Annotated in this window: 170 protein-coding genes, 1 tRNA gene and 1 other annotated feature (1 of these 172 only partly in view); of the genes, 151 read left to right on the top strand and 20 right to left on the bottom strand. The window is 50.0% G+C overall.

What is annotated here, in order from left to right; translation table 11 throughout:
- Nucleotides 1-420: 420 nt before the first annotated feature.
- Nucleotides 421-963: a phosphatidylglycerophosphatase A family protein gene (locus ACFQZE_RS09950; RefSeq protein ID WP_379356314.1), complete on the bottom strand. Its 543-nt coding sequence runs from the start codon at nucleotides 961-963 to the stop codon at nucleotides 421-423.
- A gap of 129 nt (nucleotides 964-1,092) precedes the next feature.
- Between ACFQZE_RS09950 and ACFQZE_RS09945 the strand changes: the two genes are divergently transcribed.
- The 3 genes from ACFQZE_RS09945 (at nucleotide 1,093) to ACFQZE_RS09935 (ending at nucleotide 3,693) form a co-directional block, all read left to right on the top strand.
- Nucleotides 1,093-2,148: a GerMN domain-containing protein gene (locus tag ACFQZE_RS09945; RefSeq protein ID WP_379356312.1), complete on the top strand. Its 1,056-nt coding sequence runs from the start codon at nucleotides 1,093-1,095 to the stop codon at nucleotides 2,146-2,148.
- A 151-nt stretch (nucleotides 2,149-2,299) separates the two neighbouring features.
- Nucleotides 2,300-3,037: a ribonuclease PH gene (rph, locus tag ACFQZE_RS09940; protein ID WP_379356310.1), complete on the top strand. Its 738-nt coding sequence runs from the start codon at nucleotides 2,300-2,302 to the stop codon at nucleotides 3,035-3,037.
- A 5-nt stretch (nucleotides 3,038-3,042) separates the two neighbouring features.
- On the top strand, nucleotides 3,043-3,693 hold the full coding sequence (locus ACFQZE_RS09935; protein WP_379356308.1) for an XTP/dITP diphosphatase: 651 nt from the start codon (nucleotides 3,043-3,045) through the stop codon (nucleotides 3,691-3,693).
- 67 nt (nucleotides 3,694-3,760) lie between these two features.
- Here ACFQZE_RS09935 and asnB read toward each other — a convergent pair whose 3' ends face one another.
- Entirely contained in the window at nucleotides 3,761-5,608 is a 1,848-nt protein-coding gene (gene asnB, locus ACFQZE_RS09930; protein WP_379356306.1) for an asparagine synthase (glutamine-hydrolyzing), read from the bottom strand.
- Nucleotides 5,609-5,759: 151 nt separating this feature from the next.
- Between asnB and ACFQZE_RS09925 the strand changes: the two genes are divergently transcribed.
- From ACFQZE_RS09925 to ACFQZE_RS09905, 5 genes are all read left to right on the top strand, one after another.
- A complete protein-coding gene (locus ACFQZE_RS09925; protein ID WP_379356304.1) occupies nucleotides 5,760-6,104 on the top strand; it encodes a hypothetical protein in 345 nt (114 codons plus the stop codon).
- 161 nt (nucleotides 6,105-6,265) lie between these two features.
- Nucleotides 6,266-6,853 carry a P-loop nucleotide/nucleoside kinase family protein gene (locus ACFQZE_RS09920; protein ID WP_379356302.1) on the top strand — a complete coding sequence of 196 codons (588 nt, stop codon included), beginning with the start codon at nucleotides 6,266-6,268 and terminating at the stop codon, nucleotides 6,851-6,853.
- Nucleotides 6,854-7,136: 283 nt separating this feature from the next.
- A complete protein-coding gene (locus ACFQZE_RS09915) occupies nucleotides 7,137-7,763 on the top strand; it encodes a hypothetical protein (protein ID WP_379356300.1) in 627 nt (208 codons plus the stop codon).
- 293 nt (nucleotides 7,764-8,056) lie between these two features.
- Nucleotides 8,057-14,584: a DUF7507 domain-containing protein gene (locus tag ACFQZE_RS09910; protein WP_379356298.1), complete on the top strand. Its 6,528-nt coding sequence runs from the start codon at nucleotides 8,057-8,059 to the stop codon at nucleotides 14,582-14,584.
- Nucleotides 14,581-16,263 (top strand): hypothetical protein, encoded by a 1,683-nt coding sequence (locus ACFQZE_RS09905; RefSeq protein ID WP_379356296.1) that lies wholly within the window; start codon nucleotides 14,581-14,583, stop codon nucleotides 16,261-16,263. Before ACFQZE_RS09910 ends, ACFQZE_RS09905 begins: the two co-directional genes overlap by 4 nt.
- Before the next feature lie 254 nt (nucleotides 16,264-16,517).
- Here ACFQZE_RS09905 and ACFQZE_RS09900 read toward each other — a convergent pair.
- Nucleotides 16,518-16,594 (bottom strand) — tRNA-Arg (locus tag ACFQZE_RS09900).
- A 147-nt stretch (nucleotides 16,595-16,741) separates the two neighbouring features.
- On the opposite strand from ACFQZE_RS09900, the gene ACFQZE_RS09895 reads away from it, so the two are divergent.
- From ACFQZE_RS09895 to yajC, 55 genes are all read left to right on the top strand, one after another.
- A complete protein-coding gene (locus tag ACFQZE_RS09895; protein WP_379356294.1) occupies nucleotides 16,742-17,695 on the top strand; it encodes a hypothetical protein in 954 nt (317 codons plus the stop codon).
- A 93-nt stretch (nucleotides 17,696-17,788) separates the two neighbouring features.
- A complete protein-coding gene (tig, locus tag ACFQZE_RS09890; protein ID WP_379356292.1) occupies nucleotides 17,789-19,078 on the top strand; it encodes a trigger factor in 1,290 nt (429 codons plus the stop codon).
- 254 nt (nucleotides 19,079-19,332) lie between these two features.
- Entirely contained in the window at nucleotides 19,333-19,923 is a 591-nt protein-coding gene (clpP, locus tag ACFQZE_RS09885; protein WP_379356290.1) for an ATP-dependent Clp endopeptidase proteolytic subunit ClpP, read from the top strand.
- Between the two features lie 24 nt (nucleotides 19,924-19,947).
- Nucleotides 19,948-21,204: an ATP-dependent protease ATP-binding subunit ClpX gene (gene clpX / locus ACFQZE_RS09880; RefSeq protein WP_379356288.1), complete on the top strand. Its 1,257-nt coding sequence runs from the start codon at nucleotides 19,948-19,950 to the stop codon at nucleotides 21,202-21,204.
- A gap of 192 nt (nucleotides 21,205-21,396) precedes the next feature.
- A complete protein-coding gene (ispG, locus tag ACFQZE_RS09875; RefSeq protein ID WP_379356286.1) occupies nucleotides 21,397-22,506 on the top strand; it encodes a flavodoxin-dependent (E)-4-hydroxy-3-methylbut-2-enyl-diphosphate synthase in 1,110 nt (369 codons plus the stop codon).
- A 195-nt stretch (nucleotides 22,507-22,701) separates the two neighbouring features.
- A complete protein-coding gene (lonB, locus tag ACFQZE_RS09870; RefSeq protein ID WP_379356284.1) occupies nucleotides 22,702-24,405 on the top strand; it encodes an ATP-dependent protease LonB in 1,704 nt (567 codons plus the stop codon).
- Nucleotides 24,406-24,444: 39 nt separating this feature from the next.
- Nucleotides 24,445-26,958, top strand: a complete 2,514-nt coding sequence (gene lon, locus ACFQZE_RS09865) for an endopeptidase La (RefSeq protein ID WP_379356282.1) — start codon at nucleotides 24,445-24,447, stop codon at nucleotides 26,956-26,958.
- Nucleotides 26,959-26,981: 23 nt separating this feature from the next.
- Entirely contained in the window at nucleotides 26,982-27,569 is a 588-nt protein-coding gene (yihA, locus tag ACFQZE_RS09860) for a ribosome biogenesis GTP-binding protein YihA/YsxC (protein ID WP_379356280.1), read from the top strand.
- Between the two features lie 219 nt (nucleotides 27,570-27,788).
- Nucleotides 27,789-28,379, top strand: coding sequence for a non-ribosomal peptide synthetase module (locus tag ACFQZE_RS09855; protein ID WP_379356278.1), 591 nt, complete (start codon nucleotides 27,789-27,791; stop codon nucleotides 28,377-28,379).
- A 339-nt stretch (nucleotides 28,380-28,718) separates the two neighbouring features.
- On the top strand, nucleotides 28,719-29,117 hold the full coding sequence (gene speD, locus ACFQZE_RS09850) for an adenosylmethionine decarboxylase (RefSeq protein WP_379356276.1): 399 nt from the start codon (nucleotides 28,719-28,721) through the stop codon (nucleotides 29,115-29,117).
- A 196-nt stretch (nucleotides 29,118-29,313) separates the two neighbouring features.
- On the top strand, nucleotides 29,314-30,684 hold the full coding sequence (gene hemA / locus ACFQZE_RS09845) for a glutamyl-tRNA reductase (protein WP_379356274.1): 1,371 nt from the start codon (nucleotides 29,314-29,316) through the stop codon (nucleotides 30,682-30,684).
- A gap of 66 nt (nucleotides 30,685-30,750) precedes the next feature.
- Entirely contained in the window at nucleotides 30,751-31,563 is an 813-nt protein-coding gene (ccsA, locus tag ACFQZE_RS09840) for a cytochrome c biogenesis protein CcsA (protein WP_379356272.1), read from the top strand.
- A 36-nt stretch (nucleotides 31,564-31,599) separates the two neighbouring features.
- Entirely contained in the window at nucleotides 31,600-32,256 is a 657-nt protein-coding gene (locus tag ACFQZE_RS09835) for a precorrin-2 dehydrogenase/sirohydrochlorin ferrochelatase family protein (RefSeq protein ID WP_379356270.1), read from the top strand.
- A 2-nt stretch (nucleotides 32,257-32,258) separates the two neighbouring features.
- Nucleotides 32,259-33,221, top strand: coding sequence for a hydroxymethylbilane synthase (gene hemC, locus ACFQZE_RS09830; protein ID WP_379356268.1), 963 nt, complete (start codon nucleotides 32,259-32,261; stop codon nucleotides 33,219-33,221).
- Nucleotides 33,222-33,224: 3 nt separating this feature from the next.
- Nucleotides 33,225-34,778: a uroporphyrinogen-III C-methyltransferase gene (cobA, locus tag ACFQZE_RS09825; RefSeq protein ID WP_379356266.1), complete on the top strand. Its 1,554-nt coding sequence runs from the start codon at nucleotides 33,225-33,227 to the stop codon at nucleotides 34,776-34,778.
- Nucleotides 34,775-35,770 (top strand): porphobilinogen synthase, encoded by a 996-nt coding sequence (gene hemB / locus ACFQZE_RS09820; protein ID WP_379356264.1) that lies wholly within the window; start codon nucleotides 34,775-34,777, stop codon nucleotides 35,768-35,770. The genes cobA and hemB overlap by 4 nt, the downstream gene beginning before the upstream one ends.
- Nucleotides 35,771-35,774: 4 nt before the next feature.
- Nucleotides 35,775-37,076, top strand: coding sequence for a glutamate-1-semialdehyde 2,1-aminomutase (gene hemL, locus ACFQZE_RS09815; RefSeq protein WP_379356262.1), 1,302 nt, complete (start codon nucleotides 35,775-35,777; stop codon nucleotides 37,074-37,076).
- A 30-nt stretch (nucleotides 37,077-37,106) separates the two neighbouring features.
- Nucleotides 37,107-38,087: an RluA family pseudouridine synthase gene (locus ACFQZE_RS09810; protein WP_379356260.1), complete on the top strand. Its 981-nt coding sequence runs from the start codon at nucleotides 37,107-37,109 to the stop codon at nucleotides 38,085-38,087.
- A gap of 110 nt (nucleotides 38,088-38,197) precedes the next feature.
- Complete coding sequence (locus ACFQZE_RS09805; RefSeq protein ID WP_379356258.1) at nucleotides 38,198-39,745, top strand: LysM peptidoglycan-binding domain-containing protein; 1,548 nt, start codon at nucleotides 38,198-38,200, stop codon at nucleotides 39,743-39,745.
- A gap of 186 nt (nucleotides 39,746-39,931) precedes the next feature.
- The gene (locus tag ACFQZE_RS09800; RefSeq protein ID WP_379356256.1) at nucleotides 39,932-40,063 is read left to right on the top strand and encodes a hypothetical protein; all 132 of its coding nucleotides are present in this window, start codon (nucleotides 39,932-39,934) and stop codon (nucleotides 40,061-40,063) included.
- A gap of 141 nt (nucleotides 40,064-40,204) precedes the next feature.
- Nucleotides 40,205-42,850 carry a valine--tRNA ligase gene (locus tag ACFQZE_RS09795; RefSeq protein WP_379356254.1) on the top strand — a complete coding sequence of 882 codons (2,646 nt, stop codon included), beginning with the start codon at nucleotides 40,205-40,207 and terminating at the stop codon, nucleotides 42,848-42,850.
- Between the two features lie 37 nt (nucleotides 42,851-42,887).
- Nucleotides 42,888-44,273 carry a bifunctional folylpolyglutamate synthase/dihydrofolate synthase gene (locus tag ACFQZE_RS09790; RefSeq protein ID WP_379356252.1) on the top strand — a complete coding sequence of 462 codons (1,386 nt, stop codon included), beginning with the start codon at nucleotides 42,888-42,890 and terminating at the stop codon, nucleotides 44,271-44,273.
- Between the two features lie 7 nt (nucleotides 44,274-44,280).
- Nucleotides 44,281-45,678, top strand: a complete 1,398-nt coding sequence (gene murC, locus ACFQZE_RS09785) for a UDP-N-acetylmuramate--L-alanine ligase (protein ID WP_379356250.1) — start codon at nucleotides 44,281-44,283, stop codon at nucleotides 45,676-45,678.
- 126 nt (nucleotides 45,679-45,804) lie between these two features.
- Nucleotides 45,805-47,265: a hypothetical protein gene (locus tag ACFQZE_RS09780; protein WP_379356248.1), complete on the top strand. Its 1,461-nt coding sequence runs from the start codon at nucleotides 45,805-45,807 to the stop codon at nucleotides 47,263-47,265.
- 62 nt (nucleotides 47,266-47,327) lie between these two features.
- Nucleotides 47,328-47,570 carry a DUF4321 domain-containing protein gene (locus tag ACFQZE_RS09775; RefSeq protein ID WP_379356246.1) on the top strand — a complete coding sequence of 81 codons (243 nt, stop codon included), beginning with the start codon at nucleotides 47,328-47,330 and terminating at the stop codon, nucleotides 47,568-47,570.
- A gap of 39 nt (nucleotides 47,571-47,609) precedes the next feature.
- On the top strand, nucleotides 47,610-48,236 hold the full coding sequence (locus ACFQZE_RS09770) for a Maf family protein (protein ID WP_379356244.1): 627 nt from the start codon (nucleotides 47,610-47,612) through the stop codon (nucleotides 48,234-48,236).
- Nucleotides 48,237-48,269: 33 nt separating this feature from the next.
- Nucleotides 48,270-48,956, top strand: a complete 687-nt coding sequence (gene radC, locus ACFQZE_RS09765) for a RadC family protein (RefSeq protein WP_379356242.1) — start codon at nucleotides 48,270-48,272, stop codon at nucleotides 48,954-48,956.
- 41 nt (nucleotides 48,957-48,997) lie between these two features.
- Nucleotides 48,998-50,026 (top strand): rod shape-determining protein, encoded by a 1,029-nt coding sequence (locus ACFQZE_RS09760; RefSeq protein ID WP_379356240.1) that lies wholly within the window; start codon nucleotides 48,998-49,000, stop codon nucleotides 50,024-50,026.
- Nucleotides 50,027-50,089: 63 nt separating this feature from the next.
- Nucleotides 50,090-50,953: a rod shape-determining protein MreC gene (gene mreC, locus ACFQZE_RS09755; RefSeq protein ID WP_379357010.1), complete on the top strand. Its 864-nt coding sequence runs from the start codon at nucleotides 50,090-50,092 to the stop codon at nucleotides 50,951-50,953.
- Entirely contained in the window at nucleotides 50,950-51,474 is a 525-nt protein-coding gene (gene mreD, locus ACFQZE_RS09750) for a rod shape-determining protein MreD (protein WP_379356238.1), read from the top strand. Before mreC ends, mreD begins: the two co-directional genes overlap by 4 nt.
- A gap of 87 nt (nucleotides 51,475-51,561) precedes the next feature.
- Nucleotides 51,562-52,206, top strand: coding sequence for a septum site-determining protein MinC (gene minC, locus ACFQZE_RS09745; protein WP_379357008.1), 645 nt, complete (start codon nucleotides 51,562-51,564; stop codon nucleotides 52,204-52,206).
- 3 nt (nucleotides 52,207-52,209) lie between these two features.
- Complete coding sequence (gene minD, locus ACFQZE_RS09740; RefSeq protein ID WP_379356236.1) at nucleotides 52,210-53,001, top strand: septum site-determining protein MinD; 792 nt, start codon at nucleotides 52,210-52,212, stop codon at nucleotides 52,999-53,001.
- 7 nt (nucleotides 53,002-53,008) lie between these two features.
- Nucleotides 53,009-54,154, top strand: coding sequence for an FtsW/RodA/SpoVE family cell cycle protein (locus tag ACFQZE_RS09735; RefSeq protein ID WP_379356234.1), 1,146 nt, complete (start codon nucleotides 53,009-53,011; stop codon nucleotides 54,152-54,154).
- A gap of 176 nt (nucleotides 54,155-54,330) precedes the next feature.
- Complete coding sequence (locus ACFQZE_RS09730) at nucleotides 54,331-55,311, top strand: peptidoglycan DD-metalloendopeptidase family protein (RefSeq protein WP_379356232.1); 981 nt, start codon at nucleotides 54,331-54,333, stop codon at nucleotides 55,309-55,311.
- Nucleotides 55,304-56,185, top strand: a complete 882-nt coding sequence (locus tag ACFQZE_RS09725; RefSeq protein WP_379356230.1) for a M50 family metallopeptidase — start codon at nucleotides 55,304-55,306, stop codon at nucleotides 56,183-56,185. Before ACFQZE_RS09730 ends, ACFQZE_RS09725 begins: the two co-directional genes overlap by 8 nt.
- 38 nt (nucleotides 56,186-56,223) lie before the next feature.
- On the top strand, nucleotides 56,224-57,447 hold the full coding sequence (locus tag ACFQZE_RS09720; protein ID WP_379356228.1) for an Rne/Rng family ribonuclease: 1,224 nt from the start codon (nucleotides 56,224-56,226) through the stop codon (nucleotides 57,445-57,447).
- A gap of 70 nt (nucleotides 57,448-57,517) precedes the next feature.
- Nucleotides 57,518-57,600, top strand: a sequence feature (ribosomal protein L21 leader region).
- A 14-nt stretch (nucleotides 57,601-57,614) separates the two neighbouring features.
- Complete coding sequence (gene rplU, locus ACFQZE_RS09715; protein ID WP_379356226.1) at nucleotides 57,615-57,926, top strand: 50S ribosomal protein L21; 312 nt, start codon at nucleotides 57,615-57,617, stop codon at nucleotides 57,924-57,926.
- Nucleotides 57,927-57,938: 12 nt separating this feature from the next.
- On the top strand, nucleotides 57,939-58,286 hold the full coding sequence (locus ACFQZE_RS09710; RefSeq protein WP_379356224.1) for a ribosomal-processing cysteine protease Prp: 348 nt from the start codon (nucleotides 57,939-57,941) through the stop codon (nucleotides 58,284-58,286).
- A 36-nt stretch (nucleotides 58,287-58,322) separates the two neighbouring features.
- On the top strand, nucleotides 58,323-58,634 hold the full coding sequence (gene rpmA, locus ACFQZE_RS09705) for a 50S ribosomal protein L27 (RefSeq protein WP_379356222.1): 312 nt from the start codon (nucleotides 58,323-58,325) through the stop codon (nucleotides 58,632-58,634).
- Between the two features lie 212 nt (nucleotides 58,635-58,846).
- Nucleotides 58,847-59,584 (top strand): Spo0B domain-containing protein, encoded by a 738-nt coding sequence (locus ACFQZE_RS09700; protein ID WP_379356220.1) that lies wholly within the window; start codon nucleotides 58,847-58,849, stop codon nucleotides 59,582-59,584.
- Between the two features lie 13 nt (nucleotides 59,585-59,597).
- Entirely contained in the window at nucleotides 59,598-60,923 is a 1,326-nt protein-coding gene (gene obgE, locus ACFQZE_RS09695) for a GTPase ObgE (protein WP_379356218.1), read from the top strand.
- Between the two features lie 114 nt (nucleotides 60,924-61,037).
- Nucleotides 61,038-61,475 (top strand): ACT domain-containing protein, encoded by a 438-nt coding sequence (locus ACFQZE_RS09690; RefSeq protein ID WP_379356216.1) that lies wholly within the window; start codon nucleotides 61,038-61,040, stop codon nucleotides 61,473-61,475.
- 27 nt (nucleotides 61,476-61,502) lie between these two features.
- Nucleotides 61,503-62,789: a homoserine dehydrogenase gene (locus tag ACFQZE_RS09685; protein WP_379356214.1), complete on the top strand. Its 1,287-nt coding sequence runs from the start codon at nucleotides 61,503-61,505 to the stop codon at nucleotides 62,787-62,789.
- Nucleotides 62,790-62,793: 4 nt separating this feature from the next.
- Nucleotides 62,794-63,807, top strand: coding sequence for a homoserine kinase (thrB, locus tag ACFQZE_RS09680; protein ID WP_379356212.1), 1,014 nt, complete (start codon nucleotides 62,794-62,796; stop codon nucleotides 63,805-63,807).
- Nucleotides 63,804-64,679, top strand: a complete 876-nt coding sequence (gene pheA, locus ACFQZE_RS09675; protein WP_379356210.1) for a prephenate dehydratase — start codon at nucleotides 63,804-63,806, stop codon at nucleotides 64,677-64,679. The genes thrB and pheA overlap by 4 nt, the downstream gene beginning before the upstream one ends.
- Before the next feature lie 41 nt (nucleotides 64,680-64,720).
- A complete protein-coding gene (gene ilvE, locus ACFQZE_RS09670) occupies nucleotides 64,721-65,602 on the top strand; it encodes a branched-chain-amino-acid transaminase (RefSeq protein ID WP_379356208.1) in 882 nt (293 codons plus the stop codon).
- Nucleotides 65,603-65,805: 203 nt separating this feature from the next.
- A complete protein-coding gene (locus tag ACFQZE_RS09665) occupies nucleotides 65,806-68,481 on the top strand; it encodes a LysM peptidoglycan-binding domain-containing protein (RefSeq protein WP_379356206.1) in 2,676 nt (891 codons plus the stop codon).
- 176 nt (nucleotides 68,482-68,657) lie between these two features.
- Nucleotides 68,658-69,332, top strand: a complete 675-nt coding sequence (locus ACFQZE_RS09660) for a BofC C-terminal domain-containing protein (protein ID WP_379356204.1) — start codon at nucleotides 68,658-68,660, stop codon at nucleotides 69,330-69,332.
- A gap of 202 nt (nucleotides 69,333-69,534) precedes the next feature.
- A complete protein-coding gene (ruvC, locus tag ACFQZE_RS09655) occupies nucleotides 69,535-70,038 on the top strand; it encodes a crossover junction endodeoxyribonuclease RuvC (RefSeq protein ID WP_379356202.1) in 504 nt (167 codons plus the stop codon).
- Nucleotides 70,035-70,658 carry a Holliday junction branch migration protein RuvA gene (ruvA, locus tag ACFQZE_RS09650; RefSeq protein WP_379356200.1) on the top strand — a complete coding sequence of 208 codons (624 nt, stop codon included), beginning with the start codon at nucleotides 70,035-70,037 and terminating at the stop codon, nucleotides 70,656-70,658. Before ruvC ends, ruvA begins: the two co-directional genes overlap by 4 nt.
- Before the next feature lie 20 nt (nucleotides 70,659-70,678).
- Complete coding sequence (gene ruvB, locus ACFQZE_RS09645; protein WP_379356198.1) at nucleotides 70,679-71,683, top strand: Holliday junction branch migration DNA helicase RuvB; 1,005 nt, start codon at nucleotides 70,679-70,681, stop codon at nucleotides 71,681-71,683.
- Between the two features lie 53 nt (nucleotides 71,684-71,736).
- Complete coding sequence (locus tag ACFQZE_RS09640; RefSeq protein WP_379356196.1) at nucleotides 71,737-73,860, top strand: SpoIID/LytB domain-containing protein; 2,124 nt, start codon at nucleotides 71,737-71,739, stop codon at nucleotides 73,858-73,860.
- A gap of 10 nt (nucleotides 73,861-73,870) precedes the next feature.
- Entirely contained in the window at nucleotides 73,871-74,917 is a 1,047-nt protein-coding gene (gene queA / locus ACFQZE_RS09635) for a tRNA preQ1(34) S-adenosylmethionine ribosyltransferase-isomerase QueA (RefSeq protein WP_379356194.1), read from the top strand.
- A 24-nt stretch (nucleotides 74,918-74,941) separates the two neighbouring features.
- Complete coding sequence (gene tgt, locus ACFQZE_RS09630; RefSeq protein ID WP_379356192.1) at nucleotides 74,942-76,075, top strand: tRNA guanosine(34) transglycosylase Tgt; 1,134 nt, start codon at nucleotides 74,942-74,944, stop codon at nucleotides 76,073-76,075.
- A 14-nt stretch (nucleotides 76,076-76,089) separates the two neighbouring features.
- Nucleotides 76,090-76,401, top strand: coding sequence for a preprotein translocase subunit YajC (gene yajC, locus ACFQZE_RS09625; RefSeq protein ID WP_379356189.1), 312 nt, complete (start codon nucleotides 76,090-76,092; stop codon nucleotides 76,399-76,401).
- A gap of 49 nt (nucleotides 76,402-76,450) precedes the next feature.
- On the opposite strand, the gene ACFQZE_RS09620 is transcribed toward yajC, so the two are convergent.
- The gene (locus tag ACFQZE_RS09620; protein ID WP_379356187.1) at nucleotides 76,451-76,849 is read right to left on the bottom strand and encodes a TIGR04086 family membrane protein; all 399 of its coding nucleotides are present in this window, start codon (nucleotides 76,847-76,849) and stop codon (nucleotides 76,451-76,453) included.
- 197 nt (nucleotides 76,850-77,046) lie between these two features.
- Here ACFQZE_RS09620 and ACFQZE_RS09615 point away from each other — a divergent pair, with 197 nt between their 5' ends.
- Nucleotides 77,047-77,802 (top strand): YetF domain-containing protein, encoded by a 756-nt coding sequence (locus ACFQZE_RS09615; protein ID WP_379357006.1) that lies wholly within the window; start codon nucleotides 77,047-77,049, stop codon nucleotides 77,800-77,802.
- Here the strand turns inward: ACFQZE_RS09615 and spoVB are convergent.
- A complete protein-coding gene (gene spoVB / locus ACFQZE_RS09610; protein ID WP_379356185.1) occupies nucleotides 77,795-79,357 on the bottom strand; it encodes a stage V sporulation protein B in 1,563 nt (520 codons plus the stop codon). The two genes, ACFQZE_RS09615 and spoVB, sit on opposite strands and share 8 nt — an antisense overlap.
- A gap of 184 nt (nucleotides 79,358-79,541) precedes the next feature.
- Here spoVB and ACFQZE_RS09605 point away from each other — a divergent pair, with 184 nt between their 5' ends.
- The 16 genes from ACFQZE_RS09605 (at nucleotide 79,542) to ACFQZE_RS09530 (ending at nucleotide 96,347) form a co-directional block, all read left to right on the top strand.
- Nucleotides 79,542-79,778, top strand: coding sequence for a post-transcriptional regulator (locus ACFQZE_RS09605; RefSeq protein WP_379357004.1), 237 nt, complete (start codon nucleotides 79,542-79,544; stop codon nucleotides 79,776-79,778).
- Between the two features lie 81 nt (nucleotides 79,779-79,859).
- A complete protein-coding gene (gene secD, locus ACFQZE_RS09600; RefSeq protein WP_379356183.1) occupies nucleotides 79,860-81,098 on the top strand; it encodes a protein translocase subunit SecD in 1,239 nt (412 codons plus the stop codon).
- The gene (gene secF, locus ACFQZE_RS09595) at nucleotides 81,088-82,011 is read left to right on the top strand and encodes a protein translocase subunit SecF (protein ID WP_379356181.1); all 924 of its coding nucleotides are present in this window, start codon (nucleotides 81,088-81,090) and stop codon (nucleotides 82,009-82,011) included. The genes secD and secF overlap by 11 nt, the downstream gene beginning before the upstream one ends.
- A 156-nt stretch (nucleotides 82,012-82,167) precedes the next feature.
- Entirely contained in the window at nucleotides 82,168-82,581 is a 414-nt protein-coding gene (locus ACFQZE_RS09590) for a cation transporter dimerization domain-containing protein (protein WP_379356179.1), read from the top strand.
- 32 nt (nucleotides 82,582-82,613) lie between these two features.
- Nucleotides 82,614-84,629: a single-stranded-DNA-specific exonuclease RecJ gene (recJ, locus tag ACFQZE_RS09585; RefSeq protein WP_379356177.1), complete on the top strand. Its 2,016-nt coding sequence runs from the start codon at nucleotides 82,614-82,616 to the stop codon at nucleotides 84,627-84,629.
- A 48-nt stretch (nucleotides 84,630-84,677) separates the two neighbouring features.
- The gene (locus ACFQZE_RS09580; RefSeq protein ID WP_379356175.1) at nucleotides 84,678-85,208 is read left to right on the top strand and encodes an adenine phosphoribosyltransferase; all 531 of its coding nucleotides are present in this window, start codon (nucleotides 84,678-84,680) and stop codon (nucleotides 85,206-85,208) included.
- A gap of 210 nt (nucleotides 85,209-85,418) precedes the next feature.
- Nucleotides 85,419-87,599, top strand: coding sequence for a RelA/SpoT family protein (locus ACFQZE_RS09575; protein ID WP_379357002.1), 2,181 nt, complete (start codon nucleotides 85,419-85,421; stop codon nucleotides 87,597-87,599).
- Between the two features lie 14 nt (nucleotides 87,600-87,613).
- The gene (gene dtd / locus ACFQZE_RS09570) at nucleotides 87,614-88,057 is read left to right on the top strand and encodes a D-aminoacyl-tRNA deacylase (RefSeq protein ID WP_379356173.1); all 444 of its coding nucleotides are present in this window, start codon (nucleotides 87,614-87,616) and stop codon (nucleotides 88,055-88,057) included.
- A 60-nt stretch (nucleotides 88,058-88,117) separates the two neighbouring features.
- On the top strand, nucleotides 88,118-88,285 hold the full coding sequence (locus tag ACFQZE_RS09565; RefSeq protein ID WP_379356171.1) for a hypothetical protein: 168 nt from the start codon (nucleotides 88,118-88,120) through the stop codon (nucleotides 88,283-88,285).
- 578 nt (nucleotides 88,286-88,863) lie between these two features.
- Complete coding sequence (gene hisS, locus ACFQZE_RS09560; protein ID WP_379356169.1) at nucleotides 88,864-90,111, top strand: histidine--tRNA ligase; 1,248 nt, start codon at nucleotides 88,864-88,866, stop codon at nucleotides 90,109-90,111.
- A 54-nt stretch (nucleotides 90,112-90,165) separates the two neighbouring features.
- Nucleotides 90,166-91,977, top strand: coding sequence for an aspartate--tRNA ligase (aspS, locus tag ACFQZE_RS09555; protein WP_379356167.1), 1,812 nt, complete (start codon nucleotides 90,166-90,168; stop codon nucleotides 91,975-91,977).
- Between the two features lie 29 nt (nucleotides 91,978-92,006).
- On the top strand, nucleotides 92,007-92,762 hold the full coding sequence (locus tag ACFQZE_RS09550) for a tRNA threonylcarbamoyladenosine dehydratase (protein WP_379356165.1): 756 nt from the start codon (nucleotides 92,007-92,009) through the stop codon (nucleotides 92,760-92,762).
- Nucleotides 92,759-93,475 (top strand): YdeI/OmpD-associated family protein, encoded by a 717-nt coding sequence (locus ACFQZE_RS09545; protein WP_379356163.1) that lies wholly within the window; start codon nucleotides 92,759-92,761, stop codon nucleotides 93,473-93,475. The genes ACFQZE_RS09550 and ACFQZE_RS09545 overlap by 4 nt, the downstream gene beginning before the upstream one ends.
- Nucleotides 93,476-93,663: 188 nt before the next feature.
- Nucleotides 93,664-94,200 carry a hypothetical protein gene (locus ACFQZE_RS09540; protein WP_379356161.1) on the top strand — a complete coding sequence of 179 codons (537 nt, stop codon included), beginning with the start codon at nucleotides 93,664-93,666 and terminating at the stop codon, nucleotides 94,198-94,200.
- A gap of 8 nt (nucleotides 94,201-94,208) precedes the next feature.
- Entirely contained in the window at nucleotides 94,209-94,964 is a 756-nt protein-coding gene (locus ACFQZE_RS09535) for a class I SAM-dependent methyltransferase (protein ID WP_379356159.1), read from the top strand.
- A 78-nt stretch (nucleotides 94,965-95,042) separates the two neighbouring features.
- A complete protein-coding gene (locus ACFQZE_RS09530) occupies nucleotides 95,043-96,347 on the top strand; it encodes a replication-associated recombination protein A (RefSeq protein ID WP_379356157.1) in 1,305 nt (434 codons plus the stop codon).
- A gap of 20 nt (nucleotides 96,348-96,367) precedes the next feature.
- Here ACFQZE_RS09530 and ACFQZE_RS09525 read toward each other — a convergent pair whose 3' ends face one another.
- Both ACFQZE_RS09525 and ACFQZE_RS09520 read right to left on the bottom strand, forming a co-directional pair.
- Nucleotides 96,368-97,456: a copper resistance D family protein gene (locus ACFQZE_RS09525; RefSeq protein ID WP_379356155.1), complete on the bottom strand. Its 1,089-nt coding sequence runs from the start codon at nucleotides 97,454-97,456 to the stop codon at nucleotides 96,368-96,370.
- Nucleotides 97,453-98,016, bottom strand: coding sequence for a copper resistance CopC family protein (locus ACFQZE_RS09520; protein ID WP_379356153.1), 564 nt, complete (start codon nucleotides 98,014-98,016; stop codon nucleotides 97,453-97,455). The genes ACFQZE_RS09525 and ACFQZE_RS09520 overlap by 4 nt, the downstream gene beginning before the upstream one ends.
- A 281-nt stretch (nucleotides 98,017-98,297) precedes the next feature.
- Here ACFQZE_RS09520 and ACFQZE_RS09515 point away from each other — a divergent pair, with 281 nt between their 5' ends.
- Nucleotides 98,298-99,548, top strand: coding sequence for a hemolysin family protein (locus tag ACFQZE_RS09515; RefSeq protein WP_379357000.1), 1,251 nt, complete (start codon nucleotides 98,298-98,300; stop codon nucleotides 99,546-99,548).
- Between the two features lie 12 nt (nucleotides 99,549-99,560).
- Here the strand turns inward: ACFQZE_RS09515 and mnmA are convergent, their stop codons facing one another.
- A complete protein-coding gene (gene mnmA, locus ACFQZE_RS09510; protein ID WP_379356151.1) occupies nucleotides 99,561-100,688 on the bottom strand; it encodes a tRNA 2-thiouridine(34) synthase MnmA in 1,128 nt (375 codons plus the stop codon).
- A 155-nt stretch (nucleotides 100,689-100,843) separates the two neighbouring features.
- Between mnmA and cymR the strand changes: the two genes are divergently transcribed.
- From cymR to ACFQZE_RS09415, 19 genes are all read left to right on the top strand, one after another.
- The gene (gene cymR / locus ACFQZE_RS09505; RefSeq protein ID WP_379356149.1) at nucleotides 100,844-101,263 is read left to right on the top strand and encodes a cysteine metabolism transcriptional regulator CymR; all 420 of its coding nucleotides are present in this window, start codon (nucleotides 100,844-100,846) and stop codon (nucleotides 101,261-101,263) included.
- Nucleotides 101,264-101,679: 416 nt separating this feature from the next.
- Nucleotides 101,680-102,834, top strand: coding sequence for a cysteine desulfurase family protein (locus tag ACFQZE_RS09500; RefSeq protein WP_379356147.1), 1,155 nt, complete (start codon nucleotides 101,680-101,682; stop codon nucleotides 102,832-102,834).
- A 25-nt stretch (nucleotides 102,835-102,859) separates the two neighbouring features.
- A complete protein-coding gene (locus ACFQZE_RS09495) occupies nucleotides 102,860-103,396 on the top strand; it encodes a PRC-barrel domain-containing protein (protein WP_379356145.1) in 537 nt (178 codons plus the stop codon).
- A gap of 14 nt (nucleotides 103,397-103,410) precedes the next feature.
- Nucleotides 103,411-103,614 (top strand): hypothetical protein, encoded by a 204-nt coding sequence (locus tag ACFQZE_RS09490; protein WP_379356143.1) that lies wholly within the window; start codon nucleotides 103,411-103,413, stop codon nucleotides 103,612-103,614.
- A 182-nt stretch (nucleotides 103,615-103,796) separates the two neighbouring features.
- Nucleotides 103,797-104,186, top strand: coding sequence for a hypothetical protein (locus tag ACFQZE_RS09485; RefSeq protein ID WP_379356141.1), 390 nt, complete (start codon nucleotides 103,797-103,799; stop codon nucleotides 104,184-104,186).
- A gap of 303 nt (nucleotides 104,187-104,489) precedes the next feature.
- Nucleotides 104,490-105,653: an exosporium glycoprotein BclB-related protein gene (locus ACFQZE_RS09480; protein ID WP_379356139.1), complete on the top strand. Its 1,164-nt coding sequence runs from the start codon at nucleotides 104,490-104,492 to the stop codon at nucleotides 105,651-105,653.
- 185 nt (nucleotides 105,654-105,838) lie between these two features.
- Nucleotides 105,839-106,909, top strand: coding sequence for an AI-2E family transporter (locus tag ACFQZE_RS09475; RefSeq protein ID WP_379356998.1), 1,071 nt, complete (start codon nucleotides 105,839-105,841; stop codon nucleotides 106,907-106,909).
- A gap of 390 nt (nucleotides 106,910-107,299) precedes the next feature.
- Nucleotides 107,300-109,933: an alanine--tRNA ligase gene (alaS, locus tag ACFQZE_RS09470; protein WP_379356137.1), complete on the top strand. Its 2,634-nt coding sequence runs from the start codon at nucleotides 107,300-107,302 to the stop codon at nucleotides 109,931-109,933.
- Nucleotides 109,934-109,985: 52 nt separating this feature from the next.
- Nucleotides 109,986-110,249 (top strand): IreB family regulatory phosphoprotein, encoded by a 264-nt coding sequence (locus tag ACFQZE_RS09465; RefSeq protein WP_379356135.1) that lies wholly within the window; start codon nucleotides 109,986-109,988, stop codon nucleotides 110,247-110,249.
- Between the two features lie 15 nt (nucleotides 110,250-110,264).
- The gene (gene ruvX / locus ACFQZE_RS09460; protein WP_379356133.1) at nucleotides 110,265-110,681 is read left to right on the top strand and encodes a Holliday junction resolvase RuvX; all 417 of its coding nucleotides are present in this window, start codon (nucleotides 110,265-110,267) and stop codon (nucleotides 110,679-110,681) included.
- A gap of 8 nt (nucleotides 110,682-110,689) precedes the next feature.
- Nucleotides 110,690-110,986, top strand: a complete 297-nt coding sequence (locus ACFQZE_RS09455; protein ID WP_379356131.1) for a DUF1292 domain-containing protein — start codon at nucleotides 110,690-110,692, stop codon at nucleotides 110,984-110,986.
- Complete coding sequence (locus tag ACFQZE_RS09450) at nucleotides 110,986-111,297, top strand: DUF1292 domain-containing protein (RefSeq protein WP_379356129.1); 312 nt, start codon at nucleotides 110,986-110,988, stop codon at nucleotides 111,295-111,297. The genes ACFQZE_RS09455 and ACFQZE_RS09450 overlap by 1 nt, the downstream gene beginning before the upstream one ends.
- A gap of 143 nt (nucleotides 111,298-111,440) precedes the next feature.
- Nucleotides 111,441-112,568, top strand: coding sequence for an endolytic transglycosylase MltG (mltG, locus tag ACFQZE_RS09445; RefSeq protein WP_379356127.1), 1,128 nt, complete (start codon nucleotides 111,441-111,443; stop codon nucleotides 112,566-112,568).
- A 47-nt stretch (nucleotides 112,569-112,615) separates the two neighbouring features.
- Nucleotides 112,616-113,548, top strand: a complete 933-nt coding sequence (locus ACFQZE_RS09440; protein WP_379356125.1) for a peptidase U32 family protein — start codon at nucleotides 112,616-112,618, stop codon at nucleotides 113,546-113,548.
- A gap of 28 nt (nucleotides 113,549-113,576) precedes the next feature.
- On the top strand, nucleotides 113,577-114,833 hold the full coding sequence (locus tag ACFQZE_RS09435; protein ID WP_379356123.1) for a peptidase U32 family protein: 1,257 nt from the start codon (nucleotides 113,577-113,579) through the stop codon (nucleotides 114,831-114,833).
- 221 nt (nucleotides 114,834-115,054) lie between these two features.
- Nucleotides 115,055-117,199, top strand: a complete 2,145-nt coding sequence (locus tag ACFQZE_RS09430) for a methyl-accepting chemotaxis protein (protein WP_379356121.1) — start codon at nucleotides 115,055-115,057, stop codon at nucleotides 117,197-117,199.
- A gap of 208 nt (nucleotides 117,200-117,407) precedes the next feature.
- On the top strand, nucleotides 117,408-119,522 hold the full coding sequence (locus ACFQZE_RS09425) for a methyl-accepting chemotaxis protein (RefSeq protein WP_379356119.1): 2,115 nt from the start codon (nucleotides 117,408-117,410) through the stop codon (nucleotides 119,520-119,522).
- A 171-nt stretch (nucleotides 119,523-119,693) separates the two neighbouring features.
- Entirely contained in the window at nucleotides 119,694-121,871 is a 2,178-nt protein-coding gene (locus ACFQZE_RS09420) for a methyl-accepting chemotaxis protein (protein WP_379356117.1), read from the top strand.
- 143 nt (nucleotides 121,872-122,014) lie between these two features.
- Nucleotides 122,015-123,838: a peptidoglycan D,D-transpeptidase FtsI family protein gene (locus ACFQZE_RS09415; protein WP_379356115.1), complete on the top strand. Its 1,824-nt coding sequence runs from the start codon at nucleotides 122,015-122,017 to the stop codon at nucleotides 123,836-123,838.
- Between the two features lie 64 nt (nucleotides 123,839-123,902).
- On the opposite strand, the gene ACFQZE_RS09410 is transcribed toward ACFQZE_RS09415, so the two are convergent.
- Nucleotides 123,903-124,307 carry a hypothetical protein gene (locus ACFQZE_RS09410; protein ID WP_379356112.1) on the bottom strand — a complete coding sequence of 135 codons (405 nt, stop codon included), beginning with the start codon at nucleotides 124,305-124,307 and terminating at the stop codon, nucleotides 123,903-123,905.
- 166 nt (nucleotides 124,308-124,473) lie between these two features.
- Nucleotides 124,474-125,649 (bottom strand): sporulation integral membrane protein YtvI, encoded by a 1,176-nt coding sequence (ytvI, locus tag ACFQZE_RS09405; RefSeq protein WP_379356110.1) that lies wholly within the window; start codon nucleotides 125,647-125,649, stop codon nucleotides 124,474-124,476.
- Between the two features lie 184 nt (nucleotides 125,650-125,833).
- On the opposite strand from ytvI, the gene ACFQZE_RS09400 reads away from it, so the two are divergent.
- Nucleotides 125,834-127,243, top strand: coding sequence for a polysaccharide deacetylase family protein (locus ACFQZE_RS09400; protein ID WP_379356108.1), 1,410 nt, complete (start codon nucleotides 125,834-125,836; stop codon nucleotides 127,241-127,243).
- 577 nt (nucleotides 127,244-127,820) lie between these two features.
- On the opposite strand, the gene ilvD is transcribed toward ACFQZE_RS09400, so the two are convergent.
- On the bottom strand, nucleotides 127,821-129,506 hold the full coding sequence (ilvD, locus tag ACFQZE_RS09395) for a dihydroxy-acid dehydratase (RefSeq protein WP_379356106.1): 1,686 nt from the start codon (nucleotides 129,504-129,506) through the stop codon (nucleotides 127,821-127,823).
- A gap of 294 nt (nucleotides 129,507-129,800) precedes the next feature.
- On the opposite strand from ilvD, the gene ACFQZE_RS09390 reads away from it, so the two are divergent.
- The 10 genes from ACFQZE_RS09390 to ACFQZE_RS09345 all read left to right on the top strand — a co-directional run bounded on the left by ACFQZE_RS09390 (nucleotide 129,801) and on the right by ACFQZE_RS09345 (nucleotide 139,423).
- The gene (locus tag ACFQZE_RS09390) at nucleotides 129,801-130,508 is read left to right on the top strand and encodes a response regulator transcription factor (protein WP_379356104.1); all 708 of its coding nucleotides are present in this window, start codon (nucleotides 129,801-129,803) and stop codon (nucleotides 130,506-130,508) included.
- Entirely contained in the window at nucleotides 130,498-131,601 is a 1,104-nt protein-coding gene (locus ACFQZE_RS09385) for a sensor histidine kinase (protein ID WP_379356102.1), read from the top strand. The genes ACFQZE_RS09390 and ACFQZE_RS09385 overlap by 11 nt, the downstream gene beginning before the upstream one ends.
- A gap of 96 nt (nucleotides 131,602-131,697) precedes the next feature.
- Nucleotides 131,698-132,648 (top strand): D-alanyl-D-alanine carboxypeptidase family protein, encoded by a 951-nt coding sequence (locus tag ACFQZE_RS09380; protein WP_379356098.1) that lies wholly within the window; start codon nucleotides 131,698-131,700, stop codon nucleotides 132,646-132,648.
- A gap of 157 nt (nucleotides 132,649-132,805) precedes the next feature.
- Nucleotides 132,806-133,255 carry a MarR family winged helix-turn-helix transcriptional regulator gene (locus ACFQZE_RS09375; RefSeq protein ID WP_379356096.1) on the top strand — a complete coding sequence of 150 codons (450 nt, stop codon included), beginning with the start codon at nucleotides 132,806-132,808 and terminating at the stop codon, nucleotides 133,253-133,255.
- A gap of 181 nt (nucleotides 133,256-133,436) precedes the next feature.
- A complete protein-coding gene (locus ACFQZE_RS09370; RefSeq protein WP_379356094.1) occupies nucleotides 133,437-134,477 on the top strand; it encodes a BMP family lipoprotein in 1,041 nt (346 codons plus the stop codon).
- Nucleotides 134,478-134,533: 56 nt separating this feature from the next.
- Entirely contained in the window at nucleotides 134,534-136,033 is a 1,500-nt protein-coding gene (locus ACFQZE_RS09365) for an ABC transporter ATP-binding protein (protein WP_379356092.1), read from the top strand.
- Nucleotides 136,026-137,099, top strand: a complete 1,074-nt coding sequence (locus ACFQZE_RS09360) for an ABC transporter permease (protein WP_379356090.1) — start codon at nucleotides 136,026-136,028, stop codon at nucleotides 137,097-137,099. The genes ACFQZE_RS09365 and ACFQZE_RS09360 overlap by 8 nt, the downstream gene beginning before the upstream one ends.
- The gene (locus ACFQZE_RS09355) at nucleotides 137,083-138,006 is read left to right on the top strand and encodes an ABC transporter permease (protein WP_379356087.1); all 924 of its coding nucleotides are present in this window, start codon (nucleotides 137,083-137,085) and stop codon (nucleotides 138,004-138,006) included. Before ACFQZE_RS09360 ends, ACFQZE_RS09355 begins: the two co-directional genes overlap by 17 nt.
- Nucleotides 138,007-138,027: 21 nt before the next feature.
- A complete protein-coding gene (locus tag ACFQZE_RS09350; RefSeq protein ID WP_379356085.1) occupies nucleotides 138,028-138,699 on the top strand; it encodes a sulfite oxidase-like oxidoreductase in 672 nt (223 codons plus the stop codon).
- 1 nt (nucleotide 138,700) lies between these two features.
- Entirely contained in the window at nucleotides 138,701-139,423 is a 723-nt protein-coding gene (locus tag ACFQZE_RS09345; protein ID WP_379356083.1) for a nucleoside phosphorylase, read from the top strand.
- A gap of 386 nt (nucleotides 139,424-139,809) precedes the next feature.
- On the opposite strand, the gene ACFQZE_RS09340 is transcribed toward ACFQZE_RS09345, so the two are convergent.
- Nucleotides 139,810-140,439, bottom strand: coding sequence for a 3'-5' exonuclease (locus tag ACFQZE_RS09340; RefSeq protein ID WP_379356081.1), 630 nt, complete (start codon nucleotides 140,437-140,439; stop codon nucleotides 139,810-139,812).
- 454 nt (nucleotides 140,440-140,893) lie between these two features.
- On the opposite strand from ACFQZE_RS09340, the gene ACFQZE_RS09335 reads away from it, so the two are divergent.
- The 6 genes from ACFQZE_RS09335 (at nucleotide 140,894) to ACFQZE_RS09310 (ending at nucleotide 148,669) form a co-directional block, all read left to right on the top strand.
- A complete protein-coding gene (locus ACFQZE_RS09335; protein WP_379356079.1) occupies nucleotides 140,894-142,000 on the top strand; it encodes a peptidoglycan-binding domain-containing protein in 1,107 nt (368 codons plus the stop codon).
- A 230-nt stretch (nucleotides 142,001-142,230) separates the two neighbouring features.
- Nucleotides 142,231-143,517: a DUF445 domain-containing protein gene (locus ACFQZE_RS09330; RefSeq protein WP_379356077.1), complete on the top strand. Its 1,287-nt coding sequence runs from the start codon at nucleotides 142,231-142,233 to the stop codon at nucleotides 143,515-143,517.
- A 2-nt stretch (nucleotides 143,518-143,519) separates the two neighbouring features.
- Nucleotides 143,520-144,857: a DUF445 domain-containing protein gene (locus ACFQZE_RS09325; RefSeq protein ID WP_379356075.1), complete on the top strand. Its 1,338-nt coding sequence runs from the start codon at nucleotides 143,520-143,522 to the stop codon at nucleotides 144,855-144,857.
- Between the two features lie 152 nt (nucleotides 144,858-145,009).
- Nucleotides 145,010-147,226, top strand: coding sequence for a right-handed parallel beta-helix repeat-containing protein (locus ACFQZE_RS09320; protein ID WP_379356073.1), 2,217 nt, complete (start codon nucleotides 145,010-145,012; stop codon nucleotides 147,224-147,226).
- Nucleotides 147,227-147,310: 84 nt separating this feature from the next.
- Nucleotides 147,311-147,667 (top strand): hypothetical protein, encoded by a 357-nt coding sequence (locus ACFQZE_RS09315; protein WP_379356071.1) that lies wholly within the window; start codon nucleotides 147,311-147,313, stop codon nucleotides 147,665-147,667.
- Nucleotides 147,668-147,739: 72 nt separating this feature from the next.
- Nucleotides 147,740-148,669, top strand: a complete 930-nt coding sequence (locus ACFQZE_RS09310; RefSeq protein WP_379356069.1) for a VanW family protein — start codon at nucleotides 147,740-147,742, stop codon at nucleotides 148,667-148,669.
- 130 nt (nucleotides 148,670-148,799) lie between these two features.
- Here the strand turns inward: ACFQZE_RS09310 and ACFQZE_RS09305 are convergent, their stop codons facing one another.
- Nucleotides 148,800-149,453 (bottom strand): hypothetical protein, encoded by a 654-nt coding sequence (locus ACFQZE_RS09305; protein ID WP_379356067.1) that lies wholly within the window; start codon nucleotides 149,451-149,453, stop codon nucleotides 148,800-148,802.
- 209 nt (nucleotides 149,454-149,662) lie between these two features.
- On the opposite strand from ACFQZE_RS09305, the gene ACFQZE_RS09300 reads away from it, so the two are divergent.
- The 5 genes from ACFQZE_RS09300 to sigK all read left to right on the top strand — a co-directional run bounded on the left by ACFQZE_RS09300 (nucleotide 149,663) and on the right by sigK (nucleotide 155,005).
- On the top strand, nucleotides 149,663-150,355 hold the full coding sequence (locus ACFQZE_RS09300; protein WP_379356065.1) for a response regulator transcription factor: 693 nt from the start codon (nucleotides 149,663-149,665) through the stop codon (nucleotides 150,353-150,355).
- Nucleotides 150,352-151,359: a sensor histidine kinase gene (locus ACFQZE_RS09295; RefSeq protein WP_379356063.1), complete on the top strand. Its 1,008-nt coding sequence runs from the start codon at nucleotides 150,352-150,354 to the stop codon at nucleotides 151,357-151,359. Before ACFQZE_RS09300 ends, ACFQZE_RS09295 begins: the two co-directional genes overlap by 4 nt.
- Before the next feature lie 103 nt (nucleotides 151,360-151,462).
- Entirely contained in the window at nucleotides 151,463-152,224 is a 762-nt protein-coding gene (locus ACFQZE_RS09290; protein ID WP_379356060.1) for an ABC transporter ATP-binding protein, read from the top strand.
- Entirely contained in the window at nucleotides 152,214-154,163 is a 1,950-nt protein-coding gene (locus tag ACFQZE_RS09285) for an FtsX-like permease family protein (protein WP_379356058.1), read from the top strand. Before ACFQZE_RS09290 ends, ACFQZE_RS09285 begins: the two co-directional genes overlap by 11 nt.
- 143 nt (nucleotides 154,164-154,306) lie before the next feature.
- The gene (gene sigK / locus ACFQZE_RS09280; protein WP_379356056.1) at nucleotides 154,307-155,005 is read left to right on the top strand and encodes an RNA polymerase sporulation sigma factor SigK; all 699 of its coding nucleotides are present in this window, start codon (nucleotides 154,307-154,309) and stop codon (nucleotides 155,003-155,005) included.
- A 113-nt stretch (nucleotides 155,006-155,118) separates the two neighbouring features.
- On the opposite strand, the gene ACFQZE_RS09275 is transcribed toward sigK, so the two are convergent.
- Together ACFQZE_RS09275 and ACFQZE_RS09270 are read right to left on the bottom strand one after the other, a co-directional pair.
- Nucleotides 155,119-155,838 carry a polysaccharide deacetylase family protein gene (locus tag ACFQZE_RS09275; protein ID WP_379356054.1) on the bottom strand — a complete coding sequence of 240 codons (720 nt, stop codon included), beginning with the start codon at nucleotides 155,836-155,838 and terminating at the stop codon, nucleotides 155,119-155,121.
- Between the two features lie 17 nt (nucleotides 155,839-155,855).
- Nucleotides 155,856-157,481 (bottom strand): discoidin domain-containing protein, encoded by a 1,626-nt coding sequence (locus ACFQZE_RS09270; protein ID WP_379356052.1) that lies wholly within the window; start codon nucleotides 157,479-157,481, stop codon nucleotides 155,856-155,858.
- Nucleotides 157,482-157,802: 321 nt separating this feature from the next.
- On the opposite strand from ACFQZE_RS09270, the gene ACFQZE_RS09265 reads away from it, so the two are divergent.
- From ACFQZE_RS09265 to ACFQZE_RS09205, 13 genes are all read left to right on the top strand, one after another.
- Nucleotides 157,803-158,333, top strand: a complete 531-nt coding sequence (locus tag ACFQZE_RS09265) for a type 1 glutamine amidotransferase domain-containing protein (protein WP_379356050.1) — start codon at nucleotides 157,803-157,805, stop codon at nucleotides 158,331-158,333.
- Between the two features lie 151 nt (nucleotides 158,334-158,484).
- Complete coding sequence (locus ACFQZE_RS09260) at nucleotides 158,485-158,874, top strand: rhodanese-like domain-containing protein (protein ID WP_379356048.1); 390 nt, start codon at nucleotides 158,485-158,487, stop codon at nucleotides 158,872-158,874.
- 303 nt (nucleotides 158,875-159,177) lie between these two features.
- Nucleotides 159,178-159,363 carry a GapA-binding peptide SR1P gene (locus ACFQZE_RS09255; protein WP_379356046.1) on the top strand — a complete coding sequence of 62 codons (186 nt, stop codon included), beginning with the start codon at nucleotides 159,178-159,180 and terminating at the stop codon, nucleotides 159,361-159,363.
- Between the two features lie 27 nt (nucleotides 159,364-159,390).
- Complete coding sequence (pckA, locus tag ACFQZE_RS09250) at nucleotides 159,391-160,977, top strand: phosphoenolpyruvate carboxykinase (ATP) (RefSeq protein WP_379356044.1); 1,587 nt, start codon at nucleotides 159,391-159,393, stop codon at nucleotides 160,975-160,977.
- A 199-nt stretch (nucleotides 160,978-161,176) separates the two neighbouring features.
- Nucleotides 161,177-162,364, top strand: a complete 1,188-nt coding sequence (locus ACFQZE_RS09245) for an acetyl-CoA C-acetyltransferase (protein ID WP_379356042.1) — start codon at nucleotides 161,177-161,179, stop codon at nucleotides 162,362-162,364.
- Between the two features lie 36 nt (nucleotides 162,365-162,400).
- A complete protein-coding gene (locus tag ACFQZE_RS09240; protein ID WP_379356996.1) occupies nucleotides 162,401-163,252 on the top strand; it encodes a 3-hydroxybutyryl-CoA dehydrogenase in 852 nt (283 codons plus the stop codon).
- 22 nt (nucleotides 163,253-163,274) lie between these two features.
- A complete protein-coding gene (locus ACFQZE_RS09235) occupies nucleotides 163,275-164,420 on the top strand; it encodes an acyl-CoA dehydrogenase (RefSeq protein ID WP_379356040.1) in 1,146 nt (381 codons plus the stop codon).
- Between the two features lie 26 nt (nucleotides 164,421-164,446).
- On the top strand, nucleotides 164,447-165,586 hold the full coding sequence (gene mmgD, locus ACFQZE_RS09230; protein ID WP_379356038.1) for a citrate synthase: 1,140 nt from the start codon (nucleotides 164,447-164,449) through the stop codon (nucleotides 165,584-165,586).
- Between the two features lie 3 nt (nucleotides 165,587-165,589).
- A complete protein-coding gene (locus tag ACFQZE_RS09225) occupies nucleotides 165,590-167,005 on the top strand; it encodes a bifunctional 2-methylcitrate dehydratase/aconitate hydratase (RefSeq protein WP_379356036.1) in 1,416 nt (471 codons plus the stop codon).
- 29 nt (nucleotides 167,006-167,034) lie between these two features.
- Nucleotides 167,035-167,937 carry a methylisocitrate lyase gene (prpB, locus tag ACFQZE_RS09220; RefSeq protein ID WP_379356033.1) on the top strand — a complete coding sequence of 301 codons (903 nt, stop codon included), beginning with the start codon at nucleotides 167,035-167,037 and terminating at the stop codon, nucleotides 167,935-167,937.
- 105 nt (nucleotides 167,938-168,042) lie between these two features.
- Complete coding sequence (locus ACFQZE_RS09215) at nucleotides 168,043-168,411, top strand: peptidase associated/transthyretin-like domain-containing protein (RefSeq protein WP_379356031.1); 369 nt, start codon at nucleotides 168,043-168,045, stop codon at nucleotides 168,409-168,411.
- Nucleotides 168,412-168,589: 178 nt separating this feature from the next.
- Nucleotides 168,590-169,438 (top strand): DegV family protein, encoded by an 849-nt coding sequence (locus ACFQZE_RS09210; protein ID WP_379356029.1) that lies wholly within the window; start codon nucleotides 168,590-168,592, stop codon nucleotides 169,436-169,438.
- A gap of 86 nt (nucleotides 169,439-169,524) precedes the next feature.
- On the top strand, nucleotides 169,525-170,409 hold the full coding sequence (locus tag ACFQZE_RS09205) for a hypothetical protein (RefSeq protein WP_379356027.1): 885 nt from the start codon (nucleotides 169,525-169,527) through the stop codon (nucleotides 170,407-170,409).
- A gap of 107 nt (nucleotides 170,410-170,516) precedes the next feature.
- Here the strand turns inward: ACFQZE_RS09205 and ACFQZE_RS09200 are convergent, their stop codons facing one another.
- From ACFQZE_RS09200 to ACFQZE_RS09185, 4 genes are all read right to left on the bottom strand, one after another.
- Nucleotides 170,517-171,794 (bottom strand): hypothetical protein, encoded by a 1,278-nt coding sequence (locus tag ACFQZE_RS09200; RefSeq protein ID WP_379356025.1) that lies wholly within the window; start codon nucleotides 171,792-171,794, stop codon nucleotides 170,517-170,519.
- Nucleotides 171,795-172,660: 866 nt separating this feature from the next.
- Nucleotides 172,661-173,938 carry an ABC transporter substrate-binding protein gene (locus ACFQZE_RS09195; protein ID WP_379356023.1) on the bottom strand — a complete coding sequence of 426 codons (1,278 nt, stop codon included), beginning with the start codon at nucleotides 173,936-173,938 and terminating at the stop codon, nucleotides 172,661-172,663.
- A 35-nt stretch (nucleotides 173,939-173,973) separates the two neighbouring features.
- Nucleotides 173,974-175,269, bottom strand: coding sequence for an ABC transporter substrate-binding protein (locus ACFQZE_RS09190; protein ID WP_379356021.1), 1,296 nt, complete (start codon nucleotides 175,267-175,269; stop codon nucleotides 173,974-173,976).
- A 62-nt stretch (nucleotides 175,270-175,331) separates the two neighbouring features.
- Nucleotides 175,332-176,654 (bottom strand): ABC transporter substrate-binding protein, encoded by a 1,323-nt coding sequence (locus tag ACFQZE_RS09185; protein ID WP_379356018.1) that lies wholly within the window; start codon nucleotides 176,652-176,654, stop codon nucleotides 175,332-175,334.
- Nucleotides 176,655-177,086: 432 nt separating this feature from the next.
- On the opposite strand from ACFQZE_RS09185, the gene ACFQZE_RS09180 reads away from it, so the two are divergent.
- From ACFQZE_RS09180 to ACFQZE_RS09155, 6 genes are all read left to right on the top strand, one after another.
- Nucleotides 177,087-178,049: an ABC transporter ATP-binding protein gene (locus ACFQZE_RS09180; protein WP_379356016.1), complete on the top strand. Its 963-nt coding sequence runs from the start codon at nucleotides 177,087-177,089 to the stop codon at nucleotides 178,047-178,049.
- Nucleotides 178,042-178,800 (top strand): ABC transporter permease, encoded by a 759-nt coding sequence (locus ACFQZE_RS09175; RefSeq protein ID WP_379356014.1) that lies wholly within the window; start codon nucleotides 178,042-178,044, stop codon nucleotides 178,798-178,800. The genes ACFQZE_RS09180 and ACFQZE_RS09175 overlap by 8 nt, the downstream gene beginning before the upstream one ends.
- 41 nt (nucleotides 178,801-178,841) lie before the next feature.
- Nucleotides 178,842-179,228: a GntR family transcriptional regulator gene (locus tag ACFQZE_RS09170; protein WP_379356012.1), complete on the top strand. Its 387-nt coding sequence runs from the start codon at nucleotides 178,842-178,844 to the stop codon at nucleotides 179,226-179,228.
- A 1-nt stretch (nucleotide 179,229) separates the two neighbouring features.
- Nucleotides 179,230-179,928 carry an ABC transporter ATP-binding protein gene (locus ACFQZE_RS09165; protein WP_379356010.1) on the top strand — a complete coding sequence of 233 codons (699 nt, stop codon included), beginning with the start codon at nucleotides 179,230-179,232 and terminating at the stop codon, nucleotides 179,926-179,928.
- The gene (locus ACFQZE_RS09160; protein ID WP_379356008.1) at nucleotides 179,925-180,713 is read left to right on the top strand and encodes a hypothetical protein; all 789 of its coding nucleotides are present in this window, start codon (nucleotides 179,925-179,927) and stop codon (nucleotides 180,711-180,713) included. The genes ACFQZE_RS09165 and ACFQZE_RS09160 overlap by 4 nt, the downstream gene beginning before the upstream one ends.
- A 97-nt stretch (nucleotides 180,714-180,810) precedes the next feature.
- Nucleotides 180,811-181,962 carry a polysaccharide deacetylase family protein gene (locus tag ACFQZE_RS09155; protein ID WP_379356006.1) on the top strand — a complete coding sequence of 384 codons (1,152 nt, stop codon included), beginning with the start codon at nucleotides 180,811-180,813 and terminating at the stop codon, nucleotides 181,960-181,962.
- A gap of 285 nt (nucleotides 181,963-182,247) precedes the next feature.
- Here ACFQZE_RS09155 and ACFQZE_RS09150 read toward each other — a convergent pair whose 3' ends face one another.
- Entirely contained in the window at nucleotides 182,248-183,120 is an 873-nt protein-coding gene (locus ACFQZE_RS09150; RefSeq protein ID WP_379356004.1) for a helix-turn-helix domain-containing protein, read from the bottom strand.
- 143 nt (nucleotides 183,121-183,263) lie between these two features.
- On the opposite strand from ACFQZE_RS09150, the gene ACFQZE_RS09145 reads away from it, so the two are divergent.
- The 10 genes from ACFQZE_RS09145 to yqeH form a co-directional block, all read left to right on the top strand.
- Nucleotides 183,264-184,346 carry a Gfo/Idh/MocA family protein gene (locus ACFQZE_RS09145; RefSeq protein WP_379356002.1) on the top strand — a complete coding sequence of 361 codons (1,083 nt, stop codon included), beginning with the start codon at nucleotides 183,264-183,266 and terminating at the stop codon, nucleotides 184,344-184,346.
- 14 nt (nucleotides 184,347-184,360) lie between these two features.
- Entirely contained in the window at nucleotides 184,361-185,206 is an 846-nt protein-coding gene (locus ACFQZE_RS09140; RefSeq protein WP_379356000.1) for a sugar phosphate isomerase/epimerase family protein, read from the top strand.
- A gap of 182 nt (nucleotides 185,207-185,388) precedes the next feature.
- The gene (gene spoVAC / locus ACFQZE_RS09135) at nucleotides 185,389-185,841 is read left to right on the top strand and encodes a stage V sporulation protein AC (protein WP_379356994.1); all 453 of its coding nucleotides are present in this window, start codon (nucleotides 185,389-185,391) and stop codon (nucleotides 185,839-185,841) included.
- 1 nt (nucleotide 185,842) lies between these two features.
- Nucleotides 185,843-186,865, top strand: coding sequence for a stage V sporulation protein AD (gene spoVAD, locus ACFQZE_RS09130; RefSeq protein ID WP_379355998.1), 1,023 nt, complete (start codon nucleotides 185,843-185,845; stop codon nucleotides 186,863-186,865).
- On the top strand, nucleotides 186,862-187,212 hold the full coding sequence (gene spoVAE, locus ACFQZE_RS09125; protein WP_379355996.1) for a stage V sporulation protein AE: 351 nt from the start codon (nucleotides 186,862-186,864) through the stop codon (nucleotides 187,210-187,212). Before spoVAD ends, spoVAE begins: the two co-directional genes overlap by 4 nt.
- A 331-nt stretch (nucleotides 187,213-187,543) precedes the next feature.
- Nucleotides 187,544-188,500, top strand: coding sequence for an AAA family ATPase (locus ACFQZE_RS09120; protein WP_379355994.1), 957 nt, complete (start codon nucleotides 187,544-187,546; stop codon nucleotides 188,498-188,500).
- Between the two features lie 3 nt (nucleotides 188,501-188,503).
- A complete protein-coding gene (locus ACFQZE_RS09115; RefSeq protein ID WP_379355992.1) occupies nucleotides 188,504-189,748 on the top strand; it encodes a DUF58 domain-containing protein in 1,245 nt (414 codons plus the stop codon).
- On the top strand, nucleotides 189,745-191,967 hold the full coding sequence (locus ACFQZE_RS09110; RefSeq protein WP_379355990.1) for a DUF4129 domain-containing transglutaminase family protein: 2,223 nt from the start codon (nucleotides 189,745-189,747) through the stop codon (nucleotides 191,965-191,967). Before ACFQZE_RS09115 ends, ACFQZE_RS09110 begins: the two co-directional genes overlap by 4 nt.
- 136 nt (nucleotides 191,968-192,103) lie before the next feature.
- Nucleotides 192,104-192,631, top strand: coding sequence for a YqeG family HAD IIIA-type phosphatase (locus ACFQZE_RS09105; RefSeq protein ID WP_379355988.1), 528 nt, complete (start codon nucleotides 192,104-192,106; stop codon nucleotides 192,629-192,631).
- On the top strand, nucleotides 192,628-193,088 hold the 5' portion of the coding sequence (gene yqeH, locus ACFQZE_RS09100) for a ribosome biogenesis GTPase YqeH (protein ID WP_379355986.1). Its footprint extends 664 nt past the window's final position; only the first 461 of its 1,125 coding nucleotides appear in the window; it begins with the start codon at nucleotides 192,628-192,630; its stop codon lies off the right edge, out of view. Before ACFQZE_RS09105 ends, yqeH begins: the two co-directional genes overlap by 4 nt.

Genomic DNA, 193,088 nt, shown 5'->3' with positions numbered 1-193,088 from the left:
TAGTGGTGCCAAAAACAACTAAACGTGCTCAAACAGGTGTACGGAGCAAAATAGTGGTGCCAAAAACAACTAAACGTGCTCAAACAGGTGTACGGAGCGAAATAGCGGTGCCAAAAACAACTAAACGTGCTCAAATCGGTGTACGGAGCAAAATAGTGGTGCCAAAAACAAATAAACGTGCTCAAACAGGTGTGCGGAGTGAAATAGTGCTGCCAGAAACAACTAAATGTGCTGAAACGGGTGTGCGGAGTGAAATAGTATTGCCAGAAACAACTAAACACGCTCAAACAGGTGTGCGGAGCGAAATAGCGGTGCCAGAAACAACTAGATCACGCCACAGCAGTGCATACAATAAAAGGTACCCCGCCCAAATGGGGTACCTTCTTTTCGGCAGCCTGTTAATGCTGCCAGTCAGCGAGTTTAGTCAAGAGGAGGGGTGGTCACGCCTTCGCGCTCCGCTTGCCTGCGATGGGCCATGCGGCTTGCTGCGGAAGCGGCGATTGCGCCGACGATATCGTCTAGAAAAGTGTGGATTTCCCCGTCAGATTTGCTGTTTAGCCTCACCAAAATGCCTGGCTTAAGCTTATCGACGTATCCGAAATTGGTAAAACCGATGCTTCCGTATACATTTACGATAGACAGCGCGAGAATTTCATCGCATCCGTACAGGCTTTCATCATGCTTGATCATATCCTGAAGCGGCGGCAGCAGCTTGCCTTCCTCCGCCAATATATCAAGCTGGATGCCGGTCAATACCGCATTTTGCACTTCGCGCTTGGAAAGAACGGCGTCGACATGCACAATGCAATCTTCCGGAGTAAGACCCGGAAAATAATCTTTTTGGAGGAAGTGGACGAGCTCGGCGATCGCAAGCTTGGTCACTCCTCTTTTGGCGAGCCATTCATCAGTTGCGGTTGCGACTTTTGAGCTATTAAGGCTGTAAATTTCGGGTTGATTGTTCATCGTTATTCCCCCACATGATTTTATGGACAAAACTGGTCTAAAACAGGGAAGGGCTCGTATACATATTACTACAAATGAGGAGTTGTACAAAGCCGCCAGGCTAAAATCAATCGGGGAGGAATTATCAACATGATTCAAAAAAGATGGATTCGCCGTACCGCATACGTCGCACTATTGGCGGTGCCCGTTCTAACCGCAGGATGCGGGTTGTTTTCGCAGCAAACGAGCAAATCGATTGACCCGCCGCCTGGGATCGAGACGTCGGAGGATGTGGAAGGCGAGCCAACGGGACTTTTGCCCGGCGCAGAAGAGAGCTCCAAAGTAACGGTGTATCTTCAGGATGGCAATGGCTATTTGGCTCCGGTCGCTGTTCCGCTTGCCCTTGAGAAGAATGAGACGGCTCCGCAAAAGGCGCTTGAAATTATGGTCGATCAAGGCGCATTCGCTTCGCAGCTGCCGGAAAACTTCCGCGCGTTAATTCCTCAGGGAACGCAGGTGCTGTCCTATGAATACGACAAAGAACTAAAAGTTGCGAAAGTGAATTTGTCCGGCGCTTTTGCCAATTACAACAGCCAAGACGAGCGCGCTATCGTGGAAGCTATCACATGGACATTAACGGCGATGAGCGGGATCGAGGGGGTCGAGCTTTCCATCGACGGCGAGCCTTTGACGGAAATGCCGCAAGCGGCGTTCCCAATCCAAGGCAAGCTGACTCGCGATATCGGCATCAATATCGAGACGGCCGACGGCGTCAGCGTGACGAACTCGTCTCCGGTTACCCTTTATTTCTCCGCTGAGACTGTTGGCGATGAGCAATATTATGTGCCTGTCACAAGGCTGATTTCGCGTTCCGACTCCAAAGTCCATGCAGCGCTCGAGGAGTTGATTGAAGGGCCGCTTAACAAAAAAGCGCTGACCAGCGTCATCCTCCCGGATGTCGAAGTGACCGGCATTGAGGAAAAAGACGGCGTTGTCATCGTCGACCTTCAGGACGAGGCGTACGAAAGCGGTCAGCAAATTCCGGCGGAAATGCTGCAAGCGGTCATCCTTTCCTTGACGGAAAACAGCGGCGCGGATTCCGTTCAAATCCGGATTAACGGCGAAACCAATTTGGTCGACGACAACAACCAATCTTATAGCGAGCCAGTCGGCAGGCCGCATCATGTAAATGCGCTGAAATCTTAAACGTCCGGCAAAAAGCCCCGAAAAAACGAATTAAGCTCCGGCTTAGTTCGTTTTTTTGCGCATAATTTAAGGGGCAAGATGCAATTCGGCGGCCACTTTGCTAAAATAGGGAGGATTACATACGGATTTTACGTTCAGGAGGCATACCGAAATGAGAAATGACAGTCGCGAGCCGAATCAGCTTCGTCCGGTCACGATTACGACCAATGTCAATAAGCATGCGGAGGGATCGGTCCTAATCGAGGTTGGCGACACGAAGGTGATTTGTACGGCCAGCGTCGAGGAGCGGGTTCCTCCTTTTATGAAGGGACAGGGAAAAGGGTGGATTACAGCAGAATACTCCATGCTTCCAAGAGCAACCCATTCCCGCAACCATCGGGAAGCTTCCAAAGGCAAGCTGACGGGAAGAACGATGGAAATTCAGCGGCTGATCGGCCGCGCGCTTCGTTCTGTTGTGGATTTGTCAGCGCTTGGCGAGCGCACGATTACGCTGGACTGTGACGTCATTCAGGCGGACGGCGGCACACGCACGACATCCATTACTGGAGCTTTTGTCGCTATGGCGATTGCGATTCACCGTATTTCCAAAACGGCGACGTTTAATAAATATCCGATCAGAGACTTTTTGGCATCCGTCAGCGTTGGCGTCATTGGCGAGAAGGCGCTTCTTGATTTGAATTATGAAGAGGACTCCAAAGCCAAAGTCGATATGAACGTCGTGATGACGGGCGAAGGAAAATTTGTGGAAGTGCAAGGGACGGGCGAGGATGCGCCGTTTACGCGCGAGGAGCTGAATGAGCTGCTGGCGCTTGCGGAGTCCGGCATTGCGGAATTGATCGGCAAGCAGCGCGAGGCGCTGGGCGAGCTTGCGGATCGGATTGGGGGCTGACGCGAGTGGGCTTGAACTTGCTGTCGGGACAATCAACGATTGTTGTAGCTACCAAAAACGCGGGCAAAGTAAAGGAATTTGCTCATGCGCTTGAGAAGCTGGGCAAAAGTGTGGCAAGCTTGCACGACTATCCTTCTATTGAAGATATTGTGGAGGATGGAGACACGTTTGCCGCCAATGCCCGAATCAAAGCCAAGACGACGGGCGACGCACTCGGCGTGCCTGCCCTTGCTGACGATTCCGGCTTGCGGGTAGAGGCGCTTGACGGCAGGCCCGGCGTTTATTCCGCCCGGTATGCTGGAGAAGGGGCAAGTGACCAGGACAATAACGAAAAGCTGCTGGCGGAACTGTCCGAGATGGGAGCTTCACTGCCTGGCGATTGTTTGCCAGATGGCTCGAGGGGGCTAAGCCGTGCCCAGTTTGTATGCGCGTTGGCGCTGTATGATCCCGCGACTGGGCAGTTTGTTGAAGCCAAAGGTACGGTAGACGGCCTTATTACGGACCGCCCGCATGGCGACGGAGGATTCGGCTACGATCCGCTTTTCTGGCTGCCGCAGCTCGGCAGAGGGATGGCAGAGCTAAGCAAAGAGGAGAAATCAGCCATCAGCCACCGCGGCGAGGCGCTTAAAGCGCTTCTTGCCCAGTTGGAAGCTTAGAGCATGAACTTAAAAGGGACGCACTCCTGCGGGAGGCGTCCCTTTTTTTGTTATCCCCTTGCCCTTTTTATCGCACGATTGAAACGTTATACCGTTTAAGCCATAGATTGACTTGATATAAATAGGCAAACAACTGCGGGCCGGACATTAATTGGCCGAACCAAGGGATATTGGAGCTTGCGGAAGCGGACTCAGTCAGCTCGCGCACTTTTTTCACGTTGATGAGCGGAAGGATCGGCGAGGAAGGATCATTCAGCACATCCAGCAAAAGTCCGCGTACAGCGGCCAAATAGTTTGGATTATGCGTTTTGGGATACGGACTTTTTTTGCGCCACAAGACGTCATCCGGCAAAAGTCCCTGCAACGCTTTTCGCAAAATGCCCTTTTCCCTGTCGCCCGCCGTTTTGATCTCCCAAGGGATGTTCCACACATACTCCACTAGACGATGATCGCAAAACGGAACGCGTACCTCAAGTCCCGCCGCCATGCTCATCCGATCTTTGCGGTCCAGCAAGGTTGGCATAAAGCGGGTAATGTTCAAATAAGACATGCGCCGCATTTTTTTAAGCTGTTCGTCCTCGCCGGTTAAGTGAGGTACTTCCGCAACGGCGTCGGCATACCTGTCGCCAATGTATTCTTCCGGCCGTATCCATCCGGCAATTTCCGGCGACAGCAGACTTCCCCGCATTCCAGTCGCCAGCGACCAAGGGAAGGTGTTGCTGCTGAGCGCATCGTCCCGGTGAAACCAAGGATATCCGCCGAATATTTCGTCGGCCGCCTCGCCGGAAATGGCGACGGTGGCTCCTTTTTTGATTTCATGGCAGAACAAAAGAAGGGAGGCGTCCACATCCGCCATGCCGGGCAAGTCGCGCGCCAGCGTCGCATCGTGCAAAGCCGCTACCAGCTCCGGCGTATCGAATTGGATGGCATGATGAATCGTGCCTAGATGCTCAGTCATCCGTTTGATCCATGGGGCGTCGCTGCCGGGCTGAAAATCATGGGCTGCAAAATGTTTGTCATTGTCCCGGTAATCGACGGAATACGTATGGATGTTGCCTTGCCCGCCGGCTTTATAGTAGTTGACTGCCAGTGTCGTGAGAGCGCTCGAATCGAGGCCGCCGGAAAGGAGCGTACATACGGGCACATCGGAGATAAGCTGGCGTTCAACCGTATCGATAAGAAGCTCCCTGACATGCTGGGCCGTTTGCTCTACGGTATGTTCGTGAGGTTGGCTTCTAAGCTGCCAATACGTAATTGTTTTGACGCCCGCGCCGTTAATGACCATGCATTGTCCCGGACGCAGCTCGCTAATATCCTTATACACTCCGTGGCCGGGCGTGCGCGCAGGACCGATAACAAAAATTTCGGCCAATCCTTCAGCCCCTACCTCCGCTTTGACGGCAGGATGCTCCAAAATGCATTTCGGCTCCGAGCCGAAGATGAACAAGCCTTCCCGTTGGCTAAAAAAAAGCGGCTTTACGCCCAGCCGGTCGCGTGCCACAAACAGTTCCCGCGCAGTGGTATCCCATATCGCAAACGCAAAAATGCCGTTGAACCGTTCAACGGAGGCCCGGCCCCATTCCATAAAAGCGACGAGCAGCACTTCGGTGTCGCAAGTTGTCGTAAAGGAGCGGCCTCTGCTCTCCAATTCTTTTTTCAGCTCAGGCGCATTGTACAGCTCACCGTTATAGACAATCACATATTTATCGTCACCCGTATACCGAATCATGGGCTGGGCTCCGTTTTCCGGGTCCATAACGGACAGACGGCGATGGCCGAGCGCGCAATGTCCCGATATCCATGTGCCCGCAGCGTCGGGGCCTCGCGGGGCAAGCGTATCCGTCATTCTTTCCAAGTGGCTGCTTTCTTTGGTCAGATCACTGTTCCAATCAATCCAGCCGGTTATTCCGCACATCCCTCTCATTCCTCTCTATGCTGGACTCCAGTTGCGATAATAACAGTTATATGCTGAAAAAAGGGATAAAATGTCTGTCCGACAGGGATGCTAGAGGTAGCGTCTGCTTAATCGAAAGCAATAACGAAAGGGAAGGAATGTGGGGCAAACGATGGAGCGATCATTCGAATCAGAGGAAAGCGGCGAGCGCAAGCCTTATTTTATTTCCGTTCAGGCGGGACAAATATTGGAAGATCCTGAGGCTGCGGCATATGAGCTGGAGATTGTAGCCGGCGAGGAGGAATTAAGCAAGCTGCGCGAGTTGTTTGAGGAGCTGTCCTCGATGGACGAAGCAGAGGCGTTCCATTTTGGCGGCAGGCCGTTTTCGCCCGATAGCGATGAAATATTAAACGGTGCCTCGGATGAAATCATCGGCCGCATTTACCAGTTTCTTTATGAATACGGGACGGACAAGACGAAGCGGCATATCGAAGCGATGGGCATTATGCAACACTAAAATAGCGGGCAGCACCTAGAAATGCCGCTTCGAGCATCATGATCCAAGGATGATGCTCGAAGCGGCATTTTTGCAGAGCGGGGGCGGCCTTTCGAGAAACGGTTCGCATGAAACGGTTAACATGGTATAATTTTTTTATCAAAATAATGGGGGCATACAAGTTGCAGAAGCTGATCTTTTTTGTAGGGGTAGCGGGTACCGGCAAAACGACGGTAGCCAGAAAGCTGAGCGTGGACATACCTGCCGCGTTTTTGGACCGGGATACGATCGGAGGAAGGTTTGTCGAAGCGATACTTGAGATGAAGGGGCTCGACAAAAACGACCGCGATTCCGAGTTTTACAAAACCCATTTGCGCGATTTGGAATACGATACCGCTAAGGATGTCTGCATCGAAAACTTAGCCGCAGGCCAAAACGTATTTATGATTTCGCCGTTTACGGCGGAGCTTAAAAATAAAGAATGGATTGAAGAAGTGATATGTGCCGCTGGCTTGACCAAAGAACAGGTAGACGTAAAGGTTATCGTGGTGACGCTGTCGGACATGACTCTTCAGAAGAGCCGGATCGTTGGACGCCAGACGGAGCGCGATCAGTGGAAGCTGGACAATTGGGGAGATTTTCAGAAGCGTGTGGACTTTGTGCCGACTATCAACTGGGACATTCCGGAGAGCAGCGTGCTTATATTTGACAACAGCGGCGATTTGACGGGAGCCAAGGTGGACGTGCTGAGACGTTTTGCTCTTGGTTAATGATATAAGAAAATGGTTCAAGGGGCTTGTTCCCCGTTCAAAACAAAGCAAGCAGCAGCCCGTAACGATACGGTCTGCTGTTTTTTCTTTCCGGAAAGGGAAATGAAAAGCGTCAAATTTATAGAATAAGACTGAGTTTATATTGAAACTCCCCTAATTCCAGCATAAAGCTTCGCTCCTCAATGTCCGCCAATGCAAGGTATGGGTATATACCGTGTCCCACTCGCCTGCGCCCGAGTAAATATAGTAGATAAATGAAACTTCGGGACTGGAGTGAGTGGATGTGAAAATAGATTTAGGCTGCGGTCCGAACAAGCACGACGGATATTTTGGCATCGATAAACGCCGAATAGCGGACGTCGATCTTGTATGGGATATAAACGAGTCGATACCGCTTCCGAGCGATTCCGTTGAATTTGTTATGGCCAGCCGTTCGTTGCCGTACGTAAACGACTTGTTTAAAGTGATGGCGGACTTGTACCGGTTATGCTCCCATAAGGCGGTAGTTTGCATTTTGGCTCCTTACGCCCACCATTTCGATCATATGGCCAACCCTTATATAAAGCAAAGATTTGACGAGTCCAGCCCCCGTTATTGGACGCCCTCCTTTTACGAGCCCTCCCATGGGTTCAAATGCCCCGAGCTTTCTCCTTATGCGGATAGTTCCCCGCCGTTCGATTTCCGATTGCTGCATATGGAGCTTTTATACGATTCTGAATTCGATTTATCGCTTTACGATTCGGAAGAGCTGGGGACGATTCAGCGTTTTCAACCGAATGCGGCAGTTGAAATCGTTTATTATGTGGCTGCTGTAAAAAAGGTGATCGCTGAGGAGGAATTGGATGAGCTGAGCAGAGGGGTCTATCCACGTCCCAACGTTTTGGAGCAAAAAAAGAATGCGGAGTACTAGTCCCTTTTTTTGATAGGGGAACATGGAATTGAAATAAATGTCATACGAATGAGGAAGAGGTCGTATAGAACGCATCGTATTAGCATTTTATTCGGGTAAAGGGGGGGACAACAATTCCTCTCATCGTTCGAGCCACTTTCAACGCAACAGGCGCCATTACCTTTACCGGCAATACGCTGGGGCTGAGCAGATCGGATACGGCCGGGGTACCAGGAACTCAGGACAGTATTGGCGCATTCACGACGACGAACACAGCTTCCGTTTATGGCACTTATCCCGCGGGCACAACGAGCTTGTATCAGAGCAACAGCTCTAACGCCCAACTTGTTCTGCCCACAGGCAGTACGGTGTTGTATGCCGAATTGATTTGGGGCGGCTCGTACATAAACGGGAGCGTTAATCTAAGCGCGGCGATTAACAATCCGGTTTCCTTCACGACTCCGACCGGGACAACAAGCATTACGCCGGACTCCGCTACGGCTCAGCAGGTCGATCTGGGCAACGGCGCATCGGCTTATGTCAGATCGGCCAATGTGACGTCGCTAATTCAGCAGGGTATGTCAGGCACGTATACGACCAGCGGGGTGGTTGGCACAATCGTCATAACCGGCGATGCGACAGCCAATCATGCGGGGTGGACGCTTGGTGTCATCTACCAAAATCCAACGCTGCCGTTCCGCAATATGTCTCTGCGCGCTGGAGCGATTCTGGTCCAAGCTACCTCTGATCCGGTCAATACGACGATTACCGGCTTTGCTACCCCTATATCGGGCGCGCTAGGCGGGAGAGCGCTGTTCAGCGCCCAAGAAGGGGATGCGAATCGGACTGGAGATCAAGCTTTATTCGGACCGACCGCGGCTTCGCTTGTTGCGTTGTCCGGGCCTAACAACTTCGCAACCAACTTTTTTGCATCGCAAATTAACAACGATGCCGGCCAATTGAATACAACAGGCACTTTTGGCAACCGCAACCAAACAAACGGCACTCCCGGCACTAATATTTCCGGGGGACGGCAAGGCTGGGACATTACAAACGTGGACATATCCGCTCGCCTTGCCAATAACCAGTCCTCAGCGGTGCTAAGCCTTACGACGTCAGGCGATGCCTACGTCCTTAACGGAAACGCGATTCAGGTCAATATTAACTCGCCGCAGATCAACGTAGTCAAAAGCGCCAACGTATCCGGGGTTGTGGCAGGGGATACCATCGTCTATACCGTCACGGTGAGCAATACCGGGACAGCCAACGCGGCGAGCGTCGTCCTCTCCGACGCGCTGCCGGCGGGATCCGCTTTTGTGGCGGGGAGTGTAACGGTAGCCGGGGTAGCCAAACCGACGTTTGACATTACGACGGGGGTTTCGCTTGGCTCGCTCAACCTGAATTCGTCAGTTGCGGTTACATACAGAGCAACGGTCACGTCGGTTCCGTCTCCGCAGCAGCTCGTTAACACGGCCAACGCCGCGTTTACATTTCAGAGCGTGGCGGGCGGTTCGATCATCTCGGGCGTGATCCCGTCCAATTCGGTTACGCTGCCGGTGTACTCCCCCAAGCTGTCGATCGTGAAATCGGCTAACGTAACCAATGCTTCAGTGGGCAGCACGGTAACTTACAGGCTGGATCTATCCAATACCGGCAATATTGGGGCTGTAACGACGATAACGGACAATATTCCGGCGGGAAGCACCTATGTGTCTGGCAGCTTTACCGTCAATGGCGTGCCTATAGCTGGAGCAAATCCTGCGACAGGTGTTGCAATTGGCACTATAGGCGCGGGAGCAACTTCTGTCGTTACCTTTCAGACGTTGGTCAATACGCTGCCTTCCCCGCCGCAATTGGTCGACCAGGCAACTGCAGCCTACACGTTTCAGCCTCCGGACGGCCGCACGATTTCTGGCTCTGCGGCATCCAATACGTTAACGCTGCCTGTCCAGTTGCCTAACGTTTCGGTAGTGAATAGCGCAAGCTTGCCGGACGCGGCTGTAGGGGACACGATCACGTATTCATCCGTTATATCCAATAATGGCTCACAGCCGGTTACGAATGTTGTGCTGACGGACCCCATTCCGGCAGGGTCCACATTTGTGCCCGGGAGCGTAACTGTCGGCGGTGTCGCAAAGCCCGGCATATCTCCCGCGAGCGGCGTTGCTGTAGGGACACTGGCTGCCGGCGCTTCTGCAACCGTTGTGTTTCAGGTTACGGCCACGTCGTTGCCTTCGCCGCCGCAATTGTCTAATCAGGCTTCTGTTTCGTACAATTCCGGCACTTTTTCAGGCATTACGTTGTCCAATACGACAATAACCCCGCTTTACCAAGCTGTTATCGGCATCGCCAAGTCGGCGGATCGGACGAAAGCTACCGTCGGTACGAGGGTCACTTATTCTATAAACGTCGGCAATACTGGCAATATCGCCGCGTCAGTCGTACTCACCGACAATATTCCGACGGGCAGTTCATTTGTTGCAGGCAGCGTCACTGTTCGCGGTGTTGCGCAGCCTAACGCTTCGCCGACAGCGGGCATCCCACTTGGAACAGTGGCGCCAGGCGGTTCCGTCCCGATTACGTTTCAAACGGAGCTGACCGCCGTGCCTTCACCGCCGTTTCTAGTCGATCAAGCTGCTGGAGCCTATACTCTACAGCTTCCGAGCGGACGTACGGTTTCCGGCTCAAGCGTATCCAATACAGTTTCCGTGACGGCCTCTGCACCCGACGTAGAGATTGTCAAAACAGTAAATCGTACGGCGGCAACGTTAAACGACATATTGACCTATACCGTCACGGTAACCAACAGCGGTGTCGACCCCGTCACCAGTGTCGTTTTATCCGATCCCATTCCTCCGGGAACTGCTTTTGTTGCCGGAAGCGTCACCGTGAACGGGGCCGCCATTGCGGGAGCGAGTCCCGATGTGGGCATCTCGATTGGCACGCTTGCACCGCAAGCCTCGGCAACGATCCAATTTCAGCTGCAAGTCGTCTCGCTGCCAAGCCCTGCCCAAATTTCTAACCGGGCAGTTGCCGCTTTCCGGTCCGGCACCCTGCTAGGAAGCTCCGTTTCCGATGCGATCGTTACGCCAGTATACGTGCCTGTCATTGGAGCGGTAAAAAGCGCGAGCACTTTGAACGCTACGGTGGGGGATTCCTTTACTTATTTTTTTGATATATCCAATTCGGGCAATATTGCGGCTTCCGTTACGTTGACCGATGCGATGCCTCCCGGTGCGGTATTTAACACGAACAGCGTCATTATCGGCGGCGTGCCAACCCCTGGCGTCAGTCCAGACACGGGGATATCAACCGGTTCCATAAATCCCGGTTCCACAGTAACGATGAGCTTTGTGGCTACCATCGTTTCATTGCCTCAGTCCCAGCGGCTGGTTAATCAAGGCAACGCCGCTTACAGCTTTGATCTTCCGGACGGACGGCATCTGACAGGGAACACGGCAAGCAATACCGTGTCGATAAAGGTATCCTCACCGAACGTCAGCATCGTCAAAAGCGCCAGTCCAACCGCTTCCGTCGCAACAGGAGATGAAATCACTTATGCCGTAGCTGTGACGAACAACGGAATCAGCAACATCAATAATGCCATTATTAGCGACGTTCTTTCATCCAACACTTCGTTTATACCTGGAAGCGTAAATGTGAACGGCTCTCCCCAGCCCGCCGCAAATCCGTCCTCCGGCATTCCAATCGGTACCTTGGCTCCTGGCGCTTCGGCTACCGTAACTTTTGAGGTGATCGTAACGATGGCGACTCCATCACAAATTAACAACCAATCGACGGTCAGTTTTACGTCGGGCACCTTTTCCGCCACTTCATCCTCCAACACAACAACAGTCCCGGTAACGCAGCCGAAGATCAATTTGACAAAAAGCGCTAGCACTAACAACGCCACCATAGGCGACGCCATTATCTATACCATTGATGTGGCAAACACCGGGAATTTGACCGGAACTGTCACCTTATTTGATGCGATCTCGCCAGCGACTACTTTTACGACAAACAGCGTTACAGTCGGCGGCTCCCCTCGTCCGGGCGTCTCCCCGGCAAGCGGCATTCCCGTCGGCGATGTCGCGCCCGGCGCTACGGTGCGCGTGACGTTTGAAGTGGTTATCACTTCATTGCCTACGCCACAGCAGATCAGCAATCAGGCGAACGCAACCTATACGTTTACTCCCCCGGACGGCAGACTGCTTACGGGCTCGGCGACATCCAACACCATTACTTTTCCAGTTTCCGCGCCCAATGTCTCGGTCAACAAATCAACGCCTTCAACTGTTGCGGCAATTGGAGATACGATCACTTATACGACGACAATTCAAAATAGCGGCATCGAGGCCGTTAGCAACGTGCTGTTTTCCGACCCTATTCCTCCTGGGGCAACTTTTGTAACGGGCAGCGTTGTTATCAATGGCGTTCCTGCTCCGGCGGCTGTACCCCCCAATGGAATTGCCCTTGGAACCATCGCTCCTTCCGCAACAACGACCGTGCAGTTTAACATCACGGTTGGCTCCATTCCAAATCCGGCCGTATTGAACAATCAGGCATCGGTCAGCTTTACGTCAGGCGCCTTCTCCGGCACCTCGTTGTCCAATATAGTGTCAACGCCGGTGTCGCAGCCGATTATAGCCATTGCCAAAAGCGCCAGCGACAATTTGACCTCTGTTGGCGATACGGTTACTTATACGCTTTCGGTCAGCAATACTGGCAACTATCCGGCTCAGCTTACCGTAACCGACAATATTCCGGCCGGAACATCACTTGTGCCGAACAGCGTTCTCGTTAACAATTTCCCGGTGCCGGGCGGCAATCCATCTTCCGGCATCAATGCTGGAGTCATTCAGCCGGGATCGACTACTCAAGTGCTGTTTTCGGTCGTCGTTGACTCGCTTCCTGCAACTCAGCAGCTAAGCAATCAAGGAACAGCTGCCTATTCGTTTACATTGCCAGATGGCCGGACACTAGGCGGCTCGGCGACCTCAAATACTGTCGTCATTCCGGTGACGGCTCCTAATGTGAACACGGTCAAGAGCAGTACTACGACGGCCGCTTCGGTTGGCGATACGATTACGTACACAACTGCGGTTACCAATACCGGTATTGATCCCGTTAACAACGCGGTGTTTACGGACCCGCTCCCTGCGGGGACAGCTTTTGTGGCAGGGAGTGTCACAATAGACGGCACGCCTCGGCCTTCGTCCAATCCGTCAAGCGGCATTGCTATCGGCACTATAGCGTCGGGAGCTACGGTCACCGTTGCCTTCAATGTAACGGTCACTTCGCTGCCGGTGCCAAATATTTTGAATAACCAGTCGTCGACCAGCTTTACTTCGGGTGTGTTCTCAGGCGTTTCCTTATCCAATGTCGTTTCAATACCGGTCTACCAGCCGATTTTGGCCGCTGTCAAAAGCGCAAATACAAACAATGCTACAGTGGGGGATACTGTCTCTTATACAATTGTTCTGAATAATACAGGAAACTATGGCGCGAACGTCATAGTGACCGATACGATCGCCGCCGGAACGTCGCTTGTTCCCAATAGTGTGCTCGTCAACGGAGCTCCGGTACCCGGCGCAGATCCAGCGACAGGCATTCCGGTTGACAATGTAACAGGCAGCGCAACCATTATGTTCTCCGTCGTTATTAATAGTTTGCCTGCCAATCAACTGCTCACCAATCAGGCGTCCGCTACGTATTCGTATACGCTGCCGGATGGTCGGACGCTTACCGGTTCTTTTAACTCAAATACAATTTCGATTCCAGTATCAACACCTAATATCAGCGTAGTTAAATCGTCCACCAGAACAGACGCGGCCGTAGGAGAGACCATTCCATATACAATCGTGGTGACAAACAGCGGTCTTGAAACGGTCAATAATGTTGTGTTTTCGGATCCGATTCCTGCAGGCTCAACCTTTAACGGAGGCAGCGTCACGCTTAACGGAGCGCCGTTGCCGACCGCAAATCCTGCATCTGGCTTCTCGCTTGGTTCGATTGCTCCTGGCGCTTCCGCTACGGTTGCTTTTACAGTAACGGTCACGTCACTGCCAAACCCGGCGCAGCTCAGCAACCGGTCGCTCGTCAGCTTTACGTCGGGCGCTTTCTCCGGCTCTTCGTTCTCGAATACACTCGTTACACCTATTTATCAGCCGATCATTGGCATAGTCAAAAGCGCGAATACATCGAATGCAACCGTTGGGGATACGATTGTTTATTCGTTTGACGTAACGAATACGGGCAATTGGGCTGCAGATGTTACGGTTGTCGACAACATTCCGACAGGCGCTTCTTTTGTCCCTAACAGCGTACTCGTTAATGGAGTGCCTCAGCCGGGCGTCGATCCGACAGCAGGCATTGCGCTGGGGACCGTTACTGCGGGGCAGTCTGTCCATGTAAGCGTCTCGCTGCAAGTAACAGTTGATGCGCTGCCTTCTCCGCAGCGACTTGTCAATCAGGGAACGGCCAATTATACATTCGTGCTGCCTGACGGCATAACGCGCTCGGGAAGCCAGCCTTCGAATCAACTCGTTATACCGGTTTCCTCGCCGGATGTCACTGTCGTCAAAAGCGCCGATGTCATCGATGCCGTGGTCGGCGACAAAATTACGTACACCATTGCCATTACGAACAATGGATTGTCACCGGTTAATAATGTAGTCGTGTCTGACCCGACTCCGGCAGGTACCGTCTTCGTGGCGGGCAGCGTAACGGTCGACGGCGTATCCAGACCGACTGCTAATCCAAATGTAGGCGTTGCTATTGGAACGATTGCGCCGGGAGCTTCTGTGAGCTTGACCTTCCAAGTACAGGTTGTTGCAACATGACGAGCGGTTCTCAGCCTTCCCATAAGCTGCTGAACCAATCAACTGTTTCTTTCCGCTCCGGCAATACGGAGCATGTCGCTTATTCCAATACGGTAGCTACCCCTCTCGTCGGACCAAAATTCGAGCTGTCAAAAAGGGCTGAGCCGGACTGCGCCGCATTAGACGATATCATCACTTATCGTTTGAAGCTCAGCAACTCCGGGAATCGGGGGGCAGAGGTAGTGCTGTACGACGCGCTGCCTGAAGGCACGGTATTTGTTGCGAACAGTTTGCTTATTGACGGCGTTCCGCTGCCGGGGGTAAAACCCGGCAGCGGTATCCCGCTTGGGGTCATAGAGCCGAAAACGACGGTCCGCATTGTCTTTCAGGTTCTTATTTCGTTTTTGCCTCCGGAATTAAAGCTGGTCAATCAAGCGCGAGCGGAGTATGTCTTTTATACGATTGATGAGAGGCGATTTACAGGGACAGTCTTGTCGAATTCGGTGAAAATTAAGGTGGAAGGCGCTCGTTTCTCTGCTCATTTGAAGGCATCTGCGGACTATACGTACGTATGCGATACGGTATCGTTTATGTTGGTCGTGGCAAACAGAGGGAACAATCGGATGAACAATACGCTTCTATCGCTTCTCCTTCCCCCGGAAGCGGAGCTCGTTCGAGGGAGCGTAGTGGTAGACGATGTTTGCATGCCGTCGCTTGATCACGGTGAAGAGATCGCTGTAGGACATATCGATCCCGGGCGCACCGTTCAAGTTGCTTTCCGTATAAAGACGGCAAGTGCGCCTATTAACCCGTTCTTAATCATACAAGCATTGGTCCGCTGCGATATCAAAGGGATTAAGTACGAGGAAGCGACAAACAAGGTAAAGCTAAAAGTCATTTGTCCTGAGGTTGTTGTGCACAAAACGGCAAGTGCAGGCTCTGTAACGAGAGGTGATACGCTCCGTTATGAACTGCGTGTGCGCAATGACAGCGGTTTTGCAATAGATGCGGTTTTGCGGGATTGTTTGCCCGAAGGCGCCCTTTTTGTCTGGGACAGCGTTAAGATCGACGGCAAGCGCGAAAAGGGCTTCCAGCCGTCTGAAGGAATTCCGCTCGGCACGATTCGCGCGTTTACTGCTGTTGCCGTTGCCTTTGACGTCACAGTTCCATCCGCTGCTATAGACGGAAGCGACGGCGTTTGGACTAACAAAGCAAAGCTAGGCTATACGTATCCATTGCCCGACGGACGCAAAGTGCTAGAGGAGGTATGGTCAAACCCGGTGGATACGGCGCTGGTTGCCCCCATAATCCGTTTGACGATAAAGCCTCTATCTCCATACGCGGAAGCCGGCAGCCGAATAGCATTCGAGGCAGAATTGAGCAATGCGGGCAATTTGGCAGCCGATGTGGTGCTGTCGAGGCTGATTCCTCCTGAAACCGAGGTGGTGCCAGGCAGCATTCGGATTGTCGGGAGGGGAGATGCCGAGTGGCTTCCAAGCGGATTGCTCCCGCTGGGTACGGTTGAACCGCGGGAAAGGATTAGGATTCGATACGAAGTTTTGCTAAACGAGGTTGTGGAGTCCTCCATCGTCCGGGGACATGCGATCGCACGCTACACCTACGAGTTGAATGGCAAGCCGTATGGCGATGTGGTTCGCTCAAACGGGTATCAAGTAGAGGTGGAAGAGCATAACGAATAATAATCTTGAAAATCAAAAAAATCCCTGCGAGCCCGGGTAGCATTAAGGCATCGCGGGGATTTTCCCATTGTTGTTATTAAAAGTGCTGACTGGTATTCTATGCGTAGTTGGTTAGTATATAAATGTGTACAAAAAAGTGATCTTCCCCAATTGAATGGTTAGCAATAAAGTGAAAAAAAACGCCCAGAACCCTTAATATTACTGGAGTTTTGGACGTTTATATATTTCATAATTCATAACGTTTTTAAATCTAATGGCGTCCCAGGAGGGATTCGAACCCCCGACAACTCGCTTAGAAGGCGAGTGCTCTATCCGACTGAGCTACTGGGACGCGTAAGTAATACTATAGCATGTGTATTTCGATTTATGCAAGCCATTTTTTAGATATTTTTTAAAAAGGGCGATATTTTTTTCTTTTGCCTAAGCGTGGTATAATCTATCGCAAGATTACAGGCTGATTCCTGCGGAGCCCGGGGAGTTGCACGAAGGCGGTGTTAGCATTACGACTCCACAAGACCCTCAGGCAGAGGGCAAAGACAATATTTATCTGTTTCCTAAAATGCTAGACCAGTACCAAATTCAGCTTACTCGAATGCTGGAGGCGGAGCAATACCGGGAGGCGAAGGGACTTCTGCGCTTGCTGTTGAAGTGCCAAGGCCAAGAGAAGCAGCATTACGAGGAATGGGAAAGCTTGCTTAGCTGGCTGGAGATGGCTTTTCCCGAAGGGGAGGACGAACGCGTTTCCTTAGACGGTGACGAGGCGGAGGAAGAAGCCTCTATCCGGGAGCAGCTTTTGAAACCCCCGTCTCAGGACGAGGCTTATATCAACCAAGTCATGTACATTATGCAGCATCACCCGATGATCGATCAGCAGATGCTGGCTTTGGAGCGTGCCGCTTACATTGATTCGCCGGAAGTGACGAAGACGATATTAGAGTGGCTGCAAAAGGGGGACAATCATCCCATCGTCCAGTTTAAGGCGCTTCAATGCTTGCGCAAAAGAAGAGCGTCCGGCACCGTGTCGCTGCAACGGCTGGATGAGCGAGTTGAGCTGGACATTGAGGAGACGCCGCTTTCTATGGAAGATTTTCCAGAGCCGATCGGACGTATTTTGGAGCGAACGGAAGCCGTCGCAGAAATCGACGATCCGACGCTTCCTCATTTTGCCAGAGAGCTTTGGAAGGAAAGCCTGCAATATTTGTACGGCACTTCTGCTTACAGATGGATGCTTGGCGACAACGAGGAGACGGTGGATTGTTTCGCCGCCGCGTTGCATCTAACGCTAAACCTTACGGTGTATGGGTCTGCGAACGATGACGATATAAGGGATACATATGGCATTACCGACGGCTTGCGCTTCCGTTACGAGCAAGCCTGCAGAACGCTTCGCGGAGTGGCGATGCTTCTGCATACGGATGGGGATGAAGGTTAGCCTTGAAAAGCTAGCACATCTTGATTATAATAGAATGGTTTATGTAACGTGAAAACTTTTAATGCATGTGCATTTTGGAGAGGAAGGCATAAAATGAAAGCAACTTGGGAAAAAATAGACAAGAACCTCGTTTCTATCGAAGTTGAGGTTAATGCAGACAAAGTAACAACAGCACTGGATCAAGCCTTTAAGAAAGTATCGGCTAAAGTTAACGTTCCAGGATTCCGTAAAGGCAAAGTGCCTCGCGGCATTTTTGAATCCCGTTTCGGCGTGGAGAGCCTTTATCAAGACGCAATCGACATTCTTTTGCCTGAAGCGTATTCCGCAGCGGTAAATGAAAACGGCCTTCAGCCGGTTGACCGTCCTGAGATCGACGTTACCCAATTCGCAAAAGGACAAGATTTCAAATTCACTGCGAAAGTAACGGTTAAACCTGAAGTGACTTTGGGCGAGTACAAAGGCCTTGAAATCGAGGCTGTACAAGCTGAAGTAACAGAAGAGGAAATTGCAGCTGAGCTTGAGCGCCTGCAAGCGCGCCATGCTGAACTGACTGTTGTGGACGAGGGCCCTGCCCAGAACGGCGACATCGCCGTTATCGACTTCGACGGTTATGTAGACGGCAAGCAATTTGAAGGCGGCTTTAGCGAGCGCTACTCCCTAGAGCTTGGTTCCGCATCCTTTATCCCTGGCTTCGAGGAGCAAGTGGTAGGCATGGAGCTTGGCGATTTCAAAGACGTAGAAGTGACATTCCCGGAGAGCTACCACGCGGAGCATCTGGCTGGCCAACCTGCGGTATTCAAAGTGAAGCTGCATGAGCTTAAGCGCAAATCGCTTCCAACTCTAGACGACGAGTTCGCCAAAGACGTCAGCGAATTCGATACGCTTGAGGAGTACAAGCAGGATCTGTCCGCTAATTTGAAAGAGCGCAAAGAGAAGGAAGTTGAGCAAACGCGCGAGGTTGCTGTAGTCGACAAGGCAACTGCTGCTGCTGAAGTTGAAATTCCGGGCGCGATGATCGATACCGAAACCGACTACATGGTGAAGGACTTCGAAAGCCGTCTGCGCGCACAAGGCATGAACCTGGATCTGTACTACCAATTCTCCGGCCAAAACGAAGAAGTGCTTCGCGGTCAAATGCGTTCCGACGCTGAGAAGCGCGTTCGCAACAACCTTGTTTTGGAAGCCATCGCAAAAGCGGAAGGTTTCGAAGCAACGGACGAAGACCTGAGCGAAGAGCTAGAGAAATTGTCCAAGCAGTACAACCGTCCTGCAGAAGAATTGCGCAGCATTTTCGAGAAAAACGGAAATATCAGCAACCTTCAAGAGGATATTCTGCTTCGCAAAACAATCAAGTTCTTGCTTGACAACAGCAAAACAGCTTAAATCATGACCGGCAATAGCCGGAATAGATGAATAGATTGACTTCAAGATAAGGCGCGTGCACAAGACGTGCCTTATTTTGACCCTACATATCGGTTTTGTGTCTTACATATGATTTGTGTTTTCCTATCACGTATATGGCGTACATATCGCACGGCCTTCGCCGTATACTGTAGTAGTGGGAAAATGACATCAACTAGCGTACGTGATACAATAAGGTAGCTATATCCATTCCAAAATGAAAAGAGGTTGGTCGCATGAATCTGGTACCGATCGTAGTTGAACAGACGAATCGCGGTGAGAGATCGTATGATATTTACTCCCGCTTGCTCAAGGATCGCATTATTTTTCTCGGAAGCGCAATTGACGATGATGTCGCAAACTCCGTTATTGCGCAGCTGCTGTTTCTGGCGGCCGACGATCCTGAAAAGGACATTCATCTATACATAAATTCCCCTGGCGGTTCGGTAACGGCCGGGATGGGGATTTTTGATACGATGCAATATATTAAGCCGGACGTATCTACCATTTGCATGGGGATGGCGGCAAGCATGGGGTCGCTTCTGCTGACGGCGGGAGCCAAAGGCAAGCGTTTTGCGCTGCCGAACGCCGAAGTAATGATCCATCAGCCTCTCGGCGGCGTGCGCGGTCAAGCGACGGATATTAAAATCCACGCGGACTGGATTTTGAAGACGAAACAAAAGCTGAATCAAATTTATGTCGACCGTACTGGACAGCCGTACGATAAGATCGATCGGGATACCGACCGTGATTATTTCATGAGCGCAGAGGAAGCTCTGGCTTACGGCTTGATCGACAAAGTCATTACTTCGCCGGTAATCGGTTAACGATTTAATAGAAGGGGTGAGTACATGTTTAAATTCAACGACGAGAAAGGCCAATTGAAATGCTCGTTCTGCGGCAAGTCGCAGGATCAGGTGCGTAAGCTGGTAGCCGGTCCTGGCGTTTATATATGCGATGAGTGTATCGAACTGTGCACGGAGATCGTAGAGGAAGAGCTTGGGAACGAAGAGGAGCTCGATCTGAAGGATATTCCGAAGCCAAAAGATATTCGCACGATTTTGGATTCCTATGTCATCGGACAGGAGTCGGCGAAAAAATCGCTTTCCGTAGCGGTATACAACCACTACAAACGGATCAATTCCGGCAGCAAAATCGAGGACGTTGAGCTTCAAAAGTCCAACATTCTGTTGCTAGGACCGACAGGTTCCGGCAAAACGCTGCTTGCGCAAACGATGGCTAAAATTTTGAACGTGCCGTTTGCCATTGCGGACGCCACTTCCTTGACGGAAGCGGGCTATGTCGGCGAGGACGTTGAAAACATTTTGCTGAAGCTGATTCAAGCGGCGGATTACGACGTGGAAAAAGCGGAACGCGGCATCATTTATATCGACGAAATCGATAAAGTAGCCCGCAAATCGGAAAACCCGTCCATTACTCGCGACGTTTCCGGTGAAGGGGTGCAGCAAGCCCTTCTTAAAATTTTGGAAGGCACGGTTGCTTCCGTTCCTCCGCAAGGCGGACGTAAGCATCCTCATCAAGAGTTTATCCAAATCGACACAACGAACATTTTGTTCATTTGCGGCGGCGCATTCGACGGGCTTGAGCAGCTCATCAAACGCCGTATCGGCAAAAAGGTGATCGGCTTCAACTCTTCCGGAGAAATGCAAAAAGATTTGAAACCGGGCGAATATCTCGGCATGGTATTGCCGGAAGACTTGCTCAAATTCGGTCTCATTCCGGAGTTTGTTGGCCGTCTGCCTGTCATCTCCACTTTGGAGCCGCTTGACGAGCCGGCACTTGTTCGGATTTTGTCCGAGCCGAAAAACGCGCTTGTAAAGCAGTACCAAAAACTGCTGGAGATGGACAATGTGAAGCTGGACTTTGAGCCGGCGGCACTGGATGCCATCGCCAAAGAAGCTATCAAGCGCAATACGGGCGCTCGCGGCCTGCGCGCCATCATCGAGGGCATCATGCTCGACGTGATGTACGAAGTGCCGTCCCGCGACGACGTAAGCACATGCCTCATTACGGAAAAATCGGTGCAGGACAAAATCATGCCTGAACTTTCCGCCAAAAAAGGCAAAAAGAAAGAAGAAAGCGCCTAATCAATAGCAAGGCCATTATATCCACCCCATGCTTTTGTGCGTACGCGCCCTTAGCATGGGGTGGACTTTCGTGTTTTAATATAAGATAATGGAAACGGAAATGCTTGAATCTTTTTATGCGGAGATGCGTATAGATAATTGGGTTTAAGCTAAAGCGGTACGGTCTTATACGCTCGATGGGAGAGATCATATATGTATTTGCGTCAAGATACGGTAGCGGTTAAAGTCGGCGATTTGACGATCGGCGGCAGCAACGAGGTCATCATTCAAAGCATGTGCACAACCAAAACGGCGGATGTAGAGGCGACTGTTGCCGAAATTTTGCGTTTGGAAGAAGCGGGCTGCCAAGTGGTGCGGGTTACCGTCAACAACAAGGAAGCGGCAGACGCCATTAAAGAGATTAAGAAACGTATCCATATTCCGCTCGTGGCGGATATCCATTTTGATTATAGACTGGCGCTCGCAGCGATCGAAAACGGCGTCGACAAGGTTCGGATCAACCCGGGCAATATCGGCCGCAGAGAAAAGGTAGAAGCTGTTGTCAAAGCCTGCAAAGATAAAGGCATCCCGATTCGAATTGGTGTAAACGCGGGCTCTTTGGAAAACCATCTGCTTGAGAAATACGGCTACCCAACGCCGGAGGCGATGGTGGAGAGCGCGTTGTTCCATATCGGCATTTTGGAAGAGCTGGATTTCCATGATATTATCGTATCGCTGAAAGCATCCGATGTGCCAATGGCGCTTGCCGCTTATAGAATGGCTGCGGAGCAAATCAAATATCCGCTGCACCTTGGCATTACGGAAGCTGGAACGCTGCACTCCGGTACGATTAAAAGTTCGGCGGGCATCGGCGCTTTGCTTGCTATGGGAATCGGCAATACGGTTCGGATTAGCTTAAGCGCAGACCCTGTGGAAGAAGTTAAAGTGGCTAGAGAGCTGCTAAAAACGTTCGGATTAATTACAAATGCGGCGACTCTTGTTTCTTGCCCGACTTGCGGACGTCTCGACATTGACTTGTTCTCCATTGCAAACGAAGTGGAAGAATATATTTCAAAAATTAAAGTGCCGATTAAAGTTTCCGTACTTGGCTGTGCGGTGAACGGCCCCGGCGAAGCGCGCGAGGCGGATATCGGCATAGCGGGCGCCCGTGGCGAAGGCATGCTTTTCCGCTATGGAGAGATGATTCGCAAAGTGCCGGAAGCGGAGCTTCTATCCGAGCTGAAGAAAGAAATTGATATCATCGTAAAAGTGTTTGAGGAAACGGGTGAAATTCCCGGCCGCAAAAATCACGCACACGCATAATCGTCCGCCATGAAACGAGGAAGGCCTCCTAGCAAAAGGGGCCTTCTTTTATTTTGGGAAAGAAACCTTAAGGCGATTATTCCGATTGCTGTGAGGCAATACTGACTGAATACGGATAATATTAACGGATCAGTCGGGCAAAAGTTGCTGAAACAGGTTAGTCGTGAAGCTGCGCTTGAAAGGAGCGGATGAGTGATGAGTTTAAGTTTGGTATTAATGTTGGTTCAGGTGTTTTTTGCGGTCGTTATCGGCCTCTATTTCTGGAATTTGCTTCGCAATCAGAAGACGAACCGCTCGGCCGTCGACCGTGAGTCGAAGAAGGAGATGGATAAACTTCGCAAGTTGAGGAGCGTCTCTTTGACAAAGCCGCTGGCGGAGAAAACAAGGCCGCAGACGATGGGAGACATTATTGGACAGCGGGACGGTCTGCGGGCGCTCAAAGCGGCGTTATGCAGCGCCAATCCGCAGCATGTCATTATTTACGGACCTCCGGGAGTCGGGAAGACGGCTGCTGCGCGCGTTGTTTTGGAGGAAGCGAAAAAAAATCCGTCGTCGCCGTTTTTGCCTGAGGCTAAATTTACGGAAATCGACGCGACAACGGCTAGATTTGATGAAAGAGGCATCGCCGATCCGCTAATCGGCTCCGTTCATGACCCCATTTATCAAGGCGCGGGAGCGATGGGCGTTGCCGGCATACCGCAGCCTAAGCCCGGAGCGGTTACGAAAGCGCATGGCGGCATTTTGTTTATCGACGAAATCGGCGAATTGCATCCGGTTCAGATGAATAAGCTTTTAAAAGTGCTGGAAGACCGGAAGGTTTATTTGGAGAGCGCGTATTACAATTCTGAGGATGCCAACATTCCTGTGTACATCCATGACATATTCCAAAACGGCCTCCCTGCGGATTTCCGTCTCGTCGGAGCGACGACCAGATCGCCGCAAGAGATTCCTCCAGCTATACGCTCTCGCTGCATGGAGGTTTTTTTCCGTCCGCTGCTGGCTGACGAAATTGCTTCGGTCGCTGAAAACGCGGTCAAAAAAATCGGATTCGGCCCATGTCCGGAAGCGATCGATGTCGTCAAAAAATATGCCACCAACGGGCGCGAGGCCGTTAATGTCATTCAATTGGCTGCCGGAGTCGCTCTTTCTGAAAAAAGAGAAGGAATAGCGGCTTCGGATATCGAATGGGTCGTCAACAGCAGCCAAATTCCGCCTCGGCCTGATCGGAAAGTGCCGCATGCGCCGCAGGTCGGCTTTGTAAACGGTCTTGCCGTATACGGTCCCAATATGGGAACGCTGCTTGAAATCGAAGTAAGTGCGATTAGCGCGGTGAAAGGGAAAGGCCAATTTACGATAACAGGCGTTGTCGACGAAGAAGAGCTGGGCGGTGGCTCCCGGACGCTTCGCAGAAAAAGCATGGCTAAAGGCTCCGTTGAAAATGTATTGACCGTACTGCGCCGGCTGGGCCTTCGCCCGCAAGACTACGACCTGCATATCAACTTCCCTGGAGGTACCCCGATAGACGGACCATCGGCGGGCATTACGATGGCTACAGCCATTGCTTCCGCGATTACGGGCATCCCAGTGAACAACAAGCTGGCGATGACTGGCGAGGTTGGCATTCACGGCAATGTGAAGCCGGTGGGCGGCGTTCTCGCCAAGGTCGAAGCGGCTTTCCAGGCAGGCGCGGAGCAGGTCATTATTCCGAAGGAAAACTGGCAGGCTATTTTTGCAGATTTGGAAGGGCTGAAGGTCATTCCGGTTGATCGTGTGGAAGAAGTGTTCAAACATGTATTCCCGGAATCGGAACTATCCGCAGTGCGTACAGAAATTCCCGTCGCCTCCGAATTATTTCTCGCGCCCGGCATTCCCTATTTGCAGGCGGATTCCGCTGAATGATAAAATAAGGTAGATGTTAATTGATATGGAGGTGCTGGCATGGGATCTGGCAAATCGAAAGGCCGTCGTTTGCCCTTGCTTCCGCTAAGAGGGCTGCTCGTTTATCCCAGCATGGTGCTCCACCTAGATGTGGGAAGGGACAAATCGGTGCGCGCGCTCGACCGCGCGATGGTCGAAGATCATATGATATTGCTTTGCTCGCAATCCGAGGTCAATATTGAAGATCCGACCGAAGGAGATATTTATAAGGTTGGAACGATTGCTAAGGTAAGGCAAATGCTTAAGCTCCCCAACGGGACGATTAGAGTGCTTGTAGAAGGCGTCGTTAGAGCGGAAGTGCAGTCTTACGTCGAAAACGATCAATTTTACGAGGTGCTGGCGAAAGAGCTGCCGGAGGAAGAAACCGACGATCCGGCAGTGGATGCGCTTATGCGTTCCGTTTTGAATCAATTCGAGCACTATATTTCGCTTTCCAAAAAAGTAACGCCCGAAACCTATGCGGCCGTATCGGATATTGACGATCCCGGCCGCTTGGCGGACGTTATTACAAGCCATCTGTCGCTCAAGATTAAGGATAAGCAGGAAATACTTGAGACGATCGATGTAGCCGCAAGGCTGGAGAAGCTTCTGGATTTGCTGAACAACGAGCGGGAAGTGCTGGAGCTAGAGCGCCAAATCAACCAGCGCGTGAAAAAGCAAATGGAGAAAACGCAAAAGGAATATTATCTCCGCGAGCAAATGAAGGCGATTCAAAAGGAGCTTGGCGAGAAGGAAGGCCGCGCAGGCGAAGCGGAAGAGCTGAGAAGCCAGCTCGAAGAAGCCGGCGTTCCGGAATCGGTTAAAGAGAAGGTCAATAAAGAAATTGACCGTTTGGAAAAAATGCCTCCGTCTTCAGCCGAAGGTGGCGTCATCCGCAATTATATCGATTGGTTACTCGCTTTGCCTTGGAATAAGATTACGGAAGACGATCTCAGCTTGTCCAAAGCGGAAGACATTTTAAATGATGATCATTATGGGCTGGAGAAGCCGAAGGAACGGGTGCTGGAATATTTGGCCGTCCAACAGCTGGTGAAAAAGCTGAAAGGGCCGATTTTATGCCTCGTAGGTCCTCCGGGTGTCGGGAAGACGTCGCTTGCCCGTTCTGTAGCCAAGTCGCTGGGAAGAAAGTTTGTCCGCATCTCGTTAGGCGGAGTTAGGGACGAGGCGGAAATCCGCGGCCACCGCAGAACTTATGTGGGAGCGATGCCGGGAAGAATTATGCAAGGGATGAAATCGGCCAGCAGCCTTAATCCGGTCTTTTTGCTGGATGAAATCGACAAAATGGCGACGGACTTCCGAGGCGACCCGGCTTCAGCGCTGCTGGAAGTGCTCGATCCTGAGCAGAACAATACGTTCAGCGACCATTACATCGAGGTGCCGTTCGATCTGTCAAACGTGATGTTTGTGACGACAGCGAACGCTTTGCACAACATTCCAAGACCGCTGCTTGACCGGATGGAAGTGCTCTACATACCAGGCTACACGGAACTGGAAAAGTTGCAGATTGCCGTGCGGTATTTGCTGCCTAAGCAGAGGAGAGAGCATGGGCTTTCCGAGGAGCAGCTGGAGGTGACGGAAGAGGCGTTGCAATTGCTCGTACGCGAATACACGCGCGAATCGGGCGTTCGGAATTTGGAACAGCAAATTGCAGCCGTTTGCCGCAAAGCCGCCAAACATTTTGTATCGCAGCGCAGCGTCGTTTCGCCTGAAGGCGTAGAGGAATTGGAGGGGGAGGCAGTAACGACTGCTGAAGAATCTGAGACTGCCAAAATGACCGAAACTGCCAAAGCAGCTGAGTCTACCAAAACTACCGAGACAGCCAAAACTTCTGAGCCTGCTGAAGCCACAGATACAGTCCATCACTCCCAAGCTTCCGAAAGCAAGCTTGTGGTCGATACGGATCTGATTAAGGAATGGATCGGACCTTCCAAGTTTAGATATGGTTTGGCCGAAAGTGAAAATCAGATTGGCGCAGTTACGGGTCTTGCGTGGACGGAAGTTGGCGGAGACACACTCGTGATTGAGGTGACTGTCATGCCGGGAAGCGGGAAATTGACGCTTACAGGCAAGCTGGGGGATGTCATGAAGGAGTCCGCGCAGGCTGCGTTCAGCTTCACACGCTCCAAAGCGGAGCAGCTTGGCATAGATCCGGCCTTCCACGAAAAAAACGATATTCATATTCATATTCCAGAAGGAGCCATTCCAAAGGACGGCCCGTCGGCTGGCATCACGATTGCTACGGCGCTTATTTCGGCGCTGACGAACCGTTACGTCAACAAGGAAGTGGCCATGACCGGGGAAATTACACTGCGCGGCCGAGTGCTGCCGATTGGCGGCTTGAAGGAAAAGTCGCTTGCGGCTCACCGCGCCGGCATCAAAAAAGTGCTGCTGCCTAAGGACAATGAAAGAGACCTTAGAGACATCCCGAGCAGCGTCCGCGACGAACTGGAGTTTGTGCCGGTGGGCCACATGGACGAAGTGCTGGGGCACGCACTGCTTCCGTCACAGACATAAGAGAGGAAAGGTACAATTATTTCATGAAAATTATGGATGCACAATTCATCATTAGTGCGGTTAAGCCGCATCAATATCCAGAAGACGCCTTGCCGGAGATTGCTCTGGCAGGGCGTTCCAACGTGGGTAAATCATCGCTTATCAACAAATTGATCATGCGCAAAAATTTGGCCAGAACGAGCTCCCAGCCGGGCAAAACCCAGCAGCTTAACTATTATCGAGTCAACGATATGGTTTATTTGGTCGATTTCCCTGGTTACGGCTACGCAAAAGTGTCGAAAACGCAAAGGGAGCAGTTCGGGCAAATGATCGAAACGTATTTGCAAGAACGGGAGCCGCTAAAGCTTCAATTGCTTATTATTGACATTCGCCATGAGCCGTCCAAGGATGACGTGCTTATGTATCATTGGCTTAAACATTTCAACATTCCAACCTGTGTTGTGGCAACAAAAGCGGATAAAATTCCGAGATCCAAGTGGGACAAGCATGTTAAGGCAATCAAGACGACGCTGGAAATCGACCCGAGAGATAAGATTGTTATGTTTTCTTCTGAGACCGGGCTTGGCCGCGAGCAGCTTTGGGACGTTATTTCGGAAGCGATCGCCACATAAGGCAGAAAGTGCTTGAAGTTATTAGATAAAGCAGAGAATACAGCAATATAGTTAGGGTTCCTCGTGAAATCCTCCGATTTTTATGGAAATATGCTCAAATATCGCGTCTGGACGGCAGGAATAAATCGATCCGATCACGTATAATAAAGACTAAGCAATGCTGAAAAGGCTGCCGCCTTATTTCAAACGGCGGGGTCTCAAAGAATTGGAGAGATTTTTATGGCTAAGCGGCTAGCCACAGAGTATGTCAATGCCAAACTGCAGCTGAAACATGAAGAAATGGCCCGTTTTATCGCACTGATGGAAGACCAGCAATTGCGTTTGCAGGTGCTAGTGCTAGATAACGGCAACCAAGAGCTTGTTCTTCATGACGTGGCAGGGAGGGAAGAAGTCCGACTGAGCTTCGAGCGTCAACAAGACTTTTATGTATGCGAGCTTACTTGCCGTCTTGTAGAACCAAGGCTGACCAACGCGCTGCGAAAAGCGGTATCCGCTTTTAAAGGAAATGCGACTGTCAACCGAATTTACAGCCATTATACGATGATCTATCATTATAGGAACGGCGCCGTCCACAAAATCGTGGAAAGCTCGGGTGCGAGTGAACGGGTTGTGTTCGAGCACAAGGATACGCTGGGGCAGCTCGAGAGAGTATTCCACAGCCGCCTGATCGAGCGGGAAATCGGATTGATTAACGGTGCGGTCAACGAATTGCTCGATTTGCGCAATCAAACACGCGATAAAGCGGAAATTGCTGCGATCGACGAGCGTTTGACGGAGCTGACTCGCAAGCTGTTTGTTTTGGAAGCTTAAGTGAGGGACAATTGAACCAAAGAAAAAGAGGGGCTGTACGGACAGCCGCTCTTTTTTTATTTCGACAGTTTCGGGCGGGGCGATTTCCGCATACATTGAAACTTATACGAGCTTACTTTTCCCAATTGCCGCCTAAACAAAAAAAACTATTGCAATTCTCACCGATAGATGTTATTTTTATTTTCGTTGAAAAGAATGATAACTGAATAATTAGGAACCAGGATTCACTCAGGACATAGTTATGTTGCGAGAGATTAATCCCTCGGGAAGTGAATGACGTAGGTCCTAGCGGATGAAATTTTTTTAAACATTTTATTCCTAGGAAGGGGGAACCGGAAGATGGAATACTCAACTTTCGGAAGACACGTTGCTGTTGATGCTTGGGGTGTAGATTTTGATTTGCTGAACAGCGCTGAATTTTTGCAATCTCACATGGTGGAGGCTGCGGAAGCATGCGGCGCAACTGTGTTGTCGGTGCAATCCAAACAATTTGATCCTCAAGGAGCAACAGTGCTCGTGCTGCTGTCGGAGAGTCACCTCTCGATCCATACGTATCCTGAGAGAGGCTTTGCCGCGCTGGACTGCTATACCTGCGGTGAAACTGTAGATCCTCAGCTCGCGATCGATTACATGCTTTCCGTGCTTAAGCCGAAGACGACACATGCGAAGAAGCTTGTACGTGGCATGGGTGAGCTGCAAGTGGAAGAACCAACAATGAAACAAATCGAGCTTGTTTAACGCTCATTATTAGAACGATATGGAAATAACCATGGACTAAGCTCCATGGTTATTTCTTTATGGCAAATGGGAATACTGAGGATGAATTTTTCAAATATTATTCAAAAATGAACTCTTTATGAATGTCGAACTATGCTATAATATTCGATGACATCTAAGGTTCGGACGAGCTAAAGAAGGAGGCAGGTGATCGCGCATGCACATAATTGCAGTAGGACTCAACTATCGAACGGCCCCAGTGGAAGTAAGAGAAAAGTTTGCAATTGCAGAAAAGGAACTTCCGGCTGCACTGAAGGGTCTTTTGGGGACGCAGAGCATTATGGAATGTGTGATTGTCGCAACCTGCAACCGGACGGAGTTATATGCCGTTGTAGACAGACATCAATTGTGCGGACATTATATCCGCAGTTTTATGGAGAAATGGTTTAACTTGCCGCGAGGGCAGTTTACGAATCATTTATATATGCACGAGGATGAAAAAGCGATTCAACATTTATTCAAAGTGACGAGCGGACTTGATTCGATGGTCATTGGCGAAACGCAAATTTTGGGACAAGTGAAAAATGCGTTTCTGCTGGCTCAAAGCCAAAAGGCGACAGGCACTTTGTTCAATATGTTGTTTAAACAGGCCGTAACGCTTGCAAAGCGCGCACATTCGCAGACGATGATCGGCGAAGCCGCTGTTTCCGTCAGCTACGCGGCGGTTGAGCTGGGCAAGCAAATTTTTGGCCAATTCAACAAAAAGAAAGTGATGATATTGGGAGCGGGAGAAACCGGCGAATTGACGGCGAAGCACCTGTACTCAAATGGGGCGGACAGCGTCATCGTGGCCAATCGAACCTTTGAGAGAGCGGTACAGCTCGCGGACAAGTTCGGCGGGGTGCCGTGGTCGATGGAGGAAGCGGCGAGCAGACTGCATGAAATTGACATCTTGATCAGCTCTACGGGAGCAGAAGGATACATCCTGACAAGAGAGCAGGTACAGACGGCGATGCAAAAACGCAAATCCAAACCTCTTTTTATGATTGATATTGCCGTGCCTAGAGATTTGGACCCTTCTATCGCCGCTGTGGAAAATGTATTCCTTTACGATATAGACGACTTGGAAGGAATCGTGCAGAGCAATCTGCAGCAAAGACATCAGGAAGCAGCCAAAATAGAAGCTATGATTGCGGAGGAAATGGAGCAGTTCGAGCAATGGTACCGGACGCTTGGCGTTGTGCCGTTGATTCGGGCGCTGCAGACGAAGTCGGCGGACATACACGAGGAGACGATGAATTCTCTCGCGAACAAGCTGCCGGGCCTCGGAGAGCATGAGCTGAAAGTCATTCGCAAGCTGACAAAAAGCATTGTCAACCAAATGATGCAGGACCCTATATTGCGCATTAAGGAAATGGCCGGCGAAAGAAAAGCGGATGAGGCTATGGATATGTTCGTCAAGCTGTTTGCTCTGGAGGAGCAGCTTGTGGCTACGCGCAATGCCGAGCTGGCTGCTCAGGAAGCTCCTCAGGCAAGCGCCAGTGCGGTACATACCCATGTGCCTGCTCCCGCATTCGCCCGCCCTTAAGCGACCCGGCTCCGGTAGCAAGGAATTTGCTGCTAAATACGAACAGGGCTGTAAAGTGGAGGAGCTATGATAACAGCTAACTGGATGTACGATGCGATACTTTATATTTACGCCCTGAGCCTACTGTTTTATTTTTCCGATTTTATGAATGCGAATCGGAGAGCGAAGCGGATAGGTACAGGGCTACTTATTTTTGTATGGATATTGCAGACCGGTTTTTTGGTCACGCGCGTGTTGTCTCACCCGGACTGGACGGGTTTTACGACATTTGAATATTGGCTTGCCTTTTCGTGGCTTTTAGTTACGGTTTCGCTGGTCATTAGCCGGTTTTATTTTATCGATTATATTGTGTTTTTTGTAAATGTGGTCAGTTTCGCAGTACTAGCGCTTAATTTGTACAGCGGTTCCGCGCAAGGGGAATCGTATGAGCTATGGCAGACGACCCGGGAATTATTATACGTACATATCAGTTTGATTTTATGCGCTTACGCAGCGCTAACGGTCGGGGCTTTGCTCGCCGGCATGTATTTGTTTCTGCATCATCGCTTGAAAAGTAAAAAATGGTCCAAACACGTTCGCCGCTATCCGAGCCTTGATACGATAGAGCGATTTGCTGATCGAGCCGTCATTATCGGAGTTCCCTTGCTGGCGCTGTCGCTGGCGATTGCGGTCATTTCTCTGCTGGTGGAGGGAAGGGCTATGCTGCTCCTCGACTGGAAGGTGCTGACCTCGTTTGCATCGCTTATTGCGTACGTTGCTTACGTTTACCAGCGGGCGGTGAATCAAAGGCCGGGACAGCAGCTGGCGAAGCTGTATATCCTTGCTTTTGGCATGCTTATAGTAAACCTTCTGACAAGCTCGTTTTCTTCATTTCATTAGCGAGGCAAAGTTTACGCCTAAGGAAAGAAGGAGATCATGATCGATACACCGGCTCCAAACGGATATTATCCCGTTGCTTTGCGGGTTGCGGGCAGACGTTGCGTCATTGTGGGCGGAGGTGCCGTTGCCGAGCGGAAGCTAAGAGGGCTGATTGAAGCAGGCGCGGATACCATTGTCCTAATTAGTCCTGATGTGACGGAAAATATCCGCGACATGGCGCTCAGAGGTCAACTGAAATGGATCAATCGAAACTATGAGGCGGGGGATCTCGTTGGGGCTTGGCTTGTCATCGCATCGTCCAGCGATGGGACCGTCAATAAATCGATCGCGGCCGAGGCGGAGGAGCTGGGCATATTGTCCAATATTGCCGACGATGCTCAAAGCGGAAGTTATATTACGCCAGCCGTCGTCCGTCGGGGCGATTTGCTCATTTCGGTAACGGCATCCGGCGCGAGTCCTTCTTTGGCGAAGGTGTTGAAAAAGGAATTGGAGGCGCAATACGGCGACCGATACGAGCGAGCCGTGCAAAAGCTTCGGGAGCTTAGAGAGTTGGCGCTCCAACAGGTCGAAAACGAAAAAAAAGAAGCTATTCTCCGTCATGCGGCGGAAGAGGTTTTGGATGATCATATAGCAGGTTTAAGTGCCCGGCAGTGGCTCGATCGCTTGCTGGCGGCAACTAGGGGAGGTAGCTAAAAATGATAGACAATGGAACAGATAGAAGGGTCATTGTGGTCGGTACTCGCCAAAGCGCTCTTGCGCTAACGCAAACAGGGCAAGTAATCGATGAGCTGAAGCGTATTTGCGAGGAGCAGGGGCTGCCGTACACGTTTGAAATACGCAAAATCGTAACGAAGGGCGATCGGATTTTGGATGTTACGTTGTCCAAAGTCGGCGGCAAAGGTTTGTTTGTCAAAGAAATCGAGCAGGCGCTGCTGGACGGGGAGATCGATCTGGCTGTACATAGCATGAAAGACATGCCTTACGAATTGCCGGAAGGGCTTATGAACGGGGCTACGCCAAAACGGGTCAATCCGCTGGATTGCCTGGTGACAAAGGACGGCAGCGCACTTAGCAGCCTGCCGCTTGGTGCGCGCGTCGGCACAAGCAGCTTGCGCCGTTCCTGCCAATTAAAAAATGCGCGGCCGGATCTTGTACTGGAGTCGATACGCGGCAATATCGATTCCAGGATTCGCAAGCTGGAGACGGAAGGGTTCGATGCCGTTGTGCTTGCAGCGGCAGGTCTCACCCGGATGGGCTGGGAAGACCGCATTTCGGCGCTTATCCCGGAGGATGTATGTTTGCCGGCTGTCGGGCAAGGAGCGCTTGGCATTGAATGCCGGGAAAACGATGAGCGGGTTCGGGAGCTGCTGTCGTTTCTGAACGATTTCGAAACGGAATTTACCGTAAGGGCAGAGCGCAGCTTCCTAGGGACACTGCACGGCGGCTGCCAAGTTCCTATAGGAGCGTATGCGACGGTCATCTCGCGGGATGGAGAGGCGACTCTGCTAGAGTTGACAGGTATGGTCGGCTCGCCGGATGGAGCGACGCTGCTTAAAGAAATGAAACGGGGAACGGACCCCGAGCAATTGGGGAGAGAAGTGGCCGAGGCGCTTATCGCAAGCGGGGCGGATCGCATTTTGGCGGAAATCGGGGGCTAAACAATGAACAAGGGGAAGGTTTATTTGGTTGGCGCGGGTCCCGGCGACCCGAAGTTGATTACGGTTCGCGGACTGGAATGTCTGAAGGAATGCGACGTGGTCGTTTACGACCGATTGGCCAGTCCGCGGCTTCTGCGTCATGCAAAGCCTGGAACGGAGATGGTCTACGTCGGCAAGCTGCCGGATCGCCATACGATGAAGCAGGAGGATATTAATCAGCTGCTCGTCGATCTGGCACTTCAGGGCAAAACGGTAACCCGTCTGAAAGGCGGAGACCCTACCATTTTTGGCCGGGTGGGCGAGGAAGCGGAACTTCTTTACGATCATGGCATTACGTTCGAGATTGTACCGGGTATTACTTCCGCAATTGCGGTGCCTGCTTATGCCGGAATTCCGGTTACCCACCGCGATCTGGCCTCCTCCTTGTCGATTGTGACCGGGCACGAAAGTCCGGACAAGCTCGACCGGTCCATCCACTGGGACAAGGTGACCAATGCGACGGGAACGCTGCTGTTTTTGATGGGTGTAGCCAAAATTGGATATATCGCCGATCAGCTCATTCGCCACGGAAAGCCGCCGGAAACTCCGGTTGCGATTGTCCGCTGGGGGACGAGAGTGGAGCAGGAGACGATTGTAGGGACGCTTGAGACGATAGAAGCGATTGTTACGGAAGCGAATTTTAAGCCCCCAGCCGTCATTATAGTTGGCGATGTCGTTTTGCAGCGCGACAAGCTGCGCTGGTACGAAAGCAAGCCGCTATTCGGCATGAGGGTGCTCGTGACGAGAGCGAGAGCGCAAGCGAGCGAACTCGCGGACGCCATCGAATCGCTTGGCGGAGAACCATGCGAGTTTCCCGTTATCGAGACGAGAGAACCTGCCGGAGAGGCTGAGCTTACGCATTTGAAAGCAAGTCTGGAAGATGCGGAAAGCTACGGCTGGCTTATGTTTACAAGCGTCAACGGAGTGGACTATTTTTTCCGGTTTTTACGCCGGTTTGGCATAGATATGAGAAGATTCCATGCGGCGCGCATCGTTGCCGTAGGTCCCAAAACGGCCGAAGCTCTGATCTCAAGAGGGCTTACCGTAGAAGAGCTGCCGGTTAAATTTCACGCGGAATCGCTTCTGGAGTCTCTGGAAGGGCAGCTCGCCAATGGAGATAAAGCCCTGTTGCCGCGTGGGGATTTGGCGCGCGACGTTCTTCCGCGCGAACTTGCCAAGAGAGGCGTGGAAGCGGTGGAAATCGACGTCTATGATACCGTCATGGCGGAAGAGCAGGACGAGCTCGCTTTGGAATGGCTTCAGAGCGGCGGCATTCATATGATTACTTTTACAAGCTCTTCGACCGTTACCAACTTTTTGGATATTTTGAAACGGAAAGGCATCGAGAATGCTGCTGAGCTGCTGAAGACTATCCCTATTGCAAGCATTGGCCCGATTACGACTGGAACGATTGAACAAGCGGGGCTGCGGGCGACGGTGGAAGCGGAAGCCTCCACACTAGACAGTCTCATTGAAGCGATAGCAGCGTACAACCAAGAGAGGAGAAAGAACAAATGAGTTTTCCAGTAGTCAGACACCGCCGGCTGCGCAGATCGGCCGGCCTTAGAAGAATGGTAAAAGAAACGGAACTTAGCGTAAATGATATGATCTACCCTATTTTTGTAACGCATGGCAGCGGGGTGCGGGAAGAAATTCCTTCCATGCCGGGTGTGTTTCATTTGTCTCTCGACCTGTTGGAGGCGGAAATAAAAGAAATCGTATCGCTTGGTCTAAAGTCCGTTCTGTTGTTTGGCGTACCGGATCATAAAGACGCTCACGGCTCCTCGGCCTACGATCCGAATGGAATTGTGCAAGAGGCCATTCGTGCGGTCAAAGGCTGGGCGCCTGAGCTTGTTGTAGTGGCGGATACGTGCTTGTGCCAGTTTACGGACCATGGCCACTGCGGCATCGTCCATTTGGAGGAAGCAACCGGCACCGCGGTAGTGGACAACGACCGTTCGCTCGAATTGCTTGTCAAAACGGCGATATCGCAAGCGGAGGCAGGAGCCGACGTCATTGCTCCTTCCAATATGATGGACGGATTCGTGCTAGCGATTAGAGCCGGTCTTGACGAAGCAGGATTTAGCGACATCGCAATCATGTCGTATTCCGTAAAATATGCGTCCGCTTTCTACGGTCCGTTCCGCGACGCTGCCCATTCCGCTCCGCAATTCGGCGACCGCAAGACTTACCAGATGGACCCGGCCAATACGCGCGAAGCGCTTCGCGAAGCAGAGTCGGATGTGCAAGAAGGCGCGGATATGCTGATGGTGAAGCCGGCACTGGCCTATTTGGACATTGTGAAGATGCTTAAGGATCAGTTCGACCTTCCTGTCGTCGCCTACAATGTGAGCGCTGAATATTCGATGGTCAAAGCAGCTGCGGCAAACGGCTGGGTGAACGAGCGTTCCATCGTGATGGAAACGTTGACCAGTATGAAACGGGCAGGCGCAGATATTATTATTACGTATCACGCCAAAGACGCGGCCCGATACTTGAGAGGAGAATAACGACATGGCTGAGCAAAGGGGCAGGCAAAAAGAAACCCGTTCCGCGGAAGCTTTCGAACGGGCGAAGAAGGTCATTCCCGGCGGAGTGAACTCACCGGTTCGAGCATTCAAATCGGTAGGTTTGACGCCTGTTTATATGGAGCGCGGGGAAGGAAGCCGCGTTTACGACATCGACGGCAACTCTTATATCGATTATGTAGCATCTTGGGGTCCGCTTATTATGGGCCACGCTCACCCTGAAGTGGTGGAGGCGATTAAACGGACAGCCGAGAAGGGGACAAGCTTCGGCGCTCCTACCGAGATAGAAACGCTTATGGCAGAGCTCGTCTGCGAGCGCGTACCGTCTGTGGATATCGTTCGTATGGTCAATTCCGGTACGGAAGCGACGATGAGTGCCCTGCGTCTGGCGAGAGGGTATACAAAACGAAGCAAAATTTTGAAATTTGAAGGCTCGTACCATGGACATGCGGACAGCCTGCTCATTAAAGCGGGCTCCGGCGTTGCTACTTTGGGACTTCCGGATTCTCCGGGCGTTCCAGAGCATGTCGCTTCGCATACCATTACGGTGCCTTACAACGATATAGAATCGGTGAAGCTCGCTTTTGAAAAATTTGGCGAAGAAATCGCATGCGTCATCGTAGAACCGGTAGCGGGCAATATGGGCGTAGTGCCTCCTTTGCCGGGCTTTTTGGAAGGGCTGCGCGACGTTACGACGCAATATGGCAGCTTGCTCATTTTTGACGAGGTCATGACGGGCTTCCGCGTCGGCTATCACTGCGCGCAAGGGTTGTTCGGCGTAACGCCGGACCTTACTTGCTTCGGCAAGGTGATCGGCGGGGGCTTGCCGGTAGGCGCATATGGCGGAAAACGCGAACTAATGGACATGATCGCTCCAAGCGGTCCGATCTACCAAGCGGGTACGCTGTCGGGCAATCCGCTCGCTATGGCGGCGGGTTATACGACGCTTAAGCTTTTGACACAGGAAACGTACGAGCTGCTGGAGCAAAAAGCGGTTAAGCTTCAGCTCGGCTTTGAAGCCAACGCTGCAAAACACGGTGTTGCTACGACGATTAACCGCGTAGGTTCTATGGTTTGTCCGTTTTTTACAGACAAAGTGGTCATTAACTACGACGTTGCCAAACATTCGGATCTTGGCAAATTCAAATCCTATTTCGGTCATATGCTGGATCTTGGCGTAAGCATCGCTCCTTCTCAATTCGAGGGCATGTTTGTATCGGCCGTGCATACCGATGCCGACCTGGACGCGACGATTGCCGCGCATGACGCGGCGCTGGCGCGCTTGTAAAGAGAGGTAGTATTGGAGGAGCTGAAGCGAGTGCTTGATTTATATTGCAGAAGGAATGGACAGTGGCTGGAGTTTGACGCTATCGGTTATGCGTTAAACGCCGCTCAGTCTTCCGCTTCCAAAGAGCTCGCGGTTCCACAGGCTGGCAGCCATCCGCATCATTTGCGGCAATGGCTGCTGGCCTCTTCTCTTTTTCCAGAGAAGTGGCTGGGCCGTTTGTTCTCGATTGGCGGGATCAAATGGATCGACGACCGAATCGGGCTGCTTGCTTTTCCCGCTGCGGATGTCCGCAAGGATCCGCTCTATCGCAAGGCGGAGGAGAAGGGCCGAATCGGAATCGAAGCGCAAGGAGCAAGGATAGAGGAACTGGTGCTTTATGAAGACGACTACTGTCTTGTATTAAACAAGCCTGCCGGCATCCCGGTGCACGCTTCCTACGATGGACAAAGCGGCACATTGGATGATATGGCGGCTGCTTATTTGCTGCAAAACGGAGATCCGTTGCCCGTGCGCCATATTCATCGGCTTGATGACGAGACGTCGGGTCCCGTTTTATATTCCAAAAACGATTTGGCCCAGCTTCGGCTAGACGCTGCGATGCGTGAGAAGGCAATCGACAGAAAATATGTTGCCCTTGTCGAAGGCGCTATGAAAAAAAGCGCCGGCGCCGTTCGCGAGCCGATCGGCAAAGACCGCCATCACCCCTCTAGACGACGGGTAACGCCGTCGGGCGACGAAGCAGTCACTCATTATGAGGTTTTGCAAAAATTGCCCGAGCTTACCCTTGTGAGCGTTCAGCTAGAAACGGGGAGAACCCATCAAATTCGCGTACATATGAGCTATATCGGTCACCCGCTAACGGGGGACTCGCTTTATGGCGGTTCCCCTCGCTGGCTAAGCCATCAGGCTCTTCATGGAGAGCAGTTGACATTTCCCCATCCGTTAACGGGGCTTATGGTGAACGTACAGGCTCCTTGGCCCCAATGGCTTGAGCGGCTGACAAAGCGCTGATCGTGCCATTTTCGCAAAAAGACAGTCATGCTCCCGGCTATCAAGCCATATAGATAAGTAGTGAATGTATAGCTAGACCAAGCATTCAGTACGAGAAGGGAGGAAAAGGCGTGTCTAACGGATCGAACGGATTGCGTTTTGATGTGTACGAGCGGGTTCATCTTCCCGATGATGTCGCAGGGATTGATGAATTGGAGGAAATTGAGCTTGTCCCCCGGATACAGGTCATCGACCAAGGGGAGCAGGCTATTCTAAAGGGGCAATTGCTGCTTAGCGGCGTTTATCGCGGACAAGACGGCGGCGATGGACCGCTTGCGCTGGAGCATTGGATTCCGGTGGAGATTTCATTGCCGATGAATCGGGTGTCCAGACTCGACGATATTTCCATTGAAATCGACAATTTTGATGTGGATCTCATTTCGGCGCGGACATTGAATATTACAGGGGTGTTGTCTCTCAGGGGAATATCCGTCGAGCCTGTCGAGGATCAAGCTCCTCAGTGGGGAGATGAATCGTTTACTGCCGTGCATCAGAGGGAGTTGTACGAGCAGCTTCAAAATGAGGGCGCTGAATATGCGAATCCTTTAAATGAAGCCTTCCAGTCTGAGCAGATACCATCATTTCCTGCCTATCATGATGCGCTTGCTCCGGATAGAAATGCGGATGCGACCGGGCTTCAGCCGCAACAGTTTTACATAGCGGAGGAAAGCGGGCCTGCGGATGATGAAGTCGGGGAAGAGCGTGAAATTACGGCGGCGTCCAGCGGGCAGTATGCGGATAGCTGGCTGCAATGGAATGGAGCGCAGCCGCCGCCTTCTTTTGCCGGTGGGCAGGAGGGAGGGCCGTTCGCGGGACAAGACGGGTTTTATCAGCAGTTCCATATACCGGCTTATCCGCAAGCGGCATTCCCGCCGCCTTCAGGAGACAGGGAAGCGGGGCTCCAGCCGCTGGACCATACGACTGGATTCCAGTCACAGCAGGATCATTTGAGCGCGTTCCAAACGCAGCAGAACCAGGGTGCCCCAATCCAATCGCAACAACAGGGCTGGGGAGCGGCCGAACATTCGGAGCAAGAGTGGTATAGCTCGCGCGAACAGTTAGAGTCCAGCTACAATCAAGAACCGGACCAGACCGAATACATTCAGCGCCCCGAAGAAGAGGAAGCGGAATGGGAGGCTGCCGAGCAGCAGCCGGAAACGGACCAGGAGCTCGAACGTGAGCCGATTTTGGAGGCGATTGAAGCCGAACAAGCCGAAGAGGCTCTGGCTAAAAAGCCGCAAGAGGTCCAAATCGCTTTTACCGGCAAATCGGTAGGCAGCGGCGATGAAGCCGGTTCGGATGTCAGCTTCAAAACGCTTCTGCAGTCCAGCAAGCGGGAGCAGGCGGCCCGTCAAGCGGCGGAGGAGACGATCTCGAAGCAGCAAGCCGACGCCGCACGCAACCAAGCCGGCGAAGAAGAAATTGAATGGAAGAAGCTTTTCTTAAGTAAGCAAGCTGACGATCAAGAGTTCCGGAAAATAAGGGTCTGCATCGTGCAGCGGGAGGAAACGCTCGAGCAAATTGCGCTGCGCTACAGTTTGAACCCTAGGGAGCTGCTCGTGCATAACGGATTGCATGAGTCCGCCGTTGCGGAAGGTCAGCTGCTTTATATTCCATAGAAAAGAAGTGGCGGCAGTCGGGAAATGATCCCGACTCCCGCCACTTTGGATAAAATCGGATAATTGGCCTATCGCAACCTTTCCTCTTTATAGCTACAGCCTATATGTTCATAGGCAGGTTGACTCCGCTTGCCAACAGCGGTATGATGGTAGGTATAGGTGTGACAACAACGTTGAAGGGGAAAAGTGCGCAGCAAGCCTTCAGAGAGTGGAACCGTAACGCTGAGAGGTTCTGCAGGATATGGCTGCATACGGGTCGTCCCGGAGTTGCTCGATCGAATCGCGGGCTGTACGCTTAGCGCTAAATCGGGCCGGTAGCAGCCGTTATCTGTTCGAGTGCCGTATGGACGCATGTCCTTCGGAACAAAGGTGGTACCACGGAAGCATGACCTTTCGTCCTTTATTAACAGGATGAGAGGTCTTTTTTGTTTGTATAAGAACTTGTGGAGGATGGAACCCATGTCAGAAAATCAACAACTCAATTCGGCAATGCCAACGACGTACGATCCGAAGTCAGCGGAACAAAAGTGGTACGATTATTGGGTGAAGGGCAACTATTTTGAAGCGGGCCAGCGCCCGGATGCGAAGCCGTATACGATTGTTATCCCTCCCCCTAACGTAACGGGCATGCTTCATATCGGCCATGCGCTGGACTTTACGCTGCAAGATATTTTGATTCGGACCAAACGGATGCAAGGGTATGACGCTCTATGGCTTCCGGGAACGGATCATGCCGGCATTGCCACTCAAACGAAAGTAGAGCAAAAGCTGCGCGAGCAAGGTCAGTCCAGACATGATCTCGGCCGCGAGGCTTTCCTTGAAAAAGTGTGGGAATGGAAAGGGCAATACGCGGATACAATCCACTCGCAATGGGCGAAGATGGGATTGTCGCTAGATTATTCCCGCGAAAGATTTACGCTCGACGAAGGTCTGTCCAAAGCGGTTCGCGAGGTGTTCGTCCGCCTGTACGAAAAGGGGCTTATTTACAGAGGGAAAAAGATTATTAACTGGGACCCCGAAGCCCGTACGGCTCTGTCGGACATTGAGGTGGACTACAAAGAACTGAACGGCCACCTGTACCATTTGCAATATCCGCTCAAGGACGGCTCCGGCCATATTACGGTTGCGACAACTCGTCCGGAGACGATGCTTGGCGATACCGCGGTAGCTGTCCATCCCGAAGACGAGCGCTACAAGCATTTGATCGGCTCTATGATCGTGCTGCCGGTTGTCGGCCGCGAAATTCCGATTATCGGCGACGAATACGTGGAAAAGGATTTTGGTTCAGGTGCGGTGAAAATTACGCCGGCGCATGATCCGAACGACTTTGAGGTAGGCGAGCGCCATGGATTGCCGCAAATTATCGTCATGGACGAAAACGGCAAGATGAACGCCGAAGCCGGCCCTTATCAGGGGCAAGACCGTTTTGAATGTCGCAAGGCGCTCGTGAAAGATTTGCAGGAGCAGGGCGTGTGCGTTCTAATTGAAGACCATGTTCACCAAGTCGGACATAGCGAGCGCAGCGGCGCCGTTGTGGAGCCGTATTTGTCGACACAATGGTTCGTTGCGATGAAGCCGCTGGCGGAAGCCGCTATTGCTGCGCAAAAATCGGGCAAAGGCGTGCAGTTTGTGCCGGACCGTTTTGAAAAAATATATTTGAACTGGATCGAAAATGTTCGTGACTGGTGTATTTCCAGACAGCTTTGGTGGGGACACCGCATCCCGGCTTGGTACGACGATGCGACTGGAGAGCTTCATGTTTCCCGCGAAGATTTGCCAGGCGATCACCTTCGCCAAGACAATGACGTGCTCGATACGTGGTTCAGCTCCGCGCTTTGGCCGTTCTCTACGCTCGGCTGGCCGGATCAAACCAACGATCTGAAAAAATATTATCCAACGGACGTACTCGTTACGGGATATGACATTATTTATTTCTGGGTATCCCGGATGATTTTCACTGCGCTTGAGTTTACAGATCAAATGCCGTTTAAAGATGTGTTGCTGCATGGTCTGGTCCGCGATAAAGATGGGCAAAAAATGTCCAAGTCGCTGGGCAACGGTGTTGACCCGCTTGATGTTATTGAGCAATACGGCGCGGATGCGATGCGCTTTATGATTTCGACGGGCAGTACGCCGGGACAGGATTTGCGTTTCCGCTTCGAGAAGGTAGAGCAGGCGCGCAATTTCGCCAACAAAATTTGGAACGCGTCGCGTTTTGCGCTTATGAATTTGGAAGGATTCGGGTCAAGCGACATTAATATCGACGTGAAGCTGGGCACAGCGGACCGCTGGATTTTGCATCGATTGAACGAGACGGTTCGTGATGTAACCCGCCTTATCGACAGCTATGAATTTGGGGAGACGGGACGTCTTCTGTACAACTTCATTTGGGACGATTTGTGCGACTGGTATATCGAGTTCTCGAAATTAAGCTTGAATGGAGAGGACGAAGCGGCAAAACGCGCAACTCAGTCGGTGCTTGCTTATGTGCTGGATCGTACTCAGCGTTTGATCCATCCGTTCATGCCGTTTATTAGTGAAGAAATTTGGCAGCACTTGCCGCATGAAGGAGAGACGATTACGCTCGCCCCGTGGCCGGTGTACGAGGAATCGCTTGAAGCTCCGGATGCGGTGAAGGAAATGGAGCTGCTTATGGAAATGATTCGTTCCGTACGTAATATTCGTGCGGAAGTCAACGTGCCGATGAGCAAAAAGGTAGAGCTTCTCATTAAGCCTGCCGGCGAAGCGGAAGCAGCCATTCTGACCCGCAACGAAGAGTTTATTAAACGGTTCTGCGGTACCTCCTTGCTGGAAAGCGGCCTGCATGTCACTGCGCCGGATAAAGCGATGAGCTCCATTATTACGGGAGCGGAGCTGTATTTGCCGCTTGCCGGTTTGATAGATATTTCTCAAGAAATTGCTCGCCTAGAGAAGGAGCATCAAACGCTTGTAAACGAAGTGGAGCGTGTGGAGAAGAAGCTGGGCAATGAAGGTTTTGTTGCCAAAGCTCCTGCAAAGGTCATCGAAGAAGAGCGCGCCAAAATGAAGGACTATGCGGAGAAACGCGATAAAGTGTTGGCCCGAATTGCCGAATTGCGCGGTTAATGCTGCTTGCCGATTGACGACAGGATGAGATGGAGGAATGGCAGATATGGTACGCGTGAATGGAGAGAGTGCGTCTCTCTCCTCTTATCAAGAGGCTGTGGACTGGATTACGGGGCTTATTCCTTTCGGCATACGGCCGGGTTTGGAGCGTATCGAGGCGCTGATGAATCGTCTTGACAATCCGCACAGAAGACTTAAGTTTATTCATGTTGCGGGAACGAACGGCAAAGGTTCGACCTGTGCCTTTTTGACAAGTGCGCTAATTGAGGGCGGATACGATGTGGGGACGTTCACTTCCCCTTATATTACCAAGTTCACAAACCGTTTTCAGTACAACGGACAAGATATTGAAGAGGAAACGCTGCTTCGTCTGTCCAATCAATTGAAGCCTCATATCGAAGCGATAGCGGAAACCGAACTGGGCTCTCCTACAATGTTTGAAGTGTCTACCGCGCTTGCTATTCTTTATTTTGCAACAGTGGTTTATCCCGATTATGTCGTTTGGGAGACGGGGCTTGGCGGGCGCATGGATGTAACGAACATCGTATATCCCGTTCTGTCCGTTATCACTAATATTGGCCATGATCATATGGATCGTTTGGGCGATACGCTTGAGAAGGTAGCGGAAGAAAAAGCGGGCATTATTAAGCCGGGCGTTCCGGTTGTCAGCGCTGCTACTCAGCCTGAAGTTATTGAGGTGCTGAAACGGGTTGCCGCTGAAAAAAGAAGCTCGTTTTATTTGCTGGGAGAACAGTTTCAAGAAACGGCCGTGTCCGTTCAGGAAGACGAACAAACCTTCCGCTTCGAAGGACTGTTCCGCACGATTGAGCCGCTTAAAATCGGCCTAAACGGAGCGCATCAGCGGACGAATGCGGCTGTTGCCGTCATGGCTCTAGAGACGCTGCGCCAGTATAACGCGCTTGTGCTTGATGACGAGGTGCTGCAAGCGGGGCTGCTGAAAGCGGCTTGGCCGGGACGGATGGAAATGGTGATGCGAGAGCCGCGCCTTTTGCTCGACGGAGCCCATAATCCCGAAGGAGCTGCTGTGCTGGTCGATGCTTTGAAGGGAACGTATTCCTACGACCGTCTGCATGTCGTTATGGGTATGCTAGAGAATAAGAATCATGAAGATACATTTAAGCATATACTACCAATAGTGGATACGCTTATTTTAACCGAGCCTGATTATCGGATGAAGATGGAAGCGGAAAGTTTGGCTGAAATCGTAGAGGAAATACGCCGGAATCATCCGGATTGGAAGCCGTTTGAGCTAATAATTGAAAAAGATTGGAAAAAAGCATTGAACAAATTACAACAGTTGACCGAGGCAGGCGATCTGGGAGTCGTGACTGGAACGCTATATTTAATAGCGGATGCACGCGCTCGCTTGCTGTACAACTCGGATTCTGAAAAAGGTTGGTGAACCGTCTTTGAATACGGCAGAACATGTGCATTTCATCGGAATCGGCGGTTACGGAATGAGCGCTATCGCCCGCGTTATGCTCGAAATGGGCTATAAGGTGACGGGTTCCGATGTGGCGCGGCAGGAGCTTACGGAAAAGCTGGCCGCGAAAGGGGCCGATATTTATATCGGACATCAGCCGGAGCATGTCAAGGGCGCTGATCTTGTCGTGTACTCGACGGCGCTGACAAGCGACAATGTAGAGCGCAGAGCGGCGGAGGAGCTGAACATTCCTGTGCTGCATCGCGCCCAAATGCTGGCTAGACTAATGAATGCGGGCAAAGGCGTCGCTGTAGCGGGCGCCCATGGGAAGACGACAACGTCGTCCATGATTGCTCTGGTGATGGAGTCGTGCAAGGCCGATCCTACCTATATTATCGGCGGGGAAATCGTCAACGTAGGCACCAATGCCAAAGCCGGCAAAGGGGAATATGTAGTTGCGGAAGCGGATGAAAGCGACGGTTCTTTCTTGCAATACCATCCTTCCATTGCGATCGTGACCAACATTGAGCCGGATCATTTGGAAAATTACGATGGCGATTTCGAAAAGCTGAAAGCCGCCTATGTCCAGTTTCTAAGGCAAGTAAAAGAAGGCGGCAAGGCGATTGTATGCGCTGACGATATAATCGTTCAAGAGCTGCTGCCGCAAATTTATGCCGGACAATCGGATAAAGAAGCGTCTCAGCTTGTTACGTACGGCATTGAGGGCAATGCCCAGTACAAAGCTGCCGATATCGTGCTTGGAGACCGCAAAGTTTCCTACACTATGCTGCGGGGCGAAGTGGAGCTCGGAACGATCGAGCTGTCGGTGCCGGGACTTCACAACGTATACAACTCAATGGCTACCGTTATTACTTGTCTTGAAGCGGGCCTGGCCTTTGACGCTGTAAAGGAAGCCATTAAATCGTTCCGGGGTGCGAAGCGGCGTTTTCAGGTGCTTGGAGAGATCAATGACATTCTGGTCATTGACGACTATGCCCATCATCCGACAGAAATTCAAGCGACGATCAGCGCGGCAAAGGCAACGGGCAAACGGATTATCGCCGTTTTCCAGCCGCAGCGCTATACGCGGACTTATTTTCTGTTTGAGCAGTTTAGCAGAGCGTTTCCGGAAGCGGATCAAGTGATCATTACCGACATTTATTCCCCAGCCGGGGAGAAACAAATTGAAGGCGTCAGCTCCGGCAAGCTGGTAGAGCTCATTAGGAAAAACAGCCATGCCAGCGCCGAATATATCGCAACCAAAGAAGAAGTGCTGGAAGTGCTTAAAGAAAGGGTTGCTCCTGGCGATCTTGTTATTACAATGGGAGCGGGCGATATTTGGAAAGTGGCGGATGCGCTGGCGAAATCGCTTCACTCACAATAAAGCAAAAACGGAGGGTCTCCTGGAGCCCCTCCGTTTTTTTGTGATCCAAATCTTGCGAATCCGTCATAACTCTCTTAATCGTTTCATAGACTAATAGCACATACTAGGGCGAGGGAGAGATCGATAATGAATTCCAACAATCGGATCACTTACCGTTTTGATCGGCAAGGACGCCAAATGACTGGGCGTGAATGGGAGCTGGAAGAGGAAAGAAAGCGGGAGGAAAACGTCAAGCTGGAGGACAAGAGGGAGCCGGAGCATGCCAAAAAGGGCAAGCCTGAATTTACCGGCAAGGTTGTCCCCTTATATCAAAATCTTGCTTCGAATACTATAGATGAGATTCATCCTTGGGAGAGCGTATATCAAGAAGATATTAGCGCTCTTGAAACGCTTATACGGGAATCGGGATTTCGGGAGGATTCTAACTATGGCTCTAACCGGGACTCTAATGAGAGCGAGAAGGACGAGTCTGATGAGGACCATTTTGCCGAGCGGGAATCTGTGGAAATGGATGTTGAAAGTGGAGCGGATATAGGGGAGGCATCTTCCGAGAAGCATGGGGACAATGCCGCTTATGCCGAGACGACATCAGGCGGACTGAACGAATATTGGCAAAAGGAGCAGCATCTGTTCAAAGAAGAGGCGGGCGGCAGGAAGCGTTATCGGCAAAAAAAACAAGGGCCTTCTTGGCTTAACGTTTTTTTGTCGGTTGCAGGCGCGCTGGCTACGGGGGCTTTGTTCGGCTATCTCATTTTAACGTTGTTGACGGGAGGCGTTTTGTGGCCCGGCGGCAAGGAGGGGGAAGGCGGAGGGGCCGTTTCCGCAAATGGAAAAGGCGTAACGCTGGATGAAATAGTAAGTTTGCCTTTGGCAGAGAGCGCCGGACAAGCTGATCAATCCGGTCAAGGAACATCGAAAGAGAACTTGCCCGATAAGCCAGCAGCGGCTGCGGCTTCGGTCGATATAAGCGGAAAGTCTTATTCGTATACTTTGCTGCAATTCGGAGTGTTTAGCGGAGCGGCAGGCCGTGATGGAGCGATTAGCCAATTGTCGAAAAAGGGATTTCCATCTGCTGTAACCAAAACGGAAAATGGATTTTCCGTTTATGCCGGAATAGCTGCAGATCAGGGGGGAGCGGCAACGATTGTGTCGCAGCTTCAAGGTATCGCATTATACAAAAAAGAACTCGTTCTTCGTACTCCCGACAAGCTGGCGTTTGGCGGCAGCATGAGCGAAGCCAGCTTGTTTTTCGAAGAGACCAACAGTTTGGCTACGGCATGGTCCTCATTGATTGCCGCCCAATTGGAGCAGCCTTCGTTATCGCCGCTTGGCGAAACTGCCTCTGCCGCATGGCAGCAAAAATACGCCGCTTGGACGAAAACGGCTGCCACAATGAAAAAAGGATTGTTGAAAGACCAAGGGAACAATCATTACGCTGTGATCGACAAAGCGTTCGAGAGCGCAGCTCAAAGTATGAAAGACTATGACAAAGGTCCGTCCAAGCCGAAGCTGTGGAAGGCGCAAGCCGCCTTGTTGGATGCGGTGCTGGCGCAAAAAGAATGGTTTGAGTCTACGAGCGCATTGTAATGGGAGTCCATCCTGCGTATAATAGATTTAGGTATCATTTTGCAAGGAAAGGGATTAGATTGATGAAGAAAAACGGATGGATCCTTTTCTTGTTTATTGTGCTTGGGCTTATTGCGGGCGCGCTAGTTGCCCGGTGGCTTGAGCCGGTGAAAGCCGTATCGTTTTTGACAAAACCGATTGCGGCATCCTGGTCGCCTGCGCTTGATTTGCATGTCATCAGCTTTAGTCTGTCTCTCAAGCTTGAGTTGAGCATTTTTAGCATCGCGGGGGCAATACTGGCTATATGGCTTTATCGCAAACTGTAAATTTCCTTTGTTTCTGTAAATAAGGAGTCGGAATTTAAGATGAATAATGAGCATACACCCGAATCGATAAGCCGCCTTGTGCTGGCTTCATCGTCGCCGCGCCGGAAGGAACTGGTCGCATCTTTGGACCTTTCCTTGCCGGTTTATATTTTGTCTACGGATGCGGATGAAACCATTTTGGAACATTGGTCGCCGCAGCAAGCGGTTGAAGAACTGAGTGTGCGGAAAGCGCAAGCGGCTTTGGACATGCTGCCGAAGGAGAGTTCAGGCGGAGACCTGATCATAGCGGCGGATACAATAGTGGTTTTGGATGGCGAAATTTTAGGCAAGCCGCAGCATGAGCAAGAAGCGATCGAAACTCTTGCGAAATTATCCGGCAGGCAGCACGATGTTTATACCGGAGTTGCGGTTTTGCTTGCCGATTCCGGCAAAATGAGCGTATCGCACCGTCATACGAAAGTTTGGATGAAGGAGCTCGGACTGAGCAAAATCAAGCGTTATGTAGAGACGGGCGAGCCTTTGGACAAGGCGGGATCTTACGGCATACAAGGGATTGGCGCTACGCTTGTGGACAAAATCGAGGGCTGTTATTACAGCGTTATGGGTTTGCCGGTATCGTTGCTGTCGGACATGCTGGAACAATATGGAGTTCGCGTTTTGGAATAAGCGGATTGAATATATGGCGGGAGTTGGGGCTTTTTGACGCAAGCATCGAATTTGCGGGATGTCCCCCATGAAGAACGTCCAAGAGAGCGCATGATGCAATATGGGGCAGAAGCACTTAGCCATGCGGAGCTGCTGGCTATTTTATTGCGAACGGGAACGAAGCGCCAGTCCGCTGTTCATTTGGCGGGAGCGATTTTGAAGCAATGCGGCAGCTTGCGGAACTTGCTGGATATGAGTATGGAGGAGCTTACCTCGATCAGCGGAATCGGAACGGCCAAGGCGCTGCAGCTAAAAGCCGGGATCGAGCTGGGCAGGCGCATTACGAAAAGTCGTCTGGGAGAAGCTACCATTGTGCGAAGGCCTAAGGACGCCGCCGATTATGTCATGGAAGAGCTCCGCTATTTAAAAAAGGAGCATTTTGTCTGTTTGTTCCTAAATACCAAAAACCATATTATTGCCCGGGAAACATTGTCGATGGGGACGCTGAACGCTTCGCTCGTTCATCCGCGCGAGGTGTTCCGAGCGGCTATTAAATGCAGCAGCGCGTCTATCATTTGCGCTCATAATCATCCAAGCGGCGATCCGGCGCCGAGTCCCGAGGACATTTCGCTTACGAAACGGTTGGCGGAAGCGGGGCAGTTGATCGGAATCGAACTGCTGGATCATTTGGTTATCGGAGATGGAAGGTTTGTCAGTTTGAAGGAGCAAGGTTATTTGTAATATAATATAAGGGATTGTCGTAATGAGAAGGGAGCAAGAACATGTTTGGGAGTTTTTCGAAAGATTTGGGAATCGATTTGGGTACTGCGAATACCCTTGTATATGTAAAAGGTAAAGGAATTGTCGTTAGAGAGCCATCTGTGGTTGCTATACGTACGGATTCAAAAACGATTGAAGCGGTGGGCGAGCAAGCCAAAAAGATGATCGGCAGAACGCCTGGCAATATTCGCGCCATCAGACCGATGAAGGACGGCGTTATCGCCGATTTTGAAACGACGGCTACGATGATTAAATATTTTATCCGTTCTGCGCAGAAGCAGCGGTCTTTGTTTCCGCGTCATCCGAACGTCATGGTTTGTGTGCCTTCCGGCATTACCGCAGTAGAGCAACGGGCGGTTGAGGATGCGGCCAAGCAGGCCGGCGCACGCGAAGCCTATACGATTGAGGAGCCGTTTGCAGCCGCTATCGGCGCCGATTTGCCAGTTTGGGAGCCGACAGGCAGCATGGTTGTCGATATCGGCGGCGGCACGACGGAAGTAGCCGTTATTTCGCTTGGCGGCATCGTAACGAGCCGTTCCATCCGGGTTGCCGGTGACGAAATGGATGAGGCGATTATCCAGTACATTAAACGTTTGTACAATCTGATGATTGGCGAAAGAACGTCTGAGCAGCTTAAGATGGAGATTGGCTCTGCGCTGCAGCTCGACAAGCCGGAGACGCTCGAAATACGCGGTCGCGATTTAGTTTCGGGCTTGCCTAAGACGCTTGCTATTACATCGGACGAAATTACGGATGCATTGACGGATACAATCAATTCGATTGTGGATGCGGTCAAAGTGACATTGGAGAAATGTCCTCCTGAATTGTCGGCCGACATTATGGATCGCGGCATCGTACTGACGGGCGGCGGGGCTTTGCTTCGCAATTTGGACAAGCTGCTGCAACGGGAAACGGGCATGCCGGTAATCGTTGCCGACAATCCGCTGGATTGCGTCGCAATCGGGACGGGCCGTTCTTTGGATCACATTCACATGTTCAAAAATAGAGGATCGGGAAGATCCAAGCGGTAAGCTTGCAATTCATTTGAGTAGGATCGGATATGGGATAGGCAGGTGGTCGGGCTGTTGAATCTAATGAAAAACAAGCGTTTGTTTATTTTGATGGTAGGTTTCATTCTGTTTATTGCGATCATCGGCTTCTCGCTTAGCGATCGCAAAGAGCTGACGTGGCCGGAGAAGTTCGTAAAGGACACCTCCGGTTTTGTGCAGCAATGGTTTTACAAGCCCGCTGGTTATGTAGCGGGCTTCTTTGAGGATTTGAGAAAGCTGGATGAGCTCTACGAGGAAAACGAGCAGCTGCGGCAGACGGCGGCGGCTTATGCCAGAGACAAGGTGACGTACAATTTTATCCGCAAGGAAAATGAAAGGCTCGAAAGAGAGCTGAAGTTTACGGAACAGCAGAAAAAAATGTACGATTACAACTATTTGATCGCTCAAGTCATTTCCGTCAGCAACGATGCCAACAACCGGACGATGAATATTAATCTCGGCTCCAAAAACGGCGTAAAGCCTAATATGGCGGTTACGACTGTGGATGGTCTGATTGGCCTCGTTAGCTCTGTAACTCCTTTTACGGCAACCATTACGCCCATTACTGAGCTTAATGAAGCATCGCCGACGATTAATTCCGTGGCGGCTACCATTGAAGGGCGCGAGAACGAGTCCTTCGGCATTTTGAGCAATTACAATAAGGAAACGGGCAGGCTCGTCATGACCAAAATTGCCGAAAACGATAAGATGGAAATCGGCGATACCGTCATTACGTCCGGTCTTGGCAATGTGTATCCGCGCGGATTGCGCGTAGGCACGGTCGAAACGAAGCAGGTCGGTGACTTTGGTCTTACCTATACGGCGACCGTCAAGCTGTCCGCAAGCTTTGACCATTTGACGGAAGTGTTCGTCGTTCAAACTCCTTCTATGGAGGAAGAGCAGCAATGAGCATGAATCGGATCGTTGCGCTCATGTTTTGTCTGTTTGTTTTGGAAGGGGCCGTTATGCCTTGGATCATTCCGAACGGCTTTGGCGCCCGCATCATTCCGCATTTTATTTTTGTCATCGTGATGTATTCAGCGCTTTACGGAGGCCGCCATCTGGCTTTAATGCTGGGCGCAGGCTTTGGGCTGCTGCAGGATATCGTTTATTTCGGCCATTTGCTAGGTCCGCATTTTTTTATCATGGGCTTAATTGGGTACTTTGTCGGCGTATTGATGGAGCGCAAGCGGGCAACCGTTATGATGGCGCTCTCGATGATAGGCTTCGCTTGCATTTTGTATGATTCGGCTTTGTTTTTTATTTATAAGGTATTCCGTATTACCGACTCGACTTATGCGTTCGCGTTGCTCGACTATATTCTTCCGAGCTTGTTCCTTCAGCTTGCTTTTGCGCTCGCTTGTTACGTCCCTGTCAGGAAGATATTTGAGTCCCGGATGAAAACAAGTCCAGAGAAGGAAGAGGAATAATTCGATTTGCTCTGGCAGGAATTCCGGTCGGCTAGCAAGAATTCAATAGGTTGGGGAGGGACGAACGTGACCGAGAAGCAGCATATCATGATAAAAGGCGTCAAAGAAGGTCTTCTGTTCCTTCTCAACGATCAGTGCACATTTGAGGCATTGTTAGCCGAATTGCAGTACAAGCTCGAAAAGACTCATCAGCAGTTGCTTTCTGGTCCTCTTGTTCATATCCATGTAAAGCTTGGGGCAAGAGTAATTGATGAAGAGCAGAAGGAGCAGCTTTCCAACATTATTCGCTCGCAAGGCAATTTAATGATCGCCTCTATCGAATCGGATGCTCCGCAAGTGGATTCGGGCAAGGAGCCGCTGTCTCAACTGCATGTCGTAACGGGAATTGTCCGATCGGGACAGACGCTTGAGCATGACGGCGATTTGCTGCTTATTGGAGATGTGAATCCGGGTGGCACTTTGCTGTGTACAGGCGATATTTATGTCATGGGTGCGCTTAGAGGCATGGCCCATGCCGGGATAGATGGACGGAGTGACGCGATTATTGCCACATCGCTGATGAAGCCAACGCAGCTTCGTATAGCCGATGTCGTCAGCAGACCGCCGGAGGAGTGGATCACTGGCGACGCTGCAATGGAGTTCGCATATTTGGATGATGGCCAGATGAGAATAGACAAGCTGTCGCAATTATTCCGTATCAGGCAAATTCCATCAATGTTTAAAGGGGTGTAGAGCATGGGAGAAGCGATCGTAATCACTTCGGGCAAAGGCGGAGTCGGAAAAACGACAACTACGGCCAATATCGGCACGGCGCTTGCGCTGCTCGGCAAAAAGGTTTGTTTGGTCGATACCGATATCGGGCTTCGTAATCTAGATGTAGTGATGGGGCTGGAAAATCGGATCATTTATGATTTGGTAGACGTTGTAGAAGGGCGTTGCAGGCTCGGGCAGGCGCTTGTGAAAGACAAGCGTTTCGATGAACTGTATATGCTGCCTGCCGCGCAAACCAAAGATAAAGACTCCGTTAGACCGGAGCAGGTTCGCGATATGGTGCTGGAACTTAAGCAGGAGCATGACTATGTCATTATCGACTGTCCGGCAGGCATCGAGCACGGTTTCCGCAATGCGATTGCGGGTGCCGATCGCGCGATTGTCGTTACAACGCCTGAAAACGCCGCCGTTCGCGATGCGGACCGCGTTATTGGACTACTGGAAGGGGAAAAAATCCCGTCCAAATTGATTGTCAATCGTATTCGCCAATCGATGGTAAAAAATGGAGAGATGCTGGATATCGATGAAATTTGCCAGGTGCTCGCAATCGATCTGCTCGGCATTGTGCCGGATGACGAAAAAGTCATTTCCGCATCCAACAGCGGAGAGCCTACCGTCATGAATCCGGCATCGAGAGCGGCTATCGCTTATCGGAATGTTGCAAGGCGCATTCTTGGGGATATGGTTCCTTTGATGGTATTGGATGAAAAAGCCGGCGCCTTTAAACGATTCCGCAAGTTTTTGGGAATAGGATGATTGCCTAGTGCTTAACAAACTGAAAAAGCTGGATTGGGGCATATTGCTCATCCTTGCATGTCTCATGACGGTAAGCGCAATAGCGATCAACAGCGCAACGGCCTACAGTGCTACTCTTAGCAACTTTCATTTGAAGCAGCTCGTTTATTTTGGACTCGGCTTTTTTGTGGCGATTGCCGCGGTTCTGTTTGACTACAGAATTATACTGAAGCTATGGCATGTGCTTTATGGGCTGGGCGTTGCACTGCTTATTCTCGTTTATTTTTTTGGGGCGGAAATTAACGGTGCAAAGGGCTGGTTCAAATTCGGAGGTTTTTCCTTTCAGCCTGCCGAATTTATGAAAATTATTTTGATTATCGGAATTGCATATATAATGGGGCGCCGGACGGGTGACCGTCTGACATTTACGAATGATTTGCTTACAATCGGCGCATTTGCCTTTTTGCCGTTTTTACTCGTGATGATTCAGCCGGATCTCGGCAATGCGATTATTTTCCTCGTCATTGTCATTGGCATGTTATGGATCGGAAACATTAAATATTCGCATGTAGCGATCGGCCTTTCCGTTGTGGTTGGCGGTTTAATGCTGTTTATGTTTTTGTTCAACACCTTTAACACGGAAATTAAGGACTATTTGTATGATAAAAGCAAAAAGCATTGGTATGAGCGGATCAATACCTATATCAACCCGTCGGAAGCAAGTCCCGACGCCAGCCGTCAAGCGGACAACGCGCAAATTGCAATAGGTTCGGGGGGATTAAGCGGAGACGGCTACTTGCAGGGCGATATGAAAAATGGCGGCTTCGTTCCGTATACGTATTCGGACTCCATTTTTGTCGTGATCGGCGAGGAATTCGGCTTTCAGGGCTCAGCCATTTTGCTGCTGCTGTACTTTTTGCTCATCTACCGAATGATTATGATTGCGTTTAAATGCTACGATAGGCGAGCGTCTTATATCGTCATAGGCATTGTAACGATGTTTGTTTTCCAAGTGTTCCAAAATATAGGCATGATGATTGGGCTAATGCCGATTACCGGCATTACGCTGCCTTTTGTCAGCTATGGAGGCACTTCGCTGCTGCTGAATATGGCTTCCATTGGCCTCGTGTTCAGTATTAAGGCCCATCAGGAAGTGTATGAGCTTGCGGAATAGAAATTAATGAAGCATGGCAGCCGGATGAAACCGGTCGCCATGCTTTTTTGTTTTTGCAACTTATTCTTTTTAGGACAGTCCTTTATGCGGCGAATACTTGTCTCCCCCGCTTCATACCTATGAAAGTAAGAGAAGGGGCCGCATGAATGGAGCCTCTAGGAAACGGGGAGTGAAACATGGGATTGATCAAGGACGTGAAGCAGCGCCGGCACGACAAAATCAAAAGTCTGCTGGATCAATATAGCGGCGGAGATGTGCGGGAGATCGGAGCAACAAAAGAGACGAACGGAAGGGGAGACGCCGGAAACGGCAATGCCCGCCATGATGATGGGCATATCCGCTTCCCGGATTCGAATGAGGATCTGGACATTGCTGAACGAGTGGACTTGCGGCACAATCATCAACACAATTATTCCGATCCCGAAACGGCCTGGAAACGCAATCCAAACCCATGGGTTTCTTGGGAGACTGGGGATCGGCCTGGACAAATAAGAAGTTATGTCAAATCGCAGCATACCGACTACATTCCTCCTAAGGCGCCGGGCTTGAGCAGACTGCGCAGGGAGCTAGTATGGAAATCGATTGTATCGCTAGCCATTTTTGGCGGCGCATGGGGGATGTACCATTCGGACGAGCCTTGGGCGGTTAAAGGACAGGCCCTTTTGTCAGGAGCGTTTCAGGATGAAATCGACTTTACGGCAGCGGCAACGTGGTATAAAGATGTGTTTGCGGGAGCCCCGTCTTTTATCCCTATTTTTCAAGACGGCTCAGAAGATTCGGCGCTTGTGGATGGAAAAGCGGGCACGCCTGTCGTATCTCCTTTGCAGGACGCGACGGTCGTCCGTACGTTTGCAGATTTGCTAAGCGGAATAGAAATAGCGGGCGAAGCGGGAGCTGAGGTCGTATCGGCGGAAACCGGCAGGGTCATTCAAGTGACGGAGGAGAAAGACAGCGTCCTTATTCAGCATGCCAACGACCGTATTTCGATTTATGGCAAGCTCGGCAGCGCAAACGTGGAGGTCAACGAGTGGGTGGAGGCGGGGCAGACGATTGGACGTTTGCCTCAAGCGAGCGATGGGGATCCGGTTTTGCTCTATTTTGCCATCAAGCAAAACGATCGGTACGTAGATCCGCTGGACGTGATCCCGATTGATTAAATGGCGCGGCATCGTTTGGTCGATTCATCCTTTGTTCGTCATCATTATGATGGCTTCGGCCGTCACGGGCTATTTCGCCGAGCTGATTACTTTGTTTGTTATCGTGCTTGTGCATGAGCTTGGGCATGTAGTGGCGGCCCGGAGTTTTGGCTGGACTATACGGGAGGTCAAGCTCTTGCCGTTTGGCGGAGTGGCGGAGGTAGAGGAAGCCGGGGGGCTGTCCGCCCGCGAAGAAGCGCTTGTCGCCATTGCTGGTCCGCTGCAAAATGTGTGGATGGGGGCGCTGGCTTGGGGACTTGGCGCCGCCGGCGTTTGGGATGGGGAGTGGGGGCATTATGTCGCTCAGGCCAATCTCATGATCGCTTTGTTTAATTTGCTCCCCATTCATCCGCTTGACGGGGGTAAGCTGCTGCAAGCGGCTTTCAGCTATTTTTTTCAATATTACCGCGTGCTTGTTTGGTCGGCGAGAATCAGTCTGCTTACCAGCCTTGTTATGCTTGGGCTTTCGGTTGCCCCGCTTTTGACGGCGGAGGGCGGCATTCAGCTGAATTTGCTGATCGTAGCCCTTTTTTTACTGGCAACTAACTGGACTTATCGCCGCAATATTCCTCTATTGTTTTACCGCTTTTTAACGCGGCGCGGTCAATTTGCAGACATGGCTCTTCAAGCTGGCAAAACGGCCAGCCCGATCATGGTAAGCGGAAGCCAATCTATTCTTTCCGTAGCGAAGCTGTTCGGCAGGGAGAAGCTTCATTTGATTTACGTGGCGGAGCCTGACGGTTCCGGCTTTCAGATGCTTCCGGAAGGGCGCATTGTAGAAGGCTGCTTGTCCGGCGCCAGTCCTTATCGTGCAGTAAAAGAGCTTTTCAGTTAAACTATAGGAAAAGCTACCGCGAAAGAGGCGTGATGATCATGAAGCAATTGCTGCTGCACAGGGATGGGGACACGCTGAAAACGGCGGTGCTCGACGACGGCAAACTTTCAGAGTTTTTTGTAGAGAAATCCGGTGGGGTCAGCCTAGTCGGCAATGTATACAAAGGGAAAATAGTGAATGTGCTTCCCGGCATGGGGGCGGCTTTTGTAGATATAGGTCTAGGGAAAAATGCTTTTCTTTATATCGACGATATGCTGCATCCTCACGCGGAAAAGCAGCCAAAGCCCAAACCCGCAATCGGGGAAGTCGCGCAGCCCGGAGGGGAGCTTATTGTACAAGTGGTGAAAGATCCTCTCGGAGGAAAGGGTGCGCGCGTCACTACGCATTTTAATCTTGCCGGCCGGTGGCTTGTCTATATGCCGCAAGCGGATTATGTCGGCGTGTCCAAAAAGATAGACGGCGACGGCGAGAGGGAGCGGCTGCGCATCCTTGGCGAGAAGCTTCGCATGGATGAGGAGGGAATCATCTTGCGTACGGCGGCGGAAGGCGAAGAGGAAGGCTCGCTAAGCGCCGACGTTGCGAGACTGAGAGAGCTGTGGAGTTCAGTGGAAGAGCGGGCTAAGAGGGTGCAGGCTCCTGCGCTTCTTCACTGCGAAGCCGGGCTTATGCACCGGGTCATGCGGGATAGCCTGGCGCCGGATATCGACGAGGTATGGATCGACAGCGAGTCCGCTTTGGACGAAGTCTCTAAATTGCTCTGCGATATGGCGCCGAAACTTACGGAGCGGCTTCGTTTGTTTAAGCCCCGTGCGGACCAGACGCTGTTTAAGGAGTTTAAAGTGAATGTACAGGTCGAGGAGGCCTTTTCTAGACGCATCCCAATGAGAAACGGCGGTTACCTCATTTGGGAAGAAACGGAAGCGCTGACTGTCATCGATGTCAATACGGGCAAATATACTGGCACAAGTAATTTGGAGGATACCGTATTCCGGACCAATATGGAAGCGGCGGAGCTGATTGCTAGATTGCTGCGGGTTCGGGATGTCGGAGGAATTGTCATTATTGATTTTATCGATATGCAGCAGGAAGAAAGCAGAGGCCGCATTTTGGACCGTATGACGGAGCAAGCGCGGCAGGACGGCACAAAATGTACGATTGTAGGCTGGACAAGGCTGGGGCTTATGGAGCTGACCCGCAAAAAGGCGCGCGAAAATGCTAAGAAGCAATTAAACGGAAGCTGCAAAAGCTGTGGACGCACATAAAAAGCTTGAACTAGGCATTTGGATATGATAAACTGTTTGGGTGTATGTTTCGTATCTAGGTGATGCGGGTATGCAGGTACCGCTCCGATCAGGTTTCAAGCGCAATGGGGTAAACCCGTTTGCCACCTAAATCAGGCGAGTCTTCGAAAACAAGGAGGTGCACCACAATGTTCGCAATTATCGAAACTGGCGGCAAGCAATACAAAGTTCAGGAGGGCGATGTAATTTACATCGAGAAACTGGACGGAAACGAAGGCGGCAACGTAACGTTCGATCGCGTTCTGGCCGTATCCGGCAAGGACGGATTCGTAACTGGCGCTCCGGTTGTATCCGGCGCTACGGTAACAGGCAAAGTCGAGAAACACGGCAAAGGCCAAAAAATTACCGTTTACAAATACAAAGCCAAAAAGAACTACCGTCGCAAGCAAGGTCATCGTCAGCCTTACACAAAAGTAACAATCGAGAAAATCCAAGCGTAAGAAGGTTTTTCTATGATTAACGCAACTTTTGTTAGGGATGAGGCTTCGAGACGCATCTTATCGTTTGCGATCGAAGGACATGCTGAATATGCGAAGCGCGGCAAAGACATCGTCTGCGCCGGCGTGTCGACCGTATCGATCGGCACGGTGAATGCGATTGAAAAATTGGCGGGGTTCGAGCTGTCCGCCACGATGAAAAACGGCTGGCTGTCATCCGACATTCCGATTCTGCCCGACGCGGAGATGGATGATAGGATGCAGCTGCTGTTGGAATCGATGGTGTCCATGCTGGAAACGATCGCTACATCATACGGCAAACACGTTGTTATACATGAGCGGCTTCAAGAAAGTTGTGAATGAGGCAAGGAACATCCTAAGAGAAGGAGGGAATACACCATGTTGAAACTGAATCTTCAGCTATTCGCATCGAAGAAAGGTGTAGGTTCCACGAAGAACGGACGCGACTCGCAATCCAAGCGTCTTGGCGCTAAACGTGCCGACGGTCAAGTGGTATCCGGAGGAAGCATCCTTTACCGTCAACGCGGTACAAAGATCCACCCGGGCACTAATGTGGGCATCGGTAAAGACGACACTTTGTACGCAAAAGTGGACGGCGTCGTGAAGTTCGAGCGTTTAGGACGCGACCGCAAAAAAGTGAGCGTATACCCTGTTGCCGAGGCTCCAGTAGCTGCGGCAGTAGAAGCTTAATGAACCCAGCGTAAACGGTCTTTGTTCTTGCCTTCGGGCGGAATATCTTTCGTTTAGCGTTGAAATATAAGCCCTGTATGGCGATCTTATATTTCGATAAGCCCCGGCCGGCTTTGCTTGGCTCGGGGCTTTTGTCATTTAAGTAGATGACCGGAGTATAAGGGCATGGTATACTGGATGAGCTAGGAAACTTGGTGAAGGTAGGTCTTGGAATGGGACGCTTATTGACAGCGAAGCATTACGTGGCCGCATCCATTGTGCCTTCGGGCATTGCGGCGCTGGTTTGGCCTGGACAAGGCTGGCTGACGGCTTTGTTTATGATTTGGGGAGCGGCGGCAGCCGTTTTTTGGGTCCGGGAAGAGCGCAAGGAATCGCGCGAGAGGCTGGCCAGAACGATTCATGCGATGCAGAGCGCGAGCATTCGAACGTTAAACCATCATCGTCACGACTGGATGAACGACCTTCAAGTACTGTTCGGATATGCAAGAATGGGCAAGCTGGATAGGACCATTCAATATGTGGAGAGAATATGTGAGAGAATGGCTGCCGAAACCGCAATCGCGAAGCTTGGCACGCCATCTTTGATCAGTTTCATCCAATCGTTCCGAACGCTGACGAATTCGCTTGCTTTGCAAGTGGACATCAAGGGTGAACTGAACTTAAGCGAGCTTTCTCTGGATGGAGAAGCCGTGGCGGAAACGCTCATACATACCATTAATGCTTATCGTTTTGCCGTAAAGTCGGGCAGCGGCGAATTGTCTGTGCTCAAATTGGAGCTAAGCGCGGATGAGGAAGCGTTATATGCGTCGTTTTTTTACGAGGGCGAGCTAATAAACGAGCAGCAATGGTCTCAAAAAATTAAAAAGCAGTTGGAAGGCGCGCCGCTTAAGCAGGTGGGCTCCGAACAGTCCTTCTCCAAGGTGCTGCTACGAGCGGAAATGCGCGCTTGAACGGAGGCAAGCCATGTTTGTCGATAAGGCGAAAATTTTTGTAAAAGGCGGCGACGGGGGAGACGGAATCGTTTCGTTCCGCCGCGAAAAATATGTAGAGAACGGCGGTCCTGCGGGCGGCGACGGCGGTCATGGCGGGGATCTTATTTTCCGCGTGGACGAAGGTCTGCGCACACTTATGGACTTCCGCTATCAGAAGCACTTTAAAGCTCAGCGCGGCGAGCGCGGCAAAGTAAAAGGCATGCATGGCGCGAGCGCTGACGACACCATCGTACGGATTCCTCCGGGAACGGTTATTGTGGACGACGATACTGGCGAAGTGGTTGCCGATTTGACCCGTCACGGGCAGCAGGTCGTTGTCGCTAAAGGCGGCAGAGGCGGACGCGGCAATATCCGGTTTGCGACGGCTACGAATCCAGCTCCATACATTTCGGAGAACGGGGAAGAAGGCCAAGAGCGCTGGGTTGTGATGGAGCTTAAGGTGATGGCGGACGTAGGGTTGGTCGGGTTTCCAAGCGTTGGGAAATCGACGTTGCTTTCCGTTGTATCGGGAGCAAGACCGAAAATCGGCGCTTACCACTTCACAACGATTACGCCGAATCTTGGCGTCGTTGATGTAGGCGACAGCCGCAGCTTTGTGATGGCGGATTTGCCGGGATTGATTGAAGGAGCGCATGAAGGCGTGGGGCTTGGACACGAGTTTTTGCGCCATGTGGAACGGACTCGCGTTATAATCCACGTTGTGGATATGGCGGCTTCGGAAGGACGCGATCCATTCGACGACTGGCAAAAAATTAATGCCGAGCTAACTCTATATAACGAAAAGCTTGCGGACCGTCCACAAATTATCGCAGCTAACAAAATGGACATGCCGGAAGCGGAAGAGCAGCTTGCTCTCTTTAAAGAGCAACTGGCGGCACTCGGCACCGAGCGCGTATACGAAATTGTTCCGATTTCTTCCTTGACGAAACAAGGGATTCAGGAATTGTTGTACAAAGCGGCAGACGTGCTCGATACGGTAGCGGTTCAGGCTGAAGTGGAAGAAGTAAAAGCAATTGAAGAACGCAAAGTATATGGCTACAAGAAAAAAGAGGAAATTACGTTTACCATTCATCGCGAGGATGAAGTGTTTGTCGTCGAAAGCGAAGGCATTGCCCGCATGATGAAACGGATGAATCTTAACTCTTACGATGCCTTTATGCGTTTTGCGCGCACGATGCGAAAGCTTGGCGTTGACGACGCTTTAAGAAAACAAGGTGCAAAAGACGGCGATATGGTAAGAGTAGCCGATTTTGCGTTTGAGTTTTTTGAGGGCAGCGATTACAACCCTTACGATTAAGACGAGAGACGACGAAAGTCGTCTTTTTTTTGGATTAAGCCTATTGCTCCTAGTGGTGGATTCCGTTATAATGTCCACTATAGGTGTACATTTGTCTTTTTGAGGAGGACTGAAGTGGCTGATCGCTATTTTGTCGTTCGCGAGGACATATTGCCGGAAGCGATCCAAAAAACCATCCAAGTAAAAGAGATGCTGGCGAGCGGCGTTACCACTACCGTACATGAGGCGGTGGAGCGAGCGGGGCTTAGCCGGAGCGCTTTCTATAAGTATAAGGATGGCGTGTACGCGCTTAATGAACTTAGGCAGGAAAGAATCGTTACCATTTCGATGGATTTGGAGCATCGCGCCGGCGTTTTGTCCAGCGTGCTTGCCTTACTCGCGAGCCAAGAGGGCAGTGTGCTTACGATGAATCAAAGCATTCCTCTGCAAGGGTTCGCAAACGTCGTGTTGTCGGTTGATATATCGCAGGTGCAAGGCGATACGTCGGAACTGGTTGAGCTGCTGCGGGGTCAATCCGGCGTTCGGAAAGCGTCCATCATTGGGCGCGGTTAAAAATTGAAAAACAACGGAGGAGTATAGATGAAGCCGATTAAAGTAGGTTTGCTGGGATTAGGTACGGTCGGAACAGGTGTAGTCCGCATTGTGGAAGGGCATCAGGACGATTTGCAGAGCCAGGTAGGCTCCCCGATCCAAATCGAGAAGGTCCTTGTGCAAAACAAAATTAAGGAACGCAATATTGCGATTTCGCCGGAAAAGCTGACGGAGGACCCGTGGGAAATTATTCGCAATCCGGAGATTGATGTCATTGTGGAAGTGATGGGCGGTATTTCCCATACAAAAGAATATATTTTAGAAGCGTTGTCGCTCGGCAAACATATCGTGACGGCCAACAAAGATTTGATGGCATTGCATGGACCTGAAATATTGGCCAAAGCTCAGAAGCATGGCTGCGACGTTTTGTACGAGGCGAGCGTTGCCGGCGGCATTCCGATCATTCGTACGCTAGTAGAGGGTTTCTCTTCTGACCGCATTACGAAAATTATGGGCATTGTAAATGGAACAACAAACTATATTTTGACCAAAATGAGCCAGGAAGGCGCTTCTTATTTGGACGTGCTGAAGGAGGCTCAAGATTTGGGCTATGCCGAATCGGACCCAACTTCCGATGTGGAAGGGCTTGACGCCGCGCGCAAAATGACGATTTTGGCTACGCTCGGCTTCCGCGCTAACGTAGCGCTTGAAGATGTATCCGCTGTGGGTATTTCTTCGATCAGCAAAGAGGACATTCTTTACGCTAATCGTTTGGGCTACGAAATGAAACTGCTTGGCATCGCGGAGCGTCAAGACGACCAGATCAGCATCAGCGTACAGCCTACTATGGTGAAGAAGTCCCATCCAATCGCTTCGGTTAACGGTGTATTCAATGCGGTTTATGTATATGGCGAAGCAGTAGGCGAAACGATGTTCTATGGACCTGGAGCGGGCGAGCTTCCTACGGCTACGTCGATCGTAGCGGATTTGGTAGCCGTTGTGAAAAACTTGAAGCTTGGCGTAAACGGCAAACAAAGCGGTATGCCTTACAAAGAGAAAAAGCTGAAAACCGATGAGCAAATTTCGTCGAAATATTTCTTGCTCTTGCATGTTGCCGACCGTGCAGGCGTTCTTGCCCGGATTACGCAAGTGTTTGCGGAATTTGAAGTCAGCCTGGAATCCGTTTTGCAGCAGCCGAATGCCAGCAATCCAGAGGCGGAAATCATCATCATTACCCACGATGCGAATAAAGCGGCTATTTCCAAAGTGCTGGCGCAATTTGGCTCGCTTGACGTCGTTCATAAGGTGAAGAGCGTTTACCGGGTGGAAGGCTAATGTTATGAGCAATCCACGTCGCGTAACGGTAAAAGTGCCGGCCAGCACGGCCAATCTAGGTCCAGGCTTCGATTCGCTGGGTATGGCGTTGTCTCTTTATGCATGGATCGAGCTTTCGGAATCCACGACAGGTGAAACGACTTTTCAATTGGATGGCGACGGGATGGACGGTTTGCCGCAAGATAAGTCGAATTTGGTATATAAGGTTGCGAAGCTTGTTTATGAAGAAGCGGGCGTCGATATGCCGGAGCTGCATATTGCCATGTACAGTGAAATTCCGCTTACACGCGGGCTTGGCAGCAGCGCATCGGCAATTGTAGGGGCGCTTGTTGCGGCTAACGCGCTGATCGGGGGCCCTCTGAGCGGGCATAAGCTGTTCCAAATGGCAACGGCGCTGGAAGGGCATCCTGACAATGTCGGCGCCTCGTTGTTCGGCGGCATCGTCGTTGCGGCATGGGACGGCACGGAAGCGCATATGGTGCGCCTCGAGCCGCATGAAAGATTGGAGGCGCTGGTCGCTATTCCAGCGTTCCAGCTGTCGACGGAGAAGGCTCGCCATGCGCTGCCTTCTCAGCTTTCGATGGCCGACGCCGTTTATAACGTCGGCCGCAGCTCTCTGCTCGTCGCGGCGCTGGCCAGCGGCGAGCTGGGAATGATTCGCCATGCGATGAAGGATCGGCTGCACCAGCCTTATCGTGCAGCGCTCATTCCCGGCATGGCCGAGATTTTGGAGCGCGCGGCCGACTTCGGCGCGCTGGGAGCTGCGCTTAGCGGAGCAGGGCCGACGCTCATTGCCTTTGTGGATGCGGAGAGCGGGCAGAAGGCGGAGCTCGAAAGCTTTTTGAAAGAGACGCTTCAGAAGGAAGGCATTGACGCAGAGACGTTGTGGCTTGCCCCTTGCTTGAACGGTCCCGAAATCGCAATTGAAGAGTCGTTTGCGGACGGCGAAAATTCCGGCAAGGAGCAAGCGGCGCCGCTTACACTGCTGGAAAGAATCAAAGGAGAAGTTAAGGCATGAAAACGATAGCGCTATTGCCGGCAGGCTCGGTCTCGGATGAAGCAGCCAAACAATTGTTTTCCGGGGAAGGCCAGGTGGAATGGAAGCATCACCGCCTTATTGCCGACGTTTTTCAATCTACGGTAAACGGAGTCAGCGACTACAGCGTCATTCCAATCGAAAATACAATCGAAGGTTCTGTCAGCTTGCATATGGATTGGCTTGTCCACGAAGTGGATCTCCCGATGCAGGCGGAATGGGTATATCCCTCCATTCAAAACTTAATCGGCAGAAGACGGGAGCTGTCGAATGAGGCGGGAGAGCTGGATTATTCACGCATCAAAAAAGTGATCAGCCATCCCGTTGCCATGGCGCAATGCCTGCAATTTTTAAGGCAGAACATGCCTCATGCGGAGACGGAGCATGTAAGCAGCACCGCAGAGGCGGTCCGTATCGTGCGCGACAATCCGGGGGCGGGAATCGCCGCGATTGGTACCCGTATTGCCGCTTCGAACAACGGGCTCGATTTGCTTGCGACGGAAGTGACCGACCATGACAACAATTACACTAGATTTATGCTTGTAGGCAACGAGCCTTATACGGCCCGCAAGTCGGACCGGATCAAAACAAGCATTTTGGTGACGTTGCCGGAAGATTATCCGGGCGGCTTGCATCAGATGTTGTCCGCTTTTGCTTGGCGGCGCATCAATCTGTCGAGAATCGAATCGCGTCCGACCAAAAAGAAGCTGGGCAATTACTATTTTTATATCGAAATAGAAATGTCTTTGGACTCTGTGCTGCTGCCTGCGGCATTGCAGGAAATCGAAGCGATCGGATGCCAAATCCGCGTCATGGGCTGCTATCCAAGCTTTACTTATGAGCAGTTGCTGTAGGTATTAATTTTTACATACATTTCGGAGGTGTGAAGCAAGGTATGGCACAGCAATGGATTTATTTGAATGGGGAATATGTTGCAAAAGAAGACGCAAAAATTTCAGTTTATGATCACGGCTTTTTGTACGGGGACGGCATTTTTGAAGGCATTCGCGTTTATGACGGCAATATTTTTAAATGCAAAGAGCATCTGGATCGCTTGTACGATTCCGCCAAATCCATCATGCTGGACATTCCGCTGACGTTTGATGACATGCAAGACGCGCTAGTGGAGACGATTCGCCGCAATGAACTTAGAGACGGCTATATTCGCCTCATCGTGTCCCGCGGTCCCGGCAATTTGGGGCTCGATCCGAGACGCTGCCCTACCGCGTGGGTGATCATCATCGTTGAGCAGCTTTCCATTTATCCGGAAGAGGCCTACAAAAACGGACTTGTATCGGTTTCGGTTTCCCAGCGCCGCAACATCCCGGATGCGCTTAATCCGAAAATTAAATCACTTAACTATTTAAACAATATTTTGGTGAAAATTCAGGCGAACCTTGCCGGAGTGGGCGAAGCGATTATGCTGAACTCGCAAGGGTACGTGGCCGAAGGCTCTAGCGACAACATTTTTATAATCAAAAATGGTACGGTTTACACCCCGCCTTGTTACGTTGGCGCGCTGGAGGGCATTACCCGGGCCGCCATTATGGAGCTCTGCGAGAAACACGGCTATAAGCTGAAGGAAGAGCCGTTTACACTCCACGATGTGTATGTTGCGGATGAAGTGTTTTTTACAGGAACGGCTGCTGAAGTCATTGCGGTTCGCGAAGTGGATGGCCGCACGATTGGCTCTGGTCAGGCGGGACCGATTACGACTCATTTGCTGCAGGAGTTCCGCAATATAGTGAAAGTGGATGGAGTAAAAGTGTTTGAATAGTTGATTGTGAAAATAGAGAAGGTCAGCCGGAGAGTTCCGGTTGGCCTTTTTTTGTTGCGCGAAAAAGAAAGATTTAGGATTAGCCCTCTACTTTTTTGGGATGTATTTTTTACTAAAGTGGAGACACTCGCCTATGTTCTGCATAGGATGTAAAGATTGATAACTGGCTATAGCCCTAGAACGTGACAGGAGGTCATCGGCGAGTGAAAATTCATATGGTCAAAAGTGGCGATTCCTTATACTTCATTGGCCAGAAGTACAATGTTTCGCTTGAACAAATTTTGGCGCTTAATCCGGGTGTTGAAAATCCGGGCGCCCTAGAGGCTGGGTCGAAGCTGAGAATACCGTCTACCCATCCCGCGCAGAACGGAGTGAACGGAATGAACATCATGCATCAACATATCGTGAAGCAAGGCGACACGCTTTGGAAGCTGTCCAAAGCTTGGGGAGTTCCCCTTGCAACCATGGTACATGTCAATCCGCATTTAAAAAATCCAAATGTGCTGCTGACTGGAGAAATTGTAAACATACCTAAAGCGGATACCGTTGTCCCGCACATGACAGCCCAGCATCATACCGGTCATCATTCAACGGGCCATCATTCCGCCGGGCACCACGCACAAGGGTATCATGCACAGGGTCATCACACACAAGGACAGCACGCACACGGGCAGCATACAGCAGGCAAAACGCCTAATCATCCGCTTCATCCTACTTCTATTATGCAAGGTGTACAGGGTATAGTCGGCAAAACGTTTACGGGATTGGCTGCAGAAAAAAAGAATACGGCGCCGCTGGCAGCGGAGAAAAAGCCTACAGGGCCAATCGTATCGCCTGTTCCTCCGGCCCCGGCTCCGAAGCCGCCTGCCGCTAAGGTCGAGCCTCTAGCGAAAAAAGAAGAACCTATAAGCAAAAAAGTGGAGCCTCTTGCGAAAAAAGAGGAGCCTATAAGCAAAAAAGTGGAACCATTGGCTAAGAAAGAAGAGCCGATAGGCAAAAAAGTAGAGCCGTTGGCAACGAAAGAGGAGCCAATAGGCAAAAAAGTGGAGCCGCTATCCTCCAAAACTGCTCCTTTGTCTACAGGAAAGACGGCTCCGTTGTCTAAAGGAAAAACGGCGCCACTATCCACGGAAAACGTCGCACCGCTTAGCGGCGGCAACGTAGCTCCGCTGTCATCAAACGTTGGAGCGCAAGGAACGGGTGGCAATGTAGCCCCGTTGTCTTCTAATGTCGGAGCGCAAGGAACGGGTGGCAATGTAGCTCCGTTGTCTTCCAATGTGGGAGCTCAAGGAACGGGTGGCAATGTAGCTCCATTGTCTTCTAATGTGGGAGCGCAAGGAACGGGTGGCAATGTAGCTCCATTGTCTTCTAATGTGGGAGCGCAAGGAACGGGTGGCAATGTAGCTCCGTTGTCTTCTAATGTTGGAGCGCAAGGAACGGGTGGTAATGTAGCCCCGTTGTCTTCTAATGTTGGAGCGCAAGGAACGGGTGGTAATGTGGCTCCGTTGTCTTCGAACGTTGGAGCGCAAGGAACGGGTGGCAATGTAGCTCCATTGTCTTCGAACGTAGGAGCGCAAGGAACGGGCAATGCAGCTCCATTGTCATCCAATTTGTCTCCGCTTGGAGGCGGCAACGTATCGCCATTGTCGTCTAATGTTAGCCCGCTGTCGTCCAACGTAGCTCCTTTGGCTAATACGTCTCCTTCAGCAAAGATAGCTCCTTACGGCAAAAAAGTTCTGCCTTCTGAGAAGGCAAAAGAAACGAAGATTAAGCCGTCTAACTCGGAATATATACAAAGTGTGGATTTATTCCATCCATATGGAGTGCCTGCTAATCAGGCATCCCTTTACGGTCATGAGCAATTCGCAGATGCTTCCACAAACATGTATCCGTACTTTGGTGCTGAGCAATCTTATTCGCCGTATGGGAATGCAGGTTCTGGCTTTGTCCCGTATAGTGAGCCTTACCCGGTTAATCCGTTTAATTGTCCGCCCGGTCCATTTGTAGGTTATCCGGCTCCTCCGTTGTTGCCTTATGCGGCAGATCCGGGCTGGGGATATGCCGGAAACAATCAGATTTCGCCTTCGGGAAATGTGCCGAATACGTCCAATCCGGGCGTATCGCCTTACTCGAATACGATCAATCCAGGTGTGTCTCCACTTTCGAATTTGTCCAACACAGGGGTATCGCCGTTCTCGAACACGTCTAATCCTGGCATATCGCCTTATTCGAACACGTCTAACCCAGGCGTATCGCCTTACTCGAACACGTCTAATCCTGGCATATCGCCTTATTCGAACACATCCAATCCAGGCGTGTCGCCACTCTCGAATTTGTCCAACACAGGGGTATCGCCGTTCTCGAATACATCTAATCCCGGCATATCGCCTTACTCGAACACATCTAATCCCGGCGTATCGCCACTCTCGAATTTGTCCAATACAGGGGTGTCGCCGTTCTCGAATACGTCTAATCCCGGCATATCGCCTTACTCGAACGTATCCAATCCCGGCGTATCGCCGCTCTCCAACGAACACAATGCGGGAGCGATTACGACAGGAGGCGTTTCAGGATATTCAGCCGAATACCCGCCTGCAGGGTTCGAAGATTATTCTAACGGTTATCCGGCCGGATACCCCTATCCGCTTTGGTCCGATTATTCGGCTGCGAATCCCTCGCACAAAAAAAATGACGATTGTGGCTGCGGCGGGAAGCGTGAGGATGAAATTAACGGCTCATTAAAAAACAAAACGGGTTCATCTAAAGCCAATTCAGCCAAACCTCGCAAAAAAGCCAAAAAAGCGGTTATCCGCACGGTAGCCCCTCGTCCAAAACGAAAATCTACTTCAGGCAGCAGCAGGCCTTGGCTTAATCAGTAAACGATGACTTGAATGGATAATCCAATTCAATAAACTTTCTTTTTTGCCGGTACCTATTTGGGTGCCGGTTTTTTTTCTGTTCCTTTTTTTATGTAAAACCGTCCCCAACTATTATTTTGAATAATTATACATCATTGGTGCAGACTATCAGAAAACGTAATAAAGGGGTCTTCCTCATGATGACATTCAGCTTGTGGAAGCAATTGAAACGTCGCCTTCGCCGCACTAGAAGGCCACTATGGACGCTTGGGGGCATCGCCTTTTGGCTAATGGTAATTGCATTATCAGCCGGTGCGGCTGTTCAACTGCCAGTTGCGGCGTATGCGCAAGGCCACGAATCTGAAGCGGCGGACAGCATGCTTTTGCCCCAGCAGCCATCGATAAGCGAGCTTTTGAAAGAACGGGACAAAAACGTTCAAGTCTTGCTGCAACGGCAATATGTTTGCGGAGAAGAATTCGAAGCGCTGGGCTCGATGAATACGAAGGACATTATACAGCTTTTGCGCGATCATCCCGATTTCAGCGCGAGCCTGAACAAGGACCCGGAACAGGTTGTTTTGGTGCAGCGAATCGAGGACTTGTCCGACTATTGCAAATCGCATGCCTATTTTGGCGTAGACCGATTTGGCAATTTTACTTTGTTTGACGGAGAGCCAAGGAAGGAGAAGGTGCTGCGCACCTTCTTTCAACTGGACATCCGGTTTATGGAGAGCAGCTTGCCGCAGCATAAATTGGAGCGTTTGACCCAAGGAATACGGGTAAGCGACATGGACGAGTTCAACAGTGTATTGTCTACTTTCAGTGATTATGCAGTGAACCGAAATGAAATAACGAAGCCACTTCTTTATTAGCCCACGATAAATGGAAACAATCAGATTTCCCTTCATGCAAGCGGCAGGTCAAGAACTTCATTGGAAGTTCTGGCTTGCCGCTTTTTGTTTTTGGAGAGGGGCTTGTTCACAGAAACATCAAACGTCCGTTCTCATTCTCGGTAACTTTTGCTATAATGGAGGGTAGGCATTCATAAGGCATGTTTTGTTAGGAGTTGGCGATTTGCGCGTTCTTGGAATTGACCCGGGCATAGCGATTGCGGGTTTTGGTTTTATAGATAAAGTGGGGCATAAGCTGACAGCGGTACAATATGGAGCAATTCAAACGGAAGCCCATACGCCGGCAGAGAAGCGGCTTGTACAAATTTATGAGTCCGCAGGTGCGTTGATGGATCGGTACAAGCCGGATTCCGTGGCCGTTGAGAAGCTGTTTTTCAATCGAAACGTCACGACGGCTTTTGCGGTAGGCCAGGCTCGCGGGGTCATTATTTTGGCTGCCGCGCAGCGGGGACTTCCGGTTGCGGAATATACGCCGCTCCAGGTGAAGCAGGCCGTTGTTGGCTACGGCAAGGCGGAGAAGCGTCAAGTGCAGGAAATGGTCAAAATGTTTTTGAAACTGTCGGCGATTCCGAAGCCGGACGATGTGGCGGATGCGCTTGCAGTTGCGATTTGCCATGCCCATTCGGCCGTGTTGAGCCAAAAAATAAACGAGGTGAAACGGCTGTGATCGATTTTTTACGAGGGCCTGTTGTACATATTGAAGCCGAATATGTCGTTATGGACGTTAGGGATGTAGGGTATCGCGTGTTCACACCTAGTCCGTACGCATTTGCCGGCAAAGACGGAGCGGTGACCGTGTTTATTCACCATCATGTAAGGGAAGATGCGATCTTGCTTTTTGGCTTCGAATCGCGGGAGCAGCTCCATCTGTTCCGCAAGCTGCTTGACGTATCGGGAATCGGACCGCGCGTTGCGCTTGGCGTATTGTCGGCAGGCAAGCCGGAATCGATCGTTGCCGCCATTCAGCAGGACAATCTTGCTTTTTTGACGAAATTGCCTGGAATTGGAAAAAAGACAGCTCAGCGAATGGTGCTCGATCTCAAAGACAAGTTATTTGGCGCCGTGCCGCAAGAAAGCTTGCTTTCCGTGTCGGGCTTTACAGCTGAATCCGGCGAAGACGGAGCGGGGACGGCAGCTTGGAAGGAAGCCAAAGAGGCGCTGGCCGCTCTTGGGTACACGAATGCGGAGCTGGATAAGGCATGGAGCGGGCTTAAAGACAGCGTGAAGCCGGACGAAACGGTTGATTCCCTCATGAAACGGGCGCTGCAACAGCTCTTTAAAGGGTAATAGAAAGGAGGGGAACGAATATGGATGACCGGATCGTTTCCGCAAGCCTGATGATGGACGAGCATGCCGTCGAGCTAAGCTTGCGGCCTCGCTATTTGGCAGAATATATTGGACAAACGAAAGTGAAAGAAAATTTGACGATTTATATTGAAGCTGCGAAAATGCGGAAGGAAGCGCTGGATCATGTCCTTCTTTACGGCCCTCCGGGACTTGGAAAAACGACGCTATCCAACATAATCGCCAACGAACTAGGCGTCAATCTGCGAACGACTTCGGGACCGGCTATTGAAAGACCTGGCGATCTGGCTGCTTTGCTCACCAATCTGCAAGAAGGCGACGTCCTTTTTATCGACGAAATTCATCGGCTGCACCGTACGGTGGAGGAAGTACTCTATCCCGCAATGGAAGACTTCGCTCTCGATATAATGATTGGCAAGGGGCCGAGCGCACGCTCGGTAAGGCTCGATCTCCCGCCGTTTACGCTTATTGGCGCCACAACGAGAGCAGGACTGCTGTCGGCTCCGCTGCGCGATCGGTTCGGCGTAGTCAGCAGGCTGGAATTTTATACGGTTGACGAGTTGTCTTATATCGTCTCCAGAGCGTCGGAAATATTGGACGTAACCATCGTTGGCGAGGCCGCTGGCGAAATCGCGATGAGGTCAAGAGGGACGCCGCGAATCGCAAACCGGCTGCTAAAACGGGTAAGGGATTTTGCACAAGTAAGGGGAGACGGCGTCATTACGCATGAAATAGCCAGATCCGCGCTGGAGCTTTTGCAGGTCGACCCGATGGGGCTGGACCATATCGATCACAAAATGCTGTATGCCATGATGACAACCTTCTCCGGTAGGCCGGTGGGATTAGACACGATAGCGGCTACGATTGGCGAAGAAAGCCAGACGATAGAAGACGTTTACGAGCCTTATTTGATGCAGATCGGTTTTCTGCAAAGAACGCCAAGAGGACGGATCGCAACGGACAGCGCGTACAATCATTTGGGACTTCCGTTACCCAAGCGCCCTTAACACTTAACCTTTGACGAGAAAATGTTCAGCAAGCGTGAGAGGAGAGAACCATCATGACCTACAAAAGCCTGACTACAGTCAAAAAGGTTGCCATTACAGTCATTGCCTTTTTACTGCTTTTTTCGACGTGGACCGCGCATCAGGCGCAAGCTGCCGTCCCTTCTTTGGATACGATTAGAGTTGCGCTTTTCCTTCAATTGCCTGGGAAATACGATTCGACAACATCTGCTGCCACCTTTCAATCGGCAGGCGGTATGGACCTTGGAGTAAGAAGCCCCGGGGGCATCCGCCCGATGATGAGCGTTCCGGCAGGCAAGCAAGTTCGCTTTGCGGTTGACGACTATAAAGTTAAACTGGCGGAATCCAAAAACTTTGCATCCGCTCTAGCGGTTTATCAGTACGTTAAAACTGCAAAAGGCAACGTCTATTTAACTTCGTTATCCAAAAACGGGGCTCTTACTTATCAAGTGCTGGAAGGGATGTACAAAACGGCGGAGGAATCCAAAGCGGCGCTTGCACGCTGGAATGCTGACGCTAAGCTCATCTCCCTACTAAACGGATTTAAGCCGGAGATGCAAGGTCCAATGCGGCTCGAAACAGCCGCTCTTGAAGGCAAAGGGGCTGCCCAAGCTGCGGCCGACGCATTTGGCGGGGCCGGGTTTGATGCCTACGTAGCGGTTAGAGCTTCGGCAAAAGGCGATGCCGTTTATAGCGTGATGGTAGGAGGCGCTTCAACGCAAGAGGAGCTTAAAGTTCTTCAAGCAGCAGCTACTAAAGCGCCGGGAGGAGCCGCTCTCAAAGCAATCGAAGCGGGTTCTGAGCATATGCTCATGCGCAATGACCATTCCGTTAGCGGCAAAGCAGGCGAAAGCCATGAGCTGTTTGTTGTTCCGGCAGGAGTCAAAGCATGGCTTTCTCCGGCTGGTGATAAGCCGATTGGTCTTACGGAACGAAGCAAACGAACGTACCGGGGCCAATTCGAAATCAGCTCGTTTAACGGAAGACTGGCGGTCATTAACGAGCTTCCTTTTGAGCAATATTTGTATTCCGTTGTAGCGGTGGAGATGTACCCGTCTTGGCCAATCGAAGCGCTCAAGGCACAAGCCGTTGCTGCACGTTCTTATGCGCTGAATAAAGGCTTCGGCTTTCAAATTGCACATGTTGTCGACACGACGCTTAGCCAGGCCTACTATGGCGCAGGATCGGAGCGCCCGGCTTCCACGGAAGCGGTGGAGGCGACCAAAGGACAGGTAGCGCTTTATAATGGCAAAGTCATTGAAGCCGTCTTTTCTTCGAATGGCGGAGGAATGACGGCCGATGCGAAAGAGGCGTGGAACAATGCCATTCCATACCTGCAAGCAGTGCCGAGTCCCGACGAATCGGCGGAAGAGGGCGCGTACAGTTGGCATCGCATCGTATTGCCTAGCGGCCTTATCGGGTATATCCGCGAGGACTTAGTGAAGGATACAGGCCGCAAAACCGCAGCCGGAAGCCGTATTATGGAACTGACGACGGATGGGACCAACATCAGGAAACATCCCGTTATTCAAGATTCAGTGCCGGTTGTCGCCAAGCTAGGCAAAGGAGAACAGGTCATCGTGCTTGAAACGGTGGTGGAATCCAATCCAATGAGCTGGATACGAGGACCTTTTACCGGAGCGGAGCTGTTGACCACAATTAATGCGCGGACCAATCCGAAATTAACGGCGCCGCTTCTCTCTTTGGAGGTCAGCAGCCGGGGGCCGTCTGGAAGAGCGACGGAATTATCGGTCAACGGCATGAAAGTAAAGCTGTCTTCTCCAGACTCCATAAGGGGCGCTCTCGGTGTCGGCGGTTCCTTGCCAAGCACTCTGTTTACAGTGGACGAAACGGCAAAGGTGGCTATTCAAGGCGCAGGCGGAGAGGGAACGACAAGGACGGACAATTCGCAAAAGGTCTATGTCATGGGAGCGGGCGGCAAGTCAGCCGCTTTGGAAGACCCCTATCTGTATGTGCTCAATGGAGAGGGCGATATTCGAGCCGCAACCAAAGATGCATCGTTCGAATTCAGAGGAACAGGCTTCGGCCACGGCGTCGGATTGTCCCAATACGGGGCGTTGACTCTGGCGAAGCAAGGGTATGACTATGAATATATTTTGAAATACTACTACAAGGGTATAACCGTTGCTAAGGAATGATAAATAAGAGATGAATGTAGATTGGTTTGACTTTCATTTACCGGAAGAGTTAATTGCACAAACGCCGTTACAAGAGCGGACGGCCTCCAGACTGCTTATGCTGGACAAAGGGACGGGCGACACCGCGCACGGCATGTTTACAGATTTAGCGGATCAGCTTCAAGAGGGAGACGTTCTTGTATTGAACAATACAAGAGTTATTCCAGCGAGACTGGTAGGCGCCAAAAGCGATACTGGGGCCAAAGCGGAGCTGCTTCTGCTGAAGCAATTTGGAAATGATGAGTGGGAGGCGCTGGCCAAGCCGGCCAAGCGGCTGAAAGTAGGCACCGTTATCCGGTTTGGGGACGACGGCAGCGGAAACCCGCTTTTGGAAGCGGATGTTTTGTCCGAAGGCGAAATGGGCTCGCGCGTTATTCGTTTTCGGTATAACGGCATTTTTCAAGAGCTGCTGGACAAGCTGGGCGAGATGCCGTTGCCGCCTTATATTAAAGAGCGGCTGGATGAGCGTGAGCGTTATCAGACGGTGTACTCGCGCCATGAAGGATCGGCGGCGGCTCCTACGGCAGGACTTCATTTTACGGAACCGTTTCTGCAGGATCTGGAACGAAAAGGAGTGCAGCTTGCGTACGTGACGCTGCATGTGGGGCTTGGGACGTTCCGCCCGATGTCGTCGGAAACGGTTGAAGAGCATGAGATGCATGCGGAGTATTACGAGTTGAATGAAGAAACGGCAGCTTTGCTTAATGAAGCGAAACGCAGCGGACGTCGAATCGTTGCGGTTGGCACGACTTCGGCCCGTACGCTGGAGACGGTGGCTGCCAGATTTGAAGAGGGGGAGCTTGAAGCATGCAGCGGCTGGACTTCCATCTTTATTTTTCCTGGTTACAAGTTCAAGCTTGTTAACGCGCTGCTCACCAATTTCCACTTGCCCAAATCAACGCTCGTCATGCTGGTAAGCGCGCTTGCCGGACGCGACGCAGTAATGAAAGCCTACGGCGAAGCGGTTGAACGGAAATACCGTTTTTTCAGCTTTGGCGACGCAATGTTTATCTACTAACTTTAAGAATGGAAGCGTGAAGACGTGGCTGTAAAATACGAATTAATCAAACAATGCAAACAATCCGGGGCGCGGCTTGGAAGAGTCCATACTCCACACGGCATCATCGAAACTCCAACGTTTATGCCGGTCGGTACTCAGGCTACAGTTAAAACGATGAGTCCGGAAGAGCTAAAGGCGATGAACGCTCAAATTATTTTGAGCAATACGTACCATCTATTTCTGCGTCCTGGACACGACATTGTAAAGCGTGCTGGCGGATTGCATAAATTTATGAACTGGGACCGCCCGATTTTGACGGACAGCGGCGGTTTTCAAGTGTTCAGCTTAAGCGAAATGAGAAAAATTACGGAAGAGGGCGTCCATTTCCGTTCCCATTTGAACGGAGACAAGCTGTTTCTGTCGCCGGAAGTGGCGATGGACATTCAAAATGCGCTTGGCCCGGATATTATGATGGCCTTTGACGAATGTCCGCCATACCCGGCTGAGTATGAGTACATTAAACAATCGACGGAGAGAACGTCCCGTTGGGCGGAACGCTGCCTTAAAGCGCATGCCCGTCCGCATGATCAAGCTTTGTTTGCGATCGTCCAAGGCGGCATGCACAAAGATTTGCGCATCCAGAGCGCGAAAGATTTGACTTCCATGGATTTCCCGGGGTATGCTATTGGTGGACTGAGCGTAGGCGAGCCCAAACATTTAATGTATGAGGTTCTGGACTATACAGTTCCAGAGCTGCCGGCTAACAAACCGCGCTATTTGATGGGTGTCGGTTCGCCGGATGCACTTGTGGAAGGCGCTATTCGCGGCGTAGATATGTTTGATTGCGTATTGCCGACCCGCATCGCCAGAAATGGGACAACCATGACGAGCGGAGGCAGACTTGTCATTCGCAACGCCAAATTTGCTGAGGATTTTGGACCGCTCGATCCGAACTGCTCCTGCTATACTTGCCAGAATTATTCAAGGGCTTATATTCGCCACCTGCTTAAAGCGGATGAAACATTCGGCATTCGGTTAACGACGTACCATAACTTGCATTTTCTGCTTCAGCTTATGCGGGACGTTCGTCAGGCGATTATGGAAGACCGACTGCTAGATTTCCGGGATTCCTTCTTCGAATCGTACGGCTTGCATAATAACGATAAAGGATTTTGAAAGGGGTGAAATCTATGACATATCTAGCTAGCCAAGCAGCGGGATCGGGCAACATTTGGGGCATGATCTGGCCGTTTATACTTATGTTTGCAGTCTTTTATTTCTTGCTTATCCGCCCGCAGCAGAAAAAACAAAAGCAGCGTACATCCATGCTGAATCAAATTAAAAAGGGCGACAAAGTTACGACGATCGGTGGCCTTCACGGCACAGTTGCCGAATTGACGGACGATACAGTTGTTATTCGTGTTAACGATACAACGAAGATGACGTTTGAGCGCAGCGCGGTCAACACTATCGTAAGTTCCGCACCTTCCGCTTCGGAGTAATAGGGACATTCAATGAAGAAGACCGACAGAAATTTCTGTCGGTCTTTTCTTATTTTCTCAAGTTGACTCCGATCATACCGCCGAATGCGCCAGCGAGCAAAGCCGCTCCAAGAATGAGAACGCTGTTCCAAGAAATGGAGGCGTTCGCAGCCAAAAAGCTGACGATGATAATAATAATTCCGTAAATGAGGCCGAGCAGTCCGCCGTTGTACCAGCCTTTTTTCTCCGATCTTTTTCCGGAAGTAAAGCCGCCTGCCAGTGCGGATAAGCTGTGAATGAACAAGGCCGAAGATGCGAGGTTGCTTTCTTTCATGTCCGTAAAATGAAGCAAAAGCGACAAAGTAAGCGCTCCAATGGCGAGCCATATTAAAGAAAAGACGACACCCGCAAGCAGAGGGGCCCCAATTAGGGGCGATTTGGGGGAAGGCTTAGGTTTAACGGAACTCATGCTATTCCTCCTATCGTTTATTACATATTACTTATCCATATGGCCAAGCTCGCCGAAATAGTACACAAACCATTTCCCATATATTCGCGGTTTTCCGCTCGTATGATGTGTATGTGGCAAGGTGAGAATAGCCTTACGAGCTTGGCGCTGGTTTAGGGGCCAACATGCTACTTTCAAGGAGGCGCTTACCATTGGAAATGTGGAGCTTGTTGATCCGGACGGTAATTATTTACTTTGTCGTATTTTTGATCATGAGGTTTATGGGGAAGCGGGAAATCGGCAAATTATCCGTTCTGGATCTCGTCATTTCGGTCATGGTAGCGGAAATTGCGGTTATCGTCATTGAAGACGTCGATCGGTCGATGTGGGATGGCATTGTGCCAATGGTTACTTTGCTTCTCATTCAAATTAGCACCGCTTTTCTCTCCATGAACAACCGGACGATTCGTCTGCTGTTTGACGGCAAACCAAGCGTCATTATTGCAAAAGGGAAAATCAACCGAGATGAAATGCGCAAGCAGCGGTACAATTTGGACGATTTAATGCTGCAGCTGCGCGAAAATAAAATTACGTCCGTAGCCGACGTGGAGTTTGCCATTTTGGAGACGAGCGGAAAGCTCTCCGTTATCCCAAAGGACGGGGCGGAAGAGACGGAACCAGGAAACGAACGTACTTCGCCCGATGTCAACGTTGAAGTATCCAGTCATACTCCTGCGCCAAAAGGAAGGGAAAAGCTGATCCCGCAAGGCTTCCGTTATGAGATTTTGCCAATTCCTTTAATTATGGACGGCAGAGTGCAGGACAATAATTTGGAAAAAATCGAAAAAACGAGATTTTGGCTTAAAAATGTGCTGCAAGAGCAGAAGGTCAACGATTTTAAGGAAGTTTTTTTATGTACAATCGATCATAAAGGCAAGCTGTTTGTTGATGTTAATCAGAAGCGGTTTACTTAAACCAAGCGCCGAGCCATGGGATTCGGGCCATGTCGTAACGGTCGATGATGCGCATCCAAACCATTAAGATGAGGTAAACAACAACGCTGGCTGCGCAAGCGGCAAGCAAGCTGAGCCATTCCGCCGATAGCGGAGAATGGTTCATCGTTAGGCGCGCGGCTGCGCCCATCATAATCATCGCGGCCCCTACTTTTACGAAATCAAACAGCTTCATGCTGAATCCAATGTAGCGGAGCACGCTGATGCCGTGCAATATGGTCACCAGCACAATGTTGACATTAATGGCGATGAGCGCGCCATAAATGCCAAGTTCCGGCTTGGATGCGAGTTGAATGATTAGGACGAGCTTGACGGCGGCCCCGACAAACGTATTCATTAAGGCGGCTCCGGGCTTGTCGAGCGCCTGCAGCGCGGCTTGAAGCGGTGCCTGCAAATAAATGAAGATGCCGATTGGAGCCATTAATTGCAGCATAGGGGCAATATCCGCATGGTCGTAAATGAGCCGGCACAGCGGTTCTGCGAAGAGGGTCATCACGACCGCAAACGGAGCGCCCGACACCAAAGCGATGCGCATCGACTGATGCAGCCGCTTATGGATCAATGCTTTGTCGCCGCGTGCGGCGGCTTCGGAGAGGGAGGGTACAAGGGACACCGCGAGCGAATAAGTGAGCGCGGTCGGCAGCAGCAGGAGCGGGATAATCATGCCTTGCAAAGCGCCGTATTGGGCGGTTGCAATTCCCGTCACAATGCCTGCGGACGCCAGACTTCGAGCCGTGAAGATCGATTCCAGCAAATACGAGATGGAACCTACAAGCTTGCTTCCGGTTACGGGAATGGATAAGCCGAGCAGTCTTCTTAAAACGGGAGTCGAAGCTTCACCCGGCTCGTTCCCATCCGGAGAGGACTGAAGTCCTTCAAGACGGGCTTTGTCGCGGGCATATTTCCATAACATAACGAGCAGTCCGCCTACTTCGCCCGCCACAACGCCAAGCATGGCGCCGGCTGCTGCCCACTCCAAACCTTGCGGAAGAAACAGATAGGCGAGCACAAGGGAGGCGACAATTCGGATCACGGTTTCTACCGTTTGAGAAACAGCGCTCGGGATCATATTTTGTTTTCCTTGAAAATAGCCTCTAAATACCGAAGAAATGCCTACAATCAAAAGAATGGGGCTCATCATTAAAAAAGCGCGGTAAACCCTCTCGTCCGGCAAAATATGGCGGATAATGAACGGGGCGAACAGAAGCATGGCGATCGTCAGTACGGAAGCCAGTACGATCACAAAAGCCATCGCTGCATTGAAAATTTGTCTAATTCTACGGGCGTCTCCTTGCGAATCCGCTTCGGCGATCCATTTGGCGATGGCAAGCGGAATGCCGCCTGTAATTAGGGTAAGCAATACAATAAGAAAGGGATAAGCAAGCTGGTACAATCCAACGCCTTCCGCCCCGATAATACGAGGCAGGGCAATTCGCGGCACAAAACCGAGAAGCCGGTTCACGATACCGGCCGCGAGAAGAATCATAGCTCCTTTAATAAACGTTTGCTTCGTCATAGCTCTATACCTCTTCTCCTTCAAGGTCGTTCTTAAACAATTGCGAGTTGACCCGGACATGCCGGTAGTATTACTTTATGCGCGGCATGTCCTCTGACATGTCATTCATTTTTTGAGCGGAGGCAGGAGATTGGAGGAAGGAATCGAATACATAAGGAAAGCGGCAAAGGTAGAGGTGGGCATAATGGAGCACGAGCTAAGCTGGGAAATCGAACAGTTGTGCCATAGCAAAGCGGAGGAGTTTCAGCTGCTCGGCTACGAGCACGTTTCTTGGAAGGACATTTGGGAATGCGTGAACGCTAAATATGTCAAAACCGGACAGCCGGAGCTGCATCGTTTGGTGAACGATATTTTGTCTCTCAAGGTTACGCAGTTTATGAACTATATGACGATGAGCGCATTTAAGGGAACCCCATTTTAGAAATGGGGTTCTTTCTTTTTGACTCGTTTTTGCCACATCTGTATAATGGGAATATTGAGATCATAAGGGGGATTCTAAAGTATGTTCGGGAAGAGAATAGTTGCCTTCCTTGCGGTCGTGCTCGTCACGTTCGCCGTTATTGCCGGGACAAGCCCAATGTTTGTTAAAGGTATTAAGCTTGGCCTGGATTTGAAAGGCGGCTACGAGGTGCTTTACGAGGCCGTTCCATTTGAAGGCGGCACGGCTGTAACGAAAGAAAGCTTGAAGCAAACGGCACAAAGTTTGCAGAAGAGGATTGACGCTTCCGGCTTGGTAGAGCCAGAAATTACGACTGAAGGGGCAGACCGCATTCGCGTTAAGCTTCCGGGTATCGACAGCGAAGACGATGAGGTTCTACAACTGCTTTCGAAGCCTATTAACTTGACTTTCCGGGCTCCGGACGGCACCGTTATGTTGGATGGCAAAGATTTTGTAGAAAACGCAGCAGGTCTCACATTCGACGAATTGAACCGTCCTATCGTTACGATTGAGTTGAAGGACGCTAAAAAGTTTGAAGATGTGACGACCAAATTGGTTGGTCAATACTTGGCGATTTATTTGGATGAGGAAGAAATTTCCCGCCCTGGCGTCAATACCCCGATTGCTAGCAAAAGTGCCGTCATTGAGATGGGGAACGCTTCTACAGAAGAAGCAAAAGAGCTTCGCGATTTAATCAATATGGGCTCGCTTCCTTTGAAACTGGAAGCTAAATATACGCAAAGCATCGGAGCCAAGCTGGGAATGGAAGCGATGAAGGATACCGTTACCGCAGGCATTTTGGGCTCGGTAATCGTTCTTATTCTTATGGTTATTATTTTCCGCGTACCGGGCTTTGTAGCTGCGATTACCATTATTACGTATGCTTGGCTGCTTATCGTTGTTCAAGATTTGACTGGCGCTACGCTTACGCTGCCGGGTATTGCGGCTTTTGTTCTAGGCGTAGGTATGGCGGTGGATGCCAACATTATTACAGCGGAGAGAATTAAAGAGGAAATTCGGAGCGGCAAGAGCATGTTGTCCTCTTTGAAAGCCGGCTCCAAAAACTCGTTCCGTACCATTATGGATGCCAATATGACAGGTATCATTTCAAGCGTCGTGCTTTATTTTATTGGCGACGGAGCGATTAAAGGGTTTGCGCTGACGATGATTTTCAGTATTCTCGTTAGTATCGTGACGAACATTTATTTCGCACGCCTTCTGCTCGATCTGATCGTGAAGAGCAACCGGTTTATGAAACCAAGCTATTACGGCGTGAAGGAGAGTGAAATTCGTGAACTATAATACGAAAATTCGTTACGATTTTGTACGCAACCGGAATAAATACTTTTTGTTTTCGATCATTCTTACGATAGCGGGCATCGTTTCGTTGCTGCTGTTCCAATTGAATTTTGGGGTCGATTTCAAAGCGGGCTCCAACATGGACATTGCTGTAGGCAAAGTAATCACTCAACAGGAAGCCGCTGATATATTGAAGGGTGCGGGCTTTGAAGATGTGAAACCGACAATCGGCGGGCAAAATAACGACCGGGTTTCCATCCGCTTTAACGATGTTTTGGATCAGACGCAATCTGCGAAAGTACAGGCTGCTTTCAAAGCCAAATACGGTGATGAGGTTTCCACAGAGGTCAACGTCGTTTCTCCAGAGCTTGCTCAAGAGCTAGGGATCAAAACGATTTGGGCTATCTTAATTGCCAGCCTTGGCATTATGGTGTATGTGATGATTCGTTTTGAGTGGCGTTTTGCACTCGCTTCGAATATTTCTATTTTGTATGACAGCTTTGTTGTTGTCGCCGTATTTTCGATTTTCCGGTTTGAGGTTGATTTGCCGTTTATTGCGGCAGTTCTTACAACGCTCGGTTATTCTATCAACGACAAGATCGTCGTATTTGACCGAATTCGTGAAAACTTGAGATTTTCCCAAGTGAAAAATGAAGATCAGCTTGCCGAGCTCGTTAATGCGAGTATTTGGCAAACGATGGCGCGTAACTTGTACACCGTCCTGACGGTCGTCATTGTAACGTTGTGTATTTTCTTGCTTGGCAGCCCGTCTATCAAAATGTTTTCGCTTGCGCTTCTAGTCGGTCTTGTAAGCGGCGGCTATTCATCCATCTTTATCGCGAGCCCGCTTTGGTTCCTGCTTAAACGCAACCAGAAGCAAAAGCCGAAAGCTGCGCAATCGAAAGCGGTTCAATAAATTTGAAAAGCAAAACCTAAGTCCTATGCTTACGAAGTGGTTTTACAATACAAATCTGATCGTATTTGCAAAGTAAAACCTAAGCCTATGCTTACGAAGTGGTTTTACAATACCAATCCGTTCGGATCGGTATTGTAAAACCTTTAGGAGGTTCAAATGTCAACCAGACAGCGAGACGGAAAAAGGTATCCTTCGAGGGGCGGACGCTTATGGGAAAACGTGATGAACGTTCTGTTTCGGAGAGTTCGAAAGGATCGCGGCGAAGGGCGCGAGGAAGGTACCGACGAACTGATGCAGGTCGTCCAGCGCATTGAAGGCGTAGTGACCGTCCAGTCGCTTCGCGCCAGAGAGCAAGGGCATTACGTGGTGGCCGAAATGGTCATCAGCGTAAATCCGCGTATCACAGTGCTGGAGGGACAGGAAATTGCAAAACGGGTAAAGATGCTGCTTATGCATCGTTTTTTGCATCTTTCGGAAGTGTCCATCTATGTGGAGCCGTACGATCCGGGATACCCGTACAAATCCAACCACGACCCTAATCAGGAGCAAATGCCCACACTGCTGCAGTAGAATGAAGGGCGGCAGGAAGGAGAGAATACCTGATGATTGATAGAAAAACCCGCTGGACTTTGGCGAATTGGGAAGAAACCGATGAGGAAGCGGCTGGCCTTCTGAGCGAAAAGCTGGCGCTTCCTCCTCTTGTTGCCAGGCTGCTTGTGCAAAGAGGCTACCGCAATGAGGAAAGAGCACGCATCTTCTTGTATGGCGATGCAGGGCAATTGCATGATCCTTATTTGATGCGCGGCATGGAACAAGCTGTGGAGCGGATTCGGCAAGCGGGCCAAAGCGGCGAGAAAATAAGAATATACGGAGACTATGATGCAGACGGGGTATCCAGTACCTCGCTGCTCATTCATGTTTTCAGGCATCTTCATTTGCAATTCGACTATTATATCCCGCACCGATCTTTGGAAGGCTACGGCTTAAACAGGGCCGCCATTGCGGCTGCAGCGGAGCAGGGAGTCACATTAATTGTGACGGTTGATACGGGCATCAGTGCCTATGAAGAGGTCGAATTTGCGAAGTCAGTCGGTATTGATATCGTCGTAACGGATCATCACGAGCCTCCCGAGCAGCTGCCGGACGCATGTGCAATCGTAAATCCGAAGCAGCGGGACTGCTTGTATCCTTTCAAAGGTTTGGCTGGGGTAGGCGTCGCTTTTAAACTCGCGACAGCGCTGATGGAGAGGCCGCCACTGGAGTGGGCGGATATTGTCAGCTTAGGAACGATAGCCGATCTTATGCCTTTGGTCGACGAAAATCGGATTTTTGTTCAATACGGACTGAAAAAAATGAAGAATGAGCCCTCTACGGGCTTCCGTGCGCTTGCCGAAGCGGCGGGACTGGAGCTGGACTCCATGACTTCCACGGGAGTCGCTTTCGGTATGGCACCGCGCATTAACGCTGCGGGCCGGCTCGACCATGCGAAGCGAGCGGTTGAAGTATTGACTGCCGTCGATTATGACGAAGCGATCTTGGGAGCGGTTGGGCTTGATACGCTGAACAAGGAACGCCAGAGAATCGTCGAGTCGATCGTGAAGGAAGCGGAGGCGCTCTGGCAAGCGAAAAAAGCGGCGGCTGAAGGGAATGGCGTTCAGCCTCCTTCGGTTATCGTGCTGGCGGGCGAAGGCTGGAATGTAGGCGTTATCGGCATTGTAGCCTCCAAGCTGCTGGAGCGGCATTACAAGCCGGTTATCATTTTAGGAATCGATGCAGAAACCGGCAAGTGCAAAGGTTCGGCCCGTTCAATCGACGGCTTCGATCTATATGCTTCCTTGTCGCTATGCGCGGATTTGTTCGATCATTTTGGAGGACATCAGGCTGCGGCCGGGATGAGCTTGCATCGGGATCATCTTGAACAGCTGGAGGAGAAGATGTCCTCGCTTGCCCAAGCTTGGCTTAGCGAGGAGGATTGGATTCCGAAAACGCTTGTGGATATCGATTGCACATTGGAGGACGCTACGCTTTCAACCATTTCGCAGCTTGCATTGCTCGAACCGTTTGGCATTGCAAATCCGTCTCCAAGGCTGCTGTTTCAAAAACTTGAGCTGGCGGAGCGCCGGGCGATCGGCAAAGAATCCAAACATTTGAAACTTATGTTTGGCAGAGGCAGAAAGCTTCTGGATGCGATAGGATTCGGTAGAGGAGAACTTGCATCTTTACTTTCCGAAGGAAGTTTGATCGATGTCATTGGAGAGCTTTCCATAAATGAGTGGAACGGCCAAAGGAAGCCTCAGCTGCAGGTGCATGATTTGCATCAAGAAGAACCGGTTCTGGAGTCATTTCCGAGCAGGGAACAGTTTGGGCAAGTTTACCAAATGGTGCGGAGGGAAGGTCGGTTGCCGCTGCGCGGGCTGGCCCCAAAACTAGCGGAAACATGCGGCTTGACTGTGGAAGCGGTTAAGCTTATGCTTGACGTATTCGAGGAGCTTCGTTTTATCAGGTTTCAGGACGGTTATCTCATTGCGTCCGCTTCTCCTGAGAAGAGAGAGCTGGCTTCGTCGGAACGCTATCGCGCAGCTATGGAGCGCAACAACCAATCCACTGCGCCGGCGTAGGCAACAACATGATATTATTAAGGGTGTAGAAGAAAGGGTTGACCATTCGTGTCCAAGGCATTATACAACTACAAAGATTACATTCGCGTTATTCCGGATTTCCCGCAACCGGGCATCCGATTTAAGGATATTACAACGCTGCTTAAGGACGGCGCCGTTTATCGTTCCGTCATTGAAGATATGCGTGTTGCTGTCGAGCATTTGAAAATTGACGTTATTGCGGGACCGGAAGCGCGCGGTTTTGTTGTAGGCGCTCCGCTTGCGTTAGCGTTAGGCGTAGGTTTTGCGCCAATCCGCAAAAGCGGCAAGCTGCCGGGCGAAACGATTACGGCTAGCTACGATTTGGAATACGGCAAAGATCAATTGGCTATGCATAAAGATGCCATTTCTCCAGGCCAAAGAGTATTGATCGCGGACGACCTGCTCGCTACGGGCGGAACCATTGCAACTTCCATCAATTTGATTCGCCAGCTTGGCGGCGAAGTGGTAGGCGCGGCGTTCCTAATCGAGCTAGCTTACCTGAGCGGTCGGGAAAAGCTGGAAAACATCGACGTGTTCTCCCTCATGACATACGAATAAGCCATTGCAGGCTATCGGACAGGCAAGCCGCTTCCGCATTCGTCGCGATTTTGGACGTGATGACGGAGGCGGCTTCTTTTTTAAGGATGGAAGTTGACGTAATACCGCACTTAAAGGCATAATATTAGAAAACTCGGACAGTGCGGCGATCAACGCATGTGTAAAGAGAATTCGATGGCGTTAACCTTGTACGCTTGGAAAGGACGTTTCATGGGCATAGAGCAGTTACTTGAGAAGGCATCCGTATATATGAAAGAGCAGGATCTTGTACGCATCAAGGAAGCCTATGATTTCGCAGAGCAAGCCCATCATGGACAAGTGCGGAAATCGGGGGAACCCTATATTCTGCATCCAGTGACGGTAGCCGATATATTGGTGGATATGGGGATGGATGTGCTGTCGATAATTGCAGCGCTTCTTCACGATGTCGTGGAGGATACCACCGTTGATTTGGAAACCGTGCGGGCGAAATTTGGCGAAACCTGCGCGATGCTTGTAGACGGACTGACCAAACTCGAAAAAATCAGGTTTCAATCCAAGGAAGAGCAGCAAAACGAAAATTATCGGAAAATGTTTGTGGCGATGGCGCAAGATATCCGGGTTATCCTGATCAAACTTGCGGATCGTCTTCATAATATGCGCACGTTGAAATACCAGTCAGAGGAATCCCAGCGTCGAATCGCTTACGAAACGCTCGAAATTTTTTGTCCAATCGCTCATCGGTTGGGCATTTCGGCGATCAAATGGGAGATGGAGGATATTGCGCTTCGTTATTTGAATCCACAGCAATATTACCGAATCGCCAATCTGATGAAAAAGAAGCGGGCGGAACGCGAGCAATTTATCGATGACGTTATCTCCCGCATTCGCGAAAAGCTGGATGAGATGGGGATCGAAGGCGATATTTCCGGCAGACCTAAACATCTTTACAGCATTTACAAAAAAATGACGGCCCGCAATAAGCAGTTTAACGAAATATACGATTTGCTGGCTATTCGGATCATCGTCGACAATATTAAAGACTGCTACGCTACTTTAGGGATCATTCATACGCTTTGGAAGCCGATGCCCGGCCGTTTCAAAGATTATATCGCCATGCCCAAAGCGAATATGTATCAGTCGCTTCATACGACGGTTATTGGACCGAAGGGCGAGCCAACCGAAGTGCAAATTCGAACTTGGGAAATGCATCGTACGTCGGAATATGGTATCGCAGCACATTGGGCCTACAAAGAAGGCATGGTCGTTCCCGATGGGAATTTTGAAGACAAGATGTCATGGTTCAGAGAAATTTTGGAGCTTCAGAACGAAGCACGCGATGCATCCGAGTTTATGGAATCGCTCAAAATGGACTTTTTCGCGGACCTCGTTTTTGTTTTTACGCCGAGCGGCGAAGTGATCGAGCTGCCTGCGGGCTCCGTTCCGCTTGATTTTGCTTACCGGATTCATACCGAGGTGGGCAATCGGACAATCGGAGCGAAGGTGAACGGCCGCATTGTTCCTTTGGATCATAAGCTCAAAACAGGCGATATCGTTGAAATATTGACCTCCAAACATTCTTATGGCCCGAGCCAGGACTGGGTAAAAATAGCTCAATCCTCTCATGCCCGCAGTAAAATCCGCCAATGGTTCAAAAAGGAGAAGCGGGAAGAAAACGTCGCAAAGGGCCGGGACTTGCTTGAACGCGAGCTGAAGCGTTTGGCGCTGGAGCCGTCCGCTTGGATGGTGGACGACAAGCTGCAGGAAGCGGCAGGGAAATTTGCTTTCAACGATATTGAAGATATGATGTCGGCGATTGGATTTGGCGGCATTACGGCCGCGCAAATTTGTACGAAGCTGACGGAGAAAATGCGCAGGGAACTGGAAGAAGCGAATCAAATCGAGCTGACCGCGGAGAAAAAAGAAATCAAGTCCTCCTCCGGCAAAAGAAGCCGTCCCAATCATGGCGTAACGGTAAAAGGCGTTGACAATTTGCTTGTCCGATTCGCACGCTGCTGTAATCCTGTTCCGGGAGACGCCATTGTCGGCTATATTACGCGTGGACGCGGCGTGTCGGTTCACAGGATGGATTGTTTGAACATCCCGTTCGGAACGGATGATGAAGAAGCGGAACGCGTTATTGAAGTGGAGTGGGAAGAGTCGGTGGAGGCGAATTACAGCGTCGACATCGAAATTACAGGCAACGACCGTAGAGGTTTGTTGAACGAGGTGCTCCAAGCCGTATCGGAAAGCAAAACGAATATTTCCGCTGTGACGGGACGCTCCGTCAAAAATAAAATGGCGCTTATTCATATGACGGTGCTCATTAAAAACATCGAGCATTTGTCCGCCGTGGTGGAAAAAATTAAACGCGTTCAGGATGTTTATTCCGTGCAGCGCATTATGCAATAGAGGAGTAGGTCGCGTTGAAAGTTGTTGTGCAAAGGAGCAAGGCGGCAAAAGTAACGGTAGATGGAGCAACGACGGGGCAAATCGATTCCGGCTTGGTTTTGCTTGTAGGCATTGCTCATGAAGATACGATGGCAGAAGTTCGCTGGATGGCGGATAAAGTGGCAGGTCTTCGTATTTTTGAAGACGAGGCGGGCAAAATGAATCATTCCGTTACGGATGTGGGAGGAGCCATCCTCTCCGTATCGCAATTTACGCTTTACGGCGATTGCCGCAAGGGGAGACGTCCAAACTTTATGGCTGCCGCTAGACCCGAGCAGGCTGAGCAATTGTACAATGCTTTTAACGAGGTTTTGCGCGGGGTCGGCTTAAAGGTGGAAACGGGCAAGTTTGGAGCGATGATGGAGGTCCAGCTTGTCAATGACGGGCCTGTTACGCTTATTTTAGAGAGCGGGGCTTAAGGACTCACGCGGCGGGCAACAATAGAGGTAGTGAAAACCGATATTGGAGGAATGCCCGTTATGCATCAATCTAGAAAAGAACAGGGAGTCGAGCGGGGAATTAAGCGGTTGCTAGTGCCGGACTTGCGCGAGGCGCGCATCATAGCGGCGCTTGAGACGGGTTTGGAAGCAGCCGAGGAGTGGGAAGGCAAGCCTCAGCACGCAGGAAGAACCGGCAGTTTGCGCTAGCAGTCATTCTGCTCCCCATAAGATATAAAAACGCTTTCTAAATTGTAACAATACTGTAACCTAACTATAACGTGTTATTAATATCGCAGGCCTATAATAAATCTCGACCCCCTTTTTAAAAATATACGTTATTTTGGACCTGCGACGTGGTTGCAGGTTTTTTTCTGTCTATTCCGCTGAAGGACGATACGGTCAGCATTGACTTTCCACGCTGGGAGCGTTAAAATAAACAATCATTATCATTTCATATGGATTCGATGACGGGAAAAAGTAATTCCACACGGATACGCAGAGAGGGATGCCACTTGGCTGAAAGCATCCTTATACCGGTTGAATGAAAGAACATCCCTGAGAACGGTTGGCGAACGGCGGCTGCATGATGATGCCCGACCTATTAGCCGATTTGCGTATAACGGACGTTACCCGTTTTGAAGCGAGCTGTCATCCGGTTTTTCGGAATAGGCTCGGAATGTGGGTGGTACCACGGGAGAATCACTCTCGTCCCTTCGGCAATGCCGTTGGAGCGGGAGTTTTTTTGTTTGCGTTAAGAACATTACAGGGAGTCAGGAGGTCGCGGCATGAAATTTCAAAAGTCGCCGGGTACACAAGATATTTTACCGGGCAGTGTAGAGAAATGGCAGTTCGTGGAGTCGAAAGCCCGCGAAATTTGCAGACGCTACAATTTTAGGGAAGTGCGGACGCCGATGTTCGAATCGACCGAGCTGTTTCAGCGCGGCGTTGGCGAAACAACGGATATTGTCGAAAAAGAGATGTATACGTTCATCGACCGCGGTGACCGCAGCTTGACGCTTCGTCCTGAAGGTACGGCGGGCGTTGTGCGCTCGTACGTCGAAAACAAGCTGTTCGGCGATCCCGAAATTGCAAAGCTTTATTACATCGGACCGATGTTCCGCTACGAGCGGGCTCAGGCGGGACGTTACCGTCAATTCCACCAATTCGGAGTTGAGGCTATCGGCTCCACCGAGCCAGCTCTCGATGCGGAAGTCATCGCGCTTGGCTACACTTTCTATACGGAAGTGGGTTTAAAAGGAGTTAGAGTGGAAATTAACTCTGTCGGAACTCCGGCGGTCAGAGCTGCTTTCCGCGAGCGGCTGCTTTCGTTCTTAGAGCCGAAACGAGACATTCTATGCAAGGACTGTCAAGCCCGGATGGAACGCAATCCGCTTCGCGTGTTGGACTGCAAGACGGATCAGGCTCATTTTGCCGATGCCCCTTCCATTCTAGATAGTTTGGACGAAGAATGCCGGACCCATTTCGAAAAAGTTCAACAAAGCTTGACGGATATGAACATTCCTTACGAAATCAATCACCGTCTCGTGAGAGGACTCGACTATTATACGCATACCGCGTTCGAGTTTAAGGCGGAGGGCATCGGCGCGATCGATACCGTCGGCGGTGGCGGCCGCTATAACGGTCTCGTATCCGATATTGGCGGGCCGGAGCAGCCGGGCGTCGGTTTCGGACTTGGGCTGGAGCGGACGATCTTACTGCTGGAGCACCAGAAAACGGAGCTTCCAAATTTAAATGAAGTCGACATTTATCTTGTGGCGATGGGGGAAGCTGCGGATCGCGAAGTGACTAAGCTAACTTACCAGCTTAGAGAGCGTGGCATCCGTGCGGAACGCGATTACCAAGGACGCAAGATGAAAGCCCAATTCAAATCGGCTGACCGGCTTGGAGCCAAGTTTACCGCTATTTTGGGCGACGACGAGCTGAGCCGTGGAGAAATCGCGCTGAAAGATATGGCAACGGGAGTGCAAAAGATGGTTGCTCTGTCCGCTCTTGCCGACGAATTGCTAGGCTAAGCTATTGAACCTGCACGAAAGTGCCAATACTGATAAATAGGGAGTTTGATGACGATGATGTTGAAAACACATAGCTGCGGAACGCTTACAAAAGCGGAAGTAGGACAAACGGTTACACTGAACGGCTGGGTACAGCGCCGCCGCGATTTGGGCGGAGTATTGTTTATTGATTTGCGCGACCGTACGGGCATTGTTCAAATCGTATTTAACCCGGATTTCTCCGGCGACGCGCTTGCTATTGCCGACCGCGCACGGAACGAATTTGTACTGGCTGTAAAGGGTCAAGTTGTAGAACGCGATTCGGAAACGGTTAATGCCAACCTTGCTACTGGCGAGATTGAAATTCGCGTGACGGAAATCGAAGTCATGAACGCTGCAAAAACACCTCCGTTCCCGATTGAAGATGGGGTAGAGGTAGACGAGTCGCTTCGTCTGAAATACCGTTACCTTGATTTGCGCCGTCCAGAAATGCAGAAGACGCTTCTGCTTCGCTCCAAATCGGCGAAAATTTTCCGTGATTTCTTAGACGGGGAAGGTTTTATCGAAGTAGAAACGCCAATTTTGACGAAAAGCACGCCGGAAGGCGCTCGTGATTATCTCGTGCCAAGCCGCGTTCACGAAGGCGAGTTTTTTGCATTGCCGCAATCGCCGCAAATTTTTAAACAACTTCTTATGGTCGGCGGCCTTGAGCGCTACTACCAAATCGCCCGCTGTTTCCGCGACGAGGATCTTCGTGCAGACCGCCAGCCTGAATTTACGCAAGTCGACATCGAGACTTCGTTCTTATCGCAAGACCAATTGCTAGACATGATGGAGCAGCTTTCCGCTAAGCTTCTGCGCGAAACGGTAGGCGTTGAGCTTGAGCTGCCGTTCCAACGCATTACGTATGCTGACGCTATCAACAAATACGGCTCCGACAAGCCGGACCTTCGTTTCGGTCTTGAAATCGAAGATATTACCGACATCGTATCCGGCAGCGACGTAAAAGTATTCGCAAGCGTTGCAGCGGGCGGTGGCGTTGTTAAAGCGCTGAACGCAAAAGGCTGCGCAAGCTGGAGCCGTAAGGAGCTTGACGATTTGCAGCCGTTTGCTGCGCGTTATGGCGGCAAAGGTCTTGCTTGGATCACGGTTAAAGACGGTGAGTGGCGCGGTCCGATCGTGAAGTTCCTGAAACCGGAAGAAATTGCGGCATTGACGGAGCGTTTGCAAGTAGAAGAAGGCGACTTGCTCACTTTCTCCGCCGACAAGCCAAAAGTAGTGGCTGACGTACTGGGCAACTTGCGTCTGAAGCTGGGCCGTGACCTCGGTCTAATCGACGACTCCAAGTTCAAATTCGCTTGGGTTGTGGACTTCCCGCTGCTTGGCTGGGACGAGGATTCCAAACGTTATGTGGCGGAGCATCATCCGTTCACCCGTCCAAAAGAAGAGGATCTTCACTATTTCGATACCGATCCGGGCAAAATCCGCGCTCAAGCGTATGACCTTGTTCTGAACGGCTATGAAGTGGGCGGCGGCTCCATGCGTATTTACAAGCGCGAAGTTCAAGAGCAAATGTTCAAAGCTCTCGGCTTTTCAATGGAAGAGGCTCAAGAGAAGTTCGGCTTCCTGCTCGACGCATTCGAGTTTGGCACGCCTCCGCATGGCGGCATCGCGTTCGGATTTGACCGTTTGGTTATGCTGCTGACTGGCCGCACCAACCTCAGAGAGACGATTGCGTTCCCGAAAACGGCAAGCGCAACCGACTTGCTGTGCGACGCACCGTCCGAAGTGGAATTGTCTCAGCTAGAGCAGCTTCATATTCGCACAGTTCTTAAGCCAAAGCCGGTCGCTGCAGCGGCTGCGCCTTCCGAAGGCAACGACAAATAAGTTTGAACAGATAAAGGAGGCGGCAGAACATGCTGCACCAATTTTCAAGAACGGAACTGGCTATCGGCCCTGAAGGGCTGGAGCGCATGAAAGGGAGCACGGTAGCCGTGCTCGGCATCGGCGGCGTCGGCTCCATCGCGGCGGAGGCGCTGGCTAGAACTGGCGTAGGCCGTATTATTTTGATCGACAAGGACGTTGTCGACATTACGAATATTAACCGTCAAATCCATGCGCTCACGACGACGGTAGGACAGCCGAAGGCGGATTTGATGCGAGACCGTATTAAGCTGATCAACCCGGAGTGCGACGTGATTGCTTTGCGGATGTTCTATACGGAGGAAACGTATGAGCAGTTGTTTGCATATCCGCTCGACTACGTCGTTGACGCTTCCGATACGATTATTTACAAAGTGCATTTGATAAAGCAATGTCTGGAAAGAGGCATTCCCGTCATCTCCAGCATGGGCGCAGCCAACAAAATGGACCCATCGCGGTTTAAGGTGGCAGATATTTCGAAAACCCATACCGACCCGATTGCTCGGGTTGTACGGACCAAGCTGCGCAAGGACGGCATTAAAAAAGGGGTTAAAGTTGTATTTTCGGATGAGGAGCCAATGAAGCCTCGCGAGGATGTAACTCAGCGTATTGTGCCGGAGAACGCTCCGGAAATTCGCAAAGCGCAACAGCCGCCTTCCAGCAACGCTTTCGTTCCGCCGGTAGCCGGGCTAATTATGGTTAGCGTTGTTGTAAAAGATTTGCTTGCCTCCGCCGGCATTGAGCTGTGAACAGCGAATTGATTCGCAAGCTGCGGCTAGAGCCGGAGTTTCATGCAATCGCGATTAATCCGCCTAGCGATTACGGGATTGCAGAGGAATTGGCTTTGCCGCAGTCTATGCTGGTCTCTTCCGAGGAGGAGTTGGCACAGAGGGAGGAAAACAGTTGCGGCTTTGCGCTTCTGTTCGTTTCGTCCTTGGCCGAGCTGGAGCAGCTAGCCCCCGCCGTTATTCGGGTGTGCGAGGAGGATGCGCTCTTTTGGATTGCGTATCCAAAGGGGACGTCCAAAATCAAAACCGATATAAACCGCGATACGGGCTGGGTGCTGATGTTGAAGCTCGGAATGGAAGGCGTTGCGATGGTGTCGATGAACGAGACTTGGTCGGCCATGCGCTATAGGCCTGCCGGCTCTGCCAAGAAACCGCGCTCTTCTTCATCCAAGCAGAAAGCAAGCTCAGGGGCAACTGCGGCATCACCTTCGGCTGGCAAAGCTAATCCGGCTGTTGTCTCAACGGCTTCGTTGCCGGACATGCCGCAAGCGTTGGCGGAAGCTTTAGCGGCGTCGCCGTCTGCAAGCGTCTTTTACGATACGCTAACGGTTTCCATGAAACGCGATTATTTAAAGTGGGTTTTGGACGCCAAAAAAGAAGAGACACAGTTGAAGCGAATCGCCGCTACTATCGAGAAGCTGGAATTGGGCTTGAAAAGGCCTACCGATAAGTAGAGCCATAAGTGGCAACTACAGCAGAAAAAATAAAAACGTCTGAAAGAATTTATTCTTTCGGACGTTTTTTTGTTTTGTATGCCAATTAGCACAAAAAAAGCAAGAAAAAAGAAACGACGGGCCATTTTTAAGAGTATTATTGAGAGATTGAGCTGCGATCTGCAATAATTAAATGGGGGCTAAACAACATGCAAAGAATATATGACCGGCCAGAAACACTGCAAATTTTATTTGGAATCGATCGAAAACTTCAGAATGAGCATGGCATGGGCTTTGATGAGTTGTTTGGAGGATGTTTAACGTTTGACAGAGAGAACGGATACTTTTGTACGCCCAAAGATAGCGTGATCTTTCTTTGGACAGGAGCTGGAGGGGATCACTTTGTTTTTTCTACAAAGGGAGATTCCTTGGAATCGCTAGAGCATGCTCCGATCTTATTCGTTCAACCGATGGATTCCGATCATCCAGTAAAAAAAGTTGCTAATCATTTGAAGGACTTTATCGGGTTGTTCGTACAACTTAAAGAGATTTACGTTTTGGAAAGATTTTCTTCGTATCAAAGTGAAGAGGAATTTAAACAAGATTACGAAAAAAACTATGTTGAAGATATCAATGAACGAGAAGAAGAGCTGTCCATTTTAATAAACGCTTTATTAAAGGAAGTCGATGTGCCTCCTATTTCGAATGTATTCCAGTACATAACGAATTTAAATAACAAGGAGTGAATGAAGGAATGGACAACAAAGAACGGTTTAGTAACCGGGTCGAGAACTATGTAAAGTATCGTCCTTCTTACCCGAAAGAGGCTATCGATTTTTTATATGGCGAGCTTGGTTTTGCGGAAAATAGCGTCATTGCCGATGTAGGGGCTGGAACGGGAATTTTTTCGAAGCTGCTGCTGGAGCGCGGGAGCGAGGTTGTGGCAGTGGAGCCTAATGAGGCGATGCGGGAGGCGGCGCTGAAGGAGTTGGGCGGACAAAGAGGCTACCGTGTGTCGTATGGTTCTGCAGAGGAGACGGAGCTACCCGATAGCTCGGTTGATTTTATTGTGTGCGCTCAGTCGTATCATTGGTTTGACAAGGAACGAGCAGAAAGAGAGTTTAAAAAAATTATGAAGCCCGGAGGAAAAGCGGTTCTCATCTGGAACTCAAGAAAAACGAGCGGGACTCCCTTTTTGGAACAATTCGAGCGGCTGCTGCTTACCTATGGAACGGATTATGAGAAGGTAGGCCACAAAAGCATCACTCAACAAACGTTGCAGCCTTATTTCAGGGATGGAGGCCCCGGCCTTCGGACATTTCAGATGGTGCAACATGTTGATGAATCGGGCTTGAAAGGGAGAATGTTATCATCCTCTTATACGCCGACGCCGGATCAGCCCGGTTATAAAGAGATGATGGAAGAGCTTGAGAACATATTCCGGGACCATGAGTGCGACGGCACAGTTGCCTTGGAGTACGTAACCGAAGTTTATTACGGAAAAGTGTAAAGGCCTTGATTCGTCTGGCGAACGTGTGTGCTTGTGTGCTATCATTTAGGCATACCCTCATAAAGGATTGAAAGAGTTATGGATTTGTTTACGCTAAATGAAGCGGAAGAGCCGCGCGCCCGCCTGCTGGCGGATAGAATGCGCCCTCAGACGCTGGATGACTATATCGGTCAGGAGCATATTGTCGGACAAGGGAAGCTGCTGCGCCGCGCGATTGAGGGCGACCAAGTTTCCTCTATTTTGCTGTACGGTCCTCCAGGCTGCGGCAAAACGACACTGGCGCATATTATATCGCTGAAGACGGAGGGAGATTTCGTCAAGCTGAACGCAGTGGACGCCTCCGTCAAAGACGTGCGCGAAGTCATTGACCGGGCTCGTACCAATAAAACGCTTTATGGCCGAAAAACGATTTTGTTTCTGGATGAGGTGCATCGCTTCAACACTTCCAGGCAGGATGCGCTTCTGCCGGCGGTTGAGCAGGGCATTATCATTTTTATAGGCGCCACCACGGAAAATCCGTTTCACCATGTAAACGGCGCTCTTTTGTCGCGGTCGACTTTGTTCCAGCTTGAAGCGCTTGAAGAGAGGCATTCGCTTGCGGCGATGCGCAGGGCGATTGCCGATTCTGGGCGCGGGTTAGGCTTTATGAAGCTAGAGGTGGAGGAAGAGGCGCTGGCTCATATTGCGGCTATGTCCGGGGGCGATGTGAGACGCTCGCTGAACGCTTTGGAGCTTGCCGCGGTGACGACGCCGTCGGAGCAGGACGGCACGGTGCGAATCACGCTTGAAGTGGCGCAGGAATCCGTGCGCAAGCGGAGCGTCAGGGCGGATCAATCGACGCAATATGATGTGCTGTCCGCCTTCCACAAAAGCGTAAGAGGATCGAGCGACGCCGCTTTGTTTTGGTTTTTCTACGCTGTAGAGAAGCTGGGCATGGACCCGATGACGTTTTTGCGACGGCTCATCGTCGCGTGCAGCGAGGATATTGGGCTTGCGAATCCGCAAGCGATGGTTCAAGCGGTGACGGCAATGGATGCGTACCATAAGATTGGTTGGCCGGAGGCAAAATACAATATTTCGCAGGCCATTTTGTTTGCGGTGGAAAGTCCGAAATCCAACGCGACGGCGGTGGCGATCGGCAATGTGATGGCGGTTATCGAGCGCCATGGTCAGGCGGAGGTTCCGCTCCACTTGCGCGACACGCATTACAAAGGGGCCGCTCAGCTAGGCCATGAAGGCTACAAATACCCGCATGATTATCCTAACCACTATGTGCAGCAGCAATATTTGCCCGACCCGCTTTCGAAGCTCAACTTTTATAAGGCTTCTGAACAAGGAATGGAAGATAAAATTAAACAAAACCAGCAGCGCCGCTCTAAGTGAGCGTGACTGCTGGTTTTATTTTACGAGACGGAAAACATGAGCCCAAAGTAGCCGAAGGCGGCAGTGAGCAGTCCCATCGAAAAAGCGATCAAAGGGCGATTGGCGCGATAGCTCCATAGGATGCCTGCGACCATTACAGCGGCGGCGGCAAACATAAGCACGCTCTCTAGTCCCAAAGTCATTTTTAGCGAGATGTCCGGACTGAACGCGTCTTCGTAAAGCCAAGTGAACAAAGGTGAAGGAGCGACCGTCTGCAGCGTCTCTTTCAACGTATGCGGCGGCGATTGCTGCCCCATAAAGGCAGTAGCCGCTAAAATCAACAGCGCGATGACGCTTTCGACCCTCAGCCATTTAACGGGATTGAAGCCTCTATCCTTTGCCGCGACAGATTTGTATAAAAAGCCGTTTGTAAAAGCGAATAAAAGCAGCGGCAAAATAAGCAAATGTTTGATCAGCAGCGCCTGGCCGTACGGAATGATCCAGGAGTTTACATATTGCGGAGTTGTAAACGCCATAAGCGCAAGACCCGCCAGCAAGGTGACGACTACGGATAGGATGGCGACGGGTGAAAACCATTTTAAAAATGCGGGCCAGTTGCTGCTGTCTTTGGAAAACCAGCCGACAACAAACAAGATGCCGATCCAGATGCTGAAGCCTAGAAAATGCGTCGTATGTATAACAAGTCCTTTGATCGAGCTTAAGGATGATGCGTGGCTTGCATAGCCCAGCCAAACGATAAGCAATAGAGTAATAAACAGGGCGACTTTGGGCATATGCTTGTCGTTGCGAAAAGCCTTTAGGCCGAGAAGCACGGCAAGTCCGATGGAGCCAATGGCGGTCCAAATCCAGGCTTTGCCCGAATTGACGTCAAGCAGAACGCTTTTGAGCATGTCGATATAAGACATATCGAAATCACGCGCAAAAAGCGCCGCCAACTGATGAATGGGCACAAAAGACAAAAGGGGAATGGCCAGCGCGCAAGCGAGCAGCAGGGCGTTCGGCACATAAACGGCAGGCCGCTTCCGCTCCGGCACAAGCCGAAGCAGAAGCGACCCCGTCAAAATAGCAAAGCATACATAGAGTAAGCTTTCGCTTAAATAAAGGATCATTTACGTTTCCGAAGCAGCAGAACCAGCACCGCCGCAACGGCAATAATGCCGCCGACCGTCAACAGCAGAGTGGAGTTGCCGCCATCCTCTTCAGCCGGCTGCTCAGGAGCAGGGGAAGCGGTAGGAGCAGGAGAAGCGCTCGGCTGCTCGCTCGGCGCTGTACTTGGCGTTACTTCCGTCGCTTCTGGCGTTGCGGATGGAGAAGGGGAAGGAGCCGCTACCGAAAAGCTGTATTCGCCTTCTACCGGATGTCCGTCTGCGCCGATGATCGTCCATTTGACGGTATAAGCGCCATTTTCCAAAACGTTATCGACTGTACCGGTCATAGTGGAGCCTTCCACAACGGCTTTGCCCGTTGTCATCTGCTCTCCCGCTGCGTTAAACAATTTAAAGTTGCTTAGTTTTTCAATTTTTGTGTCGAAGCTCATTTCAATTTTTTCAGGGGAAGCGTCAACGGCAGCATCTTTGGCAGGGGTAGCTGTATCGAGCGTAGAATGGGCCATTGCCGCCATAGGAACCATAAGCATAAGGGCAAAAACTAGAATAAATATTCGTTTCATATTAGATCAGTCCTCCATTTTTGTTTGCAATAAGCTTGTTGCTGTTTGACCGGCCACTTTAAGCATTATAACAAAATAGCGCCTTTTTTGCCCGGCATACGGGGATAAGAAGTGAGTATTTCGTAACGGAGTTATGAACGTTTTTTGAATGCCTCCTCTAAAAAATGGATTCTATTCCATACGGAACGATCATAAAGTATAAGCTCCGTGGAATACACATCATTAAATACTCCAAGCGTTTTTGTGGCTTTGGACGGAAAAGGGAGGTGCGCTTGCCGCTCGTGCAGGTTGAAGACGCTGCGGCCGGCGGGAATAGGTTGAGTGATCCTTTACCGATTGGCGTATGGCTTTCGATAGTTGGTTTGCTCATTTTGATCAACGGGTTTCTGGTAACGGCCCAGCATTTGCTCATCAAAGGACGGATGGAGCTGCTGGCAAAGGGGAAGAGCGGGAAAGTCGAATGGCTGCTGCAAAGGGCAATGAGCAAGCGGCCATTTTATGCGAAAGCATGCCAGCTTGGCATTACGGTCGTTTCATTGTCTATCGGCTGGGCTGGAGCCCACATTGCGGTGGATTGGACGGCTCCTTGGCTGTCGGGAGTTTTGCTTATCAATAAAGAAGTTGCCGGGCTATTCGCATGGTTTCTCGTTTTTATCATACTGGCAGCGCTTCATTTTGTCATGGGCCAAACGGTCCCTAAGTCAATTAGTGTCCAAACGGAAGACGATTTTCGCATGCTGCTCAAGGAAAGCCATAGAAAAGGACATATCGACGTCACTGAATTTATGCTGGTGGACAATATTTTCGAATTTGCCGAAACGACGGCGCGTGAAATTATGATCCCTCGGACCGAAATGATCTGCCTGCACATTGGACTAACGCTTGAGGCGAACAAAACGATCGCAATGGCATATATGAGAACCCGTTATCCCGTATGCGAACATGACAAAGACAATATTATCGGCTTCATCCATATTAAAGATTTGCTCAAGCACTCCCCTGGATCAAATGAGTCTTTATTGGAATGGGTCAGACCGATTACGACTGTGCCGGACTCCATCCCCATCAGCTCCCTTCTTAAATTGATGCAAAAAAAGCAGTCGCAAATTGCCATTTTAATAGATGAGTATGGCGGAACCTCAGGGCTGGTGACGCTTGAAGATATTATGGAAGAGATCGTAGGCGATATAAGGGATGAATTCGATCCCGACCGGGTCGCCATTGTGAAGCATGACGACGGAACCTACTCCATTAGCGGACTTGCGCTGATCGAAGAGGTGAACAGCTTTTTCGGAACGGACATCGGTACGGATCAGTACGATACGATCGGAGGCTGGATTTATTCTCGAATCGGCTTTACTCCTATGCCCGATCAATCCGTTTATTGCGATGGGAATGTAGAGTTTCAAATCGAGGAGATGCAGCATCTGCGCATAACGCAAATACGGGTCAAAACAAGGGCGGAGAGCCCGGAGAACATCGTTCGGCACGAAGAAAAAAGGCTCGGCGGGAAAATGAGTTTTCCCGACTGAGCCTTTTTTTCATCATTGGGCCACTTCGGCCGCAATTTTGTTTACGATATCGATCGTACCGCCGCCAAGGCAGATGTCGCCATCGTAGAACACGACAGCTTGTCCCGGAGTAACAGCTTTCTGCGGCACGTCGAACGCGACAAAAGTTGTGCCGTCCGGCCGCATCGTTACGGTAACGCCTTGATCCGGCTGGCGGTAACGGAATTTGGCGGTGCATTTGAACGAACCGGCAGGCTCCGTCGGAACGATCCAGTTCACCCCGGAAGCGACAAGGCTTTCCGAATAGAGGCTTGGATGCTTTTCCCCCTGCACGACGTAGAGCACGTTGCGCTCCAAATCTTTGTCAGCGACAAACCATGGCTCGCCCGATCCCGTTCCGGAGCCGCCGATGCCTAGGCCTTGGCGCTGGCCAAGCGTATAGTACATGAGCCCGTCATGGCGGCCCTTCTTTTCACCGGTGCGAATATCGATCATATCGCCGGACTTTGCCGGCAAGTAGCCGCTTAGAAACTCTTTGAAGTTTCGTTCGCCGATGAAGCATACGCCTGTGCTGTCTTTTTTCTTGGCTGTATAGAGCCCCGCTTCTTCTGCGATTTTGCGAACCTCAGGCTTAGGCAGATGCCCGATCGGGAACATCGCTTTCGCAAGCTGGTCCTGATTCAGAGCGCTGAGAAAATACGTCTGGTCTTTGCCGGAGTCGACGCCTCTAAGCAGCTTAGTGGCTCCATTTGCGTCGCGTTCTACTCTGGCGTAATGGCCGGTAGCCAAATAATCGGCATTCAGCTCAAGCGCCTTTTGCAAAAAATCTCCGAACTTAATTTCGCGATTGCACATGACATCGGGGTTCGGCGTGCGTCCGCGCTTATATTCGTCAAGAAAATAGCTGAATACTTTATCAAAATATTGCTTCTCAAAATTTACAGTATAATAAGGGATGCCGATCTGATCGCATACCCGCCTTACGTCTTCGGAATCTTCTTCCGCCGTGCAATGGCCGAATTCGTCGGTATCGTCCCAATTTTTCATAAAGATGCCGATCACGTCATACCCTTGCTGCTTGAGCAAAAGGGCTGTGACGGACGAATCGACGCCGCCGGACATGCCGACCACGACTCGCGTTTCCGCGTTTGATTTGATCATGTTTTCCACCGCCTAGTTGATTGAAACTGTCATTATTGTATCATAGTCGCAAAAGAATTTCATGAAAGCAACAACCTTTTTGACAAGGGTATGGTCCAGTATGTTAACATAGAAGAATAATGGGAATACAATGATTTATAGAGAGAGGTGCTACCTTGAAAATATCGACTAAGGGCCGTTACGGACTTACTATTATGATGGAGCTTGCGGCGAAGTTTGGAGAGGGTCCAATCTCGCTCAAGAGCATCGCAGAAAGAAATCAGCTATCGGAACATTATTTGGAGCAGCTTGTCGCCCCGCTTCGGAATGCTGGTCTAGTGAAAAGCATAAGAGGCGCGTACGGCGGCTATATTTTGTCAAAGGACCCTGCAGAAATTACGTCCGGCGATATCATTCGCATTTTGGAAGGGCCCATTTCCCCGGTAGATTTCACGGAAGAGGATGACCCGGCAAAACGTCATCTATGGCTGCGTATTCGCGACAGCATCGCAGAGGTGCTGGACTCCACAACGCTTGAAAACCTGATTTCCTACAAGGCAGAAGAAGCTAAGGATAGCTACATGTTCTACATTTAGGGAATAAAGCAGTTGGGCTATAAACATATGGAAAAGGACTTTGCACGCTGTAACGGGCATTTGTAATGCTCATTGCAGTTGTGAAAGTCCTTTTTTCATAAGATTTTGCCCAGGTCAGTTCGGTTTTAGCTCGGAGGGGCTTATTTTTTATGTCGATAAATATTTTCTAAAAAATGTTATTCTTTTTTTGCCCGCGAGTTTGACAACTATACGATCAGCATCCCTGTCGTAAATTGCCTCGCCATGTTCTAACTTGTATTGTCCCCAACCTCGACCACCACTTATATTGTCAATTTATAATGTAGAATTTTGGAGATTAATTATTCTCTTTTTCGTATGGTGCATAAAGGTTCTTGACTAATGTGTTATACTCTAGTTACTGTTTAATATGTTCTACACTTAAAGGGTGACGGTACATGAGAAATTATTATTTCGATCATGCCGCTACGACGCCTATGCATCCAGAGGTCCTTCGAACGATGGTGGAACTGATGCAAGGTCCCGGCGGCAACAGCTCCAGCACTCACGCGTACGGACGAGCAGCGAAGGGACAGCTCAGTCGTGCGCGTGATCTTGTTTCCGCGGCAATCGGCTGCAAGCCCTCGGAGCTGATCTTTACGTCCGGGGGGACAGAGAGCGACAATATGGCGCTGATTGGGGCGGCAAGAGCCCAACGAAAACGGGGAAAGACACATTTAATAACAACCGCGGCGGAACATCATGCCGTTCTTCATACATGCCAGTGGCTGGAGCGGGAGGAAGGATTCTCGCTTACGGTGCTGCCCGTCGACGGGAGCGGCCGGATCGATCCGGATCGAGTGCGGGAAGCTATGCGCGAGGATACAGCTCTTGTCAGCATCATGCATGGCAACAACGAAGTCGGCACGATTCAGCCTATCGAAGCAATCGGCGAAGCCGTTCATGCGGGCGGGGCGTTGTTTCATGTCGACGCGGTGCAGACGTTAGGCTACGTACAATACAACTTAAGTCAACTTCCCGTTGATTTTATGAGCTTCTCCGCCCACAAAATAAACGGTCCTCAAGGGGTAGGCGCTCTGTATGCGGCAAGCGGGGTTCCGTTTGAGCCGCTTCAGCATGGCGGACTGCAAGAGCGAAAACGCCGGGCGGGCACCGAAAATATTGCGGGAATTGCAGCATTTGCCAAGGCCGTTGACATTTGTGTGAACGAGCTTGCAAATAAGCAACTTTTTGCGGACAAGCTTCGTAAGAGATGGATAGAACTGCTGAAAGAAGGAATTCCGGAGGCGGAACTCGTTGTAAATGGCGACGAATCGGAGAGGCTGCCGCATATTACGAACATTAGCTTTTTGGGCGTAAATACCGAAACGATGCTGATGAATCTCGATATGGCGGGAATTGCGGCCGCAAGCGGCTCGGCATGCACATCTGGATCGCTTGAAAAATCCCATGTTCTTCGCGCAATGGGATTGTCGAGCGAAAGATTGGATTCAGCTGTAAGATTTAGCTTTGGTTTGGGGAATACTTTGGAGGATTTGGAAATCGCCGCGCCTAGGGTAGTCGGCATTGTCAAAAGAATCCGCAGAGAGTAGCTGTAGCAGGAGGCTGCCATCCAAAGTGATCAAACTACAAAAGCTGATCGGCTTGCCGGTTATTGTAATCCACTCCGGCAAACGTGTCGGAACAGTCAAGGACGCCTGGTTCGACGAAAACTGGAAGCTGAACGGACTCATTCTGGAATTTGCGAAATGGTTTGCCGTCCGCACGCGCGTAGTAGGCTGGAGCGATGTGCTCAGTTGCGGCGATGATACGGTTATGATTTCAAGCGAAGAGGCCGTAGTCAGCATAAAGCCAAAGCAAATCAGACGCGCGTTTTATACCGGAATCGTGAAGCTGAAGGATATGCCCGTTGTAACGGTTCAAGGCGAACAGCTTGGTTTGTTGTCCGATGTTTATTTTTACCCGCTTCAGGGTACACAGATAGTAGGCTATGAGCTTACTGACGGTTTTGTTTCGGATCTGATGGAAGGGCGTAAATGGCTGAAGGCGCCGAGTGATCCGGATATGGTATTGCTCGGGGAAGACGCGATTATCGTTCCGGCTGTCAGTGAAGCGGAATTGGAGCCCGTCGCAGCTTCCAATTTCAGAGAATAGGGAGAAATGTTATAATGATGAGATGTCCGAACTGTAATTCCAAAGATATTGGGAAAATTGGTTCCCATCAATTTTATTGCTGGGGCTGTTTTATTGAATTGACGGTAAACGGCGAAAAAATGTCGGTTTATCAAGTAGAGGAAGACGGCACGTTAAGCTCGCTTGACGATCTGTTTTTCGAAGATGAAATTCCGGCTTCGCAGGTTCATTTGAACTAGCGCAGTCCAACATACGCATACAGTCAAAGACGGCCGAGGGGTCGTCTTTTTTTGCGTCCGTTTCACGAGTAAATTTTGATAAAAATTGTAATAATTTGATAAGTTTTCTGAATTTGTATACAAATCTAGCAGCGGGCGCTATAGTGGGTGGTAGATGAAGAACGGAAGGAAAGGAGAAGTTTATGATGAGAAAAATAGTTGGCCTTGCGCTTATTGTCGCTGCCCTGATCGTAAGCCTATTTTCGTCAAGCTCTGTCTATGCCGCCAATACCAGTCATCAGCTAAGCTCGGGCAATCCCGTTTATTATCAAAGCACGACCGGAGCCGGATCGTCGTATAGTCTGCATGAGTTTTATGCCTACAAATCGGGCACAGCTCTTATTATTTATTTAGGCTCTACTGCGGGAGGTTCATTCGGCTGGCAGGTGCTGGACGCCAATTTTAATGTTGTGCCTAATCCGCAGAACGGGATACAGGTTTCGCCGGGTGATGTCTATTATTTGAAAGTGTATCAGACGGGCTGGCCAGAAGCGATCGGCGGTTATGTGTACATGGGTCATTATGTAGCGTAATAAATTTGGGAGCGGCGTCGCTGTTTTCTATCCAAATTCCATAACACATTTCTATTGGGCACTACGTGGCTTAGCGTCTCCGCTTTCATAAAAAAGAAGAAATCCCGGTCCACTAGCGACTGGGATTTTTTGCGTCTAAAGTTATAGTCAAGACAATTTCCGCGAATCAAAAATTAAAGCGTCTGCATCTATAGTCTTACTGGATTTTTTTTCTATCTATATTCATCTCTATCTATTATACTATTTTTTGGGCTCGCATCTTAAGGCGGCGCTACATGTTTAATAGGAAAAGAGGGTGTGTGCATGATGAGATCGACATGGTCTTTAAAGGTTGCTGTTTTGATACTTGTATTTAGCATGATAGTTGTCCCTGTTGCGCAAGCTGCAGCCATCTCTTTAGTTGTGAACGGAGAGACAGTGGAAGTGGATTCCGCTCCAGTGAAAATAAACGGTTCCGTAATGGTGCCTCTAAAGTTTATTGAGGAAGCTTTCGCCGCTACACTTGAGTGGAACGAGAAGGAAAAAACGGTAACGGTTAAATGGGATAAAAATCAGGTTGTTTTAACGATAGGCAAAAAAACGGCTTATTTGACAGAAGGTGAAAGTAAGAAAGAGATTACTTTGGATCAGGCTCCAATCCTTAAGGATGGCCGCGTGCTCGTTCCTGTGAGATTTTTAGCTCAAACGCTAGGAGCAGATGTTAAGTGGGATCAAGAAAAACAATCGGTTAACATCCTTACAAATACTAAAGGTTCGGAGGGCCCTCAAGGTCCTAAAGGGGAACCCGGCCCTGCAGGCCCTCAAGGCCCAGCCGGCTCGTCAGGTTCACAAGGTCCAGCCGGTCCAGCGGGCCCACAAGGCCCAGCCGGACCCGCAGGTTCACAAGGCCCCGCAGGCTCAACAGGTCCTGCAGGTCCAACAGGTCCTGCGGGCCCAGCAGGTTCACAAGGCCCGCAAGGAGCTTCCGCAATCATCCCGTTCGCTTCGGGCTCCCCTATTAATTTGACTACTACAGCGTTTGGACTTCCTGGAACAGCGGCTTCAATCGGCTTCGGAAACTCCGCCAGCGGACTGAATTATAGTGGAGAGAATATCGATCTTACAAGTCAGCCAAACTTTGCCTTTATCGCACCTAGAAGCGGCCGTATAACCTCCATATCTGCTTATTTCAGCACGACCATAGCGCTTTCCTTATTAGGTACAACGATTACTGTTCAAGCCCAACTATATGAGGCAAGCGGAAATAATACCTTTGCCCCTTTGCCTGGCACTTTGCTTACCCTGTCTCCTGGTTTTACTGGCATTATTTCATTAGGAACTACTATAAGCGGTACAATGAATGGAATGAATGCACCAGTTGTTGCAGGCAATCGATATATGCTTGTCTTTTCGTCCACTGCGACAGGAATCCAATTATTAAATACAGTTGTCGGATACGCAAGCGCAGGAATTGAAATCGGCAGTTAACTATAAAGTCGTCCAGACAACGGGAAAACCGGCGGTCTGGACGTTTTTTTATTGAGATTTTACAGTTCGGGAAAGGAAGAAGGATGAACGGCGATACTTGTACATATACTGAACTAGATACGGGAAGCCGTTTCGCCAAGATGGATATGGCGGGTGCGGACGGCGCAGGTTCGGAGGTGCAAGCATTGGAGCGGTTTACAAATAACCGGCTGTTTGTCTGGCTCATTTATTTGATATTGGGACTCATCTCTATTTATTTTTTGATGCTGCTGAAACCGCTGATCGTAAACATATATGATTTTCTAAAAGCGGTACTCGGCCCTTTTATTATCGCTATGATTATTTCATATGTGCTCAATCCGATTGTGACGCTGCTTCACGAGCGCAAGGTGCCCAGAACGATTGCGGTGCTTCTCATTTATGCGGTATTTTGTGCGGTTATCGCTGTGCTATTGGTCAATTTGATTCCGATGTTTATCAATCAAGTGCAAGAACTGAACCGCCATATACCGGAATTGTCGATGAGGGCGCAAAATCTGGTGACGGACATTAACAATACGTCCTTTTTGCCGGCAAGCTTCCGGGATGGGGTGGACAAAGCGCTTCTCGGCATGGAAAAGCGGGTATCGGAGGCGTTGTTCGATTTCGTCAACAATATCGGCAAAGTGCTAAGCGCCGTGTTTGTCGCTTTTATTATTCCGTTTCTCGCTTTCTACATATTAAAGGATTTTGACGTATTCGAAAGAACCGTCATCACTTACGTGCCGAAGGCGCATCGCAAAAATACGGTAAGGCTAATGAAAGACATCGACCACGCGCTTGGGAGCTACATAAGAGGACAGTTTCTTGTCTGTCTCATTGTCGGCATTTTGGCTTATTGCGGCTATTTGCTGATCGGCATGCCCTACGCGCTGCTGCTTGCGGGCATTGTAGCAATCACAAATGTCATTCCTTATTTGGGTCCGTTTTTCGGTGCCGCTCCGGCGCTTCTCATGGCCTCGACCGTATCGCTTAAAATGATGATTTTAGTAGCGGTCGTCAATACCGCATGCCAAATTCTCGAAGGCAACGTCATTTCGCCCCAAGTGGTGGGGAGAACGTTGCATATGCATCCGCTGCTTATTATTTTCGCTTTGCTCGTTGGCGGAGAAATTGCGGGCATCGTCGGCATGATTCTCGCTGTCCCGATTTTTGCGGCATGCAAAGTCATCGTTCAGCATATGTTCGCGTATTATGTGCGCCGAAAGATCATTTGACAGCTACTTGGACCGTGGATATAATTTGAACTATATGTCCAAACACGTTGACGAATTGAAGTAAGCCATTGCCCGTCAGCCAGAGAGAGCGCTCCTTCGCATCCAGCCGTTTAAGCGGCAAGCGTCGGTTGAGAGAGCGTTTATGGCGAAGAATGGCCGAAAGCTCTTTTCGGAGTGTGAACGAACTTCACCGGCTGGACCCGTTATCGTCCAAGAAGGAGATTGCGCAGATTGCCGGCGCAATAACCAGGGTGGTACCGCGAATTTTTCGTCCCTGTCTTTGACAGGGACTTTTTTCTGTATTTACGCCCCTACTCCGCCAAAGCGGCGGGCATAATCGGGCCGTTTAATCGCCAGTTCGTCCATACTAATTTAGGAGGAATTATAACGATGAAAGCAAGTGAAATTAGAGCCAAGTGGCTAAAGTTTTTTGAGGAAAAGGGTCACAAAATCGAGCCAAGCGCTTCGCTAGTGCCGCATAACGATCCATCTCTGCTATGGATTAACGCGGGTATGGCGCCGCTTAAGCCTTATTTCGACGGACGGGTCATTCCAGACAATCCCCGCATTGCAAACTCGCAAAAGTGCATTCGGACGAACGATATTGAAAATGTGGGCAAAACCCGCAGACACCATACGTTTTTTGAGATGCTGGGCAACTTCTCCATCGGCGACTACTTTAAAGAGGAAGTCATCACATGGGCGTGGGAGTTTCTGACCGACAAAAAGTGGATCGGCCTCGATCCTGAACGTCTGTCGGTTACGGTATACCCGGAGGACGAGGAAGCTTTCCGCTTCTGGAACGAAAAAATCGGCCTACCGTCGGAACGTATTTATAAGTTGGAAGAAAACTTCTGGGATATCGGCGAAGGCCCGTGCGGACCATGTACGGAAATCTTTTACGACCGCGGTGAAAAATACGGCGACTTGTCCGATCCAGAATGTTGGCCGGGCGGGGAAAACGAGCGGTTCCTCGAAGTTTGGAACTTGGTGTTCTCGCAATTCAACCATAACAAAGACGGCAGCTACACGCCTCTGCCGAACAAAAATATCGATACGGGCGCGGGTCTGGAACGTTTTGCTTCCATCTTGCAGGATGTAGACTCCAACTTCGATACGGATCTGTTCCGTCCCATTATCGACCGGACTTGCGAAATTGCCGGCGTGCAGTACAAAACTAATGAAGAGCAGGACGTGGCGCTGAAAGTTATTGCCGATCATATCCGTACGGTTGCTTTCTCCGTAGGCGACGGCGTTATGCCATCCAATGAAGGCCGCGGCTATATTATCCGCAGACTGCTTCGCCGCGCGGTGCGCTACGGAAAGCTGCTTGGCGTAGATCGTCCGTTTCTGTATGAGCTCACGCCGGTTGTCGGCGAAATTATGGGCGTGTACTATCCAGAGGTGGTAGAGAAGCGCGAGTTTATCGAGCGCGTTATCCGTACGGAGGAAGAACGTTTCCATGTCACGCTTTCCGACGGTCTGGCGATGTTGTCTGAACTCGCTGCATCGGCAACGGCAGCGGGATCGAAACAAATTGCGGGCTCGGATGCGTTCCGATTGTACGATACGTACGGCTTCCCGTTCGACTTGACGGAAGACTTTGCTTCTGAAAACGGGATGACCGTGGACCGTGCAGGCTTTGACGCTGAGATGGAGCTGCAGCGCGAGCGCGGACGCGACGGGCGCAAGGATGCCGGAAGCATGAAGGTACAGGGCGGCCCGCTATCCGATTTTACGGTTAAAAGCGAATTTGTTGGCTATAATGAACTGGTAAAAGAATCCAAAATTACCGCGATTGTGCTTGAGGATGAGCTTGCCGAGGAAGCGGGCGTAGACAGCGAAGTGCTTGTGCTGCTTGAGCAAACTCCGTTTTATGCGGAAAGCGGCGGTCAAATCGCTGACAAAGGCGAAATGAAAGGCGACGATTTTGTTCTTCGCGTTCAAAATGTGACGAAAGCTCCGCACGGCCAGACGGTTCATCATGCGGTGGTCGTCTCCGGCGTCGTCAAGGCTGGCGCAGCCGTGAAAGCTGCTGTAGACAAAGCGTCTCGCGAAGATATCATTAAAAACCATACGGCAACTCATTTGCTGCACAAAGCTTTGAAGGAAGTGCTGGGCGACCATGTCAACCAGGCCGGTTCTTTGGTGGAGAGCGAACGTCTTCGCTTTGACTTCTCCCATTTCGGCAGCGTAACGGCGGAAGAGCTGGCAGTTATCGAACGTAAAGTAAACGAGCAAATTTGGCTTGGCACCGACGTGGACATTTCCAATCAATCGCTTGCGGATGCAAAAGCAATGGGCGCCATGGCGCTATTCGGCGAGAAATATGGCGATGTCGTGCGCGTCGTGCGCGTCGGCGATTACAGCCTAGAGCTTTGCGGCGGCTGCCATGTGCGCAATACGTCTCAAATCGGATTATTTAAGCTTTTGTCGGAAAGCGGAATCGGTTCCGGCGTACGTCGAATCGAAGCTGTAACCGGAAAGCATGCTTATACGTATTACGAAGAGCAAGTTGAGCTTCTAAAGGGAGCGGCGTCCCAACTGAAAGCGAACGTTGCCGATGTTCCAAAGCGGATTGAAGCTTTGTTCGGACAGGTAAAAGAGCTTTCCCGCGACAATGAGTCGCTTCAGGCGAAGCTAAGCCGCATCGAGGCGGGCTCGCTAGAGTCGCAAGTCGTCAAAGCCGGCGACATCTCCGTTCTTTGCGCCAAAGTAGCTGCCCCTTCGATGGACGCGCTGCGCGGCATCGTGGATGAACTTAAGGCAAAGCTCGGCTCCAGCGTCATTGTACTTGGCGCGGTTCAGGACGACAAAGTCAACCTGGCGGCGGCCGTATCCCCTGATCTGGTGAAGCAAGGCTTTCACGCCGGAAAAATCATTAAAGATGCGGCCGTTGCAGTCGGCGGAAGCGGCGGCGGACGCCCGGATATGGCTCAAGCGGGCGGCAAGGACGTCTCAAAGCTCGACGAAGCGCTCAAACTTGCGGAACAACTGGTTGTAAACGGGTCGAATGTGATATGATAGAGCTAGGCTGTATCCTTTTGGATCGGTTTTTGAAAGCGAGGTGCTGTTGATGAGTTCTATGGACCAAACAATGAAGTTTAACGTGAAGGCGGAGGGGGTGGAGGCTTCTTCTGGGGACATTCTTCTGAGCGTGCATGAGGCGCTGCTGGAAAAAGAGTATAACCCGATAAACCAGATCGTTGGTTATTTGCTGTCCGGAGATCCCGCGTACATTCCGCGGCACAACAACGCCAGAAGTTTAATTCGCAAGAAGGAACGCGACGAATTGATCGAAGAGTTGGTCCGGTTTTACTTGCAGCACAAGAAACAATAAGGAGCCGGACGCCGGATGAGAGTAATGGGTTTGGACTACGGTGACCGCAATATCGGGGTAGCCGTCAGCGACGCTTTTCAATGGACGGCACAAGGACTAACGGTCGTCAAGAAAAGGCGGGACGGCGGCGAGATGGATCGGATCGCCGAACTGGTCAAGGAACACGAGGTATCCCAAGTGGTCGTCGGCTTGCCGAAGAACATGAACGGATCCATCGGCCCGCGTGGCGAAATTTGCATCGCATTTGCCGAGCATTTGGGGCAGAAGTTAGAATTACCTGTTCACCTTTGGGATGAAAGGCTGACAACGGTAGCTGCCGAACGAACGCTTCTGGAAGCCGATGTCAGTCGGGAAAAGCGAAAGCTGGTCATAGACAAGATGGCGGCGACGCTCATTTTGCAAAATTATCTCGATTCTAAAACGAAAAGGTGAGGGTAACGATGACAAAGGACGACATGCAGTACGAAGAGCCGGAAATTATTTATATTCCGGATGAAGAGGGTAACGAGGAAGAATTCGAAGTCATCATGAAATTTGATGTGGATGGTTCGGATCAGAAATATATGATGGTCGTGCCGCTTATTGGGGATGACGAAGAGGAAGACGAAGTATACGCTTTCCGTTACGAGGAAGACGGCGACGATCTTAAGCTTTATACGATTGAAGACGAAGAAGAATGGAGCATGGTCGAAGAAACGTTCAACACGCTTCTTGGAGAGCTGGAGGATCGGGATTAATGACTGAGGGACTAAACCATACACCTGAGAGACTAAGCCGGCTGCAGGAGCTGTTCGGCGGCGAAGTCGAGCTTGTTGCGGAAGACGGAACAACGGAATTGTACAGCATTAAAGCGGAGTTTCAGCTGGGCGATGTGCAGTATATCGCTTTGCAAAGCGAGTCTATGCGTTCAGAAGACGAAGTAGAATTGCTTCGCGTTCTAATCGGCGACGGCGAGCCGCAGCTGGAATCCATTGATGACGATGAGGAGTGGGAAGCCGCGTCCGAAGCGTACGACGATTTATTATTCGCAAACGACGAGCGTCCGTAAGCTGCGAAATGGCTGTTAGGCAAGCGGGACTTTCGATTTTTGGCCCGATCATGCTTATAAGGCTTACATTCTTATAGTTGAACCAAAAGGGCGGCTAACTACCGCTCTTTTTTTCGGAAACTTATAAAAGAGGGTGCGAGCAGTTGGATAAGACGGAAGATAAACAACCCGAGAAAAAAAAGAGAAAACGGAGAAAGCCTCAAGCAGGACCGAGACGCTGGCTAATTAATTTATGGGTAGTCGTGAGTCTCCTCGGCATCATGGCCCTTGTTGCGGGCATAGGGCTCTATTTCGTATGGAGCAATTTGCAGCCGGTTGCCAAAGGCGAAACCAAAAAAGTAGAAATTTCGCGAGGAATGTCGGCCAATTCCGTTGCTGATTTGCTTGAGTCAGAGGGCATTATTAAAAACGGCTCCGTATTTGGCTATTATTTGCAATTAAAAGATGAAGGCTCCAAGTTTCAGGCCGGTGTATATGAGCTTGCTCCCGGAATGGATAACGCAACGATCATCGAGAAGCTGAACACGGGCGATACCGTTGCAGAGGAAACGGTTCGTTTCACGATACCGGAAGGGTATACCGTTTTGCAAATTGCCGACAAGCTTCATGCGGAAGGCATTGTAGACAAGGCGAAGTTTATGGAGCTGGCTGAGAAAGAACAAACTTGGGGGGATGCCGAGTCGGTACAAGGCATACCGAAGTCGGACAAGCTTCACAAACGTCTTGAAGGTTATTTATTCCCTGAAACTTATGAAGTGCGGGACGGAAGCAAACCCGAAGATGTCATTACTCGTATGTTAGTCGAGACCGACCGCAAGCTTAGCTCTCTGCCTGAGGGATGGCAAGATGTAATGGAGGCGTCTGGCAGAACGCTGCATGAAATATTGACGATTGCTTCTTTGGTGGAGCGGGAAGTGGTTGTGGATGAGGAAAGAGCTCTCGTCGCGGGAGTTATTTACAACCGTTTGGCAAGTCCAATGCGACTTCAAATCGATGCTACGGTTCAATACGCGCTTGATGCGCCGAAGGCCAAGCTTTCGCTTTCGGATTTGGAAATCAATAGTCCGTACAATACGTACAAAATCGACGGATTGCCGCCAGGGCCAATTGCAAGCCCAAGCTTGGAGTCGATTGAAGCGGCTCTTTACCCGGCCGATACGAAATATTTGTTCTACGTCACGAAAAAAGACGGATCACAAACCCATTTGTTTGCGGAAACGTTTAAAGAGCATCAACGCAACATTGAGCTAAGCGAAGCCGTTGTTCGATAGACGGGGCATGAGCAAAATGATTATTTTATAACGCAAAGGAGACACCCATGTCATACAGACCTGAACTGCTGGCGACCGCTGCAACGCTTGAAGAGCTTGCTCGCTTAATGGAAGCGGGAGCCGACGCATTTTTAATCGGGGAATCCAAATACGGAACGCGGCTGGCGGGACAATTTACTCCTGAGATGATAAAAGAAGCCGTAGCTATTGCAAAGCCGAAGGGCGTGCGCATCTATGCGGCTGTCAACAATATTATGGATAACGCATCGCTGGATGATTTGCCGGGTTATATCGGCTTGTTGCGTGAGGCGGGCGTAGATGCTATCGTATTTGGCGATCCGGCTGTCCTTATGACAGCAAAAGCGGAAGCGCCGGGCTTAGCCCTGCACTGGAACGCCGAAATGACTTCGACCAACTACATGACAGCGGAGTATTGGGCGCGCAGAGGAGCTACCCGGTTTGTGCTTGCAAGAGAGCTGAACATGGAGCAGATAGAGGATACAAAAGCAAAATCAAGCATGGAAATTCAAGTTCAGGTACATGGGATGACGAATATCTACCATTCCAAGCGTTCGCTTGTAAACAACTATTTGGATCATCAAGGCGATAGCGGACGTATCGAAAATGTTGATCAGAACCGCGGACTTTATATGATGGAAGCGGAGCGTCCCGGCGAGCGGTTTCCGATTTTCGAAGACGCAAACGGCACCCATATCATGAGCTCCGACGATATTTGCATGCTGGAAAGCTTGCATGAGCTGATGGCTATTGGCGTAGAATCCTTTAAAGTGGAAGGCATTATGAAATCGATAGAATATAACGAGGCCGTCGTTAAAGCTTATCGGAATGCCATAGATGCTTATACGGCGGACCCGGACGAATACGAGTTTCAGGAGGAATGGTTGGATGCCATTCGCGAGTTGCAGGATGTTAAGCGCGAGCTTAGCTTTGGATTCTTTTACAAAGAGCAAGTGTATTGATCGAAACATGCAGGAGGTGTAAACAACAATGAGTACTGTGATAAACACGGCGCCGCGCTACCTGGGCAAGCGCAATCGCCTGGATCGGCCGGAGCTGCTCGCTCCTGCGGGAAATTTGGAGAAGCTGAAGTTTGCGGTTCATTACGGAGCGGATGCCGTTTATATTGGCGGGCAAAAGTATGGCTTGCGGTCGGGAGCCGACAATTTCACCTTTGCGGAAATGAAAGAAGGCGTTGAGTTCGCGAGTCGTTACGGTGCCAAAGTGTTCGTCGCAACGAACATTTATGCCCACAACGAAGATATCGAAGGACTGGAAGACTACTTGCGCAACTTAGAGGAGGCGGGCATTGCCGCCATTATCGCCGCAGATCCTCTTATTATAGAAACGGCGCAGCGAGTGGCTCCCAAGATGGAAGTCCATCTGAGCACGCAGCAATCTACGATGAACTGGCAGGCGGTTAAGTTTTGGAAGGATGAAGGGCTGCCGCGTGTTGTACTGGCTAGAGAAACCAGCTTTAAAGAAATTGCCGAAATTAAACAGCATGTCGACATCGAAATCGAAGCATTTATACATGGCGCCATGTGCTCTTCTTATTCGGGAAGATGCGTTCTCTCCAACCACTTTACAGACCGGGATTCCAATCGCGGCGGCTGCTGCCAGTCTTGCCGCTGGAAATACGATCTGTTCCTCGATGATGCGCCGGTGTACGATGAGGGAGAAGACCAGTTTACGATGGGCTCCAAAGATTTGTGCATGATTCAATATTTGCCGGAGCTGATTGAGGTAGGCGTGGACAGCTTCAAAATTGAAGGCCGCATGAAAAGCATCCATTATGTCGCTACGGTGGTCAACGTTTACCGCCAAGCGATCGACGCTTATTTCGCCGATCCAGAAGGCTTCGAATTGAAGAAGGAATGGATCGATGAGATGAACAAAGCGGCTAATCGTCCGCTTAATACGGGATTTTTCCTTGATGCTCCAGGGGCGGAAGATCATATTTACGGACCCGAGGAAAAAGCGGCGCCTTACGATTTTGCCGGCATTGTGCTTGATTATGACGAGTGCAGCGGCATCGCAACTTTGCAGCAGAGAAATCATTTCAAAGTGGGCCAAGAGGTGGAGTTTGTCGGTCCAGGCGGCACCTTTTTCAAACAGACGGTTACAGAACTGACCGATTTGGAAAATGGTCCGATGGATGCCGCCAGACATCCGTTACAGCATGTTCGCATCCGGACGCTGAAGCCGGTCAAAGCGATGGATATGATGCGCAAAAAAATTCGCTGAGCAAGCGGAAAAGCATCCTTTTTCAAGGGGATCTCGTGATCCCAGCCCGATAGAATCTTGTTCGTTTAATAGCGAGCAAGGTTCTTTTTATTTTTCATTGACAAGCAGTGATCCTTCACAAATAATAGAGCTTAAGTACTAAAGCAAATTCATTCCAATGGTCTCTTCAGCAATCGAAAGAAGCAGTATTTGTACCACAATCGACAAGGTGGGTGTCATATATGTTGACAAAGAAGAAGCGAATCGGAAACGAAGAGAACATTCCGAATGAAATTCAACGGAATGAAAATAAAAAACTGGAAAAAATACATAATGGAAGGTCAAATAAATTAACGCAAAAATTTCATTCCGTAGGGTTGAAATTGTTTGTCATTATTTTTGGAAGCATTTTGCTTTGCGTGATGGTGGTGGGACTAATTTCCTACAATCAAGCTAAAGAACTCGTCGAAAAAAATGTGTCCGATGCAAGCTTGCAGACCATTCATCAAGTGGGCGGAAACTTGGATGTCGTTATGAAGACATACGAGGACGTCACGTTGCAAATTTTAATCGATAAAGACATTCAAAGGCTCACTTACAACATTACGGGCAGCGAGGATGAAGTCGTTGTTTTTCAATCGGTGAAAGAACTTGGTCAAAAGTTTCGCAATTATGCCATCAGCCAAAAGACGGTCAAAGGAATGATGCTGCTGCCCGTTGTGGAAGGGCTTCACGTTGTTTCGACGGGCGAGTCGATCAGCACAAAAGCAGCAGAGATGCAAAAATCGGACTGGTACAAAAAAACGATTGAGCTCGACGGATTGCCTAACTGGATTGCTCCTCAAGCGGGCGGCATTTCCTACGACTCCCAAACGCCGACGATTGCACTTAGCCGAGTGATTAAAAATGGAATGACGCCTTCTTTTGTGTTGTTTATGGAGTTTGATATCGGAACGTTTATCGAGCGTTACGAAAATGTAGAGTTTGAAGCGGGAAGCGAGCTTGCGGTCGTGGACAGCGAGGGATTGTATGTGATGTCCTCGAATGCGGAGCTGATTGGCAAGCCGTTAAGCGTTCAACTGCCGAAGGTGGGCGAAGATGTTCAAAGCGGAGCCCATAAGCTGAAAAAGGCTGGCGGGGCCGATGTGCTGGCTGTGTACGACGAATTCGGCTCCATGAAATGGAGGCTCGTAGGCATTATCCCGGTGGAGGCGCTTGTAAAAGACGCCGAAGTGATTCATCGAATTACTTGGCTGACAGCGGGTGCAGCGGCTCTTATTGCCATCGCAATCGGGCTGCTTGTCATCCGGACGGTTGCCAGGCCGCTAACCAGACTTAAAAATTTGATGCTTCAAGGAGCAGGCGGCGACTTATCGGTTCGCTCCAACATGGGCAAGCGCTCCGACGAGATCGGAGAATTAAGCGAAAGCTTTAATAGTATGATGGCGCAGATGACCGAGCTGGCGCAAGACACGACCCGCTCAGCGGAAGCTGTGCTGACGACTGCGTCGGAATTGTCGCAAACCTCCACTAAAACGGCAACTTCCTCTAGGGAAATTGCAGCGGCAACGGAGGAAATAGCGAGCGGATCGACCCATTTGGCCGCCGAAGCAGAAAGAAGCAGTCTACTGACAGAAGTCATTAATGAAAGTATGAAAAAGGTAGTATCCGCCAATGAAGATATGGTTGTCTCAGCGGAAGAAGTCGAGCGAGCCAGCGTTCAGGGCGCTACCTATATGAGCTCGCTCATTGAGAAAACGGGTATTACGGAGGGCATGACTAGAGCTATGGCGGTGAAGGTCGATGCGCTGAAGCATAGTACCTCCTCGATTGTAAAAATATTGGACGTGCTTCACCAGTTGACGAAGCAAACCAATGTTTTGGCGCTTAACGCTGCGATCGAGGCTGCTCGCGCAGGCGCGGCCGGGAAAGGTTTTGCAGTTGTGGCGGTTGAAATCCGGGGGCTCGCCGACCAATCCCGCCAGTCGATTGACATCGTGGCTCAAATCACAGAAAAGATTCAAGAGGAAATCGACCAGACCGTACAAGTGCTTTCGGATGTTTATCCTTTGTTCCAGGAGCAAATAGGCTCGGTTAAAGAAGCAAGCGATATTTTTGCATCCGTTCAGCAGCAAATGTCCGAGTTTGTGAATCAGTTGGAGGGCGTGACCTCTTCCATCGCTAAGCTGCGGCAATCGCAGGCCAATCTTTCCGAATCCATTTTTAACATAAGCGCGGTTGCTGAACAATCTTCCGCGACATCGGAAGAGGTAGCTTCTCTAAGCAGCGAGCAGCTAGGCGTTAGCGACAACTTGGTAGGAGTATCGGATAAGCTTGGGCAAGTATCCAAAAGGCTGACGGATTCATTAGCACAGTTTAAGCTTTAATAAGATGAATAGGTAGGAAAAAAGTCCTGTTTTCGGCATTTGGAACTAAAGTTTCAAATTGTCTGGAGGCAGGATTTTTTTTATAGGATAGAATTGACAACGTTGCTCCGATATCAAATAATAGAGGCAATAGTTTTACACAATTCGGCAAGATTCGATAATGCTGGCTATAAATGGTTCGTTCCATCAAACAAAGGCGGTGTTATTTATGAAGGCGGGTTTTAAAACGATTGCAGGATGGACAGCTGCAGTATCTCGGCTGATCAAAGAGATGAATATAACGAATCCTGTCAAATCCGTCGGCATGAAGCTTTTTATTGCGATATTCGGGAGCATACTCGCTTGCGTTTTAACTGTTGGTTTGCTTGCGTATTCGGAAGCCAAAGGCATGATCGAAAAAAAGGTTTCCGCCGCCAGCATGCAAACGGTAGGCCAAGCGGCAAACAATTTGGATGTTATTTTTGAAACCTATGAAGATATTTCCATGCAGTTGTTGATTGACAAGGAGTATCACGCTTTGGTCGAACAAATTGCGGCCAAACGGGATGATTATGAAGTGTTCGAGGCGTCGCGCAAGCTGAATGATAAGCTTCAAAGCTATACGCTTGGAAACAGCTCCATTCAAGGTATTTTGCTTTTGCCGCTCAAAGACTCCTTGCATCCCGTTGCATCGGGAGGTTCGCTTACGACCCGTGCTGAGATGCTGGCACAAACGGAATGGTACCAGAAGACGATAGAATTAAACGGAAAGGTAAACTGGATACCGCCGCAGCCGACGGGACTTTCTATGCAGAACGGAGAACCGACGATTGGACTGAGTCGGCTGCTTAAAAATAACGTATCGAGCAGTGCCTCCTATATGCTGCTTATGGAAATTGAAGTCAGCACAATCAGCAAAAGATACGGGGGCGTTGATCTCGGCGAAGGCGGAGAGCTTGCGATTATCGATTCCAGCGGGCAATATGTCATCAATGAAAATAAAGGATTAATCGGCAAAGAAGCTAAAGTCAATCTGCCTACTTCGGGTCAAGTTGCCAAAAGCGGCGCTCCGAAAGTGACGGATTCCAGCGGCAGGGAAGTGCTTGCGGTTTATAAAGCTTTCGAGTTGGTCGATTGGCGGCTCGTCGGAACGATTCCCGTGGACGCGCTGGTCAAGGATGCCGATTCAATCCGCAAGTTGACTTGGATAACTGCAACAGTGGCTGCTTTGCTTGCAGCTGCAATCGGCGTCCTCGTACTTGTCACAATAGCAAAGCCTCTCGTCCATATTTGCCAGCTGCTCATGCTCGGCGCAAGCGGGAATTTATCCGTCCGTTCGCGAATGCCGGATCGTCAGGATGAGATTGGCACCTTGGCCAGAAGCTTCAACGGCATGATGGAGCAAATGACAGAACTGGCCGAACGAACGACGCAATCAGCAGAGCAAGTGCTCCTTACGGCGGCCGAGCTGACGGACGCATCGTACAAGACGGCCTTGTCGGCCAAAGAAATTGCGGCGGCAACGGAGGAAATAGCAGAGGGGGCGGCGGCGCTTGCTGAGGAGGCCCAACGAGGAAATGAGCTTGCCGGCCATATCGATAGCCGGATGAGGCAGGTGGTGGAGGCCAACGGGGAAATGGCAGCGTCTGCAGCGGAAGTAGAGCGTGCCGGTGGGCTCGGAACGGCCTCGATGAATCAATTGATTCAAAAAACCGGAATGACGGAAGAAATGACGCGCGCCATGATTGGGAAGGTGGACGCCCTCAAAAAAAGTACGGGCTCGATCGCCGGTATTTTGGAAGTGCTCAATGGACTAACGAAACAAACCAACATTCTTTCGCTAAACGCGGCTATAGAAGCGTCTCGCGCAGGAGCTGCCGGCAAAGGCTTTATGGTGGTAGCGGAAGAAATTCGCAAGTTGGCGGATCAGACGAATCATTCGATCGGGGTTATAGCGGGAATAACGGACAAAATTGCCGAGGAGATCGATGAGACGGTGAAAGTGCTGTCCAACGCGTATCCGCTTTTTCAAGAGCAAATCTCCTCCGTTAAGGAAGCCAGCGGCATCTTTGAGGGAGTGCGTGAACAGATGAGCCTATTTGCTCAAAAACTTGCAGATGTCACACATTCGATAGGCCAATTGGATCAAACGCAGTCTGTAATGGCTGAAGCGATGACGAATGTAAGCGCAGTTGCAGAAGAGGCTTCCGCATCATCCGAGGAAGTGGCAACCCTCAGCGGAAATCAGCTTGAAATCAGCGGCAGTTTGACCGACCTGTCGCATAAGCTGGACGCGGTTTCACAAGGGTTGAAAGCTTCTCTATCCGGCTTTAAGCTTAAGTGACCGCTTTCAAAATCGATAGGAGCGCCGGTAATGGCGCCCTATTTTTTTTATTGCCTATTATGAAATGGCTAGGTCCGGTCGATAAAAAAGGTGTAGCTTTGTTTACTAGAATAGGGCTCGCTGCTTACATACGAATAGTCATTTCATCCTACAAAGGCGGTGTCTGACATCATGCCAGATTCAAAAAAAGAAAAAACGAACAAAGAAAAGAAAGCGGAACAAAAAGCCCCGAAACCGGTTAAATCCGAAAAGTCGGGATCGAGCCTGAAGCTTGCGGCGAAAGCGGTATTCGCAAGTCTGAAGGGGGCAAACTTGACCAATCCCCGCAAGTCGGTAGGATTTAAGCTGTTTTTTATTATTTTTGTCAGTATTATAGCTTGCGTGCTAACAGTTGGTTTTATTGCTTATACCCAAGCGAAAAAGCTGGTCGTGGAAAATGTATCGGAAGCCAGCTACCAGACGGTGAAGCAGGTCACCAACAACTTGGATATCGTGTTCCAAAGCTATACGGATCTGACTTTGCAAATTTTGATCGATAAAGATATTCAAGAACAAATTAAAGCGTTGTCACGGACAAAAGAACAGTTCGATATTTTACAATCGTCCCGTGAAGTGACGGAGAGATTGTCCACCTATATTATGGGGAACACCACGATTTCCGGTATAGCTTTAATCCCAGTTGCGGACGGGAAAGCGCTCATTACGGCCGGCAATAGCAACGGGACTAAAATCGAAGAGTTGAAGAAGACGGATTGGTTCAAAAAAGCGGTCGAGCTCGACGGCGCCGCCACTTGGATCGAGCCTCAGGCAAACGGGCTGATCGCAACCAAAACAAACGATACCATTGGTCTTGCACGGATGCTGAAAACAAACGTATCCACGGAAGCTTACGTTATGGTTATGGATATTAAGTCCGAAGCGATTCAGGTTAGGTACAATGACGTTAAGCTTGGTGACGGAAGCACGCTAGCCATCGTCAACCAAGAAGGAAATTATGTCGTACACGAGCTTCCATCCAAGCTGGGGCAACCTCATTTGGTCAAATTGCCTAGCGACCAAGAGGACGGCAGATTGACGCTCGTTTCATCGGAAGGGGACAGCGTTCTCGCTGCTTTCCATACGTCCAAGCTTACACACTGGAAATTCGTCGCTACTATCCCGGTTAATTACTTGGCGGTACAAGCGAGCGTTATTCAAGAACTGACCTTTTTGATGGTCATTTTTGCCGCTATTTTGGCGATTGCAATCGGGGTGCTCGTTATTTTCACCATTGCAAGACCGCTAGTTAATCTTCGCAATTTGATGGTAGACGGCGCTCGCGGCAATTTGACTGTTCGTTCCTCCATCAAACAGCGGAAGGACGAAATTGGCGAATTGTCCGATAGCTTTAATGAAATGATGGGACAAATTAGAGCATTGGCGACGCAAACGACGCATTCCGCAGCGGAAGTATTGTTAACGGCAACGGAGTTGTCTGACGCTTCCAAAAAGACGGCTATCTCGGCCAAAGAAATTGCCGTTGCCACGGAGGAGATCGCAAACGGAGCAACCAGCCTCGCGGTCGAGGCGGAGAAGGGCAGCGACTTGACCGGCCATATGAACGATCAAATGAAGGGCGTCATTTCCGCCAATAAGCAAATGTCTGAATCCGCAGTTGAGGTGGAGAAGGCAAGCGAGCAAGGAACGGCTTATATGAGCCAGCTCATTCAGAAAACGGCGATGACCGAAGAGATGACCCGTTCGATGGTGGAGAAGGTAGACGCGCTTAAAGAAAGCACAGGCTCCATCGTTAAAATTTTGGATGTATTGAACAATTTAACGAAACAAACGAATATTCTATCGCTTAATGCGACGATTGAAGCGGCTCGCGCAGGAGCGGCCGGCAAAGGTTTTATGGTCGTTGCGGATGAAATTCGCAAACTGGCCGACCAATCCAGACAGTCCATTGATGTCGTCGGACAAATTACGGCGAAAATTCAAGGGGAAATCGTTGAGACGGTTGAAGTGCTGACGGAGGCTTACCCGCTGTTCCAAGAGCAAATTACTTCTGTAAAAGAAGCAAACCAAATTTTCTTGTCCGTTCAAGGCCAAATGGGGCAATTTGTCGAGAAGCTAGAGCTTGCGACCAGCTCCATCGGCGTGCTGGATGAGTCGCAAATGTCCTTGTCGGAGGCGATGACGAGCGTAAGCGCAGTTGCAGAGCAAGCGTCGGCGACGTCTGAAGAAGTGGCTTCGCTCAGCAGCGAGCAGCTTAGCGTTAGCGAAAGTCTCGTCAGGCTGTCGGACAAGCTGGATACCGTATCTAAAGGGCTGAAAGACTCTCTTTCCAAGTTTAAAATTGAAGGATAATATATAGGCTGTTCTAAGCTGTACCCGTTAGCTGGGTGCAGCTTTTTTATTTTCCAGAAAGTGCTCAGCGATACTTAAGAGAGCTCTAAGCAGGTTTGAGGACGCAACCCCTTCGGCAACAATAAAAGCAGGAGGTGGCGAAAATGGCGAAAAGAGCCATCGCGGCCGCAATGCTGATTACGGTTATGATGCTGCTGTTTCTTGGACGGCTTGCATTTTTGCAGCTTTTCCCGGGTCATTCGGTTCCGGCTAAGCCGGTGGCGGGCGCCAGAGAAAGCTGGAAGCGAACTGCTGTTGTGCAGCGTCAGCGCGGGTTGATTTTGGATACGGGGAGGGGCGATTTTGTCGATCGGTACGGCAGAGCCATTACAGGCGAAACGTATTGGACGGCCGCTTTTTTCCCGATTTCACATAGGGTAAGGGACAATAGCAAGCTGGAGGAGTTGGCGCGTCTGCTGCAAGTTTCAAGCGAGGAGCTGATGCAGTGGCTGCGCCCCATGAGGGAAGCGGATTTTTGGCGAAGCGAACCGGGGAGCGAGCCGGCCAAGCTGACGACGGAGCAAGCGGAGCGGATCAGGGAGCTGAATATAGAGGGGTTTCGGGTGCTGCCTTACCGTAATCGGTATGTCGCCGGTTTCGACTCGAAACATTGGGTTGGGTTCACCAGCGAGCATCCCGAGTGGCTGCAGCATGCGCATAAGGACGAGCTTATTTCAGGTAAAAGGAAATTGTCCGAGCAAGTGGGCGGCTCTGGTCTGGAGCGTTCGCTTGACAGTCTGCTGCACGGCATAGGAGAAACATCGGTTTCCTATTATTTGGACGGACAAAATGTGCCGTTGCATGGCCTTGATCTGCGGGTTCGGCAATCCAAAAACCCTTATTATCCACTGAAGGTGGTCACAACGGTTGATTTGCAGTTGCAAAACGAAATTGAGGCCTATGCCGATAAAATAGGGTTGAAAAAAGGGGCTATCGTCGTTCTGGATGCGAATAATTCGGATATCGTAGCGATGGTGTCCAGACCTAATCTGAACAACGGTCATTTTCAATCGGGAGACGGAAGCGATTGGGAAAACCATGCTCTTCAGGCAGTAGAGCCTGGTTCCATTTATAAGCTCGTAACGGCGGCTTCGGCACTGGAAAACGGATTGGTTCACCGTAAGGAAACGTTTCATTGCAACGGAGAGTACGGCAAATATGGCTTATCCTGCTGGAAAGAAGGGGGGCATGGCAAATTGACCTTAAAGGAGGGGCTAGCGAAGTCCTGCAATATAGTGTTTGCCGAGCTTGCGGAACGGCTAAGCGGCAAGCAATTGCAGTCTACTGCGCGTAAGCTAGGAGTCATTGGACAGATTGGCTGGCATAGCGAAAAAGCGTTTGGTCCTTTTCCTGAAAAGCTAAGGCTTTTTCAAGAGGAAGAAGAAGGCCGACTGTTTGCAAACGAGGATGGCGGCGGAGTAGATTCCGAAAAGATTGATGGCGGCATTATGGCTCAAAGCGGCATAGGGCAGCGCGACGTTAGAATGTCACCGTTGCAGGCGGCTAATTTGATTGTTACTTTACTGAACGGCGGCCGGGTGATGGAACCTCGAATCGTTAGCGAAATCCGATTTGCAAACGGACGGCTGCTTACGGAAATACCAACCCGCCGCTCCTCTCGTGAAAACGGACGAATCAGCACATCGACCGCGCATACGCTCTTGGACGGGATGAGGGCGGTTGTGGACCACGGCACCGGAAAGCAGATTAAAGACGGAGTTTGGGAAGTGGCAGGGAAAACGGGGACGGCTGAGTCCAAGCGCGACGGCAAAGCGGTAAACCATCAATGGTTCGCCGGATATGGCCCAGTAAAGTCTCCCCAATATGCCGTTGCGGTCCTCTCTCTGGATCGTCCGGTGGGGAGCGCCCATCAGGCGACGTCCGTTTTTCGCGGGGTGATGGATTTATTAGCAGCATATAAAAAGTAGAAAATCGATCCGATCCTAAACAACTTCACTTAAGTGTATTTTAGTATCGGTTCAAGCATCTAAACTACATGCCGACAAACATATTTCTGCTGAAAGGAGCCCAGTTATCTCCTCTGTACCCACTCATGCCTTCTAAGTTAACAAAACAAGGCAGTACAGTATACATGATACCGGACATCGCATTTACCCTAAATGCCAAGATGTATCGCATCATGGATTGATCAACAGGTGTGATCATTGCCAAATCGCGGCGGATTGCGTTCTCTGCCGTTAGCGCATCCTTCATGCCTACACTCGCGATACCAACAGGCTCCATATTGCTTCTAATCCAATAATTCGAAACATTTGTTGCTGACGCAAAATCAGTTCGCTTATCATACGTCAATAAAATTTGATTCGCAGCAATTTGTTTTGCCTCTAAAAGAATCGGATGTGGAATCATCTGGCGCCCTGTTTGAAAACCCAACATTTTCAACCCCCATATTTAGATGAATTAGTCAAAAGACCAATTTCATTTTATGAGTGGTTACTTGTTTAAGTTCATAATAAATAAAGCGGTAACCCATATTTCAAAAAAATATGCCGCCAAAGCCGTTTTAAACGACATTTGGCGGCGTATTTGTGTTGGAATGCCGTTACGGCTGTTTTTTGATACGATCTACAAACGGTTCAGTCGGTTCCCGATCCGTCGTGCTATTGGCAAGCGGCGCGGCGTCGGGGGAATCGTATTCATCCACAGGCGTGCGAATCCAGCGGTGGAAATAACCTTGATCGTACAACGATTTGACCAAGATAGTAAGGATCGGCGACAGAATGACACCGGCGATTCCAAACAGCGACAACGAAATAATCATAAACGAAAGCATCGTAAAGGCGGATACGCCAAGCGAGTCTCCCGTAATTTTAGGCTCCAAAATTTGCCGCGTCAAAATGACAACGAGCAATAGAGCGGACAGCCAAATGGCGAGGCTCACTTTTCCAACGATAAAGAGATAGATAATCCAAGGAATAAACAGCGTGCTCACTCCAAGCAGAGGCATCACGTCAAAAATGGCTGCGACAACCGCGATAATAAAGGCATTGTCCACATCAAGCAAAATTAAGGCGACTAAAATAACGATAAAGGTTATACTAATCATCTTGGCTTGAGCTTTAATGTAGGAAGCAATCCCTTTGAACACGTTGTCGCGCAGGAAAAAGAACGCGCTTTTAAAAGTTTTTGGAGTTTTGTCCGTTGCGGACTGTTTCCAGGTTTTAATTTCGATACTTAAGAAATAGGCTAATACAATACCGATAATAAAATTAAAAACAAAGGTCGAGAAGGAAGACACATAACCGATGAGGCCGGTCAAAAAGGTATTGCTCCATTTTTTCAACGTTTCCGTAATGCCTTTAGTTAGGTCTTTCGTGGTTTCAGACAAATTGATATTGGTTGGCAGCCGATCAAGCTGCTTTTCCAGCTCGGCTGTCAGGTTGCCTACTTGCTCCGTAAAAGAGGCCTGATATTTATCGAAATTTTTAATAAGCGCGTTCCCTTGTTTTGTAATGAGAAAAGCGGCGCCGGAAAACGCTGCGACAATAAGAAGCGTAAAGAGAATCACGGAGATGCCCGATGCGATCGATTTTTTGACGCCCCATTTGTTTAATCGCTTCGCCAGCGGTTCAATAAACAAATAAATGACAAAGGCAAAAAAGATCGGTGTAGCAATTTTGTACACAAAACTGAAGGCATACATGGTGAGGTACACGGTTAAGGCGATTAGTCCGATGTCGAAGGCGGTTTTCCAATATCTTTTGTAAAATGGCAGCATAGGCGGTTGGTTTCCCCTCTTTCCATGATCTCTATTTAGTTGGTCATCTTTCCAATAAGATTGTACTATAGATTTTGCGAATTGTGCCTATTTTTTATTTATGTATGATACAATTAGAGGTATTGTTATTGTTCTGAACCGCTAATCTTTGTTGTCTAATTCATAAAACGGTGGGGAAAAACAGATGGAAAATTTGTTTCTATGGGGATTTTACGTCATGACGTTTTATGCGTTCCTCCCTGGCCTGATCAGCCGAACTTTCGGCTTTCGTGTTTTTAAGAAGGGACGCGTCAAAAAAGAGATCGCGCTTACGTTTGATGACGGGCCAGATCCGGTATATACGCCGCAATTGCTGGATTTGCTTGCGCGATATGATGCCAAAGCTACCTTTTTTGTAGTGGGCTCGCATGCGGAGGGTCAGCTTGATCTGCTCCGCCGTATGAAAGAAGAGGGACATTCAATCGGCATTCATAATTATGTCCACAAATCGAACTGGTTCATGCGTCCCGGCGCAGTGAGACGCCAAATCGAAAAAACAAACGATATGCTTGAGCAAGCGGTCGGCCAAAGGTCGAACTTGTACCGGCCGCCTTGGGGCATTATTAATTTGTTTGATTACTCCAATCTTGGCCATATGCAAATCATTTTATGGTCTGCTATGTTTGGCGATTGGCGTCTGGCTGTAGGGGCAGAGAGGCTAAAGCGCCGCATGCTCAAAAAGATGCGTCCAGGCGAAGTGCTGCTGCTTCATGATTGCGGCATAACGTTAGGTGCAGATAAGGATGCGCCTCGAAACATGCTGATCGCCCTTGAAGCTTATTTAGAGGAAGCCACTCAAAAAGGCTTTACGTTCGTCGGCATCGACAAAATGATGAAATTGACGGATGAATACCGGGCTATGCATCGATCCTTTTGGAAAAAGGCGATTATATCGCTTTGGCTGCTTTGGGAGCGCGCTTTCCATTTTGCATTCCGTTTGAAGCAAGTGGGCGATTCCGATGATCCGACGTTTTTTTACCGGGTTACCCCTTATAATGGGGAAGAGCATTTGTTCTCTGCGGGCGGATCGGTCAAAAAGGGCGATCTGGTTGCTGAATTGCATTTTGACAACCGGAAGCTTTCCAATCTTGCCGCACAATCAAAAACCCCCGTTATAACGGGAATTAAGCTGATTCGTGAAATCGAAAAGGCTCTTCCATTGCTGGCTAATCAGCTACTGGATGAACCTAAAACGAAAGAAATTAAGGCGGCATACGGAGTTACAATGATTCATCGCGGAGCGGATAAGCTCGGATTTGAAGTGTTTGATATGCCGGAAGGTTTGTTTGCCAAATCGAGCCGCATTTACTTGAAGGTTTTGATGAAAGTTTTGACGAATTCGAAGGCGGCAGGAAAAAGCAAAAGCCGGAGGGATAGAAGCGAAGCGTTTGCTCCGCGAATGCTGTTTATGCCGATCCAAACTCTGTTGGGTTATGCCACTGTTCCGACGAGACTGTCGGTAGAGGGGGAGTACGCAGCTGAATCCGCAGGTCGGATTCGTAATGAGGCGGCGGAGGAAGCTGCGTCGCTTGGAACAAACACAACTGCGATTTAGACTTTGCGGGTTTATTTTCAAGATTATATTCTTAGTAGAAAAATAGCCCACTGCAAAAACAGGCCAAAACCTTTAAAGGTTTTGGGCTGTTTTTTAAAGTGTGCCGTCGGATGATTAAACGTGCCGGATGAAGTGGGGGCATTAGTTGTTCCAGAAACAACTCAATGCTCTAGATGGATCTGAATGAGGCATTTAGTTGTGCCACAAACAACTAAACGTGCCGGATAGAGCGAAAAAGTGCATTTAGTTGTGCCAGAAACAACTAAACGTACCGAATCGAGCGAAATGAGGTATTTAGTTGTGCCAGAAACAACTAAACGTGCCGGATCGAGCGAAATGAGGTATTTAGTTGTGCCAGAAACAACTAAACGTTCTGGATCGAGCGAAATGGGCATTCAGATGTGCCAAAAACAACTAAACGTGCCGGATCGGGCTGAACAGAACTTGTTAGCTGTTGAGACTTATTAACGTTGGAACCTCGAGTGTTGGAAATACGTGTTCATCCACAAGCCAAAAAGAAGACGGAGCAGCTACAGCTGCTCCGTCTTCTTTGTTATATATGGGAATAAGTCCAACCTTACATTTTCATTACGCCGCCTGTGCTGGCGGAAGTAACGAGATGAGCGTAACGGGCAAGGTAGCCGCGTTTGATTTTTAGTTCGAAGCCTGGCCATGCGGCGCGGCGCTTCTCAAACTCTTCGTCGCTGATCAGAACATTCATGCTACGGTTGTTCATATCGATTTCTACGATATCGCCGTCTTGTACAAACGCGATTGGGCCGCCTTCAGCCGCTTCAGGGGAAGCGTGCCCGATGCTGATGCCGCGGGAAGCGCCGGAGAAACGTCCGTCTGTAATAAGCGCAACCTTGGCGCCGAGGCCCATGCCGACGATTTGGGAAGTAGGGGCGAGCATTTCTGGCATGCCCGGTCCGCCTTTTGGTCCTTCGTAGCGAATGACGACAACATGTCCTTCTTTAATTTTGCCGCCGGCGATGCCAGCGAGCGCATCGTCTTGGGAGTCGAAGCAAATGGCAGGGCCTTTGTGGTAGCCGCCAACCGATTTGTCTACCGCGCCCGTTTTGATAATGGCGCCGTTAGGAGCGAGGTTGCCGAACAATACCGCAAGTCCTCCGCGCTCTGTATGCGGGTTGTCGATCAAACGAATGACATCCGTGTCCAAAATCTCGCAGCCGGCCACGTTTTCGCGAAGCGTTTTGCCAGTTACTGTTTTACAGTCGCCATGCAAAGCTCCTTCTTTCTTAAATAGCTCGTTCAATACGGCGCTAACTCCGCCTGCATTGTGAACGTCTTCGATATGGTAGTCAGAAGCAGGAGCGATTTTGGCAAGATGCGGAACGCGCTCAGCTACTTCGTTAATCCGCTCGATCGGGTAGTCAATGCCAGCTTCATGCGCAATGGCAAGTGTGTGTAGAACGGTGTTTGTAGAACCGCCCATTGCCATATCGAGAGCAAAAGCATTGTCGATCGCGTCTTTGGTAACGATGTCGCGAGGCTTAAGGCCAAGCTCGATCAGTTTCATTAGTTGGCGAGCGGATTCTTTTACAAATTCTCTGCGATCAGGAGAAACGGCCAAAATCGTGCCGTTGCCTGGAAGCGCGAGGCCGAGGCCTTCCGCCAAGCAGTTCATGGAATTGGCGGTGAACATGCCGGAACAGGAGCCGCATGTCGGACAGCCGTACTGCTCAAGCTCAAGCAGTTGATCATCGTTGATTTTGCCGGCTTGGTGAGCGCCGACGCCCTCGAATACGCTGGAGAGGGAAATGGAACGGCCGTCGGATGTTTTGCCCGCTTTCATAGGTCCGCCGCTGACAAGCATCGTCGGGATGTTGACGCGAAGAGCGCCGAGAATCATGCCGGGAGTAATCTTGTCGCAGTTTGGAATGCAGATCATACCGTCGAACCAATGCGCGTTAACAACCGTCTCTACGGAGTCGGCAATAATTTCGCGGCTGGCAAGCGAGTAGCGCATGCCGATATGGCCCATCGCAATACCGTCGTCGACGCCGATGGTGTTGAATTCGAACGGAACGCCGCCCGCTTCGCGAATGGCTTCCTTCACGAGCTTGCCAAATTCCTGCAAATGGACGTGGCCGGGCACGATATCGATATACGAGTTGCAAACCGCGATAAACGGTTTGTCAAAGTCTTCCTCTTTAACCCCTGCCGCACGCAGCAAGCTGCGATGAGGCGCGCGGTCGAAGCCTTTTTTGATCATGTCAGAACGCATTCTTTTGGCCGCCATAAATGTTGTTCCCCCTTAAATATAGTCGAGGCGCAAAAAGCGCATCGAGCCTTATAACAGATAAGAATCAATATTGTTGATTTTATCATAACGGACAAGCGTTGGCTATAAGTAGAGGGAGTGCCAAAACGAGGCAGCTTTCATTAATTAAATCTTAAAAATCGCTTAAGCTTTATGAATTCGCCGAAGGAAGCATTACGTTTCAAGCCTCGTTCATGTATAGTGGAATCATTAAAGCCTTGTTTGCAAAGGCTTATTTATGTCAACTTAGTATAACGTTGGAGGCTGGTAGTTGTGGAACGTCGCGTGCTGATTGTAGACGATGAGCGTGAAATCGCCGAATTGATCGAAATTTATTTGCGAAACGAAGGGTATCAGACGGCGGTTGCGTTTGACGGGGAAGCCGCTTTGGCTGCCTATGAGCAAAATCCGTTCGATCTTGTTATTTTAGATATTATGATGCCGAAGCTGGACGGCCTTGAAGTATGCCGGCGGCTGCGGAAAGATCAGCATGTCCCGATATTGATGGTAAGCGCCAAAACCGGCGATATGGACAAAATTATGGGGCTGATGACCGGAGCGGACGACTATATATCCAAGCCGTTTAATCCGCTGGAGCTGCTGGCGAGAGTGCGCTCTCTTCTAAGACGCTCTTATCATTACAGCAAGCCGGCGGAAGGTGGAGCCGCGCGCGAGGGGGAAGGTAAGGAACTTAGGCTTGGTACGCTTCGCATCGACAAGCTGAGCCATTCCGCCGATGTGGAGGGCAGGCCGCTCCATCTCACCTCCACGGAGTTTGGCATTCTCCATTTGCTCGCAAGCCAGCCGGGTCGCGTGTTCAGCGCGGAAGATATTTTCCAGCAAGTATGGAAGGAAAAATATTTTGAATCAAACAATACGGTTATGGTTCATATCAGCAAGCTGAGGGACAAGCTGGAGAAGGAGCTTGGGGAGAAGCTGATCGTAACGGTATGGGGGGTTGGATATAAAATTGAAGGATAATGTAGTATTCCGGCTAGTACTGCGATCAATGCTCAATGTGGCGTTCAGCGGCTTGTTCGCTTTGGTCAGTCTAGCCTTGATCTATGTGGTAGCTATTTTTATTACAACGAATTTCTCCAGCTTTTTCTTTTTATGGAGGGTAGGAGATTTTGTTGTGAACGATATTCCGAACAATCTTGGACTTTGGGTCATCTGGCTGTTTTTGTTTGTTATCTTCTTCATTATCATGCAATGGTTTCTGTTCCGTACCTTTGGCAGAATTAACGATACGGTGAGGCAGATTGCGCAAGGTCAGTTGGAAATGAATCATCAAATCAGCGTTAGTCCAGGTAACGCGTACAACGTATTTGCCCGCAACGTCAACTCGTTGTCCGAGCGGCTTCAGCTTGCGCTTGAGGAAGAGAGAAAAGCGGAGCAGGCCAAAAACGAGCTTATTACGAACGTATCCCATGATTTGCGGACGCCGCTTACTTCCGTTGTCGGTTATTTGGGGCTGATAGAGCAGGACCGCTATAGGGACGAGGTGGAGCTGCGCCATTATGTCGCCATCGCTTATGAAAAGTCTCAGCATTTGCACGAACTGATCAATGATTTGTTTGAATACACGAGAATGCGGCACGACACCATTGCTTTGAAGCTGGACACCATTAATTTGGTAGAAATGTTAGGCCAACTGCTTGTCCAATATCATGTACCGCTTCAGGAAGCCGGAATGGACAGCTCGCTTCATTGCCAAGAGAAATCGATTATGGTGAAGGTGGATCCGGGCAAGCTGGCGCGCGTATTTGAAAACCTGATTTCTAATGCGATGGTATACGGCAAAGAGGGGAAAAGAATTGACGTTTACATCTGTCTATTGGACACCGAGGTCAGTGTGGAAGTTGTCAATTATGGCGAACCGGTCTCTGCGTTAGATTTGCCGCATATTTTTGACCGTTTTTACCGAGGGGACAAGTCGAGAACGGCTTGGTCGGGGGGCTCCGGCCTTGGCCTTGCTATTTCCAAAAGCATCGTAGAGAAGCATCGAGGCGCAATCGAAGCGAAAAGCAATACGGATCGTACCGCCTTCCGTGTAACCTTGCCTGTTCTTTAACAGGATTTAAGAATTATTTATGATTCCATTACAGTCTCCTTAAGCTTGTTTCCCTATACTCGTAAGAGGAAGGAACAGCGAGAGGAGATTTTGTTTATGATCAGAGTTTCAAAAGCGAAGCCAAGATACGGCTGGCACATTTCGGCCATCGCAACGATTGCCGTAGCCGTATACCTCGGGACGGGCTGGGTGAAGTCGTGGGTAGCCGAAGATGGTATTCTGTTAAGCGCTTCGGCGGCTATTTTAATAGATGCGGAAACGGGAGAAGTTTTATATGAAAAAAATGCACACGAGGCACTGCCTCCTGCCAGCATGTCGAAAATGATGACGGAAATCATTGTGCTCGACCAAATTCGCGAAGGGACCATTCAGTGGGGAGATAGCGTGACCGCAAGTCTGTATGCGGAAAATGTGCCCGGTTCGCAAATGGGACTGTCTGCGGGCCAAGCTTTGACGATAAGGGAACTATTCGATGCGATGACGATTTATTCCGCAAACGATGCGGCCGTCGCTTTGGCGGAACATATATCGGGCACGGAAGAGTCGTTTGTAGCGCTTATGAATGAAAAAGGACGCCGCATCGGCTTGTCGGGAGTGTCGGCCTTCGGCAATTCAACCGGTCTAAGCCGTACCGATATTGCGCCTTTGCCGGGCGCCTCGCATAAGCGGGATACCGCTCTCACAGCTAGAGACACGGCAATGCTAGCCGGGTATTTAATCGGAAAATACCCCGAGGTGCTGGCGGTAACGAGCCAAGGCAGCGTCAAAGTGTCTACGCAAGGCAAAACGCTGTCCGCAACCAATTTAATGCTGGAAGACAAACCGTTCGCTTACCCGGGCAACGACGGTCTCAAGACAGGATATACGCCTAACGCTGGCTACTGCTTTACGGGAACGGCCAAGCGGAACGGAAAAAGGCTCATTTCCGTTGTAATGGGGGCCAAAACGATGGAAACCCGTTTTTTGGAGACGATGCAGCTTTATGAGCTAGGTTTTTCGTCAGGGGTGGGGTCGGGTTTAAAGGCGGCGATTGGGAACTCTAATTAAAGCCCTTTAACGGGAATCGTATATTGGCAAAAAAGATCAGCCCAGCGGTTGCCGCACGGCTGGTTTTCTTTTGTCCGGCGCAGTTTGTGCATTGACGCTTGTACGCCCCGCGTCTATACTGTGCTTTAGGAATTGGGAAAGAATTGGAGTGAAACAGATGGATTCTTCAAATGACGAAAAACTGGTCGTCATGAAATCACTTGACGAAGCGTTCCGCGAGGTCAGAAAATTAATTTTGGCGGAATGGAATCGGGCCAATGAGCATTCGCTCGGCATGACTCATGGCCGGATGCTTATTTTGCTGGCAGAAATAGGCGAGCAGAAAGCGTCGGTGCTCGCCGAAGGTTTGTTTATTACGAGCGGGGCCGTGACCGGAATCGCCGACCGACTCATTGAACTCGGCTATTTGACGCGAGAGCGCAGCGAACTGGACAGGCGGGCCGTTATGCTGAAGCTGACGGTAGAAGGACATGCTATGGTCAAAAGTATGATGCTTGTCCGCGAAAAAGTGATGCTTAAGCTGTTCAAAGGAATGAGTCTGGATGAAATGATTCAGGCGCAAGCTCTATTTCGGAAAATGAGCCGAAATATGGAAAGTCAACAATGAAAACGAAACCATTGTTACAACTTTTTGAAAATTTACAAAACGGCTTTGCGCCCAACTAAGGTTGATGTAGAATAAAGTAGAATTATGTCGACAATTTAAGGATTGACAAATCCCTACAAAACAACTAGGATAAATAGGAATTAGTGACTACACTTTTTATTGAGAATAAGGGGAGATCGGCATGAAAAAACATCTTGTATTGCTACTTACACTCATTTTAGCAGTAAGCGTCATTGCAGCATGCGGTTCCACAAATAGCAATAAAGGCAGCGAGGGAGCTTCAGAGGGCGACAAGGCGGAGGGCAAAAAACAACGCGTGGCTCTTGTGCTTCCTGAACAAATTGGCGTTAACCCGTTTTTTGCGCTGATGGATGAAGGATTTAAGCGCGCCGGTGAAGAGTTTGGAGTTGAAGTGAAAACCATCGAATCGACTGATCCGGCTGCATTTGAACAAAATCTTCGTTCAACCGTAGCTGAAAATTATGATCTGATTATTACGGCAACTTTCCAGGCGGAAGACGCATTGAACAAAGTGGCGCCGGAAAATCCAAATAAAAAGTTTGCGATTATCGATACGGTCGTTGACCAGCCAAACGTACGCAGCGTCGTATTCCGCGAGCATGAAGCGGCATTCCTGCTTGGCGCAACTGCAGGCCTTTCAACAAAAACGAACAAAGTTGGAGCTGTTGTCGCTATCGACGCTCCGTTGCTAAGCAAGTATACGAAAGGTTTTGAGCAAGGGCTGAAGCATACGAACCCGAATGCCGAGTTTTTCGTTAACTATGTAGGCAGCTTTGACGACTCTGCAAAAGGCAAGGAACTTGCCATCTTGCAGCATTCCAAAGGAGCCGACTTTATCGCAGGTATGGCTGCGGTAGGCGACCTTGGCGTATTCGAAGCAGCAAAAGAGCTTGGCTTCTACACTTCCGGTCAAGACGTAGACCGTACTGAAATCGATCCTGAGCATGTTGTCTTGTCCCAACTGAAAGGAACGGACGCCGTAGCTTACGAGACGGTTAAAGCTTTCGCGAACGGCACGTTTGAATTCGGAGCGGCGGACTACGGGCTTAAGGAAGACGGCGTGGGGCTGACTTTCGTAACGAAAGAAAGCAACTCTCCGCTTAGCCCGTTCATCGGTCAAGCAACGGTGGATAAAGTGAAGGCTATAGCAGAAGAAATCAAAGCTGGAAAAATTGTTGTAGTAAACCCGCTAGCTAAATAATTAATGATACCGGCTGCTTTCCCGCAGCCGGTTTCCTTGTTGAGAGGAGTGTCGGTATGCTGTTGCAAATGAATCGCATCACGAAGACTTACGGCAACGTAACGGCGAACAGCGATGTAAGCTTTAATCTCCGCAAAGGGGAAATTCATGCCGTCATTGGGGAAAACGGCGCCGGCAAAACGACGCTGATGCGCATTTTGTACGGAATGGAGAGCCCTACGAGCGGTGAAATTGTATTGAATGGCAAGGCTGTAACGCTGGCAAGCCCAACTGACGCGATCAAACATGGCATAGGCATGGTGCATCAGCACTTTATGCTTTTTTCGTCGTTTACGGTCGCGGAAAACATCGTTATCGGCAAAGAACCGGCCAAGGCGGTCGGCTTTGACCGCAAAGCAGCCGCTAGTGAAACGGAAAGGCTCGCAAAGCTTTACGGGATGCCAGTTGATCCAAAAGCGACAGTGGGCGAATGTTCGCTTGGCGTTCAGCAACGTGTGGAAATTTTGAAAGTGCTTTATCAAGGCGCCGAAATTATTATTTTGGACGAACCGACCGGCGTACTGACTCCGCTTGAAGTAAAAGAGCTGCTTAACGCTATAAAAACGCTTGCGGCTGCGGGCAAAAGCTTTATTATTATAAGCCACAAGCTGCAAGAAATTATGGAAGTGGCGGACCGGATTACAGTGCTGCGCGACGGGAAAGTAACGGGAACGGTGGATGCGGCGGACACCGATGAGGAGCAGTTGTCACGGCTAATGGTCGGTCGGCAGCTAGAGAAGCTTTCGCGCGAGCGGATGGATACGGGTGGGACTGTGCTCGAAGTGTCATCGCTTACCGTTCGCGGCAACCGGACGAAGCCCGCGCTTGATAGCGTCTCTTTACAAGTGAGAGAAGGCGAGATTCTCGGCATCGCCGGCATTTCCGGCAACGGCCAATCCGAGCTTCTGCAAGCAATTTCGGGACTGCTGAGGCCGGATGAAGGCAGCGTGAAGCTGCAAGGCCGCGAGGTTTCGGGAGCGTCTGTCGGTTCGATCCGTGCGGGCGGCCTCGCTCACATTCCGGAAGACCGGTATCAATGGGGAGTGTCCAAAGAAGCCGATGTAATGGAAAACGGGCTGATGGGGCATACGATTCGCCATCGGAAATACGGCTTTTTGCGCCAGTCCGGTATTAGAACGATGGTGTCAGGCTGGGTAGAGCGCTTTGGAATTAAGACGGGTTCGCTGCATACGAAAGCCCAATATTTGTCCGGAGGCAATTTGCAGAAATTGATAGTAGCCCGCGAGCTTGCGCAAGGCACTCCATTTCTTATTGCGGCGGAGCCGACGCGAGGTGTTGATGTGGGCGCGATGGAACTGATACATAGCGAGCTTTTGCAAAGAAGAAATGAAAAGGGAGCCATCCTCCTCGTTTCTTCCGAGCTGACGGAGGTGCTGAAGCTCTCCGATCGGATTTTGGTAATGTTCGAAGGGAAGATTGTCGGCGAGCTGATGGCGGAAACGGCGACAGAAGAACGGATTAGCTTGCTCATGGCGGGAGGTAAGGAAGTTGGATAAGCTGCTCAGAGCCGCTCGCTCTTTGCTTCAGCCTATATTGGCGATCATCGTGGGACTTGCCGTAGGTGCGGTAGCGATCTCGATTGTAGGCGGCTCAATTTTGGAAACCTATGCGGAAATGTGGAAAGGAGCTTTCGGCAGCTTCTATTTTGTGACGAATACGCTTAGTCGGGCAACGCCGATTATACTGATCGGACTTGGGGTGGCGCTTGCGTTTCGGGCTGGATTTTTTAATATGGGCTCGGAAGGGCAAATGGTGCTTGGCGCGCTTAGCGCCGCGTTGACGGCGATTTATATGCCGGGGCCGGGCTGGCTGAAAATGATCGCGGCGATCTTTTCCGGCATCATCGCGGGAGGAATTTGGTCGGCTTTTGCAGGCTGGCTGGACGCCAAGTTCCGGATGAATTTGCTCATTACGACGCTGCTGCTCAATTATATCGCCACCTATTTCGCGGGATATATGGTCACCTATCCGTTTAAAGACACATCTGGCTCCGCGGCGATGTCGCAGACGGTTATGCTCGACCAATCGGCTTGGCTCCCTAAACTGTTTCAAGGGATGAGTCTGCACGCTGGTTTTTTGCTGGCGGCAGCGGGTTCTATTATTTTGTATATTTTTATGAAACATACGGTCAAAGGCTATGAGATTAGAATGCTTGGAGGCAATCCGCTATTCGCTAGTTACGGAGGCGTTAGCCGCGGCAAGCTGATGATGGCCACGATGTTTGTCAGCGGAGGACTGGCGGGTCTCGCCGGTTCGGTTGAGGTGCTTGGAACGCAATACCGTTATTTGGACGGCGCCCTTACTTCTCCCGGCTATGCATGGTCCGGCATTATGGCAACGCTTTTGGCAGGCTCCCATCCTATCGGTACAGCCGTTGCGGCCATTTTGATCGCGGCGCTGCAAACGGGCGGAATGGGGATGGAACGCAATACGGATGTTCCTTTGGAAGTGTCCAGCATTATTCAAGCCGTTCTTATTTTGTTTGTGTCGGCTAAGTTTACGTATTCATTCATCAAGCGGAAGAAAGAGAAGGCGGGGGCGAAAAATGGATCAGCTGTTTGATATATCTTTATTCGCTTCGGCTTTTCGGACCGTTGCTCCAATTTTGCTAGCTGCGCTTGGGGGGGCAATTTGCGCTAGAGTCGGCTTGTTTAACGTCGGTTTGGAAGGGCTGATGCTCATCGGCGCCTTTTCCGCCATCCTCGGCAACTACTTGACGGGCAGCGTCGTGGCTTCGGTTTTGTTTGCTATGGTATGCTCCATCGCTTTTTCGATGTTGTTCGGTTATATGAGCATTCATTTGAGGGCGAACGTTATTGTGGTGGGCATAGCGCTTAACTTTCTTGCGCTTGGTCTTACGACGTTTGCGCTGCGAGCCATTTTTAACGTAAAAGGAGCTTACTACAGCAAAGACATGGTCGGGCTGCCTAAATGGGAGATTCCCATTATAAAAGACATTCCCGTTGTAGGAGATATTTTGTCCGGCCATTCGGCGCTCGTCTATTTGTCGATCCTTATTGTGCTTGGCTTGCAGTTTTATATGTTCAAAACGGTATCGGGCTTCCGGCTGCTAGCCGCCGGAGAAAATCCGACCGCGGCGCGCAGCCTCGGCATTAAGGTGTCTAACATCCAATACGGCGCCGTATTGCTGTGCGGGGCGTTATGCGGCCTTGCCGGCGCGCAGCTGTCGCTTGGCAACGTGACGATGTTTACCGAAGGAATGACTGCGGGAAGAGGCTTTATCGCTCTTGTTGCGACGATGCTCGGCCAGTCCAATCCGCTGGGCGTAGCAGCCGCAAGCTTGCTGTTCGGCTTTATGGAGTCGCTCAGCATCAGGCTGCAAGGGATGACGCTGCCGACTCATTTTACAATGATGGTGCCGTATGTAGTCACGATTATTGCGATGTTTTTCTTTAAAGACAAAGGCTATATGCAGGAAGCGCGCAAATCGAACGAAAGCTCCCGCTAACAACTTTGGAGGTGACGAGACATGCACAACAAGGCGGAACGACTCAAAAGAGTGTCTCCGAAATTGCCGGAGGTGCCGGCAGAGATTCGGCATCGGGTGCCGCCGGGACAGACGGTAACGGAGCGGTTTCCGATTTTGCACGAAGGAGAAATCCCTTTATACGATCTGGATACATGGACGCTTCGTGTATTTGGCGAGGTGGAGAAGGAGCGGACGTTTACTTTCCATGAGCTGCTTGAGCTGCCCCAGCGAAAAATCGTTCGCGATATTCACTGCGTAACGCGCTGGTCCAAGCTGGACACGGAGTGGGAGGGCATTCGGTTTTCGGACTTGCTTCCTTTGCTTGGCGCAAACCCGGACGCTAAATATGTCATGATTCATGCAGATGAGGAATACGATACGAACGTACCGCTGGAAGATTTGATGAAAGACGATTGTATATTGGCGCATCGCTTTGACGGCGAGCCGCTTACGGATAAGCATGGCTGGCCTATGCGCCTCATCGTTCCCCATCTTTATTTTTGGAAAAGCGCCAAATGGATCAGAGGCATTGAATTTATGAAGGAAGACCGGCCCGGCTTCTGGGAACGCAACGGCTTCCATAACTATGCCGATCCTTTTTTGGAGCAGCGGTTTACAAGTGAAGAAAACGAGATGCCAGAAGACGAATGGCTAAAAAAGGAGTTTGATTAGCATGTACTTGCCAATTTTGCAAATCAATTCGGAAGACCTGCCGCCGTTTGCTATCGTATGTGGCGACCCTAGACGTGCCGAGGCGATTTCCCGCAAGCTGGACGGCGCGGTTGAGCTGTCCTTTGCCCGTGAATACCGCACATTTGTTGGAGAGTACAACGGCGTAAAGCTGGCTGTGGTCAGCCATGGGGTAGGCTCCTCGGGAGCGGCCGTTTGTTTTGAAGAGCTGATTCGCGGAGGAGCGACGACGCTTATCCGGGTTGGAACAGCGGGTTCTTATTCCGCCGACCATCCGGCAGGGAGCTTAATTGTGAGCACCGCTGCAGTAAGGGCGGAAGGGCTTACGAGCCAGCTCGTTCCTGCAGGGTTTCCGGCTGTGGCGGACAGCGACATTGTAACGGCGCTGTATGAAACGGCACTCGAAAGCGAAGGCATCGTCAAAAAGGGAATTACGGTTTCGCTGGACGTCTTTTTTGCAGGCGTGGTCGAGGTGCCGCATAAGCAGTATAAAGCAGCGGGGGTTCTCGCCGTCGAGATGGAAATTGCCGCATTGTACGTAGTGTCGGCTCTTCGCGGCGCCAAGGCAGGCGCCATTGTGGCGCTGGACGGCTACGCCGATTCGGATTTGGCAGCGGATTACGATCCGCATACCGATGTTGTCGCAAAAGCGGTCGATCGCGAAATTGAAACAGCGCTTAAAGCGATTGTGAAGCTGGCCGGGTAAGAGCGGGACTGGCGCGGTTTAGTGGCGCGAGCTAGGAAGCGTTATAGGTTGGAGCGAGGGGCATCTCGGCCATTTAGTGGTGTGAAAAACCACTAGCGGTGCGGACGAGACGCATTTTGATGATATAGTGGTGTGAGAAAATACTTAAACAGTGGGACAATAGAATTTATACGTAACTTTTAGAGTGATTTTAAAGAGGATACGTTTAAAAAGCGCAAGCTTCGGGGCGAGTACAGCTCTAGAGCTTGCGCTTTTTATGTTAGCTTTTTCTCTTTTTAAAAGTAGGCTATGTTTATCTTGTATGTTGGTATTTAAACGATGCAAGCGTCAGTGAGCAGTTTACAACAATAAACCGCCCTTAACAGGGCGGTTATCTTTTTGGCCGCTTACGCTTGTTTCGGAGCATACTTCAGCTCGGCTGGTTTTAGTTTAGCATGCGGGGGGCTCCAGGCCGGGGGTCCGTATTTTTTCATATAGCCTAAAGTGTTTAGGTACGGCTCGGCGGATTGCTCGTCGTCCAAAGAACGAAACAGCTCCCAGCAAGCAATAACGTCATTCAAAGCGCGATGACCGCCTATTAATGGGATGGCATATCGGTCGCACATATCTTTGAGGGTGTGAGGATAGACATGCCGCTCTCTGCTGATCGTTAACGTATCAATAAAATCATTTTTGAAGGAACGCCCGGCAATACGCATTAGAGAATGGTGAAGGAAGCTTAAGTCGAATGCAGCATTGTGAGCAACAAGAATGTGATCGCCCAGCATTCGGTTCAAAATCCGGAACGCTGTATCTTCATCCATGCCGCATGCCGTCATTTCGTCAGTAATGCCTGTCAGTTCCGTAATTTTTGGCGTTAACTTACCTTCATATTGAACAAGCGTGCTGAATTCACTGGCTACAACTCCATTAACAACTCTAATGGCCGCCATTTCGATTACACGATCGTTTTTCGGGTCGAGGCCGCTTGTTTCAAAATCGAATATCGTAAATGAATGATTTTTTATAAATTGCATAGGAATCACCGCTTTTTTATGTCATTTCAGTTAAATTTGTTTCTTTATGTATTCGACAATGGCGGCCATTTCCCTTTTTTCGACAGAAGAAAACCCCGCCATGATTGACGGGGTTTTTTGGATTTTTAATTTTTCCGTTTTAAAGGACTAGTGGTTGCTGCCTGATGCGTTTCCTTTTTTATCGGATGATTTTGTTTTTGTGTTTTTGTTGGCATGTCCTTGTTGTTTCGCCATCGAATTTCCTCCTCCCTGCTGTTTCAATTAGTGTTTAACTGTGGCGATTGGCTTTATTCGTCCGGTCTTATTTGTCTATACTATTCCACAAATTGGTCGAGAAATTGTTCGCTTTTAACACTGTTCATTTTTTTTGCAAAAAAGATGAAATGAAATAAGGATTTTGGGGATAGTAACTTTGGAGCATGAATCAATTGAGATAAAGGGAAGGTGCAGGCTAATGATGGAGCAACATTCAGAAGCGCGCAACAACAAGCGCAAACAGAGGTTATTGGGCTGGAAATCGGTGAAATACTTAAGCGTAGCATTGTTGACGCTGGCTTTAATGTTCAGCCTGCCACATAAGACTATGGCGATCGGGAAGCGGGCAAAAGGTCCCGACGTTTATGTCATTCAGGGGATGCTGAAGTCGCTCGGCAGTTATGCGGGTCCAATTGATGGCTATTACGGGCCGGCAACAGTAAAAGGCGTGAAATATTACCAAAAAACGCATGGCCTAAAAGCGACGGGTTCAGTAGATGTCAAAACACTGCAATCCATTAGCTACTCGTACTCAACTGTTAAAGGAGCGGCGAAGTCCGGTGCCAAAGCACAAAGCAAAGGCAAAGGCGGAGCTGGAGCCGGTGGCAAAGGCGCAGGCGGCGGAGCTGGTGGCGGCGCAGGCGGAGGAGCTGGTGGCGGTGCAGGCGGCGGTGCAGGCGGCGGAGCTGGTGGCGGCGCAGGCGGCGGAGCTGGTGGCGGCGCAGGCGGCGGAGCTGGTGGCGGCGCAGGCGGAGGAGCTGGTGGCGGTGCAGGCGGAGGAGCTGGTGGCGGTGCAGGCGGAGGAGCTGGTGGCGGCGCAGGCGGAGGAGCTGGTGGCGGCGCAGGCGGAGGAGCTGGTGGCGGCGCAGGCGGAGGAACTGGTGGCGGCGCAGGCGGAGGAGCTGGTGGCGGCGCAGGCGGAGGAACTGGTGGCGGTGCAGGCGGCGAAGGTGGCGGAGCTGGCGGTGGCGCAGGTAAAGGCGGCATCGGCGGTGGCGGTACTGGCGGCGGAGCAGGCAAAGGCGGCAATATCGGCGGTGGCGGTACTGGCGGCGGAGCAGGCAAAGGCGGCAACATCGGCGGTGGCGGCACTGGCGGCGGAGCAGGCAAAGGCGGCAACATCGGCGGTGGAAACACTGGCGGCGGAGCAGGCAAAGGCGGCAACATCGGCGGTGGCGGCACTGGCGGCGGCGCAAATAAAGGCGGCAACGTAGGTGGCAACACAGGCGGTGGCGCGAACAAAGGCGGCAACGTTGGCGGAGCTGGCACTGGCAAAGGCAAGCCAGATGCAAAAGGTTCTAATTAAACCGGGACGATGCAAGTGCTGCGAGTCCAGTTTAACGAAATGAATGTTTAACAGAGGCCGTTTCATGGTACTCCCTTTAATAAAGGGACGTGTCATGGAGCGGCTTTTTGCATTTTGATACATGGATGAACGATCTCATACATAGCGAGTGGAACGTACAGAGTGGATCGACGTACCAAATAAGGGTAAACTGTCATTAAACGATACTAGTGTCAGAATGGAGCGGCAGCATGAATAGATGGACCATTCGATCAAAAGCTAACGGACTATTAGCGATATCTTTTATAGGTATTTTGGCGGCGTTTCCGTTTCAGAACACCTTTTGGGGCGGATTGCTGTTTGCCGCCTTCAGCGCCGGAACGATCGGCGGACTTGCGGATTCCTTTGCCGTTGGAGCGCTGTTCGGCGATCCGCTTCGAATCAAATGGCCAAGGTGGATGGGCACTCATATTATTTCTAAAAATAGGGACAGGCTCGTTGGCGAACTGGTCGACATGGTGGAAAATGAGCTTCTTACGGTGGACGCTATTCGCGGCACGTTAGAGGAGCATCATTTGGGAAACGTCATTGTAAGGTATATTACAGAAAACGGCGGTGCAACAAACGTTCACGGAATTTCTCAAAAGCTGGCCAGTGAGCTGCTTGCAAAAACAGACCCGGAAGAACTGGCTGCCAGCCTGCACGCTTTTTTGGAAGGTCATGCGGATGCGCTGCAAGCTTCCGATCTGCTCGCGGATATCGGCGATTGGACGCTTCGTCACGGCTACGATGACCGAATCGTCACTTATATGATTCAGCCATTTATTCAGTTGGTGAAATCAGAGCCTTTCCGCAAAGTGATTGAACAATTCGCCAGCTCCGCTATTCGTTCTTACGAAGGGGAGAAATTTCGCCGCAGGCTGGTCGATTATACAGCCGGGCTAAGCGCTCCTTCGATCAGCCTCAAAGTGCAGGACTGGTTAGTTGCTTTCCTGGAACGATTAAAGGAAGAGGATCATCCTCAGCGCAAACGGATGAAAGAAGTGCTGACAGAGCTTATTCAGCGCTTAAGGGAGGACGAAGGGCTGCGCGAGCGTGTCGAGGCCGGAAAACTGAAGCTGCTAAACGTTCTAAAGGAGCATTTTCAATTGGAGTCCTTTATCCAAAAGCGAATTGCCTCTTTGCAGGAGGAGATTTTGAACTCCCAAAGCGATCAAGACGACTCCCATATTACGCTTCGCTGGCTGAAGGATGAGGTCGACAGGGCGATTGAAGTGTTGCAAAATAGCGAGCCGCTGCAAAAGTCGCTTGACGAAGGCACAAAATCGATGCTGCTTGCGTGGCTGGAGCAAAAGCACGCTTACATCGGGCGGATGGTCAAAGCCAAGCTGGAAGCTTTTACCGATGAGGAATTAATCAAGCTTGTGAAGGAAAAAGCAGGCAAGGATCTTCAATATATCCGGCTTAATGGAATGATTGTCGGCTGTCTCGTCGGCATGGCCCTATTCCTTCTTACGTTTTGGATTGGAGGGAAATAACGATGACGATGAGAAAAAAGGCCAACCTATCGCTAATCCTATTAGCCATTCTTTTTGTTGCCGCTGCTGTTTGCCTCTATGTTTACCCCGGCCAGTGGTGGTCGCGGCTGCTGCTTTATACGGCTGAAGCAGGGCTTGTCGGCGCTCTTGCCGACTGGTTTGCGGTAACGGTTCTGTTCAGACACCCATTCGGGTTAAAATGGTTCCCCCATACCGCGATCATTCCGCGCAACCGCAACAAGCTGGTGGAAGGCGTTGCCGCGATGGTGGAGGAACAACTGCTCAGCAAAGGGCTGATCAAAGAGAAGTTGATGGAATTCAGCATTGTGGATTCCGTCATAGAATGGTTGGACGGCAAGCAGGGAGAGCGTCCCGCTGCGGAGAGAAGCTGGCAGTTGCTGCTTGCTTTGCTGCGCAAGATCAATCCTGACGGGGTGTCGCAAAAGCTGGATCGGCATGCTAGAGAAGCGCTCCTCGGCGTCAATCTATCCCCTTATGCGGGCAAAGCGCTCAGATGGGTTTTGGAAAATAGCGATTTTCAAAAATGGCTCGGCCATCTCGTCGATTATGCTGCAGAGCGCGCTTCGAGCGAAGAAACAAAATTGGCTATCCGAGCTATGCTGACAAAAGAAAAGGACAAGTTTGTAAATGAGGGCGGCTCGATTACAAGGTGGTTCAAGAAAAAGCTGGTCGATTTCGCCGAAGCGGCGGACGCCATTAATTTCGACGATGCAGCGGCGACGCTTAATCGAGATTTGCAAAGCTTTATGGTTGAATTGCGAAATCCCGACCACGAAATTAGGCAGCTAATTGAAAAACGGATATACGAGCTGGCGGATATTTTGGAAACGAGCGAGGATATTGCCGCCGCTATCGAGGCATGGAAACGGCAACTGCTGGAGCAGGTATCGTTCCAGCCGTCTATTCGCGCTCTAATTGAATCAATTAGGGATATGCTGATCTCTCATAAAGAGATGAAGTATGTAGTAGTGGATGAAGCACCTTTGAAGTCGGATGATATCAAGGAATGGATCGTAAATATGCTCGATCGCTTCTGGAATCATTTTAAATCGGATGAGGCGGCCAAGGGGCAATTAGACGGTTATTTAAAAGGGTTTATCGGCGGGATTATCGAGCAGGAGCATGCGATTATCGGGAAAATCGCCCGCAAGACGCTCGAAGGTTTTACGGAAGAGCGGCTGGTGCAATTTATCGAAAGCAAAGTGGAGCCGGATTTGCAGCGAATTCGGTTGAACGGTGCCGTTATCGGAGCGGCGGTCGGGGCATTGCTTTTTCTCTTTTTGCAGGGCGTATATGCTCCGATATTGGAATGGCTATAAAAAGAAGCTTGTGCCTATGGGCGCAAGCTTTTTGCTTTTTTCCGCAACTTAAAGGGACTTTTGGCGTTCTTTATAAAGAATACCTGGAATGATATAGTGAATAAAGCATAAAAAATGAAACGCAAACAGAGTACAAATGTGGATGGAGGATCATGATGAAAAAATGGATTTGGAGTTTGGTCATCGGCTTGCAGCTTAGTTTACTGCCACAGCCTTTGACAGGGGCGGCAGAGCTGGAAAGTTTCAATATCGAAGCTGAAAACCGCATTTTAGCGGCAGCGGCACCGACAGCCGAAGCGGCGTCACAGCCAACGGGCGCGGCTTCCATAGGGGAGGTGCAGCCTCATCTCATCGATTTGAAGCGGTGGGGCATTTCGTCTAATGGGACGAAGCCTGTAGAGACGACAAAAGGAATCAACAACGCCTTAAAATGGGCGTCTAATAGCGGAATAAAGGCTGTAACGCTGCCTAAAGGCACCTATTTGATCGATAAAAACAGCCGCATCAATATGGTGAGCCATATGTTGTTTCAATTGCCTGACGGTGCCGTTATTCAAAAGGAAAGCAACGGAAAAGAGCTGTATCATACCCTTTATGTCGGCTTTGGAGTCGAGCAGGTGACCATTAAGGGCGGAGCCTATAAGGGGGACCGAAATGGGCATAACTTCGATCAAAAAGACAATGTACATTCTTCCGGAACGCATGAGGGAGGTTTCGGCATAGCGCTGGAAGGAGCAAACTCTGTTACGATTGACGGGGTTTCCTCAACCGATTTTACGGGCGACGGCCTAATCATCGGGGGCCACGGTTCGCTTATTATGGACTTATATGAAAAAAGTTTTGTTTCCGGCGAATTCGACGAAAAGGGCAAAGCGATTGCGAGCAAAAATAAAATTAGAACTCAAAAACCGCTTAATTTAAATCATCCTTTGTTTAAAGTAAAAAAAGAGTTTGAATTGTCAAATGCGATGAAGCTGCCGCTCAAATACGATCTATACTTTTTTGACAAATCGAATAAGCTTGTTGGGACGTTAAAGGACAAAAAGATGAGGGAGTCGATCCAGATTCCAGCGCAAGCGACATCCGTTCACTTTGTTTTCCACAAGGCCGACAGCAAAGGCGCTTATGTAGAAATGTGGAGCCGGACCGTCAGCTCCAACGTTGTCGTCAAAAATTCGGAGTTTGCGTACAATCGTCGACAAGGCATAACGGTTGGCGGAGCGGATCAAGTGCTTATTGAAGGCAACGAGCTGCACCATATGAAAGGAACTTTGCCGCAAGCGGGAATTGACGTGGAAGGCGGCTACCATTACAACGGCCATTTCAACAGCAACATTACGATTAAAAACAATAAGTTCCACAATAACGCTTCGTACGATGTTGTTTTGTACGACGGCATCAATGCCGTTGTGGAAGGAAATCATTTGGCTTCCAAAGATGTAATTGGCCTTGCAATTTCCGAGCCGTTTGATGGGGCGACGATTCGAAACAATCATTTTGACGGCTCGCGCATTATGGCCTACAACAACGCCACTTTCACTGACAATCGGATGGACCGTTCGCTTGCCTCGTTTCTCGGCACCAAAATTAAAATTGACGGCATGGAGCTGACGGATTCTATTCTCTCTATAACGTCCAAGGAAGCTTTCGGCAATACGGTGTCAAACGTTAAAATTACAAGTCTAGACAACAAGCGGGAATCCGGACTTTCGTTATGGGGAAAACGAATTCGGCTTAGCGACATTACGATCGTTGGCGAATCCGCTCTTCGCACATTTACAGGGGGTGTAGAGCCGGGCAGCATTATCGACCGTCTGAAGGTCATCGGCTATAATTCCAAACTGGGCTTGTCTTTGCCGCCCGCTACTTATAACAACTGTGAGTTTTCAGGCGCAGAGGGGGGCGCGCACGGTTCAGTTAACTTAGGTATGGGAGGGAAATACGAGTTTAATTCCTGTACCTTTACGGCAAGCTCAACCGCCTCAGCTTCTTTGACAGGGGAGCATGCCGGGCTTGATTTGACCATCAAAAATTCAACCTTCGAGCTTTTAGGAAACAATCAAGCGATCAGCATTCAGAAAGCAAGTAGCGTACTGCTCGAAAACAACCGCATAACAGCCAGAAAGCTGACGAGCGAAAAAACGGAGATCATTAGATTCAACGATTATTGGAAGCGCAGTGAGAATCACGATATTTTGAAAGCGACCGTAACAGGCAATACGATTGTTTCCAATGTGGCTGCTGTCGGGATTTCAACCGTATATGCCGGGGTGGGAGCCCCTTCGTACCTCATAGAAAACAACGTGCTCGAAAAAGCGAAGCTTGCGCTCAAGGCAAACGATAAAAATGTGAACAATGTATTGAAATAGCTCCATGTACCGGGCTTATGCCAAAGCGGGCGTTTTATGACTTATGCCAGGCCTCCTTCGCATATATACAAATAGAAGGGGAGCGTGATCGCATTGAATCGTCAGGTAGCCAAATATTTTCAGCTAAAAGCGAAGCATAAGGAAATCGAGCAGGAGCTGGCGGAGCTACGCCAATCCATCGTCGATTATTGCGAGCAATTGGGCGTTACGGAAACGACGGTCGGCCATTTTGAGGTCAAGCTTGTCAAGCAGGAAAGAAAGGAATACGACGATACTAAATTGTATGAGGCTTTGCCCGATCCGCAAGTTTGGCGGCTTTTGTCAAAGCCCGATCTTGCCCGAATCTCAAGCTTGATTAAGCTTAGAGTTCTATCCGAAGAGCAGCTTAAACATACGTTTGCTTTGAAGCAAGTGACGCTTTTGCAAGTGGAGAAAAAATGACGTTAAGGAATGGACAGGAGACATGCGGCGCATACTATTCTGGTTACTCTGGAACCGGGAGTTGTGCAAATAATGGGATGGAATGGGCTGATTGCCTTGCTTTTTGTCATCCAGCAGTGGGCATATCCGCACTTAACGATTGAATCGCAAGGAGATGTTGTGGCGGAGGAAGTGTCACGCGACGATTATTGGCACTCTCTGCCTGGAGCGCCGCTTGTGAACGAACATAAGCTGAACAAGCTGATGGATGGAGTAGCTGGAAGAGTGGATAGGGATTCGGTTAATGCTACACTAGATGGAGCCGGGAAAATTGTGCCTGAGCAGCCCGGCTATTTGCTCGACCGCACTCGGTTTAAAGCGTTGTTTTACGGTTATATGATGGAGGGCGAGCCGACGCGTCTGGAAGTTCCTACAAGGAAGTATTATCCGAGAGTGGACAGCGAGGTGCTGTCTGCGATCAAATCCAGATCAATCGGCCAATATGCCAGTTATTACAATAACCGGAACCGCAACCGTTCCTCTAATATTGCTCTTGCGGCAAAGGCGCTTAATAACTATGTCGTTTTTCCTGGAGAAAAATTTTCGTTTAACGAAACCGTTGGGAAACGGACGAAGGAAAAAGGGTATTTGCGCGCTCCTGTCATTGTAAGAGGGGAAATGTACGAGGATATTGGCGGAGGAATTTGTCAAGTTTCTTCTACTCTGTTCAACGCAGTCGACCGAGCCGGACTGACCATATTGGAGCGATATTCACATAGTCGAAGCGTCCATTACGTGCCGCCTGGCCGCGATGCAACCGTGAGCTGGCATGGGCCGGATTTTATTTTTCAAAACCCGTACGATCAGCCCATTCTTATCCGGTCTTACGCGGGAGCAGGTGCAGTAAGCATTATCATTTGCTCATCCGAGCTAGTGGAGCTTCGCCCAAGGGAGGTGCCTAGCGCATCCAAAAAGCTGCCGGAGGAAGTGAAGCTGGACGGTCGGAACGTAAGTGGCGAGTAGAGGGGATATTCAAAAAACCGCAATCGCAAATGCGAGTCCGGAGGGTTGTACTGCCCTATTCCCGGTAGCCGCTAAGCGATTGCGGTTTTGTTTTAACTATAGTGTACAGGGATCAACTAACTAGTCGGTGCTAGGACACAACAAGCGATTGCGTAATCGATTGCGTACTGCCGAAACCGTTTTTCACAATGACTTTAAACTGATAGGTTCCGGGAGAAAGGCTGATCGTCTTGGATGCGCTTTGGTAGGCGGTACCGTTCTCTGAGAGGAAGCTGCCCTGGAAATTATTAATATTTAGACCGTTTTGGTGCAGCTCCCAAATATCCGCATTATTGCCGCCTTGGCTGATGGTGAAGCCGACACTATAAGTGCGGTTGCCGAGGCTTTGAATCGTAAGGGCAGGAGTTGCCGGTGCGCCCGTATATCCGCTAAAGTTCACATCAAGCGCCGGAGCACTCACGACCGTACCGTTTTTCAAATAAGCTTTTACATAATATTTCAAATAAGTGCCGATGTCGCCCGAGTCGCTGCAAACGGTCGTTGTCAATTGGGCGCAGCCTTGCACAATGGCGCCTCCCCATGGGTACATGACGGGCACTCTAGCCACTTCATAATAAGCGACGTCGCTGCCGAGATCGGTCCAAGCTATATCTGCTTTATACACTCCCGGAGATAGTTCGCCTTGATACGTGGTCCAGCTCGAAAATGCACCATTTGCAAAGACGCTGCTTCCCGCCGTCATCAACATGATGACAAGCAACAACATAGACAAGCCTTTTTTCATAACCGTTCTCTCCTCTCAAAATGGGAAGTTTGGCTGTCGACTCTATTCTATTAGCCAACCCACGATAAATATATCATATATTACAAAAATGGCAATAAATTATAATTTTAAATATTCCTAAACTTTTCCTCACTCTAGCCGGAGTAATCCATTTCCGATACAATCTATAGAACGACTATTTATGACTATTAAAAAAAGCGGTGACTTCCTTGTTCAAATTATTGCTTATAGAAGACGATATTACTTTGTTTAACGAAATCAAAGACCGGCTGTCCCAATGGTCTTATGAGGTGCATGGCATAACGGATTTCGGCGGGGTGATGGAGCAGTTTACAGCGATTAACCCCGATCTTGTCGTCATCGATATACAGCTCCCCAAATACGATGGCTTTCATTGGTGCAGAATGATTCGGTCGCATTCCAATGTTCCGATCATCTTCCTGTCCTCACGCGATCATCCGACGGATATGGTGTTGTCGATGCAGCTTGGCGCCGACGATTATATTCAGAAGCCGTTTCATTTCGACGTGCTGATCGTGAAGGTACAAGCGATTCTCCGTAGGGTCTACAACTATAATGCGGAGAAGACGGAGCTGAAAACATGGCGCGGAGCAACGGTTGATTATGAAAAAAATGTGGTGACAAGCGGTGCGGGTTCGATCGAGCTGACTAAAAACGAAGTGTTTATTTTGAAGATGCTAATTGAAAGAAAGAACAAAATCGTCACCCGCGAAGAGCTGATCAATCGGCTGTGGGATGACAAAAGATTTGTAAGCGACAATACGCTGACCGTCAATGTAAACCGACTGCGCAAGCGGCTGGACGAGCTTGGTCTCGGGCAATTTATCGAAACGAAGGTTGGACTTGGCTATATGGCGGTTGAGGAAGGCCAGGCATCATGATCAAAAAATATGTGACGGAGAGACGAAGCTGGATTGTTTTGTTTGTCGTCCTACAGCTTCTAGGTTTGCTCATCGTTATTGTAGATTCGACGATTCCGCTTGAGTCGATGCTCTATTTGCTGTATTTGTCTTCCGGTGTATTTATATTGCATTTTATTATTCGATACCATAAAGAAACGAGATTTGTGAGAGGCCTTGAGGAGATGGAGGCGTCGGTGGGGCAAGCCGGTATACCAGAGGCCGAAACGCCGTTTGAGAAAGTGATTGCCTCCGCCATGACGGGACAGATGGAGCTGCTAAAGCGAGCCGCTACGGACAACCGAATGGCTTTGGAAAATGAAAAGGATGAACTGCTGTCCTGGATTCATGAGGTGAAAACGCCTCTGACCGCGATGAGACTGATGATCGATCGGATGGATGACGGCGCGATGAAAACGGGGCTTACTTATGAGTGGCTTAGAATTCATTTGCTGCTGGATCAGCAGCTCCATCAAAGCCGCATCCCTTTTATGGAAAACGATTTGTATATCGAAACCGTCGATCTGGAAAGCGTCATTTTTGACGAGATCAGAACGCTGCAATCTTGGTGTATTCAAAAGGGGATCGGCTTTGATCTTGGATTGGACGAGCCTGCGGCAATCAGCGATGCCAAGTGGCTTGCTTTTACGCTCAGACAGCTTCTGACCAATGCGGTGAAATACAGTTCGGCTTCCGATATTGCAGTAAGAAGCTATCGCCGGGGTGATGGCCATATCGTGCTGGAAGTAGCCGATTGCGGGCGCGGCATCGATCCGAGAGATTTGCCTCGCATTTTTGACAAAGGATTTACTTCGACGACGGTCCATCGGGACAGCGCGGCTACGGGGATGGGCTTATATTTGGCCCAAAAAGCGGCTCAGTCTCTACTCATCGACATTCAAGTGGAATCCAGACTTGGTGAAGGAACGACGTTTGTCCTCACTTTCCCCGAGCGGAACGACTTTGTGCAAATGACGAGCATGTGACAACATTGTCACATGCTTTTATTGTTTTGTTCGTTAAATCGAAGGCAGGGAGTAGGGAGATTCTATTACAATACAAGTAATAGATCGAAGGAGAGTGCAGCAGATGGTTATATTGGAAGCTTCCAAAATTCACAAAAGCTATGGAAACAAGTTCAATAAACAGGAAGTGCTCAAAGGTCTCGATATTAGCATTGTCAAAGGAGAGTTCGTCAGCATTATGGGCGCTTCGGGCTCAGGCAAAACAACTTTGCTGAATGTGCTGTCATCGATTGATCATATTAGCAGCGGCGCAATTAAAATCGAAGGAAGCGTCATCTCCACGCTGAAAGAAAAGCAGCTGGCGGAATTCCGTAAACGTCATTTAGGGTTTATTTTTCAGGAGTATAACTTGCTCGACACGCTGACGGTAAAAGAAAACATTTTGTTGCCGCTGTCGATTACAAAAACGCCCCGTAAAGAGGTGGAACGCAAATTCGAAGAGGTAGCGACCGAGCTCGGCATTTACGAACTTCAGGGCAAATACCCGAACGAAATATCGGGTGGTCAGAAGCAGCGTACCTCCGCGGCAAGGGCGTTTATCCACGATCCAAGCATAATTTTTGCCGATGAGCCAACAGGTGCCTTGGATTCCAAATCGGCCTCCGATTTGCTCAATAAGCTGAGCGCAATGAACCAGAAGAGGCAAGCGACCATCGCAATGGTGACGCATGACCCCGTTGCCGCCAGCTATTGCACAAGAGTAATTTTTATTAAGGATGGCCGCATTTATTCCCAATTGAACAAAGGGGAGCAGACGAGACAAAGCTTTTTTAACGACATTATGTCGACGCAAAGCGTCCTGAGCGGGGTGCATCATGAGCCTTAATCAACTCATGTTCCGAAACTTAAAGAAGAACATTAAAAATTATTATTTATACGTATTTGCGCTCGTGTTCAGCTCCGCTCTTTATTTCGCTTTTGTTACGCTGCAATACGACCCGGCGATGGATGAAGTGGAAATGTCCATTAAAGGCGGGGCCGGCATTAAAGCGGGTTCGGTATTGCTTGTTGTGATCGTTTCGATCTTTTTGCTGTACGCCAATACAATCTTTATCCGCAGACGGAGCAAGGAAATCGGGTTGTTTCAACTGATCGGTATGACCAAGCAGAAAATTTTCCGTTTGCTTACTGTGGAAAACTTTATTTTGTACTTCGGTTCCATTTTGATCGGGGTAGGGGTCGGGTTTTCGGTTTCCAAATTGCTGCTCATGCTTCTGTTCAAAATGATAGGCGTTGAGGCGATGGCCGAGCTTTATTTTTCGCCCCAAGCGCTCGTTCAAACGATTATTGTATTTTTGGCCATTTATTTGTTGGTTATGTTGATGAACTATTTGTTTATTAAAAAACAAACGATTCTATCGCTGTTCAGAGTGACCTCATCTACGGAAGGGAAAGCAAGAAGATTGTCCTGGTTCGAGATGGTAATCGGCATAATCGGTATTGCTCTTATTGCAGGGGGTTATTATTTATCCTCGCAGCTGTTTGGCGGTAAAATTGTGTCGATGAACGGTTTATTTATGACGATGATTGCGATTTTAGGATCGGTTATTATCGGAACGTATCTTTTTTATAAAGGCTCAGTCAGCTTTTTACTCCATCTCATTCGCAAGCAAAAAAACGGGTATTTGAACATTGTAGAAACGTTGTCGTTGTCGTCCATTATGTTCCGGATGAAGTCGAGCGCTATATTGCTGACCATTATTACAACGGTATCTGCGCTGGCGATCGGTTTGTTGTCGCTTAGTTACATTTCCTATTATTCCGCCGAGAAAACGGCTCGCAACAACGTCCCCGACCACTTTGCGTTTATGACGGAAGAAGCGGCGAAGCCATTCAAAGACGCTTTGGACGAAAAGGGATGGGGCTATACGGAAAACGTGATTCCGGTCATTCAGGTCGACGTTAAAGTGGAGCAGATTATGAACAACAGCCTCGATGGGATGAGCATCAAAGATTCAAGCCTTATGACGCTCCCGGTCGTAAGTGAAAAGTCGGCCGACCGGATCGACGTATCGCCTGAGGAAGTTTATTTTTCGGGGTACAGCAGCGTATTAAAACAGTTTTTGGCGCTGAAGGATTCCGGTCCTGTCGAGCTTATTAACCCGCATGAAAAAATTGCGCAGCAATATATTGGTCTGAAGGATCAGCCGATCGTTTCATGGCCGTTCAAAAGCGGCGGATTGCCGGTTGTCATAGTTGACGATTCCATTTTCAAGCGGCTGAATGAAGGCATCGATCCGTCTATTCAAAAAAAATCGAACCTTTATATCGGCATTCAAATGAAGGATCGGGACAAAGTTAAAGCGGCGACGGAGCTATTTACCGAGATGAAGCTGGATGAGAACGAGCCTAGCGACTCGCAGCTCAATACAAGCAATCAGCAAAAGCAAATGATGGGCTTCATCATGTTTATTGTCGCTTTCTTAGGCTTGACGTTCCTGATTACATCCGGCAATATCCTTTATTTTAAGCAAATGGGCGAAAGTGAAGAGGAGAAACCGAACTATACGATTTTGCGAAAGCTTGGCTTTACGAGGACAGATTTGATTCGCGGCATTCGCATCAAGCAGTTGTTCAGCTTTGGCATTCCGCTTGTTGTCGGGCTGTCGCACAGCTACTTTGCGGTCAAATCGGGCTGGTTTTTCTTCGGCACGGAGCTGGTCACGCCAATGTTGCTGGTCATGCTGCTTTACACCGCGCTTTATTCCATCTTCGGTATTTTGTCCGTTCAATATTATCGGAAAATGATTAAAGAAGCATTGTAAGGAACGAAAATATTCCGACCCGCGATTTATTGAACTTGCACTTATAGGCCTATGCCCACATACAATGTACAACTGACGCTTTGACGCGCTAGGAAGCCAGCGTCGGCTGGATTCTGGCAATACAGCCTGGGGGTGTACGCAACATGGGAATATTTACGGCCATTGCTTTATTTATTAAACAACTGACGCTGCTCGTCTCGTATGTGAAAAACAACGCTTTCCCGCAACCGCTCAAGGAAGAGGAAGAAACGAAGCATCTGGCGCTCATGGCAGAAGGCAATGCCCACTCGCGCAATTTGCTGATCGAGCATAATCTTCGGCTGGTTGCCCATATCGTCAAAAAATTCGATAACACGGGCGAGGATTTGGAGGATCTTATTTCGATTGGCACCATCGGGCTTATTAAGGCGATCGAAAGCTTCCAGACGGGAAAAGGAACAAAGCTGGCGACTTTTGCGGCTCGCTGTATCGAGAATGAAATACTTATGCATTTGAGGTCGTTGAAAAAAACGAGGAAAGACGTATCCCTGCACGATCCTATTGGGACGGACAAAGAGGGGAACGAGATTACTCTTATCGATATTCTCGGGACAGAGTCCGACGATGTGGCCGATAAGGTACAGCTCAAAATCGAAAAAAGCAAAATATATAAAAATTTAGATATACTGGATGATCGCGAGAAGGAAGTGGTCATCGGCCGTTTCGGACTGGTGCATGGCGGAGACGAGCGAACGCAAAGGGAAATTGCGAAGGAACTTGGCATATCGCGGAGTTATGTTTCGCGTATTGAGAAGCGGGCGCTTATGAAGCTGTATCATGAGTTTTATAAGGCTAAACGATGATTGGATAATGGATGTCCAGTCGTTCCATAAACAAAAAAAACGCAAGGTCATTGGGGATAACCCTAGACTTTGCGCTTTTTTTTATGTGCGTCCATTCGGATTAAGCAATTGGACTAACTGATTAGAGATTCTTTTTTGGCTGTGGTCGCCGACAGTTCGATCATTTCACTTACCGTTACAAATTGATATCCGCGTTCCGTCAGCAGCGGAATGATGCTTTGCAGTGCTTCAATGGTTTGCTCTCTTTCTCCGCCGCCGTCATGAAGCAAAATATTTGAGCCGCTTTTTATGTTGGAAACGACCCGTTCTATTAACGTTTCTGCCCCAGGCTGCTCCCAGTCTTTAATTAACATGTCCCTCGACCAAAGAACGACTTTGTATCCTAAGTTTTCGACCTGATCCAGTAGACAATTTCTGAAAACACCGTAGGTTGGCCTAAATAAGCGGCTTCTGTTTTTTGTGATCAACTCAATAGCGGCTTCCGTATCCAAAATTTCTTTTTTCAATTGTTCAGCCGTTAATTCAGAGAGCTCTGGATGCGAGAAAGTATGGTTGCCGATCTCATGCCCCTCTTCAGCTATTCGAAGCGTAATTTGGGGAAAGTATTCAACAAATTCACCTAATACAAAAAAGGTCGCTTTAGCGTTATAGGCTTTTAATACATCTAAAATTTTTGGAGTGTTCAGAGATGTCGGGCCATCGTCGAAAGTGAGACAAACAAAGGAGCCCAGATCGGGAGGTATGTTAAATCCACGTATGGCTCTAGGATCGATGGGATCGTCAAGCGTGGGATCGTTGCAAATGATCCGATAGTCAAAAAGTTTGCCGGACAAAGTTGGTTCTCCTTTCATTAGGGATACACTTCAAGCTTCCAGACGGAATAGCCGAAAGTTGTCGCTTTTTTTAAACACAATAGTTTAAGATATCTCCCTTTTTCATTTTGAAAGTGGATGGTTTCTTCTCCACCATGGCCATTATCCGTTTCATGAATGTCGATCCAATCAAGCGAGTTCATAGAGGATTGGATTTTATAATGTTGGGCATAGGCGGACTCCCAAGTCAATTTTAGTTTGGAAAAGGTTGTTTCAACCCCCAAATCAACGTATAGCCAGGAGCTATCCTCCTCGGGATCGCTGCTCCATCTGGAATCCATTTTTCCATCCACAACGTTGTCTTTCGTAAATTGAGAATGCTCATCGCTGGATGAGTAAACAGGTTTATGAAAGGCTAAATCATCTAATAAACTCCCTTTGGAAGTAGTCAAGGCAACGGGCTCGCTGGCAGGACTTGTATTCCCAAATAGACCTATGGCACGAATTGAGATTCGATAAGAGCGATCCGGCAATAAATTTGGAATCGTAAACTGGCGCAATGTTGTAGTGGAGACGAGCTCTTCGTCTTTATACACTTCATATGAGGTGATCCACAACGGCTCCGTTTGTTTGCTCCAGTCCACTTTAATGCTTGTAGAGCTATTTGCCAAAAACGTTGGCGGATGGGGCGTATCTAAATTCAGCTCTTGAAATTGCTCCAATAAAGGATAGATTTCGTTAACGTTGCCGACGTATTCATTAATTAAACGGAGTGAATCCTCTTCCATGCTTTTGATTTTTTGTATGAGATCGATTAAGGCTACACGTTTAAATTTTCTGGTGATGGCCGATTTTGAAAGGACTAGTTTAAGAGACTCCAGTTTCTTGGCAATATCAAAATATATGCTGGAATATATGCTTGGCCATTCTCTTTCTGTAACGAATTGTGAAAACAATAGCCGCGATCCAGCAATGATAGAGATGGCGTCGTCAAAATAAGGCAGCAGTTCAAAAAGATGATCGTCGACTTGTTCGTTTTCCTCGAAATAAAGAGCCAATTCATTGTAAAATGAAAAGCTGTCATGGAAATGACGAATATGTGATTTGGCTCTTCGATCGATATCCGCCTTAAATTCGTTGCTGTATTCAAACTGCTTCACATCATAGTAAGTCAGCCAATTATGATCGTAATTAATTAGTTCTTCACCGTACTGTAAGTCGCATAGGGTGTACACAATTTCTTTTTTCAGCGGGACATCATCTACTAGAAAGGTATCATCGCCTAAATAGTTAACGATGAGCAAAGAGTGGTTAGCTAAAGGCTCCATTCCTGTCCGATGATGAAGTTTTGGGGCGTGCAGCCAGATGAATACACTCTCGCTATCCAAAAGGGATATAAGTTTATCCTTAACATCTTGAATCCGATTAAAGGGAATCTCTATTTTTTTTATACCTAATTGTTCGAACTCGTTTCCCAAATTGGAAGAAAGTCTCCACTTCTTGTTCCTTTTTTTAATCACTTGATCCAAAACATCATCTGTTGATTCCAAACAGTTGTAATAAAAATGTTTAACAGGAATCCCTTTCTCAAGCAGATGGTTAAACACTTGTATTTTTCTGCAATTTAAATAATTGAACGATTGGTTTTTAAATATCTGTTCCAAATTTTTTTCCTCCAAGTAAATGAAATATGGCAGATAGGCAGTATTTATAATAATTAAATATTTTGTATAAATAAAATGAATTAAGAAAAAAATAATAAGTGATTATTATCAATAATTCAGTTTTTATGTAATTACATCATCTGCCCTTCTTTATAAATGTGATTTTTATGACTTTTTATGGGTGTAAACATAATGTACCATAGTATTTCATATATGTCATTTTTTAAAAATTAGATTGAATCAATGAAAGGCTGAACGCTTCAAATTCCCTCATTATGGGTATAGTACGTATAAATCACGATAGCAAAGGAGTGGGGTACTATGCCAAAAGCAAAAAAGGTTGCGTTTCTGCTGGCGGACGGCTTTGAGGATTCCGAGATGAAAAATCCGTTTGACGAACTGGTGAAAAACGGCCATGAAACGGTTATTATCGGCTTGCATGCCGGCGAGAAGCTGGAAGGAAAGCGGGGGACGATCGCTTATCAAACCCATTTGTCGATTGCGGAAGCGAATACCGGTGATTACGATGCTGTCGTTATACCGGGAGGACGTTCGCCCGGCAAGCTTAAAGACGATGAGCGCATTCAACATTTTGTACAGGAAGCCAACGAGAAAGGAATTGTCATTGCCGCCATTTGTCACGGGCCGCAAGTATTGGCCGAAGCAGGCTTGCTGGAAGGAAGGACGCTAACCGCTTACCCAGAGCTTGCATTAGAAATAGATAGGTCTGGCGGTCGTTTCCTGGATCAGAGCGTTGTGGTGGATCAAAATTGGATTACATCCCGTACGCCGGAGGACGAGCCTGATTTTATAGGTGAAATCGTGAAAAAAATAGGTGTTAATGCATGGTAAAATAAGCTGCGTAGCTGTTGGAAATCTGTTTGGAACCTGTTTATGTCCTGTTCATAATCTGCCATTCTTGACTCCCGTGCGCTAATGCACTATATTAGTTTCTATACCTATTGGGGTATAGAAATGTCATTATTTATGCGGGGGATATAAGTTGAACAGTGATACGCTTGTATATATCTTTTTTGTTTTGTTTCTCATTGCAATGGCATACTTCATCATTCGTCCAGTAAGAGGGCTCGCCAACCTTAGCCCGCGTCGGTTTGAGGATGAAATGAACAGTGCAGACGGCGCAACCCTTATCGATGTGAGGGAGAGTCATGAGTATGTACGGGGCCACATTCCTGGTGCGGTCAACATTCCTTTGTCTCAGCTTGGGTCCAGATTGGATTCCATTCCCGAGGAGCAAAAGGTGCTCTTGTATTGCCAAAGCGGCATGCGGAGCAAGCGGGCTGCCAAACTTTTGAGCAAGCACGGCTACCGCAATATGGGTCATCTGTCCAGCGGCATTATGGCTTGGGGCGGTCCGTTGGAGAAAAAGTAGCATTGTTTTGCTGCTGACGTTCGGCAATTTCAAAGGTTTTTAACATCAAATAAGGCTTGGCGCTGCACAAGGGAGCAATACACGCTCCGGGGCAGTCGTCCAAGCCTTATTTCTCGTTTAGGCATTGATTCTATCTCAACTTTAGATTAATATGATGTCATATAAAATATATATGACGTATTATTAATGTGAAGTATGACGTTTATGTTCATAAATTGCGCACCATTTAACTGTGATGTACATTAAATTCATGAAGATGAAAGAAGCATTCCATGGCGTAAAGCCGGAGGGGACTAGCGAAACATGAAACCTGAGAGCGGAAAAGGAAAATTGGGCATTATTATTTGTAAACATTGCAACGTTCAAGTGGAAACGGTGGATACGAATCGCATTTCAACCTTTTATGGCGTTTGCGACCATCCTGAATGCAGACGGCTGCACGGTACTTCTGCCGCAACGATACCTGCTCTAATTGAAGAGTCATTTTAAGATATGAATACAAGGGAGGATACCGAAATGGGAAACAGTGGAGTAAGCGAACGGAATACAGCACCCAGTCTGGAGGAGGCCCACCAGAATTTGACGGTAGCACAGCTTGTACAAGCCGCACTGCTTAGAGGAGAAGGACAACTGACCTCGACCGGGGCTCTGCAAGTGACAACGGGAAAATTTACAGGACGCTCTCCTAAAGATAAGTTTATTGTCGATGAGCCAGCGACGACGGATCATATCGCATGGGGCGGCGTAAACCAGTCCATGACACGGGAGCAATTCGATTCCCTTTACGAAAAAGCGCTGAACTATATGGAGAAACAACAACTGTTTGTGTTCGACGGTTTTGCCGGTTCCGACCCGGACTACCGTCTGCCTATTCGGATTATTAATGAATACGCATGGCAAAACTTGTTTGTCCATCAATTGTTTATTCGTCCGACCGAAGAGGAGCTTCTCCAGCATACACCGGAGTTTACGGTCATCGCTATGCCGGGGCTGCAAGGAAATCCCGCAACGGACGGAACAAACTCGGAAACATTTATCGCCTTGTCCTTTGAGCGGAAAACGGTGCTGATCGGCGGCACCCATTATGCAGGCGAGATGAAAAAGTCCATTTTTAGCGCGCTGAATTTGCTGCTTCCTTTTAGAGGCGTAATGCCGATGCATTGCTCCGCCAACGTTGGGGAGAAGGGCGATACGGCTTTGTTTTTCGGATTGTCGGGAACGGGAAAAACGACTTTGTCCGCCGACCCGGATCGCCAGCTCATTGGCGACGACGAGCACGGCTGGTCCGACAACGGCGTATTCAACTTTGAAGGCGGCTGCTACGCGAAGTGTATCGGACTTACGGAAGAGAAAGAGCCGCAAATATGGAACGCAATTAAATTCGGCTCCGTTTTGGAAAATGTAGACGTAAATGAAGGCACTGGCGAAGCTGATTACAGCAGCAATTCCTTGACGGAAAATACACGTGCCGCGTATCCGATCGACTTTATTCCAAATGCGGTATTGCCCGGAGTGGCTGGCCATCCTGAGGTAATCGTGTTTCTGACGGCGGATGCTTTTGGCGTATTGCCTCCCGTGTCCAAGCTGACAAAAGAACAGGCGATGTACCATTTCTTATCCGGTTACACGTCTAAGCTTGCCGGAACGGAACGCGGCGTAACGCAGCCGGAAGCGACGTTCTCCTCCTGCTTCGGCGCACCGTTTCTTCCTTTGAAGCCAAGCGTGTACGCGGAAATGCTCGGAGAAAAAATTACAAAACATAACGCGCGTGTTTATTTGGTAAATACGGGCTGGAGCGGCGGTCCATACGGGGTTGGCAAACGAATGAATTTGCCGTACACAAGAGCGATGGTGACAGCGATCCTAAACGGAAGCATCGAAGAAGCTCATTTCGAGCCGCATTCTGTGTTTGGAGTGCTTGTCCCGGATGGAGTGCCTTCCGTTCCTGCCGAGCTGCTGGATCCAAAAAGCGTTTGGTCCGATCCGGAAGCTTATGATCAGAAGGCGCAGCAACTGGCCAAGCTGTTCATACGCAATTTCGAAAAGTTTAACGGTGTGGCGGAGAGCATTAAGCTTGCCGGGCCTCAACTAGCATTGGAATAAAGAAACGATGCATCAAATAAAAAAGGAGCTGTATTTCAGGTGGTTCGCCACTTGAATACAGCTCCTTTTTGCATAAAATCCGTCTCCGTCTACAGGTTTAAGCAAGCTTTCTGTATTTAACCTAAACATGAACAAAGCCTTCGCTCGCATAAGATAAAAAAAGGCCGTTTATTCCGGAAAAAGGGGGGATGATGGCAGCATGTCCGTACAAACGGTCATCGTAAGCGCGGCAAGGACGCCGATTGGAAAATTTGGCGGAGCGCTCAAGGAGGCAAGTGCCGTTCGGCTCGGCGGTATTGCCATTCGAGGAGCGGTAGAGCGGGCTGGCATCGCCGGAGCCGATGTGGACAAAGTGATTATGGGAATGGTGCTTCAAGGCGGCAGCGGGCAAAATCCCGCTCGGCAAGCGGCATTCCACGGAGGACTGCCGTGGGAGACGGCGGCGGAGGCGGTCAATAAAGTATGCGCCTCGGGACTTCGCGCCATTGCGATGGCCGATCAATGCATCCGCGCGGGCGACGGCGAAGTCATCGTGGCGGGGGGCATGGAGAGCATGAGCGGCGCGCTTTATGCGCTTCCCGGCATTCGCTTTGGCAAGCGGATGGGCCACGACAATTTGATTGATCTTATGCTGCGAGACGGATTGACATGCCCATTTGGCAATGCCGCCATGACGGAATATGGCAACTCGGCGGCGGAGCAAGCCGGACTTACCCGTTACATGCAGGACGATTGGGCGCTGCGCAGCCACTTGAGAGCGGTTCAAGCGGCCGAATCGGGCATTTGGGCGGAAGAAATTGTCCCGGTTCCATTAAGCGGGGGCGGCGGGATGGATCAAGCGGCAAAAGACGAGGCGCCGCGCAAGGATGCCGGGATGGAGGCGCTTTCCAAGCTGCCTTCCCTGTTTCCTGGGGGGACGATTACGGCAGGCAACGCGCCGGGAATTTGCGATGGAGCGGCGGCCGTCGTCTGTATGTCGAATGAGCGGGCGGGCCAGTCGGGGACGAAGCCGCTTGGTATCATCCTCGGCCATGCCGAAGTGGCGCTGCGGCCGAAGGAGATCGCCGATGCCCCGGCGCTGGCCCTTCAGAAGCTGCTGGGCAAAACGGGTTATACTCTCCCGCAAATCGACCGGTTTGAAATTAACGAGGCGTTTGCAGCCGTTGTTCTGAAGAGCGGGGGCATTGCCGGCTGGAACCCCGAAAAAGTCAATGTGCACGGCGGAGCGATCGCGCTTGGTCATCCGATCGGCGCGAGCGGAGCGCGAATTATCGTTACCCTGCTCCATGAGCTGCGGCGCATCGGCGGAGGGATGGGCATCGCCGCTATTTGCAGCGGAACCGGGCAAGGGGACGCTATTCTCATTAAAGTGGAGAAGGAAGGCTGATGTACCTTTCATGACCGTTAACGGGAGGTGAGGACGATAACCGTTCAGACGCTAATGGTCGCCGGGGCGGGGCAGATGGGGAGCGGCATCGCGCAATCCGCCGCCTTGTCCGGCATTAAAGTGTATTTGTATGATATCGATCCAGGCAAAGCGGATGGAGCGATTGCAAGCATCGCAAGCCGCTTGGCGCGCGACGTGCAGAAGGGGAGAAGGAGCAAGGAGGAAGCCGAGCTTGCAGCCTCTCGCATTAGCCGCCTGGGAGAGCTTGGCGGTGCTCGCGATGTGGATTTAGTCATTGAAGCGGTGCATGAGGATGCGGAAATGAAAGAGGCGCTGTTTCGGGCGCTTGACGGCATTTGCCGGGAAGAAACGATTTTGGCCAGCAATACTTCCTCCTTGTCCATTACAAGGCTGGCTGCGGTGACGAAGCGCCCGGATAAAGTTGTTGGCATTCATTTTATGAACCCGGTGCAGGTTATGCCTCTGGTAGAAGTCATTCGCGGTCTTGCAACCTCGGATAAAACGTATGCCGCGGCGTGCAAGCTTGCGGAACAAATGGGCAAGACGCCGATTGAGGCGGGCGACTCGCCCGGATTTGTTTCCAACCGAGTGCTGATGCCGATGATTAACGAAGCTATTTTTTGCGTTTATGAAGGGGTGGCGTCTCCGGCATCCGTGGATCAAATGATGAAGCTTGGCATGAACCATCCCATGGGGCCGCTGGCGCTGGCGGACATGATTGGGCTCGACACCTGCCTCTCCATTATGGAAGTGCTCCAGCAGGGCTTTGGCGACTCCAAGTACCGTCCATGTCCGCTGCTCAAAAAATACGTATCTGCCGGATGGCTGGGAAAAAAGACAGGACGCGGCTTCTACATCTACGAATAACGGCGGAGGAAGTGAAGGCGTCATGATCGAGCCATTTACGAGCGATGAGGAAGCGCTTAGCAAGCTGGTACGGAACTTTGCGCGCCGCGAAATCGCCCCCTTTGTTCCCGAGATGGAAGAGAAGGATTGTTTTCCCCATGACATTGTCAAAAAAATGGGGGAGCTTGGTTTAATGGGCATCTCCGTGCCCGAGCAATGGGGCGGTTCAGGCGCGGGCTACCGCTCCACAATTATTGCGATTCATGAAATATCGAAGGTAAGCGCCGCTGTAGGCGTCATCTTGTCGGTGCATACGTCTGTTGGAACAAATCCGATTCTTTATTACGGCAACGACTCGCAAAAAAACAAATATTTGCCGAAGCTTGCCTCCGGCGAGTCGATTGGCGCATTTGCGCTCACTGAGCCGAGCGCCGGCTCCGATTCCGGCAGCATTCGGACGACTGCCGTCAAAAGAGGGGATAGCTACTATTTGAACGGTACCAAAACCTTTATTACGAATGGCGGATATGCCGGCTCTTATATCGTTTTTGCGGTGACGGACCCTTCGCTTGGAGCCAAAGGCATATCCGCTTTTATTGTAGAGGACGGGACGACGGGCTTCTCCATTGGCAAAAGGGAAAAAAAGCTTGGTCTGCTCGGCGCAAGCACGACAGAGCTTATTTTCGACGAGGCTGAAGTTGCGGCGGAGGGGCTGCTGGGCGGGGAGGGCGATGGCTATAGCATTGCGCTGAGCTGCCTTGAGGCGGGCCGAATCGGCATTGCCGCCCAGTCGCTAGGCATCGCCGAGGCTGCCCTTTCCCATTCGCTTGCCTATGCCAGACAACGAAGGCAATTCGGCAAGCCGATTGCCTCGCATCAGATGATTGCGTGCAAGCTTGCCGATATGGCGACTGGAGTGGAAGCGGCGAGGCTGCTCCTATACCGGGCGGCGTCGCTCAAAGCAAGCGGCGCGCCTTGCGGTAAAGAAGCGTCGATGGCCAAACGATTTTGCTCCGACGCCGCGATGGAGGCCGCAACCGAGGCGGTGCAAATATTTGGCGGATACGGCTATATGAAAGAATATCCCGTGGAGCGGCTGTTCCGCGATGCGAAAGTGACGCAAATTTATGAAGGCACCAACGAGATTCAGCGCCTCGTCATTTCCAAACATTTGATGAAGGGCGGATAGGCGGACATTAGAGGAGGCATGCGGACATGTCCAACATGGAGTATGTGCCGGGGCTGGAAAATGTGATCGCAAGCGAAACTTCAATTTCTTATTTGGATGTGGAAAAAGAGCAAATTGTTGTGCGAGGCTATGATCTGCTGGAGCTGGCGGAGCGGGCAACCTACGCCGATACAGCTTATTTGCTGCTGCACGGCCGTTTTCCAAATGCGCCGGAGAGAGAAGAACTGGAATCCAAGTGGCTGGCCCAATCCGAGCTGCCGCAACAAGTAGAAGCCGTTTTTGCACTTCTGCCGCATGGGATGGACGGAATGGACGTCTTGCGGACGGGCATCTCGGCTTTGGCGGGCTTTGATGCGGAATTGGAGGATCACTCCAAAGAGGCCAATGTTCGCAAAGCGATCAGGCTCATTGCGAAAATGCCGCAGTTGCTCGCATGCGGTTGCCGAACTTTTTCCTCAACGTCTGAACACGAGGCTAGTTCCGAGCTGTCTTTTTCCGGCCGGTTTTTGCGGCTACTAACAGGACGGACGCCAAGCCGGCTGGAGGAGCGGTTGTTCGATCAATCGCTTATTTTGTACAGCGAGCATGAAATGCCGAACTCCACCTTTGCCGCAAGAGTCATCGCATCGACGATGTCCGATCTATACGGCGCTGTTGCCGGAGGAGCCTCCTCCTTAAAGGGCAAGCTGCACGGAGGAGCCAATGAGGCCGTTATGCACATGCTGCTGGAGGCGGGAACGCCGGAAGGCTTAACCACATTGATCAAAAACCAGCTGGACCGCAAGCAAAAAATAATGGGTTTTGGCCATCGTGTCTATATGCGGAAGCCCGATCCCCGCGCCCTGCTGATGAAGGAAGCACTGCTATCCCTATGTTTGGAAAAGAAGGATCAATCGTTATATGAGCTGTGTGTAGCAGGGGAAGAGGCTATGGAACGGGAAAAGGGGCTGTATCCTAATTTGGATTATTATGCCGCGCCCGTTTATCATTTGCTGGGCATTCCGATTCCGTTGTTTACGCCCGTTTTTTTGGCGGCGCGCACGGCAGGGATTTGCGCTCATGTCATTGAGCAGCATGAACATAACCGTCTTTTCAGGCCGAGGGTGCTTTATAAGGGACCAAGAGGCTTACAGCCGCCAAGCGGGACTGCGGGAGAGGAGGAGTAGGGCATGGGGAGTGACCGTTTGCTATTGGATATAGCCGATTATGCGCATGATTACAAAGTGGAGAGCAGTGAAGCGTACCGGATAGCGCAATACGTATTAATGGATTCGATCGGAACGGCGGTGCTGGCGCTTCGTTTCCCGGAATGCGCAAAACATATCGGACCGATTGTGCCCGGCGCCGTATTGCCTGGAGGAGCGCGAGTGCCCGGCACGCGGTACGAGCTTGATCCCGTTCATGCCGCCTTTAATATCGGCAGTCTTATTCGCTGGCTCGATTACAACGATACATGGCTTGCCGCGGAGTGGGGACATCCTTCCGATAATTTAGGAGCTATACTCGCCGTCGCGGATTATGCTGCGCGCCTTAGGCAGTCGGAAGGCAAACCGCCGCTGCTTATGCGGGAGGTGCTGGCGGCCGCGATTAAAGCTCATGAGATACAAGGGGTGCTGGCGCTTGACCATTCCTTGAACAGGGTGGGGCTTGATCATGTCCTGTTTGTCAAAATCGCCTCGACGGCAGTTGCGTCCGTTCTGCTCGGAGGGACGAAGGAGGAGACGGTGAACGCGCTCTCCAATGCGTGGCTCGATGGCGGCAGTTTGCGAACGTACCGCCAAGCCCCGAATACGGGCTCCCGCAAATCATGGGCGGCGGGAGATGCCACGAGCCGCGGAGTCCGTCACGCTTTGATGGCGTTAACCGGAGAAATGGGCTACGAAACGGCGCTTACAGCTCATAAGTGGGGATTTCAAGACGTTTTGTTTGGCGGCAAGCCACTTGCGCTGGGCCGGCCGCTCGGCACGTATGTCATGGAAAATGTATTGTTCAAAGTATCGTTCCCCGCCGAGTTTCATGCGCAAACGGCTGTGGAATGCGCATTTAAGCTGCATCCTGTTGCGAAAGACCGTTTGGACGACATTAGCCAAGTCATTTTAACAACCCATGAATCGGCCATACGCATTATCGACAAGCGCGGTCCCCTTCATAATCCGGCCGACCGTGATCACTGTCTGCAATATATGGTGGCGGTCGCACTCATTCACGGAGAGCTGGCTGCCGAGCATTATGAGGATGATGCAGCCCGCGACCCTAGAATCGATGCGCTCAGGGAAAAAATGCTTGTCGTGCATCATGAGCAATACAGCAAAGATTACCTCGATCCGGACAAAAGGTCGATTGCCAATGCCGTGCAAATTCGCTTCCAAAACGGGACGGAATCGGAAAAAGCGGTGTGTGAATATCCGATCGGCCATCGCCGGAGACGCGAGGAAGGGCTGCCCAAAGTGATTGATAAATGCGAAGCCGCTTTGCTAACCCGTTTTACACGCAAAAGAACGTCGGATATTTTACGCGAGACGTTTGATTTTCAGCGATTGGCGGAAATGCCGGTGGCTCAGTTTATGGGGATGCTGATCGTTTGAAATAAATAGCGAGGATCGGAGAGATGCCGATGTCATGGCTAGTTGAAGATGAGCCGCAGCAGAGCGAGCTGGCGGAGCGGTTCCGGAGGCTTATTGCCGAAGGGCCCATTTTGAAAATGCCGGGGGCTCATGACGGAATGGCCGCTCGAGTGGCGAAGCAATGCGGCTTTGAGGCGCTTTATTTGTCGGGTGCGGCTTATTCCGCCAGCAGAGGCTTGCCGGATGTCGGCCTTCTCTATTCCAATGAGGTAGCCGAGCGGGCGCGCGAACTCGTTCGCGCATCCGGCTTGCCTCTGCTCGTCGATATCGATACGGGGTTTGGCGGGGTCATGAACGCAGCGCGAGCCGCCAAGGAAATGGCCGAGGCAAAAGTTGCCGCCGTTCAAATCGAGGATCAGCTCATGCCGAAAAAATGCGGTCATTTAAACGGGAAGAAGCTGATTCCACCCGAGGAAATGGCGCAAAAAATACGTGCGATCAAAGAGGCAAGTCCGACTTTGGCGGTGATCGCCAGAACAGACGCCAGAGGTGTAGAAGGAATGGACGTGGCAATCGAGCGGGCTCTTGCTTATGTGGCGGCAGGGGCGGACGGCATATTCCCGGAGGCGCTTGAAAGCGAAGAGGAGTTTAGAACGTTTCGTGCCTCCGTTTCCTGTCCGCTGCTCGCCAATATGACCGAATTTGGCAAAACTCCTTATTATACGGCGAATCAGTTTGCGGACTTTGGATACCGCATGGTCATTTACCCGGTCACCTCATTAAGAGTTGCGGCCAAAGCTTATGAAAGGGTGTTTGAAGAAATATGGCGGACCGGCACTCAAGCCGCTTCCTTGCCGGAGATGCAAACCCGGAAGCAGCTGTATGAAACGATCCGGTATGGCGATTATGAAGCGATGGACGGCAAGCTCGCTGGCGGCAAGCCCTCGGATTAGTCCGGGGGCTTATCCGCGTATTTTAATATCCATTTTTTCCATAAAATGATATAATCGGAGTCGGATGACGAAGTCATTCTATGTAAAGAAAGGAGGTGAATGATGATGAAAAAGGTGATTCTTCTCATCATGATTGCTTTGTTTTCTTTTTCTGGAAGCGCTTCCGCAAACTACAATTATACGCAAAACTGGGGGCTTGGGACCGTTCACACAGCAGGTCAAAAGCAATTGAAACTCGATGTTTATACTTACAGCCACTACGGCAAAAGCGTTACGGTTAAACTGATGAAAGAGGGCCCTGCCGGACAATGGACGCAAGTGTTTGTTACTGGAGAATATTTGTACGGATTGGCTATGCATCAGTTAACGTATAACGTAGGTTATTTAACTTCAGGGAATTATAAGGTTGAGTTTGATGTATCCAACGATTGGTACCAATATGCTACGCGTATCGATGATGGCTATTTATACTGAGAAATAAGATGATAAGCTTAAGCGGAAATCGCCCCTGCGCAGCCTGTTGGCCAAGCAAGGGCGATTTTTTATGGTCAAGCAGCTTTTTGATGGAAAAAACAGATAAAGCGCTAACATTTCAAATCGATAGAAAACTGGTATATACTAATAGGCAGTAGATTCGATTGGAGGAAGCAAGTTGAACAACATTAGAATATTCGCCGATAGCGTCTCTGATCTGCCGCAGCAATGGATAGAGCGATATGGGATCACCATTGTGCCGCTTTATATTATTTTCGGGGAGCATTCTTACAGGGACGGCATCGACATTACTACAACCGAAATTTATAAAAGGGTCGAAGAAAACGGCGTCTTGCCGCAAACAGCTGCTCCTTCGCCAAGCGATTTTTTAGAAGCTTTTGAAAAGGCTACGGCTGAGGGCGACACCGTGCTGTTTATCAGCATGTCAGCTCAAGTTTCCTCTACTTATCAAAATGCGCGGATTGCGATGGAAGAACTCCCGGAAGGGAAAGTCACGATTGTGGATTCAATCCATTTGTCTGCCAGCTACGCTATGCTGGTCATCATGGCGGCGCGGATGCGGGAAGAAGGAAAGGGATTGGACGAAATCGTCGCTTATATAGAGCAAGCAAAGGAGCGCGTCGAAATCGATATTTTGATCGATCGGCTCGATTATTTGCATAAAGGCGGCCGTGTGTCCAGCATTCAAAATATGATCGGCAGCATGCTTCAAATTCGTCCTGTCCTTGGAATCAAGAGGGGGATGATCGTCTCCACCAAAAAATATCGCGGCAAAACGCAAAAGGCGCTGGAGAGCGTCATGCAAAATTTGGTCGATAATATCGGGCAAGTCGATTTAAACTTGGTCGTCATCGCCCAGACCGTCGCGGAAAAAGCGGCTGCTTATATGCGCGATTATTTGCTGGAGCGGACCTCTGTGAAAGAAGTTATTATGATTGAAGGCGGATGCACCATTTGTTCCCACACGGGTCCAAAAACGGTAGCGATCAGTTATCTGAAAAAATAACGGGATGTTTCGCCATGAATTGGAAGCGGCTATGACCCCTCATATTTCGTCTTTTGTCCGAATCGTATAGACAAGAGGTGGTACCTATGATGAAAAAACATTGCTTGTTTTGCAATGAGCTGGTCGAGATGGCGACCGAAGAGGACTATAATCGATTTACGGAATGCATGTGCGCTCCCGGCGCATTTTATCGGCTGCATCGTGGAGCGTATACCGCTGTACAGTCGTTTTCCTATGCGAAAAAACGTCAGTTGCTTCCGTTAGTATCGGGTTATATTAGGGAAATGACGGAGGGTGGAGCGCGAATCGACTTAACGCTGGAGCAGGTAGAGGCGATAGCTTCGTCTCCCGATATTCCGATGACGACCGAGGAAAAAGAGAAGCGGCTGCTGCGTTACTTGTTCCGAAATACAGAAGCTCCGGAAGAAGCGGTTGGCTTTCACCCCTTGTCCAGAAACTTCAATATTTCGTATTCAGCCAATCTTCAAGAGTTTGTTTATGTTATGGAGAAACTGCGGGAAAATGAGCTGATCGTTAGGGAAGGCTCTGTATTGAAGCTTACGGAAATGGGCTGGAGCATGGCGGCGTCTTATTCGGGAGGAGGCAAGCGGAAGGCTTGCTGCGTGTTGGCCGGAGACGATGAATTAGGTCTGGAATGGATTTCTTCTCTCGTTCCGGGATTAGAGCAATGCGGCTACAGCACCCGACTCTTTCAGCCGTCCTCTATGAAAAGGATGGACGATTCTATCTTTGAGGCGATTGCAGGCAGCAAGCTTATTGTAGCCGACTTGACGGGAGCGGGTCCCGAAATCTTTTATGCGGCCGGATTTGCCGCGCGTGCGGGCATTCCGGTCGTTTGGACCGTTTATAAAGGACAAGCCGACAACTGGATCGCTCAGAACGAGTGGATTCGGCCTTTGCCTTGGGAATCGACCGAAGAGCTGGTCGCTCTCTTGCAGCAGAAGCTCTAATGCGAGGGTTAATGACGACTAGTTAAGGCAAGCCAATCTTGTTTAAAATGCAGGGCCGCTTCCATGCCAACTTCGGCAATAGAGACGGCCCTTTGTGCTGCTTAACCTTAGTTGGCTTGATTCAATCGTTTCGCTTCTTTTTCAATGACAGCCCATGCGTTGTCCAAATGAGTTTTTCCGTTTTCAACGGCAAGCAGCTGAGTTGCAATCGTATCGTTCAGCTCGTTTTGTTCTTGTGAGTTTGCAGTTTGCAAATCATTCTGTTCAGCAGGAGGCTTGTTCACTGTGACAAAGGGCGGCATTAAAGCGTCGAGTGACAAGCCCCCCAGACTTTCCTTTTCATATTCAAGATAAGGAACAAATCCTTCAATTCCCATTGTGCCGGCAATTTTTGGTGCCGCCTCCTCACTCAGCAAATACGAGATCACTTTCCAAGCCTCCTCGATTTGATCGCTTTCTCTGTCGATAGAAAACGTTTCTGCAGCGGGATAACAGCCAGCCTGTTTACCGGAGAGGACAGGCGCTTTCATCATGGTCCAGCTGCTTCCGCTCGTTTTGGCGGAGAGCAGGTCGCTTGATGCGGATGCGCTTGCGATGTGCAGTGGCACCCGGTTCCAGCTATGCTGGGCGCCATCGTTTCTTTTTTTGAAAAGCCCGTCTCGTTTATCTTGGAGCAGTTGACTCGCCAGCTCTCTCCAAATCGGCTCATGCAAAGTGGAATCGCCATCTTTATCCCTTATTGAAAGCCCCAACATCGCTCCGGTCGATTGCAGCAAATCGTCCCAATAGGAATAAGTCAATTGATAAGCGACCTGACCCGGATTGTAGGCTCTCCACATGGCGGCGATATCGCGGAACCGTTCCCAAGTGACAGGTCCTCCGGTTGGCCATTCTATCCCGTGTTCGCGCAGCTCTTGTTTATTGACAAATAAAACGTCGCAATCGAAGGTAGGCGAAACGGATTCCACTTTTTGGCTTAGGTCATACATCCCGCTCTGTATCGCATTTAATTCCATGCCTTCGTTTTGAATCAAAGGGGCGAGGTTTACATAGTTGATCTTATCGGTAAAAAGATGGGGCTCAAAGTTATAATATAAATCCGCCTTTTCCTCCACGATCATGTTTTTGATTCGTTCCGGGTCATCATAAAAGCTTCTTTGATCCGCGGAATAGGAGGGAGGAATGACGTGGACAAATTGGAATTGGATAGACGGGAACTTTTCGCTCAAAATCGATTCGAACTTGAAGCTGCGCTGATGGATAGTCATCACCTTTAAAGTTACGGACGGCTCATCATGTGTTTTGAAGTAACCAGGGAGCGGGCAGGCGCTGACCGTTACGGTCAGTATAATCGACCAGATGACGATGAGGAGAAATTTTCGCATGGGTTTACCTCCGGGGGATAAAGCGTATATGAACGCCGCAGGTTCGGGGCATCATTTATTCGAAAATTGCGTTTAATTGATGATTTTTAAAGAAAATGATAATAATTATGAATATGAAATTATCGATAATTATTCATTATTCATGAAAATTATAAATGATTTAAAGTAATTTTATAAAGAAAAATTTGTATATTTGAATCTTAAATAAGAATGAGCAGGTTGTCAACTAATGAAATTAAAAATTATTTGTTGAAAAGGGGCTAGCCCAAAAGCGGATTTGCTTGCTGGATGAGATCGCTAGCATGATTAAAAACGCCAAAAGGCTTGCTTTTGCAGCCAAATGTCCAGGGCCCCCGCGAGCGCTCCAGTGGTTTCTGGCACAACTAAATGTCCGAAAGAGGCCCCGCGAGCACTCTAGTGGTTTGTGGCACAACTAAATGTCCGAAAGTGGCCCCCGCGAGCACTCTAGTGGTTTGTGGCACAACTAAATGTTCGAAAGAGATCCCCGCGAGGGCTCCAGTGGTTTGTGGCACAACTAAATGTCCAAAAGTGGCCCCCGCGAGCACTCTAGTGGTTTCTGGCACAACTAAATGTTCGAAAGAGATCCCCGCGAGCGCTCTATTGGTTTCTGGCACAACTAAATGTCCGAAAGTGGCTCCCGCGAGGGCTCCAGTGGTTTGTGGCACAACTAAATGTCCAAAAGAAGCCCCTTCGAACGCTCAGGTGGTTTCTCGCGCAACGACGGACGAGCCAGTCTCGCATTTAGAGCCAAAAAGCCTTCAAACTCACCGCTACAGTGGGTTTGAAGGCTTTTTGGAATATAACACGAGGGATAGAGAATCAAAATAACTTTTGAGACAGCCCCTTCACGGGATAAAGTTGCTTGGATCGTCGTTTATGTCCTGAACGGCTTGTTCTAGGCTAGCCCACCCTTTGTCGAAGTCGGACAAGCCTGTTGTCATTGCAGTAAATTGAGACATGAGAATGGAGTCCAGTTTTGTTTGAGCTTCGTTAGTCAGCCGATAGGCATCATTCGCCGGCACATCCCCTTCTACTTGGAACACGGCATCCAATTGAAACAGACCGATCTTTACATGCTGAGGATAGGTGACAAACCCGCCGGCCACGCTTAAAGTTGAAATGTCCGCGGCGGCCTCTTCGCTCATTAAATAGGCGATCATCTCCCACATTTGTTCCGTATATTTGCTTTTGTTATCCATATAAAAGGAAGCCGTCGGTAAAAACGGGGTAGACCGTAAGTTTGATGCGGCTTTTGGGAGCCCGGCGATGATCCACGACTGGGCTGATTGATTGCCCGACAACAACGAATAAACGTAATTGGAATTGCTAACAAACATTCCTGTATGGAGCCGCTCTTTGTAATCGGGGTTGTAGCCGTCGGCTCGCATTCTTTTTTCCTTTATGTCCTCTACAACCTCTTGAGCCATTTGTCGCCATTCCGGCCCGGCCAACGTTAATTTTTTGTCGTGATCGACACGGCTCGCTCCCAAAATATAATCGCCAAGCCACGGGAGCAAGAAGGGCCAATAAGCCGACGCTTCCATCTCATATCCTATTGCCGATGGCTCTTTTTCCTTCAATTGTTTGGCGGCTTCGCGAAATTGCTCCCATGTCATCGGGCTTTGCGGCTCGGGGAGCCCTGCTTCGTTAAACAACTTTTTGTTAATATAGAGCGTCTCGCGGGTGAAAGTAGGGGACAGCCCGTTAACCTTTCCGTCTGAATCTGTTCCCCAGTCCACCATCTGCTGCTGAATGTCGTTTAGCGGCAGACGGTCTCTTGCTATAAGCTGGGCCAAATCTACCGTAACGGCCGAATCCATATAATTATCGGGGTCAAATCCGAAATAGAGATCGGCATCCTGTTCATCGATTATTTGTGCGATCCGCTCATTCCGGTTGTCTGGAGCTACATTTTCTTTTCTTAAAATATCGTCAATTTTAACAAACTCGAACGTGGTGCCGGGAAACTTATGCTCCAAATAAGATTGGTAGCCTGGAAATTGGCTGTTATATAAAGTCAGCACTTTCAATTGGATTTCCTTTTGCTTCGTGCCGCCGATGGAACAGCCGCCCACCAAAAGGGCTGCCATCATGATGATGTTTATCCAACGAAATGATTTCACATTGCTTCTCCTTTCCTTACATCGGGAATAGAAGGCTATTCAAAATTAGTCAAATCGCCGTTGATTTCATCCACGACCTTCTCAATATTGGCCCAGCCTTGCTCAAACTCCAGCCCCGTTTTCTCTATCGCTTCAAACTGAGATCGAAACGCTTCATTCAGTTTCGCATAGGCTTCGTTAGTTAATTGACCGGCTGCTGCCCGATCTCTGATCTCAACTGGGCCGGTGAACGCATCGAGCTTCAAGCTGCCGAATGACAATTGCTCCTGGTAAGTGATTAGACCGGGGGCCATCATGTCGTTTGCGATGTGAGCCGCCGCCTCTTTGCTCATCAAATGGGCAACCACTTCCCAAAGAGCTTCCGTATGCGGGCTCTTGCTGTCCAACTGGAACATGGAGGAAGGCATCAATTGATTTCTTGGATTGTCGTAATCGCCGTTGAATGGGGTTGGCAAACCGATCATCGACCATTCATCCGCTGTAGCGTTATTGGCTTGCAGCCTATAAAGAGCTTTGACATCGCCAATAAACATGCCTGTTTTACTATCGTTTTGGTAGCTTGATTGAAATGTTTCTACTGTGGAGAGCAAGCCGTCTTGAATGTCCTGAACAAGCTGCTGGGCAAGCTGTTTCCATTCCTCTCGATTGGGCATAAGCTGATTGTTTTCGTCTACAAGCCGAAGTCCGTTATAATTCGCAATCGTTTGGTAGGTAAGCTGCCATCCGAAACTTTCGAGTTGATAACCGCTTGAGTCTGGGCTGCCGTCGGCAACGGATTTAGCGAGCTCTCTGAATTCGTTCCAGCTGATAGGGCCAGTCGGCTCCGCCGTCCCGCTTTCTTGAAACAGCTTGCGGTTGATAAACAACACCTCGCGGTCGAAAGTAGGTGAGAGATACGGTAATTTGCCGTTTACGGTTGCATCGGCTACCATCTGCTGCTGGATATCGTTCAGCTCTATATTGTCACGTTGGAGAAGAGGGGCGAGATCGAGCATTTCCAAATCATTTTCGCCGACATAAGCTTCCGGAGTCATTCGGAAATAAAAATCGGCTTTTTGTTCCAAAATGATTTCGCGTATCCTCTCGTTGCCGGTTCCAAGCTGTATATTTTCTTTGTTTAACAGTGAAAACAAATCGACGGTTTCAATCGTGATATGCGGAAATTGATTTTGAATATAGTTTTTAAATTTAGAGAAATCGTTGTCGCTATAGGTCATCACTTTGACGGTGATGGGATCGCGTTCTTTTTTATTAACGCCACCGATTGAACATCCAGAAAGAAAGACAACGGCAGTCAGCAGCATAATGGCATAGGATAAGCTCTTTTTCATATTTCCCACCAATCCCTTTTTATTGTTTGTATGAGAACCTCTATTGTAAGCCGTATTTAAACTTAATGGCCTGAGACGGCAACAAATTTGCTGGAGTCGGAATTGAAATTTTGGATTTGCCCCATCAAATTATCCCAAACGTGGTCGTATATTTGTCCACCGTTATAAAAAGCGTCCAATTGTTTGCTAATGAGGGACGACGCTTCATAAACAGAGTTTTTGTGCATTTTGGTTTTGGGGTGGCTGGACAGATAAGAAAACGGTTTGGATGATAAAATGTCGACGGGGAAATCGCCGAGGCCTGCATATTGCGGATACGCTACAAAATCGTCTTTTATACTTTTTTCATCCATCCGTTTCGCGCCTTCTTCACTGATTAAAAACTGGATAATGTTCCAGGCTTGCTCGATATGCTTGCTGTCCAAGTCAATGGAGAACGGGCGCGTCAAACGGTACGGGCTCGGCTGAGGCTGATCACCTTGGGCAGGGAGATCGGCAAGTTGTAGAAATTCGGTCGAAACTTGTTTTTTTACCATGTCCTTGGCCTCGGTGAGATCGGCAATAAACATGGCGGAGGTAGACCAATGAACCAAAAATCTCCGGTCATCGGCATAGGAAGTTACTCCGCTGCGCAAATCCTCCATCACGTCGCTCGCTACTTCCTTCCAAAGCGGAGAGTCTATCGCAAGCTTGCCTTCGTTATCCGTTAGCGGCAAACCGTTGTAACGGGCCGCTTCTGTAACCAACTGGGATAGGCCGACCGCTTCGTCAAATAGATAGCCGGTTACTTTGTTGTCCTTTTCCTTGATCAGCGCAGCCGTTTGCCTAAATTGCTCCCATGTCATCGGGGTTGTCGGGACGGGAACGTCTAATCGGTCGAATATGCTCTTGTTAATGTACAGCACCTTTTTATCGAAGGTCGGGGAAATTTGGGTAATTTCCTTATCAAAGTCAACTTCCCAATTCAGCATTTGGCTCTGTATGGCGTTTAGCTCCAGTTGGTTGCTCCGAATGGGCTCCGCCAAGTTGACGAGCTTAAACTGTTCAGAATAAAGAGTGGGGTCAAAATTGAAGTATAGATCGGGATTTTCTTGTTCAACGAGTTTGCTAATCGTCTCGCGTACGTCGGGAGTTTCCCGAGTGGAATATGGATCGATTTGCAGGGAGGCGGATTGAAGAGCGGAGTAGTAAGGGAACACCTCCAGCGTTACGTCTGGAAATTGTTCTTCTATTAATGCTTTATATTTGGAAAATTCCTGAGTCGTTGTCGCAAACACTTTTAGAGTGACGGTTTTATTCTCTTTTTTAAACAGGCCGTCAGTGCAGCCCGCCATTAAACCGGCCAACAAAATAAGAACGAAAAAAGTTTTCCACGCTTTTCCCATATAAGATCCCCCAGTTTCGTTTGAAATGAATAAGATTTTACGCTTTTATAGTTGGGCTGGAAAATCAATAATAATTACGGATTCGAAGATACTAATAAATTGTTGTTTGCAAAATGTCATTTTCGTGCAAAATGTATAAAAATCATTCTTTTTAATAATTTATTAAAATGGCTTCACCACCCTAAAGTAGTAATTATTGTATATTTTTATACTACTTTTGATTGTTATTTTCGTCAATATGGGATACAACTCAACGAAAGGAACGAACCCTTTCTTAAACCAAGAGGTTATTTGTGCATGGCGCAGGGAGAAAATAGGTTGCGGCTGGAAAATTTTACACTTTACATCATCAATGTTCTAGTGTACTATTCAGATATAACACTAAGACACCAACACAGTGTCACACGCAAACAAAGTGGAGGAGATCGATAGATGATGGCAACGAAGCAAGAGCAAGGCGGTAACTCGGTTGTGCTTCAACTGAACAATGTAACGAAGCGCATCGGCGGAAAAACGTTAGTGAACGGATTGTCGTTTGAAATTTCCAAAGGCGAGGTTGTGGGTCTGCTTGGACCAAACGGCGCGGGCAAAACAACAACGATTCGAATGATTGTTGGCTTGATCAGCATGACAGAAGGCGACGTTCATATCGGCGGTCACAGCGTAAAAGGGGATTTTGAAAAAGCGATTCGCCATGTTGGCGGTATTATCGAAAATCCGGAATTTTATTCCTATATGACAGGCATGGACAACTTGAAGCAATATGCCCGGATGTCGCCGGGAGTTACGGTGGACCGGATTATGGAAGTGACGAAGCTCGTAGGCTTGCAAGGGGCGCTCGACAAAAAGGTAAAGGCGTATTCGCTTGGTATGAGACAAAGGTTGGGTATTGCGCAGGCGCTGCTGCACCGTCCATCCGTTCTCATTTTGGATGAGCCGACAAACGGACTTGACCCTGCGGGCATCCGTGAGATGCGTGAATATATGAAGAGCATTGCGGAGAAGGAAGGCATCGCGATTTTGGTTTCGAGCCATTTGCTGTCCGAGATCGAGCTGATGTGCAACCGGGTCGTTGTTATTCAATCCGGCAAACTTATAACGGTTCGTTCCATCGGCGGGGAAGAGGAAAAGGATCAATCGAAAGTGAACCTGTCTCTGCAAGTGAGCGACGTGGATAGCGCAAGAGAGGTGCTGAGCAGCATCAAGGAAGTGGAGCTGGACACTTCGGCAGGGGGCGCAACCGACCGGATCGGGTTGACCGCGCCGCATGAAAGCATTCCTGGCATGATCTCCGCTTTGACGGCTGCCGGCATTGGATTGTATAGAGTAGAAGAGAGAAAAGCTACGCTTGAAGACGAGTTTATGAAATGGACGGAGGGGAATCGCATTGCTTAATTTTACAGCTTTGCTCACGAACGAATGGATTAAATTGTATAAGAAAAAATCGTTTTTTGTATACTTTGCGATTATGGCCGTATTTGTTGGGATTGTGACGTATGTCGCGCATCGCGGCTGGATTGACGGGGTTGACAGCGCGTTTAAATTTGCTGAAGTGGTTGTGAATATGGGGACGGCTGGACAAATCCTCCCAATCATTGCTATCATTGCAATGGCGAACATCGTTCCGCAAGAGTTCAGCATGGGAACCATTAAGCTGCTTCTAATCCGTTCACAGAGCCGATCCAAAATTTTGGCTTCTAAATATATCATTTCCTTGATCTTTACGCTTGTCCTTGTTGCCGCTACTTTGGTCATGAGCCTAATTGCCGGCCTAGTGCTTTACGGCTTTGGCGGAGGCGCGGATCTGCTGCCAAACATTGCTGAAAACATGTTGTATTTGATCCTCTATACTTTCGCTTTTGTGACTCTGACTTTTATGCTTGGCGTATTGACAAAGTCTAACGGTGCGACGATTGGTATCTCCATGTTTTTTATGATGGTGATCGGCTTGTTCAATCTTCTTTTGGGACGATACGAAATGATTAAATTTTTTCTGCTCCCGAACGTTGATTTGTCCGTCTATCAGAACGGCGGCACAATGCCGCATGGCATGACGCTAACGTTTTCGGTCTCCGTATTTGCGGCCTATATGATCGTATTTCTTTTCTTAAGCTTCTTCACATTTAGAAAACGCGATGTATCCTAATGCTGACTGCGGCAGGTCATCGAAAAGGAGCATGGCCCATCGTGACTATCGAATTCGACAACAACGCCCCTATCTATATTCAAATAATGAATTACATTAAAAAACAGATCGTCATCGGCAAGCTGGGTCCCGGATCAAAAATCGAGTCCGTCCGGGATCTCGCTTCCGAGCTCCAAATTAATCCAAACACGATCCAGCGTACGTTTCAAGAACTGGAGAGAGAAGGCATAGTAGAGACGAAACGCGGCTTAGGCCGATATGTAACGGATGAGGAGTCGACAATCATGCGAATAAAGAAGGAAATGGCGTCTGAGCTTTTGGATCGTTTTGTTAGCGGAATGAAGGAGCTCGGTTTTTCTGGCCGAGACATCATTTCGCTTGTTTCGGAAGCGGTTGAATCGGGTTCAAGCAACAAGGAGGGCGCTTAGCATGGGTCCTGTACTTCAGATGACTTCCGTTAGCAAGCGTTACGGATCGAAGGAAGCGTTAGAGGATATTACGTTTAAGGCGGAAGCCGGCCGAATTATCGGACTTCTCGGCAGCAACGGCAGCGGCAAAACAACCTTGATGAAAATGGCATCGGGTCTATTGCAGCCGACAGCCGGTGAAATTCGAATTTGCGGGGAAACCGTAGGTACGAAATCCAAGGCAATGACCGCCTTTATGCCTGATCAGCCGTTGACGGAGCCCTGGATGAAAGTCCGGGACGCCGTTTCGTTTTTTGGCGATTTTTTTACCGATTTTGACCGTACCAAAGCGAAGGAGATGCTCTCCTTTATGGGATTGCAGGATAAGGATAAAATCAGCTCGCTGTCCAAAGGCATGAACGAGCGCTTGCAGCTGACGCTGACCCTGTCCCGCAATGCAAGGCTTTATTTGCTCGATGAGCCGATAGGCGGCGTCGATCCCGTCGCTCGCGAGAAAATTTTGGACGCTATTGTGCAATATTATAGTGAAAACAGTTGTCTGATCGTATCTACGCATTTGGTCAGCGATATCGAACGAATATTTGACGAGGTGCTTTTTATCAAAAACGGAAAGTTGCTGCTTCAAGAGGATGTCGATCAAATTCGTATGAAGCATCGTAAAAGTGTCGTCGACCTGTTCAAAGAGGTGTATGCCGAATGATCAAGCTGCTTAAATACGATTGGATTAAAAATGCGAACATTTTTACGGCCGGTCTCATCATTTTGGTGCTGGCGCAACTTGCGCTGGCCGCTGTCGGCTGGAAAAACGGCTGGAATACCGAAAGCGTGTTTGCCGGAGCCACCGGTTTATATGCCGTGGGAGCACTGCTTGTGTTTTTGATGGCATGCCAAACGTTTAACGACAATTTAAAAGCTTACAGCAGAAGGCTGCTGCCGCTTCCAACACTTTATACGATTGCCACCCCGATCATTTTGCTGTTTGCCGGACAACTCGTCATCGGAGTGTTGTTTATTTTTCACGATTGGATAGCGTTGCCGGTTAACGTGGATGGAGAGATGTATTCATTTACAAAAATTGTGTTTGATAAAGTTACGACGCTTGGGACGGTCAGCTTTATCATTGCGTATTTGTGGGTTACTTTCACGATTACGATCATCATTTTTTTCTCTATCGCCTTTTCCCGAACAATCGACGGCAAAGCAGGAGTCTTCTTTGGTATTCTGGTGTGCGCAGCGCTATTTATTTTCATCCCGTGGATGGAGCGGCTGTTTATTCCTAATTCTCCTTCCAGCGCCGAAAAAACCGGTTTTATCAGTTTTGATGTGTTTGAGCCGGGCGAAATCGAAGGTTCAGACATGCTGGCATCTCCGCAAATATTTACGTTCGATTGGCTGGATATTAAGGTGGCGTTGTTTGAAATCGCCATCGTTTCGCTGCTTGTGTACTGCATTGTGTACATGATCAACAAAAAAATGAAGTTGTAACAAAACTTGACGCATATTGTCGTAGCCTACTCTTTCCAGTTCGTATATAATACAGGCTGTAAGCGAATCGGATTAGTGAAGGAGAGTAGATGCTGGAATGTATGCACGTATCCATCAGCATGTCGAAAATGTCATATGGGAAGGGGCAAAAAACGCTCCTTATTACGCTATAACGTTCGATGACGGCCCTTATATTCTCCCGGTAAGCCTATGGCTTGACGCTTTGGAGGCGGAAGGAGCCGTCGGAACGTTTTTTTTCACTGGGGAGTGGATGGACCGTTTCCCCGAGCAAGCCAAGGAGATCATTAGACGGGGACATGCGCTCGCGCCCCATTCTCATTTCCATCGGCGCATGGCGCAAATTCCGAAGCCTGTTTTTCAAGAAGAGCTGAAAGCTGCAGAGCTTGCTTATCAGGAGGCGACCGGACTGCCGTGTCCTGCCTATATGCGCTTTCCTTATTGCAGCTTTGACGAAGAAAGATTGGAATGGCTGAAGGAATGGGGATATTACGACATTGAGGGCCAAGATTCCGGCGACTGGATGGGCATTTCCGCAGGTGAAATTGCACAAACGCTTATTCCTCATTTGGAGAACGGTTACATTGCAGTTATGCACAGTAATGATATTGCAATAGGTTCACCTGGAGTCATGAAGCCGCTTTGCGATGCGGCGAAGGAGCTCGGCTTGACGTCGGTTCCGGTTCCGGCTATTTTGGAGACGCTCGGAATTCCGGTGCTTTATAGAAGATGGAAAATCGTAGTTGAAGTTCCGTCCGAAGCGATCGGCTATCTTGATTATCCGGCGGATAACTGGAGTACAGTCGTATCGGACGAACAGGTGCAAATGAAAGGGCTTGCGTCACAACTACCGGCTTGGGGAGTTCACTATCATGTAAACGGCCCTGAGACAGAAGAGCAGTGGCTTGCGCAATTGCAAACTTCGCTTCCTGGCGGATTGCCAGGGGAGTTGAATCCTTCTCAGTGGTTCGGCGTACGGGAATTTGACGGCAGCTACTGGGGTTACGCGCGTGCCTATGCTTTAAACGATACATTTGTCATTCACGAGCATGCTTCTAAAGAGTTTCAGGCGGATACGCTTGTTTATTTGCTTCGCTGGTCAGCACTGCAAGCGGTGGAAGCGGGCCTCACCCGAATTGAAGCGCGCCAAGACATCCGCAGAATGCTTCGCATGTGCGAGCAGCTTGGCTGGAAGGCTGAGCTGGTGCTGGATCAAGACTCCTATGAATAATTGATTAGCATAAAAAAGCGTCCTCTAAAACCGGATTGTTTCCGGTGAAGAGGACGTTTTTTTTTGTCGTGGATTGGTCGCGGATGAATGAAAAAACAAGCTCCAAAATTGGGATGGGCTGCATAGGATGAAGGAATGGGCCTATGAGGGCCAAGAGAGGAGCGAGGGTATGAACAGACGAACCATCACGATCATTTCGCTCGTTTTATATGTGGTTTCCGCAGTGGTGCTGACGGTCAGCGCCGTACTTCATTGGGAAGGCTAAAGTTGACGGATAGCTTGCTATCATTTTGTTGATTTCATTTTGCGGTATTCAACCGGCGAAATGCCTTTGCTCTCTTTAAATGTGCGGGAGAAGGTTTTGTAAGAGCCATACCCTACCTCCATAGCGATTTCTGCGACGCTCATCTCCGTTGAGGCAAGCAGCCCGCATGCGTGTCGGATTCGGAGATCGCGCAAAAAATGAAGAAACGTTTGGCCGGTTGCCTCCTTGATCAATTCGCTGATGCGCGAGACGCTTATCGAAAATTGGGAGGCCAAATCGGACAAAGCGAGCTCATCCTGATAATGCCGATGAATGTGATGAATAATTGGCCAAAGGGAGCCGCTTTTTTTGCCTTCGGCCTCATTCGTGCTGCTCAAGGCGGGGCTGTCTCCGCTTTGACGGGCTCGGTCGAACAGCACTAACATTTCTTTGAGCCTCAGCAGCAGCATCGTTTGCCGCCAAGGGCGGCTGCCGGAATACTCGGCATACATATCTTCAACTAGAGATTTCATTTTATCGTTATCGGCCCCGGTCAAATGAACAAACGCGGGCGCTCCGGCACGGTCGATCAATGTCAGCAATCCTTCGCCTGCGCCGGCATCCATCAATAAATCCATGCTGAACATACAATTGTATAAATGCAGTTGACCGCCTTTTGCGGTGAACAGCTCGTGCACTTGATAAGGGAGGACAAACGTGAACGTGCCGGGCGTCATCTCATGCTTTTCTTCATTAATCGTTTCGTAGCCGCTTCCCGCCACAACATATGAAAACTCAAGAAAATCGTGACGGTGCGCGCGAAATCCGCTGGGCAGCTTGTTAAGGCTGATATGAAGCGGACTGTTCGTATTCATGTTGGGATAAGTTTTTAAATAATCCGGGATGTAAGTCATAACCGGGATGTCCTCCGAAAAAGTGGGATATATTCCGAAAAAACGAGGACGCTTCCGCCTCCCGTTTATTTTAACATAAACATCATAAGGGCTAGCGCCTAGTGTGGAACGATAGAGATTAATTTTTTGAGGAGGCGTATGGAATGGGGATTGGAAATAAAATTAGAATCGGTATTATCGGCGCGGGCAACATTGGGGGCGTTCATGCGGCGGAGTTTTCCAAGTTATCGGACCTTTGCGAAATTACGGCGATTACAGACGCTTATCTTCCTTTGGCGGAGCAAAAAGCGGCGCAATACGGAATAGGAGCCGTTGCGGAAAGTCCTGAGCAATTGATTGCTCGCGAGGACGTGGATGCCGTTGTGATCGGGGTGCCGAATCAGTTCCACGCTTCGCTTGCGGTACAAGCTATTGAAGCGGGAAAACATGTGCTTTTGGAAAAGCCGATGGGAATTAACGAAAGTGCCGCCCGCGATATTTTGAAGGCAAGCAGGAAATCGGATCGCGTCGTGATGGTGGGGCATCAAATGCGCTGGGAAGCGGTGCCGATGGTCATTAAGGAGCAAGTCGAACGCGGCGAGCTGGGCCGTATTTATACGGCGAAGGCGGGCTGGTTTAGACGCAAAGGCATTCCGGGCTGGGGCACTTGGTTTACAAGAATGGATCAGTCCGGCGGCGGACCGCTGATCGATATAGGCGTTCATATGCTCGATTTGGCGCTTTATTTGATGGGCAATCCGAAGCCGGTTTCCGTTTACGGCTCCACGTACGCCGAATTTGGGCCAAACCGGAAGGGAATCGGAAATTGGGGCAAGCCGGATTGGAACGGCGTTTACGATGTCGAAGATTTGGCTACCGCTCTTATCAAAATGGAGGATGGCAGCACCTTGTCGCTTGAAGTCAGCTGGGCGGTTCATATGGAAACGGACAATATCCCGTTTATCCATCTGATGGGCTCGGAAGGCGGCGCCAGCTATAAAGGCGGACAAGGAAAGCTGCTGACGGAGAAGTTCGACCGCCCGATGGAGACGGATATTGTGAAGCCGAGCGTGGACGAAGGGGAACGGGCAAGGTTGAGCCGCCATTTCCTTGAATGCATCAAGGATGGCAAAACACCGATTACATCGGCGCTGTCGGGTTATACAAACAACATGATTTTGGACGCCATTTACGAATCTTCGAGAACAGGGCATGAAGTGATTCTGAATTGGGATCTGGAGGATTAGAGGGGGAAGTGACCATGCATAAAGGCTTAACGAGAGCGGGCTTGGGCGCTGTTGAAGGTCCTCGCCATCTAATCGAGCTAGCAGGACGAAGCGGCTTTCAGTCGGTCGATTTGGACGCCAAATCCTTATTGGACCTCTACGGTTTGGAGGAGTCTCTCCGCATTCTGGAGGAAAATCGGGTATCGATCGGCTCCATCGCTTTGCCTGTGGAATGGCGCGGGACGGAGGACAAGTTTTTGGAGGGGTTTCAGGATCTTGCCTCCCATGCCGCTGCGGCAAAAGCGCTCGGTTGTGCCAGATGCTGCACTTATATATTGCCTTCTACGGACGAACCCGCTGCGTCTTTTATGGCGGCGGCGATCAGAAGGCTGCGCTTATGCGCTGTTGTACTTGGCGCTTACGGCATTCGGCTTGGCCTCGAATTTGTCGGTCCGCATCATTTGCGCACGAGATGGAGCCATCCGTTTATTTGGACAATGAAGGATACGCTTGATTTGATCGATTCCATTGGCGAATGCAATGTTGGGCTGCTGCTGGACAGCTATCATTGGCATACGACCGGACTTGGCGCAGACGATATCGAATCGCTTGGAAAAGAGAGAATCGTTCATGTTCATCTGAACGACGCTCCGGCTGTCCCGGTGGAAGAGGCGCTCGATAACGGGAGGCTTTATCCCGGCGAAGGTGTCATCGATTTGGCGGCATTTCTAAAAGCGCTTCGAAACATAGGCTACGATGGACCGATCACGCAGGAAGTGTTGTCGGCTTCGCCTCCTTCGGGTACGCCGGAGGAGCTGGCGGAGAGATCGAAGCTGGCGTTTGACCGTGTGTTTGAAGGGGCGGGAATGGAGTCCGCTTAAATAAATATGAGTTAGGCTCGTATACCATTGCCGATCATAAGAATTGCTTTCCCTGAAATGGGAGGGCAATTCTTTTTTTGGTACATAACGGCGCTGCAAATAACAAATAATGAAGGGGAAGGAAGTGTAAGGAGGAATCTGTAGTGGCATCCAAAGAAACTACCGCTAACCGATACAAAAAAATGTCCATGTCGCCAAAAGAATATCAGGCTTACGCGAAGGATAAAGAACCGCCTCGGTCCATTTTTGGCAACTGCCTTAAAGCGTTTGTTGTCGGGGGATTGATTTGCGTGTTGGGGCAGGCGATTTCGGAGCTGTTTATGCATCTCATGAATATGACGCCGGAGCAAGCCAGCAATCCAACCGTCGCGGTTCTTATTTTGCTGTCCGTCATTTTGACGAGTCTTGGCGTATACGATAAGCTGGCGCAGTTTGCCGGCGCCGGATCGGCCGTTCCGGTAACTGGCTTTGCCAACTCGATGTGCTCCGCGGCGCTTGAGCACCGAAGCGAAGGACTTGTGCTTGGAGTCGGCGGCAATATGTTTAAGCTGGCGGGGGCGGTTATCGTTTTTGGTACGGTTGCGGCCTTTTTTGTCGGCATCGCCCACCTTATTTTGGGTACTGGGGGGCAATAAGATGCTGCGCGGCAAACAATCCTGGTGGTTCGAAAACAAGCCGGTCATTATCGGAGCAGCGACGGTTGTAGGACCGGACGAAGGGGACGGGCCGCTTGCCGCCGATTTTGACCTTGTCCATCCCGAGCTGGATATGCAGCAGAAAAGCTGGGAGAAGGCGGAGCGGCTGCTTCTGGAGCAGGCGTCCGAATTTGCTATCCAAAATGCAAGGCTTTCGCGGGAGCAAGTTGATTTTTATATCGGCGGAGATTTAATGAATCAAATTATAAGCAACAGCTTCGCCGCCAGATCGCTGGGAGCGCCTTATATCGGGGTGTTTGGCGCCTGTTCGACGTCGATGGAGTCGCTTGCGCTTGCCTCGCAGCTTGTGGATAGCGGAGCGGCGAATTATGTGCTGGCCGGCACTTGCAGCCATAATTGCACAGCGGAGAAACAGTTCCGCTATCCGACGGAATACGGCTCGCAGAAGCCGCCGACGGCACAATTTACGGTAACGGGCGCAGGAGCCGCCATGATCGCAGCGACGGGAGAAGGTCCCGTTGTGGAATGCGCGACCATTGGCAAAGTTGTCGACCTCGGCATTACCGATCCCTTTAATATGGGGGCGGCGATGGCGCCGGCGGCAGTTGATACGATACAAGCCCACTTTAACGATACGGGCCGGACGCCGGGCGATTACGACTTGATCGTGACGGGTGACTTAGCCGGGGTCGGTCATCCTATTGCCAAAGATTTGCTGCTGCAAAACGGCGTCCCGATGGACCATACCGTCTTTGGCGATTGCGGTCTTATGGTATTCGACGTCCAGAAGCAAAAGGTGCAGGCGGGAGGCAGCGGCTGCGGCTGTTCCGCGGTAGTTACGTATGGTCATTTGCTGAAAAGGCTGCGGAAGGGCGAACTGAAGCGAATTTTGGTGGTGGCGACCGGAGCCTTGTTGTCCCCTTTGTCGTTTCAGCAAGGGGAGAGCATCCCGTGTATTGCACATGCGGTAGCCATCTCTGCGGAAGGGGGGCTTTCAAAATGATTTTTTTATGGGCATTCCTTGTCGGAGGAGCCATTTGCGTCATTGGGCAGCTGATGTTCGACGTGCTCAAGCTGACCCCGGCCCATACGATGGCTACGCTTGTTGTCGTCGGAGCGATCGTCGACGGACTCGATTTGTACGAGCCGCTCGTCAAATTTGCCGGGGCGGGAGCGACGGTTCCCATTACAAGCTTTGGCAACGCGCTTGTGCACGGCGCTTTGACCGAGCTGCACAACTCCGGGTGGATCGGCGTCATTTCGGGCATTTTTAAGGTGACGAGCGCCGGTATTTCGGCAGCGATCATCTTTTCGTTTCTGGCGGCGCTCATTATTCGGCCGAAGGGCTGATTGATGGGGCGGCGTTAGCAACGGGACCGTCCCTTGCAAAAGTTCAGCTTATGAAAAAGTCATATAAGCGAAATTTGTCTCTGGCCGACCGCAAGGCTGCCGCAACGGGACAAGTTTCCTTTATGGCTTTTTTTTCGCCTATGATTGCCTGTACGCGGCAAGCAACTTTTTAATTTCCATTTCGTCTAATGAATGGGGACAATGGAACTATGTGCATTCTGTGGGATTCTCCAATTAATTTTGGAATTCGGCTATTTGTACAGAACAAAGGTCCTACTGTAAAATAAAACTAGTTAAGCGAATATGGTCACTTATTCCGGGAGGTAATGTCATGAATATCCGCACTGCTGACATGCAATTATGCTCATCGATTCTACGAAACTTGGATGCTTGCATCCTGGGAAAGCACGAGGAAATTGAAAGATTGCTTATTGCGGTGCTAGCTGGCGGCCATGTGTTATTGGAAGATGTGCCGGGCACGGGGAAGACGCAACTGGTTAAGGCGCTCGCCAAAACAATAGGCGGCCAGTTCCGCCGAATCCAGTGCAATCCGGATTTGCTCCCTACCGATATTACAGGCGTTTCTATCTATCATCCTAAACAAGAAAGTTTTATATTCAGGCCGGGACCTGTTATGACCAATATATTGCTGGCGGACGAAATCAACCGGGCGACGACGAAGACGCAGTCTGCTTTGCTGGAAGCGATGGAAGAAGGCCATGTGACCGTTGACGGCGAATCGTACGAGCTTCCGCTTCCTTTCATTTTGCTGGCCACCCAAAATCCGATTGAATTCGAGGGAACGTATACGCTTCCGGAAGCGCAGTTGGACCGGTTTATGATGAAGCTGTCTCTGGGGTACCCGACCGAGCAGGACGAATTGCGCATGATCGTCTCCAAAGAAAGCTGCCATCCGTCGGATCGTGTACAGCCTATTTTGGAAATTGGGGATATGCTGCAAATTCAGAAGCAAGTGCTAAACGTCCATGTCGACGACGCAGTGGGCAAATATATTGTAGATTTGATCAGAGCTACAAGGGAGCATAACCATGTGCTGCTTGGAGCGAGCCCGCGTGCGGCGATTGCCATGACTAGGGCTGCAAAAGCAAGCGCTTACCTCCACCAGCGCGATTTCGTTACGCCGGACGATGTCAAATCGCTGGCGCCGTATGTGCTCGCTCATCGTCTTTTGCTGCGCACGGAGGCGAGAATGAACGGGCAGCGTCCTGAGGACGTGGTCGCGCAAGTGGTGCAATCTACGAAAGTGCCGGTTCGGCTAGAGCGCTAATAGATGAAAGCGACGAAATCTAAGAGGTTTCGCTGGAAATTTATTGCCGTCGTGTATAGCTTCAGCTTATTTTATTTTTTGTTCCAAGGCGGCAAAACGTCCTTTATGCTTTTTATTATTCTAAATTTGCTGCTCGTCTATTTGTTGCTTGGCCGCTGGAGCGGCATCAGCAAAGTGGGGGGCAAACGCACCTACGCAAGCCAAAGCGCATCCCCGCATGGAACGATTTCGGCGGGTGGCTCGCTTGATGTCAGCCTAAACGTTAAAATTCCAGGATTTTTCCCGTTGCCTTATGTGATCGTGAGGGACGGTTTGCTCCGTCATAACGGGCAGAGACTTCAATTTGAAACGTCGTTTGTGCCAAGCTGGAGGAGGGCGGGCGCCGTTTCTTACCGGACGCCGCCGCTGCTGCGCGGGGAATACCAGTTCCGCAATACGGAATGTCTGTCCTACGATATATTTGGCCTGTTCGAGCATTCCGGCGACTTTCAATCGGAAGCGATATTCAGCGTACTGCCGCAAACGGTTCAGCTTAGACATTGGAGAGGGTTTCATCGCGGAATAAGAGGCCCTTACTCCCATGCGTCGGCTTCCCGCGCGGCTAAGGAAACGACGCAGCTTAACGGCGTTCGGGAATATCATCACGGGGACAGGCTGTCCCGCGTCCATTGGAACGCAACGGCTAAGACGGGTCAGTGGAAATCGAAAGCGTTCGAAAAAGAATCGTTGCCGCGGACGCTGTTGATTTTGGACCGCTGCCTCGCTTCTTACGAGGGCGGCGGGCAGGATCGGTTCGAGCTGGCCGTATCTGTAGCGGCCTCCTTTATGGAGCATGGCTCGAAGGACGATACGGCGATGGGGCTTCTCTCCATAGGCAAGCAAGCGACGATGCTGCCGCCGAAATCGGGGATGGAGCAGCACAACGTGGTCATGAGGCATCTGACCGTGGTGGATGCGGATGCGCCGCATTCCATTTACACTTCGCTGCAATGGGCGGATTCTTTGCTTGAGCCTGGCAGCTATGCCATTATCATTTCAGGCGACACGGGCAGAGGAGTCATCCAAAGCATGGAATGGCTGTCGCGCAAGGGACTTACGCCATGTTTGATTCATGTCGGTTCCTCCGTTCCGTCCAAGAGCGGAAACACAGCATGGAAAAAGCTGATTCAAAGCCGGGGCTGGCTCGTCTATGACATCAAGCAGCTTCAGGAGTTGCCCGGAGTGCTGGAAGGGAGCGGGATCGCATGAAAAGGCTAGCTTCTTATTTCGGCAAGCAATGGTACGCTAAATTTGTTTCATTATTTACGGCGATCATTATGTATAGCTGTTTGTTCGTTTTTGAAGGCTATTGGTGGCTGGAAAGCTTTCAAATCGCTTATTTTACTTTACTCTGTGCAGTCGTTATTAACTTCGTTTTGCCGGACCGAATGAGGCTCCTACGGTGGGCTCTCCAGTTTGCGGCAACGATATGCGTTGTATTCCGTTTCGCTAGAATAGAATGGGATACGACCGCTGTGCCGATGGAGGGCGGGGACGACTCGAAGGTTCTAGCTCTGCTGGACGGATTGCATCCTTTTATATGGATCGGCCTCTCGCTTTGGCTCATTCATTTGTTGTTCAGCTTATGGGCGCAATCGTCCAGAGTTCGCATGTTTGGAGTAGTCGGGGCAGGGCTGCTGATGCTGACCATTGCCGACTCCTTTACGCCGATTTGGCTATGGGACGATGTTGCGGTCGTTGTATTTGTCGGTTTGATCTGGCTGGTCCTCAGCCATTTGGACCGGTTGCAGCGGACGCATCCCGATAGCTGGAAGGAGCTGCTTGGTTACCCGATTCGTGTTATTACGCCTGCGATTGTCCTATTGTCGCTGTTTTTGGTTATTGTTCTCTATGTGCCGTCTATTGCCCCTATTTTGCAAGATCCTTATACCATTTGGAAAAATGCGAGAGGCGAGCAGGTGCAAGTCTTTTTGGGCGAAAAGTCTATGGCGGGCAACGAGGATCTCGATGAGCGCAATGCCAGCTCGGGATACGGCCGCAACGACGATATGCTGGGCGGCGGGTTCAATTACGATTTTTCGCCGGTCATGACCATCTCCACTTCTCAGCGCAGTTATTGGCGCGGCGAAAGCAAAAGCTTGTATACGGGCCAAGGGTGGATTGACGGTGATTTAAACGAGCCTGTGCAATTCGTGTCCCAGTTTAACGAACTTTACGATGGCGGTGGCCGGGATAAGGCGGAGCTGGTTAATGTGAGCCAGATCGTTTCGATGATCCGGGAAGAGCCATACCCTGTATTGTTCGGGGCCGCTCCCGTCTCTACAGTCAATTGGGTCGAAAACGATACAACGCCAATCCCAGCGGGGCTTGCCTGGTCAGCTGACAACTGGGAGCTCATTTGGGATGAGCAGTTTAAATATCCGACCACTTATTCTGTCACATCGGCCGTTGTTACTCTGGATGAGGAGGCGCTGCGCGGGGCGGAATCGAGATTGGCCGATGCTGAGGACAGCGCCAAATATTTAAGCATTCCTTCAACAGTGCCGGATCGGGTGCACCAGCTTGCCGCCGAAGTTACGGCAGAGGGCGCCAACGATTATGATAAGGCCAAGCTGCTGGAGAGCTATCTCAAAACAACTTTTGCTTACAATAACAAGCCCGATTTGACAAAGCGGAAGAGCAAGGACGGCGACTTTGTCGATCAATTTTTATTTGAAATGAAAGAAGGCTACTGCGATTATTTCTCTACGGCAATGGCCGTAATGGCGCGCAGCCTCGACATGCCTTCCCGCTGGGTAAAAGGATTTTCTCCGGGCGTACTGCCGGCCGACCGTTATGGCCCTCCAAGCGATATTATGGACGGGGAGGAGTATAACCCGAGAGGCGCGGGCACATATACAGTGAGAAATTCGGATGCTCATTCCTGGGTTGAAATTTATTTCGAAGGCTACGGCTGGATTCCGTTTGAGCCGACTTCGGGTTTCAGCTTCCCGTATACCACTCCAGAAGGTGAAGAAACCGTTTTGCCGGAAGTGGACACAAACGAACCGGCAGAGAGTGTTGATAAGGCTGTCCAGTCATCGGCAGGCAGCGCGGTTTGGGGCTGGATCGGCATTGCAGTGGTTGTTGCCGGGGCAGGCGCGGCATGGCTGTTTATCAGCCGCAAAAAAATCGGCGCGTTATGGCGCAGAGTACGGCACGGCGCTTATACGACCAACGATCAGATCGTGCTCGAAACGAACCGGCTTCTGCGGTTTTGCCAAAAAAGAGGTCTTCAGCGCGAGGAGCATGAGACGATTCGCGAGGCTGTCACGAAATGGCTGCAAGGACAAAACCGGCTGAAGGATGATTTCCGGACGGTGCTGGACGGATTTGAAGTAGCCAAATATGGTTCCACAATCGCTTCCAAGGAAGAAGCCGACCGATTTGTAAGCAAAGTACGTTATTTAATCGGGGAGCTGAAATAAATCGCTTCTCTAAGCGGCTCATGAAAGAGGCGTACCGCCCGTCGGGTTAAAGATGGGCGGTATTTCTTTGCAACAAATTCCGATTATATGGTATAGTTTCGTAAGATAGCAGGCAGAAAGCAGAGGGATTGCGGTTATGTTTGAGAGATTGTTGCCGAATATGAGGGTCCGTTCGGTTTACGACATTAATTTAGAAGAGTTGGCTTCCAAAGGGATACGCGGCATTATTACGGATTTGGACAATACGCTTGTTGGCGCAAAAGAACCGCTGGCTACACCGGAATTGGTCGCTTGGCTGGACAAGGTAAGCTCCTCAGGATTCCGCGTTGTCATCGTATCCAACAATAATAAAACAAGAGTAAGCAATTTTGCGGCGCCGCTTAACATTCCGTTTCTTCATAAAGCGCGGAAGCCGATCCAGACATCGTTTCACAAAGCGCTGGCGATGCTCGGACTTCCCGCGGATCAGACGGTTATGATCGGCGATCAGATGATGACCGATGTGCTTGGAGGCAATCGGATGGGACTATTCACCATTTTGGTAGCCCCGGTTTCTCCGGCCGATGAAGGTTTCATGACTTTGGTGAATAGGCGGATTGAGCGAGTCGCGCTATATAGGCTGCGCAAGCTCGGCCTTTGGTATGAGGAGGAAACGAAGCGATGAAAGAACAGCTTAGTGAAACAGCAGCTTCGTGTGCAGGCTGCGGCATACGGTTGCAGTCGGCTCAGCCCGACCAGCCCGGTTACCTTCCGGATTCGGCTGTACAGAAGGAGCCTGTCATTTGTCAGCGCTGCTTCCGTATTCGCCATTATAATGAAGCTTCTTCCGTAGCGGTCGATCAGGACGACTTTTTGAAGCTGCTCGGGAGCATCGGCACGACGGACAGTCTAGTGGTCCATATCGTCGATTTGTATGATTTCGAGGGAAGTTTAATTTCCGGCCTACAGCGTTTTGTAGGCAACAATCCCGTGCTGCTTGTCGTGAACAAAATCGACTTGCTGCCAAAAGGGATGAACTTGAACCGGCTTCGCAATTGGGTTCAGAAGCAGGCTAAAGCACAAGGACTTCGAACAATTGACATCATACTTTGCAGCGCAAAGCGAAATATGGGCTTCGAGCA

Origin of the sequence: Paenibacillus sp. GCM10027627, assembly GCF_042675505.1 — a bacterium.
GTDB lineage: Bacteria > Bacillota > Bacilli > Paenibacillales > Paenibacillaceae > Pristimantibacillus.
Note: the sequence above shows the minus strand (reverse complement) of the source record. Positions and strands in the feature narration are given on the sequence as shown.

Coding starts and splice junctions, on each gene's coding strand:
- ACFQZE_RS09430 (WP_379356121.1), top strand. CDS start 115,055: ATGTTGACAAAGAAGAAGCGAATCGGAAACGAAGAGAACATTCCGAAT.
- ACFQZE_RS09480 (WP_379356139.1), top strand. CDS start 104,490: ATGATGAGATCGACATGGTCTTTAAAGGTTGCTGTTTTGATACTTGTA.
- ACFQZE_RS09165 (WP_379356010.1), top strand. CDS start 179,230: ATGGGTCCTGTACTTCAGATGACTTCCGTTAGCAAGCGTTACGGATCG.
- ACFQZE_RS09410 (WP_379356112.1), bottom strand. CDS start 124,307: ATGTTGGGTTTTCAAACAGGGCGCCAGATGATTCCACATCCGATTCTT.
- ACFQZE_RS09790 (WP_379356252.1), top strand. CDS start 42,888: ATGGCAGATATGGTACGCGTGAATGGAGAGAGTGCGTCTCTCTCCTCT.
- spoVAD (WP_379355998.1), top strand. CDS start 185,843: ATGCTGCGCGGCAAACAATCCTGGTGGTTCGAAAACAAGCCGGTCATT.
- ACFQZE_RS09330 (WP_379356077.1), top strand. CDS start 142,231: ATGAATAGATGGACCATTCGATCAAAAGCTAACGGACTATTAGCGATA.
- ACFQZE_RS09950 (WP_379356314.1), bottom strand. CDS start 963: ATGAACAATCAACCCGAAATTTACAGCCTTAATAGCTCAAAAGTCGCA.
- cobA (WP_379356266.1), top strand. CDS start 33,225: ATGAACAAGGGGAAGGTTTATTTGGTTGGCGCGGGTCCCGGCGACCCG.
- spoVAE (WP_379355996.1), top strand. CDS start 186,862: ATGATTTTTTTATGGGCATTCCTTGTCGGAGGAGCCATTTGCGTCATT.
- ACFQZE_RS09215 (WP_379356031.1), top strand. CDS start 168,043: ATGAAAAAGGTGATTCTTCTCATCATGATTGCTTTGTTTTCTTTTTCT.
- aspS (WP_379356167.1), top strand. CDS start 90,166: ATGATGTTGAAAACACATAGCTGCGGAACGCTTACAAAAGCGGAAGTA.
- ACFQZE_RS09140 (WP_379356000.1), top strand. CDS start 184,361: ATGCATAAAGGCTTAACGAGAGCGGGCTTGGGCGCTGTTGAAGGTCCT.
- ACFQZE_RS09205 (WP_379356027.1), top strand. CDS start 169,525: ATGATGAAAAAACATTGCTTGTTTTGCAATGAGCTGGTCGAGATGGCG.
- speD (WP_379356276.1), top strand. CDS start 28,719: ATGGAATACTCAACTTTCGGAAGACACGTTGCTGTTGATGCTTGGGGT.
- ACFQZE_RS09305 (WP_379356067.1), bottom strand. CDS start 149,453: ATGAAAAAAGGCTTGTCTATGTTGTTGCTTGTCATCATGTTGATGACG.
- ACFQZE_RS09615 (WP_379357006.1), top strand. CDS start 77,047: ATGTGGAGCTTGTTGATCCGGACGGTAATTATTTACTTTGTCGTATTT.
- mmgD (WP_379356038.1), top strand. CDS start 164,447: ATGTCCAACATGGAGTATGTGCCGGGGCTGGAAAATGTGATCGCAAGC.
- ACFQZE_RS09285 (WP_379356058.1), top strand. CDS start 152,214: ATGAGCCTTAATCAACTCATGTTCCGAAACTTAAAGAAGAACATTAAA.
- ACFQZE_RS09730 (WP_379356232.1), top strand. CDS start 54,331: ATGGGATTGATCAAGGACGTGAAGCAGCGCCGGCACGACAAAATCAAA.
- rpmA (WP_379356222.1), top strand. CDS start 58,323: ATGTTGAAACTGAATCTTCAGCTATTCGCATCGAAGAAAGGTGTAGGT.
- ACFQZE_RS09290 (WP_379356060.1), top strand. CDS start 151,463: ATGGTTATATTGGAAGCTTCCAAAATTCACAAAAGCTATGGAAACAAG.
- ACFQZE_RS09720 (WP_379356228.1), top strand. CDS start 56,224: ATGAAGCAATTGCTGCTGCACAGGGATGGGGACACGCTGAAAACGGCG.
- ACFQZE_RS09685 (WP_379356214.1), top strand. CDS start 61,503: ATGAAGCCGATTAAAGTAGGTTTGCTGGGATTAGGTACGGTCGGAACA.
- ACFQZE_RS09325 (WP_379356075.1), top strand. CDS start 143,520: ATGACGATGAGAAAAAAGGCCAACCTATCGCTAATCCTATTAGCCATT.
- ACFQZE_RS09660 (WP_379356204.1), top strand. CDS start 68,658: ATGATGACATTCAGCTTGTGGAAGCAATTGAAACGTCGCCTTCGCCGC.
- ACFQZE_RS09710 (WP_379356224.1), top strand. CDS start 57,939: ATGATTAACGCAACTTTTGTTAGGGATGAGGCTTCGAGACGCATCTTA.
- hemA (WP_379356274.1), top strand. CDS start 29,314: ATGCACATAATTGCAGTAGGACTCAACTATCGAACGGCCCCAGTGGAA.
- ruvX (WP_379356133.1), top strand. CDS start 110,265: ATGAGAGTAATGGGTTTGGACTACGGTGACCGCAATATCGGGGTAGCC.
- ACFQZE_RS09350 (WP_379356085.1), top strand. CDS start 138,028: ATGCACAACAAGGCGGAACGACTCAAAAGAGTGTCTCCGAAATTGCCG.
- ACFQZE_RS09420 (WP_379356117.1), top strand. CDS start 119,694: ATGCCAGATTCAAAAAAAGAAAAAACGAACAAAGAAAAGAAAGCGGAA.
- ACFQZE_RS09150 (WP_379356004.1), bottom strand. CDS start 183,120: ATGACTTACATCCCGGATTATTTAAAAACTTATCCCAACATGAATACG.
- mnmA (WP_379356151.1), bottom strand. CDS start 100,688: ATGATCAAATCAAACGCGGAAACGCGAGTCGTGGTCGGCATGTCCGGC.
- ACFQZE_RS09110 (WP_379355990.1), top strand. CDS start 189,745: ATGAAAAGGCTAGCTTCTTATTTCGGCAAGCAATGGTACGCTAAATTT.
- hisS (WP_379356169.1), top strand. CDS start 88,864: ATGAAATTTCAAAAGTCGCCGGGTACACAAGATATTTTACCGGGCAGT.
- mreC (WP_379357010.1), top strand. CDS start 50,090: ATGAAAAACAAGCGTTTGTTTATTTTGATGGTAGGTTTCATTCTGTTT.
- lon (WP_379356282.1), top strand. CDS start 24,445: ATGGGATCTGGCAAATCGAAAGGCCGTCGTTTGCCCTTGCTTCCGCTA.
- ACFQZE_RS09905 (WP_379356296.1), top strand. CDS start 14,581: ATGACGAGCGGTTCTCAGCCTTCCCATAAGCTGCTGAACCAATCAACT.
- ACFQZE_RS09320 (WP_379356073.1), top strand. CDS start 145,010: ATGATGAAAAAATGGATTTGGAGTTTGGTCATCGGCTTGCAGCTTAGT.
- ACFQZE_RS09145 (WP_379356002.1), top strand. CDS start 183,264: ATGGGGATTGGAAATAAAATTAGAATCGGTATTATCGGCGCGGGCAAC.
- queA (WP_379356194.1), top strand. CDS start 73,871: ATGAATGTAGATTGGTTTGACTTTCATTTACCGGAAGAGTTAATTGCA.
- ilvD (WP_379356106.1), bottom strand. CDS start 129,506: ATGGCGGCCAAAAGAATGCGTTCTGACATGATCAAAAAAGGCTTCGAC.
- yajC (WP_379356189.1), top strand. CDS start 76,090: ATGACATATCTAGCTAGCCAAGCAGCGGGATCGGGCAACATTTGGGGC.
- ACFQZE_RS09380 (WP_379356098.1), top strand. CDS start 131,698: ATGATCAGAGTTTCAAAAGCGAAGCCAAGATACGGCTGGCACATTTCG.
- ACFQZE_RS09265 (WP_379356050.1), top strand. CDS start 157,803: ATGCCAAAAGCAAAAAAGGTTGCGTTTCTGCTGGCGGACGGCTTTGAG.
- ACFQZE_RS09455 (WP_379356131.1), top strand. CDS start 110,690: ATGACAAAGGACGACATGCAGTACGAAGAGCCGGAAATTATTTATATT.
- ACFQZE_RS09485 (WP_379356141.1), top strand. CDS start 103,797: ATGATGAGAAAAATAGTTGGCCTTGCGCTTATTGTCGCTGCCCTGATC.
- spoVAC (WP_379356994.1), top strand. CDS start 185,389: ATGTCCATGTCGCCAAAAGAATATCAGGCTTACGCGAAGGATAAAGAA.
- ACFQZE_RS09550 (WP_379356165.1), top strand. CDS start 92,007: ATGCTGCACCAATTTTCAAGAACGGAACTGGCTATCGGCCCTGAAGGG.
- ACFQZE_RS09770 (WP_379356244.1), top strand. CDS start 47,610: ATGAATAATGAGCATACACCCGAATCGATAAGCCGCCTTGTGCTGGCT.
- ACFQZE_RS09575 (WP_379357002.1), top strand. CDS start 85,419: ATGGGCATAGAGCAGTTACTTGAGAAGGCATCCGTATATATGAAAGAG.
- pheA (WP_379356210.1), top strand. CDS start 63,804: ATGAAAACGATAGCGCTATTGCCGGCAGGCTCGGTCTCGGATGAAGCA.
- ispG (WP_379356286.1), top strand. CDS start 21,397: ATGTATTTGCGTCAAGATACGGTAGCGGTTAAAGTCGGCGATTTGACG.
- rplU (WP_379356226.1), top strand. CDS start 57,615: ATGTTCGCAATTATCGAAACTGGCGGCAAGCAATACAAAGTTCAGGAG.
- ACFQZE_RS09400 (WP_379356108.1), top strand. CDS start 125,834: ATGGAAAATTTGTTTCTATGGGGATTTTACGTCATGACGTTTTATGCG.
- ACFQZE_RS09255 (WP_379356046.1), top strand. CDS start 159,178: ATGAAACCTGAGAGCGGAAAAGGAAAATTGGGCATTATTATTTGTAAA.
- ACFQZE_RS09530 (WP_379356157.1), top strand. CDS start 95,043: ATGGATTTGTTTACGCTAAATGAAGCGGAAGAGCCGCGCGCCCGCCTG.
- ACFQZE_RS09450 (WP_379356129.1), top strand. CDS start 110,986: ATGACTGAGGGACTAAACCATACACCTGAGAGACTAAGCCGGCTGCAG.
- ACFQZE_RS09760 (WP_379356240.1), top strand. CDS start 48,998: ATGTTTGGGAGTTTTTCGAAAGATTTGGGAATCGATTTGGGTACTGCG.
- secD (WP_379356183.1), top strand. CDS start 79,860: ATGTTCGGGAAGAGAATAGTTGCCTTCCTTGCGGTCGTGCTCGTCACG.
- ACFQZE_RS09415 (WP_379356115.1), top strand. CDS start 122,015: ATGGCGAAAAGAGCCATCGCGGCCGCAATGCTGATTACGGTTATGATG.
- sigK (WP_379356056.1), top strand. CDS start 154,307: ATGGGAATATTTACGGCCATTGCTTTATTTATTAAACAACTGACGCTG.
- ruvB (WP_379356198.1), top strand. CDS start 70,679: ATGGATGACCGGATCGTTTCCGCAAGCCTGATGATGGACGAGCATGCC.
- minD (WP_379356236.1), top strand. CDS start 52,210: ATGGGAGAAGCGATCGTAATCACTTCGGGCAAAGGCGGAGTCGGAAAA.
- ACFQZE_RS09160 (WP_379356008.1), top strand. CDS start 179,925: ATGATCAAGCTGCTTAAATACGATTGGATTAAAAATGCGAACATTTTT.
- ACFQZE_RS09540 (WP_379356161.1), top strand. CDS start 93,664: ATGCAAAGAATATATGACCGGCCAGAAACACTGCAAATTTTATTTGGA.
- ACFQZE_RS09925 (WP_379356304.1), top strand. CDS start 5,760: ATGGAGCGATCATTCGAATCAGAGGAAAGCGGCGAGCGCAAGCCTTAT.
- spoVB (WP_379356185.1), bottom strand. CDS start 79,357: ATGACGAAGCAAACGTTTATTAAAGGAGCTATGATTCTTCTCGCGGCC.
- ACFQZE_RS09365 (WP_379356092.1), top strand. CDS start 134,534: ATGCTGTTGCAAATGAATCGCATCACGAAGACTTACGGCAACGTAACG.
- thrB (WP_379356212.1), top strand. CDS start 62,794: ATGAGCAATCCACGTCGCGTAACGGTAAAAGTGCCGGCCAGCACGGCC.
- tig (WP_379356292.1), top strand. CDS start 17,789: ATGAAAGCAACTTGGGAAAAAATAGACAAGAACCTCGTTTCTATCGAA.
- ACFQZE_RS09565 (WP_379356171.1), top strand. CDS start 88,118: ATGCATCAATCTAGAAAAGAACAGGGAGTCGAGCGGGGAATTAAGCGG.
- hemB (WP_379356264.1), top strand. CDS start 34,775: ATGAGTTTTCCAGTAGTCAGACACCGCCGGCTGCGCAGATCGGCCGGC.
- ACFQZE_RS09295 (WP_379356063.1), top strand. CDS start 150,352: ATGATCAAAAAATATGTGACGGAGAGACGAAGCTGGATTGTTTTGTTT.
- ACFQZE_RS09795 (WP_379356254.1), top strand. CDS start 40,205: ATGTCAGAAAATCAACAACTCAATTCGGCAATGCCAACGACGTACGAT.
- ACFQZE_RS09310 (WP_379356069.1), top strand. CDS start 147,740: ATGGGATGGAATGGGCTGATTGCCTTGCTTTTTGTCATCCAGCAGTGG.
- ACFQZE_RS09190 (WP_379356021.1), bottom strand. CDS start 175,269: ATGAAAAAGAGCTTATCCTATGCCATTATGCTGCTGACTGCCGTTGTC.
- ACFQZE_RS09115 (WP_379355992.1), top strand. CDS start 188,504: ATGAAAGCGACGAAATCTAAGAGGTTTCGCTGGAAATTTATTGCCGTC.
- ACFQZE_RS09370 (WP_379356094.1), top strand. CDS start 133,437: ATGAAAAAACATCTTGTATTGCTACTTACACTCATTTTAGCAGTAAGC.
- ACFQZE_RS09465 (WP_379356135.1), top strand. CDS start 109,986: ATGAGTTCTATGGACCAAACAATGAAGTTTAACGTGAAGGCGGAGGGG.
- clpP (WP_379356290.1), top strand. CDS start 19,333: ATGAATCTGGTACCGATCGTAGTTGAACAGACGAATCGCGGTGAGAGA.
- ACFQZE_RS09500 (WP_379356147.1), top strand. CDS start 101,680: ATGAGAAATTATTATTTCGATCATGCCGCTACGACGCCTATGCATCCA.
- ACFQZE_RS09355 (WP_379356087.1), top strand. CDS start 137,083: ATGGATCAGCTGTTTGATATATCTTTATTCGCTTCGGCTTTTCGGACC.
- ACFQZE_RS09640 (WP_379356196.1), top strand. CDS start 71,737: ATGACCTACAAAAGCCTGACTACAGTCAAAAAGGTTGCCATTACAGTC.
- ACFQZE_RS09425 (WP_379356119.1), top strand. CDS start 117,408: ATGAAGGCGGGTTTTAAAACGATTGCAGGATGGACAGCTGCAGTATCT.
- clpX (WP_379356288.1), top strand. CDS start 19,948: ATGTTTAAATTCAACGACGAGAAAGGCCAATTGAAATGCTCGTTCTGC.
- ilvE (WP_379356208.1), top strand. CDS start 64,721: ATGGCACAGCAATGGATTTATTTGAATGGGGAATATGTTGCAAAAGAA.
- hemL (WP_379356262.1), top strand. CDS start 35,775: ATGGCTGAGCAAAGGGGCAGGCAAAAAGAAACCCGTTCCGCGGAAGCT.
- ACFQZE_RS09490 (WP_379356143.1), top strand. CDS start 103,411: ATGATGAGATGTCCGAACTGTAATTCCAAAGATATTGGGAAAATTGGT.
- lonB (WP_379356284.1), top strand. CDS start 22,702: ATGAGTTTAAGTTTGGTATTAATGTTGGTTCAGGTGTTTTTTGCGGTC.
- alaS (WP_379356137.1), top strand. CDS start 107,300: ATGAAAGCAAGTGAAATTAGAGCCAAGTGGCTAAAGTTTTTTGAGGAA.
- minC (WP_379357008.1), top strand. CDS start 51,562: ATGATAAAAGGCGTCAAAGAAGGTCTTCTGTTCCTTCTCAACGATCAG.
- ACFQZE_RS09525 (WP_379356155.1), bottom strand. CDS start 97,456: ATGATCCTTTATTTAAGCGAAAGCTTACTCTATGTATGCTTTGCTATT.
- ACFQZE_RS09775 (WP_379356246.1), top strand. CDS start 47,328: ATGAAGAAAAACGGATGGATCCTTTTCTTGTTTATTGTGCTTGGGCTT.
- ACFQZE_RS09855 (WP_379356278.1), top strand. CDS start 27,789: ATGGCTAAGCGGCTAGCCACAGAGTATGTCAATGCCAAACTGCAGCTG.
- ccsA (WP_379356272.1), top strand. CDS start 30,751: ATGATAACAGCTAACTGGATGTACGATGCGATACTTTATATTTACGCC.
- ACFQZE_RS09620 (WP_379356187.1), bottom strand. CDS start 76,849: ATGAGTTCCGTTAAACCTAAGCCTTCCCCCAAATCGCCCCTAATTGGG.
- ACFQZE_RS09945 (WP_379356312.1), top strand. CDS start 1,093: ATGATTCAAAAAAGATGGATTCGCCGTACCGCATACGTCGCACTATTG.
- mreD (WP_379356238.1), top strand. CDS start 50,950: ATGAGCATGAATCGGATCGTTGCGCTCATGTTTTGTCTGTTTGTTTTG.
- ACFQZE_RS09780 (WP_379356248.1), top strand. CDS start 45,805: ATGAATTCCAACAATCGGATCACTTACCGTTTTGATCGGCAAGGACGC.
- ACFQZE_RS09200 (WP_379356025.1), bottom strand. CDS start 171,794: ATGCGAAAATTTCTCCTCATCGTCATCTGGTCGATTATACTGACCGTA.
- obgE (WP_379356218.1), top strand. CDS start 59,598: ATGTTTGTCGATAAGGCGAAAATTTTTGTAAAAGGCGGCGACGGGGGA.
- ACFQZE_RS09185 (WP_379356018.1), bottom strand. CDS start 176,654: ATGGGAAAAGCGTGGAAAACTTTTTTCGTTCTTATTTTGTTGGCCGGT.
- ACFQZE_RS09340 (WP_379356081.1), bottom strand. CDS start 140,439: ATGCAATTTATAAAAAATCATTCATTTACGATATTCGATTTTGAAACA.
- hemC (WP_379356268.1), top strand. CDS start 32,259: ATGATAGACAATGGAACAGATAGAAGGGTCATTGTGGTCGGTACTCGC.
- ytvI (WP_379356110.1), bottom strand. CDS start 125,649: ATGCTGCCATTTTACAAAAGATATTGGAAAACCGCCTTCGACATCGGA.
- ACFQZE_RS09235 (WP_379356040.1), top strand. CDS start 163,275: ATGATCGAGCCATTTACGAGCGATGAGGAAGCGCTTAGCAAGCTGGTA.
- ACFQZE_RS09155 (WP_379356006.1), top strand. CDS start 180,811: ATGTATGCACGTATCCATCAGCATGTCGAAAATGTCATATGGGAAGGG.
- ACFQZE_RS09700 (WP_379356220.1), top strand. CDS start 58,847: ATGGGACGCTTATTGACAGCGAAGCATTACGTGGCCGCATCCATTGTG.
- ACFQZE_RS09590 (WP_379356179.1), top strand. CDS start 82,168: ATGTCAACCAGACAGCGAGACGGAAAAAGGTATCCTTCGAGGGGCGGA.
- ACFQZE_RS09335 (WP_379356079.1), top strand. CDS start 140,894: ATGATGGAGCAACATTCAGAAGCGCGCAACAACAAGCGCAAACAGAGG.
- asnB (WP_379356306.1), bottom strand. CDS start 5,608: ATGTGCGGAATAACCGGCTGGATTGATTGGAACAGTGATCTGACCAAA.
- ACFQZE_RS09605 (WP_379357004.1), top strand. CDS start 79,542: ATGGAGCACGAGCTAAGCTGGGAAATCGAACAGTTGTGCCATAGCAAA.
- rph (WP_379356310.1), top strand. CDS start 2,300: ATGAGAAATGACAGTCGCGAGCCGAATCAGCTTCGTCCGGTCACGATT.
- ACFQZE_RS09225 (WP_379356036.1), top strand. CDS start 165,590: ATGGGGAGTGACCGTTTGCTATTGGATATAGCCGATTATGCGCATGAT.
- ACFQZE_RS09180 (WP_379356016.1), top strand. CDS start 177,087: ATGATGGCAACGAAGCAAGAGCAAGGCGGTAACTCGGTTGTGCTTCAA.
- ACFQZE_RS09345 (WP_379356083.1), top strand. CDS start 138,701: ATGTACTTGCCAATTTTGCAAATCAATTCGGAAGACCTGCCGCCGTTT.
- ACFQZE_RS09440 (WP_379356125.1), top strand. CDS start 112,616: ATGTCATACAGACCTGAACTGCTGGCGACCGCTGCAACGCTTGAAGAG.
- recJ (WP_379356177.1), top strand. CDS start 82,614: ATGATTGATAGAAAAACCCGCTGGACTTTGGCGAATTGGGAAGAAACC.
- pckA (WP_379356044.1), top strand. CDS start 159,391: ATGGGAAACAGTGGAGTAAGCGAACGGAATACAGCACCCAGTCTGGAG.
- ACFQZE_RS09120 (WP_379355994.1), top strand. CDS start 187,544: ATGAATATCCGCACTGCTGACATGCAATTATGCTCATCGATTCTACGA.
- ACFQZE_RS09520 (WP_379356153.1), bottom strand. CDS start 98,016: ATGAAACGAATATTTATTCTAGTTTTTGCCCTTATGCTTATGGTTCCT.
- yihA (WP_379356280.1), top strand. CDS start 26,982: ATGAAAATTATGGATGCACAATTCATCATTAGTGCGGTTAAGCCGCAT.
- ACFQZE_RS09105 (WP_379355988.1), top strand. CDS start 192,104: ATGTTTGAGAGATTGTTGCCGAATATGAGGGTCCGTTCGGTTTACGAC.
- ACFQZE_RS09535 (WP_379356159.1), top strand. CDS start 94,209: ATGGACAACAAAGAACGGTTTAGTAACCGGGTCGAGAACTATGTAAAG.
- ACFQZE_RS09835 (WP_379356270.1), top strand. CDS start 31,600: ATGATCGATACACCGGCTCCAAACGGATATTATCCCGTTGCTTTGCGG.
- ACFQZE_RS09375 (WP_379356096.1), top strand. CDS start 132,806: ATGGATTCTTCAAATGACGAAAAACTGGTCGTCATGAAATCACTTGAC.
- prpB (WP_379356033.1), top strand. CDS start 167,035: ATGTCATGGCTAGTTGAAGATGAGCCGCAGCAGAGCGAGCTGGCGGAG.
- ACFQZE_RS09435 (WP_379356123.1), top strand. CDS start 113,577: ATGAGTACTGTGATAAACACGGCGCCGCGCTACCTGGGCAAGCGCAAT.
- ACFQZE_RS09245 (WP_379356042.1), top strand. CDS start 161,177: ATGTCCGTACAAACGGTCATCGTAAGCGCGGCAAGGACGCCGATTGGA.